Annotated in this window: 194 protein-coding genes, 10 tRNA genes, 5 rRNA genes and 4 pseudogenes (2 of these 213 running past the window's edge); 136 read left to right on the top strand and 77 right to left on the bottom strand. The window is 32.0% G+C overall.

Features of this window, described 5'->3' with window-relative positions:
- Nucleotides 1–7,782, top strand: partial view of a S8 family peptidase gene (locus tag HUE53_RS04095; protein WP_192188722.1) — the 3' portion only. Its footprint begins 1,653 nt before the window's first position; only the last 7,782 of its 9,435 coding nucleotides appear in the window; the start codon falls outside the window, past its left edge; its stop codon occupies nucleotides 7,780–7,782.
- 121 nt (nucleotides 7,783–7,903) lie between these two features.
- Here the strand turns inward: HUE53_RS04095 and HUE53_RS04090 are convergent, their stop codons facing one another.
- Both HUE53_RS04090 and HUE53_RS04085 read right to left on the bottom strand, forming a co-directional pair.
- Complete coding sequence (locus HUE53_RS04090; protein WP_225556192.1) at nucleotides 7,904–8,821, bottom strand: ISAon1 family transposase; 918 nt, start codon at nucleotides 8,819–8,821, stop codon at nucleotides 7,904–7,906.
- A 34-nt stretch (nucleotides 8,822–8,855) separates the two neighbouring features.
- Nucleotides 8,856–9,239: an ISAon1 family transposase N-terminal region protein gene (locus HUE53_RS04085; RefSeq protein ID WP_014165862.1), complete on the bottom strand. Its 384-nt coding sequence runs from the start codon at nucleotides 9,237–9,239 to the stop codon at nucleotides 8,856–8,858.
- 278 nt (nucleotides 9,240–9,517) lie between these two features.
- Here HUE53_RS04085 and HUE53_RS04080 point away from each other — a divergent pair, with 278 nt between their 5' ends.
- The 3 genes from HUE53_RS04080 to HUE53_RS04070 all read left to right on the top strand — a co-directional run bounded on the left by HUE53_RS04080 (nucleotide 9,518) and on the right by HUE53_RS04070 (nucleotide 14,226).
- Complete coding sequence (locus HUE53_RS04080) at nucleotides 9,518–11,668, top strand: S46 family peptidase (RefSeq protein WP_014166317.1); 2,151 nt, start codon at nucleotides 9,518–9,520, stop codon at nucleotides 11,666–11,668.
- A 175-nt stretch (nucleotides 11,669–11,843) separates the two neighbouring features.
- Nucleotides 11,844–12,530: a tetratricopeptide repeat protein gene (locus tag HUE53_RS04075; protein WP_014166316.1), complete on the top strand. Its 687-nt coding sequence runs from the start codon at nucleotides 11,844–11,846 to the stop codon at nucleotides 12,528–12,530.
- 340 nt (nucleotides 12,531–12,870) lie between these two features.
- Entirely contained in the window at nucleotides 12,871–14,226 is a 1,356-nt protein-coding gene (locus HUE53_RS04070; protein ID WP_065213066.1) for a UDP-N-acetylmuramate--L-alanine ligase, read from the top strand.
- 199 nt (nucleotides 14,227–14,425) lie between these two features.
- Here HUE53_RS04070 and HUE53_RS04065 read toward each other — a convergent pair whose 3' ends face one another.
- The 11 genes from HUE53_RS04065 to HUE53_RS04015 all read right to left on the bottom strand — a co-directional run bounded on the left by HUE53_RS04065 (nucleotide 14,426) and on the right by HUE53_RS04015 (nucleotide 29,324).
- Nucleotides 14,426–15,820, bottom strand: coding sequence for an MATE family efflux transporter (locus HUE53_RS04065; protein WP_014166314.1), 1,395 nt, complete (start codon nucleotides 15,818–15,820; stop codon nucleotides 14,426–14,428).
- Nucleotides 15,814–17,625, bottom strand: coding sequence for an IucA/IucC family protein (locus tag HUE53_RS04060; protein WP_014166313.1), 1,812 nt, complete (start codon nucleotides 17,623–17,625; stop codon nucleotides 15,814–15,816). The genes HUE53_RS04065 and HUE53_RS04060 overlap by 7 nt, the downstream gene beginning before the upstream one ends.
- A gap of 192 nt (nucleotides 17,626–17,817) precedes the next feature.
- Nucleotides 17,818–18,414 (bottom strand): GNAT family N-acetyltransferase, encoded by a 597-nt coding sequence (locus tag HUE53_RS04055; protein WP_014166312.1) that lies wholly within the window; start codon nucleotides 18,412–18,414, stop codon nucleotides 17,818–17,820.
- A gap of 11 nt (nucleotides 18,415–18,425) precedes the next feature.
- Nucleotides 18,426–20,843 (bottom strand): GNAT family N-acetyltransferase, encoded by a 2,418-nt coding sequence (locus HUE53_RS04050; RefSeq protein ID WP_192188721.1) that lies wholly within the window; start codon nucleotides 20,841–20,843, stop codon nucleotides 18,426–18,428.
- 18 nt (nucleotides 20,844–20,861) lie between these two features.
- The gene (locus HUE53_RS04045; RefSeq protein ID WP_077225903.1) at nucleotides 20,862–21,941 is read right to left on the bottom strand and encodes a heparan-alpha-glucosaminide N-acetyltransferase domain-containing protein; all 1,080 of its coding nucleotides are present in this window, start codon (nucleotides 21,939–21,941) and stop codon (nucleotides 20,862–20,864) included.
- The gene (locus HUE53_RS04040; RefSeq protein WP_014166309.1) at nucleotides 21,941–23,263 is read right to left on the bottom strand and encodes a lysine N(6)-hydroxylase/L-ornithine N(5)-oxygenase family protein; all 1,323 of its coding nucleotides are present in this window, start codon (nucleotides 23,261–23,263) and stop codon (nucleotides 21,941–21,943) included. Before HUE53_RS04040 ends, HUE53_RS04045 begins: the two co-directional genes overlap by 1 nt.
- Nucleotides 23,264–23,269: 6 nt before the next feature.
- Complete coding sequence (locus HUE53_RS04035) at nucleotides 23,270–24,688, bottom strand: pyridoxal phosphate-dependent decarboxylase family protein (protein ID WP_225556177.1); 1,419 nt, start codon at nucleotides 24,686–24,688, stop codon at nucleotides 23,270–23,272.
- Nucleotides 24,689–25,035: 347 nt separating this feature from the next.
- Nucleotides 25,036–25,590 (bottom strand): response regulator transcription factor, encoded by a 555-nt coding sequence (locus tag HUE53_RS04030; protein ID WP_014166307.1) that lies wholly within the window; start codon nucleotides 25,588–25,590, stop codon nucleotides 25,036–25,038.
- 95 nt (nucleotides 25,591–25,685) lie between these two features.
- Entirely contained in the window at nucleotides 25,686–26,033 is a 348-nt protein-coding gene (locus HUE53_RS04025; RefSeq protein WP_065213069.1) for a DUF6686 family protein, read from the bottom strand.
- A 3-nt stretch (nucleotides 26,034–26,036) separates the two neighbouring features.
- Complete coding sequence (locus HUE53_RS04020; RefSeq protein WP_065213070.1) at nucleotides 26,037–27,158, bottom strand: PepSY-associated TM helix domain-containing protein; 1,122 nt, start codon at nucleotides 27,156–27,158, stop codon at nucleotides 26,037–26,039.
- A 60-nt stretch (nucleotides 27,159–27,218) separates the two neighbouring features.
- The gene (locus HUE53_RS04015) at nucleotides 27,219–29,324 is read right to left on the bottom strand and encodes a TonB-dependent siderophore receptor (protein ID WP_065213071.1); all 2,106 of its coding nucleotides are present in this window, start codon (nucleotides 29,322–29,324) and stop codon (nucleotides 27,219–27,221) included.
- Between the two features lie 154 nt (nucleotides 29,325–29,478).
- Between HUE53_RS04015 and radC the strand changes: the two genes are divergently transcribed.
- The 6 genes from radC (at nucleotide 29,479) to HUE53_RS03985 (ending at nucleotide 33,990) form a co-directional block, all read left to right on the top strand.
- On the top strand, nucleotides 29,479–30,156 hold the full coding sequence (radC, locus tag HUE53_RS04010) for a RadC family protein (protein ID WP_014166303.1): 678 nt from the start codon (nucleotides 29,479–29,481) through the stop codon (nucleotides 30,154–30,156).
- Nucleotides 30,157–30,786, top strand: coding sequence for an ABC transporter ATP-binding protein (locus HUE53_RS04005; protein WP_014166302.1), 630 nt, complete (start codon nucleotides 30,157–30,159; stop codon nucleotides 30,784–30,786).
- Complete coding sequence (locus HUE53_RS04000) at nucleotides 30,783–31,979, top strand: ABC transporter permease (protein ID WP_065213072.1); 1,197 nt, start codon at nucleotides 30,783–30,785, stop codon at nucleotides 31,977–31,979. Before HUE53_RS04005 ends, HUE53_RS04000 begins: the two co-directional genes overlap by 4 nt.
- On the top strand, nucleotides 31,972–32,439 hold the full coding sequence (locus tag HUE53_RS03995; RefSeq protein WP_014166300.1) for a hypothetical protein: 468 nt from the start codon (nucleotides 31,972–31,974) through the stop codon (nucleotides 32,437–32,439). The genes HUE53_RS04000 and HUE53_RS03995 overlap by 8 nt, the downstream gene beginning before the upstream one ends.
- 148 nt (nucleotides 32,440–32,587) lie before the next feature.
- Nucleotides 32,588–33,277 carry a YjjG family noncanonical pyrimidine nucleotidase gene (locus HUE53_RS03990; RefSeq protein WP_192188719.1) on the top strand — a complete coding sequence of 230 codons (690 nt, stop codon included), beginning with the start codon at nucleotides 32,588–32,590 and terminating at the stop codon, nucleotides 33,275–33,277.
- Nucleotides 33,278–33,279: 2 nt separating this feature from the next.
- Complete coding sequence (locus HUE53_RS03985; RefSeq protein WP_102135400.1) at nucleotides 33,280–33,990, top strand: hypothetical protein; 711 nt, start codon at nucleotides 33,280–33,282, stop codon at nucleotides 33,988–33,990.
- Between the two features lie 146 nt (nucleotides 33,991–34,136).
- On the opposite strand, the gene HUE53_RS03980 is transcribed toward HUE53_RS03985, so the two are convergent.
- Complete coding sequence (locus HUE53_RS03980) at nucleotides 34,137–34,979, bottom strand: hypothetical protein (RefSeq protein WP_014166297.1); 843 nt, start codon at nucleotides 34,977–34,979, stop codon at nucleotides 34,137–34,139.
- Between the two features lie 190 nt (nucleotides 34,980–35,169).
- Between HUE53_RS03980 and HUE53_RS03975 the strand changes: the two genes are divergently transcribed.
- Entirely contained in the window at nucleotides 35,170–36,111 is a 942-nt protein-coding gene (locus HUE53_RS03975; RefSeq protein ID WP_225556176.1) for a C1 family peptidase, read from the top strand.
- An 81-nt stretch (nucleotides 36,112–36,192) separates the two neighbouring features.
- Here the strand turns inward: HUE53_RS03975 and HUE53_RS03970 are convergent, their stop codons facing one another.
- Nucleotides 36,193–37,470, bottom strand: a complete 1,278-nt coding sequence (locus HUE53_RS03970) for a replication-associated recombination protein A (RefSeq protein ID WP_077225898.1) — start codon at nucleotides 37,468–37,470, stop codon at nucleotides 36,193–36,195.
- 159 nt (nucleotides 37,471–37,629) lie between these two features.
- Here HUE53_RS03970 and HUE53_RS03965 point away from each other — a divergent pair, with 159 nt between their 5' ends.
- Nucleotides 37,630–38,400 carry a rhomboid family intramembrane serine protease gene (locus tag HUE53_RS03965; RefSeq protein WP_014166294.1) on the top strand — a complete coding sequence of 257 codons (771 nt, stop codon included), beginning with the start codon at nucleotides 37,630–37,632 and terminating at the stop codon, nucleotides 38,398–38,400.
- Between the two features lie 46 nt (nucleotides 38,401–38,446).
- Here the strand turns inward: HUE53_RS03965 and rlmB are convergent, their stop codons facing one another.
- From rlmB to HUE53_RS03945, 4 genes are all read right to left on the bottom strand, one after another.
- Nucleotides 38,447–39,187 carry a 23S rRNA (guanosine(2251)-2'-O)-methyltransferase RlmB gene (gene rlmB, locus HUE53_RS03960; protein WP_014166293.1) on the bottom strand — a complete coding sequence of 247 codons (741 nt, stop codon included), beginning with the start codon at nucleotides 39,185–39,187 and terminating at the stop codon, nucleotides 38,447–38,449.
- Nucleotides 39,188–39,252: 65 nt separating this feature from the next.
- Nucleotides 39,253–40,728 (bottom strand): SusD/RagB family nutrient-binding outer membrane lipoprotein, encoded by a 1,476-nt coding sequence (locus tag HUE53_RS03955; protein WP_014166292.1) that lies wholly within the window; start codon nucleotides 40,726–40,728, stop codon nucleotides 39,253–39,255.
- 3 nt (nucleotides 40,729–40,731) lie between these two features.
- Nucleotides 40,732–43,944, bottom strand: a complete 3,213-nt coding sequence (locus HUE53_RS03950; RefSeq protein WP_041253270.1) for a SusC/RagA family TonB-linked outer membrane protein — start codon at nucleotides 43,942–43,944, stop codon at nucleotides 40,732–40,734.
- 82 nt (nucleotides 43,945–44,026) lie between these two features.
- Nucleotides 44,027–45,673, bottom strand: coding sequence for a BamA/TamA family outer membrane protein (locus tag HUE53_RS03945; RefSeq protein WP_065213074.1), 1,647 nt, complete (start codon nucleotides 45,671–45,673; stop codon nucleotides 44,027–44,029).
- Between the two features lie 170 nt (nucleotides 45,674–45,843).
- Here HUE53_RS03945 and rpsL point away from each other — a divergent pair, with 170 nt between their 5' ends.
- From rpsL to HUE53_RS03765, 36 genes and pseudogenes are all read left to right on the top strand, one after another.
- Nucleotides 45,844–46,224, top strand: a complete 381-nt coding sequence (gene rpsL / locus HUE53_RS03940) for a 30S ribosomal protein S12 (protein WP_014166289.1) — start codon at nucleotides 45,844–45,846, stop codon at nucleotides 46,222–46,224.
- A 113-nt stretch (nucleotides 46,225–46,337) separates the two neighbouring features.
- Entirely contained in the window at nucleotides 46,338–46,814 is a 477-nt protein-coding gene (gene rpsG, locus HUE53_RS03935; protein ID WP_014166288.1) for a 30S ribosomal protein S7, read from the top strand.
- A gap of 11 nt (nucleotides 46,815–46,825) precedes the next feature.
- A complete protein-coding gene (gene fusA, locus HUE53_RS03930) occupies nucleotides 46,826–48,970 on the top strand; it encodes an elongation factor G (protein WP_014166287.1) in 2,145 nt (714 codons plus the stop codon).
- An 11-nt stretch (nucleotides 48,971–48,981) separates the two neighbouring features.
- Entirely contained in the window at nucleotides 48,982–49,287 is a 306-nt protein-coding gene (rpsJ, locus tag HUE53_RS03925) for a 30S ribosomal protein S10 (protein ID WP_014166286.1), read from the top strand.
- Nucleotides 49,288–49,403: 116 nt separating this feature from the next.
- Nucleotides 49,404–50,021: a 50S ribosomal protein L3 gene (gene rplC / locus HUE53_RS03920; RefSeq protein WP_014166285.1), complete on the top strand. Its 618-nt coding sequence runs from the start codon at nucleotides 49,404–49,406 to the stop codon at nucleotides 50,019–50,021.
- Nucleotides 50,021–50,650 (top strand): 50S ribosomal protein L4, encoded by a 630-nt coding sequence (gene rplD / locus HUE53_RS03915; protein WP_014166284.1) that lies wholly within the window; start codon nucleotides 50,021–50,023, stop codon nucleotides 50,648–50,650. The genes rplC and rplD overlap by 1 nt, the downstream gene beginning before the upstream one ends.
- Before the next feature lie 6 nt (nucleotides 50,651–50,656).
- Nucleotides 50,657–50,944: a 50S ribosomal protein L23 gene (gene rplW / locus HUE53_RS03910; protein ID WP_014166283.1), complete on the top strand. Its 288-nt coding sequence runs from the start codon at nucleotides 50,657–50,659 to the stop codon at nucleotides 50,942–50,944.
- 10 nt (nucleotides 50,945–50,954) lie between these two features.
- Entirely contained in the window at nucleotides 50,955–51,779 is an 825-nt protein-coding gene (gene rplB / locus HUE53_RS03905; RefSeq protein WP_014166282.1) for a 50S ribosomal protein L2, read from the top strand.
- Nucleotides 51,780–51,785: 6 nt separating this feature from the next.
- Complete coding sequence (rpsS, locus tag HUE53_RS03900) at nucleotides 51,786–52,064, top strand: 30S ribosomal protein S19 (protein ID WP_014166281.1); 279 nt, start codon at nucleotides 51,786–51,788, stop codon at nucleotides 52,062–52,064.
- An 8-nt stretch (nucleotides 52,065–52,072) separates the two neighbouring features.
- The gene (rplV, locus tag HUE53_RS03895) at nucleotides 52,073–52,483 is read left to right on the top strand and encodes a 50S ribosomal protein L22 (protein WP_014166280.1); all 411 of its coding nucleotides are present in this window, start codon (nucleotides 52,073–52,075) and stop codon (nucleotides 52,481–52,483) included.
- Between the two features lie 5 nt (nucleotides 52,484–52,488).
- Complete coding sequence (gene rpsC / locus HUE53_RS03890) at nucleotides 52,489–53,229, top strand: 30S ribosomal protein S3 (protein WP_014166279.1); 741 nt, start codon at nucleotides 52,489–52,491, stop codon at nucleotides 53,227–53,229.
- A gap of 18 nt (nucleotides 53,230–53,247) precedes the next feature.
- Nucleotides 53,248–53,673, top strand: coding sequence for a 50S ribosomal protein L16 (gene rplP / locus HUE53_RS03885; protein ID WP_014166278.1), 426 nt, complete (start codon nucleotides 53,248–53,250; stop codon nucleotides 53,671–53,673).
- Nucleotides 53,674–53,685: 12 nt separating this feature from the next.
- The gene (gene rpmC, locus HUE53_RS03880; protein ID WP_014166277.1) at nucleotides 53,686–53,877 is read left to right on the top strand and encodes a 50S ribosomal protein L29; all 192 of its coding nucleotides are present in this window, start codon (nucleotides 53,686–53,688) and stop codon (nucleotides 53,875–53,877) included.
- Nucleotides 53,878–53,895: 18 nt separating this feature from the next.
- Nucleotides 53,896–54,153, top strand: coding sequence for a 30S ribosomal protein S17 (rpsQ, locus tag HUE53_RS03875; protein ID WP_014166276.1), 258 nt, complete (start codon nucleotides 53,896–53,898; stop codon nucleotides 54,151–54,153).
- A gap of 2 nt (nucleotides 54,154–54,155) precedes the next feature.
- A complete protein-coding gene (gene rplN / locus HUE53_RS03870; protein WP_014166275.1) occupies nucleotides 54,156–54,524 on the top strand; it encodes a 50S ribosomal protein L14 in 369 nt (122 codons plus the stop codon).
- Nucleotides 54,525–54,535: 11 nt separating this feature from the next.
- Complete coding sequence (gene rplX, locus HUE53_RS03865; protein WP_041253269.1) at nucleotides 54,536–54,847, top strand: 50S ribosomal protein L24; 312 nt, start codon at nucleotides 54,536–54,538, stop codon at nucleotides 54,845–54,847.
- Nucleotides 54,848–54,849: 2 nt separating this feature from the next.
- Complete coding sequence (gene rplE / locus HUE53_RS03860) at nucleotides 54,850–55,401, top strand: 50S ribosomal protein L5 (RefSeq protein ID WP_014166273.1); 552 nt, start codon at nucleotides 54,850–54,852, stop codon at nucleotides 55,399–55,401.
- Nucleotides 55,402–55,404: 3 nt separating this feature from the next.
- Nucleotides 55,405–55,674 carry a 30S ribosomal protein S14 gene (rpsN, locus tag HUE53_RS03855; RefSeq protein ID WP_014166272.1) on the top strand — a complete coding sequence of 90 codons (270 nt, stop codon included), beginning with the start codon at nucleotides 55,405–55,407 and terminating at the stop codon, nucleotides 55,672–55,674.
- Between the two features lie 80 nt (nucleotides 55,675–55,754).
- Nucleotides 55,755–56,153 carry a 30S ribosomal protein S8 gene (rpsH, locus tag HUE53_RS03850; protein WP_014166271.1) on the top strand — a complete coding sequence of 133 codons (399 nt, stop codon included), beginning with the start codon at nucleotides 55,755–55,757 and terminating at the stop codon, nucleotides 56,151–56,153.
- 14 nt (nucleotides 56,154–56,167) lie between these two features.
- Nucleotides 56,168–56,713, top strand: coding sequence for a 50S ribosomal protein L6 (gene rplF, locus HUE53_RS03845; RefSeq protein WP_014166270.1), 546 nt, complete (start codon nucleotides 56,168–56,170; stop codon nucleotides 56,711–56,713).
- Nucleotides 56,714–56,724: 11 nt separating this feature from the next.
- Complete coding sequence (gene rplR, locus HUE53_RS03840) at nucleotides 56,725–57,078, top strand: 50S ribosomal protein L18 (protein ID WP_065213076.1); 354 nt, start codon at nucleotides 56,725–56,727, stop codon at nucleotides 57,076–57,078.
- Between the two features lie 6 nt (nucleotides 57,079–57,084).
- A complete protein-coding gene (rpsE, locus tag HUE53_RS03835) occupies nucleotides 57,085–57,609 on the top strand; it encodes a 30S ribosomal protein S5 (protein WP_014166268.1) in 525 nt (174 codons plus the stop codon).
- 12 nt (nucleotides 57,610–57,621) lie between these two features.
- Nucleotides 57,622–57,804 carry a 50S ribosomal protein L30 gene (gene rpmD / locus HUE53_RS03830; RefSeq protein WP_014166267.1) on the top strand — a complete coding sequence of 61 codons (183 nt, stop codon included), beginning with the start codon at nucleotides 57,622–57,624 and terminating at the stop codon, nucleotides 57,802–57,804.
- 12 nt (nucleotides 57,805–57,816) lie between these two features.
- Nucleotides 57,817–58,269 (top strand): 50S ribosomal protein L15, encoded by a 453-nt coding sequence (gene rplO / locus HUE53_RS03825; protein ID WP_014166266.1) that lies wholly within the window; start codon nucleotides 57,817–57,819, stop codon nucleotides 58,267–58,269.
- 14 nt (nucleotides 58,270–58,283) lie between these two features.
- Nucleotides 58,284–59,630 (top strand): preprotein translocase subunit SecY, encoded by a 1,347-nt coding sequence (gene secY, locus HUE53_RS03820; protein WP_014166265.1) that lies wholly within the window; start codon nucleotides 58,284–58,286, stop codon nucleotides 59,628–59,630.
- Nucleotide 59,631: 1 nt separating this feature from the next.
- Complete coding sequence (infA, locus tag HUE53_RS03815; protein ID WP_008254466.1) at nucleotides 59,632–59,847, top strand: translation initiation factor IF-1; 216 nt, start codon at nucleotides 59,632–59,634, stop codon at nucleotides 59,845–59,847.
- Between the two features lies 1 nt (nucleotide 59,848).
- Entirely contained in the window at nucleotides 59,849–59,965 is a 117-nt protein-coding gene (gene ykgO, locus HUE53_RS03810) for a type B 50S ribosomal protein L36 (RefSeq protein WP_014166264.1), read from the top strand.
- A gap of 2 nt (nucleotides 59,966–59,967) precedes the next feature.
- Nucleotides 59,968–60,342 (top strand): 30S ribosomal protein S13, encoded by a 375-nt coding sequence (gene rpsM / locus HUE53_RS03805; protein WP_014166263.1) that lies wholly within the window; start codon nucleotides 59,968–59,970, stop codon nucleotides 60,340–60,342.
- A gap of 11 nt (nucleotides 60,343–60,353) precedes the next feature.
- Nucleotides 60,354–60,737 carry a 30S ribosomal protein S11 gene (gene rpsK, locus HUE53_RS03800; RefSeq protein WP_014166262.1) on the top strand — a complete coding sequence of 128 codons (384 nt, stop codon included), beginning with the start codon at nucleotides 60,354–60,356 and terminating at the stop codon, nucleotides 60,735–60,737.
- Between the two features lie 96 nt (nucleotides 60,738–60,833).
- On the top strand, nucleotides 60,834–61,439 hold the full coding sequence (gene rpsD, locus HUE53_RS03795; protein ID WP_014166261.1) for a 30S ribosomal protein S4: 606 nt from the start codon (nucleotides 60,834–60,836) through the stop codon (nucleotides 61,437–61,439).
- Nucleotides 61,440–61,464: 25 nt separating this feature from the next.
- Nucleotides 61,465–62,457, top strand: coding sequence for a DNA-directed RNA polymerase subunit alpha (locus HUE53_RS03790; RefSeq protein ID WP_014166260.1), 993 nt, complete (start codon nucleotides 61,465–61,467; stop codon nucleotides 62,455–62,457).
- Between the two features lie 62 nt (nucleotides 62,458–62,519).
- On the top strand, nucleotides 62,520–63,002 hold the full coding sequence (gene rplQ / locus HUE53_RS03785; RefSeq protein WP_097609397.1) for a 50S ribosomal protein L17: 483 nt from the start codon (nucleotides 62,520–62,522) through the stop codon (nucleotides 63,000–63,002).
- An 89-nt stretch (nucleotides 63,003–63,091) separates the two neighbouring features.
- Nucleotides 63,092–64,204: a glutamine-hydrolyzing carbamoyl-phosphate synthase small subunit gene (gene carA, locus HUE53_RS03780; RefSeq protein WP_065213077.1), complete on the top strand. Its 1,113-nt coding sequence runs from the start codon at nucleotides 63,092–63,094 to the stop codon at nucleotides 64,202–64,204.
- Between the two features lie 54 nt (nucleotides 64,205–64,258).
- Nucleotides 64,259–65,551, top strand: a complete 1,293-nt coding sequence (gene eno, locus HUE53_RS03775) for a phosphopyruvate hydratase (RefSeq protein WP_065213078.1) — start codon at nucleotides 64,259–64,261, stop codon at nucleotides 65,549–65,551.
- 289 nt (nucleotides 65,552–65,840) lie between these two features.
- A pseudogene (locus tag HUE53_RS03770) lies at nucleotides 65,841–66,620 on the top strand (helix-turn-helix domain-containing protein); the annotation flags it as partial.
- Between the two features lie 197 nt (nucleotides 66,621–66,817).
- Nucleotides 66,818–67,156 (top strand): annotated as a pseudogene (locus HUE53_RS03765) (integrase core domain-containing protein); the annotation flags it as partial.
- Between the two features lie 204 nt (nucleotides 67,157–67,360).
- Here the strand turns inward: HUE53_RS03765 and HUE53_RS03760 are convergent.
- The 5 genes from HUE53_RS03760 to HUE53_RS03740 all read right to left on the bottom strand — a co-directional run bounded on the left by HUE53_RS03760 (nucleotide 67,361) and on the right by HUE53_RS03740 (nucleotide 73,803).
- Entirely contained in the window at nucleotides 67,361–67,819 is a 459-nt protein-coding gene (locus tag HUE53_RS03760; RefSeq protein WP_123906913.1) for a hypothetical protein, read from the bottom strand.
- 3 nt (nucleotides 67,820–67,822) lie between these two features.
- Nucleotides 67,823–68,530, bottom strand: a complete 708-nt coding sequence (locus HUE53_RS03755; protein WP_077225906.1) for a M91 family zinc metallopeptidase — start codon at nucleotides 68,528–68,530, stop codon at nucleotides 67,823–67,825.
- Between the two features lie 894 nt (nucleotides 68,531–69,424).
- Complete coding sequence (locus tag HUE53_RS03750) at nucleotides 69,425–70,321, bottom strand: tyrosine-type recombinase/integrase (RefSeq protein WP_065213370.1); 897 nt, start codon at nucleotides 70,319–70,321, stop codon at nucleotides 69,425–69,427.
- A gap of 53 nt (nucleotides 70,322–70,374) precedes the next feature.
- Nucleotides 70,375–71,295 carry a tyrosine-type recombinase/integrase gene (locus HUE53_RS03745; protein ID WP_065213365.1) on the bottom strand — a complete coding sequence of 307 codons (921 nt, stop codon included), beginning with the start codon at nucleotides 71,293–71,295 and terminating at the stop codon, nucleotides 70,375–70,377.
- Nucleotides 71,296–71,487: 192 nt separating this feature from the next.
- A complete protein-coding gene (locus HUE53_RS03740) occupies nucleotides 71,488–73,803 on the bottom strand; it encodes a toprim domain-containing protein (RefSeq protein WP_097609450.1) in 2,316 nt (771 codons plus the stop codon).
- 165 nt (nucleotides 73,804–73,968) lie between these two features.
- Here HUE53_RS03740 and HUE53_RS03735 point away from each other — a divergent pair, with 165 nt between their 5' ends.
- Complete coding sequence (locus HUE53_RS03735; RefSeq protein ID WP_088389951.1) at nucleotides 73,969–74,310, top strand: helix-turn-helix domain-containing protein; 342 nt, start codon at nucleotides 73,969–73,971, stop codon at nucleotides 74,308–74,310.
- A 39-nt stretch (nucleotides 74,311–74,349) separates the two neighbouring features.
- Here the strand turns inward: HUE53_RS03735 and HUE53_RS03730 are convergent, their stop codons facing one another.
- The 5 genes from HUE53_RS03730 to HUE53_RS03710 form a co-directional block, all read right to left on the bottom strand.
- Complete coding sequence (locus tag HUE53_RS03730) at nucleotides 74,350–74,730, bottom strand: DUF2750 domain-containing protein (RefSeq protein WP_097609451.1); 381 nt, start codon at nucleotides 74,728–74,730, stop codon at nucleotides 74,350–74,352.
- Nucleotides 74,731–74,733: 3 nt separating this feature from the next.
- Nucleotides 74,734–84,456 (bottom strand): SpvB/TcaC N-terminal domain-containing protein, encoded by a 9,723-nt coding sequence (locus HUE53_RS03725; protein ID WP_192188718.1) that lies wholly within the window; start codon nucleotides 84,454–84,456, stop codon nucleotides 74,734–74,736.
- Nucleotides 84,457–84,468: 12 nt separating this feature from the next.
- Complete coding sequence (locus HUE53_RS03720) at nucleotides 84,469–86,382, bottom strand: T9SS type A sorting domain-containing protein (RefSeq protein ID WP_097609459.1); 1,914 nt, start codon at nucleotides 86,380–86,382, stop codon at nucleotides 84,469–84,471.
- 177 nt (nucleotides 86,383–86,559) lie between these two features.
- Entirely contained in the window at nucleotides 86,560–87,285 is a 726-nt protein-coding gene (locus HUE53_RS03715; RefSeq protein WP_014164835.1) for an outer membrane beta-barrel protein, read from the bottom strand.
- 18 nt (nucleotides 87,286–87,303) lie between these two features.
- Nucleotides 87,304–87,999 (bottom strand): outer membrane beta-barrel protein, encoded by a 696-nt coding sequence (locus tag HUE53_RS03710; RefSeq protein ID WP_014166253.1) that lies wholly within the window; start codon nucleotides 87,997–87,999, stop codon nucleotides 87,304–87,306.
- Between the two features lie 474 nt (nucleotides 88,000–88,473).
- On the opposite strand from HUE53_RS03710, the gene HUE53_RS03705 reads away from it, so the two are divergent.
- The 3 genes from HUE53_RS03705 to ctlX all read left to right on the top strand — a co-directional run bounded on the left by HUE53_RS03705 (nucleotide 88,474) and on the right by ctlX (nucleotide 91,863).
- Nucleotides 88,474–89,757 carry a citrate synthase gene (locus HUE53_RS03705; protein WP_014164837.1) on the top strand — a complete coding sequence of 428 codons (1,284 nt, stop codon included), beginning with the start codon at nucleotides 88,474–88,476 and terminating at the stop codon, nucleotides 89,755–89,757.
- Nucleotides 89,758–89,881: 124 nt separating this feature from the next.
- Nucleotides 89,882–90,838 carry an arginase gene (gene rocF / locus HUE53_RS03700; RefSeq protein ID WP_014164838.1) on the top strand — a complete coding sequence of 319 codons (957 nt, stop codon included), beginning with the start codon at nucleotides 89,882–89,884 and terminating at the stop codon, nucleotides 90,836–90,838.
- Nucleotides 90,839–90,927: 89 nt separating this feature from the next.
- On the top strand, nucleotides 90,928–91,863 hold the full coding sequence (gene ctlX / locus HUE53_RS03695; protein ID WP_014164839.1) for a citrulline utilization hydrolase CtlX: 936 nt from the start codon (nucleotides 90,928–90,930) through the stop codon (nucleotides 91,861–91,863).
- Between the two features lie 248 nt (nucleotides 91,864–92,111).
- Here ctlX and HUE53_RS03690 read toward each other — a convergent pair whose 3' ends face one another.
- The gene (locus tag HUE53_RS03690; RefSeq protein WP_014164840.1) at nucleotides 92,112–92,747 is read right to left on the bottom strand and encodes a MarC family NAAT transporter; all 636 of its coding nucleotides are present in this window, start codon (nucleotides 92,745–92,747) and stop codon (nucleotides 92,112–92,114) included.
- Between the two features lie 110 nt (nucleotides 92,748–92,857).
- Here HUE53_RS03690 and HUE53_RS03685 point away from each other — a divergent pair, with 110 nt between their 5' ends.
- The gene (locus tag HUE53_RS03685; protein WP_014164841.1) at nucleotides 92,858–93,214 is read left to right on the top strand and encodes a CoA-binding protein; all 357 of its coding nucleotides are present in this window, start codon (nucleotides 92,858–92,860) and stop codon (nucleotides 93,212–93,214) included.
- 148 nt (nucleotides 93,215–93,362) lie between these two features.
- Here HUE53_RS03685 and HUE53_RS03680 read toward each other — a convergent pair whose 3' ends face one another.
- Nucleotides 93,363–96,194 (bottom strand): T9SS-dependent choice-of-anchor J family protein, encoded by a 2,832-nt coding sequence (locus HUE53_RS03680; protein ID WP_192188717.1) that lies wholly within the window; start codon nucleotides 96,192–96,194, stop codon nucleotides 93,363–93,365.
- A 548-nt stretch (nucleotides 96,195–96,742) separates the two neighbouring features.
- The gene (locus tag HUE53_RS03675) at nucleotides 96,743–98,260 is read right to left on the bottom strand and encodes a sodium:solute symporter (RefSeq protein WP_041253177.1); all 1,518 of its coding nucleotides are present in this window, start codon (nucleotides 98,258–98,260) and stop codon (nucleotides 96,743–96,745) included.
- 225 nt (nucleotides 98,261–98,485) lie between these two features.
- On the opposite strand from HUE53_RS03675, the gene HUE53_RS03670 reads away from it, so the two are divergent.
- The 21 genes from HUE53_RS03670 (at nucleotide 98,486) to HUE53_RS03570 (ending at nucleotide 123,815) form a co-directional block, all read left to right on the top strand.
- Entirely contained in the window at nucleotides 98,486–98,920 is a 435-nt protein-coding gene (locus HUE53_RS03670; protein WP_014164844.1) for a hypothetical protein, read from the top strand.
- A gap of 86 nt (nucleotides 98,921–99,006) precedes the next feature.
- Entirely contained in the window at nucleotides 99,007–99,627 is a 621-nt protein-coding gene (recR, locus tag HUE53_RS03665) for a recombination mediator RecR (RefSeq protein ID WP_014164845.1), read from the top strand.
- 200 nt (nucleotides 99,628–99,827) lie between these two features.
- Nucleotides 99,828–100,610, top strand: coding sequence for a polysaccharide biosynthesis/export family protein (locus tag HUE53_RS03660; protein WP_014164846.1), 783 nt, complete (start codon nucleotides 99,828–99,830; stop codon nucleotides 100,608–100,610).
- Entirely contained in the window at nucleotides 100,610–103,075 is a 2,466-nt protein-coding gene (locus tag HUE53_RS03655; protein ID WP_014164847.1) for a polysaccharide biosynthesis tyrosine autokinase, read from the top strand. Before HUE53_RS03660 ends, HUE53_RS03655 begins: the two co-directional genes overlap by 1 nt.
- A gap of 1 nt (nucleotide 103,076) precedes the next feature.
- Nucleotides 103,077–104,042, top strand: a complete 966-nt coding sequence (locus HUE53_RS03650; RefSeq protein ID WP_077225975.1) for an SDR family oxidoreductase — start codon at nucleotides 103,077–103,079, stop codon at nucleotides 104,040–104,042.
- Nucleotides 104,043–104,054: 12 nt separating this feature from the next.
- The gene (locus HUE53_RS03645) at nucleotides 104,055–105,326 is read left to right on the top strand and encodes a nucleotide sugar dehydrogenase (protein WP_077225976.1); all 1,272 of its coding nucleotides are present in this window, start codon (nucleotides 104,055–104,057) and stop codon (nucleotides 105,324–105,326) included.
- Between the two features lie 25 nt (nucleotides 105,327–105,351).
- A complete protein-coding gene (locus HUE53_RS03640) occupies nucleotides 105,352–106,716 on the top strand; it encodes a UDP-glucose 6-dehydrogenase (RefSeq protein WP_065213355.1) in 1,365 nt (454 codons plus the stop codon).
- 10 nt (nucleotides 106,717–106,726) lie between these two features.
- A complete protein-coding gene (gene rfbB, locus HUE53_RS03635; RefSeq protein ID WP_077225977.1) occupies nucleotides 106,727–107,776 on the top strand; it encodes a dTDP-glucose 4,6-dehydratase in 1,050 nt (349 codons plus the stop codon).
- Nucleotides 107,777–107,851: 75 nt separating this feature from the next.
- Nucleotides 107,852–108,724, top strand: a complete 873-nt coding sequence (gene rfbA / locus HUE53_RS03630) for a glucose-1-phosphate thymidylyltransferase RfbA (RefSeq protein ID WP_077225978.1) — start codon at nucleotides 107,852–107,854, stop codon at nucleotides 108,722–108,724.
- A complete protein-coding gene (locus HUE53_RS03625; RefSeq protein WP_077225979.1) occupies nucleotides 108,721–109,908 on the top strand; it encodes a hypothetical protein in 1,188 nt (395 codons plus the stop codon). The genes rfbA and HUE53_RS03625 overlap by 4 nt, the downstream gene beginning before the upstream one ends.
- Entirely contained in the window at nucleotides 109,905–111,122 is a 1,218-nt protein-coding gene (locus HUE53_RS03620) for an O-antigen polymerase (protein ID WP_077225980.1), read from the top strand. Before HUE53_RS03625 ends, HUE53_RS03620 begins: the two co-directional genes overlap by 4 nt.
- 5 nt (nucleotides 111,123–111,127) lie before the next feature.
- Complete coding sequence (locus tag HUE53_RS03615) at nucleotides 111,128–112,177, top strand: glycosyltransferase (RefSeq protein WP_192188716.1); 1,050 nt, start codon at nucleotides 111,128–111,130, stop codon at nucleotides 112,175–112,177.
- 11 nt (nucleotides 112,178–112,188) lie between these two features.
- Nucleotides 112,189–114,081 carry an asparagine synthase (glutamine-hydrolyzing) gene (gene asnB, locus HUE53_RS03610; protein WP_077225982.1) on the top strand — a complete coding sequence of 631 codons (1,893 nt, stop codon included), beginning with the start codon at nucleotides 112,189–112,191 and terminating at the stop codon, nucleotides 114,079–114,081.
- Complete coding sequence (locus tag HUE53_RS03605) at nucleotides 114,062–115,189, top strand: hypothetical protein (protein WP_123906738.1); 1,128 nt, start codon at nucleotides 114,062–114,064, stop codon at nucleotides 115,187–115,189. The genes asnB and HUE53_RS03605 overlap by 20 nt, the downstream gene beginning before the upstream one ends.
- A complete protein-coding gene (locus HUE53_RS03600; RefSeq protein ID WP_192188715.1) occupies nucleotides 115,190–116,341 on the top strand; it encodes a glycosyltransferase family 4 protein in 1,152 nt (383 codons plus the stop codon).
- Entirely contained in the window at nucleotides 116,334–116,936 is a 603-nt protein-coding gene (locus HUE53_RS03595) for a sugar transferase (protein WP_077225985.1), read from the top strand. The genes HUE53_RS03600 and HUE53_RS03595 overlap by 8 nt, the downstream gene beginning before the upstream one ends.
- Nucleotides 116,926–117,543, top strand: a complete 618-nt coding sequence (locus tag HUE53_RS03590; protein ID WP_394368216.1) for an acetyltransferase — start codon at nucleotides 116,926–116,928, stop codon at nucleotides 117,541–117,543. The genes HUE53_RS03595 and HUE53_RS03590 overlap by 11 nt, the downstream gene beginning before the upstream one ends.
- Nucleotides 117,536–118,663, top strand: coding sequence for an aminotransferase class I/II-fold pyridoxal phosphate-dependent enzyme (locus HUE53_RS03585; protein WP_107317660.1), 1,128 nt, complete (start codon nucleotides 117,536–117,538; stop codon nucleotides 118,661–118,663). Before HUE53_RS03590 ends, HUE53_RS03585 begins: the two co-directional genes overlap by 8 nt.
- 45 nt (nucleotides 118,664–118,708) lie before the next feature.
- Nucleotides 118,709–120,658: a polysaccharide biosynthesis protein gene (locus tag HUE53_RS03580; protein ID WP_065213339.1), complete on the top strand. Its 1,950-nt coding sequence runs from the start codon at nucleotides 118,709–118,711 to the stop codon at nucleotides 120,656–120,658.
- A gap of 3 nt (nucleotides 120,659–120,661) precedes the next feature.
- Nucleotides 120,662–121,438, top strand: a complete 777-nt coding sequence (locus HUE53_RS03575; protein WP_014166565.1) for a polysaccharide biosynthesis/export family protein — start codon at nucleotides 120,662–120,664, stop codon at nucleotides 121,436–121,438.
- A gap of 7 nt (nucleotides 121,439–121,445) precedes the next feature.
- Entirely contained in the window at nucleotides 121,446–123,815 is a 2,370-nt protein-coding gene (locus HUE53_RS03570; RefSeq protein WP_065213338.1) for a GumC family protein, read from the top strand.
- Nucleotides 123,816–124,102: 287 nt separating this feature from the next.
- On the opposite strand, the gene HUE53_RS03565 is transcribed toward HUE53_RS03570, so the two are convergent.
- Nucleotides 124,103–125,293 (bottom strand): acyltransferase family protein, encoded by a 1,191-nt coding sequence (locus tag HUE53_RS03565; RefSeq protein WP_107317661.1) that lies wholly within the window; start codon nucleotides 125,291–125,293, stop codon nucleotides 124,103–124,105.
- A 252-nt stretch (nucleotides 125,294–125,545) separates the two neighbouring features.
- Nucleotides 125,546–126,283, bottom strand: coding sequence for a tyrosine-protein phosphatase (locus HUE53_RS03560; RefSeq protein ID WP_014166570.1), 738 nt, complete (start codon nucleotides 126,281–126,283; stop codon nucleotides 125,546–125,548).
- Nucleotides 126,284–126,411: 128 nt separating this feature from the next.
- Between HUE53_RS03560 and HUE53_RS03555 the strand changes: the two genes are divergently transcribed.
- From HUE53_RS03555 to HUE53_RS03435, 26 genes are all read left to right on the top strand, one after another.
- On the top strand, nucleotides 126,412–127,275 hold the full coding sequence (locus tag HUE53_RS03555) for an ABC transporter permease (protein ID WP_014166571.1): 864 nt from the start codon (nucleotides 126,412–126,414) through the stop codon (nucleotides 127,273–127,275).
- 2 nt (nucleotides 127,276–127,277) lie between these two features.
- Nucleotides 127,278–128,564, top strand: a complete 1,287-nt coding sequence (locus tag HUE53_RS03550; RefSeq protein WP_014166572.1) for an ABC transporter ATP-binding protein — start codon at nucleotides 127,278–127,280, stop codon at nucleotides 128,562–128,564.
- 10 nt (nucleotides 128,565–128,574) lie between these two features.
- Entirely contained in the window at nucleotides 128,575–129,459 is an 885-nt protein-coding gene (locus HUE53_RS03545; protein WP_014166573.1) for a hypothetical protein, read from the top strand.
- 444 nt (nucleotides 129,460–129,903) lie between these two features.
- Nucleotides 129,904–131,037 (top strand): non-hydrolyzing UDP-N-acetylglucosamine 2-epimerase, encoded by a 1,134-nt coding sequence (wecB, locus tag HUE53_RS03540; protein ID WP_014166574.1) that lies wholly within the window; start codon nucleotides 129,904–129,906, stop codon nucleotides 131,035–131,037.
- Nucleotides 131,038–131,113: 76 nt separating this feature from the next.
- Nucleotides 131,114–132,043 carry an NAD-dependent epimerase/dehydratase family protein gene (locus HUE53_RS03535; RefSeq protein ID WP_014166575.1) on the top strand — a complete coding sequence of 310 codons (930 nt, stop codon included), beginning with the start codon at nucleotides 131,114–131,116 and terminating at the stop codon, nucleotides 132,041–132,043.
- Nucleotide 132,044: 1 nt separating this feature from the next.
- Complete coding sequence (locus HUE53_RS03530) at nucleotides 132,045–133,079, top strand: glycosyltransferase family A protein (protein WP_014166576.1); 1,035 nt, start codon at nucleotides 132,045–132,047, stop codon at nucleotides 133,077–133,079.
- A gap of 2 nt (nucleotides 133,080–133,081) precedes the next feature.
- Nucleotides 133,082–133,732, top strand: a complete 651-nt coding sequence (locus HUE53_RS03525; RefSeq protein ID WP_041253290.1) for a methyltransferase domain-containing protein — start codon at nucleotides 133,082–133,084, stop codon at nucleotides 133,730–133,732.
- On the top strand, nucleotides 133,725–134,891 hold the full coding sequence (locus HUE53_RS03520; RefSeq protein ID WP_077225990.1) for a glycosyltransferase family 4 protein: 1,167 nt from the start codon (nucleotides 133,725–133,727) through the stop codon (nucleotides 134,889–134,891). Before HUE53_RS03525 ends, HUE53_RS03520 begins: the two co-directional genes overlap by 8 nt.
- 4 nt (nucleotides 134,892–134,895) lie before the next feature.
- Nucleotides 134,896–136,062: a glycosyltransferase family 4 protein gene (locus tag HUE53_RS03515; protein WP_192188714.1), complete on the top strand. Its 1,167-nt coding sequence runs from the start codon at nucleotides 134,896–134,898 to the stop codon at nucleotides 136,060–136,062.
- Nucleotides 136,041–136,919 carry a glycosyltransferase family 2 protein gene (locus HUE53_RS03510; protein WP_014166580.1) on the top strand — a complete coding sequence of 293 codons (879 nt, stop codon included), beginning with the start codon at nucleotides 136,041–136,043 and terminating at the stop codon, nucleotides 136,917–136,919. Before HUE53_RS03515 ends, HUE53_RS03510 begins: the two co-directional genes overlap by 22 nt.
- Nucleotides 136,920–136,922: 3 nt before the next feature.
- Entirely contained in the window at nucleotides 136,923–138,359 is a 1,437-nt protein-coding gene (locus HUE53_RS03505) for an MBOAT family O-acyltransferase (protein ID WP_014166581.1), read from the top strand.
- 1 nt (nucleotide 138,360) lies between these two features.
- Nucleotides 138,361–139,269, top strand: a complete 909-nt coding sequence (locus HUE53_RS03500; protein ID WP_041253291.1) for a hypothetical protein — start codon at nucleotides 138,361–138,363, stop codon at nucleotides 139,267–139,269.
- 9 nt (nucleotides 139,270–139,278) lie between these two features.
- Nucleotides 139,279–140,439, top strand: a complete 1,161-nt coding sequence (locus tag HUE53_RS03495; protein ID WP_065213331.1) for an acylneuraminate cytidylyltransferase — start codon at nucleotides 139,279–139,281, stop codon at nucleotides 140,437–140,439.
- On the top strand, nucleotides 140,429–141,301 hold the full coding sequence (locus HUE53_RS03490) for an N-acetylneuraminate synthase family protein (protein ID WP_014166582.1): 873 nt from the start codon (nucleotides 140,429–140,431) through the stop codon (nucleotides 141,299–141,301). The genes HUE53_RS03495 and HUE53_RS03490 overlap by 11 nt, the downstream gene beginning before the upstream one ends.
- A gap of 11 nt (nucleotides 141,302–141,312) precedes the next feature.
- On the top strand, nucleotides 141,313–142,713 hold the full coding sequence (locus tag HUE53_RS03485; protein ID WP_138425747.1) for a glycosyltransferase family protein: 1,401 nt from the start codon (nucleotides 141,313–141,315) through the stop codon (nucleotides 142,711–142,713).
- A gap of 327 nt (nucleotides 142,714–143,040) precedes the next feature.
- Nucleotides 143,041–143,490: a hypothetical protein gene (locus HUE53_RS14255; RefSeq protein WP_225556175.1), complete on the top strand. Its 450-nt coding sequence runs from the start codon at nucleotides 143,041–143,043 to the stop codon at nucleotides 143,488–143,490.
- 29 nt (nucleotides 143,491–143,519) lie between these two features.
- Nucleotides 143,520–143,678 carry a hypothetical protein gene (locus tag HUE53_RS14250; RefSeq protein WP_225556174.1) on the top strand — a complete coding sequence of 53 codons (159 nt, stop codon included), beginning with the start codon at nucleotides 143,520–143,522 and terminating at the stop codon, nucleotides 143,676–143,678.
- 43 nt (nucleotides 143,679–143,721) lie between these two features.
- On the top strand, nucleotides 143,722–144,843 hold the full coding sequence (locus tag HUE53_RS03475) for a glycosyltransferase family 4 protein (RefSeq protein WP_225556173.1): 1,122 nt from the start codon (nucleotides 143,722–143,724) through the stop codon (nucleotides 144,841–144,843).
- Complete coding sequence (locus tag HUE53_RS03470) at nucleotides 144,824–146,368, top strand: glycosyltransferase family 2 protein (protein ID WP_192188713.1); 1,545 nt, start codon at nucleotides 144,824–144,826, stop codon at nucleotides 146,366–146,368. The genes HUE53_RS03475 and HUE53_RS03470 overlap by 20 nt, the downstream gene beginning before the upstream one ends.
- Nucleotides 146,358–147,347 carry a glycosyltransferase family 2 protein gene (locus HUE53_RS03465; protein WP_014166587.1) on the top strand — a complete coding sequence of 330 codons (990 nt, stop codon included), beginning with the start codon at nucleotides 146,358–146,360 and terminating at the stop codon, nucleotides 147,345–147,347. The genes HUE53_RS03470 and HUE53_RS03465 overlap by 11 nt, the downstream gene beginning before the upstream one ends.
- Nucleotides 147,348–147,358: 11 nt before the next feature.
- Nucleotides 147,359–148,492 carry a glycosyltransferase gene (locus HUE53_RS03460; RefSeq protein WP_192188712.1) on the top strand — a complete coding sequence of 378 codons (1,134 nt, stop codon included), beginning with the start codon at nucleotides 147,359–147,361 and terminating at the stop codon, nucleotides 148,490–148,492.
- 9 nt (nucleotides 148,493–148,501) lie between these two features.
- Nucleotides 148,502–149,503 (top strand): glucosamine inositolphosphorylceramide transferase family protein, encoded by a 1,002-nt coding sequence (locus HUE53_RS03455; RefSeq protein ID WP_192188711.1) that lies wholly within the window; start codon nucleotides 148,502–148,504, stop codon nucleotides 149,501–149,503.
- Nucleotides 149,494–150,579, top strand: coding sequence for a glycosyltransferase (locus tag HUE53_RS03450; protein ID WP_014166590.1), 1,086 nt, complete (start codon nucleotides 149,494–149,496; stop codon nucleotides 150,577–150,579). Before HUE53_RS03455 ends, HUE53_RS03450 begins: the two co-directional genes overlap by 10 nt.
- 187 nt (nucleotides 150,580–150,766) lie before the next feature.
- Entirely contained in the window at nucleotides 150,767–151,915 is a 1,149-nt protein-coding gene (locus tag HUE53_RS03445) for an O-antigen ligase family protein (RefSeq protein WP_225556172.1), read from the top strand.
- A complete protein-coding gene (locus tag HUE53_RS03440; protein ID WP_014166592.1) occupies nucleotides 151,875–152,897 on the top strand; it encodes a glycosyltransferase family 4 protein in 1,023 nt (340 codons plus the stop codon). Before HUE53_RS03445 ends, HUE53_RS03440 begins: the two co-directional genes overlap by 41 nt.
- 83 nt (nucleotides 152,898–152,980) lie before the next feature.
- Nucleotides 152,981–154,372, top strand: a complete 1,392-nt coding sequence (locus tag HUE53_RS03435; protein ID WP_014166593.1) for an exopolysaccharide biosynthesis polyprenyl glycosylphosphotransferase — start codon at nucleotides 152,981–152,983, stop codon at nucleotides 154,370–154,372.
- 34 nt (nucleotides 154,373–154,406) lie between these two features.
- Here the strand turns inward: HUE53_RS03435 and HUE53_RS03430 are convergent, their stop codons facing one another.
- A complete protein-coding gene (locus HUE53_RS03430) occupies nucleotides 154,407–155,531 on the bottom strand; it encodes a lipoprotein N-acyltransferase Lnb domain-containing protein (RefSeq protein ID WP_065213325.1) in 1,125 nt (374 codons plus the stop codon).
- Nucleotides 155,532–155,584: 53 nt separating this feature from the next.
- Entirely contained in the window at nucleotides 155,585–156,664 is a 1,080-nt protein-coding gene (locus HUE53_RS03425; protein ID WP_099046425.1) for a putative type IX sorting system protein PorV2, read from the bottom strand.
- 113 nt (nucleotides 156,665–156,777) lie between these two features.
- Between HUE53_RS03425 and HUE53_RS03420 the strand changes: the two genes are divergently transcribed.
- Nucleotides 156,778–157,518 (top strand): CDP-alcohol phosphatidyltransferase family protein, encoded by a 741-nt coding sequence (locus HUE53_RS03420; RefSeq protein ID WP_014166596.1) that lies wholly within the window; start codon nucleotides 156,778–156,780, stop codon nucleotides 157,516–157,518.
- The gene (locus HUE53_RS03415; RefSeq protein ID WP_014166597.1) at nucleotides 157,519–158,376 is read left to right on the top strand and encodes a glycoside hydrolase family 25 protein; all 858 of its coding nucleotides are present in this window, start codon (nucleotides 157,519–157,521) and stop codon (nucleotides 158,374–158,376) included.
- A 116-nt stretch (nucleotides 158,377–158,492) separates the two neighbouring features.
- Here the strand turns inward: HUE53_RS03415 and HUE53_RS03410 are convergent, their stop codons facing one another.
- Nucleotides 158,493–159,440, bottom strand: coding sequence for a M43 family zinc metalloprotease (locus HUE53_RS03410; RefSeq protein ID WP_014166598.1), 948 nt, complete (start codon nucleotides 159,438–159,440; stop codon nucleotides 158,493–158,495).
- Nucleotides 159,441–160,349: 909 nt separating this feature from the next.
- On the opposite strand from HUE53_RS03410, the gene HUE53_RS03405 reads away from it, so the two are divergent.
- The 5 genes from HUE53_RS03405 (at nucleotide 160,350) to HUE53_RS03385 (ending at nucleotide 167,875) form a co-directional block, all read left to right on the top strand.
- Nucleotides 160,350–162,641, top strand: a complete 2,292-nt coding sequence (locus tag HUE53_RS03405) for a TonB-dependent siderophore receptor (protein ID WP_192188710.1) — start codon at nucleotides 160,350–160,352, stop codon at nucleotides 162,639–162,641.
- Between the two features lie 92 nt (nucleotides 162,642–162,733).
- On the top strand, nucleotides 162,734–164,212 hold the full coding sequence (locus HUE53_RS03400) for an ankyrin repeat domain-containing protein (protein WP_192188709.1): 1,479 nt from the start codon (nucleotides 162,734–162,736) through the stop codon (nucleotides 164,210–164,212).
- Between the two features lie 3 nt (nucleotides 164,213–164,215).
- A complete protein-coding gene (locus HUE53_RS03395) occupies nucleotides 164,216–164,692 on the top strand; it encodes a DUF2271 domain-containing protein (RefSeq protein WP_014166601.1) in 477 nt (158 codons plus the stop codon).
- Between the two features lie 7 nt (nucleotides 164,693–164,699).
- Nucleotides 164,700–166,895 carry a PepSY domain-containing protein gene (locus tag HUE53_RS03390; RefSeq protein ID WP_014166602.1) on the top strand — a complete coding sequence of 732 codons (2,196 nt, stop codon included), beginning with the start codon at nucleotides 164,700–164,702 and terminating at the stop codon, nucleotides 166,893–166,895.
- On the top strand, nucleotides 166,895–167,875 hold the full coding sequence (locus HUE53_RS03385; RefSeq protein ID WP_065213321.1) for an FAD:protein FMN transferase: 981 nt from the start codon (nucleotides 166,895–166,897) through the stop codon (nucleotides 167,873–167,875). The genes HUE53_RS03390 and HUE53_RS03385 overlap by 1 nt, the downstream gene beginning before the upstream one ends.
- 207 nt (nucleotides 167,876–168,082) lie before the next feature.
- On the opposite strand, the gene lptB is transcribed toward HUE53_RS03385, so the two are convergent.
- The 4 genes from lptB to HUE53_RS03365 form a co-directional block, all read right to left on the bottom strand.
- A complete protein-coding gene (lptB, locus tag HUE53_RS03380; RefSeq protein WP_014166604.1) occupies nucleotides 168,083–168,823 on the bottom strand; it encodes an LPS export ABC transporter ATP-binding protein in 741 nt (246 codons plus the stop codon).
- A gap of 161 nt (nucleotides 168,824–168,984) precedes the next feature.
- Nucleotides 168,985–169,329, bottom strand: a complete 345-nt coding sequence (locus HUE53_RS03375; protein WP_192188708.1) for a carboxymuconolactone decarboxylase family protein — start codon at nucleotides 169,327–169,329, stop codon at nucleotides 168,985–168,987.
- Complete coding sequence (gene tatC / locus HUE53_RS03370) at nucleotides 169,322–170,140, bottom strand: twin-arginine translocase subunit TatC (protein ID WP_014166606.1); 819 nt, start codon at nucleotides 170,138–170,140, stop codon at nucleotides 169,322–169,324. Before tatC ends, HUE53_RS03375 begins: the two co-directional genes overlap by 8 nt.
- Entirely contained in the window at nucleotides 170,141–171,106 is a 966-nt protein-coding gene (locus HUE53_RS03365; protein WP_014166607.1) for a KpsF/GutQ family sugar-phosphate isomerase, read from the bottom strand.
- A 236-nt stretch (nucleotides 171,107–171,342) separates the two neighbouring features.
- On the opposite strand from HUE53_RS03365, the gene recQ reads away from it, so the two are divergent.
- From recQ to HUE53_RS03335, 6 genes are all read left to right on the top strand, one after another.
- Nucleotides 171,343–173,538 carry a DNA helicase RecQ gene (gene recQ / locus HUE53_RS03360; protein WP_014166608.1) on the top strand — a complete coding sequence of 732 codons (2,196 nt, stop codon included), beginning with the start codon at nucleotides 171,343–171,345 and terminating at the stop codon, nucleotides 173,536–173,538.
- Between the two features lie 384 nt (nucleotides 173,539–173,922).
- Entirely contained in the window at nucleotides 173,923–174,207 is a 285-nt protein-coding gene (locus HUE53_RS03355) for a hypothetical protein (RefSeq protein ID WP_014166609.1), read from the top strand.
- A gap of 8 nt (nucleotides 174,208–174,215) precedes the next feature.
- Nucleotides 174,216–174,566, top strand: coding sequence for a hypothetical protein (locus tag HUE53_RS03350; protein WP_014166610.1), 351 nt, complete (start codon nucleotides 174,216–174,218; stop codon nucleotides 174,564–174,566).
- A 19-nt stretch (nucleotides 174,567–174,585) separates the two neighbouring features.
- Complete coding sequence (locus HUE53_RS03345) at nucleotides 174,586–174,945, top strand: transposase (protein WP_192188707.1); 360 nt, start codon at nucleotides 174,586–174,588, stop codon at nucleotides 174,943–174,945.
- Nucleotides 174,946–174,963: 18 nt separating this feature from the next.
- Nucleotides 174,964–175,143 (top strand): transposase, encoded by a 180-nt coding sequence (locus HUE53_RS03340; RefSeq protein ID WP_014166567.1) that lies wholly within the window; start codon nucleotides 174,964–174,966, stop codon nucleotides 175,141–175,143.
- An 86-nt stretch (nucleotides 175,144–175,229) separates the two neighbouring features.
- Nucleotides 175,230–176,144: an IS3 family transposase gene (locus HUE53_RS03335; protein WP_192188706.1), complete on the top strand. Its 915-nt coding sequence runs from the start codon at nucleotides 175,230–175,232 to the stop codon at nucleotides 176,142–176,144.
- A gap of 7 nt (nucleotides 176,145–176,151) precedes the next feature.
- Here HUE53_RS03335 and HUE53_RS03330 read toward each other — a convergent pair whose 3' ends face one another.
- The 16 genes from HUE53_RS03330 to HUE53_RS03255 form a co-directional block, all read right to left on the bottom strand.
- Nucleotides 176,152–176,487 carry a hypothetical protein gene (locus HUE53_RS03330; protein ID WP_014166613.1) on the bottom strand — a complete coding sequence of 112 codons (336 nt, stop codon included), beginning with the start codon at nucleotides 176,485–176,487 and terminating at the stop codon, nucleotides 176,152–176,154.
- 300 nt (nucleotides 176,488–176,787) lie between these two features.
- Nucleotides 176,788–177,222, bottom strand: coding sequence for a hypothetical protein (locus HUE53_RS03325; protein WP_123906739.1), 435 nt, complete (start codon nucleotides 177,220–177,222; stop codon nucleotides 176,788–176,790).
- Nucleotides 177,219–178,502: a hypothetical protein gene (locus HUE53_RS03320; RefSeq protein ID WP_192188705.1), complete on the bottom strand. Its 1,284-nt coding sequence runs from the start codon at nucleotides 178,500–178,502 to the stop codon at nucleotides 177,219–177,221. Before HUE53_RS03320 ends, HUE53_RS03325 begins: the two co-directional genes overlap by 4 nt.
- Nucleotides 178,503–178,508: 6 nt before the next feature.
- The gene (locus HUE53_RS03315) at nucleotides 178,509–179,135 is read right to left on the bottom strand and encodes a phage baseplate assembly protein V (protein ID WP_192188704.1); all 627 of its coding nucleotides are present in this window, start codon (nucleotides 179,133–179,135) and stop codon (nucleotides 178,509–178,511) included.
- 169 nt (nucleotides 179,136–179,304) lie between these two features.
- Entirely contained in the window at nucleotides 179,305–179,475 is a 171-nt protein-coding gene (locus HUE53_RS03310; protein WP_192188703.1) for a hypothetical protein, read from the bottom strand.
- The gene (locus tag HUE53_RS03305) at nucleotides 179,465–180,544 is read right to left on the bottom strand and encodes a DUF2931 family protein (protein WP_107317676.1); all 1,080 of its coding nucleotides are present in this window, start codon (nucleotides 180,542–180,544) and stop codon (nucleotides 179,465–179,467) included. Before HUE53_RS03305 ends, HUE53_RS03310 begins: the two co-directional genes overlap by 11 nt.
- The gene (locus tag HUE53_RS03300) at nucleotides 180,537–182,156 is read right to left on the bottom strand and encodes a phospholipase effector Tle1 domain-containing protein (protein ID WP_192188702.1); all 1,620 of its coding nucleotides are present in this window, start codon (nucleotides 182,154–182,156) and stop codon (nucleotides 180,537–180,539) included. Before HUE53_RS03300 ends, HUE53_RS03305 begins: the two co-directional genes overlap by 8 nt.
- A gap of 2 nt (nucleotides 182,157–182,158) precedes the next feature.
- A complete protein-coding gene (locus HUE53_RS03295) occupies nucleotides 182,159–184,078 on the bottom strand; it encodes a type VI secretion system Vgr family protein (RefSeq protein WP_192188701.1) in 1,920 nt (639 codons plus the stop codon).
- A gap of 31 nt (nucleotides 184,079–184,109) precedes the next feature.
- On the bottom strand, nucleotides 184,110–184,499 hold the full coding sequence (tssD, locus tag HUE53_RS03290; RefSeq protein WP_014164870.1) for a type VI secretion system tube protein TssD: 390 nt from the start codon (nucleotides 184,497–184,499) through the stop codon (nucleotides 184,110–184,112).
- Between the two features lie 225 nt (nucleotides 184,500–184,724).
- Entirely contained in the window at nucleotides 184,725–185,111 is a 387-nt protein-coding gene (gene tssD / locus HUE53_RS03285) for a type VI secretion system tube protein TssD (RefSeq protein WP_014164869.1), read from the bottom strand.
- Nucleotides 185,112–185,606: 495 nt separating this feature from the next.
- Nucleotides 185,607–185,679, bottom strand: a tRNA-Lys gene (locus HUE53_RS03280).
- Between the two features lie 32 nt (nucleotides 185,680–185,711).
- A tRNA-Leu gene (locus tag HUE53_RS03275) sits at nucleotides 185,712–185,796 on the bottom strand.
- 35 nt (nucleotides 185,797–185,831) lie between these two features.
- Nucleotides 185,832–185,907 (bottom strand) — tRNA-Lys (locus HUE53_RS03270).
- Between the two features lie 37 nt (nucleotides 185,908–185,944).
- Nucleotides 185,945–186,017, bottom strand: a tRNA-Lys gene (locus HUE53_RS03265).
- A gap of 37 nt (nucleotides 186,018–186,054) precedes the next feature.
- Nucleotides 186,055–186,127: transfer RNA gene (locus tag HUE53_RS03260), tRNA-Lys, on the bottom strand.
- A 37-nt stretch (nucleotides 186,128–186,164) separates the two neighbouring features.
- Nucleotides 186,165–186,237 (bottom strand) — tRNA-Lys (locus HUE53_RS03255).
- 124 nt (nucleotides 186,238–186,361) lie between these two features.
- Here HUE53_RS03255 and HUE53_RS03250 point away from each other — a divergent pair.
- Entirely contained in the window at nucleotides 186,362–186,880 is a 519-nt protein-coding gene (locus HUE53_RS03250) for a shikimate kinase (RefSeq protein ID WP_014165669.1), read from the top strand.
- On the opposite strand, the gene HUE53_RS03245 is transcribed toward HUE53_RS03250, so the two are convergent.
- Genes HUE53_RS03245 through HUE53_RS03235 form a run of 3 tightly spaced genes read right to left on the bottom strand, consistent with a single transcriptional unit; the run spans nucleotide 186,872 to nucleotide 188,341 of the window.
- Nucleotides 186,872–187,369: a phosphoribosyltransferase domain-containing protein gene (locus HUE53_RS03245; RefSeq protein ID WP_077226010.1), complete on the bottom strand. Its 498-nt coding sequence runs from the start codon at nucleotides 187,367–187,369 to the stop codon at nucleotides 186,872–186,874. The two genes, HUE53_RS03250 and HUE53_RS03245, sit on opposite strands and share 9 nt — an antisense overlap.
- Nucleotides 187,370–187,377: 8 nt before the next feature.
- Complete coding sequence (locus tag HUE53_RS03240; RefSeq protein ID WP_097609719.1) at nucleotides 187,378–187,959, bottom strand: class I SAM-dependent methyltransferase; 582 nt, start codon at nucleotides 187,957–187,959, stop codon at nucleotides 187,378–187,380.
- Nucleotides 187,946–188,341, bottom strand: a complete 396-nt coding sequence (locus HUE53_RS03235; protein WP_014165666.1) for an RNA-binding S4 domain-containing protein — start codon at nucleotides 188,339–188,341, stop codon at nucleotides 187,946–187,948. Before HUE53_RS03235 ends, HUE53_RS03240 begins: the two co-directional genes overlap by 14 nt.
- A gap of 76 nt (nucleotides 188,342–188,417) precedes the next feature.
- Between HUE53_RS03235 and HUE53_RS03230 the strand changes: the two genes are divergently transcribed.
- Complete coding sequence (locus HUE53_RS03230) at nucleotides 188,418–189,353, top strand: FKBP-type peptidyl-prolyl cis-trans isomerase (RefSeq protein WP_192188700.1); 936 nt, start codon at nucleotides 188,418–188,420, stop codon at nucleotides 189,351–189,353.
- Between the two features lie 152 nt (nucleotides 189,354–189,505).
- Here the strand turns inward: HUE53_RS03230 and HUE53_RS03225 are convergent, their stop codons facing one another.
- The 5 genes from HUE53_RS03225 to HUE53_RS03205 form a co-directional block, all read right to left on the bottom strand.
- Nucleotides 189,506–190,156, bottom strand: coding sequence for an alpha/beta hydrolase (locus tag HUE53_RS03225; protein ID WP_014165664.1), 651 nt, complete (start codon nucleotides 190,154–190,156; stop codon nucleotides 189,506–189,508).
- The gene (locus HUE53_RS03220; RefSeq protein ID WP_014165663.1) at nucleotides 190,156–190,491 is read right to left on the bottom strand and encodes a hypothetical protein; all 336 of its coding nucleotides are present in this window, start codon (nucleotides 190,489–190,491) and stop codon (nucleotides 190,156–190,158) included. The genes HUE53_RS03225 and HUE53_RS03220 overlap by 1 nt, the downstream gene beginning before the upstream one ends.
- Nucleotides 190,491–191,747 (bottom strand): dihydroorotase, encoded by a 1,257-nt coding sequence (locus tag HUE53_RS03215; protein ID WP_065213312.1) that lies wholly within the window; start codon nucleotides 191,745–191,747, stop codon nucleotides 190,491–190,493. Before HUE53_RS03215 ends, HUE53_RS03220 begins: the two co-directional genes overlap by 1 nt.
- A complete protein-coding gene (locus HUE53_RS03210; protein WP_192188699.1) occupies nucleotides 191,744–193,666 on the bottom strand; it encodes a vWA domain-containing protein in 1,923 nt (640 codons plus the stop codon). Before HUE53_RS03210 ends, HUE53_RS03215 begins: the two co-directional genes overlap by 4 nt.
- 111 nt (nucleotides 193,667–193,777) lie before the next feature.
- Nucleotides 193,778–194,302, bottom strand: coding sequence for a DUF4442 domain-containing protein (locus tag HUE53_RS03205; RefSeq protein ID WP_014165660.1), 525 nt, complete (start codon nucleotides 194,300–194,302; stop codon nucleotides 193,778–193,780).
- A gap of 101 nt (nucleotides 194,303–194,403) precedes the next feature.
- On the opposite strand from HUE53_RS03205, the gene HUE53_RS03200 reads away from it, so the two are divergent.
- On the top strand, nucleotides 194,404–196,605 hold the full coding sequence (locus HUE53_RS03200; protein WP_077226011.1) for a tetratricopeptide repeat-containing hybrid sensor histidine kinase/response regulator: 2,202 nt from the start codon (nucleotides 194,404–194,406) through the stop codon (nucleotides 196,603–196,605).
- Between the two features lie 231 nt (nucleotides 196,606–196,836).
- On the opposite strand, the gene HUE53_RS03195 is transcribed toward HUE53_RS03200, so the two are convergent.
- The 6 genes from HUE53_RS03195 to HUE53_RS03170 all read right to left on the bottom strand — a co-directional run bounded on the left by HUE53_RS03195 (nucleotide 196,837) and on the right by HUE53_RS03170 (nucleotide 203,320).
- On the bottom strand, nucleotides 196,837–198,183 hold the full coding sequence (locus tag HUE53_RS03195; protein WP_014165658.1) for a DEAD/DEAH box helicase: 1,347 nt from the start codon (nucleotides 198,181–198,183) through the stop codon (nucleotides 196,837–196,839).
- Nucleotides 198,184–198,464: 281 nt separating this feature from the next.
- Nucleotides 198,465–199,583, bottom strand: a complete 1,119-nt coding sequence (gene dnaN, locus HUE53_RS03190; protein WP_014165657.1) for a DNA polymerase III subunit beta — start codon at nucleotides 199,581–199,583, stop codon at nucleotides 198,465–198,467.
- A 98-nt stretch (nucleotides 199,584–199,681) separates the two neighbouring features.
- Nucleotides 199,682–201,349 carry a gliding motility-associated ABC transporter substrate-binding protein GldG gene (gldG, locus tag HUE53_RS03185; protein WP_065213309.1) on the bottom strand — a complete coding sequence of 556 codons (1,668 nt, stop codon included), beginning with the start codon at nucleotides 201,347–201,349 and terminating at the stop codon, nucleotides 199,682–199,684.
- Nucleotide 201,350: 1 nt separating this feature from the next.
- Complete coding sequence (gene gldF / locus HUE53_RS03180) at nucleotides 201,351–202,082, bottom strand: gliding motility-associated ABC transporter permease subunit GldF (protein ID WP_014165655.1); 732 nt, start codon at nucleotides 202,080–202,082, stop codon at nucleotides 201,351–201,353.
- A gap of 84 nt (nucleotides 202,083–202,166) precedes the next feature.
- Nucleotides 202,167–202,463 carry a putative quinol monooxygenase gene (locus tag HUE53_RS03175; RefSeq protein ID WP_014165654.1) on the bottom strand — a complete coding sequence of 99 codons (297 nt, stop codon included), beginning with the start codon at nucleotides 202,461–202,463 and terminating at the stop codon, nucleotides 202,167–202,169.
- Nucleotides 202,464–202,498: 35 nt separating this feature from the next.
- Nucleotides 202,499–203,320 (bottom strand): SAM hydrolase/SAM-dependent halogenase family protein, encoded by an 822-nt coding sequence (locus tag HUE53_RS03170; protein WP_014165653.1) that lies wholly within the window; start codon nucleotides 203,318–203,320, stop codon nucleotides 202,499–202,501.
- Nucleotides 203,321–203,414: 94 nt separating this feature from the next.
- Between HUE53_RS03170 and HUE53_RS03165 the strand changes: the two genes are divergently transcribed.
- From HUE53_RS03165 to HUE53_RS03155, 3 genes are all read left to right on the top strand, one after another.
- Nucleotides 203,415–204,365 (top strand): PhoH family protein, encoded by a 951-nt coding sequence (locus HUE53_RS03165; protein WP_014165652.1) that lies wholly within the window; start codon nucleotides 203,415–203,417, stop codon nucleotides 204,363–204,365.
- A 110-nt stretch (nucleotides 204,366–204,475) separates the two neighbouring features.
- Entirely contained in the window at nucleotides 204,476–206,350 is a 1,875-nt protein-coding gene (locus HUE53_RS03160) for a C15 family peptidase (RefSeq protein ID WP_077226012.1), read from the top strand.
- A gap of 2 nt (nucleotides 206,351–206,352) precedes the next feature.
- Nucleotides 206,353–206,811 (top strand): hypothetical protein, encoded by a 459-nt coding sequence (locus HUE53_RS03155; RefSeq protein ID WP_014165650.1) that lies wholly within the window; start codon nucleotides 206,353–206,355, stop codon nucleotides 206,809–206,811.
- Between the two features lie 231 nt (nucleotides 206,812–207,042).
- Here HUE53_RS03155 and HUE53_RS03150 read toward each other — a convergent pair whose 3' ends face one another.
- The gene (locus HUE53_RS03150) at nucleotides 207,043–207,471 is read right to left on the bottom strand and encodes an Rrf2 family transcriptional regulator (RefSeq protein WP_014165649.1); all 429 of its coding nucleotides are present in this window, start codon (nucleotides 207,469–207,471) and stop codon (nucleotides 207,043–207,045) included.
- 8 nt (nucleotides 207,472–207,479) lie between these two features.
- On the bottom strand, nucleotides 207,480–208,676 hold the full coding sequence (gene hmpA, locus HUE53_RS03145; protein ID WP_014165648.1) for an NO-inducible flavohemoprotein: 1,197 nt from the start codon (nucleotides 208,674–208,676) through the stop codon (nucleotides 207,480–207,482).
- 159 nt (nucleotides 208,677–208,835) lie between these two features.
- On the opposite strand from hmpA, the gene HUE53_RS03140 reads away from it, so the two are divergent.
- Entirely contained in the window at nucleotides 208,836–209,795 is a 960-nt protein-coding gene (locus HUE53_RS03140; protein ID WP_065213306.1) for a phosphoribosylaminoimidazolesuccinocarboxamide synthase, read from the top strand.
- A 61-nt stretch (nucleotides 209,796–209,856) separates the two neighbouring features.
- Entirely contained in the window at nucleotides 209,857–211,257 is a 1,401-nt protein-coding gene (locus HUE53_RS03135) for a hypothetical protein (protein ID WP_014165646.1), read from the top strand.
- Nucleotides 211,258–211,441: 184 nt separating this feature from the next.
- On the opposite strand, the pseudogene HUE53_RS03130 reads toward HUE53_RS03135, so the two are convergent.
- A pseudogene (locus HUE53_RS03130) lies at nucleotides 211,442–211,687 on the bottom strand (IS982 family transposase); the annotation flags it as partial.
- A 46-nt stretch (nucleotides 211,688–211,733) separates the two neighbouring features.
- Between HUE53_RS03130 and HUE53_RS03125 the strand changes: the two are divergent.
- Together HUE53_RS03125 and HUE53_RS03120 are read left to right on the top strand one after the other, a co-directional pair.
- On the top strand, nucleotides 211,734–212,231 hold the full coding sequence (locus HUE53_RS03125) for a helix-turn-helix domain-containing protein (RefSeq protein WP_192188698.1): 498 nt from the start codon (nucleotides 211,734–211,736) through the stop codon (nucleotides 212,229–212,231).
- Nucleotides 212,191–212,802 (top strand): IS630 family transposase, encoded by a 612-nt coding sequence (locus tag HUE53_RS03120; protein ID WP_138425281.1) that lies wholly within the window; start codon nucleotides 212,191–212,193, stop codon nucleotides 212,800–212,802. The genes HUE53_RS03125 and HUE53_RS03120 overlap by 41 nt, the downstream gene beginning before the upstream one ends.
- Before the next feature lie 6 nt (nucleotides 212,803–212,808).
- On the opposite strand, the pseudogene HUE53_RS03115 reads toward HUE53_RS03120, so the two are convergent.
- Both HUE53_RS03115 and HUE53_RS03110 read right to left on the bottom strand, forming a co-directional pair.
- Nucleotides 212,809–213,396: pseudogene (locus tag HUE53_RS03115) on the bottom strand (transposase); the annotation flags it as partial.
- Nucleotides 213,397–214,063: 667 nt separating this feature from the next.
- Nucleotides 214,064–214,966: an IS1595-like element ISFlc1 family transposase gene (locus HUE53_RS03110; protein WP_077225357.1), complete on the bottom strand. Its 903-nt coding sequence runs from the start codon at nucleotides 214,964–214,966 to the stop codon at nucleotides 214,064–214,066.
- Between the two features lie 244 nt (nucleotides 214,967–215,210).
- On the opposite strand from HUE53_RS03110, the gene HUE53_RS03105 reads away from it, so the two are divergent.
- From HUE53_RS03105 to HUE53_RS03095, 3 genes are all read left to right on the top strand, one after another.
- Nucleotides 215,211–216,602, top strand: a complete 1,392-nt coding sequence (locus HUE53_RS03105) for a hypothetical protein (protein ID WP_192188697.1) — start codon at nucleotides 215,211–215,213, stop codon at nucleotides 216,600–216,602.
- A 390-nt stretch (nucleotides 216,603–216,992) separates the two neighbouring features.
- Complete coding sequence (locus tag HUE53_RS03100; RefSeq protein ID WP_014165644.1) at nucleotides 216,993–217,754, top strand: cyclase family protein; 762 nt, start codon at nucleotides 216,993–216,995, stop codon at nucleotides 217,752–217,754.
- 497 nt (nucleotides 217,755–218,251) lie between these two features.
- A complete protein-coding gene (locus tag HUE53_RS03095) occupies nucleotides 218,252–219,562 on the top strand; it encodes a M43 family zinc metalloprotease (protein WP_014165643.1) in 1,311 nt (436 codons plus the stop codon).
- A gap of 77 nt (nucleotides 219,563–219,639) precedes the next feature.
- Here the strand turns inward: HUE53_RS03095 and HUE53_RS03090 are convergent, their stop codons facing one another.
- Nucleotides 219,640–220,728, bottom strand: a complete 1,089-nt coding sequence (locus HUE53_RS03090) for a M42 family metallopeptidase (protein WP_014165642.1) — start codon at nucleotides 220,726–220,728, stop codon at nucleotides 219,640–219,642.
- An 80-nt stretch (nucleotides 220,729–220,808) separates the two neighbouring features.
- Here HUE53_RS03090 and HUE53_RS03085 point away from each other — a divergent pair, with 80 nt between their 5' ends.
- The 10 genes from HUE53_RS03085 to HUE53_RS03040 all read left to right on the top strand — a co-directional run.
- Nucleotides 220,809–221,519 (top strand): DUF4294 domain-containing protein, encoded by a 711-nt coding sequence (locus HUE53_RS03085; RefSeq protein WP_014165641.1) that lies wholly within the window; start codon nucleotides 220,809–220,811, stop codon nucleotides 221,517–221,519.
- Nucleotides 221,520–222,285: 766 nt separating this feature from the next.
- Nucleotides 222,286–223,801, top strand: a 16S ribosomal RNA gene (locus HUE53_RS03080).
- Nucleotides 223,802–223,898: 97 nt separating this feature from the next.
- Nucleotides 223,899–223,972: transfer RNA gene (locus HUE53_RS03075), tRNA-Ile, on the top strand.
- Between the two features lie 113 nt (nucleotides 223,973–224,085).
- A tRNA-Ala gene (locus tag HUE53_RS03070) sits at nucleotides 224,086–224,162 on the top strand.
- 219 nt (nucleotides 224,163–224,381) lie between these two features.
- A 23S ribosomal RNA gene (locus HUE53_RS03065) occupies nucleotides 224,382–227,257 on the top strand.
- 169 nt (nucleotides 227,258–227,426) lie between these two features.
- A 5S ribosomal RNA gene (gene rrf / locus HUE53_RS03060) occupies nucleotides 227,427–227,535 on the top strand.
- 343 nt (nucleotides 227,536–227,878) lie between these two features.
- Nucleotides 227,879–229,394 (top strand): 16S ribosomal RNA (locus HUE53_RS03055).
- A gap of 98 nt (nucleotides 229,395–229,492) precedes the next feature.
- Nucleotides 229,493–229,566, top strand: a tRNA-Ile gene (locus HUE53_RS03050).
- Nucleotides 229,567–229,679: 113 nt separating this feature from the next.
- Nucleotides 229,680–229,756: transfer RNA gene (locus tag HUE53_RS03045), tRNA-Ala, on the top strand.
- Nucleotides 229,757–229,975: 219 nt separating this feature from the next.
- Nucleotides 229,976–230,686, top strand: a 23S ribosomal RNA gene (locus HUE53_RS03040); it runs 2,165 nt beyond the window's last position.
- The 16S, 23S and 5S rRNA genes sit together here with 4 tRNA genes alongside, the layout of an rRNA operon.

Here is a 230,686-nt window from a genome sequence, read left to right as displayed (position 1 = left end):
TATTACACCCTTATTGTTAAAGGAGAATCTCTAAAAGGGAATCAATTAACCTGCCCCTTGAGTATTGTTATGTCTGGTTTTCTGCCTTATGTTACTATTGATATGGATGTAGCTAATGTACAAGGTAATGTAGGAGACCTATTTAAAATAGGTTTTGTACAAGAAGCGAACCCGCTAGACAATAAAGTACAAACGGTAGAATTTGTAAAAGCTATTCTGACAAATAAAAAATCAGGTAATAATTATGAATTAAGTAAAGATTCTGGTTTATGCCTTTTAGGAGATGTTTGTTTTTTTAAAGGGTTAAATGAAATAGGACAATATGATGCAGAGGTTTTTGTGAAAATTATCAATACAGATGGTTTGGTTGTTGAATCTTCTCAAAAATTTAGAAGAGTATATGAAGTAATTGGTAATTTTACCATGCCTACTGTAGATTTTGACGTTCCTGACTTAGAGTTAGTACCAGGGCAATTTGAACCCGCTTATATAAACATTCAAGCGGAAGATACAGACTCAAATAATTACCCACAAAAGTTTGATTTAGTTTTAAACTATAATGGAAAAGAAATTACATTAGGAGGTCAAGAACTAAAATGCAAAGGAGATTTTATAAGTAAAAAAATAGAAATAAATTTTCCAGGAACTTTTTATTTCACAATAAAAGATAAATTAAACAATAGAAAGCTAGATTCAAACAAGGAAACCTTATCCTATGCTTTTACGGTTTCGGATAAGAAAATAACATTAGATTTTACACAACCCGATTGTGAAGATAATTTTAAAGTTCTAGTTAAAAATCCTTCGCCAGATGTTGTTGATTACGAATGGACTAAATTTATTAGTTCAGGAGGGACAGTTGCCGAAAAAACGATTGCTACTGAATTACCTCTTAAAAATAGTGAATATGTAGCTGTAAAAGTTAAAGAAAATTCAAAAAATAATTATTTCGTTATATCAGATCAGACTTTTAAAAAGTTTTTGCGTTATAATGATGCTAATGGAACAAACTTTAAGCCAACGGTAGAAGAATACAAACAAGATCCAACCGTTTTGTTACCAGGAGATTTTGTTTTTTATTATGATACAACCAGCAGAAAAATTATTTCTAAGTCTAATAAAAACTATGGCTTAAAATTTGTTGGGGGGTCTGTTGTTTGTTCTACAATGGATCAAGCCGATCTTTTTGATCTGAGTAGAGACAGTAATAAAAATGTATTATATACAGTAAAAAACGTTACCACAAATAGCTATTTGAATATTACTAAAGAAGGAACAATAGAAATTTCATCTACTGAAAAAAAACTAATGTTATCCATGGGATTAAAATCTACACCTAGTAATTCAGATAAAGTAGATTTACCAAATTCAGAAATACCTGCGATTAGCTTAACAGAAAGTGCTGCTGAATTTTGTCCAGCTAAAGGAACCAGTTCTTTTACGCTAACGGCTCAAGCTACCGATCCTAGTAAACAAAACGTGTTACAAAATTTATTGTCATCAAATTCTAATGCAACTGTTCAGTTTATAAAAGATGGAGTTGTTCAACAAAATAGCAAATCTTTAACAACTACAGGAACCAGTTCAGGTATTTATCAAGCAGTTGTAACCACAGGATCTTGTTATAAACGTTCGGAAGCGGACTTTGTAAAATCATGTAATCAGGAAGAAAACGAATCTTATGATAATACGCCTAAACCAGGTCCAGGGGGAGGGGCATTAGTTGCAATAGCAGGAGCCGCAGGAGCCACTATAGCAGGTTCAGGTCAGTTTGTAGTAGGGGTGTTAGGAGGCTTATTTGCTATACCAAGTGGTTTTGTTTCTTACACACCAAGTGGAAATTCTCTAAAAACACGCTTCAGTACTGTGAAAATCGAAGATAACACCAATGTCTTATTTACTAATTCATACACTGAATATAAAGATTATGATTTAGGTACTACTTCACAAGTGAGCTTAACGTCAGGTGTAGATTATTATTTTTCAGCTGCTCAAAGTAATAACGATGGGACAACAAGTTTTAACAAACCTAAATTTTTTATAGACTTAAATAATGATGGTATTTTAGAAGCTAGTGAAGATGTTTTGTTCAAATCCGTACTAGTATCAGGACGATACAAATTTACATTACCAACTAATTTTAGAGTTAATGCTTCAACTAAAGCTCTTCTTTATGCTTCATCTAATAGTGCAAAACAAGAAATAATATTAAAAATACAATTAGAAGTTAAGACTAGATTTACAAAAGTAGAAGTAAAGGAGGCTGCGGGTACAGTTCTATTTACATATAATTTCCCAAGTCCATATAATGGATATGCAAATTATGACATCAGTTCAGCAGCCCCAGTGGCTATTTATACAGCGGGTCAAAATTATCAGTTTGTTCCTACTCAAAGCAATAGCGATGGTAGCACATCTTATGGGAAACCTAATTTCTTTGTTGACTTAAATGGTGACGGAATTTTACAAAATTCAGAAGATCTGTTGTTAAGTAGTAATTTGGTAGAAGGACGGTATGATTTTCAAATTCCTTCCTGTTGTGTAGGTACAGGTTCTGTTTTAGCTAAGTACGTAGCTATTGCTGGTAGTGCAAAACAAGAAATCCTATTCAGAGTAGGTTTATTAAAAACACGTTTTAATCAAATTACCATTACTGATTCTTCTGGTTCAAAAATTTATGACAAACGTTTTGTAGGTTTTTATGGATCATATTCAGATTATGACATGATGTCTAAATCTAGTTATACTATATTTAAATCAGGAGAAACCTATACATTCAGTTCAACTCAAACGAATAGTAATGGATCATCTGTTTTTGGGAAACCTAAATTTTATCTAGATTTTAATAAAGATGGTAATTTTACAGAAGATGAAAATGTGTTGAAAGATGCAATACTCAGAAATGGTAATTATGATTTTGTTATTAATTCAAAAAATACAACAGGAAGTTATAACGCTATGTATGTAGCCGTAAGTGGAAAAGCACAACAAAAAATTAAGTTTAATACCAATTATAAGTTTGTTCCTAATTTTTCTATTACAATATCAGGTAATCCTAAGTTATGTGCTAATGATACTCAAAGATATTTAGTAAATATCACAGGAGATACAACGATTGGGTATAAATATATATGGTATCTAAATAATATTCGTCAATCCACAAATAGTTCCGATATTACTTTTACAGGAGCTGTTTTAAATACAGGAGATACATTAAAATCAATTGTATTTACGGATTTAGATCCTGCTACTACAAAAGAAGTTTCTCTTGTAATAGAAAAACAAACGTCTCCTTCGAATATAGTTATTAACGGAGTACGCCCTTTTTGTTCAAATGATGATAATTTAACTTTAAGTTTGAATGTTACAGGAGGTAGTGGAACATTTATATACAAGTGGTATAAGAATGGGATTAAGTTAGTAGAAGGTACTGATATGTCGGCTTTCGCTCTAATTCCTATGGAATGGTCAAATAACGATCGTATAAAAGCATCAGTCTCTTATCAATGCACATCAGGTAGCTGGATTGAAACATTTTCGGAAGAACATACAGTTGTTAAAAATACTTCACCAAGTGCTGTTGCAGTAACTGGATTACGAGCATTTTGCAATTCAGATTTGATTTCTTTATCTGCTAATATAACAGGAGGCTCAGGAAGATTCTTTTATTACTGGACAAAAAATGGGACACGCGTATCAGAAGGCTATGGTAAATCCACTTATATTTTAGAAGGGAATCAATGGAGTAATGGTGATAAACTAAAATTAGTGGTTAGCTATCAATGTATTTCAGGTAGTTGGGTAGAAACAGCTTCACAAGAATATACTGTAGAGAAATACACGTCTCCAAATTCATTAGCTGTAAACGGTTTAGCTCCTTTTTTAGCAAGTGATAGCTTAAACTTAAGTTTAACACAAACTGGCGGTACAGGAAGTTACTATTACTATTGGACAAAAAATGGGACACGAGTATATGAAGGATATGGTCGATCAACCTACACTTTACAAGGGTCTCAGTGGTCAAATGGCGACAAATTACGAGTAGGAATAGCTTATCAATGCGTAGCAGGTAATTGGATAGACATCCTATCGCCAGAGTATACAATAGATGAACGAACAGCACCTACTTCCGTTTCGTTTTCAGGATTAGGAACTTTAAGCGGTTGTGAAACTTCCTACCTTGTATCCGCAAATGTAGTTGGAGGAGTAGGATGTGATAGACTATATTATATATGGTATAAAAATGGACAACGTATTACAGAAGGATTCGATAAAGCAAATTATACAGTGGATAATGCAAATTGGTCTAACGGTGATAAATTAAAATTACAAGTCGATTATTTAACTCGTATAGGAGGATCATGGTCTAATTTATACTCACAAGAATCAACAATAGTAAAAAACAGTTCGCCAAGTTCAATTGCAATTTCAGGATTAAAACCTTTCTGTGATTCTGATGGTATTTCTTTATCTGCTAATATAACAGGAGGTTCTGGAAGATTTTATTATTACTGGACTAAAAATGGAACACGTGTATGGGAAGGATATGATAAGTCGACTTATACTTTACAAGGTTCTCAATGGAGCAATGGCGATAAATTAAAAATGGTTGTAAGTTATCAATGCGCATCAGGTAGTTGGATAGAAACAGCTTCACAAGAATATAGCGTCAATAAAAACATTCGTCCATCAAATATTTCTGTAAATGGATTAAGAACGTTAGGAACTTGTGAGTCAGGACTTGATTTGAATGTAACTACAGACGGAGGAAATGGATCATTTTATTATGTTTGGTTAAGAAATGATATACGTATTGCGGAAGGATATGACAAGAGAAATTATAGGCTGAATAGAAGTGATTGGACGAATGGTGATAAACTAAAAGTATTAGTTCAAGTTCAATGTGCAACAGGTTCTTTTGATGGTACAATTACTTACGATTTACCAATAACCATATCTAATATACCTAATATACCTATTGTAAATAAAGAAATTATAGAACTTTGTTCTAATGAACAAACCTCAGTTACCGTTTCAGGTTTTGATTCAGGAGATCAAATAAGATGGTATAAAAACAACGTACTTACACAAGAAACAAGCAAAGATTTTTACTTGCAATCTAATAGTTGGAACAATGGTGATGTGATAAGTGCCGAATTTGTTCGTAATAATTGTGTTAGTCCAAGAAAAAATATAACGGTTTACAAAAATACTTCACCAAGTGCTGTTGCAGTAACTGGATTACGAGCATTTTGCAATTCAGATTTGATTTCTTTATCTGCTAATGTAACAGGAGGCTCAGGAAGATTCTTTTATTACTGGACAAAAAACGGGACACGCGTATCAGAAGGCTATGATAAATCCACTTATATTTTAGAAGGGAATCAATGGAGTAATGGTGATAAACTAAAATTAGTGGTTAGCTATCAATGTATTTCAGGTAGTTGGGTAGAAACAGCTTCCCAAGAATATGTTGTAGAAAAATATAGCTCTCCGAGTTCATTAGCTGTAAACGGTTTAGCTCCTTTTTTAGCAAGTGATAGCTTAAACTTAAGTTTAACACAAACTGGCGGTACAGGAAGTTACTATTACTATTGGACAAAAAATGGGACACGAGTATATGAAGGATATGGTCGATCAACCTACACTTTACAAGGGTCTCAGTGGTCAAATGGCGACAAATTACGAGTAGGAATAGCTTATCAATGCGTAGCAGGTAATTGGATAGACATCCTATCGCCAGAGTATACAATAGATGAGCGAACAGCACCTACTTCCGTTTCGTTTTCAGGATTAGGAACTTTAAGCGGTTGTGAAACTTCCTACCTTGTATCCGCAAATACAGTAGGAGGAGTAGGATGTGATAGACTATATTATATATGGTATAAAAATGGACAACGTGTTACAGAAGGATTCGATAAAGCAAATTATACAGTAGATAATGCAAATTGGTCTAACGGTGATAAATTGAAATTACAAGTCGATTATTTAACTCGTATAGGAGGATCATGGTCTAATTTATACTCACAAGAATCAACAATAGTAAAAAACAGTTCGCCAAGTTCAATTGCAATTTCAGGATTAAAACCTTTCTGTGATTCTGATGGTATTTCTTTATCTGCTAATATAACAGGAGGTTCTGGAAGATTTTATTATTACTGGACTAAAAATGGAACACGTGTATGGGAAGGATATGATAAGTCGACCTATACTTTACAAGGAAATCAATGGAGCAATGGCGATAAATTAAAAATGGTTGTGAGTTATCAATGCGCATCAGGTAGTTGGATTGAAACACCTTCGCAAGAATACACAATTGTTAAAAATACTTCACCAAATGCTGTTGCCGTAACTGGATTACGAGCATTTTGTGATTCGGATGGTATTTCTTTATCTGCTAATGTAACAGGAGGCTCAGGAAAATTCTTTTATTACTGGACAAAAAACGGGACACGCGTATCAGAAGGCTATGATAAATCTAATTATACATTGCAAGGAAATCAATGGAATAATGGAGATAGATTGAAATTGGTTGTGAGTTATCAATGTGTTTCAGGTAGTTGGATAGAAACAGCTTCACAAGAGTATAGCCTAGATAAATATACCTCTCCAAGTACTGTTGCAATAGCAGGACTACGCTCATTATGTAATTCAGAAGAATTGTCTTTAACAGCTAATCTTACAGGAGGAACAGCCAATTTTTATTACTACTGGACTAAAAATGATGTGAGAGTACATGAAGGATACGGAAGATCTAGTTATACATTAAAAGGATCAGAATGGTCAAATGGTGACAAAATAAGATTAGTAGCTAGTTATCAATGTATATCAGGAACTTGGATTGAAACCTCTTCGCAAAGTTATGTAGTAGAAAAAAATACTTCACCAAATTCCGTTGCAATATCAGGATTACGGGTATTGTATGGTTCAGGAGATACGTCATCATTAAATGCCAGTCTTACAGGAGGCTCAGGAAATTATTATTATTATTATTGGACTAAAAACGGGGTGAGAGTTTATGAAGGATATGGTAGATCTAGTTATACACTAAAAGGATCTGAATGGGCAAATGGTGATAAAATAAAATTAGTTGCTAGTTACCAATGTGTATCAGGTGCTTGGATCGAAACCCATTCTCAAGAATATACGGTTCAGAAAAGAGAAATACCTAATTTAGTGTATGATTATAATTATAATTGGCCAGGTTTTCATGTGTTTGTATGGAAATATAATAATGGGGAAGTAGTTAAAGGGAAAGATGTATCAGAAGTGACTTGGAGTTGGGATCAAATGGGCTTTGCAGATCAAAACTATAGTAGTACCTATTATCCAGGGGAAAATGACGATATAATAGAAAGTAGAAGCACCTTTTTGATGAATTGTCTTTTTGGTAAAAGAGGGAATGTGACTTCTAAATTAAAAATGAGAGACGGTAGAGTATATGTTATACAAATTTACATACCATGTTATGGAGGTGATAGCCCTGTTACTGTAGCTTCTGCTAGATTAGACCAAAATCGAGCAGTTACTACCGATGATAAATGTAAAGTTTATCCAAACTATATTTCGCAAAATGAAGAAGTAATTAATTTAGATTGTGAAAACTATGAGGATATCAAAGAAGTTGTTTTAGTTAATGCTATAGGACAACGTTTGGAATTAAAATTGGATAAAGTAGCTAAGAAGATTTACTTGCCAAGTAATATGAAAAACGGTATGTATTATATAAACATAGAGCGCGCGCAATCAGATAATTCAGTTTATAAGATATTAGTAAAATAGATTGTATAAACAATTTTTTAAAATCAGGCTTGGAAATTTCCAAGCCTGATTTGTTTTAACCCCAGATTATGTGTTAGCCTTTGTGATGAAAAAATAAGGGCTCAGATTAATTTTTTGGGGATTAAGCAAAAAGTTTCTCCATTCTAAAGAGGAAGAATTTAGTATCCACCACACCTCTTTGATTAGCTCTAAAGAGTTTTATTTTTGAGTTAAAGGATTCAGCATTTGCGTTTGTATGTCTTTTTACGAAGAAGTTTGCAATTGTTTCCAAATGATAATTTAAACTATTGGCAACGGTATTAAAGACAGTCATTTTTAATTCTTTGGTTTTGGATATCCAATTCAATATTTTTTGTTTAGCCTCTTCTTTTGAGGTGTATTCATAAATATTTCTAAACTCTTGGGTGTGTTTATATGCCTGATGTATTAGAGGATAATGTTGGAACAATATTTGGGCTCGCACTTTTTGGGTTTCTGTCCATTGGTTGGGTTTCTTGGCAATGATATAACGACATCGAGCCAATAGTTGTTTGGGTGTGTCTTGGTTTTCAAAAGTTATTGGAATGTATTTTATTGCTTGCTCCTTTGCTTTTTTGATAGCTTGATTCTCTTTTTCAATCTCCTCCCAGCGATATTTTATCCTTAAATGCTGGAGAGCTTCCATTACCAACTTTACCACATGGAAACGGTCTGTGACAAGGTAACTTTCAGGAAAACACATTCTTGATGCTGATTGCATATTGTTTGCCATATCAAGTGTTATCGATTTTACTTGTTTTCTATGCGAAAGTGGAATTTTAGTAACCACATCAATAATGTCCTGACTTTTGGTGCCTTTTATAACCGCCACTAAGGATTTCTTTTTGCCTCTTCCTTGTTTATTGGTTACAAAAGTATAAAGTTCACCTTTTGACAAACTTACTTCATCAATACTTAAATTCTCCCCAATATTTTCGGGGTAAATCAGATAATTTTCGGCATGTTCTAACTGTTTCCAACTTGTAAAACCACTGATTCTTTTTTTGTAATGTCTTCGCAGTAAATCAGCTTTAATGCCATAATAACTGGCAATGTTACTTATCGTATCTTCTCGGGTCTCTACCTGTACCTTTTAAAAAATCCGAAAGTTCAACAGTTAATTTGGAACCTTCTGCAATAAAAGAATAATCGCTTTTAATTTCTGACTTATCTACTGTATTTCGCCACCTACGTCTTCTGATACCTAAATAAACAGCCTTTCCTCGTATTGGAAAATCTTGTATCAAAGTACGCTCACAAAAGCCTTTTGACTCATATTCCTCTGAAATGAAACCTTCGGGAATAATGTTCTTTTCATCAAGATAGATATAAAAGCAATCCTTTTTTGTTTGAATATCTCCTAATTCTATAAAATCAACAATATCAAAATGACATAATAATTCTTCGGGTAGAAAAGCAGAAAGTATCGAAAAATCCATTTACTTTTTTTGTCGCAATTTACAATTACTCCCCATATTTTTTATGTGAGCCAAAATAAGGGCAAAGAAGATAAAAATGTACATAATTTTCCCCAGAGCTGTAGTTTTACATTGAGGACAAAAAAAGAGTGCTTTTTTAGATTCAAAGTCATTTTTATCTCTACTAAATTTCTAATGCGTAATCTGAGTTAAACGTTAAGATGTTAATTTCAAGATTGTATTGATTTATTCTTAAAATATCTTTTATATTCGCAACGCAAAATATTATAATTAATAGTATGAAAAAATTAGTTCTATCCCTAATTGCCGCTATTATGCTTGTGCCAGCAAGTGTAAAAGCAGATGAGGGAATGTGGTTTCTAATGTTTATAGAGCGTTTGAACCACCGCGATATGCAAAAAATGGGACTTCAGTTAACTTCTGAAGAAATTTACAGTATTAACAATAATAGTTTAAAAAATGCTATTGTTCAATTTAATGGAGGCTGTACCGCAGAAATGATCTCTAAAGAAGGGTTAGTCTTAACGAATCACCATTGCGGTTATGATGCTATAGCTGAATTGTCTAGTGCTGAAAAAAATCATTTAAAAAACGGATTTTGGGCTAGTTCTAAAAAAGAAGAACTAAAACCATCTAGTTTGTTTGTTCGTTTTTTCGTTCGTATGGATGATTGTAGCAAAAGAATCCTTTCTGTTGTAAATGATACAATGACTGAAGCTGAACGTGAAAAAGCAATCAACGCTGAAATTGCAAAAATTGAAAAAGAAAACAACGAAGGGGGGAAATACGTAGTTTCTGTACGTTCTTTTTTTCAAGGAAATGAGTACTACTACTTCGTGTACCAAGATTATAAAGATGTTCGTTTAGTGGGTACACCTCCTGAAAGCTTAGGTAAATTTGGAGGGGATACAGACAACTGGGAATGGCCGCGTCATACAGCAGACTTTTCTATGTTCCGTGTATACGGTGATGCTAATGGGAATCCTGCTGAATACTCAGAAAACAATGTGCCTTTAAAACCAAAACACCATTTACCAGTTAATTTAGGCGGTGTTAAAGAAGGTGATTTTGCAATGATTATGGGATACCCAGGTCGTACAAACCGTTGGATGCCAGCAGGAGGAATTGAGCAAAACGTAAAATTTGCTTATCCAGCTTGGGTTGAAGGAGCTAAAATAGGTATGGACAATATGAAAAAATATATGAATCAAAGTGATGCTTTGAATCTAATATATGCTTCTAAATTTGCCTCTACAGCTAACTATTGGAAAAATCGTCAAGGAATGATTGATGCTTTGACTAAGTTTGGTACAGCTAAAACAAAAGCAGAACAAGAAGCTAAATTCAATATTTGGGCAAATAAAGCAGAAAACAAAGAACAGTATGGAAATGTGGTTGAAACTATCAACAATTTCTATAAAATGACAAATGAAAAAGCACGTCATGATAACTATATGATGCAAATGTTCCGTACGTCTAACTTTGCTTCTATTGGTAGAACTATTGGTAAGCAATTAGAAATGTATGCTAAAGCAGATGCTGCCAAACGTGTACAATTAGCTCCAGCTATTTTAAAAATGACGGATGAGCTGTATAAAGAAGTACATATTCCTGCTGAAAAAGATATTTTAGCTGCGCAATTAAAATTATATGCTACTAAATCTACAGGTTATTCTATTGCTCCTAAAGTGGCTGAATTAGCAAAAACAAATAATAATGACTTTACAGCCTATGTAAATAAAGCCTTCGATTTGAGCTTATTTACATCTAAAGAAAAAATTACAGCATTCCTTGCTAATCCAAGTGAGCCAACTCTTCTTGCTGATCCTTTGTATGTATTATCTAATGATATGTTAACGCATTTTTCATCTAAATCAGATGCGATTGCAAAAGCACAAAACGATTTTGGCGTGGCATTCCGTAAATTAGTACAAGGATTACGTGATTCTAAAATTGGAGATATAAAATATCCAGACGCTAACTCGACTTTACGTTTAACCTATGGTAAGGTACGTGCATTGCCAGCAGATAAACGTAATGATGCAACTATCAATAACTACACTACTTTAGCAGGTCAAGTTAAAAAATACAAAAAAGGAGATGCAGAGTTTGATTTGCCAATTCGTGTATTAGAAATGAATAAAAACAAAGATTTTGGTCGTTATGCCGATAAAGATGGAACTTTACACATAAATTTCTTATCGGATAATGATATAACAGGGGGGAACTCCGGTTCTCCTGTCTTAAATGGTAAAGGAGAATTAATAGGTTTAGCTTTTGATGGAAATATCGAAGCCATGGCAGGAGATGTAATCTTTGATAAAAAATTACAAAGAACGATTAACTGTGATATTCGTTATGTATTATGGGTAATTGAGAATTTCTCAGGCGCTAAACATATTGTAGATGAAATGACATTAGTAAAATAATACGTTTATATAATGACATGTAGTGTAAAAGCTGGACTCAATTGAGTCCAGCTTTTTTATTTACAATATTATTCTATTTTTGATGTATGAAACTACTATTAAAAGTTAGACACTCATACGATCAACTAATAGAAGTAATTACAAGAGAAATTAATGACCTATAAAATTGAAACCAATGAAAATATTTCAAATACTAATACTGTTTTTTTGTTATTCATTCAATGCTCAACAGCCATTAGAGCAAGCATTGGAATTATGTAAACAAAAAAAATACCTTCAAGCCAAACCCATTTTAGAAGCTATACTTAAAACAGATCCAAGGAATATAGAAGCCGTTGTAAAATTAGGAGAGATAGCATTTTATCATCAAGATTGGGATTATATGGTATATTATGCGGAAGAATTAGTGCGATTAGAACCGCAAAAATCAGATAGTTGGTTTAAATACGGAAGTGCTTTAGCTATGAAAGCTAAAAACACTAATAAATTTAAAGCTCTAACCATGATAGGAAGTATAGAAGAAGCTTTTAAAAAAACGTTAGCTTTAGAGCCTAAGCATATAGGAGCTCGTTGGGCATTGATTATATTGTATTGTGAGTTGCCTAAATTTCTTGGAGGAGGAAAAGAAAAAGCAGGTCAATATGCTAAAGAATTAATAGCTCTCTCCCCCGTTGATGGGTATTTAGCACAAGGATATATAGCAGTTCAGTTTGATGCTTATAAAACCGCAGAGTTTTGGTTGAAAAAAGCGTATCAAATAGGGCATTCTAAAACAACTTTTGAAAAGCTATATGACTTGTATGCAAATAAAATAAAAGACAAAGAAAAAGCAGAACAATTAAAATATGATTTCAAAAAATAATTATTATTTTATCAATCATATTTTTTAAATGAATTAACACATTTTTTCAATAACTATAAAAAGCAAGATTTAAAACACTATATAAAGCGGTTGATAATGACTAATTTGGTGTCAATTCATGTAGTTTATCCATTTAATAGAGAGGCAAAACACAGCTTGTTTCTTAGATCGACTTTTTATAAAAAATAAAAGACTAGATTTTTCAAAGATAATTTAACGATGGCTATTTCCCATAAAAAACGGATAGCTTATATTTGAACAAAATAAAATCAGGTTACGATTTATTAGGTAAGGTTTTAAATACCTAGACTTCTAGACCTTTAAACTTCTAGATTTGCAAATGAGAACACACTTCATAGCCATAGGCGGTGCAGCTATGCACAATTTAGCATTAGCATTACATAATAAAGGATACCAAGTAACAGGTAGTGATGATGCTATTTTTGAACCCTCTAAATCACGATTAGAAGCTAAAGGATTATTGCCTGAAGATTTAGGATGGTTTCCTGAAAGAATTACAACAGATATACAAGCTGTTATTTTAGGTATGCATGCTAAGGCTGATAATCCAGAACTATTAAAAGCTCAAGAATTAGGATTAAAAATTTATTCGTATCCAGAGTTTTTATACGAACAATCTAAAAACAAAACCCGAGTAGTTATAGGAGGAAGTCATGGCAAAACAACCATTACTTCTATGATTTTGCACGTAATGAATTACCACAATATCAAAGTAGATTATATGGTAGGAGCTTTATTAGAAGGCTTTGATACAATGGTACATTTAACCGAAGAAAATGAATTCATTGTTCTAGAGGGTGATGAATATCTAACTTCTCCTATTGATTTACGTCCAAAATTTCATTTATACAATCCTAATATTGCACTAATTTCAGGAATAGCTTGGGATCATATCAATGTGTTTCCAACGTATGAAAATTATGTGGAACAATTTGAAATTTTTATACAAAAAATTATTAATGGAGGGGTTTTAATTTATAACGAAGATGATCCAGAGGTAAAACAAATAGCAGAAATAGCAGAAAATCCTATTCGTAAGATTGCTTATTCTACTCCTGAATATACTGTAGAAAAAGGAATCACTTTATTACATACGCCCGAAGGAGAAATGCCTATAGAAATTTTTGGCGAACATAATTTAAATAATTTAGCAGGAGCTAAATGGGTATGTCAATGTATGGGAGTAGATGAAGCTGAATTTTATGAAGCGATAGCCTCCTTTAAAGGGGCTTCTAAACGCTTAGAAAAAATAGCAGAATCAGATAATAAAATAGCCTATAAAGATTTTGCTCATTCACCAAGCAAGGTATCCGCTACAACAAAAGCTGTAAAAAAACAATATCCTGATCGTAAATTGATAGCTTGTTTAGAATTGCATACATACAGTAGTTTGAATGCCGAATTTTTAAAACAATATGAAGGAGCTTTAGATGCAGCCGATATAGCGGTTGTATTTTATTCACCCGATGCTGTAAAAATCAAAAAATTGGAAGAAGTAAGTTATGATCAAATAGCTCAATCATTTAAACGTAATGATTTGATTATTTATACCAACCCAACGGATTTTAAAAACTATTTGTTTAACCAAGAGTTAAATAACTCCGCTTTACTATTGATGAGTTCTGGGAACTATGGCGGATTAAACTTTGATGAGGTTAAAGGATTGATTCAGTGATGAATTCACAAGATCAATTGTTTTAAAGAGTTGTCTCAAAAGACAAAAAACAACATTTAGTTTGTTCATTCCGACAAAAGGAGGAATTTCATAATTCGTATTGTGTGATTTCTCCTTCTGATCGAAATGAGAGGTTCATCAATATTGAGACTACCTCTTTAGTAAGCAATAACGTAAAGTATCTTTGATGCAATCAATCCTACGTTGTTCTTCTATTTGCTAAATTTTTCCATAAAACAGCATAAAGCAAACAAAGTATTGTTTCGGTAATAGGAATCAACCCAATAGCATAAAAATAATTACTTTTTAGTATATCAATTAGATAATAGGCAAGAGGTATCTGAAAAACCCAAAAACCAAGAAAGTTGACTAATGTGGGGATTTTTGTATTACCAGCTCCGTTAAACAAATTATTTAAAACCATTGAAATACCATAAACTATATACCCTAAACTTATAATTTTCATTGTTTCTTTTGCTTGTGTAATGGTTTGTGTATCATTCGTAAAAAATAGACTAATATTTTCTGCAAAAAGAATATTTATCAACGTAATTCCTAAACAAAGTATAACTGTGTATTTGAGTACAATTTTGGTTAATACTTTTACCCTTATCCTATGTTGTGCTCCTAGATATTGACCTGTAAGGGTAGCAACGGCATTGCTTAGTCCCCAAATAGGAAGTATAAAGAACATCATTACTCTTACTGCTATTTGAAATCCTGCGGACCCGTATTCGCCACCGCTTTTAGCAATCAATTGTGCTAGATAGATCCAACTTAATGAAGCTAACACATATTGTAATATACCAGGTATTGCAATAGAGGTAATGGATTTTATAATAGGGAAGTAGAATTTCAAACTATTTTTTTGTAAACCTATAGATTCTCTAATTTTAAAGATACAATACAATTGATAGAATACCCCTATGGCTCTACCACTTACCGTTGCCCAAGCAGCTCCTTCAATTCCCATGGCAGGAATAAATCCCCAACCATTTATAAGTAATGGGCATAGTATCAGGTTAAAACCATTTGCTATCCAAAGACTTTTCATAGCGAGTAAAGGATTGCCTATTCCTCTAAACAAACCATTAATTAAAAATAATAAAAGGATAAAAAAGCTATTGCTAAAAATGATTTTAGGATAGCTTATCCCATAAGCAATAGCTTTTTGTGAAACATTCAGATAAGTAAAAATATCAATAGCATAAAAATACCCCAGTATACTAATTATTAAAGAAAGAATGCAAGCAATCATTAAAGCTTGAATAATGATTATTCCCGTTTTTTTTATTTTTTTTTCACCAATAGAAATAGAAATCAAGGCACTAACTGCTACACTAAAACCTACAGCTATTGAATATATGATAGTATTTATGGATTCCGTAAAACCTATAATTTGTATGGCCAAGTGACTGTTAGGTAAATGCCCTACAAAGTACAAATCTACCAAAGAAAAAACAGACTCAAGTACCAATTCTAAAATCATAGGAACGGCTAGTAACCATATCCCTTCTTTAAGACCAACGGAGTTAAAATCTACAACATCATGATGTTGTAGGAATTTTAATTTTTCTTTGATAGTTTTTACCATACAGGTTTATATTGATGAATAGGATTAGCCAGTGTTCCTACAAATTGTAAGCTAGAAGCAGGATCTGAAAGATTCAGCATTTGTTTGTTGTTTTTTAGCTGCAAACGATTCAAACAACAAGAGTCAAAGGTTTGGCTAAATAGATCATATCGGATGAAAAAATCTTTCAATTGAGGGTTCTGCAATTGATATTGTGCAATAGAGGTTCCTACACTTTCCCAAAAATCAGGCTCACTTAAAATGCCATATTCATCTAGAATAGCGGATAGAAAACGGAAAAAATGTTGAAAAATATCATTTTGAATACTTAATATTTTTAATTTTTCGGGTAGATCCATCCGTATTCTTTCTGCTTTTTCAGGTAAAGGAGTTGTGTGGTTAAAAAGCATGATTTCTTCTGTAATGTCTTTTATTAAAACACGTTCAACGATATGGTCTTTTATCACTAGAATAAGATTTTCTCCATGTGGCATAAATACTAGTTCATGGGTGTAAAAACAATGAATTAAAGGGATTAGATAAGCTTGTAAATAATGATCTATCCACAGTTTTGCATTGATTCCAGATGCTTCAATGAGATGTTTGATAAAAGGTTGGCCTTCATAGTCTAGATGAAGCAATGCAGCCATTGTAAAACAATCTTCACCTTTTTGAAGTTTTCTCGCAGGACTTTCTCTCCAAAGTGTAGCTAACATTTTATTATGAGGGATCGTTTTACCAAGACCTTCCCACAAAATGTTACGATATCCTAGAGTTGCTACCTCTCCTAAAACAGTGAACCTTTTTGATTGTAAGAAAGGATCTGTTTGTACAAGGTTTTCTAACCAAGTGGTAATAATAGGAGTACTTTCCATATAGTAAGGGGAAAGGCCTCGCATAAACCCCATATTGATTACGGATAGAGCCGTTTTTGTAAAATGTTTGTTTGTGTTAGAAAGATTATAAAAGGTACGTATAGATTGTTGTGCTGAGTGTTTATCAGGAGCAAATCCTAAAGGAATTAATTTTTTTTGCGCAATATCATTAGTAAAAATCAAAGTGAGCTTATTGTCCCATTGCCATGGGTGTACAGGGAACCAAAAGTATTCGTTAGGATTTACTTTTTCAGCTTCTAGTACTTTTTGAAATGCAATTTGGGTGTCGGTATCTAATTCTGTTTTGATTAGTAAATCATAACTGAGAGAGTCAATACATGAAAATTGAGCACTACTTTCATGACCTGCTAACCATAATAATTGAATAGCGTTATTGGCTTCAGGCGAAAAAGTCCTAAAATCAATACTACTAAACCCATTTTTACCACTATTAGCCAAAAAACAAGGATGCCCTTCAGTAACAGCATGTTCAATCGTTTGATAATCTGTATAAGGCAGTTCTTTAGCACTTGTTTTTTCATTTGAAATTTTATAGGCAGTGCTATAAAGAGTTGCATTAATTTCTTCTAAGTAAGTAGGAAGTAATTCCGCTGGAATTGCAAGCAGATCTTTAAACTCAAGAATAAAACTAATAAGACATAAGGGGATGTTATTTCCATTAACATCTTTTTTAACAATGCTTTCATAAGGGATATACCAATGGTTGAGTGTTTTTAGATGGGCAGGAAAGACATAAGTGTATTGCTTATCTATCGTTTCTAGTTGGTATTTACTTGTTTTTGCATTAAAAATAGGACTGATGAGCGTTTCGTGGGCAAATTCTGAAATGGCTTTTCGGATAAGAAGGCGATTGGCTTTTTCCCAGTTAACTAATGTTAAATGTTTTATGTTTTCTGTAAGAATACGAGCAGTTGATGTTTTTATATCCATAATTTTATTTTATAAAGAGGCTGTCTTAAGAGTTAAAAAGACAAGAACTTAGTTTTGCCTCTCTAAAACAAGCAAGTAAGAGCCGTTAAAAGCGATGCTTTACTTTACCTGTTAGAGTAAGTTCTTGAGTATCCTGTAGGATGATTAGAGAAAAGAACTTTTAGACAGCCCCATTTTAAGAAAGCTCAAATATTAGTTTTTTTCTGCAACAGCATTATAGTATTGTTGTCTTGTACAAAATTCTAAGCGCGCTTTTTTATGTGGTAAATCAATGAATTTTTGAAAAATAAATCCTGCTCTTTCATTCAGAATGTGTATTTTCTCATTTTTTGCATCGGGTTCGACAACCACACGATTAATTTTGGAATCACTAAAAATAAAGTCTAAGATGAATTGGAAGATATACCAAGTAAAGCCACTTATTTTTTTGTTGGGTGGAGCCACTAGAATATGCATCCCCATGTCTCCTTCTTTTACTTCATAATGTTCTTTAATGATGTCTTCTTGGGGATTATAACATTCCAGTAAAAAGGCTACTTTTCCTTGAAATAAACCAATGTATATATGAGTGTTTTCCTCTAGTTTTTGGTAAATAGATTTTACTTCGTCGTAACTTAATCCCATCATTCCCCAATAAATAGCATATTCTTTTTGAACCCACTGATAGATTATGGGTAGATCTTGAGTTAGGTTAAATTTTCTTAGTTCAAAAAAACCTATTGGATCTATTTTTTTACTAAAACAGATCAGGTTTTCTATACTCTGACTGGATTGCTGTGTACTGTTCATACTTTTTAGATTTAAGCTATTACTTTTTTGTACGGAGCAATAGGGTTAGAAATTTTACCTTGAAATTGTAATAAGGCAACAGGATCGTCTAGATCTATCATAGTCTTATTGTTATTAAGTTGTAGTCTGTTTAAACAAGACAACTCAAAGTAAGTAGTAAATAGATCGTATTTTTCAAATTTAGTTTCTAAATGAGGTTGCGTTTGTTGGTATTCTTGAATGCTTTCAGCTACTAATTCCCAAAAGTGATTTTCATCGTATCCTATTTTAGATACTAAAATTCCAGACATAAAGCGAAAGAAACCATCAAAAACGTCTATAAATATTGAAAGTAATTTTACATCTTCAGGGACTTCAGCATACATTCTTTCTAGGTTTGTAGGAAGTTGAATTTCTGGATTTAAAATGACTGCTTCTTCTGTAATGTCTTTCATAAATGAACGGACAGGAACATGGTCTTTGAATCCTAAAATTAAGTTTTCTCCGTGTGGCATAAACACTAAATCATATTGATAAAAGCAATGAAGAATCGGGGTAAGATAAATTGAAAAATACGTTTTTAACCATTGATCGGTAGTTAGTTTTGACGCTTTTATTACTTCTGTTAAAAAGGCATTACCGTGTTTATCTGTATGTAACAAGGCTGCCATTGTCATTAATTGTTCGCCTTTTTGAAGGTACTTTACAGGGCTTTCTCGCCACAAGGAAGCAATCATTTTGTTGTACGGATTATGTTTTCCATAGCTTTCAAAATACGGATTGATGTAACTAATTGAAGCTACTTCACCAAGCATACCAAATCGAACTTGTTGTAAATAACGGTCATTTTTTAGTAAATCTTCTAACCATTTTGCCATTTCAGGAGCACTCCCTAAATAATAAACAGGAAGTCCTCTCATGAATCCCATATTTAAAATAGATAAAGAAGTTTTTGTATATAATTTTTGTGGATGGCTTACATTAAAAAGTGTTCGGATAGATTGTTGCGCTTGATGATAATCAGTTCCATAACCTAAACAAATAAGATTACCTTGTGCTATTTCAGGAGAAAAAATAGTTGCAAGCTTGTTAAACCATTGCCAAGGATGGGTTGGCATAAAGTAATAATCCGATGGGTTTTTACCCCGTTCTTTGATCATGATATTGAATATATCAATTGTTTCATCACCCAATTCCTGACGAATTAGAGTTTCATAATCCAGTTCTTGTGTGCCAGCATACACTGTTCGGTCTTTTTTACCTGCTAACCATACTAGTTGAAAATGATTACCTGTTTCAGGTGTGTACGCTTGATAATCGGTACTATTAAAACCGATTCTTCCGTTATTAGCAACGAATCCTGGATGGCCTTCGTTCATAGATTGTTCTATGGTTTGAAAATCAGCGTATACTAATTGATGAGCGTTTAAACTATCTTTATTTAATTTAAACATACTACCTTGTAAGGTGCTGATTATTTCTTCTATATAGGAAGGAAATAATTCGTCTGAAATTCCTATGGTGTTTTTATATTCATTGAAAAATAAAACAGCATCTATTTTTTCTTCAGAATCATGATTTTTAATGATAGAGTTTTCATCAATTAACCAGTGATTAAGGGCTAATTTTTGAGCTTTAAAACAATATGAAATTTCACTATTATCACTAATTATTTGATAGATGTTTTCTCCGTTTTCTGAAGAAAAAAGAGTAGGTGTGAAGATGCTTTCATGAGAAAATTCACTAATAGCCTTTTTTACTAATAGTTTATTAGCGAGTAACCAAGTGTCTTCTATTATATGATTTGTAGCTGTTTCAGGACTTTCAATCTGACCAAATAATTGTGATATATTTAGTGTAATTGTATTCTCTGAATCCATTTTTTTTATGAATTGTCTCCTTGTACAAAATGATAAACGAGCTGTTTTATGAGGTAATTCGATTATTTTATCATCTTTAAAACCAATTCTATGACAAATTTTAAACATTTTTTCATTTCGAATATCGGGTTCTACTACCACTCTTTCAATAGTAAGATCAGAAAAAATGAATTTCATTATTGATGTAAAAATATTCCAAGTAAATCTGTGAATAGGGGTATTGGTGGGGGCTACAATTACGTGTATACCACAGTCGTGATCTTTTACTTTATAATAATCAGAAATGGGATCGTTTTTTGGATTGTATTTTTCTAAAAGAAAGGAAATTTCTCCATTTATTTTTCCTAAAAATACGTCTGAATGTTGAGTTATTTTTTCATACTCATTTTTAATTTCGTCTATACTTTTGCCTATCATACCCCAATACTGAGCATATTCTCTATTTACCCAATCATGAATAATAGGAATATGAGTTTGAATATTAAGAGGTACAAAATCTATTGTTCCTAATCCTTGTATTAAGGTAGAAAACACAGTTTCTGATGCTATATCGGTTATGTTTTTTTTCATTTTTAAGTACTTAATTGATTATTTTTTAAGTTGAATAATTCTTAGGGACTGTAATTTTCTGTATAGAATATTCGTTAGTAGGGTTAGTACGGTAAAAAGTACGATTAATACTAAAACATTCCATTGATCAAAACTCCAAAACCCAAAAACATACATTCCCCAATTGATTAAAGTCCATTGAATGAAATAAATACTAGTAGTATTTTTACTTAAATAAATTATAGAACGAAAGAATTTTGAATTAGGATTGAAAAGTTTAATTAACTGATTTGATATCCAAAAAGAGAGCATCATGGTTCCTAGTAAAATAATACTTCCGCCAGGACCTAGATGATAATAATCTCCAAAATGATATTTATAATTAGAAAATACAAGTAAAAGGCCTAGTATAATCAACCCCAAACTCTGTAATGCTAAGTTTTTAAAGAAGATTTGAGTGTTATTATGAATTTCTTTTAATTGTTTGCCTAAAAAGACACCTAAAAAGATAAATGCACTCCAAGGAAATACGGGAAAGTATACATTGTACTGATTACTGAAAAATAAGTCGCATATATATTGAATCCCTAGAATATTTATTTTAAATCCACTTAGTTCTTTGGATACTACTATTATCAATAATCCTAAAAGGAAGTATATCCACTTATTATTTGTTATTTGATTAATACAAGCTATTAGTAGCAAGCTTATTCCTGCTAATTGTAAGATGTCTCCGAGTCCTAAGAAAAATAATGTTGTTTCAAGCGTTTGTGTTTTTAAATGATAAGCATTTAAAAAACGATGAGGTAATCCACCGAATAGAAATTCGGGGATTATAAATTTTACAAAATTTAAAGAATAGCCTATGAATAATATATATAAGCCTCTTTTTATGACAGCATAAAAGGATTGTCTTCTGGAAAATGTGAATGATATTCCCATTGCAATAAGATACATAGCACCTCCACGTCCTAGCCAAATAATAATTTGACCTATCGTTGTTTTTGTTTGAGTTTCGAGTGTTCCGTATATGAGCATTGTATGTACAATAACTAAAAAAAAGACACTTATACCTCTTGTGAAATCTATTGCAGCAATTCTATTGTTTGTCAATACCATTATGCTTTTAGGTTAGATTTTTGTTTTTCTGCTTCAGTGATACCAAATTGTTGAAAAGCAATTTGTTTTTCAACAGGGTAAATTTCTTTGCCAATCATTTCTTTAATGATGTAAGAATTTCTATAACATGCCATTCCTAAATCAGGAGTAACAAAACCGTGTGTATGCAATTCCGCATTTTGAACAAAAATTTCTCCACCTTCTATATCTATGCTATAATTGCGATTAGCTGCATAACGGCCTTTATTATCCCAGCTAATTCTGTGGTTAATGTCATGGATAAAAGAAGGAACAGTGCTTGAATATCCAGTGGCTAATACTAAAGCTTCAGTGGTATGATCAAAGTTTTCATCTTGTTCAACATGGTGTAATTCTAACTCAAATTTTTGAGTAATTTCATTGTATGTTGAATTAATGCAAGCAGCATTTGTTCTTAAATTGACATCAATAGGATGAAGGACTTTTTTATAATATATAGTATCAAAAATGCTACCTATTAAATCTTTGTTGATTCCTTTGTATAACTCTTTTTGATTATGAATTAAATGATCTCGTTTGGCTTCGGGTAAATTATAAAAATAGTCAACATACTCAGGAGAGGTCATTTCAAGAGTTAATTTGCTGTAATCCATTGGGAAAAAACGAGGAGAACGTGTAATCCAGTTAAGTTGATAGCCGTGAATATCTATTTCTTGTAATAGATCATTAAAAACTTCTGCTGCGCTTTGACCACTTCCTAAAACAGTTATAGATTTTTTCGATTGAAGTTTTTCTTTATTAGTCAAATATTCAGAAGAATGTATAGCTTTATTTTTAAGAGGTCTGCATGATTTGGGAATATAAGGGGTTGTTCCTGTACCCAAAACAAGTTTTTTACAAGCAAAAATGTTTTCTTTTTTACTTTTTGTATCTTGTACGGTAACTAGATAAATTTTTTCTTGTTCATTATAATCTATTGTAGTAACCTCTTTGCCAAAATAAACATTTGGAAGTTTGTTTATAGCCCATTGGCAATATTGGTTGTATTCATTGCGTAGTAGCAAGAAATTTTCACGAATGTAAAAAGAGTATATTTTTCCTTTTTCTTTGATATAGTTTAAAAAACTAAATGGGCTTGTAGGATCAGCTAATGTAACCAAGTCAGCTAGAAAAGGGATTTGTAAAGTAGTGTCTTGTAATAACATCCCTGGATGCCAATCAAATGTTTCATTTTTATCAAAAAACAAACCATTTAATTCTTTAATAGGGTTTGTTAAGCAAGCTAATCCAAGGTTAAAAGGACCTACGCCAATTGCAATGAAGTCGTATGTTTGATTTTTCATAAAGTTTTAATTTTTAATTGAATATTGTTGACCGTGATAGATGATTAAATCAATTATTTCATCAATGTCATTTGTGGTTGTTAAAGGATTTAAAAGGGTGAATTTTAAGAATACTTTTTCGTTGACCTTTGTACTTGTTATGATAGCCTTTCCTTCGTTAAAAAGGGCTTTTCTTATATAGGAATTCAAATTGCAGTACGAATTGTATTGGTCTTCAAAAGGAGTGTATCTAAAAACGATTGCGCTAATTTCTGGCTGATGAATGATTTCAAAATCATTTCTATTTTTTAATAAGCTGGCCGTATAAAGAGCGTTTTCTATAGAGGTTTCTAAATAAGAACTTAAGCCTTTTACGCCTATGCAGCGAAGAGTAAACCATAATTTAAGAGCGTCAAAACGTCTGGTTGTTTGAATAGATTTTTTTACCATATTAGGAATGCCTTCATCCTCTTGCTCTTTAGAATTTAGATAGTCTGCATGGTATTTGATATAATCAACAAATGATTTGTCACGCATAAAAAAACCGCTTGAACTTACAGGTTGATAAAAAGTTTTGTGGTAATCTATTGTAGCAGAATCTGAAAGTTCTATTCCTTTTAATTTGTTTTTGTGTATGTCGCTAATCAGTAGACCTCCTCCATAAGCGGCATCAACATGAAACCAGATATTGCTTTCTTTTGCTATAGCAGCTATTTCTTCCAATGGATCTATAGAGCCAAAATCAGTAGTGCCAGCTGTTCCTACGATAGCTATAGGAATGTCACCATTTGTTTTTAATTGAGTCATTTTATTTTTAAGTTCCTTGATATTCATTTTAAAATTTTTATCAACAGGAACTTGTACAATAGCATTTTGTCCTAATCCTAATAAACTAAGGTTTTTCTTTAAACTAAAATGGCTAACTTCAGAACAAAGGACTTTAAATTTAGATGCTTCTGCTGGTAGACCTTCCATAACAGGGTTTATGTTGTATCTTGTTTTAATATAGTGATCCCTTGCTAATAAAAGTCCCATTAAGTTAGATTGTGTACCCCCACTTGTAAAAATGCCCTCACCATTTTTAGGATAATTTAATAACTGAAGAGTCCATTCAATTAATTTTAATTCTATGTAAGTTCCTCCTGTACTTTGATCCCAAGTGTCCATAGAAGAGTTTAAAGAAGAAATAAAAGCTTCCGCTACAAGAGTGGGAGTAAGAATAGGGCAGTTTAAATGGGCAACATATTTGGGATGATGAAAAAGAATACAGTCATCAAGATATATTTTTTGGATTTCATTTAGAACCTTTTTTAGAGGCAAACCATTATCGTTGTCATATAAATCTATTTTGTTAATCAAATCTTGTAAAGAAGATATACTCTTGCCAGTATAGGGCGTTGTTCTTTTTTCATTATTCTTAATGATTTGCTTTATCGCTTTTTTCATACTTTTCTTGTAGAGAGTTAAGTTCTCTCTTTCGTTAGAAAATATGTATATATTGTTGTCTAATAGCTTTTTGTAACCTTTTTTAGGTTTAGTTTTGATAGTTGAAACCAATTCGCTCATGATTTATTTAGATTAAATAAAAATTATTAAACAAAGTAATAGTGACAAATTGGATTAATCAATACCGTATATAGTAGTTTTTTTTTAATACTATTATGGTATTTAATTACCTCATATTAGGTATTTTTACTTTACATTTTAATTTTCAAAAAAGATTCTCCTATTTTTTAAAAGACGAAAGCCTTCTTGCTCACAGTAAGAAGGCTTTCGTAAAAAAAAACGATTAATTAATTATTTATAATATTGTTTTTTAAGCTATACAGGATTAAATCAGTAGAGGTATTAACACCTACTTTTTTCATAATATTTTTTCTATGTGTACGAAAAGTATGAATGCTGATACAAAGCTTATTAGAAATTTGTTCATTACTTTTACCTTCTATAAGCATTTTTAAAATACAGCGTTCTTGTTTGGTTAAATTAAAGTCAACCTGTTTATGAATACTTTTAGTAGGGAAGAAGTATTCGTTTTTATCTATGTAGTGAAATAATTCTATAATTTGAGATTCGGAACAATCTTTACTAATAATGGAATCAACAACATTTAAGATATTTGATTTTAGTGTCAAATGATTTCTAAGATAAGTTTCATTAGAAGTTATGATAATGAGTTTTATTATTTTTTTTTCTTTTTTTAGATCAAGTATTTGATTTAGTAAATCCTCATTAAAATTAGTAGGATCAAAAAAAAGGTAATCTATTACTGTTTTTTGAATTACGTTTTCTAATTGATAAAAAGTGTCTAGTTCATAGTTCTTAGATTTGATTAACAACTTGAGCATAAAGGAACTAAAAGCCTTTCTGAACAAGGTTGGAGAGTCTAGTATGGCTGTTGTTTTCAAGCATTAAGTAAGTTTGTAGTTTGTTTAATAAATGTTTAATTCCAGTTTATGGATAAAATTTGATTTTCAACTAATTTAAAAATCTCAGTTTTATTTGGTTTTGTCAAAACTTGAAGTTCAAATAATTCTATTCTATTTATCATAATGATAAAGTTATCTTGAAGAGTAGGAATAGGAATCTTCTTTTCATATACTGAATGTTCGTATTCTTTTTCCCAATAGGCAGGATTCATTCTTTTGAGATACAGATAAAAAGCATCTAATTCGTCTGTAGACATACTAAAGTTTAAATTATTAAAAGTTAGTTGATATTTCTGGCAGCCCTTTAAAAAAATAAGCATACCATTATTCGTTTGATTAATGATTGAAAAATTGCAACACATAAGTTATTTGTTTTTACGCCCCCACCAAATTAAAAAACCTGTTATAGGTAATGATGCTATTAGAAGACTTATTAAAAAAGCAAAAATTTTTCCTGTTAATCCAGCAATAGCACCCGTGTGTATATCATAATTCATACGTAGGAGTTTGTCTGAATTATCAGCATCTTTAAATGATCCCCACAAATGATCAACCTTTTTTTCTTCTAAAGTATATGGATCAAAATAGCGATAATCTGTTTTCCAAAGAGTATGATTTTCTGGATTTGAATTACAAGCTATAGAAGTGCTATCATTTGTTGGAGGATGAATTTCAATTGATTTAGCTTTCGGATATTCTGATTTCATAATAAACCAAGCTTTGTCTATAGGAAAAGAATTATCCTTAAATTTATTGTTTTTACGTGAAGATATGGGTTCTTGATAAACCATTGATTTTTCTCCACCTACCGCTTTGTAATATAAATATCCAAACCAAGGAAATCCCCAAACCAATCCTGTAATAATAAAAATTAAGGCAAATAAGGAGGTATAAAGTCCTATTATATTGTGTAAATCAAAATTTTTTCTCTTCCACTTTATTCCTTCTTTCCATTGGAACCATATCCTTTTCTTAATTTCTTTATTTCTTTTAGGGTACCAAAGTATAAGTCCTGTAATGACTAGAAATAGAAAAAATAATGTGCCCGTTGCAACTATAATTTGTCCAATAGCATGAGGTAACCATAAATACATGTGACCTTCAAATACAAAATGGAAAAAGCCTGTGTTTAGATCACTTACTTTAATGATTTTACCATTATAAGGATTTAAATATAGGATAATATGATAATTAGGAGCATTTTTATAGAAGATGACTTCAACAGCATTATCATTTCCATTATATTTTATAGCATGTAGTTCTTTATTGGGAATTGTTTTGGATGCTATATTTTTTAAAATACTAGGAATTAATAAAGGTTTGTTTTGTATTTCAATCTTTGGATGCTCCTGATTCCAACTTTGAATTTCCTCTTTAAAAGTATACAAAGCACCTGTAATTGCTACAATGAAAACAATAACACCTGAGGTTAACCCAAGCCAAAGATGTATTTTTCGTGTTTTTTGTTTAATACTTTTTATTTCCATTTTATTTAATAGAGCATTAAGAAACTTTGATTTGAGAGTTTCTTAATGCTTTTTAATTTTTTAAAATTTATAGGTTAGCATAGCTCTCCAGTTTCTACCCGGCTCACTTTGCCAATAAGCAACGGTTCCTGCTATCCCTCCAGAATAAAGGTATTTGTTTAATAAGTTATTTACATTTAATGCTATGTTTAATCCTTTATATCTCCAATTAATACCTGCGTCTAATCGTAAATAATCAGGTAATATAGTTTTGTTATCGGCTCCCCAATTAGAGGTAGAACGATCTACCAAATATTGATATCCTAGCATGGTTCCAAAACCTTTTAAGAAAGTGTCTTCTTTAAAATTGTAGTTAATCCAACCATTTGTAGTATGTTTAGAATGACCTTCAATTTTTTTACCAATATTTAATGGATTTATGTCTTCAATTGTTTTTACTTCCGTAAAGGCGTAGTTTAAAACAATATTTAATTCGGGAGACAACTGACCTTGTATATCAAATTCTACTCCTTCTGATTGTACTTTTCCTACTTGTAATCTATTAATAATGTCTTTAGGATCAGCTACTAATACATTTTTTTTTGTGATTTGATAAACAGATAATGTTGTTTTTAATTTGTCTCTTAAAAAAGATTTTTTTAATCCTGTTTCAATATTACTAGCATATTCTGGATCAAAAGATTTGCCTTCTTTATTTGTGCCATAGTTGGGCATAATTGAGTTGTCATATTGAGAGTATAAGGTAAAGTTTTTGGTAATATCGAAACTCACACCTACTCTTGGGGTTATATTTTTTATGGTGACTTTGTTTTTATAATCATCGTTGGTTTTCCCATTAAAATAACGTCCCGCAAGAGTTACTCTAAATCTATCCTTTAAAAGCCATATTTCATCTTGAGCATAAATAGAAGCATATTCAGTTCCACTACCAATATTTGTTAATCCCGATTCCCTGTTAAATATAGGATAGACTGCTTTGTCATAAGTAGGGTCGAAAAGATTGAAAGGAATTACATCATAAGTAGCTGTATGAGACCAATCATACTTACTACTAAGTTTTTTATAGTCAATACCAGTTAATAATTTATGCGTCATGCCTAAAAATTTTATTTCCCCATTAACATATATTTGAGCTAGTTCATTTAATGATTTTGTGTCAAAATTATTAAGCATTCTATGAGTATATCCAAGAGGATGTATTTCATATACCCAATTGGTGTAGCCCAGTTGTTTATATTGCATAATCATATATTGGGAGTTGATAGACCATTTATTATTAAAATTATGATTAAAGTCTATAAATAGGTTAACTTCTTCTATATCAGAGCTAGGATAATTTTTATCTATATGAGAAATATCTCTATCTAAACTTCCTAATCCTTTTTCTACAGGAGCAAATACGTATGATGCGCTCAACATCTGTTTGGCCTTTTGGTAAGTAAATTCAGTTGTTATTGACGTATTATCATTAAATTCATATTTAAAAGAAGGAACAATACTATATCTCGAATTGTTTTCAAATGGTCTGTTGGTTTCTGAAAATTGATACATGGCATTAAAGCGATATTGTAATTTACTATTTTCAGTTAATGCACCACCAGAATCTAAAGTTCCTCTGTAAAAATTAAAACTTCCCCCTGAAAAACCTATTTCATTAATTGATTTTTTAGTTGGTTTTTTAGTTACCACATTATAAATACCACTTGGAGCTCCTGCTGAAGTCATAAAACCAGATGGTCCTTTTACAAATTCAATATTTTCAACCATTGAAAGATCCGTTGCTAATGGACCATATCCAATATCTATGTTCATACCATTTCTAAAAGAAGGGAGTTTAAAACCTCTCATGTTGATATTAGCGTAATTACCAAAATGTTCATTCATTTGAGCTCCACTTATATTACGAGTTACATTTTCCATCATCGTGGTGATGTTTTGACTTTTTAGCAGCTCATTTGTTACGATTTGAATATTTTGAGGGATTTTTGCAATTTCTGTTTTCAATCTTAAACTGCTGGAAACTTTATTAGAAGCAAATTTGTTTGCAGTCCCAGATATAGAAATTTCTTTTAAACTGTTGATAGAATCTTTGTTGATTCTCTTTTTTTGACTATGTAGATGTACTGACATAGTTGCTAATAGAATAATTAAAATATACTTATTCATATTTATTTAGATTTATTAAGAATAATTGCAAAGTAATTTATAAAAAAAACAAAAAACAAATTTATTTAGAATAAATAAAAATAATATTTGAAGTGTGGTTTTTTAAAAAAAAGATATTAACTTGTAACTTGTTAAAAGCCAATTAAATATGTATATGCCAATTAAGCAGTGGGCCAAAGATGATCGACCACGTGAAAAGTTCTTGACTAAAGGAAAAATAGCTTTATCTGATTCTGAATTACTCGCTATTCTTATTGGTTCAGGGTCTCGTAATGAAAGTGCTGTGCAACTTTGTCAACGTATTTTAGCTTCTGCAAACAATAATCTCAATCAACTTGGAAAATTTTCTATTCAACAACTCATAGAGTTTAAAGGAGTGGGACAAGCAAAGGCTCTGTCTATAGCTGCTGCATTAGAATTAGGACGTAGACGCAAGGAAGAAAGTATGGGGGAATTTTTGAAAATCACATCAAGTGCCCAAGTGTATTCATTAATGCAGCCTATTGTAGGAGAATTACCTCATGAAGAATTTTGGGTATTATTTTTAAACAATTCCAATAAACTAATTTATAAAACACAAATTAGTAAAGGAGGTATTACAGGAACTCTTGTAGATACTCGATTAGTTTATAAATTAGCATTTGAATATTTTGCTACAGGTATCATCTTGTTACATAATCATCCGTCGGGAAAACTTAGTCCTAGTAGTGCAGATATAAAACTCACTGAAAAGATAATAGAAGCAGGAAAACATTTAGATATTTTGGTTTTAGATCATCTAATAATAACAGAAAAGGCGTACTTTAGCTTTGCCGATGAAAATCTGTTATAAATGATACAAATCAAAAAATTACAGTATAGCTATTCTGATTATAAAACTTTTCGATTTCCTGATTTTAACTGTTTGCCTTCTCAAGTACTATTGCTTACAGGGAATTCAGGAGTAGGGAAGACTACGTTATTGCATTTACTAGGAGGACTACTCTTACCTGAATCAGGTGAAATTTTGATAAATAATCATGCTTTACAATCCTTAAATGAAGCTCAAAGAGATCGTTTTAGAGGGAAATATATAGGAGTTGTTTTACAGCAAAATTATTTTATCGAATCGTTAAATGTATTAGAAAATGTATTAACAGCGTCCTATTTAGGAAAAGGGGAAACAGGAAGTCTTAAAGCGAAAGAAATTTTAAAAGACTTAGGGTTAGAAGAACATCTTTATAAAAAACCTTATCAATTGAGTGTAGGACAACAGCAACGTGTGTCTATTGCAAGGGCTTTAATAAATGAACCGAAAGTAATTTTAGCAGATGAACCTACTTCGAGTTTAGATGATGAAAATGCAATTATTGTAGCCAATTTATTAGAAAATATAGCAAAAGAATACAAAACAGCCATGGTAGTGGTTACACATGATGCTCGATTAAAAGAACGTTTTGTAAATCAAATTCGATTGGTATGATAGCAAAATTAGCATGGCGAAATATCTGGTTTAAACCCTTGAATACTTTTTTGAGTAGTATACTTTTAGCTAGTAGTGTAGCAATTATGACGCTTTTAGTACTACTAGAAAAACAATTTGAAGAACAATTTTCATCTAATGCAGACAATGTAGATTTGGTGTTAGGAGCCCAAGGAAGTCCTTTACAGCTAGTCTTGTCCTCCGTGTATCAAATAGATGCTCCTACAGGTAATATTGATTATGATTCAGCAAAAGTCTGGATGCGTCATCCTTTTGTACAAAAAGCAATTCCATTGGCTTTTGGAGATAATTATAATGGTTATAAGATTGTGGGAACTACAGAAGATTATCTAAAAAAATTTGATGCCCAATTCATTGAAGGAAAAGAATTTTCAGCCGATTTTGAAGTAGTTATAGGTTCTACCGTTGCTCAAAAAATGAATTTAAAAGTAGGAAATACTTTCTATAGTACACACGGCGATGCAAAAGAAGGTGAAAAACATGAAACAAAACCTTTTAAAGTTATTGGCTTATTGCAACCTACAGGGAAAATAATTGATAATTTGATATTATGTAGTATAGAAAGTGTTTGGAATGTACACAAGGAAAGAAATCATCTGGGCGAGGAACACGATCATTACGAGTCTAAAGAAATAACTTCAGTATTGTTGAAATTTAGGAATAAAATGGCTATTATGATGTGGCCACGGATGATTTCATCTAATACGAAAATGCAAGTCGTTTCTCCTGCAATTGAAATTAATAGATTATTTACCTTATTTGGTGTTGGAATAAAAGCATTATCTTATTTAGGATACGGTATTATGATAATCTCAGGACTCAGTATCTTTATAACGCTCTACAATCGCTTGAAAGAACGTAAATATGAGTTCGCTTTATTACGTTTGCAAGGGGCAACCAGAAGACAATTGATGGCGTTAGTTTTGTTAGAAAGTGTGTTTTTATGCCTAATAGGCTTTTGTTTTGGAACAATAATTGGTAGATTTGCTTTACAAATGATTTCTAAACTTTCAGAAGAGGATTTTAAAATGACATTTAATGCCTTTGAAATTATTTGGATAAAAGAAGGTCTTTTGTTGTTAATAACCTTGTTATTAGGCGTTATTTCAGCTGTACTTCCTGCTTTTAAAGCTTATAAAATGAATTTATCAAAAACATTAGCAAATGCGTAAATGGATTGTATTTATTACTTTGACGAGTTTGAGCCTAGTAAGTTTTAATAAGACAAATAAACCGTTTCAAAAAACAATGGTAACGAATGATACTTTGACTTGGAAGAAGTTAGGGTATATAAAATTTGTTAAAAAACAGCATAAGGATTACGGAATGATTGATTATCCAGTGATCAGTCCAGAAATTAAGATGAGAAACAATAAGAAGGTTGTTATATCAGGATTTATTGTACCCATTGATAATGTAAATTACGCTATCAGTAAAAATGTATTTGCTTCTTGTTTCTTTTGTGGAAAAGCAGGACCTGAAACCATTGCAGGTTTAAAATTCAAAGAAGGAAAGAAAAAACTTCGTACAGATCAATATGTAACTATATTAGGAACACTCAAAATTAACGAGACAGATGTTGATAATTGGATGTATAATTTAATAGATGTAGTTATCTTAAAAGGAGAGTAACCCTCTTTTTAACTGTTTGATAGCTAATTAAGTAAATTAGTATAATTAAAGGTCTTATCATAACCAATACATTAGAATGATCAAATTACGAACCATTGTTGTTCATTATGATTGATTTAATATCTACAAAAAGCAATAAAAAACCATTTTGAAATACAACCATATACAACATATTTTTTTTGATTTAGATCACACACTTTGGGATTTTGATGAAAATTCTAAAAAAACCTTTGAACTAATTTTAGAACCCTTATTTCCAAAATTGGATGTTTATGATTTTATTAAAATCTATAATCCAATTAATCAAGCATGTTGGAAATTGTATCAAATAGATATGATAACACATGAAGAATTACGTTATAGGAGATTAAAAGAAACATTTGATCAGTTAGGGGTGTTTGTTTCAAATGAATTAATCCACGCAATTTCTGAAGATTACATGACTCATTTATCCAATAGTAATTTTTTAATAGAAGGATGTCTTGAAGTACTTGAATATCTTTATCCAAAATATAATTTACATATTATAACAAACGGATTTGCTGGTGTACAATTAAAAAAAATGCGAAGTTCAGGTATTTATCGTTTTTTTAATACACTTACTAATTCAGAGTTAGTAGGTGTAAAAAAACCACATAAAGGAATTTATGAATACGCATTAGAAAAAGCAGGCGCTAAAAAAGAAGAAAGTATTATGATAGGAGATTGCATTCAAGCAGATGTTGAGGGAGCTTTAAAATTTGGTATTGAAGCTATTTTTTTTAATCCAAATTATCAATATGTGGGAGAAAAAGTCTACCAAATCAATACTTTAATTGAATTAAAAAATATATTTTAAAAATGAATAAAAGGTTAATTATGGGGTTAATGAGTTTATTTTCGTTAACTAGTTTAGGACAGTCGTTAAATGATTATAAAATAGCTTTAATACCCTCAAAATTTTCATTTCAAAATGAAGATAATCAATACCGAATTAATACAACGGTTAAAATGTATCTAAAACAAAAAGGAATTGAAGCATACGTGTCTAACGAAAAATTACCAGAAGATTTTTTAGATTATAATTGCAATAAACTTTTTGTAAATGCAATTGAACAAAATACTATTTTTTCAACTAGAATTAAATTTGAATTTAAAGATTGTAAAGGAAATGTTTTATTTACAACTGATTTAGGGGAAAATCGAGAAAAAGACATAGCTATAGGGTATAATTTAGCAACTATTGATGCTTTAAATTCGTTTGGTAAAGCAAACTATAAATTTTCAGGCAAGGATTTTGATGATGAAATCATTCAGGCAAAATTAAAGGAAATGAATAAGGAAGACATTACAGAAACCAAAGTAGTGACCGTAAAAACAGAGCTGTTTTATAAAGTAATTGATAAGTTGACAGGTGAAAGTTTAATACTGTTTAAAACATCTACTCCTTCCGTTTTTTTGACTTCTTTTAAAAAACGTAGTGGAGTAGTCGTTCAAAAGGATAATACTTGGATTTTTGAATGTATAGAAGAAGAAAGAGTTAATACCGAAAGAATAGATATTAGTTTTTAAAAAAGATTTCTATTAAGAAGTAAAAGCAAACGATACTTTGTTGATTCGATATAAGGAGAAACAGTCTCATATTTCTCCTTTTAGTTGACTAGATTAAAAACAAACAAACAATTGTTTATTTTTTTTAAAAATAGTCTTCCTTAAAATTATAATTTTGAACGTTCTTTTATGTTTTCAATAATCTTGTCACTATAAGGATTGAAGTTATCCCATATTTTCCAATTATCGTTTATCTTTTTTATGAAATAGACTTGTTCATTCGCAAAATTTACTATTTGTGTATTTGTTCCGTTGCGATTAGTAAGAGTTAAATTCCAGTATTCATTGGTTGAAATTATTGCTGTTTTTTCTTCTATTGTAATAGTTCTAAAGTTGAAAATTTCATAATTAGAATGATTGTTTTCTTTGTGAAAAATATATCCTTGTTCTACTAACTCGTTTAAATTTCGTGTAATTCTTTTTAAAATAGGACTTTGAATATCCAAAACATTATAAAATTCTTCCATTTCAAAATTAGGTATTCTTTTTATAGAATCTAACTCAATATAACAATAATTTTTAATAATATTGTAAAGCGTACTTTCTGAAATAGAGTTTTCAATTTCTATTTTTTTTATTATATCCTTGTTGTTTTTGTCAGAATTAATAAAGTTAGGATTTGTTTTTTTTTTGATAAAATCATCAAGACTTTGAAATCCTAGAAAAATAGCTAATTTATCCAAGGTTTTAATAAACCGAATATCATCTGTGTAGACCTTGTTTTTGTCAATTTCAAAAACTCTTTTTAAAGTTGTAGCAGATATAGTTGTACCAATTTCTATTTTTTTCTTTTCGTTAATTAAGTTGGTTTTTTTTAATTCAAATTCAATAATTTCTGAAAGATAAACGTAATGGGCTCTTTTCCAGTGTTTAGTATTGTTTAAAAAGCTATTAGTAATCTTTGGGTCTTTTAAAATCGAAAAGATTAATATTTCTACTATCTCTTTCATATTCTTAATTTTTTTGGTTGGATTATAAGGTTGTTTTGTAAAAATAATATATTTATGTATACATAGTCTTACGTTGAGTAATTTTTTGATTTGTAGGTAGTTTATGGTAAGTTTATGTTCAGTTTCTGTTTTTTTAAATCGTATAGTTCTTCTTTTATTTGCATTGTTATTAACCTATAAAATGTTAAATATGAGCAAGAAAAATTTTTTTAAAAATTTCAGGAAGTCGATTTATGTCTTGGCTTCTATCTTTTTGTTTGGCTCTTGTCAAACAGATAAATTAGATGTAAATGAGAAAAGTGAAGAATTATCGAAATTAGGGGTGCCAGAATTTGCGGAATCTTATTTGAAATCAATAGACCCGTTAACCCCCCAAGAATATGAAAGCAATTTAAGAATGTATCGTCCTGATGTAAGTCTTTCTACGATGAGATCCGTTGCAATGCCTGCTACTTTTGAATTACCAGCTATGCCAGTAGGAAATCAAGGAAAAGAAGGCTCGTGTGTTGGATGGGGAATAGGTTATGCAGCGCATAGTATGACAAGATATATTAATAATCCTGTTCATAATAGAAATTGGAGAAGTGCATCTAGAAGTGCGGCATTTGTATACAATCAGATTAAAATATCAGATTGCATTAAAGGATCTTACCCTGACGACGCTATGAATCTTTTAAAACAAAAAGGAGAGTGTGGTGCAGATCAGATGCCTTATGTTGAAGGAGGTTGTTTTACAATGCCATCGGCTAAACAATTAGAGTATGCTAGAGAACGAAAGATAAGTTCTTGGAAGAATATATCAGCAACTAGTGTAGAAGATATTAAATATTACTTAAGTAAAAATTATCCAGTACCAGCTTGTTTTGATTATAATGAATCTTTTCAAGCAATTTCCAAAAATAATTACGTTTGGAATTCTGTATATGGGAAAAGAAATGGGGGACACTGTGTATGTATAGTAGGATATAATGATGTTACTAAACAGTTTAAAGTTCAGAATTCATGGGGTAGATCATGGGGGCGTCAAGGATACTTTTATGTAACTTATGATGCAATAAAACAAGGAGCTTTTAAATGGGCTGCCATTATGTTTCCTGAAGTTAAAACAGAAAAACTGCAATCATTAGAATAATAATGTGATATATTAAAAATTATTGAGTAGTTTACTGCTTTAGATTTAACTATTAAATAGTTTATATTCTAAAGCAGTTTTTTAATAATCATATTTTTCTTTCCATCTGTTTTTTAAGAATTGTCTCAATTCTCTTTCTCGAGCATTATCGGCTGGTTCGTAAAATTTAGTCGCCGAAATAGTTTCAGGAAGATATTCTTGTTCGGCAAAATTATTTGCGTAATCGTGGGAATATTTGTATTCTTCTCCATATCCTAATTCTCTCATGAGCTTAGTGGGAGCATTCCTCAAATGTAAAGGAACGGGTAAGTCTCCTGTTTGTTTTACTATTTGTTGTGCTTTTCCTATAGCTATATAGCTAGCATTGCTTTTTGCTGAGGTTGCTAAATAAATAGCACATTGACTTAATATAATTCGGCTTTCAGGATATCCTATTGTAGTAACTGCTTGAAAAGTGTTATTGGCCATTATTAGTGCGGTAGGATTTGCATTTCCGATGTCTTCACTAGCTAAGATTAACATACGCCTTGCAATGAATTTTACATCTTCACCACCTTCAATCATTCTTGCTAACCAATACACAGCGCCATTAGGATCACTCCCTCTTATAGATTTTATAAAAGCAGAGACGATATCATAATGTTGCTCTCCTGTCTTGTCATACAAAACAGTATTTTTTTGAACCAGTTGCATCACTTTTTCGTTGGTAATTGTAATGAGAGATTCGTTAGTGGCATTAATGATAAGCTCAAAAGTATTTAACAGTTTTCTTCCATCTCCACCTGATAAACGTAACAAGGCTTCAGTTTCTAGTAACTCAATGTTTTTTTCTTTTAAAAAGATATCATTAGTTATAGCACGATAGAGTAGGGCTTCTAAATCGTTTTTGGTAAAAGGATTTAAGATATACACCTGACAGCGTGACAGCAAAGCGGGGATTACTTCAAAACTTGGATTTTCGGTTGTTGCCCCTATAAGGGTTACCCACCCTTTTTCGACTGCCCCCAGTAAAGAATCTTGTTGCGATTTACTAAAACGATGAATCTCATCAATGAATAAAATAGGGTTTTTAGCGGTGAATAATCCACCACTTTGTTTGGCCTTATCAATAACTTCTCGCACTTCTTTTACCCCCGAATTAATGGCGCTTAACTCGTAAAAGGGGCGATTACTGCTTGTGGCAATAATTTGTGCCAAAGTGGTTTTCCCTGTGCCAGGAGGCCCCCATAAAATTAGAGAAGGGATGATTCCGTTCTTAATTTGATGGGTCAAGGAGCCTTGGTCGCCTACTAAGTGGGACTGGCTGATATATTCCTCTAAAGATTTAGGACGTATTCTTTCTGCTAGTGGTGTTTTCATAGGAAGTAAAATTAACTATTTCTGACAAAAAATCATTAAAACAGTTTTGGATCTTTTTTTGATAAAGATTTTAAATAAAATGGACTGTAATAGGAGTATATTAAAAAGACAGATTAATAAAGAATTATTGTATGGTTTGTAATAATAGAATTTAGAGATATGAATGAAAATGAATTTAGATTTACGCCATCGGTGGTATTATTACCTTTGTATTTTGTTTTGTGTCTTTGGATTGTTTTTTGGGTAGAAAAGGAATTTAAAATAAATCTAACCGAATATGGAATTTATCCCCGAAGTTTGGCGGGGTTAAGAGGTGTTTTGTTTAGTCCTTTTTTACATGGCGATATAGGGCATTTGTTCAACAATTCTTTGCCTTTGCTGTTTTTGCTAGCCTGTTTGCGTTATTTTTATAGGGAACATTCTTTTCAGGTTTTGTGGATAGGGTTGCTTTTATCAGGATTAGGAACTTGGTTGATAGGTAGAGAAAATTACCACATAGGAGCAAGTGGGTTAGTGTATGTTTTGGCTTCTTTTATTTTTTTTAAAGGACTTCAAACGGGATATTATAGATTAGTAGCTTTGTCTTTTACGATAATTTTGTTATATGGAGGGATGGTTTGGTATATTTTTCCAAGTGCAGAAGAGCATATTTCTTGGGAAGCCCATTTATCGGGTTTTGTGGTAGGGGTGGTTTTTAGTTGGCTGTATAATGCGCCAGTATATCAAAAACCTTTGTTATACGATTGGCAAGAACCAAATTATGATTTTAAAAAAGATCCTTTTATGAAACATTTTGATGAGGAGGGGAAATTTATTTCGAGCTCTAAAATGCGTCAAATAGAATTAGAAAAGTGGGTTTATTTCGTTTCAAATCTTCCTGTTATTTATGAAATGAAAAAGCCCGATGAAACACCAGGCAATGATCTATAATTAATTATAAGCTTAAAAAAGGGTGGTTCTAGATAATGAATATATCTTAGATTTCCCATCTTTGTCTTACTGTTTCATATAAGAAAGCGCCGCATGCCACAGAAACGTTCAATGAAGAAATGGTGCCAAACATAGGTAATTTAGCTTTTTCGTCAACAATTTTTAAAACAGATGGGTTTACCCCCTTATCCTCGCTTCCCATAATAATAGCAAGTGGTTCTTTTAAGTCAATATCGTAAATATTATTGTCTGTTTTTTCAGTAGCAGCTACTGTTTTGATACCTGAACCTTGAAGGTAGAAGACAGCATCTTTAATATGATCAACTTTGCAAATAGGAATATTGAACACGGCACCAGCCGATGTTTTTACTGTGTCGCCATTTACAGGTGCGGAACCTTGTTTTTGTACAATGATACCATCTACACCTGTACATTCCGCAGTACGGATAATCGCACCAAAATTACGCGCATCGCTTAATTGGTCTAAGATTAGGAAAAGGGGCGTTTTTTTGTTTTCCATTATTCTTTCTACCAAATTTTCTAAGCTAACAAAAGAAATAGGCGCAATGGTAGCAACAGCTCCTTGGTGATTGTTTGACGTTAAACGATTTAACTTTTCAATAGGGACGTAACTAAAATTGATATTGTTTTTCTTTAAAGTTTTGAGTAATTCTTGCATCAAGTCTCCTTGTGCATCTTTTTGAACAAAAACTTTATCTATTTCTTTTTTTGCATGTATAGCCTCAAGGATGGCTCTGATTCCGAAAATTTGATTGTCTTTTTCCATAAGGCAAAGATATAAAAAAACCACCAAGAATTTCTTGGTGGTTTTTATTTCATTTTTGAAGGTTTTTAGTTTTTATCCCAGAAAATTTTAGTGTATAATTTGTCACCACCAATGGCCTCAGCTGCCTGTGAGTAATTAGAACCATTTATTGTTGATTCAGATATAGGGTACGTATATCTAACAGGTACTTTTTTGTCTGCCGCTGCTACTGCTCTTGTAGGAGCTTTTAATATAGGATAATCTAATCTTCTGTAGAAAGTCCAAGATTCAAAACCTCTATTATACATAGCTATCCAAGCTTGCATACCTATTTTTTCTTTCCAACTACCAGTGGCAGTTGTGTAGTTAATTGTAGGTTGAGACAAGTAAGTGTTAATGTCAGCAGGAGGAATATTCCAATAAGTCATTGATGCTGTAATAGCGTTATTATAATAATATCCAGCATTATTTCCAACTGTATAACCTCTTTCAGCTGCTTCAGCTAATAAGAAATTGATTTCAGCTGCGTCAATAAGAACTCCAAAAGCATCTGATTTTTTGATTAAGTCACCAATATGAGAATAGGAAGTTGCGTATGGATTAGCATTTTGAGCTCCATAAATACCACCTACATAATTATTTTCCAATTTAGTAAAAAATACATTCCTTCTAGGATCCGTAAGAGAATTCATGTAGTCAACAATTGTTTTTGCAGGGACAAAATCATTTCTATTGCTGGCTACTAAATTGTCATAAATGGGATTATACGTAGGAGCAGATGGTGAATACTTAAACAAGGCGTTATCGTTGTTAGATATTATTAAACCTCCAGCTACTGCTGTTTCTACTGTTTGTTTAGATAAAGCTGGATTGAAATCGCTTAAGTTTATACCCAATTTTACTTTTAAAGAATTTGCGAATTTAAACCATTTTTCAACATTTCCATTGTATACTAAATCACCACTTTTAAAGCTTTCAGATTGTAAATCCAGATTGTTAATTGCATTATTTAATCTGTTTATCAAATCTGAGTATATTGTTGCTGCATCATCGTATTTCGGTAAGATGTTAGCTTGGTTTTTTAATGATTCAGTATATGGTACGTTTCCAAAAGTATCAACTAAATTTTGATAAGTATAAACTCTTAAAATTTCAATTATTGCTTTTTTATTTGTTTGTATCTTTGCCCAGTCAGTAGCTGGTGTTTTATCAGGTTTTATTTCGTTTTGAATGACCTCTTCTGCGGATTTTAAATTTCCTAATACATCTCTGTATAAATTATTCCAGTGAAAACCAGGGATATTTCGGTTTATTAGGTTATATCTGGATTCTGCAGTATATAATGTAGCTGCCCAATATTGCGAAAAATACCTAAAAACATTTTCGTTAACGCTAGGAGATGCTAACTGATCAGATATGCCTTTTTGAGAATTGCTTAATAATGATTCAGCGGAAACATCATAAGCTTTTTTACTATCATCATTAAAATTTAAATCTTCGCTTATACAGCTTGTTATTAATAATGATGAAATTGCTGTTAATTTTATTATCGTTTTTTTCATTTCTTAGAAGTTGATTTTCATGTTAAATGAATATGTTTTAATTGCTGGCATTACACCTGATTGAAATCCTTGAATGTTTCCAGCTGAAGAACCTGCTTCAGGATCACTGTATGGCGTATTTTTATGTATTATCCATAAATTACTTCCTAATAAACTAAAGCTAATACTAGAAAGATCTAATTTTTCGATGTATTTATTAGGCAAGTTATATGTTAATCCAACTTCTCTCAATTTAATGTATGAAGCATCGTAAATATAAGCTTTATTTGGATTAGTGTCAGTGCTAAAGGCCGTCCCTCCTGATGAAGATGCATCTGCTATGATATTGTTAGGTTGTCCGTTTTCTAAGACTCCAGGTAGTATAATACCTCCATTATTTGCGCTTCTTACTGGTACTCCTAGATGATTTAATCCTGTTGTTTCAGGATATATACCTGTTTCTTGTCCATATGCTTGGTCTAAAGAATAAACACTACCTCCTTTTTTTACATCAATTAAAAAGTTTAAGGAAAAATCATTATAACGAACTTTATTATTTAAACCTCCTATCCAATCGGCTTGTATTGTTCCAAGGACTTTGTTGTTTTGTGTTAAATAAAATCCGTTTGAACCTACAACTTTGTTGCCATTAGCGTCATATACATAGTCTGTTCCTCTTAATGTGCCATAAGCTTCGCCTACAGTTGCATTTAAAGATACGCCTCCTTGAAAGTTTGCTAAAAGTAAATTGTCTCTTCCTTGATTTAAAGATTTAACAGTGTTTATGTTTTTAGACCAATTTATTCCAACTTCCCAAGAAAACTTTTGACTTTTCACAATACTTCCTGATAAGGCAATCTCAATTCCTTTGTTTTCCATTTCTCCTGCATTAATTCGTGCAGCTGAAAAGCCAGTTGCTCCACTTTGTGGGACGTTGAATATTTGATTAGTAATATTGGTTTTATAAAATGATAAGTCTAGATTGAATCTATCGTATAATCCTAGTTCTAGTCCAGTTTCTATTGATCTTTGAACTTCGGGTTTTAATTTTTCTTGTTCGTAATAAGTTGTAGAATTACCAAATAAAGGATTTCCATCTATAATTCCGTTAAAAGCACGTGAGCCTAATCTTCCAAAAGCTAAATCGTTACCTACTTCAGCATAATTTACTCTTAGTTTAGCTAGATTTAACCAGTCTTTTTTGATTATTTCAGATAATATCAAACTTGTTCCAACAGAAAAGTAATTGTATTTATTTTCTGCTCCCAATAAAGCTGTACTCTCATCATGACGTACTGTTCCTTCTAGGTAAATTATTTTTTTATAATCTAATGTGCCTTGGGTGTAGATTCCACTTTTTTCATATTTTAGTTCTGATTGAATCGGGGCAAGAAATACATTGGAATTTTGTAATGAATACAAGTAAGGTTTTGCAAGACCTCCTGTAGTTGAGCCAAATAGACTTCTTGAGTTCGCTTTTTTAAATGTGTAGCCTCCTAAAATTCTTGTGCCAAAATCTTTACTTATATTAAATTTATAAGTAGCTATTAAGTCATAAGTTTGTTGTAAGAAGTCTCTTGTGAAAATACTATAACCAGAAGAAGCATTACCTCCAGTTATGCCAAAGTTTTCAGCATGACTTCCTATTGCTTTTCTTAGTTCTTGATTGTCATAAGAGTATTCTAATGTAGCTCTACCCAGAATATTAAAATTTTTTGAAATATCATAACTAAGGCTACTGCCTGTTAATACTCGTGTCCTTGTGTCTGTTTCGTAGTTTTCATATCTATCCCAGTAGGGGTTATTCCAAAAATTAGGTCTTAAGTCACCATTTGTAGGGTCTATTTGATTCCAAGTAGTGTTTTGTTTTGTTCTGAAATACTCCTTTTCTAGTTCTTTTATATCTACGTTAACTGGCCACCATTGTCTAAATCCTGTTATGATGTTATCTCCATAACCTGTAGCATTTCTACCTTTTGTACTTTGATCAGTAAATGTAATGAAAGTATTTGATTTTAATTTATTTGTGAAATCTCTTGAGAAGCTACCATTGATCGAATTTTTATTCAAACTACTGTTTGGTAAAATTCCAGTTTCGTTGTTGTTTGTGTATGAGAAATTATAAGCAGATTTTTCATCTCCTCCATTGAAATTAATATTATTTACAGTAGAAAAAGCTGTTCTGAAGAAGCTGTTAGGGTCATTTGAAGCAGCTACCCAGGGAGTAGCTTTTCCATAGTTGGGGTTTCCTATTACAAATGAATTCCATTGGTATACCAATTGGTTAGGATTGAAGGCATTTCCGTAAGAAGCATCATCTCCTGTTGAACTTACTATAGCATTAGGATTGCCAAAAATATCAGCGGTATAGTTACTGCCTTCACCAGCGTAACCTCCTCCATATTCTTTTTGGTATGTTGGTAAAGTTTGCTTATTAGCATTTGATATAGATAATGTTGAACTTAGGCTAATTCCTAATGCGGTTCTTTTTTTTCCTTTTTTTGTTGTAATGATAATAGCTCCATTTGCTGCTTCACTCCCATATAGAGCAGTAGCAGAAGTTCCCTTAAGTACATTAATGGATTCTATGTTATTAGGGTCTATGTCAGAAGCAGAGTTTCCAAAATCAAAACCTTGTCTTCCGCTTGCTGTGTCTGAGTCGTTTAAATTAGCGTTGTTAATAGGTACTCCGTCGATTATAATTAATGCTTGATTATTACCCGTTAAACTTTTTGTACCTCTTAAAACAATATTACTAGAACCGCCAAAGTTAGAGTTGTTTCGGATTTCCAAACCAGCAACCTTTCCAGATAAATTATTTATGAAATTATTCGTTGGGACTTGATTAATAGTTGCAGCATCAAGTTTTTGTGTGGAGTAGCCTAGTGATTTTTTTTCTCTAGAGATGCCTTGGGCAGTTACAACTACCTCCCCTAATACTTTAGAATCATTTTGCATAACAGTATTCATTACATTAGAAGCTCCAACCGTTTTTGCAATTTCTTTCATTCCCATGAATGAGAAGATTAAAGTTTCACCTTCTTTTGCTTTAATGCTGTATTTACCATCAAATCCAGTAGAAGATCCGCGTTGCGTACCTTTTACTAAAACATTAACTCCAGGTAGTGGCCCAGAAGCATCTGTTACCACTCCAGTAATAGTTTTCTCTTGTGCAAAAGAAAACTGAACCGTCAACACTATTAGTAGTGTGTAAATCCATTTAAATTTTGATCTCATAAAATAATTAATTGATTAGTTCATGCAAATATGTGAAATAAAATTTAAAGTTTATTTTTTTTTTATGTTTTTTTTATAATTGCTATAATATAAACAATAAATTTATGTGAAAAATGGAATTTCTACTATTGAACCCCTTCTTGTTACTGGTTCCATTGCTATATTGTAGATGTATGGTGCTTTTTTTGTTGACTAAATAAAAGCCTACTCCTAAGCTTTTTAGGTTGCTTTTTGTGTTTGAAATTATGTTTTCAGTATATGCGTAATCTATAATGCTATGCAGGTAGAAATGGTTGTTAATTTTGTATCTGTATTCTGAGAGTATTGAAGTTAATAAATTGGTTTGAAGACTGTTGTCGTTAAATCCTCTGATTGAATTAATGCCACCAAATTGAAATAGTTCGTTGGTTAGGTAATCGGAACTTTTTAGGTAATAATTTTGACTTTTAACGAACAGACTGTTTTTGTCGTTCAAATAGAATAGATGCGATAGTTCAGCTAATGTAAAAAATTGTGATATAGATTTAGAGGTGTTTCTTCTTCCTGTTCCTATTTTAAGGATGAAATTTGTTTTTTCAAAAAAAGGAATTTCGTTTGAATTATAATTTAGGTGATGGAAGCTAAAAGTGTAAAAAAAATTTTTATAGTCTGTCAGTGTTTTTAAGTCTGAGTTTTGTATATCGCTTGATTCTGTTTCTTGGTATCCTATGTACCAACGAGTATTATAGTTTAATAAGTATCCTAATTCGATTTCGGATTTTGTTTTTTGAAAGATAGAGTCTTGTTTGAAAATACTTAATTCCCCTTTTACTATTAATGGGGTTTTGAAGAGGTAAGGTATTTCTGTGTTTAAATTGAAAACGCTCTGTTGTTCTCCGTTGTCTTTCCAGTAGATGTTAAATTTTTCTCCCCAGTTTAGAGTGTTTAATAGTTTGAAATCTAAATAGCCATTGAGTTTTAGATTGTTTTTGAGGGAGGTAAAGCCTATATATCCGTCAAAAGTGTTTCTCTTTTGTTTTTCGAGGTATGTATAAATTGTTGTAGAGTCTTTTGTAAAAAGAATTTCTGCTTCTTTTGTGATTTTGCAGAAAGGAAGCTTTTTGAAATCATTGTTGATTTTTTTTAATTCATTGTCGTTGAAAATCCTTTTTTTGTGATGCTTGAGTATAATGTTTAGATGGTTTTTAGGGAAGTTGGGATAGCCGTTTATATTAATTTGGTTGATGGTTCTTTCTGGGTCTTTAGTGATAATAATTTCAGATACTAAATTTTTACCTCTTTTATTTATATTGGAAAGTCTTATTTGGCTAAGAGGGTAGCCTTTTTTTTCTAGAGTTATGGTGAACTTTAGAAATTGATCGTTTATGTTTTTAAAATCTATTTTTAAGGTATCTTGATCGTTTTCTAATAGATTTTTGTAAGTTCCTAAAAAAATATGGATTTTTTGGATGCAATCCCCTAATTTGTATCTAATGTAGTAGGTGCTGTCATTTATCTTTTGATTAATGACTGTTGTTTGTTCTATGTATCCTTTTTCGGTTAATTTTTTTGCAATCTGACTTATTTCTTTGTTTAAAGAAGTGAGGTTGGGATGTCTTTTGTAGGAAGATAGGGAGTCTATTATTTTGCTTTCGTGGATAGAATTTCCTTCAGTTTTTAAAACTAAATATTGTCCCCAATTTTTTTGAGATAGGGTAAAATACAGGATAAGTAGGATAAGTTGTTTCAAGAGTTTATATTTTGGGTAAAAATAACGTAAAAAAAATAACTTTAATTGTGGTTAAAATAACTGTGCTGGAAATTAATTATTTAGAGTTTGTTTTTTGAAAAATAATCTATACATTTGCAACCCCGTAAATAGCGGGTTTTTATAAACTAGTAAATAATTTAGTATTAATTATGCCAACAATTCAACAATTAGTAAGAACTGGAAGAGCCAAATTAACTAAGAAGAGTAAATCGGCTGCTTTAGATTCTTGTCCTCAAAGAAGAGGGGTTTGTACGCGTGTGTATACTACTACGCCTAAAAAGCCAAACTCAGCAATGCGTAAAGTTGCGCGTGTGCGTTTGACTAATGGTAATGAAGTAAATGCTTACATCCCAGGTGAAGGACACAATCTGCAAGAGCACTCGATAGTATTAGTTAGAGGTGGAAGGGTAAAAGATTTACCAGGAGTTAGATACCACATCGTACGTGGTGCTTTGGATACAGCCGGAGTGAACGGTCGTTTACAAAGAAGATCTAAATATGGTGCTAAACGCCCTAAAGACAAAAAGTAATTTTTAATTAAGTAAAGAGTGAGTGGTGAAAAGCAAAAAGTAACTAGTGAATAGCGGGTAGCTTTAAGCTTTGAGCTTTGAACTTTAAACTTTAAAAAAGTAACAAAAAAGAAATGAGAAAAAGACAGGCCAAAAAAAGACCTCTTTTACCAGATCCAAAATTTAACGATCAATTAGTAACACGTTTCGTGAACAACTTAATGTGGGATGGTAAAAAATCGACTGCTTTTGCAGTATTCTACGATGCATTAGAAATCGTTGAAACTAAAAAGCAAGATGCTGAAAAATCAGCGTTAGAAATTTGGAAAGACGCTTTAACTAATGTTATGCCTCACGTAGAAGTACGTTCTCGTCGTGTAGGTGGTGCTACATTCCAAATTCCAATGCCTATTCGTCCAGATAGAAAAATTTCTATGTCGATGAAATGGTTAATTCTTTACGCAAGAAGAAGAAATGAGAAATCTATGGCAGCTCGTTTAGCGTCTGAAATTTTAGCTGCTGCTAAAGAAGAAGGTGCTGCTGTTAAGAAAAGAATGGATACTCATAAAATGGCGGAAGCTAACAAAGCATTCTCTCACTTTAGATTTTAATTCGTAAAGAAATGGCAAGAGATTTAAAATATACTAGAAATATTGGTATTGCTGCTCACATCGATGCAGGTAAGACAACCACTACAGAGCGTATCTTGTTCTATACAGGTAAGTCTCATAAAATAGGAGAGGTGCACGATGGTGCTGCTACTATGGACTGGATGGCACAAGAGCAAGAAAGAGGTATCACAATTACTTCGGCGGCTACAACTTGTACTTGGAACTTTCCAACAGATCAAGGTAGAAATATAGCTGAGTCTAAACCGTACCACTTTAATATTATCGATACTCCAGGTCACGTTGACTTTACAGTAGAGGTAAACCGTTCATTACGTGTATTAGATGGTTTAGTTTTCTTATTTTCTGCGGTTGATGGTGTTGAGCCTCAATCTGAAACGAACTGGAGATTAGCTGACCAGTACAGAGTTCCTCGTATGGGATTCGTAAACAAAATGGACCGTCAAGGTTCTAATTTCCTTAATGTGTGTCAACAAGTTAAGGATATGTTGCGTTCTAATGCGGTAGCTATTACTTTGCCAATTGGTGAGGAGAATGATTTTAAAGGAGTAGTTGACTTAGTGAAAAATCAAGCTATTGTATGGCATGATGAAACACAAGGAGCTACTTTTGATATCATCGATATCCCTGCAGATATGGTTGATGAAGTAAAAGAATACCGTTCTAAATTAATTGAAGAAATCGCTTCTTATGATGAAAACTTATTAGATAAGTATATGGAAGATGAAAATTCAATTACAGAAGAGGAAATTAACAACGCATTACGTGCTGCTACCATTGATATGGCAATTATTCCTATGTTGTGTGGATCTTCATTCAAAAACAAAGGAGTTCAGTTTATGTTGGATGCAGTTTGTAAATATTTACCATCTCCTTTAGATAAAGAGGGTATTGAAGGTATTCATCCTGATGATGCTGATTTGTTAGAGGAAGATCAAACTAAAATCTTGCGTCGTCCAGATGTAAAAGAGCCATTTGCTGCTTTAGCGTTCAAAATTGCTACGGATCCTTATGTAGGGCGTTTAGCTTTCTTCCGTGCATATTCGGGGCGTTTAGATGCTGGTTCTTATATATTGAATACACGTTCAGGAAATAAAGAGCGTATCTCTCGTATCTACCAAATGCACGCAAACAAGCAAAATCCAATCGAATATATTGAGGCGGGGGATATTGGTGCAGCAGTAGGTTTTAAAGATATCAAAACAGGTGATACAATGTGTGATGAGAAAAATCCTATCATTCTTGAATCAATGAAATTCCCTGATCCGGTAATCGGTATTGCTATTGAGCCTAAAACTAAGGCTGACGTAGATAAAATGGGTATGGCTTTAGCTAAATTAGCTGAAGAAGATCCAACGTTTACTGTTAGAACTGATGAGGCTTCAGGGCAAACAATTATCTCTGGTATGGGTGAGCTTCACTTAGATATCTTAGTAGATCGTATGAAACGTGAGTTCAAAGTTGAAGTGGATCAAGGTGAACCTCAAGTAGAGTACAAAGAAGCTTTTACCAAATCGGCACAACACCGTGAAGTTTATAAAAAACAATCAGGGGGTCGTGGTAAATTTGGTGATATCGTTTTCCGTTTAGAGCCTGCAGAAGCTGGAACTATGGGGTTAACGTTTGTTAATGAAGTAAAAGGGGGTAATGTTCCTAAAGAATATATTCCTGCTGTAGAGAAAGGTTTTAGAGAGGCTATGAAACAAGGGCCTTTGGCAGGATATGCTGTAGATAGCTTGAAAGTAACTTTGTTGGATGGTTCTTATCACCCAGTGGATTCAGATGCTTTATCTTTTGAATTAGCTGCTAAATTAGGTTATAAAGAAGTAGCTAAAGCTGCTGGTGCTGTAATTCTTGAGCCAATCATGAAAATTGAAGTTATCACTCCAGAAGAAAATATGGGGGATATCGTAGGTGACTTAAACCGTCGTCGTGGTCAAGTAAATGATATGGGAGATAGAAACGGGGCTAAAACTATTAAAGCAAACGTTCCATTATCAGAAATGTTTGGTTATGTAACGACTTTGAGAACTTTATCTTCTGGTCGTGCTACGTCTACAATGGAATTCTCTCATTACGAAGAAACACCATCGAACATTTCAGAAGCAGTAATTAAGAAAGCTAAAGGTAACGCTTAATTTTTAAGAAAATGAGTCAAAAAATCAGAATAAAATTAAAATCTTACGATCATATGTTGGTTGATAAATCAGCAGAAAAAATCGTAAAAACTGTAAAAAGTACAGGTGCAGTAGTTACTGGTCCAATTCCATTACCTACTAATAAAAAGATTTTCACTGTGTTGCGTTCTCCGCACGTAAACAAAAAATCAAGAGAACAATTCGAAGTGAGTTCATACAAAAGATTGTTGGATATTTATTCTTCATCTTCAAAAACCATCGATGCTTTAATGAAATTAGAGCTACCAAGTGGAGTAGAAGTTGAAATTAAAGTGTGATAATTTACTCAAATTAAAATATTTAAGCATTATGTTTTGATATTCAAAACATAATGCTTACTTTTGCGCACTCAAAATTAGAGTTATATATATTATTAATAATTAATTATTTAAGTATGTCTGGGTTAATCGGAAAGAAAATCGGAATGACTAGCATCTTCGACGAGAACGGGAAAAACATCCCTTGTACTGTTATTGAAGTTGGTCCTTGCGTTGTTACCCAAGTCAGAACCAATGAGGTTGACGGGTATGAGGCTCTTCAACTTGGTTTCGATGACAAATCTGCAAAGCAAACTAATAAGGCTGCTGAAGGGCACTTCAAAAAAGCGGGTACGGTTGCTAAAAAGAAGGTTGTTGAATTCCAAGGGTTTGAAGCTGAGCACAAATTAGGAGATGTGATCACTGTGGATTTATTCGCTGAGGGTGAATTCGTAGATGTTCAAGGTGTATCAAAAGGAAAAGGTTTCCAAGGGGTTGTTAAACGTCACGGTTTTGGTGGTGTTGGACAAGTTACTCATGGTCAGCACAACCGTTTGAGAGCGCCAGGTTCAGTAGGTGCTTCATCTTATCCTTCCAGAGTATTCAAAGGAATGCGTATGGCAGGAAGAATGGGTGGAGACAATGTAAAAGTTCAAAATCTTAGAGTTTTAAAAGTAGTGGCTGAAAAGAACTTACTTGTTGTTAAAGGATGTGTTCCTGGTCACAAAGACTCTTATGTAATCGTTCAGAAGTAATGGAAGTAAAAGTATTAGATATCAACGGAAAAGATACTGGGAGAAAAGTTCAACTTTCTGATTCAGTTTTCGCAATTGAGCCTAATAACCACGCTCTATACTTAGATGTGAAACAATATTTGGCTAACCAACGTCAAGGAACTCACAAGTCTAAAGAAAGAGCAGAAGTTGCTGGTAGTACTCGTAAAATCAAAAAGCAAAAAGGAACTGGTACTGCTCGTGCAGGATCTAAAAAGAGTCCTTTGTTTAAAGGAGGAGGAACAGTTTTTGGTCCAAGACCAAGAAACTACTCTTTCAAATTAAATAAAGCATTAAAACGTTTAGCTCGTAAATCAGCTTTAACTTTAAAAGCGAAAGAATCTAACTTAATCGTATTAGAAGACTTCGGTTTCGAAGCTCCAAGTACTAAAAATTTTATTAACGTATTGAAAGCGTTAGGGTTAGAAAACAAAAAATCATTGTTCGTGTTAGGTGGTGACAACAAAAATGTTTACTTATCATCTCGTAACTTACAAAAATCTTCTGTAATCACTAACTCAGAATTAAGTACTTATGCGATATTAAACGCAAATAATTTAGTTCTTTTAGAGGGATCTTTAGAAGGAATCGAACAAAATTTAAGCAAATAATAGGCCATGAGTATCATTATAAAACCTATCGTTACGGAAAAAGTAACTAAAGACGGAGAAATATTCAACCGTTTTGGTTTCGTTGTAGATAAAAAAGCTAACAAAGTTCAAATTAAGAAAGCTGTTGAAGCTGCTTATGGAGTAACTGTTGTAGAAGTGAATACAATGAATGTACGTCCAGATCGCACCACCAAATATACAAAAAGTGGTATGATAGCTGGTAAAACTAATGCTTACAAAAAAGCAATCGTACAAGTTAAAGAAGGAGAAACAATTGATTTTTACAACAACTAAGTAAAGTAAGATGTCAGTAAGAAAATTAAAACCTATTACCCCAGGTCAGCGTTTTAGAGTTGTTAATGGTTTTGACGCCATTACTACTGATAAGCCGGAGCGCTCATTAATCGCACCGAAAAAATCATCTGGAGGTAGAAATAGTCAAGGAAAGATGACTATGCGTTATACAGGCGGTGGTCACAAACAAAGATATCGTATCATCGATTTCAAAAGAACTAAAGATGGAATTCCAGCTACAGTGAAATCAATCGAGTACGATCCAAACAGAACAGCTTTTATCGCATTATTGGCTTATGCTGATGGTGAAAAAAGATATATTATTGCTCAAAATGGTTTAAAAGTTGGGCAAACTGTAGTTTCGGGTGCTGATGTAGCTCCTGAAATCGGGAATACTATGCCGTTAAGCAAAATTCCTCTAGGAACAGTAATTTCTTGTATTGAGTTACGTCCAGGTCAAGGTGCAACTATTGCTCGTTCGGCTGGTACATTTGCTCAATTAATGGCTCGTGATGGTAAATATGCTACTATCAAAATGCCTTCTGGAGAAACAAGATTAATCTTGTTAACTTGTTCTGCAACTATAGGTGCTGTTTCTAACTCAGATCACCAGTTAATCGTTTCTGGTAAAGCAGGTAGATCTAGATGGTTAGGTAGAAGACCTAGAACAAGACCAGTAGCTATGAACCCTGTTGATCACCCAATGGGTGGTGGTGAAGGACGTTCATCTGGAGGTCACCCACGTTCAAGAAAAGGTTTACCAGCTAAAGGTTATAGAACCCGTGCTAAACAAAACCCGAGCAACAAGTATATTGTAGAACGTAGAAAGAAATAATAAGATATGGCACGTTCATTAAAAAAAGGACCTTTTGTACACTATAAATTAGAAAAGAAAGTATTGGAGAATGCTGAGGCAGGAAACAAGAATGTTGTTAAAACTTGGTCTAGAGCTTCAATGATTACTCCAGATTTCGTAGGACAAACAATCGCAGTTCACAACGGTCGTCAATTTGTTCCAGTATATGTTACTGAAAACATGGTAGGACACAAGTTAGGTGAATTTTCACCAACTAGATCTTTTAGAGGTCACGCTGGAGCTAAAAATAAAGGTAAAAAATAAAAGAAGACATGGGAGTTCGTAAAAGAGAAGCAGCAGAAGCAAGAAAAGAGGCTAATAAGTCTTTAGCGTTTGCTAAATTAAATAACTGCCCTACTTCACCTAGAAAAATGCGCTTAGTAGCAGACTTGGTAAGAGGTCAGAAAGTTGAGAATGCACTAAATATATTAAGATTTAGTCAAAAAGAAGCTTCAAGAAAATTAGAAAAACTATTATTATCTGCTATTAACAACTGGGAACAGAAAAATAGTGAAGGTAATGTAGCTGAAGCAGGCTTATTTGTAAAAGAGATCAAAGTGGATGGTGGTATGATGTTAAAAAGATTACGCCCAGCTCCACAAGGTCGCGCACACAGAATTAGAAAACGTTCTAATCACGTTACAATCGTATTAGGATCAATTAATAACACACAAAGCAATTAATAAAGATGGGACAAAAGACTAATCCAATCGGAAATCGCCTTGGTATCATCAGAGGATGGGATTCTAACTGGTATGGTGGTAATGACTACGGTGATAAAATCGCTGAAGATTACAAAATCAGAAAGTATATCCACGCTCGTTTATCAAAAGCTAGTGTGTCGAAAGTAATTATCGAAAGAACTTTAAAGCTTGTAACCGTTACTATCACTACGGCTCGTCCTGGTATCATTATTGGTAAAGGCGGTCAAGAGGTAGACAAGTTAAAAGAAGAACTTAAGAAAATTACAGACAAAGAGGTTCAAATCAATATCTTTGAAATCAAAAGACCTGAGTTAGATGCTTATTTGGTAGCTAATAGTATTTGTCGTCAAATCGAAGGCCGTATCTCTTATAGAAGAGCAATTAAAATGGCTATAGCTGCTTCTATGAGAATGAATGCAGAAGGAATCAAAGTAATGATTTCTGGTCGTTTAAACGGTGCTGAAATGGCGCGTTCAGAAAGTTTCAAAGAAGGACGTATTCCTCTATCAACTTTCAGAGCTGATATTGATTATGCTTTAGCAGAAGCACATACTACTTACGGTAGAATGGGTGTTAAGGTATGGATCATGAAAGGTGAAGTTTACGGAAAAAGAGACCTTTCGCCACTTGTAGGTATGGATAAAAAAGCTGCAGCTGGTAAAGGTGGTGATGCTCCACGTGGTGGAAAATCAAACGGTAAACAAGGAGCTCGTAAAAGAAAGTAATTTTTAAATTAAAGAAAAATGTTACAGCCTAAAAGAACAAAATACCGTAAGGTACAGAAAGGTAGAATGAAAGGGAACTCGACTAGAGGTCATGAACTTTCAAATGGAATGTTTGGAATTAAATCGGTTCACGAAACAGGTGCTTTCTTAACTTCACGCCAAATCGAAGCGGCTCGTATTGCAGCAACTCGTTACATGAAACGTGAAGGGCAATTATGGATCAAAATTTTCCCAGACAAACCTATCACTAAGAAGCCTCTTGAAGTACGTATGGGTAAAGGTAAAGGTGCAGTTGAATACTGGGCTGCTGTTGTTAAACCAGGAAGAATTATGTTTGAGGTAGGTGGTGTGCCACTAGCGGTTGCAAAAGAGGCTTTACGTCTTGCCGCTCAAAAATTACCAGTAAAAACTAAATTCGTCGTTGCTAGAGATTTCGAAGCATAATATAAGAAGATTATGAAACAATCAGAAATTAAAAATCTATCTGCAGCTGAGTTACAAGAAAAGCTAGTTCAATTAAAAAAGACTTATGCCGACCTAACGATTGCTCATGCTATTTCTCCAATCGAGAATCCACTTCAAATTAGAAGTATCAGACGTTCAGTAGCGAGAATCGCAACTGAATTAACTAAAAGAGAGCTTCAATAATAGTATTCAGCTGAAAAGATGGAAAAAAGAAATTTAAGAAAAGAGAGAGTTGGTGTAGTTACTTCTAACAAAATGGATAAATCTATTGTTGTTTCTCAAGTAACAAGAGTAAAACACCCATTATATGGTAAGTTCGTGTTAAAAACTAAAAAATATGTTGCACACGACGAAAAGAATGACTGTAACATTGGTGATACAGTAAAAATCATGGAAACTCGTCCATTAAGTAAAACTAAATGTTGGAGATTAGTTGAAATCATTGAAAGAGCTAAATAATTATGGTACAACAGGAATCAAGACTAAAAGTAGCAGATAATACGGGAGCTAAGGAAGTTTTAACTATCCGTGTTTTAGGTGGAACAAAAAGACGTTACGCCTCAGTTGGTGACAAAATTGTAGTAGCTATCAAAGATGCAACTCCTAACGGAAACGTTAAGAAAGGTGCGGTTTCAACTGCAGTTGTTGTTAGAACAAAAAAAGAAGTAAGAAGAGCTGATGGTTCTTATATCCGTTTCGATGATAACGCTTGTGTATTATTAAATGCAGCAGGTGAAATGAGAGGAACTCGTGTATTCGGTCCTGTAGCTAGAGAACTTCGTGAAAAACAATTCATGAAAATTGTATCATTAGCACCAGAAGTGCTTTAATTATTATTACGATGATGAAGCTAAAAATAAAATCAGGTGACACTGTAAAAGTTATCGCTGGTGACCATAAAGGTGCTGAAGGTAAAGTTTTACGTGTAATTCGTGAAAAAAACAAAGCGGTAGTTGAGGGGGTAAACATGGTGTCTAAGCACACTAAGCCAAGTGCTCAAAATCCTCAAGGTGGAATCGTTAAAAAAGAAGCTCCTATACACGTTTCAAACTTAATGTTAGTAGATACTAAAGGTAATGCTACTAAAGTAGGTTTTAAAGTAGAAGGGGATAAGAAAGTAAGATTTTCAAAAAAATCTAATCAAGTATTATAGTAATGGCTTATATACCTAGACTAAAAGAAGAATATAAGAGCAGAGTAATTGCTGCTCTTACAACAGAATTCGGTTACAAAAACGTAATGGAAGTTCCAAAATTGGAAAAAATCGTTGTGAGCCGTGGTGTTGGTGCAGCTGTGTCTGATAAAAAACTTATCGATTATGCTGTAGAAGAGTTGACAAAGATTACTGGTCAAAAAGCAGTTCCTACTATCTCTAAGAAAGACGTTGCTTCTTTCAAATTGAGAAAAGGTATGCCGATTGGTGCAAAAGTAACTTTGCGTGGAGAAAGAATGTATGAGTTTTTAGATCGTCTAATTACTTCTTCTTTACCTCGTGTAAGAGATTTCAATGGTATCAAATCTACAGGATTTGATGGTAGAGGAAACTACAACCTTGGAGTACTTGAACAAATTATCTTTCCAGAAATTGATATTGATAAAGTAAATAAAATTTCAGGAATGGATATTACTTTTGTAACATCTGCGAAAACAGATAAAGAAGCAAAATCATTATTAGCTGAATTAGGTTTACCTTTTAAAAAGAATTAAGACATGGCTAAAGAATCAATGAAAGCCCGCGAGGTGAAAAGACAAAAAACGGTAGAAAAATATGCAGAGAAAAGAAAAGCTTTGTTAGAAGCTGGAGATTATGTATCTTTGCAAAAATTACCAAAGAATGCTTCGCCCGTTCGTTTGCACAATCGTTGTAAATTAACAGGTAGACCAAGAGGGTATATGCGTCAATTCGGTATTTCACGTGTAACTTTCCGTGAAATGGCAAACCAAGGATTGATACCAGGAGTTAGAAAAGCTAGCTGGTAAGATTATAAAAGAGATTATTAACAGGTTATAGGTTCAACCCGCGAGTGTGGGTTGAAAACCATAACCGCAATTTTGTTTATATGTATACAGATCCAATTGCGGATTTCTTAACAAGAATTAGAAATGCTTCGAAAGCAAGCCATAAAGTGGTGGAAATTCCTGCATCTAATTTGAAAAAAGAAATCACAAAAATCTTATTCGATCAAGGTTATATCCTTAGCTACAAATTCGAAAATGAGACTGTTCAAGGAACAATCAAAATCGCTTTAAAGTATGATAAAGATACTAAAGAAGCGGTAATCAAGAACATTCAAAGAATTAGTAAACCAGGTTTACGTAAGTATGCAGGTGCTACTAAATTACCTAGAATCTTAAATGGTTTAGGTGTTGCTATCGTTTCTACTTCAAAAGGAGTAATGACGGATAAGCAAGCTAGACAATTAAATGTAGGTGGTGAGGTAATTTGTTACGTATACTAAAAAAGAGTTAAGAGATGTCAAGAATAGGTAAAAGTCCAATCGCCATTCCTGCTGGAATAACTGTAGAATTAAAAGATTCAGTTATCACTGTAAAAGGGAAATTAGGGCAACTTTCTCAAGAGATTACTGACAATGTAACAGTAACAGTTGAAGAAAATCAGGTTCTTGTTTCAAGAGCTGCAGATAGCAAAGAAGAAAGAGCTCAACATGGTTTATTTAGAGCTTTAATCAATAACATGATTACTGGTGTATCTACTGGTTTTACAAAAGAATTAGAATTAGTGGGTGTTGGATACCGTGCTTCTAATCAAGGAAATAAACTTGATTTGGCTTTAGGGTATTCTCATAATATCGTTTTAGAAGTGGCTCCAGAGGTAACTGTGGAAACCGTTTCAGAAAAGGGTAAAAATCCTATTGTAAAGCTAACTTCTTATGACAAACAGTTGTTAGGTCAAGTGGCGGCTAAAATCCGCTCTTTCCGTAAGCCTGAACCTTACAAAGGAAAAGGTATTAAGTTTGTAGGTGAAGTATTAAGAAGAAAAGCAGGTAAATCAGCTTAAAAAATAAGATTATGTCATTAACAAAATCTGAAAGAAGACAAAGAATACAGTACAGAATCAGAAAGATTGTAAGCGGAACTGCTGCAAGACCTCGTTTATCTGTATTCAGAAGTAACAAAGAAATCTATGCTCAGCTTATAGATGATGTAAATGGTGTTACATTATTAGCTGCTTCTTCTCGTGAAAAAGAAGTAGATACTAAAGGTACTAAAGTTGAAGTAGCAGCAGTAGTAGGTAAACTACTTGCTGAAAGAGCTTTAAAAGCAGGTATCGATACAGTAACATTTGATAGAGGTGGTTATTTGTACCACGGTCGTGTTCAATCATTAGCAGAAGGCGCTAGAGCGGCTGGATTAAAATTCTAAGAAATTATGTATCATAATTATAAAAACGTAGAACTAGTAAAACCAGGAGGTCTTGAATTAAAAGACCGTTTGGTTAGTGTTAATCGTGTTACTAAAGTTACTAAAGGTGGTAGAGCATTTGGTTTCTCAGCTATCGTAGTAGTAGGTGACGAGAACGGTGTAGTTGGACACGGATTAGGAAAATCTAAAGACGTTTCTGAAGCTATTGCAAAAGCAGTAGAAGATGCTAAGAAGAACTTAGTACGTATTCCTTTGAGTGGACAATCAGTGCCTCATGAGCAAAAAGGTAAATTTGGTGGAGCTAGAGTATTATTAATGCCAGCTTCTCATGGTACTGGAGTTATTGCGGGTGGTGCTGTACGTGCGGTTCTTGAATCAGTAGGGGTTCACGATGTATTATCTAAATCTCAAGGTTCTTCTAACCCTCATAATGTGGTAAAAGCTACTTTTGATGCTTTATTACAAATGAGAAGCGCAGTAACTGTTGCTAAACAAAGAGGAGTATCTTTAGAGAAAGTATTCAAAGGTTAATTCAAGGAAATTATGGCTAAGATATTAGTAAAACAAGTAAGAAGCATTATTAATTGTCCTCAAGATCAAAAGAGAACAATGCAAGCTTTAGGACTTCGTAAAATGGGTCAAGTAGTTGAGCATGAAGCAACTCCTGCTATCCTTGGAATGGTAAATAAAGTTAAACACTTAGTTTCTTCTGAAGAAACTAAATAACAAATGACTGTTATGAATTTAAGTAATTTACAGCCAGCTGAAGGTTCAACACATAACCAAAATAAAAGAGTAGGTAGAGGAGAAGGTTCTGGTAAAGGTGGTACTGCTGCACGTGGTCACAAAGGAGCTAAATCTCGTTCAGGTTACTCTAAAAAAATTGGTTTTGAAGGAGGTCAGATGCCTCTTCAAAGACGTGTTCCTAAGTTTGGATTCAAAAATATTAACAGAGTTGAATATCAAGGTGTAAACTTAGATACTTTACAAACTCTAGTTGATAATGGTCTTGTAACGGATACGGTAGATTTTACTACTTTAGTTGCAAGCCGTTTAGCTACTAAAACTGAAGTTGTTAAAATTTTAGGTAGAGGTGAGCTTAAAGCTAAATTAAAAGTTAGTGCACACAAATTCACTGCATCTGCTAAAGCTGCTATCGAAGCGGCTGGTGGAGAAGCTATAGAATTATAAATTTTCTAGACACGATGAAAAAATTTATTGAATCGTTACAAAACGTTTGGAAAATTGAGGAACTAAGAAACAGAGTCCTATTTACTTTAGGACTCCTGTTAGTTTATCGTTTTGGAGCTCACGTAACACTACCGGGAATTGATGCAACTCAGTTGCAAGGATTAACTAATCAAACGGATAAGGGTATTGGTTGGTTAATTAACGTATTTACGGGAGGTGCTTTTTCACAAGCATCTGTTTTTGCGTTGGGTATAATGCCTTATATTTCTGCGTCAATTGTTGTTCAGTTAATGGGAATTGCTATTCCTTATTTACAAAAACTACAAAAAGAAGGAGAAAGTGGAAGAAAGAAGATGAACCAAATTACAAGATGGTTAACCATTGGTATCACACTAATTCAAGGGCCTGGTTATATCTATAATCTGTACCGTACTTTACCAGGTGAAGCATTTTTACTAGGATTTAATTCATTTGCTTTCTTGTTCTCATCTGTATTAATTTTAACTACAGGTACTTTGTTTGCTATGTGGTTAGGAGAAAAAATTACAGATAAAGGAATCGGAAACGGTATTTCGTTGTTAATCTTAGTAGGTATTGTTGCTCGTTTACCACAAGCATTTGCTCAGGAGTTTTCATCTGCTGTTTCTCAAAACAACGGAGGTTTAATGAAGATTGTTGTAGAAATCATCGTGTGGTTACTTGTAATTATTGCCTGTGTTTTAATGACTATGGCTGTTAGAAAGGTGGCGGTGCAATATGCGCGTCGTACTGTTTCTGGAGACTTAGAGCAGGATTTAATGGGGGGGAATCGTCAGTTTATTCCTTTAAAATTAAATGCTTCGGGTGTTATGCCAATCATTTTTGCACAAGCTATTATGTTTATACCTGCTGCTGTGGCTGGTTTATCATCTTCTGAAACAGCTCAATCAATCAGTACAAGATTCCAAAACATATTTGGTTGGGAGTATAATTTAGTGTTTGCTACGTTAATTGTAATTTTTACGTACTTTTACACTGCGATTACTATGCCAACTACAAGAATGGCTGATGATTTAAAAAGAAGTGGGGGTTTTATTCCAGGGGTTAAGCCTGGACTGGAAACAGCAGACTTTTTAGATCATGTGATGTCCTTGATTACATTTCCAGGAGCTATTTTCCTAGCATTGTTAGCTGTGTTCCCAGCTATCGTTATGAATGTGTTAGGAGTGCAACAGCAATGGGCATTGTTCTTTGGTGGTACATCACTCTTGATTTTGGTTGGAGTTGCAATAGATACAATTCAACAAATTAATTCATATTTGTTAAATCAACATTATGATGGTTTGATGAAAACGGGTAAAAACAGAAAAGCAGTAGCTTAATATGGCAAAACAATCAGCAATTGAACAAGACGGAACAATTATAGAGGCATTGTCAAATGCCATGTTCCGAGTAGAGTTAGAAAACGGGCATATTGTAATTGCTCACATTTCTGGAAAAATGCGTATGCACTATATCAAATTGTTACCTGGTGACAAAGTGAAACTGGAAATGAGCCCTTACGATTTGTCTAAAGCAAGAATTACTTATAGATACTAAAATGAAAGTAAGAGCATCAATTAAGAAGAGAAGTGCAGAATGCATTATCGTTCGTAGAAAAGGAAGACTATACGTTATTAACAAAAAGAATCCTAGATTTAAACAAAGACAAGGATAATTATGGCAAGAATAGCAGGGGTAGATATACCTAAAAACAAAAGAGGTGTCATCGCTTTGACATATATCTTCGGAATTGGAAAAAGCAGAGCTATCGAAATTTTAGAGAAAGCTCAAGTAAGCCAAGATAAAAAAGTTCAAGAATGGAATGACGACGAGATCGGAGCTATCCGTGAAGCGGTTTCTTATTACAAAATTGAAGGAGAATTACGTTCTGAAACTTCATTAAACATCAAACGTTTAATGGATATTGGATGTTACAGAGGTATCCGTCACAGATCTGGTCTTCCTTTAAGAGGTCAAAGAACTAAGAACAATTCTAGAACAAGAAAAGGTAAAAGAAAAACTGTTGCTAACAAGAAGAAAGCAACTAAATAATAATTAGTAATATGGCGAAAGCAAATACAAAAAAACGTAAAGTTGTTGTTGAGTCTACTGGTGAGGCACACGTAAGTTCAACTTTTAACAACATCATTATTTCTTTAACAAATAAGAAAGGTGAAGTTGTTGCTTGGTCATCTGCTGGTAAAATGGGCTTCAGAGGTTCTAAAAAGAATACTCCGTATGCAGCTCAAATGGCAGCTGAAGACTGTTCAAAAGTTGCTTTAGAAGCTGGTCTTAAAAAAGTAAAAGTGTTCGTTAAAGGACCTGGAAACGGAAGAGAATCAGCTATCCGCTCAATCCATAATTCAGGTATAGAAGTAACTGAGATCATTGACGTTACTCCAATGCCACACAACGGATGTCGTCCTCCAAAAAGACGTAGAGTTTAATTTTTTTATATTATTTAAGTATAACTAGGTTGGTACATGAGTGCGGAGGATTTATTAGACCTGAATTCGCAATTTCAACCTTAAACAATTTTTAAAATGGCAAGATATACTGGTCCTAAAACTAAAATTGCTCGTAAGTTTGGCGAAGCAATCTTCGGAGATGACAGAGCCTTCGAAAAGAGAAATTACCCTCCAGGGCAACACGGTTTAGCTAAAAAAAGAGGTAAAAAATCTGAATATGCTATCCAGTTAATGGAAAAACAAAAAGCTAAATATACCTATGGTATTTTAGAAAAGCAATTCAGAAATTTATTCGAAAAAGCTTCTGCTGCTTCTGGTGTAACAGGTGAAATCCTTTTACAATTATGTGAAGCTCGTTTAGATAATGTAGTTTACAGAATGGGTGTGGCACCTTCAAGAAGAGCTGCTAGACAAATTGTAACTCACAGACATATTACAGTAAATGGTGAAGTGGTTAACGTTCCTTCTTACCATTTAAAACCAGGTGACAAAGTTGCTGTTCGTGAAAAATCTAAATCTTTAGAATCAATCGAACGTTCTTTAGCTGCTGCTTCTCAAGTGTATGAGTGGATCGTATGGAATAACGATACGAAAGAAGGTACTTTTGTATCAGTTCCTCAAAGATTACAAATCCCTGAGAACATTAAAGAACAACTAATTGTCGAATTGTACAACAAATAATAATAATTGACATCAGTCGAAATTTATGGCAATATTTAATTTTCAGAAGCCCGATAAAGTTATCATGATCGATTCTACTGATTTCGAAGGAAAATTCGAATTCAGACCTCTTGAACCAGGTTACGGATTGACTGTTGGTAACGCTTTAAGAAGAGTTTTACTTTCTGCTCTTGAGGGTTATGCTATCACTTCTATTCGTATCGAAGGAGTGGATCATGAGTTCTCTACTATACCTGGTGTTGTAGAAGACGTAACTGAAATTATCCTTAACTTAAAACAAGTACGTTTTAAACGTCAAATTGAAGATATCGATAACGAATCAGTTTCTATTTCTTTATCAGGTAAAGATCAAATTACTGCTGGTGATTTTCAAAAATTTATTTCAGGTTTCCAAGTGTTAAATCCTGAATTAGTAATTTGTAATTTAGACAGCAATGTAAATTTGAACATGGAAATGACCATCGAAAAAGGTCGTGGTTATGTTCCAGCAGAGGAAAACAAAAAACAAAATGCTGCAATCGGTACTATATTTACTGATTCTATCTTTACACCTGTAAAGAATGTGAAGTACGCTATTGAAAACTTCCGTGTTGAGCAAAAAACGGATTATGAAAAATTAGTTTTTGAAATAAAAACAGATGGTTCTATCCATCCTAAAGATGCTCTAACTGAAGCGGCTAAGGTATTAATTCACCATTTTATGTTATTCTCTGATGAGAGAATCACTCTTGAGGCTGATGAAATTGCTCAAACAGAATCATATGATGAGGAATCATTACATATGAGACAGTTATTGAAAACTAAATTAGTTGATATGGACTTATCTGTAAGAGCATTAAACTGCTTAAAGGCTGCTGAAGTTGATACATTAGGAGACTTAGTATCGTTCAACAAACATGACTTAATGAAGTTCCGTAACTTTGGTAAAAAATCATTAACTGAGCTTGATGAATTAGTAGCCAATAAGAACTTAACGTTCGGAATGGATTTGTCAAAATATAAGTTAGATAAAGAATAATAGTCTTCATATTTTGCTCTCCAAAGTGGATTGATGCAAGATGAAGTTTAAAAAGCAACGTCATGAGACACGGAAAAAAAGTAAACCATTTAAGCAGACAGGCTGGACATAGAAAAGCTATGTTAGCTAATATGGCTTGTTCATTAATCGAACATAAACGTATTAATACAACTGTTGCTAAAGCTAAAGCGCTTAAACAATTTGTTGAGCCATTAGTAACAAAATCTAAAGAAGATACAACTCATAATCGTCGTACAGTTTTCGCTTACTTAAGAAATAAATATGCGGTTACTGAATTATTCAGAGATGTAGCTGCTAAAGTAGGTGACCGTCCAGGAGGATACACTCGTATCATCAAATTGGGGAACCGTTTAGGAGATAACGCTGATATGGCAATGATTGAGTTAGTGGATTTTAACGAAATCTACAACGGTGGTAAAAAAGAGGTTAAAAAAGCGAAAAGCCGCCGTGGTAGTAAAGCTAAAAAATCTGAATCTGCTGCTGAAACTCCTGCAACTGAAGAATCTTCTGAATCTGCAGAATAATATGATGCTCAATTCATAAATATAAAAAAGGATAAACTTTTTGGTTTATCCTTTTTTTTTTGAATAAATTTGTCAAACTTTTTTAAACAATGCAACACACAACAAAACAGTCTGCCATCTTACTTCTGGCAGACGGAACAATTTTTCATGGTAAATCTGTAGGGATTTCAGGTAAAACTTTTGGAGAAGTTTGTTTTAATACTGGAACTACAGGATACCAAGAAATTTTTACCGATCCTTCTTATTTTGGGCAAATCATGGTGACTACCAATGCACATATTGGGAATTATGGGGTTAATGGAAATGAAGTAGAATCAGATAAAATTATGATTTCAGGATTGGTTTGTAAAAATTTCTCAGCTTTCCATTCACGTTCTGATTCTGAAAGTAATCTTTTTGATTACTTTAAAAAGGAAAATTTAATCTGTATTTCTGATGTTGATACACGTGCTTTAGTGAGTTATATACGTGATCATGGTGCCCAAAATGCAGTCATTTGTACAGATGGTACACCTGTAGAAGAATTAAAGCAACTGTTAGCAGCTACTCCAGATATGAAAGGATTGGAATTAGCATCTAAAGTATCTACTACAGAACCTTATTTTTATGGTGATGAAAATGCAACGTATAAAATTTCAGCCTTAGATTTAGGAATTAAAAAAAATATTCTACGCAATTTGGCAAAACGGGATTGTTATATCAAAGTTTTTCCTTATAACGCTTCTTTTGAAGATTTAAAAGGTTTTAATCCTGATGGTTTTTTCTTGTCTAATGGTCCTGGTGATCCAGATCCTCTTTATAGTGCACAGGAAGTAGCTCGTCAAATATTAAATGAAAATAAACCCTTATTCGGTATTTGTTTAGGTCACCAAGTAATTGCATTAGCTAATGGTGTATCTACTTATAAAATGTTTAATGGTCACCGTGGAATTAACCACCCTGTAAAAAATTTAATTACTGGTAAAGGAGAAATTACTTCACAAAATCATGGTTTTGCCGTGAATAGAGAAGAATTAGAACAACATGCAGACTTAGAAATCACACACGAACACTTAAATGACGGTACGGTTGCAGGCATGAGAATAATAAATAAAAATTGTTTTTCAGTTCAATATCATCCAGAAGCCAGTCCAGGGCCACATGACTCTTCTTATTTGTTTGATCAATTTATTGAAAATATAAAAGAATATAAAATTAAATAATAACTATTTTAGAAATTCTATTTTAGATTTCTAAAATCTAAAAACTTAAACAAAATGAGTATTATAATAAAAATTCATGCAAGACAAATCTTAGACTCAAGAGGTAATCCTACAGTAGAAGTAGATGTAGTGACAGAAAACGGCGTTTTAGGGCGTGCAGCGGTGCCTTCAGGAGCTTCTACAGGAGAACATGAAGCAGTTGAATTACGTGATGGCGGTACTGCATTCATGGGGAAAGGTGTTATGAAAGCCGTTGAAAATGTAAATACAACTATTGCAGAAGCTTTAGTAGGTACTTCTGTTTTCGAACAAAATCTTATCGATAAGATCATGATCGATTTAGATGGAACAGCTAATAAATCTAAATTAGGAGCTAATGCTATTTTAGGAGTATCATTAGCAGTAGCTAAAGCTGCGGCTAACGAGTTAGGCTTGCCTTTATATCGTTACGTAGGAGGAGTGTCTGGAAATACGCTACCTGTACCTATGATGAATATCATCAATGGCGGTTCGCATTCAGATGCGCCTATTGCTTTTCAAGAGTTTATGATTATGCCAGTAAAAGCAACTTCTTTTACGCATGCTATGCAAATGGGAACTGAAATTTTTCATAATTTAAAGAAAGTTTTACACGATAGAAACCTTTCTACGGCAGTAGGAGATGAAGGTGGTTTTGCTCCTAATTTAGCGGGTGGTACTGAAGATGCTTTGGATTCAATCAAATTAGCAGTAGAAAAAGCAGGTTATACTTTTGGTGATGATATTATGATTGCTTTAGATTGTGCCGCTTCTGAGTTTTATGTAAACGGAAATTATGATTATACAAAGTTTGAAGGCGAAAAAGGGAAAATAAGAACTTCTGTAGAACAAGTAGAATATTTGGCAGATTTATGTGCTAAATATCCAATCATTTCAATTGAGGATGGAATGTATGAAGATGATTGGTCTGGTTGGAAATTATTAACAGAAAAAATTGGTAATAAAGTACAATTAGTAGGTGATGATTTATTTGTTACTAATGTTGAACGCTTATCTCGTGGTATTTCGGAAGGTATAGCAAATTCAATTTTGATTAAAGTAAACCAAATCGGAACTTTAACAGAAACTATTGCTGCTGTAAATATGGCACATAATGCAGGATATACTTCAGTAATGTCTCATCGCTCTGGAGAAACAGAAGATAATACGATTGCGGATTTGGCAGTAGCTTTAAACTGTGGTCAAATAAAAACTGGTTCGGCTTCTCGTTCAGATCGTATGGCTAAATATAATCAGTTATTGCGCATTGAAGAGGAATTAGGTGATGTGGCTTATTTTTCTGGAAAAAATGCTTTTAAAGTAAAATAATTTATTTTTGAATGTTTAGAAAATCCTGAGTGCTAAAAGTACTCAGGATTTTTTTGTTTGTACGTGCTGTAAATGGTTCCAGACTTTGTATTACGTTAATAAAAAGAAGAAATATTTGGCTTACATAAAAAATGTGGGGAAGGGTAGTGTATTAAAAAGTGTGTAAAACATTTTTATAATCAATATTTCAATGTTCAAAATAAGATAAAGTGTAATATTTAATATTTAATATTTAATATTTAATCTGACAGTTACCAATTAAAGTATTAATTTTAAACAAAGATTAAATATGACAACAAATCAAAAAATAATAGGTAATAAAATTGGACTATTAAACTTAGCAAACAAATTAAAAAATGTATCAGAAGCTTGTAGGATTATGGGCTACGGTCGTGATAGTTTTTATCGTTTTCAAGAATTATATGAAACAGGAGGCGAATTAGCACTTCAAGAAATAAGTCGAAGCAAACCCATTATTAAAAATCGTGTTGAACCCTACATTGAGCAAAAAGTAGTAAGCATTGCTACAGATAATCCATCTCTAGGTCAGCAAAGAGTGAGTAATGAATTGCGTAAAGAAGGCATTGTACTTTCTCCTGGAGGAGTTCGTTCGATTTGGCTTCGTAATGATTTAGAGACCTTTAAAAAGCGATTAAAAGCCTTAGAGACAAAAGTAGCAAAAGAAGGTTTGATTCTTACTGAATCACAAGTCGTAGCCATTGAAAAAGCTAAAGAAGAAAAAGAAGCTCACGGAGAAATAGAAACCGCTCATCCAGGTTATTTGGGAGCACAAGACACCTATTATGTTGGCACAATTAAAGGAGTAGGAAGAATTTACCAACAAACTTTCATAGACACTTATTCTAAAGTTGCTTTTGCAAAACTATACGACCAAAAAAATTCACTCGTAGCAGCAGATATGCTTAATGATAAAGTGCTCCCATTTTATCAAGAACAAGATGTTTCTTTACTTAGAATACTTACCGATAGAGGAACAGAGTATTGTGGTTCACAAGATCACGATTTTCAACTTTATCTAGCTATTGAAGACATAGATCATACTAATACCATTTAAGCTTAAAATATACTGGATTAAAAAGTAAAGTTCTCAATACGCTTTTTTTAAAGAACTCGAACAGACGGTTGAGTTATATAATTGAAATCATCGTTAGTTCGAGCGCGAAGCGCATCGAGAAGCAACGCTAATTTTTGTTGCTTTTGTAGATGTACTATTTTTAAAAAGAAAATTCAAAGTTTAAACGGTATAAAACCAAAGCTAGAAGTCCTCAGACGAATGGTATTTGCGAACGTTTTCATAGAACTATACAAAATGAATTTTATGCCATAGCTTTTAGAAAAAAAGTTTATAACTCAATTGAACAACTTCAAATAGACCTTGACCTTTGGCTGATAGAATACAATCAAAACAGATCCCATTCTGGTAAGTTTTGTTATGTACAAACTCCTTTAAAAACTTTTTTAGATACCAAATATTTGGCAGATGAAAAAAACTTGAATAAATTGCATCAGAATCATTTTTTTCTTTCATCTGAAAAAGCCCCCAAGGGAATTGAAAAAACAAACAATCTGACAAACTTAATTTAACTTACAACTGTCAGGTAAAGTAGTGGCTATTACACAATATTCTTAAAAATCCTGTAATGTTACAGCGCTTGAATGAGCTTGATGCACTTCCTGAAGATGATAAAAGATGTATTCTTTATACTCTTGATGGTTTGTTGAGAGATGCTAAAACTAGATTAGCTTATAAATAAAAGAAAAAGCCACTCAATGAGTGGCTTAAAAATTTTATTTTTCTAATAAAGAAATTATTGCTTTATCAAATTCTTTTTTCTTCTCTATAGGAACGTTTAAATAGCCTATATTAATAATTCCGTTATATTTATTTTTCCAATAAAGGTTATTTTTATCAATACCCTCTAATGTAATTGTATCGTTAGTTAAAAAGGCAAGCATGGCTTTATCATATAATTTTTCATCATTTTTTATGTTTTCATAATTACGAGAAGTATTGCCTTTTTCATTACTAATATATAGAATAGAATTGTCAGAATATACGAACTCTTTCTGCTTCCATTCATTGCCTCCTTGAATTTTCTTTACTTCAAATCCTTCTTTAATACTTACTTTATATGTATAATTTTTCTTTAAAGTATTACTAAAACCAGTATATTTAATAGCTTGATAGCCTTTCTTAGTTGAACAAGAAAAAATCATTATTATTAATAAACAATATATATATTTCATTTCTTAAGGTTTATACCAAAGGGGTTTTACATTTTGATTGGAGTTATTTAACATAGAAGGACCATAACTAGTTTTCATGCCATTTATATCAAATGTAGTTTGATAATGAGTTCTTAAGGGAAGATTTAATTGTCCTCTTAAGTTGTTCTCTCTAAATACCGCTTGGTACTCATCTCTTTTAACTCCATTTTCTCTTCTATCATCTAACATTCCTCTGTTGGAATCTAATGCGTGGAACATTTCGTGAGATAAATCTATTGTCGCATTCGTTTTCATACCTGCTGTTGTAGGTATACTTCCCCCAGAAGGATCCCAAGTTACTGCACCTCCTGAACCACCAGTCATATCAATTCCCATTTTTGTTAAAGCATCAAAAGAATTTTTTGCCGATGGGTCAGTAGCTAATTGATTTGCGTACCCTTTGTATCTATCCGTTTCATTAAACTCACTTGCTCCTTTTGAAATTGTAAATTCGTTTTTAGAAGATTGTAATTCTTGAATCATTGCTGAACCTTCTGCGCTTTTTGAAATTTGACCTAAAGCATCAACAGTCTTCTGTGTGAATTTATCTACTTTACCAGTATAAGCAGAACCGTCTTTATTGAAAAGATTACCGTTTTCGTATTTTAATTGTTGTTTATTGTTACCTATGATAATAATATCTTCAGGAGCCATTCCCGTTGGGTCTATTAATCTCAACGGATTGTTCATCACAAAACAGTACGGCGACCAGCTTGGAAACTTCTCGGCTAGTGGGTCAATACTTAAAAAATACTACTCCATAATTTCCTCGTGCGAGAACTTCAAAAACACCTACAATACAAAGAACTTCAAAGAACACAACAGGTTTTCAACCTTTTGCAAAATTAATCTTTTTTTTTCAATTGAATTTCATTTGAAAAAAAAGATTTGGTTTTTATCCATTTTCCAACTGCTGGTACAAAACCAACTTCGGAGTTTTCCTGTAGTCGGCTGGCTCTTTAGCCATCTTTAGCTCGATTTTTTTGGAAGATTGCCATTATACAAAACGTTGTTTTTAATCGGGATTTGTATGGCAATCTTCTAAAAAAATGAGCAAACAACCGAAGGGCGTTAGTAAGCGGTTCGCAAAAAAAAATAAATGCTTCTTTTTTGGATTTTATCCTCTTTCGGGTGGGTGAGCGTTGGCAAAAAAAAGGCAAAAAAAGGGCTTTCGAGCGTTGGGGCTATTTCGCATAATGTCCCGGGCAGCTTTGTGCAGTGCAGAACTTTGTAGCACTTACTTTCTTTTTGGTAAAAATGTTGATTTAAAAACGGAACTTTCAATTTATCACTACACTCTGCATTGCACAAAACTGGAATTATGCGAAGTAGCTTTAGGCTGGTTTTCTGGCATATGTTTTTGTTTTTGAGCGTTGGGGACAGCTCTTTTATTTTTTTCAATTGACCGCTTAAAAAACTATAAATTCAATTGAAAAAATAAATGTGCTGTTGGTGCGTTGGGCTACAAAAACTATGACAGAAAACCAGCCGTGCAGGGAAAAAGCCCTTTTTTTGCCTTTTTTAGCGTTGGGGGTGGGAACATTAAATCAAAATCCAAAAAAGAAGCATTTATTTTTATCCTTTTTATCTTATTGGATGATAATTATTTACTGCGTTTTGTAGTTGTTCCAGTTCGGTTTGTTTGTATTGGATTGTAGTTGATGCTCGTCTGTGTCCGCTAAAAACCTGTACTATTCTTGTATCATTCTCCTTTTTCAATAAGTTTGCTATAACACTTTGTCTTATCTTCATTGGTTGTATTTGTTCGCTTTTTGGCTTTTGTTCGTTTATCATTTTGCTAATGCCGTGAGGATTGATTTTTTCACCGTATTGACCAAGGATAAGCCCCCTAACCCCCGAAGGGGGAACTTTGGAATGACTTAATAATTTCTCTCTATCTTCTTGTATGTATTTGTAAATTAATAATATTTGTTTGGCTTGTAGTGGTAAAGTTCTTGATTGTGGACTTTTTGAAGTGATTTCGTTACTTCCTTTTATATAAATTTCGCATTTTTCTAAATTGATATGCTCAACTTCTAATGCTGCTATTTCTTTGACAGTTAAGGCTTGATAAATCAATAAACTAATGATAATTTTATTTCTATTTTCTAACTGTTTTTTCTTCTTGATTTGGTAGGTTTCAAAAAAGGTTTCTAGTGTTTCTGGGCTGTAGAGTGTATCGGCTTGTATTTGTTTATCAATCTTATCTTTTAAAAATAATTCACTGCAAGGATGGTCTTTTCTTTGTCCTGTTTCAAGCAGATAATTGAAGTATATTTTAACGCCATACAAACAATGTCTTAATGTTTTTGGGTGTAAATTGTAGTTTTTTCGTAAGTGTTCTATATAGTTTAAAACCTCTTTAAATGTGGCTTTTGGTGCTTTGTTTTGGTAATAATCTGTAAATCTTTTGATGTTGTATAAATTGCTGTATAATGTGCTTTTGCTGTATTTTTTCTGTAAATATTCTTTTAATTTCATAATTTAAAAATTGAATAATTAAAAGATTATCAAACAACTTAAATTTTAAATTCTTAAATCATTAAATCTTTTAATTGTTTATTGGTTATATGTGTGTAAATCTCTGTACTCTCGATGTGGCTATGTCCTAAAAATTTTTGAACCTGTTCGAGCTTCATTCCGTTTTCTAAAAGATGTGTTGCTATTGAGTGCCTTAATGAGTGAATACCTATTTTATTCAATTCTTCAGTAGTTAGTTTTTGTCCAAATTCTGTTTTTAAAATCAGTTGTTTTAGTCGTGCATTAAGTCCCCATTCTTGCATTTTTCTTGCTTTATTATTGATAAATATTGTGTTGTTTTTTTGCTCTAAACTTTCTAAATATTCTTTGATTTGATCGCTTATTTTTTGGCTTATAGGAACTAATCTGCGTTTGCTGTTTTTGCCTTTTTGAACGATTACTAAATTCTCACTAAACCGTATATCTTCTTTGTTTAAGTCGCTCATTTCTTGTACTCTTAACCCACAACCATAACCCATATTTAAGATTGCTTTTTCTTCTAAATTGGCCACTTGGTAAAGTGCTTGTATTTGGTCCTGGCTAAAAATAAATCGTGCTACATTTTCGCTTACTGCCGTAAATTTTAAGTGTGATGCTGGATTGGTTTTGAGTGTGCCAATTTCTAGTAAATACCCTAAATACTGTTGTAGGTTTCGCATATGGTCGTATATGCTTTTTTGCTTTAATGCTTTTCCTGTTCGCTGGCTTTTCTTGGCTTTTAAGTAGTCGTTGTATTGTGCTATTTCTTTTGGTGTAATTTGCTGTAATTCAAAGATTTTATTATTTTCTAACCAACTAAAAAACTCTTTTAAATATAAATATCTTGCTTGGGTAGTTTCGGGTTTTAATCCTAAAATGTCTAAATGTTTTTTGTAGTTTCTTGCCTGTTCTTGGTAGGTTTCAGAGTAGATTTTATGCTTGCTTGGTGCGCCCATCTTTTATTATTTTAAATGTTGAATTTTAAATTTTAAATGGTTTGGTATGACGTTTTTAAGGTTTATGATGGTTTTGCTTACTCAATATTTTATTTTTAGGAACGCTAGACTATTTTTTTACTGTTTACTTATATTTTACAATACTTTACACCGTTTTTTAGTGTTCCTTTTGCGTTCCTTTAGTGTTCCAACTTACTTTTGCTCTTGTCGTAGCTGTTCTATTTGTAACATTAAAAAGTCTTTAATCTCTGCTCTTAACTTTTGGTAATTGTCCCAATAGGAGATTTTATATTTTATGCCTTTGTTTGCAAAACCGCCAACCTGTTTGATGTATTCCAACTCTAAAAGTGTTTGTATATACCTAAATATCTGTGTTTTACTTATTCCTAAATCTTGTCTTATATCTCTTAAAATAAACTCTTGATTTTCACTTTTAACGTACTTTTTTAATCGTTCAAAAAATTGTCTTAAACTTCCATCGAGTTCATCTACTTTTAAAACTATGGATTCAAAAAGTACTTCGGTTGCTTGTTCGATGTCTTCGATTTCGGTAATTAATTGGTTGTTATTGGTTAGTTTCCTTTGATATTGATTTAGGAACGTTACTTGTTTGATTACGGCTTGATACATTTCGTTTAATCTTCTTATTTTATGTACTTTTTCGGGTAGATGTAATTGTGTTGCATAAGGATTTATAACCTCGTAAACCTTTAAATTTCTGATGATTTGTTGGATAAAATTGATTGCTTTTTGGCTTTGGTTTGGATCTATTTCTCCTGCATTGCGTTTGTTTTGGTAGTCGATTATTCTTGTGGTTTGTTCTTTGCTTTCATCGATGGCTATTAAAAAACTTCTGCTCATATTGTCTTCGTAGGTTTCGCCTTTGGTGGTGGCTGATAGACTAGAGAACTGACCTTTTACAATTTTATGAGAAGATTTGTTATTTCCTTTTTTGTCTTTTATGGTTACGGAACTTCTTAAAACTTGGTTGGATATAAATTCTCGCAGGGCATAGAGTGCATCTTCTTTTAAGCCGTCTAAATCTTCAATAATCACCACCTTTTGGAATAAATCAAACTCACCCCAATTATAAAGTGAACTTTCTGTAATTCGTGTAAATCTTAAAACATCTTCGGGTGGCATTAAATCCGCTATTCTGCTTATAATATGTGTTTTTCCGCTACCGCTTGAGCCTTGAACTAATGCGTGTAATGGGCTTTTGTTTAGATAACTGATGATGATTAAAAATAATAACATTCTGCTATTTTCTTCGCCAACTATTCCTGCTTTTCCGATTTCTATGTTTAAGTTTTTTAGTAGATGTTTTCGTTTTAAGAAGTCGATAGAGGTTGGAAGTTGGGAGCTGGAAGCTGGAAGTACTTCGGTTTGTGGGATTGCTTCGCTTTGGCTCGCAATGACTGGTTGTCTTTTGTCTAAAAGTTCAATAAATAGTTTTTCATTGTGTAGTTGTAGTGTTTCGTTGATGTCTTTGTTTATTGGTTCTAGCACACTTATTTTTATTCCTGGTAATTGCCTCCCTTTGGTCAGCGAATCTCCGATTTCTTCTAAAAGTAGGCTAGCATATTTTGTAATGGCTTCTTTTCCTGCTGTATCATTGTCAAAAGCAAAGATGATTTCTTCTAATTGTTTGAGTTCCTTAATGGCTTTGATGTGTTCTTCAGTTAGTCCGTTAGTTCCATAACACGCTAATAAACTGTAATTTTCTGCTATTTGATTGACTTGTAATAAACTCGCACCATCAATAATACTTTCGGTTAAGATTAGTTTTTTAGTATTTACATTGGGATAATTTGGATATAAACCTTGTCGATTTTTTAGATAAAAATGTTTACTTTCTTTCTCGTTTAGTGTGCTTCTAAAGTATAATGATACTACTTTATTTTCTCTATTTTTTAAAGCAAAAACAATACACCATTTACCAAAAACGTTGTAAGCGGTTTCTCCTGTTCTGCCTTTGTTTCCTTTGTCAATTAGTAATCCATATTCTAAACACTGATTTATTAAAGTTTCGTCTTTTCTTGCTCCGTGATGGAACTGACCACCATTGTAACCGACTTCTATTTTTTTATTGTCTAAACCTCGAGATTGTAGATATTCTTTGGCTGGTTTGCTGTTGCTAATGGCATTTTTAAAATACTGGTACATATTGCCCAAAAATTGCTCTCTCGATAAATCTTGCTTCGTCATCTTGGTAGTTCCCCCTTCGGGGGCTAGGGGGCTGATTATTCGCTCTGCTATTTTAATGGCTTCGTGTTTGGTGCAGTTTTCTTTGTACAATATAAAATCAATCACATCCATACTTTTGCCGTGTGTTTTACAGCTCGAAGAAAAACAATATGCCGTTTGTGTTTTGTAGTACACTTGAAAACTTGGGGTTTTGTCTTCGTGGAACGGACAATTTAAACGACTTTTTTTGTCGGTTTTTAAGCCGTAGTAATGCAGAACATTTGCCATCGTAAGCTGTTGTTTTATCTCTGATATTTCCATTGTTGAAACTTTTTAAAAATATTTTTATTAACCGTTTTCGGTGCAAAGATACCGAATGAGTTTTATATGGTAAAATTTTAACGATTTTAATTAACCGTTTTAGTTTTATATATTTGCAATATCAATTGAAATAAGGGTATTTATTAACCTTTTAAGTGTTATTTTATGGTAACTTTCGGTAAAAGATTAAGAGAAGCAAGAGACAGCAAAGGCTTGTCGCAACAAGATTTAGCAAAGCTAATCGGTAGCGTACATACTGTAATTGGTAGATATGAAAGGGATGAGATGAAACCCTCTATTGATGTAGTAAAAAAATTAGCTGATGAATTGGGAACAACCGTTGGCTACTTAATTGGAGAAGCCAAAGAAGCCCAGTTTTTAAAAGACCCTACTATGTTAAAAAGATTTCAAGAGATTGACGAACTTACAGAAAAAGACAAAGAATGCGTCTTTTCTTTACTCGATGCCTATCTTGCTAAAAGTAAATTACAAGCCTTTTTAAAATAACAAACCCCGCATTTGCGGGGTTTGTTATTTATAATGCTATTAATAATTTTTTAATTCCTCACTTAAATCTCTTGCAAATTCATCTAAATCAACAACAAAACCAGATTTGCCATTTACAGGAAATACATCTATTAAATAGTTTTTAGATGCAATTAAGTCAAATATCTCATCTTCTAAATCGTCAAGAGTCAATTTTTTAGGAGTACATTCTCTCCATCCTTCCTCAAGATTAGAATTAATAAACTCTTTAGCAGACCAAAATGATATCAAAGTTTTATCGTCAATGTCAGACAAAGCATAATCTCCATTAACATCAACAATAGTCCAAAGCTCCTCGTAATCTGCAACTTTTTTAATAAAGTACTTATATCTTTCTATTGGTTGCAATACAGACACATTCTTAATTTCTTTAGCATTCATAAATTAATCATTTAAAGGTCTTTCTTTATTTTTTCTACCTCCATTATCATATTTATGTTGCCTTCTATGTAAATCTCTGTCTTGTAAGTTTGAATTTTTATATGAATACCCTTTTGCTGCCTCTCGACCTCTCTCGTGTGCCAAATCTTTTCCAGGAGGATTACGGATTGATTTCCTATTACCTCTCTCTATTTGATTCATTTCTGATTTTATCCATCCTTTATCAGCTTTACCTAATTTAGGATCTGTAGCCAATTCTACTAATCTCTCTTGTTTTCCTGCTCTACCTGCCTTTAAAAGTGATTTAGCATTATCTGCGGATTTTACTGCATCGATAGCATTTTCAATAATATTAATATCTTTTTTAATCTTACCTACTTTTGCTAAATCCCCTGCATAAGGAATAACACCAACAGCACTGATAGCTGCACTAAAATAATCTCCATCATCAAAAGCCATTTTTGCACCGACAGCATCGGATATTCCTGTGGGGTCAAAAATTCCCACTATATCTAATCCAGCACTTAAAATATCTTTTCCGCTTAATGAATAATTCCCTCCAAAATCAACACCTAAACTACTTGCATTAACTTTTATATCAATTAAATCAGTTTTTAATGTTACACTGGAGTTATTTTTACCAAGTATGACTATATCAGTTGGAGCCATTCCATCTTCATCAACAAAACGAATAGGATTATTGAAAGAAAAACTATAAGGCGACCAGTCTGGGAACTCTTCGGCTAGTGGGTCAACATTGAGCCAAAGGGAAGTCTTCATATCCAAATATCTCGCTCCGTAATAAGTGAGATTGGTCTCTCTATCCAATTCCTTTCCATTAAATAAATACGGCATAGAAATAGAGGAGGAGTGTTCTTCAAAAAGGACTTCTCCAAAAGGGATATACTCTACATGCTGAGACAACTGGCCATTCATAGTGCTAATATACGAAGTACTTCCTAAATGATCGTTATGGTAATAAAAAATATCTTTTTCAAATAAGCCGTTGCCTACAAAACCATCGCCTGCGGTTACATCTGCGGGTTTTATAGGATCGCCAAACTGTATGGGTGGTCCTGGTACATTGCCTGGGGGATTAAACACGGGTTGTCTAGGCCAGCCCTCGGGTGTTTCTTGGTTTTGGTTAGCGTTTTGCTTGGGCGGGCTTGGGTAAGGCTTTCCTGTAGCGGCTGGACTGGCGTATAGTCCTTGCTGTGTGGGTGGTCCTGGAGGGAGTCCTAGGTTGCGTACATAGTCGTCTAACCACTGTTGTTGTTCTGTGCTTAATTGGGCATAGTTTATTCCGCCTGCTGTAATTTTGGTAGGTTGGGCAAAGGTTCCTTGTCCTATTTTGGAGGTTATACGCCCTGCGCCTTCGAAATAATGTTTGGTAAATTTGCCTTTACTTATTACAAAATAGGGGCTTACGTAACCTGTATAATTGTCAAAATGGTTTATGCTGGCGGCTTGTGCGCCGTTTATGCTTACGTTTTGGGTGTCGCCACTGCTTTTTAGTACCCGCTCGCCTGTGTGGTCGTAGGTGTATAGGTGCATACGCCCGTTGTCGTTTATGCCCATTAGGTGGTTTTCTTCGTCCCATGTCATTTTTCTAAAATTGTTAAATTCTAGGTATTGGGTAGGGTTGCCGTTGCCGTCGTATTCGTAGTTACGAGGTTCGGGTTTGCCGTCTTCGGTTATGATACTTGGGGCATTGGGGTGCTGGGTGTTGTTGTACTGATAGTTTAGTTTGTAGCCTTTTTGGGTGCCATTTATCTCGTGTTGTAGCTCTTTGCTTACTATATTGTGCATATTGTTGTAGCGCATGGCTAGGGTGTAGGTGGCATGGTTGTTCTGGCCGTTGTAGCTGCCTGTGGCGTTTTTTAGTCGGTACAAATCGTCGTACTGGTAGGTTTGTTGGCTACTACCGCCTAGGCTATTGGCTACTACAGGCACGGTGTTTTTTATGCCTAGTACATTGCCTACAAGGTCGTAGGTGTAGGTGTTGTTTATAATGGCACGGTTACCACTGTTTACGTTTAGTTGTTGCAAACGACGTAAGGTGGGGTCGTAGGTGTAATGGGTTTGGGTATCGTTGCCGTATTTTAGGTACTTGCGTTGTTCAAACTCGTCGTAGGCTAGTTGCTTAATATAGAGGTAGGTTTGGTTTTCTTTGGTGCCTTGCATTGTTTGTAAATTTCCTGCACGGTTGTAGGTGTAGGTAAGCACCTCGCCATCAGGATATATCATTTTTTGCAAACGGTTCCAGGTGTCGTACTCGTATTGGGTAATGTAGGTTTGGTTATCGGTAGGGGTTATGCGTAGGGTTTTTATTTCTTTTTCTACCTCGCCTAGTTTACCATAAAAATACTCGGTACCTCCACTGGCATCGGTTACTAGCCACATACGTCCACGGCGTGGGGCATTTTCGGTAGCACTACCATAATAATAGCTTATATTGTTTTGTGGGTATCTAGGGTATTTTATGTGTTCTAATCGGTTGTAATCATATTCATATAGGATACCGCCATCGGGCATGGTTTGCTCTATTTGGCTAGTTACCCTTTTGGTCATATTGCCTGCTAGGTCGTAGGTAATGGTGGTAGTACCAGCATCGGGGTGTATGTACTGGGTGCGTCGGCCTAGCCAGTCGTAAGTGCTTAGGGTAGTTTGTCCCATAGTGTTTATAACAGCGGCAGTTTCGCCAAGGGCGTTGTAGCTAAACTGGGTAAGTAGCTCGTTGCCACCGTCATATTGTATAGTGGCTATATTTTTGCCAGTGGCATCGGTATAGGTTTTTGCCACCTTACCGTGTGGGTCTGTTTGTGTGGTTTGTAAAGCATTTATGCCTTTAAAATTTTCTATGGCAAAAGTGGTGGTGGTGGTACTACCATCGGGCAGGGTTGTTTTTGTGGCTCTGCCTAGGGCATCGTACTGGGTTTTAGTAGGGTTTACGGTGCTTGCTAGGGTACTAAAACTGTTGTTTAGGGTAGTGGTAAAGGTTGGGTAAAAACTCTCTACCGCTCTACCAAAAGCATCGTACACCACCTTGCCCGATATAATATGACCTTCTTGGTCTGGGGCATCTATACCGCCAAAAAGCGAGGCTGTTTTTTTGACCTGTAAGGTACGCCCAAGCCCATCTATATAGGTATAGGTTTCTATGTCTTTGTTTAGTTCAGGGTCGTAATTTCGGGTTTTGGCATAGGGTACTTCTGCGGTAGGGTAATACTCGTAGGCAATGGTGTAGGGTTTGCCACTGGCTATTTCGTAAGGGCCTTGTATGGTGCTGGTACGTCCTTTGTCGTCAAGGGTGTATAAGGTACTTTGTTCGTTACGATCGGTGGTTTTTATAGGGGTGTTAAAACGGTAGTCGTATTCCGTTTTGTTTGCATACCCAAAATGGTCTTGTATTTGGGTGATGTGGCTGTAGACTTGATCGTCGTAGGTATAGGTAATTTGAGCTCGTTGGTTTTTGTAATTAGGGGCGCCTGTAATTTTTATAATATTGCCATAGGTGTCATATACAATATCGGTTATGGCTACCTTGTCGTTACTAGCATACATTTTAAATTGTGTAACCTCGGCTGTTGCGGGGTTTATTTGGGTAGCTCGTTTTCGTTTTAGTCCATCAATGGTAAATACTTCTATTTGTTTAGGGATGCCATCGTAATAAGGGGATAGGCTGTTGTGGTAGCTTATTTTGGCGGTTACTTTATCTTGTGGTGTGCCGTTGCCTAAATCTGTATATTCTACAATATTACCTTGTGGATCATATTTATTATAGGTGTTTTTGTCTAAAAAGGCGGTGCCTGCTTCGTAGTGTTTTTCTTGGGTATGTATAGGTGCGATAAACACTGATAACAAATCGGCGGCAGGGTTGCTTAACAAGCCCTCGGTAATAGGGGTTTGGTTTTGAGCATTGGTTATACTATAGGTGGTGCTGGTTTCTTGTAGTTTTTTATTGTCTTTATCTAATAAAAAAGTGCTTTTTAAGAGGTTTTTACGATAAAAATCGGTATTGTAAAACTCTTGTATTTGGGTGTTATATACGGTATTGTTGGTAGCATTTATTTGTTGTGTAGTAATTTTGGCATAGCCATAAAAATCACGTTCACGGCGGTCGTAATAAGGGTTTTCATAGGTAAAACGGCTAATAAGGTTGTCTACACCATCGCCTGTGTGGCCGTCAAAAAGGTTTACTTCTTTGAGTACCCATTTTGCTCCGTTCGCTTCGTAAGAGCTTGGTTTAAATTCGTAATCAACGGTAAAGCTATTGCCCATAGCGTTAGTTACGCTTTTTAGTTTGTTGGTACGTTTTATGTTAGAAAGACGTACGGTAAGGTTGTCTTCGTTTTCGGATTTTATGTAGTCTAAATTACCATCTCCATTAATATCGTTAAAAGTAGATTCGATTTTGCTTACTGAATTACCGGTGCTAGCCCCTGCTTGTATAGCAATCCGAATAGGAATAGGGGTTAAACTAAAATCGAAAGCATAACTAGCATTCATACCATAACTAGTTGATTTGTTTTTACTCATACTAGCGTATTTTGGGTATTGTAATGGGTTAGTATCAAAACCGTTTCCTAGGTTTAGGAAAATGAGGATGTTGTTTTGTGTGTAAATTATTTTATCGGGTAATCCATCGGCATTAATATCAAGAAAGGATTTAGATTGTTCATTAGAAGAGCCATTATAAGAAAATCCTCCAGATATAGAGCCTGATGCAAAATCAAAGCCTAATCCTGCTCCAAAATCGGATGAATTTCCTTCGTTTATTCCTTTGTCTAGGTTTTTCCAATTGTAATCGGGAAGAAATCGGTATCCTGTATTAAGTAAAACAATTCCGTTATCGTTAATTTGATCTGTTAGTCCATCACCATTGATGTCTGTATGTATTTTTTGGGAGTAATCATTTCCTGTGCCTATATTTCCGCTTATACTGGTGTATTTTCCTGCTTTTTGGGCATCGGAATTTGATTTTTTATCATTAGAACTTTTTTGCACAGTTGTTTTTGCATTAGTTTTTGTATCAGATGAATTGGCACTCCCATGACTGTATTTTCCATTGACACTTCCTCCTTTGCTTCCTATAATGGATACGCTAAAATTGCCAATATTATTTTGTAGGTTAGACAAACCTCCTCTAGGGGTTGTAAATTGTACGTTGCCATTGCGTACAAAATCGGGGTAACGATCTCCATTAAAATCGGTCATAGTTTCTATAACGATAGACTTGCCTTCTGAATAGTTGGCACCTGCCCCGGAAGAACTAGCGGATAAGCCGGCAGCATAGGCGTTACTTGTGGATTCTGATATGGTAAATAAGGCTCGACTGCCGCCTCCTTGAACAGTAGGTAAGGAAGTGTCTAAGAATTTTTGTAGATCATCTTCGCCTAGACGTGCTGAACTAATGTATTCTTCTTTGATAAAAATAGCATCTTCTGCGCCTAACCATTTGTTTGAAGCGTAATTTCCTCGGGCTTGGATAAAGTATTCTTTGGAGGCTTCAAATTGTCCATGAGTTGCTGGGGTAACAGATGTGTTTCCGCTGATGTCTGGCATATTTTTTGGGTCAACATCGTAGGGTTTTTTATCTGATACTATAAGGTTTTTGTCAATGGTATTGGCTGCTAGATTTCCGTTAATTAAAAATACGCCCCAATTTCTATTTCTGATTTTTAATTTTTTTTCGACATCATCAAAATTGCCGTAGTAGCTGTTTTCTGAGCTGAAATAATTATATTCTACTAATGTTTTTTTGTTTTTTATTATGACAGAATCTTTTATAACGAGGAATGCGCTAGAATGATTTTGTTGAAAGAGGGTTGAAGTATTTTTGTTATTGAAGTAGTATTCTATTTTAATAGGTTTGTTAGCTACAATACTGTCGTAAGGATATGATAGATCAATTGCTTTTGGTGTGTAAGCTAGGTATCCATCTGTTAATTTGTATCTAATTCTAGCTACTAGTTTTTCTTCTTGTTTGGCTGTTATTAGTATGTCGCTATCAAAACTTTGATTAGGTCTAACTTTATTAAATTGAATTACTCCGCTGTAATTATGAAAGGTTGCTTTTCCTTTGGAACTAGGTATAATGTGGTTGAGGATGTATTTGTCATCTACTCGATTATAAATTGTATGTGTAACTTCTAGGGGTTTTGTTTCTTGGTTGTCGGAGTGGTCTTTGTATATAATGGAAGGGTTACATATCAAATTTTTCCAATCTATATTTGTTTCGGATTCTATGATTACTCTGAATCCGTCGCCTTTTAGGGCATTTATAAGAGGAATGGTGTTAAAATTGAATGTAATGTTTTCTGATGCTAAAAATTGTTTTGAAAAGACAACTGTTTCGCCAACACTGAATCTATTGGAAATAATTTTTAAAAGGATGTGATCGGAAGTTGTTTTTTTAGAAAAAATACCATCAAAGCGTATTGGAGAATCTTTTGGGACCATGATAAGTGTTTGTGAACTTACTAAAAAATCTTTTTTAGGATTGTAAGTTTTTAAACTAAAGCCATTAGGGTCCGTATGACTAGGGTCTATGTCTTGATAGTTGATGGTAGGTTCCCAAAGGATGTTATCAAAATTACCATCTTTTATAGAACTAACTCTAAAATAGAGGTGTTCTCCTTTAGTAACAAAAAGATTGTCTTGTTTTTGTTTTGATAAATAATCTGTTGCTCCAATAGTTTCAGACCAAATTAAATTATTGTCTTGTTGAAAATATAACGTTACACCATCGGCTTTATCTGTGCCATCATTGTTTTTATAATTTTGTCTATCAGTGGAGGTGTCTTCTAGTAATTTATAGATATGCGAAATTTGTATAAATCCAGTAGCTGGAGCTTGCCATAGGCGTACGATGTCGTGCAATGGGTTCTTTTTTATTATTTCGGCTTCGGAGTTTTGTGTATTGCCTGTTAGTAATAACTCGCCTTCATTAACTATGGGGGAAGGGGTTCCTGTACTGTTTGGGGTAAAAGTAGGGATGCCATTTACTAAACGGTTGTAATAAACGGTTCCGCCATCGGCAAAATCAGTGAGTCCATCGCCATTAAAATCCATGAAATAACTGGTGGTGGTGTTTTTTGATATTTGTCGATCATATCCTAAATTAGCTCCCAATTGTCCAAAACCTAAAATTAGATCGACGCCGTAATTATAGGAATAGTTTCTAGAGAATCCAACATTTCCAATATTAATGACGTGGTATGTGTCTGAAAATTGGTTTATACCTGTTGCCCCAAGGTTTTTTCTAAAGTAGACTTTATCTCCTTTGGTGAAAATTTTATCGGGCAAGTTGTCTCCGTCTAAATCTTCTAAGGCAACATAGGTAGAGGTATTGCTCCAGTTGTTTCCTCCTTGTCCGCCTAAAGTATTTTGATTTAAGACTCCAATTCCTGGAATTCCAATTCCTAATCTATAATTAAAACCTCCAGAAATAGAGCGGGAACTTCCTGTAAGAGTGTGAGTTCCTTTGAATTCTTTGAAAGCGGGAAAAGCAGGTGTAATACCGTCATTAGGCACGCTCCAAGTTTGTTCTTCGCCAAAAGGGGTGTAGTTGCCACTAGCATCGCGTACATCGTCGTAATAATCGAGGGAGTTTTTGTAAAACAGATTTCCTTTTGTATCATATACTTCTATTTCTTTTAGTAATGTTTTTTTAAAAGCGCCTTGTTTATAGGTAAGTCCGTAGCTACGAATCATTTGGTCTTTAAATTTGACTTCTATTTTTCGCAATAGTTTGTTAGAGGTTTGCTGAAAACCTAATCGTGCTGCTATTTGTACATCTTCTCTAGTGGGTTCTCCTAAATCTGTATCTTTAATAAAGTGTATGCTGTATGCTCCTTTTTGGTCATTTTTTCCAGTATAATATATATTTTTGATATATAATTCGCCTTCGGATTTTTCGTATTGATAGGCTATCGTATTTCCTTTTAAGTCAATTTGTAAAGTAATTGCCCAATGGCCTATATTGCCATTGGTATCTTGTAAAATAGCGGTGTTATCTATGCCAGCGGGTGTACCGCCATAGTAGGTTGTTGTACCGCTCTTGTCTGTTACTATCCAATAATAGTTGGTAGGGTTATTTCCTTTACGGGTTATTTTTTGGAAAGCACCTTCTTTTCTAGGATAAAACTGTTTATTGGTTTGTCTGTCTGTCCAAGCTTCTCTATGAGCGTTCGGCAAGAGTGCCTCACCTGCTAGGGTATAACTTTCGGTTTCTTTGCTCGCATCGTATCTTGGTGCTCCCCAACGGGTTTCTATGTCTACACTGGGTAGGTTTATTGCCCATCCTAGTCCGGTCCAGCTATGTCCGGCTTCGCTACTGTATTGTAGGGCTAGTGAGGGTTGCATGCCTGTTCTGCCTTTTGGAATTTCTATAGGGAAATTGGTGCTAGTACTTCCGTTTGGATTTGCAGTAGGTGGGGTAATAGGGGTTATGCCTACGGCTGGAGAGGCTGCTTTTAAATCTTTGATACTTGTAGGGGTATAGCCAGAGGTTTCGGGTGATTCGGGTAGTTTTATAATTCCTGCTATAAAATCGGTAAAATGGGTGGTTTTTCCTGTTATTTTAGATTCATGGGTTAGTAATGTGTCTTTAGGAATTTCTTTCCATAGTCTTTTCTTTTCATCAAAAAAGAAGAGGTTTATGTCTTTTTCTGTATATCCTTCTGGAATTAATTTTTTGTCGTAAGGAATTGTAAGTTTTCCAGGTTTTTTGAATTGTATTCCGTGGGGTAATAATCTGTAAGCAAAAGAATTTTGTGTTACATTGACCATTGAAGGGTTTAACGGTGCAATATCTTTTGTATGAAGGGCTTCTATGGAAAATAATGTGTTTTTTTTGATTATATCTTTTTCTAGATGAAAACTAGCATTTGAATTGTTGATGCTTCCTCCATTAATGCCTATTATATGCTCTTTTTTTATGTTTTTATTGTATAAAGGGATGTAATAATCTACAGGGATAAAGTTATTTATAGATATAGGAATTATAGTGTTTGTGTTGTTTTCTTTTTTTACACAGGTTATTTCTTTTTGATTGGTATAGTCTATTTCGGTTTCAAAATGTTGATTAATGGTATTTATTTTTTTGTCATTTATATACAATGTTGTGTTTTTTTCGGGTTGAAATCCGGCAATGTAGAGTTTGTTTCCAAAACGGAATAATTCAAATTTTTGAAGGGTATTTTCGTTTTTGTAGAAGTTTAGTGTAACGTTTTTTATTTTATATTGGTTGTTTTTTATTTCTGGAGCATTAAAGAAAAGTACATTATTTCCTTTTTTTATGATGTTATTGCTTATTTGTTCTTTTTGATGCAACCATTGGTTGTTTTTTGCAATAAAGTTTCCACCGGTACTTTGGGTGTTATTGATGCTTTTAATAATAGATGTTCCGTTTTTATAACCATATAAGTCGTATTCTAAGAATACTGTTTGATCATTAGTAGGCAATTGGGGTATTTGAATATGAAATAAATTATCAAAGGCATCATCTATAATTTGGCTTGTATTAAGGCCTATAATTCCTTCTTTTATATCGGATTTATGTATTAATATCTTAGATGGGATGGTGTTTGAAAATGTTTTTTTATTTGCTATTAAGTTAACTTTTGCAGGTTTATTTATTATTGTTTTCTTGATGTAATTATAATTTGCAGCGAAAACTATGCCAGCAATTAATAGAAAAAATAAGTATATTTTCTTGCTCATTCTAGTAATAGTTTATTTTATTATTATTTTTATTGATTTTTCTTCTTCTGATGTACTTATTTTTGCTATATAAACGCCACTTGTAGGAATATGACCGTTATATATATATTGGGTTTTTCCAGACCATTTTTCTGTTGTTATTAGGGCTCCAGCTGAGTTGTATATATATAGTGTTGCGTTTGTAATAGTATTGAAATTTCCAAAAATTTTAAAATGGCCCTCTTCACTAGGATTGGGTAATGCTATTATTTGATTGTTTTTATTATTATTATTCACCTCTACTTGAAAGTTAGTAACGGTTTCACAGTCATTTTCATGTTTTGTAATTAATTGATAATTGCCTGGATTTGTTAGTATTATGGTGTTGTCATTCGCAATCAATTCTTTATTTAAAAACCATTGAAATTGATAGTTTCCTTTTGGTAAATAATCGTTTGCATTTATGACTATTGGGGTGTCATTTAGGGTAAATGTTTCTTGTAGTTTAGGACTTGTTATGTCTTGATCTGAAATAAATATTTTTTGTTCGTAAATGGTTCCGCGGGCATCAACGACTATATAATTATATTTTCCAGAGTGTATTGCGATGTTTGAAGTGTTGTTGTCATGAATCCATTTTTTAACAACATTATTAGTGTCGTAGTTAATTAACGTTATAGTATAAGGGGCTTTGCCTCCAATAATTGTGTATTTTAAAAACCCATCAGATATTCCGCATTTAGGTTGAGTAATTTTTACTCTAGCAAACATATCTGGCGCCATTTGAAATGTATAAACGATTTTTTTGTTTTTCTTGCTATCCCAATTGTAGTTATTTAGGGTTGTAGTTCCGTCTGAGTTTTCTTCTAATTTTTTATATATTATTTCGTCAGAATCCCATTTTGCTTTTCCTGTAGGATCTATTACTAACCAGGGTTTTGTATCGGGTTGTTTTAAGTTTGTTATTTTTTTTAAATTAAATTGCCATTTTATTTTATGACTATCAATAGTAGAATCAATACACATAAGCCATTTTCTTTCTAGTAATTTAGGCAATCCTTCTTCTTGTTTGAATTTTAATGGTTTGGCATTATCACTCCAAAACAAAAAGCTATTATCAGGAACACTTTCTTTAATAGAACTTAAATCAATGGTTGTTAACTCATCTTCAATATTACGACTGTTGTCTTGGAAAAGGAGTGATGCTTCATCTTTTCCTATGGCTGTTACATGGTTTAAATAGTGTTTGTTTTCAAGAGCGTTCCAAATGATTTTTCCTTTGCTATTTGTGTAATTTTGTAGTTCTTTTTGAGATAAAGAAATACCATATTTTATAGCTAAATAACTTGCGATTTTGTTAATTTCGTTGCTGTTAAGAAATCGGTCATATACAATACATTCACTAATATATCCTTTTAAAGAACGAGCGGGTATTGATAGGTTGTGTTTTGTTTTACCTATAGAGATTTGGTATTTGTTATTATCGCTTAGGTTTGATTTTGTATGTTGATAAAAATGGATAGCTGAGGAGTATTCGGACTTGTTTTTTAATGAATTGTATTTGAAATTAGTGAGGTTGGCTAATCTTTCTGTGGTTGTTAAAGTAATGTTTTTTGATTGATCAGAAATATTCCATAGTATTTGTTCGGTTAAGCTGTCTTTTACTTTATAAACTAAAAAAACAGTTTGATAATTTATTTTTGGTATGTTAAAGGTTAGCGTATCTTGGCTTGCATCAAAAAATATGCTGGGATGATTATTTATTACAACTCCTTCTGTCTTTTTTAACAAAATAGCGTTAGGGTCTAACTGATTTTTTAAAATGAATTTATTTTCATTTTTATCTGCTGTTATCCAGATGTAAGGATTTTTTACTTGTGCGGGACCTTTTTGAGCAAAGTTTTTTATAGATATTATAAGGATAAAAAAGGGTATATATAGTTTCATGCGTGTAGTTTATTTATAATACATAATAGATAGCTTTATTTTAATACGGGATGGGACTGTCTATTTTTTACATTATTTATAGTAATGTTTTTAAATAGTAAGAGTATATACTTTGCTGTAAGAATCATTGAGTTACATTATTGTCTTTTATGATTTGATAAGAAGAACACAATACGGCTAGAAATTATTTGAATCATCAAAATCAAATTTGTATCCTATGTGCAATGAAAAGGCATTGGTTTTATTTTTATTATCCATAAATCGATGCCCATTTTCTTTAGTTTCTAGAGCATCCGTTAAACCCAAATGATATCGAAAACCAAGAACTAGTTTGTTTTGAAATTCATAACCAATACCAAAAATACCTTGAAAATAGTCGGTTCCCTCAAGAGATTCTTTTAATGTTTTCTGGACAATGGGATCTGGAGTAAAGGAGACTCCGTATTTTTGTTCCATTTCAGCTCCATTAGAAGTATAGCTAATATTATTTCTATGAAGATTTAGAGCAACATTAGGGCCTATGCCTAAATAGAATCCTTCATGGATGTAATATTTGAATAAGAATCCTAAATTTAAATTGTGATAGTCAAACTTTATTTGGTAATTTAGTCCTTTGTTGTCGTTGTAATTAAAATCGGTAGCTTGGCGACTGTAAAATATTTCTGGTTGAAAACTTATATTGGCTCGTGGGTATTTCCAATTTAGGAAAAGACCAGCTAGAGCCCCAAATTTGTCTTTTTCGGTCGTGGAAAAATTGGTGTAAATGTTAGGAGGGATTATTGTGTTTTGTATATTATTCATTTTTGAATATACAGCACCTGCGTAAAAGCCGTAACTAATTTCTTTTCCAATTTGACTATGAGTAACTATTGTAAAAAACAAAAGAACTATAAATTTTTTCATGTTGCTTATTTTTTAATATTACCAATTATGTAAACTATACCCTATAGAAAGACCTATGATAGAACTTCTATTGTAATTTTCTATAAATTGAAATGATGCGGTTTTGTTTTTTATAATATCACCTAATCCTAAATAATATCTACCCTCAATATGTAAATCATACGGTAATTCATATCCTAGAGAAAAAGATAAGCTAAAGTCATCACTGCCCAGTAATGCGTCTCTATAAAATTGTCGTTTCGTAGTATCATATCTACCCTCGTACTCATTAGAAGTGTAATTTATATTACTAGGATTTATGTTTTTAGAATAAAACACCCCTGTTCCTGCATTGAAGCCTTTGTAAGGATATATTTTATAAATAGCTCCAATGGTTATAAAAGAATAATCAAAACTTAAAGTATAGTTTTTACCTAAAGCATTGTTGAATGTTAATTTGTCTCCTGTGTTTCTGTAAAGGATTTCACCTTGTAAGGCTACTCTTGTATTGGGTAGTTTAGCATTTACAAAAAAACCGCCTTCTACTCCGTAACTTCCTTTAGAATCTAGGCTAAAATGAGTTAAAGAATTGTCTCTTCCAACAATCATTTCGGGAAGATTACTAACGGATGAATGCACCGCACCTATTTTTAATCCGTATGTAAAAGGTTCTGTATGTTGTGAATAAAATTTATTGAAAAAAAGAAAAATTGTGAGAGATATAGTTTTTTTCATTGTTTTTTTTCAAAAACAAGAAAATTCTATAAAAATCCATTTGTATTTTGAGTATACTGAAATAAATTGTGATTTTAAGCATGCCAAAAAAATCAAATGACAATAAATGAAGACCTTGATTTTTTATAAAAATCATTTGCAAGATCATTAGGTACATTAAAAAGATCGAATAAAAGTTTAAATAATATAAAAAACTCTATTACATTCTACTTAAAGACAGCTGCTTTGATTAATTAGGGGCTTCTAATAAAATAAGGTTGAATGATTGAAAGGGAGTAATACGTAGAATATAATGCCTTTTTTCTTTCTAGAAAATTTTATACATAACCTACTGTTTTTCTTTTCTAAAATTAGAAGCTTATTGGAAAACATTTATTAAATTTGGAGAAAAGCATTGGGTAAGTTTTTGAATTTAATATCAAATCCCTATTTTTGTTAAAACAATTTAAAAAGATAAATACCATAAACTTAATTATGTCAAAAACTGCGATATTAGAATTTGATGGCAATAAATACGAGTTCCCTGTAATGGTGGGTTCTGAAAATGAAGTGGCTATCGATATTGAAAAATTACGCGCCCTAACAGGAGCGATTACTATAGATCCTGGGTATAAGAACTCCGGTTCTTGTACCAGTGAAATTACTTTCTTAGATGGTGAAGAAGGAATCTTAAGATATAGAGGATATGCTATTGAGGATTTAGCTGAAAAAGCCACGTTCTTAGAAGTATCTTATCTAATTATTTTCGGAGAATTACCAACAAAAGCTCAATTAGAAAAATTTGAAAATGATATTCGTAAATATACTTTAGTAAACGAAGAAATGAAAAATATCATTGACGGGTTTCCTAAAACAGCTCACCCAATGGGAGTATTATCATCGTTAACTTCTGCTTTAACCGCTTTTAATCCTAAAGTAGTAAATGTGGAAAATGAAACCGAAATGTATGAGGCAATTTGTAAAACTATGGGGAAATTCCTAGTAATTGCTACATGGACGTATCGTAAAATGATGGGATTCCCATTAAACTACTATGATAACACAAAAGGATATGTGGAAAATTTCATGCGATTAATGTTTGAATTGCCTACAGGACCTTATACCACTAACAAAACAGTTATAGATGCTTTAGATAAACTGTTTACGTTACACGCTGATCATGAACAAAACTGCTCAACTTCTACAGTTAGAATTGTAGGATCTTCACATGCAGGTTTATTTGCTTCCATTTCAGCAGGAGTTTCTGCACTATGGGGGCCTTTACACGGAGGGGCAAACCAAGCTGTACTTGAAATGTTAGAACAGATTCAAAAAGACGGAGGAGATGCTCAAAAAGCATTGGAAAGAGCTAAGGATAAGGAAGATCCTTTCCGTTTAATGGGCTTTGGACATAGGGTGTATAAAAATTTTGACCCTCGCGCAAAAATCATTAAAAAAGCAGCGGATGAAGTATTAGCAGAATTAGGAGTAAACGATCCAATTTTAAATATTGCTAAACAATTAGAAGAAGCGGCTTTAGTAGATCCTTATTTCGTAGATAGAAAATTGTATCCAAATGTAGATTTCTACTCAGGAATAATTTATAGAGCGTTAGGAGTTCCAACCGATATGTTTACCGTATTATTTGCTATTGGTCGTCTTCCAGGATGGATTGCACAATGGAAAGAAATGCGTTTAAATAAAGAACCTATCGGACGTCCGCGTCAAGTATATACGGGGTATCCATTACGACCATTCGTGTCTATAGATAAAAGATAATCCAAATCTAAATAAAATATAAAAAAGCTTCTTCTCTCAAGAGGCTTTTTTTATATTTGCCACCGAAACAGATGAATTGGTTGTTGTAAAATCATATAACAATCACCATCCAATCTAAAAAATTATGAGTAAGTCAATTACTTTTCTAATAAACAAATCAGAAATTGCAGCAGGTACACGCGGAGCTTCTTTAGGACCAGAAGCCATTATCACAACAGCTAGGAAAAAAGAGCGTTATATTTTTGGCGAAAATACTCTCGAAACAATTAAGGATGTAAATTCTTATTTGGATAAGCCAACGAAGTTTCCTTTTGCAAAGCGTATAGACGGTCTACTTTCTGTTTATGAGGAACTAAATACAAAAGTTTCTTCTCTATTACAAAAAAAACAATTCCCTATTATTTTAGCGGCAGATCATGGTTCTGCGGGTGGAACTATAGCGGGTATTAAGTCTGCTTACCCAGATAAAAGAATTGGAGTAATTTGGATTGATGCTCATGCAGATATTCATACGCCTTATACCACGCCTTCAGGGAATATGCACGGAATGCCTTTAGCCTCTGTAATGGATGTTGATAACTTAGAATGTCAAATAAATAAAGTAGATGAAAAAACAATTGATTATTGGAATAGACTAAAAAATGTTGGAGGAGTAACAAAAAAAATTAATCCAGAAGATTTAGTTTATATAGCTGTACGTGATACGGAACCCCAAGAAGAAGCTGTTATCGAAAAGTTAGGTCTAAAATGGTATACAGTACAAGATGTTCGTAATTTGGGGATATGGACCTTGGTAAATAATATTAATACACAATTGCATCAATGTGATATAATCTATATTTCGTTTGATGTTGATTCTATGGATCCTCTCTTGACTTCACATGGTACAGGAACTCCAGTGCCTCACGGAATTACCCCGCAAGAAGCAAAAGATTTATTAGTACACTTAACCTCTAATCCTAAAACAATTTGTGTAGAAGTAGTGGAAGTAAATCCTTGTTTAGATGAGAAAATAAACGCGATGGCAGAAATAGCTCTAGATATAGTAGATTCTATTGTAAATGTGGTAAAAAATAGATAATTAATTTTATAAATATAGAATTCTCTCAATCACTATAAAATGCAATAAGTTTCAGTAGTGTTTGAGGGATTTTTTTTACTAAATAAAATATGCAACAAATAACAAATTCTCTATTAATGGTGCGACCTGTTTCATTTAGAATGAATGAACAAACAGCAGTAAATAATTATTATCAAAAACAAACAGATGCAATCTTGCCAGCAACTATTACAACTAAGGCTCAACAGGAGTTTGATGCTTTAGTTGGCAAACTTCGTCAAGTAGGAGTTCATGTAGTTGTGGTGGAAGATACAACAGATACGGATACACCTGATGCGGTTTTTCCTAATAATTGGATTTCATTTCACGAAAATGGGGATGTAATATTATATCCCATGTTTGCTGAAAATCGTCGTTTAGAACGAAGAGAAGATATTTTAGATATATTGGAAGAAGAAGGTTTTGTTATTCAGGAAATAATGGATTACACACTTGCAGAAGAAGAAGGTGTTTTTTTAGAAGGAACAGGGAGTATGATTTTAGATCGTGTACATCAAAAAGCATACTGTGCTTTATCTCCTCGTGCCGATGAAGAATTATTTATTGAATTTTGTGAGGATTTTGAGTTTACTCCTGTCTTGTTTAATGCCTTTCAAACAGTTAATAAAAAAAGAGAATTGATTTATCATACAAACGTAATGATGGCTATAGGAGAAACTTTTGCAGTTCTTTGCTCAGAATGTATAGATGATAAAACGGAAAAGAAAAATCTAGTAGAAAATCTAAAAAAGGATGGTAAGGAAATTATCTATATTTCCGAAAGTCAAGTAAACGCCTTTGCTGGTAATATGTTACAAGTAAAAGGGAATGATGATAAAACGTATTTAGTCATGAGCGAATCAGCTTATAATTCACTAAATAAAGGACAAATTGAACAAATTGAAAAACATACGACTATTCTATATTCAAATTTAGAAACTATAGAAACCTACGGAGGAGGCAGCGCTCGTTGTATGATGGCTGAGATCTTTTTACCTAAACAGTAAAATGAAACAGTAAAAAATCCCAAGTAAAAAGTTTGGGATTTTTTATATGCCTTTTTTGAATCAAAAACCAGATTAAATAGTATTGTAAAGAAAAAATAAACCGATTATTAGACTGTTGTTATTTTATCTAAAGATTTGATTGCGCACACTTGAATGCAAAGAAAAGCGAATGAAAAAAAGACGGATCGACTCAACTCATCAATTCATTCAAATCTTGTGAAATTTGCTTTTAAATGTAATGCCATTCATTACTTGATAAGATGACTGTTTTCTATGATTTTTAAAATAGCATTTACTATATACTGTACACCTATTGCAATTACAAAAAAACCAACAATTCTTGAGATAGCTACAATGCCTGCTTCTCCAAGAAAACGAACTAGATAATGAGCGCTGTTTAAGACTAAGAAAATAGAAACAGCTACTGCTAAAATAGCACTCATAGCGAGACTCATAGCCATCCAGTTATTGTGTTCTTGATAAAAAGCAATTAATAAGGATATCGAGCCTGGGCCTGCTAACAAAGGCATAGCTAATGGAGTAAGAGCAATGGCGTGTTTTTGTTGTGCCTCATCTTCTACCTTTTTGTTTATCCCTTTACGCTTTTTAACCTTTCCAGATAATAAACCAAAACCAGAATTGGCTATAATCATACCTCCTGCAATTCGTAAGGCTTCTAAACTAATACCAAAAAAGCGCAAGACATATTCGCCTAAAAAATATGATACAATCATAATTATGAATACGTTAATTGCGGTCCATTTAGATGTTTTGGTTAGTTCCTGACGTGTATACCCATTCGTGAGTCCAACAAAAACAGGAATAGCACCAATAGGATTAAGTACAGAAAATAAGGCGGCAAAAATGTAGAAAAATAGATCCATAGTTTTTTTGTAAAATTAAAATTCTAAACTTTTTTAAAAGTAAAGAAAATGTTAAGTTCTGGTTTACTAAGTTTAAAAATAGTAAATTTATTCTTTTAAAAATAGTAAAAATGAAAACTTTAGTTTTAGGGGCTTCTAGTAACCCAGAAAGATATTCGTTTGTAGCCATGAGTAGATTATTACAAAATCAACATGAAGTAATAGCTATAGGTCTAAAAAACGAAAGCGTTTTTGGAATAGAAATTCAGAAAGGATTTCCTGTTTTAGACGATATTCATACGGTTACTTTATATTTGAATCCGCAACGTCAAAAAGAATATTACAAATACGTAATAGAATTAACACCTAAGCGAGTTATTTTTAATCCAGGTACAGAAAATCCAGAGTTTTATGATTTGTTAAAAAAAAATAATATCATCATAGAAGAAGCTTGTACATTGGTGCTTTTAGGAACGAAGCAATATTAAAAAAGAACCCAAAAAGAAAATATTTAAATTTTATTAATTTCGACACAAGGAGAAGTCGTACTATTAATGTTGTTAGACTTCTCCTTGTGATCGAAAATAGGGTTCTTCTTTTTTAAATTTTAGATTTAATAGATGAATTTATTTCAAATTAGTTTTTTATGATTCGTCTAACAGATTTTTTGTTGCCATCTGTAATGTTAACTAGGTAAACTCCGCTTTGAAGAGAAGCCAATTCAATAGTTTCATTAAAAACACCTTCATTGTTGAATTTAAGGGTATAGATGTCCCTTCCGTAGAGATCATTTATTTTAATATCTATTTTTGGTTCAGAAGATGTAAGTTGAATAGTAAACGCATCTTTTGTTGGGTTTGGATACATTGTGAAACTTTCAAATTCTTCTTGTTTTGTATTTAAAGTTTCGTTTGTTCCGAAGTAATACACTCCGTTAAGTCCATTAGGAACATTACCGCTTAAAGTGGTATTGTTGCCAAAACTTCCTAATGTTGTACTAATAGGGGTATTGAGTCCTTCTTTAATGATTTTTAAAGTATTTCTACTATTGCCTGTAATAGTTTCCCACGCGGAAATTTCTGCCTCTGTAAAATAGAATTTGATAGTTTCAGTTCCAGCAGGATTATTTGTAGTTGGTGAAATGGTGAAAGATTTTGCCATTACTTTTTTATTATTATCTACATTAGAACCGTAATTAACAGCAGTAGATCCAGCAGTAGTTTGATCTCTATTTATAAATACATTTGTACAACCATAATTAAAACTAGAATTATTAGACATTAAAAGCATTAGTTTGTTCGTTAAAGTATCAACTGCGTATGTATTTCCTGCTCGGTTTATTGTAGCTTGATATTTTGTGTTTGAGTTAACTACTTGTTGGACAAAATTGGCATCAACAGGAGAAGAAGAATTTATTTCAAAGTCATCCATCATTAATATGTTTTTATTAGTACAGTTATAATGACGTATACTCAAATAAACAGTTTGACCTGCATACGCACTCAAGTCAATGTTTTTATTGAAGATCGTTTTTCCTTTGGTTAAACTTTCTGTAATAATAGGTTGTTGGTTAATTATAGTATTGGGGTCTTTTGATGTCGTTATGTAGACAGAATAATTTTCTTCAAAATCCGTATTATCAATTGAAGCAACTTTGTATTTTAAAATTCCATTATTTGGTAAAACAATAGGAGTGTTAAAAGTGATTAAGTTATCAGGAGTTAAAGGAATATCCGTATAGTTTATTTGAGTCCAAGATCTAGAGCCTAACCATCTTTCCGAAAAACCGATTGATCGACTCGTTGTACTCGAATTAAAAATCTCCCATTTACGATTATCACGATCTAGATCCGTGTTTATAATTATAGGTAATGTACTACCGTCATTATTTTCTAAGAAAGCAATATTAGTCATACTATCGCTTGGCGCATTTTGTGTGTTTTTTAATGTACACGTTAAAATAGAAGGGGAGTCGCTTCCAGCGTAGCTATCTATGATAAGAGCATCTCCTCCATTGTTGTTTACAGTCATTCCTATTTTAATTATTTTGTCATTATCTATTACTCCACCATTATAAAAACGGACAACCATTTGTTGAGGAAGACTACTTCCTGTGTTAAATGTAACAGTTGGAGTTATAATGTCAAAGTCTTTTCCTAACACTGCGTTACTGCCTTGAGTTATAGGTCTAAAAGTAACGATCGTATTGGCAGTCGGAGCTTTTAAAATAGAAACTTTATAGTTTACATCGGTATAGCCACAATTAGCTACTTTATTTACTATTGAGGTAAATTTTTCTTGTGTAAAGTATATTCCTGCTTTTGTTATATTACTAACCAAAGAGTTGTTTAGTACGCCTCTTCGATCCGCTACTTGCATTACAGTTTGAATTCTGTTTTTTTGATCATTAGTAAATGTATCCATACATGAATCTGGAGTGTAATCCATGTAGTTCTGTATCATGTCTACACCTGGGATATTTGTACAAGAATCAGTGTTAGCCGTACAAGAATAGTTGGCAGCCGCAGCCGCAGGTGTGTCCGCGCAAAAATCCTCATTGGTGTAATTATTTGTCAGATCTACTGAAGAGCAGCCATCGTCACCCCATATATGTCTTAAACCTAGCCAATGGCCTATTTCGTGAGTCATGGTTCTTCCTAAATTATAAGTTGGATTGAGGGTAAAAGAGCCATCATTTAACGCGTTTGTTCCAAAAGCGTCAAAACTAGCAACTACACCGTCTGTTGAAGCTAAACCTCCATTCGTTTGCATTCCACTAAGTCCAGAATTACTGGGGAATTGTGCATATCCCAATAAACCGCTCTGACCTCCTTGATTAAGTGGTAATCCTCCAGGTCTGATAGTCCAGATGTTTAGATAACGAGTAGGATCCCAAATGGTATTGGTTTTCATCATTTCTGTGTCAGCTCTTGTTTCCCAGTCAGCTCCTTGGTCATTGTTTTCAATATTGTTCGAATAAGGGGTTATGTTATGTCTAACGATTCCTGTTGTTGGGTTGCCATTAGGATCTTGTTTGGCTAGTACAAAATTTATTTCGGTATCAACGGCTAAACCTGTAGAGTTTCTTCCTCCAGGTGTTGCTGCTAGACGTCTATAGTCTTGATTCATTACTGTAATTTGCGATATGGCCTGAGCATCTGTAATGTTTTCTCCTGTGCCAATAGCATCACCGTTGTGAATGATATGAATGACTACAGGTATAGTATATGTTAATTTTCTATAATTTCCTGCTTTTTTATCCGCTTTAAATTTTTGAATATGAGGGCTAAGGAATTTTTCAAATTCCATCGTAGTCATGCGGTTTGGATATTGTGCCTTTAGTTCCGCTTCATATTCAACAGTTGAACAACGATGGTATTGGAATTTGTCTTTTTCCTGAGAAAAAATAATAACAGAATTCAGGATGAAAAGAGTATTCCAAATGAATTTTTGGGTAATTTTTTTCATTATCTTTTTTTTAACAAAAATATGTAATTTGCGTTGTTTTTTTAGATTTCGCTATAGAAATAAATTAATTATTTTTTTTGTTTGATTTGTGTTTTATCTGGTTGGTTTTCTTGTTATGATTGAAGGGGATTGCGGTTTAGATAAGATCTGTTAATAATGGGCTTTATTTAAATTGTTTTAAGACCAAATTGCGCATTAGAAAATTATTACAGATAAAAATGAGTTTGAATCTAAAAAAAGACTCAACTTTTTGTTCTCAATGTAGTAAAATTACAGCTCCAGTGAAAAAAAACCGTATATTTTATCTTCTTTTACCTTTTTATCTTCACCATAAAATTTAACGGATAATCTGGGGTAAGTAGGTTTTTATTAAACTTAATCGTGGGAAGGATTTGAAAAAAAGGAATAGATAGAGTTTTAAATGTTAAATTAGCTTTCAGAGAATCGGATATAGGAAGATTATTTTCGATGGATATTTGGTGTTTTAGCAACCCTCAAAGGCTGTTCAAAAAAATAGGACAGCCTCTGTGAATTAAAATATATCTTTTCTAAAAACGTGTGCTATTTGTTGTAGGCTTACTGATAAATAATAAGCCAATGAAAGTAATTAATCCATTAAAAATGATTAATTCTTCAGCTATGGTGTAGCCATCAAACCATTCAGCAGAATGGGCTGATAAGAAATAACAAAGAATGGGCGAAATTAGACATATAAAAGGAACTAATTTATCTCGAACTGTTTTGGTTTTCATGAATAAACCAAATCCGTATAATCCTAATAAAGGACCGTAAGTGTATGAAGCAATTTTGAAAATCATTTTTACAACGGAAGCATCGTTTACAGTATTAAAAAAAACAATGACTAAAAATATTAATCCAGAAAAAACTAAATGAACAGTATGTCGTGTTTTTTTTAGTTTCGTATCGTTATTAAAATTTTTATCGTTGTTTTCTGATTGCTTTTTCTCCATTCCTAAAAAATCAATGCAAAATGATGTGGTTAAAGCAGTAAGTGCTGAATCAGTAGTAGCAAAGGTGGCCGCTGTAAGACCTAATAAAAATACAATTGCAGGAACTAATCCTAATGATTTCAAAGCTATTTCAGGAAACAAGAAGTCTGTTCGAACTACGTTATCAACCATAGGAACAGCAATGCCATTTTTTTCTGCATACATATATAGTAATGCTCCTACACTTAAGAAAAAAAGGTTAATGATTACAAATATTCCTGTAAATGTAAACATATTTTTTTGAGCTTCTTTTATGTTTGGACAACTCAAATTTTTTTGCATCAAGTCTTGGTCAAGACCTACCATAGCAATAGTTACAAAAATTCCTCCTAAAAGTTGTTTCCAGAAATAATTACCCTTTAAATAATCGTCAAAGAAAAATATTTGGGAATAGGAACTGTTTTTTACTTTTTCAAAAGCTTGTAATGGAGATAAATCTAAACTTTGACAAATAAAATAGATCGTAAGAAAAACAGAGGATACTAAGAAAAAGGTTTGTAAGGTATCAGTAATAATAATAGTTTTAAGGCCTCCTTTATAAGTGTACGCAAAAATTAAAAATAAAGATAGGAATACGGTAATCGTAAAGGGTATTTCATAATAATCGAAAACATATCGTTGTAAAACTATGACTACAAGATAAAGACGAAAGGCAGAACCAATGGTACGACTGATTAAAAAGATAGACGCTGCTGTTAAATAACTAATTTTACCTAAACGTTGTTCAATATAACCATAAATAGAAGTTAAATTCATTCTATAGTATAGAGGCAATAATACCGTAGCTACAATAAAAAATCCTAAAGCATTACCTATTACAAATTGAAAATATTTAAATTGTAATTCGGTGTTGCCAACTTCTCCAGGTACAGAAATGAAAGTTACACCTGATAATGCAGTTCCTATCATACCAAATGCAACCAAATACCATTTAGAATTTTTATTCGCTTTAAAAAAGGCATCATTACCACTGTCGTTTTTACTCATAAAATGGGAAATAAAAAACAAAATCCCAAAGTAGATAATGATTAAGGAAAGAATTGCAAATGGAGTCATAGGTCAAATGAATAATTTTAGTTTTGTATTGCAAGATAGAAAAAACTTGATTAATGTCCGAAAAAGTAACTTTTTTTAAAAAAAAAATACAAGAACGTATGAATGATTTTTTATTTATAACAAAAAAACAATAGATATTTTTTTTTGAATTTGTAGAACTTTTTCATTTCGTTTTTTTTGTTAAAACTTCTACATACATTTGTACTGTAAATAATAATTTTTAAAATGAAAAAAATATATAAAGGAATCATTGCAATGTTATTCCTATATACAGGAGTTGTTTATTCAAATAACGATCTGAAGTATGGACTTTTGATGAAGTTCTTTTTTAATGGAGCTACTTACACTACAACAGAGGGAAGTTCGATTACATTTATGAAAAAAGGAACCGATAAATATGAAGTTTCAGGTTTGTCAGGTTGTCAATTTAAAGTAAAAGATCTAGTTTTAGAATTAATAGAAGAAGTAGGGGGTAAAAAAAAATATAGCTTTTCAAAATGTAAAATAGATTTTTTAGGAGGGACTATAAATAACGAATTTGCAGAATTGAGCTACTTGTTTAAAAAGGGAGGAGTTATTTATATGGATCAAGTTGGAGATTTAGAAATTATTTATGATGGTGTAGAAGGAGAGAGAAAAATAAAGTTTAAAAAGAAATAACTTTTTAATTCTTTTTAAACTTTATTTTTTAAGTCCAAATATGAAAGTGTTTGGATTTTTCTTTTTTTAAAGCGTAATTTTGCCCTATGGATTTTTCTTCAAAAATATTAGAAAATGCGGTAGAAGAGATTGCGCAATTGCCAGGAATTGGTAAAAGAACAGCACTGCGTTTAGTCTTACATTTATTAAAACAACCTACAGAACAAACGATCTTTTTGACAGACGCATTACTGAAAATGAGAAATGAAATTAAGTTTTGTACGTCCTGTCATAATATTTCAGATGTAGACCTCTGTGAGATTTGTTCTAATGATAATAGAAACCAAACTTTAGTTTGTGTAGTAGAAGATGTAAGAGATGTAATGGCTATTGAAAATACAGGACAATATCGCGGAGTGTATCATGTATTAGGAGGTAAAATTTCACCCATAGAAGGAATAGGACCAAGTCAATTAAAGATTAATTCTTTAGTTGAAAAAGTAAAGTCAGGAAGTGTTAAAGAAGTTATATTTGCTTTAAGTTCTACCATGGAAGGAGATACCACCAATTTTTATATTTATAGACAAATTAAAGATTGTTCCTTAATTGTTTCGTCATTAGCAAGAGGTATTTCTGTAGGAGATGAGTTAGAGTACGCAGATGAAATTACCTTGGGACGAAGTATTTTAAATAGAATTCCTTTTGAAAATTCATTAAGAACCCCTTAAAAATTAAATTTTTAAAGGGTTTCTATTTACAAAATGAAAAACTATATTTGTTTCTTAAAAATCGGTACGATATGATACCTTAAAAATTTAAAAATAAAGTATAACGGTTTAATATTAGTTACTCTATAGATTAGCTAATGTTGAGCGTATGATTATGTTATTGTTGAATATAAATACAAACAGATGTTATAAATACTCAAATGAATAAACTAACTGCGTATCTATTAATTTTTATTTTATTTATCGTTTCCTCTTGTATATCCAATAAAGACGTAATCTACCTGCAAGGAGAAAAGAAAGTTGATGCTTTAGAACAGGTAAAACTCAATCCATATCGACTTCAAATTTCGGATGTGCTTTCTATTAAAATAAAAGCGTTGGATTCAAAATTAGTAGAAATGTTTAATATCTCTAACACGCAAGGAGGAACCTCAGTAGAGGATTTATATTTTGAGGGATATCCAATAAATGATCACGGGTATATTAGAATACCTGTATTAGGAGACTTGCAAGTAGTTGGTTTAACTATAGAAGAATTAAGAGTTAAGATAGAAAAACAACTTTTATTAGAGTATTTCCATAAAGAAGCAGATATTTTTGTAGTAGTAAAATTAGGAGGCTTTCGTTATACAATTAATGGAGAAATAAAATCACCAGGAACAAAAACATTGTTACAAGAAAAACTCACAATTTTAGAGGCAATAGCTAATAGTGGTGATATCCTTATAACAGGCGATAAAAAAGAGGTCATGCTAATTCGTCAACACCCTCAAGGAACCGAAATCCATACACTCGATTTAACGAGTATTGATTTGTTAAAATCCCCTTATTATTATATTCAACCGAATGATTATATTTATATAAAACCTATTAAGCAAAAAAATTGGGGATTGGGGACGAATGCTTTGCAATCATTTACTACAATTGTTAGTGCATTGTCATTAGTACTTACTACCTTTTTATTAGTCAAAAATATTAAGTAATGTTAGATATTAAAGATTTTAACTTTTTGGAATCTCAAAGCACTTTTGATATTAAATCTTTTTTTAATAGAGTTTTAGGGTATTGGTATTGGTTTGTAATTACTTTATTAATTACTTTTTTCATAGCCTATCAAATAAATATTAGAAAAGAGAAAATTTACAGTATGTCTACCACTGTAGCTTACAAAGAAGAAAGTAATCCTTTCTTTACTTCTAATACAAGTTTGGTTTTTAATTGGGGAGGAACCTCGGATCAGGTGCAAACATTAATAAGTACCTTAAGATCAAGATCGCACAATGAAAAAGTAGTTAAAGAATTACGCTTTTATATCCAGTATTTACAAGAAGGGAAGTATAATTTAGAAGATGTATATGGAATGACCCCTTTTGTTGTTGATATTAATGAAAATTACCCTCAATTACTAGGGAAATACTTAACCGTACAATTTGTTACTAAAGAAGAATTTGTTCTGTCAACCCAATTTGATGAAAATAATGCGTCTTTGTATAATTATTCAAAGGATGAGTTAACCACAATACCCGTAACTAAGGGAACATTTTCGAAAAAGTATAGAATAGGAGAACCTATTATTTTGCCTTTTTTAAATCTGAAATTAAAATGGACTAAAAATCCAGGTTTCTATGAGGGAGCAAAATACATAATTGCGTTTGCTGATTTTAATAGTATAGTAGCTACCTATCAAGGAGTAGAAGTTGAAAATGATTCAAAAACATCAGCCATCGTTAGATTAAGTATGCAAGGAACCAATAAACCAAGATTGGTAGATTATCTTAATGGAACGGTAAAGTATTTGATTAAGAGTCATTTGTTGGCTAAAAATCAATTTGCTCAAAACACTATTGATTTCATAGATAGCACTTTAGTAGCTATGGAAAGAGATTTGAAGAACACAGAAAATGAATTAAAGACCTTCTCTAAAGGGAAAAATATTTTCGAATTAGAAGAAGGAGGAATAAAGTATTCCGATAAATTAACAGAATATGACGTAGAAAAAGAATTATTAGATAGAAAGTATAGCTATTATAATTCATTAAAAACATATTTAATTAAAAATTCTGACTTTTCTAAACTACCAGCTCCTTCTGTTGCAGGTATTGATGATCCTAATATAGTTACTAATGTTGGCAAATTAACCCAATTATCAGCTGAGCGCGCAGAACTATCCTATACTCTAAAAAACGATAAAAAATTTAAAGATTTCGATGCTCAAATGGAAGCTTTAAAAGCCGTTTTGTTAGAAAATATAGAATCTGCTAAACGATCAATGAACTTTGATTTACTTGCTGTAAACAAAAAAATAGAAATGGCAGAATATCAAATCAGAAAATTGCCAGAACAACAGCAAGAATTAGTAAAAATCAATCGGAAATATGATTTAAATAAAAATATTTATAATTCTTTTTTAGAAAAACGAAGTGAGGCTAATATTGTAAAAGCAGCAAATCTTTCAGATATCCAATTTATTGATCCAGCTAAAGATGTAGGAGGAGGATTGATAGGACCTAAAACAAGTACAAATTATGTTTTAGCATTTTTTATAGGCGTTTTATTGCCTTTAGGTATAATTTTTGGTTTAACTGTTTTAGATAATTCAATTAATAAAGTAGATGATATTGAAAGATTAACCCAAATACCCGTTTTAGGTGTTGTTGGAATCAAATATATGCAGTCTAATCTAGCTGTTTTCGAAAAGCCAAAATCTCCATTAGCGGAAAGTTTTAGAGCAATACGATCATCCTTACAATTCTTGTATAAAAAACAAACCCAAAAAGGAACCAAGGTCTTGATGATTACTTCTTCAGTTGGAGGAGAAGGAAAAACATTTTGTTCTCTTAATATAGCCTCTGTATTTGCATTAAGTGAAAAGAAAACAGTAGTGGTTGGACTTGATTTGAGAAAACCTAAGTTATTTCAAGATTTTGATTTTACAAATACTGAAGGAGTTGTTAATTACTTAATTGGACAAAAAAGTTTAAATGAAATAATAAAACCGACACATATACCTTATTTAGATTTAATAAGTTCAGGGCCTATACCGCCTAATCCATCGGAATTAATTCTTAGTGAAGGTATGGAAAATTTAATAAATGAATTAAAAATACATTATGATTATATCATATTAGATACGCCCCCAATTGGGTTAGTAGCGGACGCCTTAGAATTAACTCCTTTTTGTGACGCATCCATTTACGTGGTGAGGCAAGGAGTAACTAAAAAAGAAATGTTACGCATTGTAAATGAAAAACACAAATCAGGAGTGCTAAAAAATATAAGCATAGTATTTAATGGATACCAGAATAAATCAAAATACGGATATAGTTATGGAGATGGGTACGGGTACGGGTACGGGGCGTACGGAAGTGGGTACTTAGAAGTAGATAAAAAGATATCGGTTGTAAAAATAATTATAAATAAAATCATTAATATTTTTAAAAAATCTTAACATGAAGATTGTAATTACTGGTTGTGCAGGTTTTATAGGCTCTAATCTAACAGAGCATTTTTTAAATAAAGGTTATCAGATAGTTGGTTTGGATAATTTGGCAACAGGGCATTTGAAGAATATTCAGCACCTGATGTTAGATGATAATTTTGAATTCGTTAAAGGCGATATCAGAGATATTGAAATGTGTAAAAAAGTATGCGATGGCGCTGATTATGTATTACACCAAGCAGCTTTAGGATCTGTTCCTCGCTCTATAAAGGATCCCTTAACATCTAACGATGTAAATGTGAATGGCTTTTTAAATATGTTATGGGCTGCTAAGGAAGCAGGTGTAAAACGTTTTGTTTACGCAGCAAGTTCATCTACTTACGGAGATTCGGAAAGTTTACCAAAAATCGAAGAAGTTATAGGGAAACCATTATCACCGTATGCCATTACAAAATATGTAAATGAACTTTATGCCGATATTTTTGGAAAAATCTACGGGATAGAAACAATAGGTTTACGTTATTTTAATGTATTTGGGAGAAAACAAGACCCAAATGGAGCTTATGCCGCTGTGATACCTAAATTTGTAATGCAATTTATGAAGTATGAAAGTCCTGTGGTAAATGGAGACGGTAATTATTCTAGAGATTTTACCTATATAGACAATGTAATTCAAATGAATGAACTGGCTATGTTAACTCAAGATTCTAGAGCCATAAATACAGTTTTTAATACAGCGTTTGGAGAAAGAACAACATTGAATGACATGATTCATATCTTAAAGGAAGAATTGACAAAAAAAGATCCTAAAATTGCAGATGTAAAGATTGTTTATGGACCTACTAGAGCAGGTGATATACCACACTCTTTAGCATCTATAGATAGGGCAAAAAAGATTTTAGAGTATTGTCCTTTATATTCTTTAAGAGAAGGGCTGGCAGAAGCGGTGAATTGGTATTATAATAATTTAAAATAAATAGCATAAAAAATGAAGATTGGAGTAATAGGATTAGGTTATGTCGGATTACCATTAGCTAGATTGTTAGCTACTAAATATAATGTAGTGGGTTTTGATATAAATGAAATGCGTGTAAACGATTTAAATAAGGGAAAAGATTCTACTTTAGAATTGAACTCTGAACTTTTAAAATCGGTGCTAAAAACTGAGAATAATGATGATTTGGGGCTTTTTTGTGCGTCAGAAATGAAAGAAATAGCTAATTGTAATTACTATATCGTGACTGTGCCAACACCTGTTGATAAACACAATAAGCCCGACTTAGCCCCTTTGTACAAGGCAAGTGAAACAGTAGGGAAAGTATTGAAAAAAGGAGATGTAGTTATCTATGAATCTACTGTTTACCCAGGAGCTACTGAAGAAGAATGTGTTCCTGTTTTAGAAAAAATAAGCAACCTCAAATTTAATGTTGATTTTTTTGTGGGCTATTCCCCAGAGCGAATCAATCCAGGTGATAAAGAACATACGGTAGAAAAGATATTAAAAGTAACCTCAGGATCTACACCTGAAATAGGGCAAAAGGTAGATGCACTTTATAGCTCCGTTATTACAGCAGGTACACATTTAGCTCCTACTATTAAAGTAGCTGAAGCGGCTAAGGTCATAGAAAATTCACAACGGGATATCAATATAGCCTTCGTAAATGAATTGGCTAAGATCTTTAATTTGTTAAATATTGATACACAAGCTGTGCTTGAAGCCGCAGCAACAAAATGGAACTTTTTGTCTTTTAAGCCCGGTTTGGTTGGAGGGCATTGTATAGGAGTAGATCCTTATTATTTAGCTCAAAAAGCACAAGAAAAAGGATACCACCCAGAAATAATTTTAGCAGGACGGCGTTTGAATGATAGTATGGGAGAATATGTAGCATCGCAAGTAGTTAAATTAATGATAAAAAAAGGAATTTCAGTCAATGGATCTAAAGTTTTGATGCTTGGAATTACATTTAAAGAAAACTGCCCTGATGTTCGTAATACAAAGATTGTAGATATGATTGCTGCTTTAAAAGATTATGGAATAGAAGTGGTTATTTATGATCCTTGGGTTAGTATTGAAGAAGTTAAGGACGAGTATAATTTAAAAGCATTAACAGAATTGCCTTCTGATAGATTTGATGGAATCGTTTTAGGAGTAGCTCATCACCAATTTTTAAATCTGGATTTTGCTAGTTTGCAAAAAGAAAAATCAATTATTTATGATGTAAAAGGAATATTACATTGTAAAGTGGATGGAAAATTGTAGTTTTGTACTCTCATAAAAAAGAAGGATGAAAGTTAATAATATTTGCTGCATAGGAGCAGGATATGTTGGAGGGCCTACTATGGCCGTAATTGCACAGAAATGCCCTAATGTAAAAGTAACAGTTGTTGATTTAAATGAAGAAAGAATTGCAGCGTGGAATAGTTCAGAACTTTCAAAGTTGCCCGTATATGAACCTGGATTAGATAAAGTGGTAGCGGAGGCTAGAGGTAAAAATCTGTTTTTTTCTACAGAAGTAGATAGAGCTATTGATGAGGCCGACCTGATTTTTATATCGGTAAACACCCCAACCAAAACCTATGGTGCTGGTAAGGGGATGGCAGCTGATTTAAAATATATTGAACTTTGCGCACGTCAGATTGCACGTGTAGCAAAGACAGACAAGATTGTGGTTGAAAAATCAACGCTTCCAGTGAGAACGGCTGAAGCTTTAAAAAGTATTTTAGATAACACTGGAAATGGAGTTAAATTTCAAATTTTGTCGAATCCTGAATTTTTAGCAGAAGGAACCGCTGTGCAAGATTTGCATAGCCCAGACAGAGTTTTGATAGGTGGTGCCGAAAAAGAAGCTGTTGATGCTCTAGTTGATATCTATGCGAATTGGGTTGATAGAAGTAAAATTCTAACAACCAATGTATGGTCATCAGAGCTGTCTAAACTTACTGCAAACGCTTTTTTAGCTCAAAGAGTCTCCTCTATTAATGCCATTTCTGAATTGTGTGAAAAAACTGGAGCCGATGTTAATGAAGTGGCTAGAGCCATTGGAATGGATACTCGTATTGGAGCTAAGTTTTTAAAAGCATCTGTGGGCTTTGGAGGATCGTGTTTTCAGAAAGATATTCTCAATTTAGTTTATATCGCAAAATCATACGGTTTAAATGAAGTGGCTGATTATTGGGAGCAAGTGATTATCCTGAATGATCATCAAAAACATCGTTTTGCAAAAAATATAGTAAAAACACTTTATAATACCGTTTCAGGAAAAAAAATAGCAATGCTAGGTTGGGCTTTCAAAAAAGACACCAATGATACGCGTGAATCTGCTGCCATTGATATAGCTAAGGACTTAGTAATGGAACAAGCAAATGTGGTGGTTTATGATCCTAAGGTTTCAGAAAAGCAAATTTTTATAGATATGGGGCAAAAGTCAGAAGAATTACAGGTTGTAACAAATCCCTATTCTGCATGTGAAAATGCACATGCTATTGCGATTCTTACAGAATGGGACGAGTTTAAAAACTACGATTGGCAAAAAATCTATGATAATATGTTAAAACCAGCTTTTGTTTTTGATGGTAGAAATATATTGGATCGAAAAAAAATGCAAGAAATTGGGTTTGTATATACTGCCGTAGGTTCTTCTAACGAATAATTAAAAAAGGATGAAAAAAAATATTTTAATTACTGGAGGTGCTGGATTTATTGGTTCACATGTAGTAAGACAATTTGTTACAAAATACCCAGAGTATTCCATCTTCAACTTAGATGCATTGACCTATGCAGGTAACTTAGAAAATATTAAGGATATCGAAAACTATCCTAATTATACTTTTTTGAAAGGTGATATAGTAGATGAAAACTATATCAACGAAATTTTTGCTAAATATCAATTTGATGGTGTTTTGCATTTGGCGGCTGAATCGCATGTGGATCGTTCGATAACTGATCCATTAGCGTTTGTAAAAACCAATGTGATTGGAACCATGAATTTGTTAAATGCAGCCAAAAATCTTTGGAAAGATAATTTCGAGGGTAAACGCTTCTATCATATTTCTACCGATGAGGTATATGGCTCATTAGGTGATACAGGTTTGTTTACTGAAACCACTTCGTACGACCCTAATTCACCGTATTCAGCTTCAAAAGCAAGTTCGGATCATTTTGTACGTGCGTATGGGGAAACTTACGGATTACCGTATGTATTGACGAATTGTTCAAATAATTACGGACCTTATCATTTTCCAGAAAAATTAATTCCTCTTTTCATTAACAATATCATACATAAAAAACCACTTCCTGTTTATGGAGATGGAAATTACACTCGCGATTGGTTGTTTGTAAAAGACCACGCAGTAGCCATTGATTTAGTATTCCACGAAGGTAAAAATCATGAAACGTATAATATAGGAGGGTTTAACGAATGGAAAAATATCGATTTGGTTAAACTATTGTGTGTAAGAATGGATGAAAAGTTAGGTAGAAACGAAGGCGAGTCCTCTCAATTGATTACCTACGTCAAAGACCGTCCTGGTCACGATTTGCGCTATGCTATCGATGCTACTAAAATTAATAAAGAGTTAGGATGGAAACCCTCTGTTACTTTTGAAGAAGGATTAGAACAAACCATTAACTGGTATTTAGAAAATACGGAGTGGTTAAATAACGTAACCTCAGGAGAATACGTAAACTATTACAAAAAACAATATCAATAAATAAACACGATTTTAGACTTATAAGAATTGAAAAATTCTAAATTCTAGATTCTAAATTCTAGATTCTAAATTTCTATGAAAGGAATTATATTAGCAGGAGGTTCAGGAACAAGATTGCACCCACTTACACAAGTGGTTTCAAAGCAATTGTTGCCCATATATGATAAACCAATGATTTATTACCCTTTGTCGGTTTTAATGCTTGCGGGGATAAAAGAGGTTTTAATTATTTCGACACCTCATGATTTGCCAAACTTTAAAAGATTATTTGGCGATGGCAGTCAATTAGGAATGCAATTATCTTATGTTGAACAACCCTCACCAGACGGATTAGCACAAGCCTTTATCCTTGGTGAAGAATTTATTGGTGACGGTGATGTGTGTTTGATTTTAGGGGATAATATTTTCTACGGAGCAGGATTGCAAAATTTATTGAATAGTGCGGTTAATACCGTAAAAGAAAAGAATGAAGCAACTGTTTTTGGCTATTATGTAGATGACCCAGAGCGTTATGGTGTTGCCGAATTTGACGAAAATGGTAAAGTGTTATCAATAGAAGAGAAACCTTTAGATCCAAAATCAAATTTTGCCGTGGTTGGTTTGTATTTTTATCCGAATTCAGTAGTAGAAATAGCTAAGAATGTTAAGCCTTCGCATCGCGGTGAATTAGAAATAACAACTGTTAATCAAACGTATTTAGAACAAGGCGCATTGAACTTGCAGTTAATGGGACGTGGTTTCGCTTGGTTAGATACGGGTACTCATGAATCATTAACCGAAGCGACTGAATTTGTTAAGGCGGTTGAGAAGCGTACAGGTTTAAAAATTGCTTGTATTGAAGAAGTAGCCTATCGTAAAGGGTTTATTTCTAAAGAAGAGTTTAATAAATGTGCAGAAGGACTTGGGAAAAGTAGTTATGCAGAGTATTTGAGAAAACTAACCCTGTGATTTATAAAGAAAAATTAAATTTTGTAAAAGATTTTTTAAGTCATTCATTGAAGTTATTGAGTTCTGGTTTACTAACGTCTATAGGATTTATAGTTTTGGCTTCTGGTGGATTGAACTTTATAAAATCGGATATAGCTTTACAAGTTATACTTTTTGCCCAATATCAAATGATTGGTTTGACCGTTTGTAAGTTCGGTGTTGATAATCAGTTGTATGCTAGTTTTTTAGTTGATGCTTCAAAGAAATATGATCCCTTATGTTATATGAAAAATAATGGGTTGTATTTAGCTTTGTTTTTTTCATTGATAATTTATTTTTTAGAAAAAGATTTGTTAGATTCCTTTTTAGTTTTTTTATTGCTAATATTAGATGTGATTTCAATACTTATAATTGTTCAATTGGGAGCCAGAAGATTATTCGAACAAGTTTTTTTATCTAATTTTTTATCATATCCATTGTTTTTTATTGTATTTCTTATACTTGAATTTTTTATGAATCTTAATAAAAGTGAATTTATATTGATTTTCTTATTATGTTCCTTTATTAGATTTTTGATCACTTTCAAATTTTATAATCAAATTGTTGCTATTGAATTAAATCCTAAACTTGAATTTAAGTTGGGGATTCAGCAATTACTGAATTATATATTATTTAAATATGATCAAATAATATTTTCATTAGGAACTGTTTCTATGATATGGTTCGGGTATAATAGTGATGAATTACAAAAATATCTTTTTTTGACAAGATTTCCAGAATTAATATCAGGTGTACTAGTTTCTTTAGTTTTTTTATATGGTTCAGAAATGGTTGTTACTAAAAGGGAAGATTTTTTGAATCATATAAATAAAAATAGATTAGCCATAATTTTTTATCTTTTTTTGCTGGCTCTATTTTTTTTTGTGTACTTATTTTTTTGGAAAGGGAATTCAATAATAACTTACTATGATGTATTACCTTATTTTTTAATTTCGGTAATGATTATTTTTGTTAATATGATTACTCTGGGAATGTTGAAAGTTAAAAAAGTTAACAATCTGAATTTTAATCTATTTTTGAGTATTTTTTTGAGTATTATATTTCAAATTTTATTAATGTTCTTAGAAATAAAATCTATTGTTTTGTGGAGTGTTCCTTTGCAAATGTTATTTTTTATTGTTTTAATTTTATTTAAAAAAAAATGATGAGAAGAGATTTGAAATTTTTAATATATGTGCCCTCTTTCTATGGATTTATAACATTTACTTTTTTTTATATTTCTTATATATTGGGTATAATAGAATATAATGAGTGTAATAATTATTCTCATTTTATATTTATTATAAGTGCTTTGTTTTTTTTTGTATCAAGTTTTCTTTATTTAAAATTGTACAAAAATAGAATTGTTAATGATTTTAATTTTTATTCTTCTTTACAATACTTAGATATAAATAAAATTAAGAGATTTATTTTTGTTTTTTATAGCTTAGGAAATATTGGATTCATTATGTATTTGGTCAAATTAATTTCTTATTTTGGAGGAGTTAGTTTTTTTCTTGGAATGATTTTTTCAGATGATTCTAAACAAATTAGAATTGAAGGGGATAATTTTTCGGATTCAATAGGAATTCAGCTTAGTTATTTTTCATGGTTAGCGGTTTCTATTTCTTTATGTGTTATAAAAGAAATGAAAAGTAAAAAAATATATTATCTTTTTATTTTGATTACATTTTTTGAAAATTTACTCTTTATTGATAGGACGAGACCTATATGGATTATTTTTACTTCATTGATTGCTATACTTCCATTTGTTTATCATAAGATTAATAATTTTAAAATTATATTTTACTCTTTATTTTTTATGATAGTGGTGTATGGTCTCTTTTCTGCAATAGCAATTTTGGCAGGTAAAGATACTGATGAAAAAATGTATAAAGGATGGAATATTTCTCCATCAGCTCAGAGTTTTGTATACTATGGGACTTCATCTTTTGCTTATTTTAATCACATCATAGAGAACGAAAATATAGATGAGCTAAATATAGATAGAACAATGTATCCTTTGTTGAAAATTACAAATTCATTAGGATTAACAGAAGAGCCAAGTTCTTTAATTAACGAGTTTTATTTTATTCCTTCACCTACTAATGTAGGAACTTTTTTAGAACCTTTTTATAGAGATGGAGGTTTTCTATATGTAATGTTTGCCATTTTTTTACACTCCTTTTTATTGAATAGCTTAGGACTCTTTTTTTTGAGAGGGGCAAATCCTTTTGGTTTATATGCTTATTCAAATGTTTGTTATGTTAATTTAATGGCTTTTTTTACCCCTAAAATAAATAATTTTCCAATCTGGTTATTTTTAATGATTGGTGTATATTTTATGATAAGTACAAAAAAAAAATATAAGTTTAAATAATATTCATGGAGTTTATTTTTTTTACAAAATATGATGAGTCGGGACCTAGTAGTCGGTATAGGATATATCAATATATAAAACATTATGAGGCTGAAGGAATAATTTGTAAAGTCTATCCTTTATTTGATAAGAAATATTTCACTGTAAGGGGAGGAGGAAAAGTTGTTTATGTTCTGAAAAGATATTTCCTTAGATTAGTTCAGTTATTCAAGATTATGCAAATTAAAAATGTATATATTGAATATGAATTATTTCCATATTTCTTTCCTTTTTTTGAGGCTTTATTACACCTTTTTGGAATTAAGTATATTGTTGATTTTGATGATGCGATTTTTCATAATTATGATTCACATTCTAATATAATAATAAGATTTTTATTTAGAGATAAAATAAAAAAAGTTATTAAAAACGCTAAAAAGGTAATTACAGGTAGTCCATATTTGACATATTATGCAAAGAAAAATAATATATGTGTAGAAGAAATTCCAACTTCTGTTAGTTGTATTAAATATCCTAAACCAAATTTAAAAATTAAAAATGATAATTTTATTGTGGGCTGGATTGGATCAAAGTCTACTAGTATTAATTTAATAGACTTAGTTCAGGTTTTTAAAAATATTGATGATATTGGTTATTGTTTATATTTAGTTGGGTTTGATGTTGATTTGGAATATAAGTTGAAAGGAATTAATTATAAAATTATACCTTGGTCTGCTGATACGGAAGTATACTGGATAAATAAATTTGATGTTGGTATAATGCCTCTTGTTGATAATTTTTTCAATAAGGGAAAATGTGGGTTTAAACTAATTCAATATATGGCTTGTGGTAAGCCAACAATTTCTACGCCTCTAGAAGCTAATGTTAAAATTAATAGAAATAAAAAAAATCTTCATGCTAGTTCTAGCTCTGATTGGGAGATTGAAATTAGAAAAGTTTTTGAAAACAGGGAAGTTTTTAATCGAGTAGGAATGGATAATTATAATTGTTTTTTTGATTTTTATTGTGTTGAAAACAATAAAAATCAATACATATCTATTTTGAAAAAACTATAAAGATATCAGTTATGTGCGGAATAAATGGTTTTGTAATACAATCGATAAATGAACAAGCAGCTATGAATAACTTAGAGCGTATGAATGCTCTTATACATCATAGAGGACCTGATCAAAATGGTTTTTTTGTTAAGTCTTTAGAAAATTGTATCCTTGGTTTTGCCATGCAACGATTGTCAATTATCGACTTGTCATCAGGTAAGCAGCCTATATATAGTACAGATGGTAATTATACTATTGTGTTTAATGGCGAAATTTATAATTATCGTGTACTAAAACAGCAACTCTTAGATTTAGGGTATCAGTTTCAGACCAAATCAGATACCGAAGTTATTTTGAACCTATATATTCACTACGGTGTGGATGCTTTCAGTATGCTTGATGGTATGTTTGCTTTTAGTATTTACGATAAAATCAAAAATAAAATATTTATAGCTAGAGATTATTTTGGGGAGAAACCATTATATTATTCACAAACAGATGAAGGTGTTTATTGGGGGAGTGAATTGAAATCAATAGTAAATCAATTATCTCGTAAACCTGAAATTTCAAAGCATGGATTAAATCTTTATTTTCAACTGACTTATATACCTGCCCCTTTTACTATTTATGAAAGGATTTCTAAATTAGAAGCTAATAACTATTTGGAAATTAATTTGAATAATATAAGTTTTTCCATTCACACGATCAAAGAGTCAGTGTATGAAAATTATAGAAAACTATCAAAGTCCGATGCGGTTAAGGTAAATCACGATTTGGTTCAAGAATCCGTTTTAAGTCGTTCTGAGTCAGAAGTTCCTTTGGGAACATTTTTGTCAGGAGGGGTTGATTCTTCAATTGTTTCTTTATGTTTAGCGCAACAGACCAATAAAAAAATTGATACATTCTCAATAGGTTTTGATAAAAAAGAATTTGATGAGTCTGAAAAAGCAACTACGGTCGCTAATTTAATAGGTAGTAACCATCATAAATTTATTATTTCAGAAAAAGACTTGATGCAAGATGTGGATCGAATTCTTTTGAATTTTGATGAGCCTTTTGCGGATTCTTCAGCTTTACCAACTTTTTTAGTAGCAAATAAAACACGCCAAAAAGTTACAGTGGCCTTAACCGGTGATGGGGGGGACGAAGTATATGGAGGGTATAATAAATATTATATGGGGAAATTAAACCAAAAGTATACCTCAATAGTGCCTGAGAGTGTAAATAACTGGATTAAAACAGGAGTGTCAAAATTTGTGGTTAATAAAGATGATCAGCGTGGATTTGCATTTAAGTTAAATAGACTTATGAATGCAATGAATTATGAAGGGGATTACTATTATAATATTATTTCTTTAGCATTTCAAAAAAATGAATTAGAAGATTTATTGTATTCTAAAGATCAATGTACAGAGGCTTTAAATTATTATAAAGCTAAAATTACTAAAGAAAATTTAGGACTTACAGAATTTAGAAATATTGATAGAATGTTGAGTTTGGAAGGGGATATGCTAGTAAAAGTGGATAGAACAACTATGCTATCGTCTTTAGAATCTCGTGCTCCATTTTTGAATAAAAAACTATGGAATTTTACCTCGCAGTTACCAGAAAATTACCTTTTGAAAGGATTTGACAAAAAACACCTTTTGAAAGAATCATTTAAACAATATTTCCCTGAAAAATTTCTCGATAAATCTAAAAAAGGCTTTGGAGTGCCAGTAGGGGATTGGTTAAGAGGATTTTTAAAGCCAGAGCTTTTGCGTTATATTGAAACTGAATTTCTTTTAAAGCAAGACCTGTTTAATATCGCATATATTCAGGAGTTAGTATCGAATCATCTAAGTGGGAAAAAAGATAATACTTTTAGAGTATGGACTTTTTATTGTTTCCAAAAATGGTATTTTGAGACTTATGATAGCTGATTTTTCTATTGATTTAGTTGTATTGATAGAAGTTCTATTGATTAGTTTATTTCTCAAAAAAAATTATTTCAATATATCTAATAAAAAACAGATTTTTTTTCTTTTTTTTCTAATGTTAGAGCATTTTGTTATAGGTTATTTAGGGTATGAAATTATAATTCAAAATCCTATATCGGATATACAAGGTTATCTGATAGAAGTAACAAATACATCTTCTAAAGATCGATTTAATTTTGTTGGACATAACTTTTTTATACATTTATATCGTTTGCTTTTTAAAATAGGATTTAACTTTGAGCTATTGTATTTGCTCTCTGTTTTTTTGAGTTTTATTCCATTTCTCTTATTGTTTAAACGATATTCTGAATTAGATTCAGGAAAAATACATTGGTTACAGTATACTCTGTTAGTGCCCTCTTTTCATTTTTGGAGCGTCTTGCCAGGTAAAGATTGTGTGGTATTTGTAACGTTAGTATTTATACTTTACAAATTAAAAAAGACGAAATTAAGTTGGAGTATTTTAGTGGCATTATTTTTCTTGTTTTTAGTGCGCCCTTACGTTGGAGTAATAGTATTGTTGTCTTTAGTGTTTGTCTTATTTGAAAAATATAAGAATATAATTGATAAAAAGTTTTGGATTCCAATTGTACTACTTTCTTTTTTTGGAGTAGTCTTTTTTATGACCCAATTTTTAAAATTGGAGTCTCTTAGTATTGAATCGATACTGTTGAAATTCGAAGGATATCAGAATTATGTAGAAAAACATACCGCATCAAACTATTTAGCAGATCTGGGTTATATAGGGAGGGTGTTGATGTTGTTGTGTTTACCGTTGTTTTATAAAGTTGAAAATTTCTTTCAAATTATTATTTCAATTGAAAATCTAATGCTCTTGTTGGTTGTTATGTATTTCTTTTTCAAAAAATTCTACAACCAGACTAGGAATTGGTTTGAATTAGATGCTAAATTTGCACTTTATACATCAATTTCGATATTTCTGTTTCTAAGCATTTATATCTATAATTTGGGTTTAGCTTCCAGAATGCGATTGATGTTCTATCCTCTGTTCTTTTATGTCATGGCGCAGAGTCTAAAAAAGATAAACTAAATGAAAAATAAAAAAATAGTTAGGATAACCACAGTTCCAATATCGCTTGAAAAACTTTTAACGGGGCAGTTGACTTATATGAGTCAATATTATCATGTAGTAGCTATTTCGTCTGAGAATGAGAATTTAGAAAAATTCGGTAAGGAAAATCAAGTGGCTACTTTTTGTTTAAATCTTACTCGTAAAATTACACCAATACAAGACACAATAGCAATTTTTAGATTGATTGTTTTTCTATTGAAAAATAAACCAGAAATTGTACATACCCATACACCTAAAGCGGGTATGGTGGGTATGATAGCATCAAAAATCGCTGGTGTTCCACATAGATTACACACCGTAGCAGGACTTCCGTTGATGGAAGCAGTAGGTGTAAAAAGAAAAATTTTAAATCTAGTAGAAAAATTAACTTACGTTTGTGCTACTAAAGTCTATCCAAACTCGAAAGGACTTGAAGAATTTATTTTGGAAAATAATTTTGCGCCAAAAGAAAAGATTAAAATTATAGGAAATGGGAGTTCAAATGGAATCAATACAGCATTTTTTGCATCTGAACAAATTTCTGAAGAAGAAACCTTAAAGTTAAAAGCACAGTTAGATATTGCAAAAGATGATTTTGTTTTTATTTTTGTGGGGAGGTTAGTAAAAGATAAAGGAATTAATGAGTTGATTACTGCCTTTACCAATTTGAATTTAAGTAAAACAAAGTTATTGTTAGTAGGTCCGTTGGAATCTGATTTAGATCCTCTATTACCTGAAACTTTAACTGAAATTGACGAAAATATAAATATTATAAATGTAGGCTACCAATCGGATGTAAGACCCTATTTTAAGGTTGCGAATGTGTTGGTTTTCCCTAGTTATCGTGAAGGTTTTCCGAATGTAGTGATGCAAGCTGGTGCTATGGGATTACCCGCTATTGTTTCTAATATTAATGGCTGTAACGAAATCATTGAAGAAGAAAAAAATGGTTTGATTATTCCAGTGAAGAATAGTAAAGCAATTGAAGAAGCAATGAGAAAAGTATACCAAGAAAAAAGTTTGTTTGATCAACTTAAATCAAATGCTCGTCAGATGATAGTTTCAAGATATGAGCAAAAAATAATTTGGGAAGCGATACGAAATGAATATGAAAATTTAGAACATGTATAATTTTTTTTTAAAGAGATTGTTAGATTTCTTAGCAACACTTATAGGAATTGTAATTCTAAGTCCTTTTTTTGTCCTTGTTTTTGTTGGCTTGTTTATTGTAAATAAAGGGAATGTGTTTTTCGTGCAACCAAGACCAGGGAAAAATGGAAAAGTCTTTAAAATATATAAATTTAAAACAATGACGGATGAACGTGATGCGAATGGTATACTTTTGCCAGATGCAGATCGATTAACTATTATAGGAAATCTAGTAAGAAAAACATCATTAGACGAAATACCTCAATTGTTTAATGTTTTAAAAGGAGATATGAGTCTAATTGGTCCAAGACCATTATTAACTCAATATCTGCATTTGTATAATGATTTTCAGAACAGAAGGCATGAGGTTAAACCAGGAATTACTGGTTGGGCTCAAGTAAATGGGCGTAATGCTATATCATGGGATCAGAAATTTCAATATGATGTTTGGTATGTTGATAATATTTCGTTTTTAGTTGATATAAAAATTTTATTTTTGACATTTTTGAAAGTAATTAAAAAAGAAGGGATAAATGCCGTTGACTCGGCGACAATAGAACCATTTAATGGACAATAAGATAATATTATACGGAGCTAGTGGGCATTGTAAAGTAATAATAGATATTTTATTTGAAAACAAAATTCAAATAAAAACTATTATTGATGATGTGGGAAAATTAAAAACTATTTTTGATTTTCCAATTATTAATTCTAAAAAATTTAAATTTCATCCTTTTGATAACTGCATAATAGCGATTGGTAATAATTTGACGAGAAAAAAAATTGTGAGTACTCTAAATGTTAACTTTGTTATTGCTATTCATCCAAAAGCTATAATATCTAAATTTTCTAGTGTAGATGAAGGGACGGTTATAATGGCTGGTGTAGTTTTAAATGCTCATGTGAAGGTTGGTAAACATTGTATTATAAATACTTCAGCATCTGTTGACCATGATTGTTGGATTGAAAATTATGTGCATATCTCGCCAAATGCTTCACTGGCAGGAAATGTTTTTGTAGGAGAAGGAAGTCATATTGGTATTGGTGCTACCATTATACAAGGGATAAAAATAGGGAAATGGTCAACTATTGGTGCTGGAGCAGTTATCATAGAGGATGTGCCAGATTATGCTGTTGTTGTAGGAAATCCTGGAAAAGTAATAAAATATAATTCAAATGAATAATACAAAAATATGGCTTTCCTCTCCTCATATGGGAGGGAACGAACAAAAGTATGTTAATGAAGCTTTTGAAACCAATTGGGTAGCACCACTAGGGCCTAATGTGAATGGTTTTGAGCAAGACTTAGAAAGATACTTAGGTGAAAATTTAAGCGTTGCTGCCTTAAGTTCAGGAACAGCCGCTTTACATTTAGCTTTAATTCTTTTAGATATTAAAGCAGGTGATGAAGTAATTTGTCAGAGTATGACATTTTCGGCTTCAGCAAACCCTATTGTATATCAAGGAGCAATTCCTATTTTTGTAGATAGTGAATCTGAAACTTGGAACATGTGTCCAATTGCTTTAGAAGAAGCTATAAAAGATAGAATTTCTAAAGGGAAAAAGCCAAAAGCAATAATAGCGGTTCACTTATATGGAATGCCGTACAAGCACGATCAAATAAAAGCAATTTCTCAAAAATATCAAATTCCTGTTGTAGAAGATAGTGCAGAAGCATTAGGGAGTTCCTATAGAAAACAAAAATGTGGAACATTAGGAGATATTAGTATACTGTCTTTTAACGGTAATAAAATTATTACAACTTCTGGAGGGGGAGCGTTGGTGACAGATGATATAAGTATTAAGCAAAAAGCAGTATTTCTTTCGACTCAGGCTCGTGATGATGCACCTCATTATCAGCATAGTCATATAGGTTATAATTATAGAATGAGTAATGTTTGTGCGGGTATAGGACGTGGGCAAATGGAAGTCTTAAACAAACATGTTGAGTTGAGAAGAGAGATGAATCAGTTCTATAAGGCATTCTTTGTAAATATTCCAAATGTAATTGTTTTAAGTGAGCCAACGGACAATTTTTATTCAAATCACTGGTTAAGTGCGGTCCTATTAGAGTCTTATGAACAAAGAGAAGCACTCCGTTTAGCTTTTGAAAAAGCAAATATTGAAACAAGACCACTCTGGAAGCCTATGCACCTTCAGCCAATATTTAAATCATATCCTCATTACGGAGCGAGAATATCAGAGGATTTATTTGAAAGAGGTTTATGTTTGCCTTCAGGTTCTAATTTGACAGAAAGTGAAAAAGAGAGAATTCTCTCGGAACTTCAATTATTTTTTCGGTAATTTGTAGCCTGAAAAAACTAAATTAAAAATAATGTTCTTTAAGAAGTGAGAGAGTACTTAAATAAAAAAATTAATAATAAAATTCTGTCTAAAATTGACTTAAATAATGTAGGTTATTTGCCTAGATGGTCTGTTCTTTTTTTAGATATTCTAGTAATTAGTTTTGCTACGGCATTAACCTATTATTTATTTAAAGGAATTAATCTTAAATTTATAACAACGCAATACGAAGGAATTAAAATTCCCTTATATTTTTTCGTTAATATTTTCTTCTTTTGGATATTCAAAACGTATTCAGGTATAATTAGGCATTCTTCTATAGTAGATGCTGTTAAAATTTTTTTTGCACAATTTTTTGCTTTTTCATCATTAGTAATAATAGATGCTTTTAGTAAAACTTTTTTTTCCGTAGATTTATATTTTACGACTGCCTTGTTAGTAAACTCTTTTATAGTTTTTTGTTTACTTTTTTTTTATAGAGTTTTTGTCAAAAAAGTATTTGAAATATATTTTTCTAATATTTTAGTAGGGAAACAAGAAATACTACTTATCTATGGCTCAGATGCGAATGCTATAGCCGTGGCAAATGCTCTATTGTCAGAAATACCGAAACGATTTCATATAAAAGGTTTTATAGACAAGTATCAATCTAATGATTCTAAAAGAGCATTGGGGCTGCCTATATTTTGTGTTAGAGAAAATCTTTCGAATTTATTTGAACAAAATAATGTGTCAGGTTTAGTTATTGCTGATAAGAGTTTAACAAGAGAAGATCAAATCCAACTCGTAGATGAATGTTTAGAATTAGGGATTAAAGTTTTTACAGTGCCTCTTGTTACAGATTGGGAGAATCAAAAAGAAATTTCAAAAAAAATTAAGAGTTTTGAGATAGAAGATTTATTAGATAGGAAGCCAATAGTTTTAAATAATAAAGCGATTTCTAGTACACATACCAATAAAACGGTTTTAATTACAGGTGCGGCAGGTTCTATAGGAAGCGAAATAGTTAGACAAGTAATAGATTTTAAACCCGATGTATTGTTATTAATAGATCAAGCAGAAAGTCCTTTGCATAACCTATTAATTGAGTTAGATAAATATGATACATCTTCTATTAATATTATTGCTAAGGTCGCTGATATAAGAGATAAACAGCGTTTGGAAATATTGTTTAAAAAATACTTGCCTAAAATTGTATACCATGCAGCAGCATATAAGCATGTGCCTTTGATGGAGGAAAATCCATCCCAAGCAATATTTGTTAATGTAATGGGAACTAGTAATTTGGCTGATCTAGCAGTTCAATATCAAGTAGATCGTTTTGTAATGGTTTCAACAGATAAAGCTGTAAATCCGAGCAATGTAATGGGGGCAAGTAAACGAATTGCAGAAAAGTATGTTCAATCATTACATTTTGAATTATTAAAAAAGAATATCAAAACAACAAAATTCATTACAACTCGTTTTGGAAATGTTTTAGGATCTAATGGTTCTGTGGTTCCTTTGTTTACAAAACAAATTTCAGAGGGAGGTCCAGTAACTATTACCCATAAAGACATAATTCGATATTTTATGACTATTCCTGAAGCTTGTCAACTTGTCTTGGAGGCAGGAACTATGGGGAATGGAGGAGAAATCTATATCTTTGATATGGGAAAACCTGTTAAAATTTATAGTTTGGCAGAAAAAATGATACGATTAGCAGGTTTAATACCTAACGTAGATATTAAAATAAAAGAAATAGGGCTAAGACCTGGTGAAAAATTGTACGAAGAATTATTGAAAGACGATTCAAAAACCTTGCCTACTCATCATGAAAAAATATTAGTCGCTCAGGATATGATAGAAGATTATAAATGTGTGAAAGAAAATATTCAATTATTGATTGATACTACATTTAACTATTCTAATAATGATATAGTAGGATATATGAAAATGATCGTGCCAGAATTTAAAAGTTTAAATTCGGATTATGAAATTTTAGATAAAAATTGATATATGAGAGGTAAAATTTATTTAATTATTTTTGGAATAATTTCTTTTTTTGTATTAGGATGTTCGCAACAAAAAAAGATAGCGTATTATTCGGATTTATCTAATAATTCGAATTTTGAAAGTGTAGTGTTTTTTGAACCTAAAATACAACCCGATGATTTGTTACTAATTACAGTTTCTGCTCCAGATCCTGAGGCAGCAGCTCCGTTCAATTTAGAAAGTACCACGGCACCCAATGTTAATAATCAAGGAGCACCCGGTCAGAGACAGCAACAATTGTATTTGGTAGATCAAAAAAACCAAATAGAATTTCCCGTTATAGGAACTTTAACTTTTGGAGGATTAAAAAAAGAAGAAGCAATTAATTTATTAAAGAATAAATTAAAAATGTATATAAAAAATCCTATTGTTAATATTCGTATAATGAATTTTAAAGTAAGTGTTATAGGAGAGGTTGTAAAACCAGGTAGTTTTAATGTAATTAGTGAACGTATTACACTGCCCGAAGCTTTAAGTTTAGCGGGTGATTTGACCATCTATGGAAAAAGAGAAAATCTTTTATTAATAAGAGAAAATGAAGGGAAGAAAACATATCATAGAATTGATTTAACGAAGTCTGATTTTATGAACTCACCGTATTATTATTTGAAGCAGAACGATCTAATTTATATAGAACCTAATAGAGCAAGAGCTAATGCCTCTACATTTAACCAAAATATACCCGTTTGGATTTCGTTGAGTTCTGTTCTTATATCACTAGTACTATTGTTTAAAAAATAATGATAAAATGCAAAATAATTTCATGCCCCAAGAAGAAAATATTAGTGAAATAAATATAAAACAGATACTAAATAAATTTTTGATAAATTGGTATTGGTTTGTTGTCTTAATCATGCTGTTACTATGTCTAACAAAAGTTTATTTACGTTATGCAACATCTATATATAAAGCATCTACTACGGTATTAATAAAAGATAAAGAATCAGGAGGTTTGGCATCTGAGCTTTCTGCTTTAGAAGATATTAGTGGTTTTGGAGGAACTAAAAATAAGATTGATGATGAAATTGAAATCTTAAAATCTAGAAACATTATAAGAAAAACCTTGTTGTCAGGCGGATTTAATATAAATTATTATGCTGTTGGGAGGATTAAGACTACGAATGTTTATGGAAAGAGTCCCATAAAATTCTTCTTTGAAAATAAAGAAAAGATAGATTTAGACACAACTCTTCTAGTAGAATTAAAAGGCGTTAAAAAATTTCTATTGTATAGCCAAAATAAAGATTTAATAGGAGAATATCGTTACAATCAGATTATAAAAACTGCAAGATTGGGTAATTTTATTGTAGAGAGAACACCTGTTTATAAGGATGATGGAAAGCTAAAATATAATCAAGAAGGAACGTATCAGGTAACTATAAAAGATCTGGATAAAGAAATTAGTAGCGTTCAAAAAATGATTTCTGTTCAACCACTCAATAAAAAAACAAATGTAGTGGAAATTACTTTTACAGATCCAGTACCTCAAAGAGCCATTGATTTCTTAGATAAGCTAGTAGTAAACTATAACCAAGATGCTATTCTTGATAAGAATTTAATATCAGAGAAGACTGCAAAATTTATTAATGATCGTCTAGCTATCGTTACAGAAGAATTACAAGGAGTTGAGCAAAATATAGAAAGATATAAAAAGAATAACGAGCTTACCGATATTTCTGCTGAGGTAGAATTGGATTTAAAAACAGCATCTATGTTTAATACAGAGAAAGTTTCTGTTGGAACTCAGTTGTCTGTTATCAATATGATGATTGCTCAATTGAAGAGTGATAAGACAGATGTTTTGCCTATAAATTTAATTCCTTCTGATAACGCATCAGCAGCTGGGTTAATCAATGAGTTTAATATGTTAGTGATTGAACGCAATAGATTATTAAAAAGTGCAACATCGGATAATCCGAATATAGAGAAATTAAATGATCGTATTTTAACTTTAAAAGGGTCTATAGCTCAAAGTTTATCGAAACAAAAATCAGCTTTAGAGCTAAAAAACAACGATTTATTAGGGGAACGTAATTTATTAAATTCAAAATTAAATAAAGTTCCTAAGCTAGAAAGAGAATATAGAGGTATATTTCGCCAGCAACAAATTAAGGAAGAATTATACCTGTATTTATTCAAAAAAAGAGAAGAAACAGCAATTACACTGGCTGCTACAGCCCCTAATTCTAAAATAATAGATAAAGCTTATGCTTCTGAAGAAGCTATTTCTCCCAAGCCTTTGATTATTTATTTCATGGCAATTTTAATAGGTTTATTAATACCTAGTTTAATTATTTATTTAAGAGATTTATTAAATACAAAGGTTGAGACAAAAGCAGATTTAGATAAGTTAGGAATACCATTCCTTGGAGATGTACCTCATTCCGATTCGCACGAAGAAATTATTCAATTAGAAAGTCGTTCAAGTGCGGCCGAAGCAATGCGTATTGTACGAACTAATCTTGAATTTATTTTAAATTCAAAAGTAGAAACTGGGGCTAAAACGATTTTTTTAACTTCTACTTTACCTGCCGAAGGAAAAACTTTTGTTACAGTAAATCTTGCGGGTACTATAGCACTAACAGGTAAAAAGGTTTTGTTAATAGGATTGGATATTAGAAATCCTCGTTTAGACGATTATTTACAATTACCTAATAGAGGGGTTACTAATTATCTTACAACTATTGATACAAAAATAGAAGATTATATAGTTAAATTGCCTAATTATGATTCTTTTGATGTTCTTCCAGCAGGTGTTATTCCTCCTAATCCTGCGGAACTATTAATGAGTCAAAAATTAGAGAAAATGTTTGATTATTTAAAAGAAAAATATGATTACATAGTAGTTGATACAGCTCCTGTAAGTTTAGTGACAGATACCTTACTTATTGCTAAAAATGCTGATGCCTTTATTTATGTAGTTAGAGCTAAATATTTAGAAAAAGAATTATTGAAAATACCAAGTTCTATTTACAGAGAAGGGAAATTACCAAATATGTCTATGGTATTGAATGATACCGATGTAATAAATGGATACGGATACGGATACGGATACGGTCAAGAAGTAAGGCAGAAAACGTTCTGGGAAAAATTTAGAGATCTATTTGTCATAAGGTAAAATAATAAGACTTGTACCTAATATTAACAATAATGAGCTCGATATTGTATCGAGCTCATTATTGTTAATATTAGGTACAATAGACTCATTCATAATTTGGGTTTAAATCTATTTTTAGTGATATTAGTTCAAAATACCACTGGTAATAAAGAATCCAATTTTAAAATTTTTCAAAATTGGATTTTTTTATGTTTTTTTAATTGTATTCGGCTTACTTCTGAATCTGCCTAAAAACACGATTTGATTTGACCATTCATTACTAATTTATCTTTATGATGTTTTTATAATTACGCTTTTCTTTTGTAAAATTCTGTTATGCTATACTTTATTTTATCATAATTAATTTTTTTTGAATAATCCATGAACGGTTTCTCAATGTTTCTATAAGATAAAAAGCTAGTTAAGATGATAATAGGGGTAATTAGAAATATTATAGAACAAAATGTTGAAGGAGACATTTTTTCTACTACCTCTAGACTAAAACCAAAATAAAGCGTTATGAATATAATTATTCCGTGAATTAAATAAGTACTATATGAGATTTCTCCTAAGAATTTTAATGTAGTGTTTTTTAAAACTCCGAACATCTCATTGCCTAAAGCAATTAAGTTAAATACTATTATTATTAAAAGCTTACAGATATAGTTGTCCGAAGTATGAAAAAGTAAAATTAATCCCAAACATAATAAAATTATTATACTGTAAAAATTTGAATTAAAATTAATTTTTTTTGTATTATACTTAATGATAAAAGGAGGAATTATACCTCCTAAAAAAGAAAGTAGATGAGGAATACTTGATCCATAAATTTTAAAAAAACAAAGAATGAAAAAAAGGCTAATTACAGTATAAAAAAAGGATGTTTTCTTTTTGAAAATTAAAATAGAGATAATAGGCAAGCTGAAATAAAAGAGCCATTCATAAGGAAGTGACCATACAACACCTGCATTTATTATATGAGTAAATGATAAATCATTTATGGTTGGACTACTTAAAATGGTAAAAGTGCCCCATTGCAGCACTTCTTTTAAAAGTTTAAAAGGAGTAACATTGAGTTGCCAATCACTAATTATAAATACAATTGATATTAGTAAAAATATTGAAACAAGATACATAGGTACTAACCTAAAAAATCTTGATATAAATATAATAGGCCAATTAATTTTTTGATTTTCAGAGTTCAATAACTTGGTTATAAACAAAAAAGAAGTAATCATAAAAAAAAGAGAAACACTTGTTTGCCCTAATTGATTATATAAGTTTGATTTAGGAGCTACCCAAGATTTGATTTGTAAATATTGGAACCATATAGAGGCATGGTGAATAAAAACACCTATGGCAAGAAAACCTCTTATTCCATCTATTGTTTCATATCTTGTGTTGTTATTTATTATTTTAAATTTTAAATTTATAATATAGGCTGTTGTAAAAGCAATAAAGAAAATTATAATTGCAAAGAAAGGATTTAAAGGATTCATTTTAGCAGTAGGTGGATTTAAGAAATATGATTTGTTTAGATTTAAGTAGGTTTATGTTTAGGAATAAATAATTAAAAATGTTTATCAAAGTATAGTATAAAGCATCATCTGATTTCTATTAGAACTGCCAGTACTCTATAGTTTTTTGACTAATACATAAAGATAAAAAAGGAATAAAAACAGAAATAATTTTTAAAATAAATATGATTATAGTCAAGATAGCATAAACAATAAGGTTATAAAAATAAAACATTATATTTTGAAATAATCATTATTTCGAATAGCATTTTTCAATGCGTCTGTATTTTTTATTTCTATTTTTGATTGAAAAGCGTTTAAATGTTTGTTGTGATGAACATCACTTCCTACGAAATCAATTAGCCCTTCTTTTAGTAGTTGATCTGCTACGTTTTTTACTTCTTTACCATAATAGCCAACAGTGGATAATAAATTTAATTGAAACTTGCATCCAGCGTTTTTCAACTTTTTATAAGAATCAAATTGCTGATGGTAGAATAAGTAACGCTCAGGATGTGCTAATATAGGAGTATATCCCGCTACTTGTAAATCAAACAAAATGTCAAACAAGTTAATAGGAGCATTTAGATAAGACATTTCCACCAAAACATATTGATCTTTTAAGGTGTGAATTTCCTTTTTTTTGAAGAGAGAGACAAAATGATCATCCATTAAATATTCTGATGCGAAATTCATAGAGACAGATACCTCTCTTTTATTCAATTCATTACTGGTATTGTGGTAATTCATTGCTATAGATTCATACGTATTGTCATAATACCCTGAAAAGGTGTGCGGTGTTGCCATGAACTGTATAAAACCATAATCAGATAAAGTAGTTATCAAATGTATAGTATCTTCTATGTTTTTAGCTCCATCATCAATTCCTGGTAAAATATGGGAATGTAGATCAATAAATTGGTTTTCTGTAAATTCTCTTAAATAAGGTTTTGATTTAGTAAAAAACAGCATAGATATTTTGTATTTCTTTTTATATTCAACAAATGTATGGAATTAGAGAATCTTTACACAATGATAATTTTTCTTTTTATTGTATTTAATAGTATATTTTACTAAGTTGCGTCTTTAACTAAGAAAAAATGAATATTTCTCAAGAAGATAAATGGGATCAAATTATTACAGCAAAATATTCGCTTTTTGATTTGAATTTAAAAGAGGTTTGGAAATATAGGGATTTGTTGATAATGTTTGTAAAACGTGATATTATTACGGTTTATAAACAAACTATTTTAGGCCCCTTATGGTATTTTATTCAACCATTATTTACAGCAATAACTTTTACTATAATTTTTAATAAAGTAGCAGGTATTGAAACAGGGGAAGTACCTTCTTTTCTTTTTAATTTGGCAGGAATAATAGTTTGGAATTATTTTACCGCATGTTTAAATGAAACCGCTGACACTTTTAAAAAAAACGCAAACATTTTTGGTAAAGTATATTTTCCTAGAATAATAATGCCTTTATCAACAGTAATAACCAATTTAGTGAAATTAGGCATTCAATTAATTATATTTATTGGTTTTTATTGGTTTTATTGGTTTTTAGGAATGAAAAATATAATAAGTTTTAATGTGATCTTTTTTCCTTTTCTTATAGTTCTTATGGGGCTTTTAGGACTAGGATTAGGGATGATAATATCTTCGTTAGTAACTAAATATAGAGATCTGTCGTTTTTGATAGTGTTTGGTGTTCAATTGTTAATGTATATATCTGCTGTAGTATATCCAATGGAACTAGTAAGCCAAAAATTGCCCAAATATGGTTGGCTTGTAGAATATAATCCATTAGCTTATATTGTTGAAACGTCAAGGTTTATTCTTCTTAATCAAGGGGAAATTTCATTTTATGGTTTAGTCTATACAATCTTTACAACAATAATGATTTTTATAGTAGGATTAGTGATTTTTAATAAAACAGAAAAAAGTTTTATCGATACAGTTTAAAAATGAAGAAAAAAGATATAATATTACGTGTCGAAAACATTTCTAAGCAATATCGTTTGGGGGTTATAGGAACAGGTACCTTAAGTCATGATATTAATCGTTGGTGGCATAAAATAAGAGGAAAAGAAGATCCTTATTTAAAAGTTGGAGAATCAAATGATAGAACAATTAAAGGGAAAAGTGATTATGTTTGGGCGTTAAAAGATATTAATTTTGAGGTAGAGAGAGGAGAAGTATTAGGGATAATTGGTAAAAATGGAGCAGGAAAATCTACTCTTTTAAAGATTTTGTCTAAAGTTACAACACCTTCAACCGGAGTTATTAAATCGAGAGGAAGAATCGCATCTTTGTTAGAAGTTGGAACAGGATTTAATCCAGAACTTACGGGACGTGAAAATATTTATTTAAATGGAGCTATTTTAGGAATGACCAAAGCAGAAATCAATTCTAAAATAGACCAGATCATTGATTTTAGTGGATGTGAACGTTATATAGATACTCCTACTAAGCGCTATAGTAGTGGGATGACCGTTCGGTTAGCCTTTGCTGTGGCAGCTTTTTTAGAACCTGAAATTCTAATTATAGATGAGGTGTTAGCTGTAGGAGATGCAGAGTTTCAAAAGAAAGCTATTGGAAAAATGCAAGATATTTCTAAAGGAGAAGGGAGAACGGTTCTTTTTGTTAGTCATGATATGTCTACGATTAAAAAACTTTGTAAAAAAGTTATTTTATTAGAACATGGAACTATTAAAATGATCGGAGATACGGATTTTATTATATCCGAATACTTAAAAGTAACACATAATTCTCATATAAATTTTCCATTGGAGACGTTTGACGAAAATTTAGTCGTAATAGATTCTTACGTTGCCAATGAATCTTTCGAAAGTGTTGATTTGGTAGGTTTTAATAGAGATGTTAAAGTTGTAATGTGTTTAGAATCAAAAGGATTTAGAGGTTCTTTGATTGTAGAATATAAAATTTATAATTATGAAGATAAAATTTTGACTACAGGCTCAACTTACCTTATGGCAGAAGAAGTGAAGATTCAAGAAGATGGTTTTTTTCAAATTGTTTGTAATTTTTCAAATATTAATTATGTGCCAAGTAAGTATTTTATTTCTATTATTGTTATGGATGCAATTGTTGAATCTAAATGCGTGATATTAGACAAACTGTTGTACTTTGAAGTAATAAAGAGTGAAGAATATCAGATAAAAAAAGAGTTTAAGTCCAGACTTCATGGAGTGCATATTCTGCCACAGTACTGGTCTATTCAAAAACTGTAATTCAAATAGAATGAAAACGAAAATATTACTTTTTTCTCCTATTAGAAAGCCAAATGAAATCGTTAGACTTCATCTCCGCTCATTGTTAGATTTAGAGATTGCTGATTTTGAATTTACTTTTTCTTTCTTTGATGACAACCTTGATCCTCAAAGTACTTTTATATTAAATGAATTTGTATCTAAACAAGATAATGCTTTGTTATTGAATGCTGTTTTTGGTCTAGAACCAGATACTAAAGATAGGAAAGAACGTTGGGAATTAGATTTATACGATCGAATTACTTTGATAAAAGATAGCGCGATTCGATATTTTTTAAATCAAGATTATGATTATTTATTTTTTGTGGATGCTGATTTAGTCCTGCATCCAAAAACAATTATTAATTTATTTCAAGCTAAAAAAGATTTTGTTGCAGAGATATTTTGGACACATTTTTCGTACGCAGCTTCTTATATGCCTAATTGTTGGGATAAAGAGGGGAATTCGTTAGAACGTATGATGACGTATATAATACCAGGAACTTATGAAGTAGGTTTTACAGGGGCTTGTACTTTATTGACTCGAAAAATATTAGAATCAGGTGTTCGATTCCAACCTATAAAAAATATGACTTGGTTAGGAGAAGACAAACATTTTTGTACACGTGCAGCAGTAATGGATTTTGATATTTTTGTAAATACAGAATCTCCTGCATTTCATATTTACAGTACTACATTGGTTTCTCAAGCAAAGGAATTTATTGATTCAGGATATTCTTTGGCTTATTTACAAGTTTGGTTGGATGATGTTTGGGTTGAAAAAATTAAAATGTGGCAAAAGTTAACAACCTATAAGAAGCCATTAAGTGAAAAGATTAAAAAATATATTAAAAGATGGATAAAATACAATAATTAATCTTTTCTATATCTCTAGCTTAGTTTGTAATACTTATTTGATTGCTTCTTAATAAAATAAATTTGTATAAAGAGATATGTTATTGACTGTTTTTGAAAGTGAGAAAGTAGAAATCTCTTCGTATTTTATCATATTTTTATATTTAAATTGATGATAAGTTAAGCTATTCCTTTTTAATCAAATTTTTAGCTTTTGAATGAGATTATTTTAATAACATATTTTTTAAATTTCAATAGAGTCACTGTTTTTCAAGATATAGAATTTTGAAGTATTTGCATTTGTTTAAAAATATGAATGAAGATTTGAAATTTTCAATAGGCTATTAATTATTTGTTTTAAAATAATTGTAAAATAAAAAAGAAGGAAATATTTAGGTAGAAAACTTAGATTTGTTCAGAAAAATTGATAAAATATAAGTATTCTTGTAACGAATAAAAAAAAGTGATGAAAATTTTAATTTGTTTTGGGACTAGGCCAGAAGCTATTAAAATGGCACCTTTATATCATGTGTTAAAAGAAGAAGCGTTTGATGTAAAAGTATGTGTAACGGCACAACATAGACAAATGTTAGATCAAGTGTTAGATTTTTTTGAAATTATACCTGACTATGATTTAAATTTGATGTCACCTAACCAAAGTTTGAATCAATTATGTGCCAAAATATTATTACATATTGATCCTGTTTTAGATGAAGTGAAACCTGATTTGGTGTTAGTACATGGAGATACAACAACTTCCTCAATAGTGGCATTAGCGGCTTTTCATAAACAAATTAAAATAGGACATGTGGAAGCTGGGTTAAGAACTTTTCATAAATATTTTCCATTTCCAGAGGAATTGAATAGACAATTAACGGCTAAGCTTGCGGATTATCATTTTGCTCCTACTTCTCAATCGGTTTCAAATTTACAACGAGAACTTATTAACCCAGAAGCTGTTTTTGAAGTAGGTAATACTGTAATTGATGCTTTGAAGTGGGCGGTAAATAAAATCAAAATAGGATATGAAAATGAGGCTATATCTAAACTAAAAGAGCAATTAGATCCTACTAAGAAAATGATATTAGTTACTGGGCATAGAAGGGAAAATTTTGGTAAAGGATTAGTTCAGATTTGCGAAGCATTACTCACCTTAGCAAAAAGGGCAGATGTTCAAATTGTATATCCAGTTCATCTAAATCCAAAAGTTCTAGTTCCTGTAACATCTTTATTAGAAAAAAAAGAAAATATTCTACTAATTGAACCTGCGGAATACCCATTGTTTATTTGGTTAATGGAACAATCTTTTATGATAATTTCAGACTCAGGAGGTATACAAGAAGAAGCTCCTACTTTGGGAAAGCCTGTTCTAGTTACTCGAACTTTTACAGAACGAACAGAAGGTGTTAAGGCGGGAATTTCATTTTTAGTAGGAACAAACAAAAAATTAATTGTTGAAAAAGCAATTGAATTATTGGATAAATTTCAAGGAGAGGTTTTACCTGTGAATCCTTATGGAGATGGAACTACATCAAGTAAAATACTAAAAGAATTACAAAAAATAGAAAATAAAAATAAATCTTCTTTTTTAAAGGAATAAAAATCTTATGAGTAATTCATTTTTATTTCTATTTTTAGAGTTTTAAAGTAAATAATAAGTCAAAATAAAACAATAAATGACACATATTTTAATTACCGGAGGAGCAGGAAATGTAGGGAGTGCTTTAGCAAGTAAACTAGCAGAAGACAACTCAAATTATATAGTTATTATAGATAACTTATCTACGGGTTCATTGCATAAAATTCCACAAAAAGAAAATGTGAAGTTTATTAAAGCCAATTGTAATATATACAACGATATCGTACCCATTTTTGGACGATATAATTTTAATTATGTTTTTCATTATGCAGCTGTAGTAGGGGTAAAACGCACATTAGCTAATCCAATTTCTGTTCTAGAAGATATTGAAGGAATTAAAAATATTTTGAGTTTGTCTAAAAATTCAGGTGTTGAGCGTGTATTTTTTTCAAGCTCTTCAGAGGTATATGGAGAACCTTTTGAAATTCCTCAAAATGAAAAAACTACACCATTAAACTCAAGATTACCTTATGCTATTGTAAAAAATGTAGGGGAAGCCTTTTTTAAGTCCTATCAACAAGAATACGGGTTAAATTATACTATTTTTAGATTTTTTAACACCTATGGACCTAATCAGAGCGAAGATTTTGTAATTACCCGATTTGTCAAAGCCGCATTAAAGAATGAACCCATTTATATCTATGGAGACGGAATGCAAACCCGTTCTTTTTGTTATGTAGATGATAATATTACAACTTGCGTAAAAATATTAAATGAAGGACTTTGTATGAACGATGTCATTAATATTGGAAGTCATAAAGAACAAACAATTTTGTCTTTAGCAGAAGAAATTATTAAGCATACACAATCTTCAAGTAAAATAGTATTCTTACCCGCTCTGCCAGAAGGAGATATGGCCAGAAGATGTCCCGATAATTCAAAAATGCTTTCCATATTAAATAAAGATTTGATAACTTTAGAGGAAGGGATAGCTAAATTGACAGCCTTTTATAAAAAACCTAATTAATATGCGTTTAGGAGATAATCCCACAAAAATAGGGAAACTGGTGGAACGAACTGCTTGTGATCATCGTGTCATAATTCCTTTACATATTCCACATGAAGAAGACTATTACAAAGATGCTTTTCGAATATTTGAAATTTGTTTACATTCCGTTCGTAAAACAGCTTATTCACCTTTAAAGATTTCAGTGATAAGCAATGGCAGTTCAGTACTGATTAATCAGCGTTTAAGTATTTTATATTCCAAAGGATCTATAGATGAATTAATAATAGAAAGAGAAGGAATTGGCAAAATAAACAGTATTTTGAAAGCTTTACGAACAACAGAAGAACGATTGATTACTATTACCGATGCTGATGTATTGTTTCAAAACAGATGGGAAGAACAAGTAGTAAAAATATTTGAATCTTTCCCAAAAGCAGGGGCCGTTAGTCCAGTTCCTGTTTTTAGAAAGCATTTTGAACTTACCCATAATATTTGGTTTGATTATTTTTTTAGTTCAAAATTACAATTTGAATCCGTGACTAACGAAGAGGAATTGGAAATGTTTGCCAAAAGTTTAGGATGGTTATGGCTAGAACCCACATGGAAAGATACCATTCTAAAATTACATGCTACCAATGGAGTAAAAGCAGTAGTAGGATGTCCTCATTTTTGCGCTACCTACAAACGCGAAGTATTTCAAAATTTACCCAAAGAAAACAGTATTTACAAAATTTTGGGAGATAGTGAGTATAAATATACAGACTTACCCGTTTTAAAAAATGATGGGTATCGTTTATCAACTGATGACAATTTTGCTTTTCACTTAGGAAATATATATGAGCCATGGATGCAAAAACGTTTTGACTCATTATATCAAGAAGTTATCAGGTATCGTTCTTATACCCACTTACCAATGCTTAAAAGAACTAGAATAGCTTTTTATTTGAAACAAATTTTGTTTAAACGAATTTTAAAAAAGACAAGAGTTACCCGATATATACTACAAAAAAAAGGATTAACCCGAGAACAAATATTTAATTTTATTGGGAAATGATTATGATTAACGAATTAAAAAAACTATACAAAAAAATCTTTGTTAAAGAATTACCCATGTACCAAAGAATTGATGGTTTTTGGGTACAATATGTAAATAAAAAGAGTATAGAAAACCGATTTGAATTTTTCAAGCAAATATGTGATGGAAAAGATATAATTCATTTCGGATGTAATGATTGGCCCATTTTTAAACCAGAATATAATTTACATATTTTTCTGTCAAAAGTAACTCGATCTATTCATGGTTTTGATGTAGATGTAGAAGGACTTGAGCATTTAAAAGCTCACGTAGATCAACCCTATTTTTCTAATTTTAACGATTTAAAAGAGAATCGTTACGATATATGTATAGTTCCAGAAACTATTGAACATGTAGATAATGTTAGAACTTTTTTAGAAGGAATAGAAAGTGTAAACGCTCAAACGTTTTACATTACCGCACCAAATTGTTTTTCTAAGCGTCATATAAAACGCAACCATTACGAAGATGATTCGTTTATAGAAATAGTTCACCCAGATCATAATTATTGGTTCAGTCCATTTACCTTGAAGAATGTAATAGAAAAATATACCTCACTTAAAGTAGAAGAAATTCTTCTTTTAGAGGGAGATACTATGGTATGCTGTAGAGCAGTAAAAACGAATGCATAAAGTTAAACAAATACTGAAATTAATTCAAGGCTATTTACACTTTATACGCTTAACACGAAAGTTAAATTCTGTATGGAATGAAGTAGAAATAGTGTTCTTTTTTCCGTATTACCATACTGGAGGAGCTGAGCGTGTTCATTCTTCTATTGTAGCTGCTCTTGCACAAAAAAAAATATTAGTCATTTTTACTAAAGCATCAGCAACAAAAGCTTTATTACCATCTTTTAGTTCCTATGCAAATTATGTAGAATTGAATTCTATTTTAAATAAAAGAAATGTTCGACTGAATTTGATTTTGAATAAATATTTGTTAAAAAAAATAAATACCAGTACCTCACTTAAAAAAGTATTTGGGGCTAATTCCGACTATTTTTATGAACTTTTACCATCAATTTCAACTCATATTAAGCGATTGGACTTGTTCCATGCCTTTAGTTATGATGATTATAGAGCGTCATTAGTTGTAGAGTCTGCTCCGTATATAGATCATAGAATTGTCATTAATCAAGAGGCATTGAATACGGTATTATGTTATTATAAAATTGCTGGAGTAGATTCATTACAAGAGCGTATTCAAATTATTTCAAATGGAGTAATTTTACCTAATCCTGATCTTAAAATAAAGAAGGAATTAATTAGAATTGGATTTATAGGAAGATGGTCAGAAGAAAAAAGACCTGAGATTTTTTTAAAAACAGCTCAAAATGTTCGTCAACAGTTTCCAGAAGTACAATTTTTTATGGCAGGAAGTGGAACTATATCAAATCAAAAAATCATAGAAAGTCATGGTGTTGTCCTATTAGGAGATATACACGATACCAAAATTTTAAATGATGTTTATGCTTCCACCTCAATTTTAGTATTGACTTCTGTTTATGAAGGTTTTCCGATGGTTTTTATGGAAGGGATGAGTTTTGGTTGTATTCCTGTCACCACAAATGTTGGGGGTGTTGATTCTCATATTAAAAATGGTATTACGGGATATTTAATAGATGAATTAGAAGAAGATAAAATTATAGCAAATTTAGTTACACATTTATGTCATTTAATTAAGCAGCCTTCATTAATACAAGAATTAAGTAATAATTGTAGAAAATATGCGCGGGCTCATTTTTCAATTCAACAATTTAATGAGGCTTATCAAAAACTTTTAAATTAGTCGGATGAAAATACTTTTAGTCGCCATACCCAATCATCATTTTTTTCAATGGACTAATCAATTGAAAGAAACAGGCTATGAAGTACATTGGTTTGATATTACAGATGGTGCAGGGTTTTCAGATAAAATTAGTTGGGTAAAACAATATCCAGGTTGGAAAATGAAATGGAACTATCCATTTCGACAAAAAATTAAAAAATATTTGCCAAGTTTTTATTTCACCATTCAAAAAAAAAATGAGCGATCGGTAACTACTGTTTTTTCGCAGCTAATCAATAAAATACAACCTGATATTATTCATGTATTTGAAATGCAATTAGCAGGGCATCCTGTCTTTTCCGTATTAAAAAAAAACAAGACCATTCCTTTAGTATATTCCTCATGGGGGAGTGATTTATTTCAATACGAACGTCTAGGACTTGACACTTCTTTTGTACAACAATTTTTAAATAGAGTAGATTATTTAATAACAGATTGTGGTAGAGACTATGGAAAAGCGTTACAACTAGGTTTTAAATCCAATTTTTTAGGTATTTATCCAGGTAATGGAGGAATTGACTATCCTAAAGAATCCATCCTGGCTGTTGAAAATAGAACAACTATAATGGTAAAAGGATATGAAGATGGAGTAGGGAAAGCCCTGGTTATATTGAAATCTATAGAAAAATACATTCCAACTCTATTCAAAAAATATAATTTGTTAGTATACAGTGCAGATGCTGTTGTTGTAAATTATTTGCAGTCAAAACCGTTATTTAATCAAGAAAAAGTGCAAATTTTCGCCAGAAAAAAATATATACCCAATGCCATTTTGTTAGATTATATGGGGAAAAGTGCACTACATTTAGCCAATAGTTTGTCTGATGGTATGCCCAATGCTCTTCTAGAAGCAATGGGAATGGGAGCTTTTCCCATACAGTCAAACCCAGGAGGTGTAACAGAAGAAGTGATTCAAAATGGACAAAATGGATTTTTAATTCAAGATCCAAAAAATGAGCAAGAAATAGCTAATTTAATTTTACAAGCATTACAAGATCTTCAGTTGCGTAAAAAAGCCCAAGAAATAAATATAGTCAATGCTAATTACCATTATGATAGAGTCTTTCTTAAGTCAAAAATAGTAGATTTGTATCTTCAAATATCAAATGAATGGAGTTCTCGTACCTCATAGTAACACATAATCGTACTGATGATCTAAGCAAAACGTTATCAATTCTAAAACAAGCCATTGATCTAAAAAATGACGAAGTTTTAGTTTATATTGATGCTTGTCCTGAAACAGAAACGTTAAAAGAAGAATTTTCATGGGTAAAGTGGTACTCTGGTAAAACACGAATATCAGCTTCACCTGCCAGAGCTTTTTTATACCCTCATGCCATGGGTAAATATTTAATTGGATTAGATGATGACGCTCATTTGATTTCAACGAATTACAAGGAACAAATACGAGCTTTGTTTACAACTTCAGTTATTGGAATATTGGCGTTTAAGGAAGTAAAAGGGATCTTTAAAACGGATCAAGCTGCCCTAGATTCCTATCAAGAACCTGTTCAATGGTACGAAACAAATGAATTTATAGGATGCGGATTTGCCATAAAAAAATCAGTTTATGAAAAAACAAAAGGATTTCCTGTATGGATCGATATTTATGGAGAAGAAACCTGTCTCTCCTTAGAAGTATTAAATTTAGGTTATGAAATATGGTATACCAATCAAATCATAGTAAATCATCGGGTAGATCTTATTAAGAGAAAAAAACAAGGAAAGAATTATTACCGTTTTCAAAAGCAATTGCAAAACACCTTTTTTATTTTTTTAAACTATTATCGGAAGCCTTTACTTCCCATATTGAAGTTTTTGTTTCATAATCTTAAAAAGTATGGTCTTAAAGATGCGACTTATTTGAAGTTGTATGTTCAAGCATTAAATCATATTTTTGTTCATTATAGAGAGAAAAAAAAATTTAGAAAGCCCGTTGCTGACACTCTTTTACAAAAAGTTAGAACACTCCAATCTTTATCTTATTAGTTTATGTTGTTTAATTCTATAGATTTTTCTTTATTTTTTTTACTCATATTTATTTTGTATTGGTTCTTTGCTTCAAAAAGTTTAAAGTGGCAAAATTTATTGTTATTAGTGGCCAGTTATTATTTTTATTCTCGTTGGGATTGGCGTTTTCTTTTTTTACTTGTATTTTCTACTCTTTTGGATTATTATTCTGCAATCCAAATTGAAAGAAGTAATTCGAAAAGGAGGAGAAAGTTTTGGTTTTGGTTGAGTATTGGTATTAATCTTGGTTTTCTAGGTGTATTCAAGTATTTTAATTTTTTTTCCAGTTCTTTTTCTGATTTGTTTCGAGCCTTTGGAATTCAGATTAACAGTTGGTCTTTAAATATAATTTTACCTGTTGGTATTTCCTTTTACACTTTTCACGGACTTTCTTATGTAATTGATGTGTATAAAAGAAGAATTTCTGCGGAGAAAAATTTTGTTGCCTATTCCGTTTTTGTATCTTATTTTCCACTTTTGGTTGCTGGACCAATTGAGCGAGCTACCCATTTATTACCTCAAATAAAAAAAGAACGTAAGTTTGGTTATGCGCAAGCTGTAGATGGTTTGCGGCAAATTCTATGGGGTTTATTTAAAAAGATTGTAATCGCAGATAATTGTGCTGAGTATGCTAATTTAATCTTTAATAATTCTGAGATCTATTCGGGGAGTACACTAGTTATGGGCGCATTATTTTTTACGTTTCAAATTTATGGTGATTTTTCAGGCTATTCGGATATTGCTCTAGGAACTTCAAGATTATTTGGTATTGAATTGTTAAAGAATTTTTCATTTCCCTATTTTTCAAGAGATATAGCCGAGTTTTGGCGTCGTTGGCATATCTCCTTGTCGTCTTGGTTTAAAGATTATTTGTACATACCATTAGGGGGAAGTAAAGGAGGAAAATGGATGCAAATTCGCAATACTTTTGCCATATTTTTAGTTAGTGGATTTTGGCATGGTGCTAATTGGACCTTTATTATTTGGGGATTGTTAAATGCCATTTACTTTTTACCCTTGTTGTTGTCTAATAAAAATAGAAATAATATTAACATAGTAGCAGAAGAGGGTACTCTCCCTTCCATTAGAGAGTTTTTAGCTATGGCAGTTACTTTTATGTTAACCGTTTTTGCTTGGATATTTTTTAGGGCTAATAATTTAACACACGCTCTTCAATACATAAGATCTATATTTACCAGACAATTGTTGAGCCTTCCAGAGGTAAGACCAAAAAATATGATAGTACTTATTTTTGTTTTTATGACTATAGAGTGGATTGGAAGGAAAAATGATTATGCTCTAGCTACTTTTGGATTCAATTGGTCTAAAGCTTTTCGTTGGTCATTTTATATGGTTTTGTTAATCGCTATTTTTATTTTAGGAACCAAAGAACAAAAATTTATTTATTTTCAATTTTAGCATGAAAAAGTTTTTACGTAAGTTGTTTCTATTTGCAGCTGTTTTTTTTATAATTGACAAGCTTTTTTATGTATTTATCCATCTGTCGCCTAACTATCAAGTAGATAACCGAATTGAATTACTCCTACAAGGGAAAATTAATAAAGATATTATTGTTTTAGGATCTTCACGTGGTGCAATGAATATCATTGCAAGTCAAATAGAAAAAGAAACAGGACAATCGGCTTATAATATTGCTTTTCCAGGTTCAGACGTAGAGTTCCATAATTTTATTTTAAAAACATTATTAAAGTATAATAAGAAGCCTAAAACTATCATTTTTTCAGTCGATGAGCCATTTGAGTTAATTCCAACAACTTCTATAACGTATCGTTTGGATAGATTGTATCCATTAGTGAAATATAACTACATAAATCAAGAATTAATTAATAGAGGAGATCGTAATTTTACATCTTGGTTCATGTGTTTGTCGCGACTGAATAAAACTAATTTTACTTTAGAACGTAAGCCCACAAAATTTGATTCCATACTTCCTTGTGGTTCTATGCCAGTTAATTTTAAAAATCCTAAGCTCATAATGAAATATAAATATGAAATTAGCCCCTATTCCATTGCTAGAGAATCATTAATTAAAAATACAGCTTATCAATCTATCCTAAAACAATGTGTGGTTAATAATATTCAAGTAGTTTTTGTCTTTTCACCCAATTTTGCAGCACATAGTAGCGCTTTTGAAAATAGAATACGTGATTTGGCTCTTAATAATTCTAAGTTTTTTGTTTACGATACAACAAATTCTGTTTATCAAAACAAATTGTATTTTTACGATGAATCGCATTTGAATAAGATGGGAGCCACTATTTTTACAAGGGAATTAAGTGGTTTTTTAAATCAGATGTGTAAAAAATAAATTTTAAATATGAAAAAAATAGGCATTATACCTTTACGTAAAGGATCAAAAGGAATCGAAGGAAAAAACAAAAAAAAAATGCTTGGACGGCCTCTCTTTTGTTGGGTGTTAACAGAAGCAATTTTTTCCGAATTAGATAAGATTTTTGTTTTTACAGATGATGAAGAAATACTAGCATTCATCGAAAAAGAATACACTTGGACAAATAAAGTATATCCCCTTTTAAGAAGTGCTGAAAATGCAAACGATACCGCATCAACAGAAAGTGCCATAAAAGAATTAGCAGAAAAAATTAATTACGATTTTGATATATTGTGCTTATTACAAGCAACATCACCATTTACAACATCCAATGATATTAATAAGGTTTTAAATAAACTCAATGAAAATTATGATGCCGCTTTAAGTGTGGTTAAAACACACCGATTCATTTGGTCTAACGAAGGTGAAGCCCAGAATTATGATATATTTAAAAGACCTAGAAGACAAGATTTTGAAGGAGTCTTAATAGAAAATGGCGCAATATATGCCACTACAAAAAAAGAATTTCTGCAATCTAATAATAGAATAAGCGGTAAGATAGCAGTAGTTGAAATGCCAGAAGAATCATTAACAGAAATCGACAGCTTAACAGATTGGGAAATAGTAGAAATGCTTTTAGCAAAAAGACAAAAACAACTAAAAGAACAAAAAAGAATAGATTATTTAGTGCTAGATGTTGATGGAGTCTTTACTGATGGATGTGTATACTACGGAAAAGAAGGCGAATTAATGAAAAAATTTGATATGCGTGATGGAATGGGTTTAGAAATTCTTAGGCAAAATGGCGTTGAGGTTGTTGTAATAACCTCTGAAAATTCCAAACTAGTAGAAGAAAGAATGAAAAAATTACAAATTAAAAATCTTTTTTTAGGAGTAAAAGATAAATTTTCATTATTAAAAGATTTTGTTTTAAATAAAAATACTAGTTTTGGAAATATAGCTTATGTAGGAGATGATGTAAATGATTTAACCTGTATTTGTTCCGTTGGGTGGTCTTTTACGCCACAAAACGCCACGGTAACGCTTAAAAATAATGCAGACATCATTTTAAATCAAAATTCTTCTGAAGGAGCTATCAGAGAAACCTGTGAATGGATAATGAAATACAATAAAAGATATGATATTTAAAAAACCCTATGTAATTGCTGAAATAGGATGTAATCATAAAGGAAAAATAGAAATTGCCAAAGAACTTATAAAAATGGCAAAAGTATATTGTAATGTAGATGCCGTAAAATTTCAAAAACGAAACAACAAAGAACTCCTAACCGAAGAACAATACAATTCACCACATCCCAATCCTATAAATTCTTATGGCGATACTTATGGAGCCCATAGGGAATTTTTAGAATTTGATGTACATCAACATGCCGAATTAAAAAAATATTGCGAAGAATTAGGAATCGTATATTCTACCTCTGTATGGGATACTACATCCGCTAAAGAAATAGCTTCTCTACAACCAGAGTTTATAAAAATACCATCCGCATGTAATAATAATTTTGAAATGCTACAATGGTTGTGTGATAACTACAAAGGAGAAATACATATTTCAACAGGAATGACCACAAAGGATGAGGTAGATTCTTTAGTGAATTATTTTGTAGAAAAAAATAGAAATAAAGATCTTGTATTATATAATTGTACATCAGGATACCCTGTCCCATTTGAAGATGTTTGTCTTTTAGATATTAATTTGTTAATCCAAAAATACGAGGATAAAGTAAAACATATTGGTTTTTCAGGACATCATTTAGGAATTGCTGTAGATATAGCCGCTTTTACTCTAGGAGCAAATGTGATTGAGCGTCATTATACATTAGATAGAACATGGAAAGGAACCGACCATGCAGCATCTTTAGAGCCAGAAGGAATGCGAAAATTAGCAAGAGATCTAAAAGCCGTTCATAAAGCATTGTCTTATAAAGAACAAGACATTTTACCAATAGAACAAATCCAAAGAGATAAATTAAAATTTAAAAAAGCTTAAAAAAGACATTTATGTCACAAAAAAAAATATTTATTCTTCTACCAGATGGGGTTGGTCTGCGAAATTTTGCACTTACAAATTTTAATCAAATAGGAAAAGATTTAGGATTTGAAATTGTATATTGGAACAATACCCCTTTTGATATCAAAAAAGAAATAGGATATGAAGAAATAAAAATTACCAATAATAAATTACATCCATTAACTACTGTTTTTACAAGAGCCAGGAAAAGATCCGAGTTGAATTTATTTGATAAAAAGTTTAAAGAAACAGTATACAATACCTATAATTTCCCACAATCCTATAAAGGATTCAAAAATGCCTTTAAAAGTTTATACGTCGATTTTTTAGTAGCCACTAAATCCAATGAAAAAGGCATAAAAACAATTCGAGAAAAAATAAAAAAATTAGAACGAACAACTGAAAAATACCAATATTCCAAAAAGCAACTACAAGAACAAAAACCCGATTTTATTTTTTGTACCAATCCTAGACCTACGCAAGCCATAGCACCTATTTTAGCAGCACAGGATTTAGGAATACCTACAGCTAGTTTTATATTTTCTTGGGATAATTTGCCTAAAGCAACAACCTTAATAGAACCAGACTATTATTTTGTTTGGAGCGATTACATGAAAAACGAATTGCTTCAATACTGTCCTTATGTAAAACCAGAACAAGTTTTGGTTACTGGAACACCACAATTTGAAAGCCATTTTGATCCGAGTTTATTGCAATCAAAAGAAGATTTTTATAAGACACATCATTTAGATTTAGAAAAAAAATACATTTGCTTCTCTGGAGATGATATCGTAACATCACCATTGGATCAATATTATTTAGAAGACTTAGCAATATCGGTTAAAGAATTGAACCAACAAGGATATAATCTGGGGATTATATATCGTAAATGCCCTGTAGATTTTACAGATAGATATCAAAAAATATTAGATAAATATAAAGACGTTATCGTTTCCATAGATCCTTTATGGCGTCCCATAGGAAAAACATGGAACGAAATTATGCCAACAAAAGAAGATTTTGCCCTACAAGCAAATATTTGTGAGCACACGGAATTTGTAGGCAACATAGCTTCTTCAATGGTTTTTGATTTTGTTGCACATAATAATTCATGCTTGTTCTTTGATTACGAGCAGCCACAGCTAAAAAAAGGAATTCGCGATATTGGTCAAAATTATAAATACATTCATTTTCGTTCCATGCCTTCCAAAGAAGCAGCTTTATTTGTACACGACAAAAAAGATTTAACAGCTATTGTAAAAGCCATTTTAGATGAGAAGCTATCAAATGTTTCAGAAGGAAAAAAATGGTTTGATATTGTAGTTGGAAAAGAACCAACTTTAGCTTCGGAAAAAATTTGGAATAAAATAAAAACCCTTTTAACAAAGTAGTAAAAAAATATTTTATTAGTAAGTACTTGGAAAAAAAGAGTTTTAAAAAGTAAATACTGTTGGTGATAACTTATTTATTTTTAAATGAATGAAGAAATTTTTAATTTTTGTATTTAAAATAGTTGTACTTATTTTTTTAAGTGCTTTTTTTTTAGATGTTTTATATACCTCTGTTTATTTAAATTCAATAAATAGAGATAAAATCTTTCATGTCGTTAATTCTAAAAAAAAGAATATGATCTTGTTGTATTAGGCTCATCTAGAGCTAATAATCATTTCATTACTAAAATATTTGTAGACAAGGGGATAAAAACATACAATTACGGTATGAGCGGTTCTACGTTACAAGAAACGCTATTACTGTTAAAGATAATGATAGAAAATCAATTTAAAATTAAAAATGTACTAATTGAAGTAGATCTTAATCTTAGCACGGAAGGATTTTCAGAGGGGACAAGAGCAAAGTTTATGCCTTTTATAAAAAAAACAAAAGTTATTTCAGAATTTTATGAAAATAAAATAGATAGTTACAATTGGTTATGTTACCTACCTTTTTATAGATATATTAAATACGAAGCGAAAATAGGATTAAGAGAATTTTTTTTAAACCTAATAGAAAAAAAATCAGCTTATTTGTTAAATGGAGGTTTTACTCCTTTGATAGGAAAAGGAACTGAATTAGCTTATGATCTAAGATTAAGAAAGGCCAAAACGAATGTATACTATGAAGAAAAAAAAAAATTTGTAAACAAAACAACATTAATTGTATTGCTATAACAACACCTATATGTGCAAATACAAAGGGAATGAATTATTTTAAAAAAATAAAAGAAATTTATCCAGAGATAAAACGTTATGATACATTCATTGATAAAGATGTTTTTTTTTCTAGTTGTGGTCACATGAATGAAGAAGGAGCAAGAGTCTTAACAGAAAGAGTAATTCAAGATTTTTTTAAAAAATAATATGCATATAGCTTTTTTAACTCCAGAATACCCGCATGTCAAAATGAAACAGACAGGAGGTTTGGGAACCAGTATTAAAAACTTAGCAAACGCTCTAGTTATTAATGGAGTGAAAGTTACGGTATTTGTTTATGGACAAAAAAAAAATGAAATATTTAATGAAGATGGAATTGATTTTCATCTTATTCAAGATAAAAAATACTTATTTGTTAAATGGTATCTTTATAGAAAACACATCCAAAAATACGTAAATAAAGTAATTGATTTAGACGGAATTAGTTTAATAGAAGCCCCCGATTGGACAGGGATTACAGCTTTTATGAATTTTAGAGTTCCTTTAATCATTCGTTTTCATGGAAGTGATACTTACTTTTGCCATTTAGAAAAAAGGAAACAAAAAATTAAAAATAAACTTTTTGAAACACTTGCCGTTAGAAAGGCACAAGCTTATATAGCCCCCACTAAATTTGCAGGAGAACTTTCCGCCAGACTTTTTGGTTTATCAAAACAAAAAATAATGACGATATATCATGGTTTAGATTTGGAGCAATTTCAAAATCCAAATTCTATAGAATTTGATAAAGGACTTATCTTGTATATAGGAACATTAATTAGAAAAAAAGGAGTTTTCGAACTTCCCTATATTTTAAAAAAAGTACTTAAAGAAAACCCTTATGCAAAATTAGTACTGATAGGAAATGATTCCTACGACATAAAAACCAATTCAGTTTCTACATGGGAGTTATTGCAAAACGAATTCAAAAAATTAGAAATCTTTGATAAAATAGAATATTTAGGAAAAATCCCCTATAATGAAGTAAAAGATTATATTCAAAAAGCAAATGTATGTGTTTTTCCAACGTATGCCGAAACATTAGGGATGGTTACTATAGAAGCAATGGCTATGCAAAAAGCCATAGTAAATAGTAATATTGGTTGGGCGCAAGAATTAATGGAAGATGGGAAAAGTGGATTTCTAGTTTATCCTGCCAATCATAAAAAATATGCTCAAAGAATAAATAGTATACTACAAGAGGAAGATTTTGCAAAGAATATGGGAGTAGAAGCCTCTAAATTTGTAACCTCTAAATTTGATGTTAAAATAATAGTACAAAAAAATATTAGGTTTTATAATAAAATTATACATGATAATAATTTGTCATAAAAGGAACGTTATAAAAAAAGTTTTTGATTTTGATAATCAAAAGACTATTGAATTAGAAGAAGTAGTTGTCTCAAAAGGAATTCTCAAATTAGCAGAGAGATTTTCAGATAGACTGTTATTATGGTGTCATGAAGATGTTATAGAGTTATTGAATGTTTTTGAAATCAAATCTCTTTTTCATCATAATAAAATGATGATGTCTTATAATCCTATATTTAATTATTTATCTGACGCAATTGGTTATGTAGACGAATCTATTTTCATAAATGTTAATAAAGAAGTAACATATCCTACATGGCAAATGTCTGGATTAGTAGGAGGGATTAATGCGGAAATTTTATTAGCGCTAAAAGATGATATAATGATTTATGAAGATTTTGAATATTTTTTAAATTCTTTAGCAAAAAATAGTATGCCTCAGGGAGTTATTTGTTATTCAGAATCCAAATTGCTAACAAATAAAAATGTAAAATATACAGAAAAAGCGTCAAGTTTTGTATTATTTAAATTTGTAAAACAACACTACAAAACAAGATGGATTTTCCTTTTACTATTAAACATATTGATTTACGAAAGACGTTTTCTTTTGCTTCCTTTTTTAAATTCATTATTTTATAATAAAATTAAGTTTAATGGTGGAGCAAAACTTAACGAGATAAACATTAGATCTTCAAAAAAAGTTATAAAGAAAAGAGAATTAGACGTTATTATTCCTACGATTGGTAGAAAAGCATATTTATATGATGTTTTAAAAGACTTTTCAAAACAAACTATTTTACCAAGAAAAATAGTTATTGTGGAGCAAAATCCAGAGTTAGGAAGTGTTTCGGAACTAGATTATATTACTAACGAAATTTGGCCTTTTACAATTGATCATGTTTTTATTCATCAAATAGGCGTATGTAATGCAAGAAATTTAGCTTTGAAAAGAACAGAAAGTGAATGGGTATTTTTAGCAGATGATGACAATCGTTTTGATTTAGATTTAATAGAAAAAATATTTAATAAAATTGAATTATATGGAGTTGAAGCCCTAATAACTTCTTATTTACAAAAGGGTGAAATTAAATTAAGTCAGTACCCAATACAATCTAGTATTTTTGGAGCAGGAAATAGTTTTGTGAAGAGAGAATTTTTAGAAACTATTGAATTTAATAAAGGGATGGAGTTTGGTTATGGAGAAGATGCTGATTTTGGAATGCAGATTCGTAATCAAGGAGTTGACGTTGTTTATTTCCCAGAAATAGAAATTGAACATCTTAAAGCTCCTATTGGAGGCTTTAGAATAAAACCCGTTTTAGGATGGAATAATGATAAAATTAAGCCAAAACCCTCTCCTACAGTATTGTTATTTAGACTTCTGTATCATACTAGAGAACAAATTTTAGGTTATAAAACTGTTCTGTTTTTAAAATTTTATAAAGTTCAAAATATAAAAAATCCCCTTGCATACTTTTTAAATTTTAAAAAACAATGGAAAATAAGTGAAAAATGGGCTGAAAAATTAAAAGAAAATGAAATTTAGTGTTATTATCTGCACCTATAAAAGGAAAAGCTCTTTAACTAATTTATTAGAGTCTATAAAAGCGCAAAAAACATATCCTCATCAAATAATTATTGTAGATGGCTCGCCCGATTCCGAAACAAAGGATACACTTTTTACACATCAGTATAAAAATCTGACATATTATCAAGTTTCTGAAGAAGAACGAGGTCTGACACGTCAAAGAAATTTTGGTATTACAAAAGTAAATAAAGAAGCAGAAATCGTTTGTTTTTTAGATGATGATGTTATTTTGGAAGCAAATTATTTTGAAGAAATACTAAAAACATACCTTACTTTTCCAAACGCATTAGGAGTAGGAGGTTATATAACCAATGAGGTAAAGTGGGAAAAGAGTCAAAAAGAAAACGTCGGATCAAACTACTTTTATTGGGATGGATTTATAAGAAAAGAACCCATTCGATTCAAATTTCGTAAAAGAATGAAGTTAGATACTAACTGTCCTCCAGGATATTTGCCTCTATTTGCTCATGGAAGAAGTATAAGTTTTTTGCCTCCAAGTGGAAAAACATATCCAGTAGAACAACTAATGGGAGGAGTTTCTTCTTTTAGAAAGAAACTATTTGAAAAGATTCAGTTTTCAACTTATTTTGAAGGGTATGGTTTATATGAAGATGCTGATTTTACTATTAGAACTTCTCAATTAGGGGAATTGTATTGTAATACTGCTGCAAGATTAGCCCATTATCATGCACCTTCGGGAAGACCTAATAAGTTTAAATATGGTAAAATGGTAGTAAGAAATGGATGGTATGTTTGGAGGGTAAAAAATCCTAATCCTAAGTTTATAGACAGATGTAAATGGCACGTAATAACAGGTATATTACTTATGATTAGAATTACCAATATGTTTAAAGGAAGCAAAAAGAAAGAAGCCTTTCAGGAATCTTTAGGAAGAATTTGGGGATGGATTAGTATATTTGTCAAAATACCTCAATAAACGAACAGTTAATGAAATTTGTAGTAATTACTCACGTACAACACATAGAAAAAAAGGGCGAAATATATGGTTATGCTCCCTATATACGTGAAATGAATTTATGGATAAAAAATACAGATGAATTAATTTTAGTAGCTCCAAAATCGAAAGGGGATATTGATCCTATTTGGTTATCTTATGAGCATAAAAAAAAAAAATGGCTAGAAGTACCTAATTTTAATCTTACTAGTTTTAAGGCTATCGCTCATTTTATAATCAGTTTACCTATTCTGATTTATCAGATCAATAAAGGTTTTCGAAAAGCAGATCATATACATTTGCGTTGTCCAGGAAACATGGGGTTATTGGGAGCTATTATACAAATCTTTTTTCCAAAAAAGAAAAAAACAGCAAAATATGCTGGAAATTGGGATCCAAATGCCAAACAGCCTTGGTCTTATAAATTGCAAAAATGGATTTTATCGAATACTTTTCTTACGAGAAATATGCAAGTGTTGGTATATGGAGAATGGCCCAATCAAACGAGTAATATAAAACCTTTTTTTACTGCAACGTACTCTGAAGAGGAAATAAGAAGACTACTTTTAGAAAATGTATTTGAAAAAGGAAAAATAAATTTAGAGGCTAATTTTTTGTTCGTTGGAACTTTATCAAGAGGGAAAAGACCTTTATACGCATTAAAATTAGTTGAAAAATTAATAAAAACAGGAATTAAAGCAAAAATGGAGTTTTATGGAGAAGGAGAATTAAGTAATGAAATTATTGAATGGATAAAAAAAAATAATTTATCTAAAAAAATTCTTGTAAAAGGAAATCAATCAAAAGAAACTATTATTGAAGCATACCAAAGAAGCCATTTCTTAATTTTACCGTCTAAAAGTGAAGGATGGCCTAAAGTGGTGGCAGAAGCTATGATTTTTAAATGTATTCCCATAGTTACACCTATATCTTGTGTTCCTTTTATGATTGCTAAGGGGGAAAGGGGAATTATATTATCTTTAAATTTAGATGAAGATGCAAAAACTATTAAGAAGATTATAAATAACGAAATTATTTTGGAGAATATGGCATTTAAAGGAACTGAGTGGTCTAAAAAAATTACAGTTGATCAATTTGAAAATGAAATTATGAAATTAATAAACTAGAAAAATAGTATGAAAAAAAAAATTTTTTGGATTTCTGGATTTTTCATGATTCTTGGATTTCTTTTAGTTTGTGTTATAAATTACAGAACCCCTTTTTTTGTGTCTAAACGTTCTGGGTGGTCTATTGGTTTTGGAATATCTAAACGTTTTCCTGAAAAAATGGATTTTAATAAAATAAATTTGATACTAAAAAACATTGTTTCTAAGGATTCAACAAATTTTATTGCAGATCCCTTTTGGATTGAATCTAATGATTCTATTTATATTTTTTTTGAAAATCAAAGTAAATATGATAATGGAACAATTGGTGTTTTAGCTTCAAAGGATGGGAAAAAATTTCGTTATGAAAAAGATGCAATTAAAGAAGCATTTCACATGTCCTATCCTCAGGTGTTTCAAAAGAATAAAAAATTTTATATGTTACCTGAAACACAAGCTTCTGGACATGTTTTATTATATGAGGCTGTGAAATTTCCATATAAATGGAAAATATGTGATACATTGATTAAAAATTGCCAGTTAAAAGATCCTACAATTTATCTTTCAGACTCTATTAACTTGATTTTTGGAGCGGGAAAGAATTTAGATTTAAATCTGTATGTATCTAATTCCTTGTTTGGGAAATGGGAATTAAAACAAAAGGAAATATTAAAAGGTACTGAGTCTAGACCAGGAGGAAGAATCATAAACTATAAAGGAAAATTATTATTGCCTATTCAAAATTGTTCCGAAGCTTATGGATATGGACTCTCTCTCTATACCGTCGATAAAGTTAGAAATACATATAAATTAAGTCGAATCAAACCTTTTTATTTGAAACAACAAGAACATATAAAAGAATTTAATGCAGGTATGCATCATTTAGATTTACACAAACTAGAAAATAATTTTTTTTATGTTTATGACGGAAACACCTTTGAGGAACCTAGAGAAAAAGTTTTTAATTACAAAGGACCTCTAAAAAAAACATATATTGATTTGAAACAATTTACTAGTAATATATGCGAATAGTTCAATTAATAGATAGTCTTGAAGTAGGAGGTGCAGAAAAAATGGCAGTAAGTTATGCTAATATTTTATCAGATAGAGTTCTATTTTCAGGTATTGTAGCTACTCGGAAGGAAGGACTTTTAAAAAATAAGATAAAAAAAAAAGTAGAATACTTTTTTTTAGAAAGAAAAAAGACTTTAGATATAAAAGCACTTTTAAAATTCTATAAGTACTTAAAAAAAAACAAGATTGAGTATATCCAAGCGCATAGTTCATCGTTTTTTTTGGCATTATGTGTAAAAATGTTTTTGCCTAATATTAAGATTATTTGGCATGATCATTATGGTTTTAGACATAAGAATACTTTTTTAAAAAATTTACCTTTAATACTATGTTCTTTTTTCTTTGATAGAATAATCGTTGTTAATAATCTACTATTAAATTGGTCTTTAGAAAATCTTTTGTGTAAGAAGGTTACATATTTACCCAATTTTGTTGATTTTTCTTCTCAAAATGATATTCAGTTAAGATTAAGAGGTGAAGAGGGAAAAAGGATTATTTGCTTGGCAAATTTAAGACCTCAAAAAAACCATTTTATGCTTATACAAATTGCTAAAATGATTAAAAAAGAATTCCCAGACTGGACTTTTCATTTGATAGGAAAAGACGCTAATAATGATTACTCTAAAATGATTAAAGAAAAGATTATAAACAATGGATTGGAAAATAATGTTTTTGTTTATGGAAGTGTTTCTAATACTTTTTCTGTTCTAGAACAATCACAAATAGGAATTCTAACATCTATTTCAGAAGGACTTCCAGTAGCCTTGTTAGAATATGGTTATCATGGATTAGGAGTAGTGGCAACAAATGTAGGTGAAATTCCATTCATTATTAATCCTAACAATGGTTTCTGTGTAAAATCTAATGACAATAAATCATTTTTTGAAGCACTTAAAACCCTAATAAATGACGAAAAATTAAGAAAAGAAAAAGGGATGATTTTAAGAGAAAAAGTACGAAATGAATTTGATGGGGAAAAAATAATTTCAGATTTTATTAGATTGATAGATAATGGAACAACATTTTACCAATAATTATTTAAAATATTATGCTCTTCATTTAGTTCTAGGAGCATTAATATTTACGGTTCCCTTTGTAGCTGAAATTTATAGCATATTTATTTTTATTTCGGGTGTTTTTATTATCTATATTAAAAAAAATAAAGGAAATGAGGCACTTTTATTTTCAGGATATGTCGTAGGGATAGAAGTTTTATTAAGAATGACTAATTCAATGCATATTAATGAATATGGGAAATATGTCATAATTGCATTTTTAGTCCTAGGAATGTATTATAGAGGAGTATCGAAAACTGCATATTGGTATTTAATCTATTTGTTACTATTAGTGCCTTCTTTAATTATTGGCTCTTTAAGATTAAATTTTGATACAGAAATTAGAAAAGCCATTTCATTTAATATATCAGGACCAATATGTTTGGCAATAGCTGCGTTATATTGTTATAATAATAAAATTAAATATGAATTATTATTAAAACTATTATTGTATGTTAGCTACCCTCTTTTGTCGATGATGGTCTATTTGATACTTTTTAATCCATCTGTAAGAGATGTAGTTACTGATACAAGTTCAAATTTTGCGACTTCAGGAGGGTTTGGACCTAATCAAGTATCAACCATTTTAGGTTTAGGGATGTTTCTTTTTTTTGTACAATTTCTTTTGAACTCTAAATCAAAAATTCAGATTTTTATAAATTTTTTTTTAGTGTTCTTGTTTTCTTATAGATGTTTGTTGACTTTTTCTAGAGGAGGAATGTACTGTGGGGTGATTATGATTTTAATATTTATACTATATGTTTTTAGTAGGGCTCAAAATAAGGCAAAACAAAAAATAATAATGTTAAGCTTGTTTCTAATATCAACAGCTGGCATGGTTTGGTTTTATAGTTCATTTGAAACAGGTGGCTTGATAGAAAAGCGTTATGCAAATAAAGATGCAATTGGTAGAGTAAAAGAATCTCGATTTAGCGGTAGAGAAGATATTGCAAAAACTGAAATAAATATGTTTTTTGAAAATCCTGTTTTTGGTGTAGGAGTAGGTAAAAACAAGGAATTTAGACAAGAATTGACAGGAATGAATGTTCCGACACATAGTGAATTTACTAGATCTTTAGCAGAACATGGTATGGTTGGAGTGATCGGTCTATTAGTGTTAATTTTTGTTCCTCTTTTTTTCTTTTTGAACAATAAGCAACATTTCTTTTTTTTACCCTTTTTTCTATTTTGGTTTATTACGGTAAATCATGCTGCCATGCGTTTAGCAGCACCAGCTTTTATTTACGCTTTATCTTTGTTAAAAGTGGAATTTTATGATTTTGAAGGAAAAGATACAAATAGTTTACATAGGTAATAAACTATCAACCAAAGGGTATAATGTTACGACAATTGACACATTAAGTTCTCAGTTAGAGTTAGAAGGATATAGGCTAGTAGTAGCATCTTCTTTTAAAAATCTGTTACTTAGATTAATGGATATGTTCTTTGTAGTTCTTAAGAATAGAAAAGCAGATTATTTGTTACTAGATACTTACAGTACTTCGGCATTTTGGTTTGCTTTCTTAATAAGTCAATTAGCTAGAATTTTAAATATAAAATACATTCCTATTTTACATGGCGGTAATTTGCCGAATCGTTTAAGGGAAAATCCTAAATCATGTCAATTGATTTTTGGAAATGCCTATAAAAACGTTGCTCCGTCTAATTATTTGCTAAAATATTTTACAGAAGCAGGTTTTAAAAATATTCTTTTTATTCCTAATGCAATTGAAATAGAAAAATATCAATTCAAATTAAGAACTGATTTACAACCCAAGTTGCTTTGGGTAAGAGCTTTTGCTTCTATTTATAACCCCAAAATGGCAGTAGATGTTTTGGTTGAACTGAAGAAAAAATACCCCTTAGCAGAATTATGTATGATAGGGCCTGATAAAGACGGTAGTTTAGAACAAACAAAAAAATATGCTCAAGAAAAAGGAGTAGATATTGTTTTTACAGGAAAATTATCAAAAGAACAATGGATTACAATTTCTCAAAACTATGCTGTTTTTATAAATACAACCCATTTTGATAATACACCCGTTAGTGTCATTGAGGCAATGGCCTTAGGGTTGCCAATCGTTAGTACTAGAGTTGGCGGAATTCCTTTTTTACTTTCAGATCAAGAAAATGCTTTATTGGTGTCAGATAATGCTACAGGTGAAATGGTATCAGCTATTCTTTTTTTACTTATGAACCCAGATATAGCTTTAGATATAGCTAATCAAGCTAGGAAAATAGTTGAAACCTTTGATTGGCAGCAAACGAAATTACTCTGGAAGGATTTATTGTCATAATAGTTAAATGTTATAATAATTGTCACTCCATTTTTTTCTCTCCTTGAAATTGTTTAATTTGCAAGCCAACCCTAAAAATAAATATGATTAATAAAAAGCATTGGCACTTTGAAATTTCAGAAAGAAAAATTTTACTTCGATTCTTTGATGTTTTTTTTGTTGTTTTTATCCTCTACTTTATAGGAAATCATTTTGACTTCAGTTATTTGAGAATTTCGGATCAGAATTTTTATTGGACCTTAGTTCTATCAGTATACCTGCTTTTTTTTGGAACTGTTTTTGAAATGTATGATTTGCCTACAGCAAGTAATCAAACCAGTATATTAAAAAGCATAGTACTTACGAGTTCTATTACCGTTTTAGTTTATTTATTAACCCCTTTTTTGACGCCTTCTTTACCCGAAAATAGATTGCAAATCCTGTTGTTTTATCTAGCTATCACTACTTCTTTAATGGGATGGCGATTAGTGTATGCCAATTATTTGGCATCGCATCGTTTTGTGAAAAAAGCACTATTAATTTGTGAAGAAACAGAAACGAGTGAGTTGATAAATGGACTTCGGAAAAATGATCCACATTACATTATATTAGGGTATGTAAATTTATCCAAAATTTACGCTAAAGGCACGAATCATATAGTGGCTAATATTTCAGTAAATGATTTAATTAATTATATAAAAAAAAATCAAATTTCAGAAATAGTAGTAGCTTCCTCAAGATCAGTAGGAATGCCTGTAGAAGTATATGAAAAGTTATTATATCTTGTAGAACATGGTTTTTCTGTACGAGAGTATTCGCAGGTATATGAAGCTATTACCCAACGAATACCCGTTCAGTTAGCAGAAAGAGATTTTTATCGTTATTTTCCATTTTCTCGTAATAATCAAAATCAGCTATATCTGATTTATGTTCGAATTATGGAAATTTTAATTTCTTCTATAGGATTACTAATAGGGATATTTATTGTTCCTTTTATACTTTTGGGGAACCTACTAGGCAATCAAGGACCGTTATTATACAAACAAGAGCGTGTAGGTAAAAATGGCAAGGTATTTAATATTTATAAGCTGAGGTCTATGTTAGTAAATGCTGAGAAGAATGGAGCTGTTTTTGCTACTCCCAACGATGTTCGAATCACTTCTTTTGGCAAATTTTTACGTAAATCACGCTTAGACGAAGTTCCTCAATTCATTAATGTATTAAAAAATGAAATGGGAATCATAGGACCTAGACCTGAGCGTCCTGTTTTTGTTGATCAGATTAATGATGTAATGCCTTTTTATCAAACAAGACATGTTATAAAGCCAGGATTAACAGGTTGGGCTCAGGTTAACTACTCCTATGGAGAATCATTAAAAGATAGTTTGGTAAAATTACAATATGATTTGTACTATATAAAACATAGAGGTATTTTCATAGATCTGAATATTATGATAAAAACAATCAGTACCGTTTTGTTTTACCGTGGGCAGTAAAATAGTTAAAAAGGAAAACCTTACGTGTGTTTTATCACTTTTTATTTTCTGTTAAGTTCTTTTTATAAAACCTTAGTGTAAGGACTAAATTTGTAATAAGTAAAGGACTTATAATAAATAAGTGCGGTTTATTTAGCATATAAATTACATATATCCCCATACTAATAAGACAAGCAAAAGCTACTTTTGAAGCTATTTGAGTTTGTTTTTTTAAGATAAAGTATACCAATATTAAGTAAAAAGGATTAAATAAAAGCATATTATAATTCCACACCACTTCTCGGTGAAAAGAATATATATTTACAATCAAAAAAAACAGTCCAATACATCCCATGAGAATAAAGAAGATCGTGTTTAGCTCTTTTTTGTTAAATAAAACAAAAATAAGTAATAGGATAATTAGTGGAATACAACTATTTAATAAGGAAAAAGGTTCATTTTTTGCAGTTGCCTTGTATAATATGTGGGGCTTTTCAGCCAAGGGTTTTCCGTTATGTTGAGTTGCTTCTAATACTTTCATAAAATCAAGTGGTAAAAACAAAACTTCTGCTTGTTCATCAGGGCGATGACCAAATATCATATTAATTCCTAAATTTAACCAATACTGTTTCGTTTGATAATTATACAATACTTCTCGGTACGTTTCTTCTTTATGTAGTGTATTTATAATAGGCTTATCTTTTAAAGAAGAATTGACGATATCAATTACTTTAGTAGTACAGTTCCGATCAATAAATTTATAGGTATAATATTTACTTTCAGAAAACACAGATTTGTTTAATTCCTTAAATAGTTTGTTTTTTTCAAAAGAGGAAAGGTTTAGTCTTTGCTCATAAATACTACGGTTTTCTTCTCTATAAGCGTATTCAAAATCAGCATAAGGATAAACCGCCGCATAATATTGTAAATCACCTTTAGTGAATTTTAATATAAAGTTAGGCGTTCTAAAATCAAACATTCCATAATTATAAACCACATCAAACCCAGTCATAGGATCTTGAATACGCAAAGCAGTATGACCATATAGCGTATGAGATTCTTGAGCAACATCTACTGTCAAGATGCTAAATACCGCTTTTTCAGATAGACTAGGGATTTGCGAATAAGAAAAAAAAGAGAGTTGTATTAAAACTAATAAAAAGATAATTTGTTTTTTCATTGTTTAATTTCTTAGTTAAACCTTATTCTTTTAATGTAATATAAATGATTTTATCATTCTCTAAAAATAGATAAATCTACTTTTAGAGAAAAAATATTAGAGTATAACGAAACACTTTGGTTACCAATATCCGTTAATGCGTAATCAACCGAAATACCTTTGTAATGAAAACCAAGCCCAAAATTAGGTTGAAAACCAATACTTTTCTTACCATCTATTCCCAATGTGTTTTGAAAATTACCAACTCCAGTTCTTAAAAAAGCAAGATTGTTGTAGCCTAATTCAAAACCTACAGATGGTGATACGCTTAATAGGTCTGATGAAAAAATATCTTTAGTGCGTTGAAATTCCATATTTAAGTTGGTAGCAACTAAAAGACTCATATCATTATGGAAATTATATTTTTTAGCTAAACCCAATTGTGCCTTTGGTAATGTAATTTCAGATGTTGTGGGTAATTCCTGATTTTGTAATGGAATTTGAGTTTGTGCATTCTGAATTTTTTTAAATTCTTTTTCGTTGATATTCCAAATATTATAAGTAGTCGTAATGTCACGCACTAGGAAACCTAATTTCCAATTGTTTTTTTCGAATTGCATACCTGCATCAAAACCAACCCCCCAAGAACTTGCAAAATCCCCGATAATCCGTCTAATGATTTTTGCATTTACACCATATTTTAAACCCTGAATAGGCAAATCACGAGCATACGAAAACGTGACTCCATAATCCGCAGCAGAAAATAAGCTAATTCTATTATAATCAATCGTACCATTTGCATCAATTAGTTGAGTAGTATTTAAAATATTATCAACCCCAAACCGTATGACAGATGCTCCCCAAGCACTTTGAGAATCTATTTTTTTTGCATAGGCTAAGTAATCATATTGAGCAATGTTAGCAAAATAACTAGCGTGCATAAAAGCAGCTTCACTATCTTCAATTTTTAATAAACCAGTTGGATTCCAATAGCCAGAATTTACATCACTCGTATGAGCCACCATGGTATTAGCCATTCCAAAAGCTCTAGCATCAACACCAATATTCATGAATTCGTTAGAATATTTACGAGCCGTTTGAGCTTGAAAGAAATTGAAGACAACTAAAAAACTAAAGGTTAATATTTTTTTCAAGGGAACAGTTTTGGCAAAGATCAAATAAAAATCTGATATATTAAACTCTAGAACTTATAAAGTTATTATATTACCTTTGTAGGTTTAAAATTAAAAATTACAAAATCATTTTTATGTCAATAAAATCGCAAATTCCAAATTTAATTACATTATTGAACTTGCTTTCAGGATGTATAGCTATTGTCTTTGTTTCACAATTACAGTTTGAGTGGGCCTTTTTCTTTGTATGTTTAGGGATATTTCTCGATTTTTTTGATGGCTTTTTTGCACGTCTTTTTAAAGTTCAAAGTCCTTTAGGATTGCAATTAGATTCGTTGGCAGATATGGTAACTAGTGGAGTTGCTCCAGGATATGTTATGTTTCAAATGATATTAAAAGCAATAGGGGGAAATCAGGAATTAAGTCTTAATACATTGGAAGGGTCCGTTATGTTGCTTCCTTTTTTAGGTTTTATTATTTCATTAGGAGCTTGCTTTAGATTAGCTAATTTTAATATAGATACTCGCCAAACAGATTCATTTATAGGCGTTCCAACTCCAGCTAATTCATTGTTTATAATGAGTTTTCCTTTAGTTATTAAGTTTACAGATATTTCTATAATTGTAGATATTTTGCATAATCCTTACATCCTTTTGTTAATTACTGCTTTAAGTGCTTATGTAATGAATGCCGAAATACCATTATTTTCTTTAAAAATAAAACAATTCACTTGGTCTAAAAATGCCCTGCAAATTCTTTTTCTGACATTGAGCGTTGTTTTATTGCTAGTTTTTAAATATCTAGGAATACCTCTGATAATTATTGCCTATATATTACTTTCTGTTATTAATAATTTATTTTTGAAGAAAGGGTAAATGGCTCAAAAAAAATATTCTAAGGGAGTTAAAAAAGGAACCCATACACATTCGAAAAAACGACCACAAAACCAAGTGTCTTTTTTTTCAAGTTCCTTGTTTTTCAAACTAGTGATGACATTGAGTATTGTGGTTATTCTTTATAGTCAAAAAAGAAGTATTGCCCGTTATTTAGGATTTACTACAGATAAAATTATTTACAATGAAGCGCGTTCTATGCCTATTGATAAGGTACTAGATACGCATATCGAAAAATCTTTCGGTATTGATCTTTCAGAATACCAAGATAATATAAATTGGGCGAAAGTAAAAGAAATAGAAGGAGGGTATCCTATAGAATTTGTTTTTATCAGAGCAACCGCAGGAAGCAATAAAGTAGATAAGAAATTTAAAAAATACTGGTTACGCGCAAAAGAAAGAGGTTTTATAGTAGGAGCGTACCATTATTATAGACCTAATGAAAATTCAATAGAACAAGCAGAAAATTTTATAAAACAAGTTACTTTAGTAGAAGGCGATTTTCCTCCCGTGTTAGATATAGAAAAACTGCCAAAAGCCCAATCAATAAAACGGTTAAAAGTAGGATTAAAACGATGGTTGGAAAAAGTGGAAGCTCATTACGGAGTAAAACCTATTATTTATAGTAGTGAAAGTTATTATGAAGATTTTTTAAAGGAAGATTTTGGAGATTACCCTTTTTGGATTGCTAATTACACCGCATTTTATAAGGAAATAGACTCTGAATGGTCTATATGGCAATTAACAGAAAACGGAAAAATACCAGGGATTAAAGGTACTGTAGATCTTAATATTTATAACGGAACTTCCGTAACAATGAAAGAATTATTAATTAAATAGTGCCACACGATTCTTGTTATAAAAAGTAAAGACCAATTTTGTGTTTTAGAAAATTGGTCTTTACAATGCCTACTTCTTTTCTTTTCAAAAAGAATTATCTACAAACGTAAAAAGAGCTATTTTTTTAAACCTAATTTTTGATGAGGTTTCCCTTCTTGAAAAGTAAAATACATCTTATTCGCTTGTCCTTTTGTAAACATTGTTCTTTGTTCATCAGCAGCATAATCCATATAGTTAACAAACATTTGAGTGTACTCTTTGCCGTGGCAAATTTCTTTTAAAGGATGCTTTTGAAAACCATAATGCTCTTTTGGAGCAAGCGGAGTGTCTGATACTAAATCATCACCACAATTGCCAGTAGGTCCAGAAAGGTGATATAATCCAAAATAATGTCCTACTTCATGAACAAGTATTTTTCCCTTAGTATATCCGAATTTTATGATACTTGGATGTTGAGGAGCAGGATCATAAAGATATAATGAATTTAATGCAATTCCCCAATAATTTCTATCGCCTGATAAAGGAGAAGCGTATCCCGCAAAATCATCACCCTCTTGATCATATAAACTGTCTAAAATCCATACCGTTAATGTTTTCTCGGTATTTTCAGCAAGAAAACCATGCTCTTTTGTTTTAAACCATTCTTGTTGACCTAATACAGCATCAAATTCAGTTTCTTTTCTACTAATCCCTTTTAGTACAAAAGAAATTTTAGTATTTCCAGAAGCAAGTTTAGAAAATTCCTGAGGCGTATTTGCAAAATTGTCGTCTTTTCCTTCAAAAGACTTATTTAAAATCTCAATTTGTTTTCTTATGTCTTGTTCTGTTATTTTACTTCCTCTTTTCCCTTTTTTATACAAAATATTAAATTGAACTGGGATTTCTCTTTTTTCTGTAAGGGTGTAAGTCCTTTTAGAATCGTAAGAATCATCATACCTGTTTTTTGGATTATTAAGGATTGCGTTTTCTGCATAATTTACAGTTTTATCCTCTGTTATATTTTCTTTTTGACAAGAAAATACTGTTAAAGATGCCAAGAGCATCGTAATAAATAATTTTTTCATAAGATATTATTTAATTTAGTTTAACTCTGGATTAAAAATTAATGTTTATTGTTTAAAAATCAATAAACATTAGAAAAAATAAGTTTTTTCGACGATTTAATAGTGTTATAATTTTGGGTATAGATTCCTTATTTATGATAAAGAATTTAAAAAATCATAGATAACTTGGGAGATTCAAAGATAAGGTACTTTTTTTCTTTGTTATATGTTAAAAATAAGCGGTCTACTTTAATTAAAAATATAAGTTGCTTGTTTTTAGTGAGTTGTTTCTTTTTTAAATGTTTTTTTTAGGTTTTGTTTAACTTATTTTTTGTAAATAATTAATAATTATTTGAAGAACAAACGGTTTATAGATAGCTGCTTTTGTTTTATCAAAAGATTCGTATTAAATCTTTAGATTAGTTTTAATAAGGAAGAAATAAAGCCTAAAAAATGTCAAAACACACTAACTATTCATAATTACATATCCGTTAATTCAAGGGATATTTTAAGGGAAAGAATAAAAAGGTATCAACCTACTTAAAATATAAGAAGCGTTCTTATGGTATTTAATAAGTAATTCTATCATTTAGTTCAAGCCGAAAACAAATGAAATAAGCGGATATAGCAAACTTTTAACAGATTTTAGCTATATTCTTATCTACTATACAATCCCTCCGTGGTAAAAATTATGAATAAACACTTTAGAATCTATTTCGATGGTACTTGATGTGTGAAAAAATAATGTTTTGAAAATTAGAAGGTTAGGTATTTACTGTGTCCAAGAACCTCATCTCTCAAATAGATATTTCTTTTTTTAGAATAAATCTTTTTATTTTTTATTTAGAATAATTAAAAATAATGTTTTATTTTTAAAATTCTAATCTTATATTTGCAGTCCAAAAACAATTTAAAATTAGTCTAAATAAAATGAAGTTATATTGGTTAGGATGCTTATTATTCTTGTCTGGACAAAGTTTCGGTCAAGATAGGTTTCAAGGAGAAACAGAAAATACCGTTGAAAATGATACGGCTAGAAAAAAAAGATATTCGTTAAAAGAAATAGAAATAAGACAACACAAACAAAAAAAGTTTGTTTCTACTATTCGTACGGGATTAAAACCTTTTGATAATCCTCAAAGTTTACAATCTATTGGAGGAGAAGTGATTTATCAACAACAATCGGTTCGTTTGAGCGATGTCGTAAAAAACGCAAATGGTGTTTATGTAGGCTCAGCACGTGGTGGAGCACAAGAATCCTTTTGGTCAAGAGGTTATGATATGGGTACGAATAATATTTTTAAAAATGGTTTTCGTCAAAATGGAGGGTCAATGCCTGAGGTGATTTCATTAGAAAAAGTAGAATTTTTAAAAGGAAATAGTGCTTTGTTATACGGAAATGTAGCACCAGGAGGAATTTTAAATTTAGTAACCAAGACCCCTTTGTTTGAAAGAGGAGGAGAGTTATCTTTTCAAACAGGAAGTTATGATTTTTACAAACCTGTAATTGATTTTTATGGGCCTCTTAGTAAATCAATTGCTTACCGGGTAGTGAGTAGTTTTGAAAAATCAAAAAGTTTTAGAGATGTAGTAAGTAGAGAACGTTATTATATTAATCCTTCTTTTCTATTTAAGGCAACCCAAAAAACAGATGTACTTCTTCAAATGGATTATTTGTACGATAATTGGACACCTGATTTTGGAACAGGTGCTTTTGGGAAGACTATTCTGGATGTACCTATTAGTCGTTATTTAGGTGCTAATTGGTCTAACGGACAAACACGTCAGGGATCATTATCCGCTCTTTTAAAACATCAGATTAATGATTCTTGGAAGTTTATTGCAAATATGTCATTCCAAAATTATTCAAGACAATTTGAAGGAACAGACAGAATTCAACCTTCTAACATAACGGGTGATTTAACTAGAAAATTAGGTAAGAACAAAAATGTTGAAACACTATTAGGACAACAATTAGGATTACAAGGAAGTTTTAAAACTTTTGGTTTCAAACATGAATTATTTACAGGAGTAGATGGAGAAACTAGTTATACGGATAGTTATTCCTATTTGTTTTATACAAAACAAAAAGATGGTAAATTTATTGCTATAACAGATTATGATAAAATCAATATCTTTGATCCTATTACATTTTCAAACGAAAAAGGATCACAAGAAAATTATAATTCAGTACTAACAAAGAATCAAGGAAAACGTTTTGGCTTTTTTGCTCAAGATTTAATATCTATTCATGAAAAATTAAAAGTACTTGCTGGTTTGCGTTGGTCATGGCAAGAAGTTCAAAGTACTGTATATAATGCCAAAATTGATGGTGGAAATACTACAAGTCCTAAAGGACAAACTCCTTTTGTGCTTAATCATGAAGCAGATAAAGATAATGCACCAATTGAAGGCGCTATACAAGTAGATAAAGCATTTTCTCCTAAATTTGGTTTGGTCTTTCAACCAATGCAATCAATAGCAATTTTTGGAAGTTATTCAAATTCATTCACTACCAACACAGGAGTTGATATTTATAATGATCCTATAAAACCCTCTATTATAAATCAATATGAAGCAGGAGTAAAAACAGAATTTTTTAAAGGTAATTTAACAACAGGAGTAACTGTTTATAGCATTGAAAATAATAATTTAGTCCAAATGGCAGCTACAACCTTAGATGGTAAAGCCAATTCTAATTCGAATATCAAAGAACTATCAGGTAAAACAAGAAGCAAAGGAATTGAATTAGATATTACCGTAACACCTATCGAAGGATTCAAGATTAATGCAGGTTATAGTTATAACGATATGCGTTTTGTGAAAACATCTGGATTAGTAGGCAGTTCATTAGAAGGGGATCGTTTGGCGCGTACCCCTGATCAAACAGCTAATTTAAGTTTCTTTTATACAGTACAAAACGGATTTTTCAAAAATGTTTCCATAGGAGCTATAACTAACTATATAGGAAATCGTATAGGCGGTTGGAATAACCGTTATGCAAAAGATAAAAATGGAACAGTATTTATAGAAGAACGTGAGATTCCAGTTAGTGGTTATGCAGTTGCGGATGCAACTCTAGGATACACTTATAAAAATATAAGTTTATTATGTAAATTGTCTAATGTGGCTAATACTTTAAATTATACAGTACATGAAAATTACAGTATTAATCCAATACCGCCAAGACAATTTATGGCAACACTAAAATATCAATTTTAAAAGGTTTTGTTTTTGTGAAAGGCAAATAGTATAGTTTTAAAACTATACTTTTGCCTTTATATTTTTTTATTACTTATACATAAAAGTTAGAAATGAAAAGAATACATGTAATAATAGCAATGCTATTTAATATAGTGTCAATTGCCCAACAAAAAAATACATTATTAGATGGAAATTTTTGGAAAAAAAATCCGAATCTAACCATAGTTCAAGCTGAAATAGCCAAAGGCAATAATGCTTCAGAGCTAAACTCTTCCGCTTTTGATCCTGTTACATTAGCTATTAATAATGGTGTGTCAAATGAAGTGATTTACTATTTGTTGGAACAAAAAGGGAATGAAATAAATAAGCTCACACATGATGAAAGAACCTATCTGCATTGGGCTGCTGCTAAAGGAAATATAGAGTTAGTACAAGATCTTATAGATAAAGGAGCTAATATCAATCACGAAGATTCCCATAATACGACACCTTTGGCTTATGCTTTGGCTAGTGGTAATGCTAAAAAAGAATTAATAGAAATCTTTTTTAAAGCAGGTTTAGACCCTAAAAAGTTATATAAAGATAAAGCAACCCTATTAATGTTAGCTGTGCCTTATGATAAAGATTTGTCCGTTACACAATTTTTAGAAACAAAAGGATTAAGCGTAAAAGATCAAGATGCCTTAGGAAAAACAGTTTTTGATTATGCTGCCAGAACCGGTAATATAACTAATTTAAAAAAACTTATTGAAAAAGGAAGTAAATGGACTCCTAATGCCTTATTAATGGCCGCTGAAGCTACTCGACGATCTGCTAATTCCTTAGAAATATTTCAATATCTTATTGACGATTTAAAATTAAAACCAACTGTTTCCACTACAAATGGAGAAACCATTCTTCACCTGATAGCTAAGAAAGAAAATCAGATCCCAATTGCTCAATATTTTTTACAGAAAGGCGTTTTAATAAACGCAATAGATAACGAAGGAAATACCGCTTTACATAAAGTAGCAGGAACGCGTGATTTAGCATTTGTGAATTTTTTATTAGAAAAAGGAGTTGACGTAAGTAGAACCAATAATAAGGGGGAATCTGCCTTAATGCAAGCCGTTAAATCAGGCTTAGTAGAAACAATGAATACACTAGTAAATAAAGGAGCTACTATTGATTTGTTGGATAAAGACGGACAAGGTTTAGCCTACCATTTAGTGCAAAATTATAGAGCACCTAAAAACGGGAACGATGATTTTCTAGATAAACTAAAATGGTTAAAAGAAAAAGGAATAGATCTAAAAAAACCTTTAAGAAAAGGAGATACGCTCTACCATCTTGCCGTAATAAAAAATGATTTAGAATATTTAAAAAAGTTAGAAGGTTTTGAAATAAATATAAATGCTAAAAATGAAGCAGGATTAACCGCTTTACATAAAGCAGCCATGGTAGCTAAAGATGAAAATATAATAAACTATTTACTTACTCTAGGAGCTGATAAAAAGGCAAAAACAGATTTAGATGAAACAGCCTATTCATTAGCCCAAGAAAATGAAGTATTAGCTAAAAAACAAATAAATTTAGATTTTTTAAAATAAGAGATGAATAAGTACACAAAATATTTAGGACTGATTGTTTTTTCATTGTTTTTTAATAGCATAACAGCTCAAACCTCTAAATACAAATGTATGTTGCAAATGACAAACTATGTAGGAGAAGGAGCTTATATTGTAGTATCATTAATCAATCCAAAAGGGCAATATGAGAAAACATTATATGTAATGGGAGATGACAAAAAATGGTATAAAGACATCAAAGAATGGTATAAATTTTATAGCAAAAAAAATAAAGTAGATGCAAAAACAGGAGCTTCCGTAGCAGGAGGCGATAGAAGTGTAACCGTTTTAGAAATAGAAGACTCTAAAATAAATACAGGGTATAAAATTCGTTTCGAATCAGCTGTAGAAAATCAAAAATATCATATTACAGATGCAGAATTTCCATTAACCACAGAAACTTTATTAAATAAAGTAGAAGGAAAAGGATATATTCGTTTTGTTAAATTAAATAAATTATAAATAGGCAATGACCTTATCTATTTGGCGATTGGCTCATTTTGCCTTGGCTCTTATAGCTTCTCTATTTTTAGTACTAGCTTCTGTAACGGGAGGAATTTTAGCAATAGATACCATAAATCAAGAAATTCCATCCTATAAAGTTGATAATTTTAAGGAAATCAAACTTGCAAAAGTTATAACCCCTCTGAAAAAAGAGTTCATCGAAGTAGCAGAACTAACCGTTTCTCCTAGCCAGTATGTAATAATAAAAGGATTAGATACAGATGCTAATGAAGTAGAAGCTATTATTAACCCTAATACGGGTAAAATAATAGGAACTCCTAAAAAACACACACAATGGATCAAATGGGTAACTTCTTTACACCGATCGCTTTTTTTGCATAAAACAGGGCGAATTATTCTAGGAATCAATGCCTTTCTTCTGGCTGTTATAACCAGTACGGGAATTGCTTTATTGCTAAAACGCCAAAATGGCTTCGTAGGTCTTATAAAAAAAATTAAAAAAGATCATTGGTCTTCCTATCTTCATGTATTACTAAGTAGATGGATGGCTATCCCTATTTTGATTATGGCCCTAACAGGAGCTTTTTTAACACTATATAATTTTAAAATTTTAGAGAAAGATTCTTTACTAAATCATAAGGAAATTGTTTCTCAAAAACCGCTTTCTCAAAAAAAAATAGAAGATTTTCCCATTTTTAAAAAGGTTTTATTATCAGATGTTCAAAAGTTAGAATTTCCGTTTGCAGACGAAGTAGAAGAACACTTTACACTAAATTTAAAAGATCGAGTAATCTTAATCAATCAATGGAATGGAGAGATATTGAGTGAAGTTCCAATATCAAAATGGGTGAGGTTAGAAAACCTCAGTTTAGATCTACATACAGGAAGAGGATCTATTCTTTGGTCGTCCGTATTATTACTTAGCGTATTCAGTATTTTGGTTTTTATTGTTTCAGGATTTTTGATTTCATATAAACGGTTACGTCATAGACAGACCAATAGTTATACTTTAGAGGAGGGTGAATTAATCCTATTAGTTGGATCAGAAAACGGGAGTACGATGAAGTTTGCTAATGCCATTCATAATCAGTTTTTACAACAAGGAATCAAATCCTTTGTTGGATCTATGAATCAGTATCAAACAGCACCCAATGCACATACCATTTTATTTTTAACCTCCACTTACGGTGATGGTAATGCACCTGCTAATGCCAGTCGTTTTGAAGGATTAATTCAAAAATACAAACAATTACATACCATACAAACAGCCGTAGTAGGATTTGGTTCCTCCCAATATCCTGATTTTTGTGGATATGCTAAACAAGTAGAAACACTATTAAAAAAACAATCTTGGAATCAAAAAATAATTGATTTACACACAATAGATGATCAATCTATGAACGATTGGCTACACTGGATATCAAATTGGAATAAGACTACTACCATTCAATTAAGTAATTTAGAAACGACGTATTTAGATAAGAACAAAAAGAAAACCCTGTTTAAAGTGATTTCTAAAAGCCAAGTGGAAGGAAATTGCTCTAATTTTATACTGGTATTAGAACCTCAAAAAACAATAAAAGTAAGTTCAGGTGATTTGCTAGCTATAGAGCTAGGACATTCTCAAAAAGAGCGTTTATATTCTATCGGTAAGCTTGGAGATACAATACAACTCATGATAAAACTACATCCCAGAGGATTAGGATCTAATTATCTCTATCAATTAGAAGAAGGACAAACGCTAAAAGGAACTATTGTAAAAAATGTTAAATTTAATCGACCTAAAAATAAGAAAGTAGTGATGATTGCTAATGGTACTGGTATTGCTCCCTTTTTAGGAATGATAGCAGAAGCTACATCAAAGCAATCCCTATATTTATATGCAGGGTTTAGAGCAAAAAGTTCTTTTGTACAAAAAATAGAAGCTCAGATAAAAGTGTTTAAAAAAGAAGGTAGATTACAAGATTTTAAATTAGCCTTGTCTAGAGAAGGAAATCAATCTTATGTTACAGATTTAGTAAATCGCGATTTAGATTTTATTTTTCAGATATTAGAGGAAGAAGGAGTGTTGATGATTTGTGGATCTTTAGCCATGCAAAAAGACATAGAAACCTTGTTAGAGAATTATGCTTTAAGAAATGATACTAAAAAAATAGATTTTTACAAATCAAAAGAACAAATTTTAATAGATTGTTATTAATGAAAATACTAGTCTTGATTCTACTTTTTCCCTTTTTGCAGTATGCACAGGTACAACGTCATAGAACTGTTACACTTATGGGAAGCCGATTTGATATTACCATAGTAGAAAAAGATAGCATTTTGGCTGAAAAAAGAATTGATGAAGCCATAACTGAAATAGATCGCATAGAAAATCTGATTTCAGAATGGAAACCTACTACACAAATTTCACAAGTTAATCAATATGCAGGTGTACAACCTGTAAAAGTAGATAATGAAATAATACAACTCACAAAGTCAGGATTGTATTTTTCTAAAATAACAGAAGGAGCTTTTGACATTAGTATAGTAGCAATGGATAAAATATGGAAATTTGATGGTTCTATGACTGCTATGCCTACAGAAATTGCTATAAAAAAATCTATAGAAAAAGTAAATTATAAAAACATCGTAATAGATACAGTAAAATCTACTATTTTTTTAAAAGAAAAAGGGATGAAGATTGGTTTTGGTTCTATAGGAAAAGGCTATGCGGCTGATCGGGTACGTACCCTCTTAGAGACAAAAGGAGTTTTGGGAGGAATTATTAACGCATCAGGTGATTTGACTACTTGGGGAAAACAAGCTAACGGAAAACGATGGAGCATAGGAATTACCAATCCTTTTGGAAAAGAAGAATTTGTAGATATCGTGAAATTAGGACGATATGCTGTAACCACTTCAGGAAGCTATGAAAAATATGTAGAAATAAATGGAAAAAAATATTCCCATATTATTAATCCTAAAACAGGTTATCCAAGCCAAGGTATTTGTAGTGCGACTGTTTTTGGTCCTAGTGCAGAAATTGCCAATGGTTTTAGTACTTCTATAATGGTTTTGGGACTAAAAGAAGGAGCCAAGTTATTAGCTAATTATCCAGCTTATTCTTATGTTTTAGTTACAGATAAAGGGAGGATCATAAAATCTAAGAATTTTAAGAAAAGCAAAAAAAATATTTAGAATGTATAAGTCTAAATGTTTGGATTATACTTATGATTAACCAAAAAATAACTTTGTAATAAATATTAACCTAGTTTTATGTTAATATTCTACCTACATTAATATTTTCATATTGGTTTTATTTTGAGACTGAAAAGAACCCAGAAGAAAAATAGATCAAGAACTTAAAAAAAATATTTTTTTAAGTTCTTGATCGTAGTATTTGTATTAAAATTCTAATTTTTTTCTTCTCAATTCAAAATTTTGTCCTAGATATACACGACGTACCATTTCATCTTCTACTAATTCTTCAGGAACTCCAGCTTTTAGAATACCTCCTTCGAACATTAGATATGTTTTGTCTGTAATAGCAAGAGTTTCTTGTACGTTATGATCTGTAATTAAAATACCGATGTTTTTATTTTTAAGTTTCGCTACAATACGTTGAATGTCTTCTACAGCCACAGGGTCAACACCCGCAAAAGGTTCATCTAATAAAATGAATTTAGGATCAGTAGCTAAACATCGTGCTATTTCTGTACGACGACGCTCACCACCCGATAGTAAGTCCCCTCGGTTTGTACGGATATGATTTAATGAGAACTCCTCAATAAGAGCTTCCATCTTTTCTTCTTGTTGATCCTTAGTAAGATTAGTCAATTGTAAGACGCTCATTATATTATCTTCAATACTCATCTTTCTAAAAACAGAAGCTTCTTGAGCAAGATAGCCAATACCGTTTTGAGCTCTTTTGTACATAGGGAAATCCGTAATGTCCATGTCATCTAGGTAAATATTTCCCGAATTAGGTTTTACTAAGCCTACAATCATATAAAAGGAAGTTGTTTTTCCAGCCCCATTAGGACCTAAAAGTCCAACTATTTCACCTTGATTAACTTCAACAGATATCCCTTTTACAACGGATCTCTTTTTGTATGTTTTGACTAAATTATCTGCTCTTAATACCATGTTTTAAATTTGAAAATTTGAAAAATTTGAAAATGAATAAGATATTCAAAATCATTTTTTAAATCCAATCTGACAAATAAACTTAAAATTAATCAAAGAAAAAGAGAAATGAGTATAAAAATATAATTTCAATTTTTCAAAATGACTAATTTTAAAATAAATTAATTATTTTCAAGGGCTTCCCAAAACTCGTAAGCTCTTCTTAAGTGAGGAATTACAATAGTACCTCCAACTAATGTAGCAACGCTCATAGCTTCCATCATTTCAGCTTTTTTGATGCCTAATTTGTAACAAGTTTCTAGATGATATTTGATACAATCATCACAACGTAATACAGCTGATGCAACTAGTCCCATTAACTCTTTTGTTTTGGTATCTAAAGCACCTTCCGTATAAGTATTTGTGTCTAGATTAAAAATTCGTTTGATAACCTTATTATCATCGCCTAATATTTTTTCGTTCATTTTAGAACGATAATCATTAAAATCTTTTACTAAATCAGCCATTTTGTTCTTTTAATTGGTTTTTGTAGACAATTCTAGAAATAATAATACTCATTTCGTAAATTAAAAGCATAGGAACTGCAACAGTTACCTGACTTACCACATCAGGAGGGGTAACAATGGCGGCTATGATTAATACAATTACGATAGCATATTTTCGAGTATTTTGTAAAAAACTTGGTTTAATAAGTCCTAGTTTAGTTAACAAATAGATAATGATGGGCATTTCAAAAAAAATACCACCCGCTAATACAGATGTTTTAACCATTCCTATATATGAATTTAAATCAATATCGTTTTTAACTACGCTACTGATAGAAAAAGAGGCTAAAAAATTTACAGACATAGGAACTATGACATAATAACCAAATAGAACACCTGTAAAAAAAAGAACTGATGCTGAAATGATAAAAACTTTGGCGTATTTTTTTTCGTTATCATACAGGGCGGGGCTGATAAAACGCCATAATTCCCATAATATATAAGGAAATCCCAAAATAAACCCAGCTGTAATACACATCCATACAAAAACATTTACTTGCCCTTCCATACTGGTGTTTTGAATGGTAAAAGGAAGTTCTTCAATACAAATTGTATCAGCAAAACCAAGATAGTGAGAAGCATCGCAAAAAAAACGATATGTAATAAACTCTACTCGTGTAGGACCAAAAATTATTTGATCAAATATAAAATCAGCAAAAAAGAATACTACGATTGCTAATATAACAATTGTTATAGTACTTCTTATAAGTAGCCATCTAAGTTCTTCTAGATGGTCTAAAAAAGACATTTCTGATAAATTTTTCTTAGCCATTTATATAATTCCTTCTTTTAAAATGTCATGTATATGTAATATTCCTACATAGTTTCCATCGGCTTCCACTACTAATTGTGTAATCGAAAAATCTTCCATTGTATGAAACGCATCGATTACCATGGCATCTAACGCAATTGTTTTTGGCGTTAGAGTCATGATATCTTTTGCTTTTAATCCTGATATGGTTTCAGTCGTGTTTAGCATTCTTCTGATATCTCCATCTGTTATAATACCAATTAGTTGTTTGCCTTCTATTACAGCGGTTACGCCAAGTCTTTTTTCTGATATTTCTACAATTACATCTTTTATAGGGGAGTCAGGAGTAACTTGTGGTTTGTGATTTTTGTCTAATAGATCACTAACACGTAGTAAGAGCTTTTTTCCCAATGCTCCGCCAGGATGGTATTTGGCAAAATCTTCACTTTTGAAATCTCTTTTTTTCATTAAACAAATGGCTAACGCGTCGCCTAATACTAACTGGGCAGTAGTACTATTAGTAGGCGCTAAATTATTAGGGCAAGATTCTTTACTTACATAAGCATGTAATACTAAATCAGATTCTTTGCCTAAAAAAGAGTGAAGATTAGCAGTCATTCCTATTAATTGGTTGCCAAAACGTTTTAATAAAGGAACTAATACTTTTATTTCGGGACTATTCCCGCTTTTTGATATGCAAATAATGACATCGCCACTTTGCACCATGCCTAAATCACCATGTATCGCTTCGGAGGCATGTAAAAACATAGACGGGGTTCCTGTAGAATTAAAAGTAGCAACCATTTTTTGAGCAATAATGGCACTTTTTCCTATTCCTGTAACGATTAGACGGCCTTTTGTATTATATATAACTTCTACTGCTTGAGCAAAATCGTCAGTTAGATAGTTTACTAAGTTTGCTATAGCTTCACTTTGTTCTAGTAAGGAGGCTTTAGCAGCGGCAAGGATGGTGTCTTTGGTTGTCAAAACAAGGGTCTCTTTTTAAAATTTGTATAATGATAAAGAAAATAGTATCTTTATTCAGTGCAAATTTATAAAAATACCTAGTTGAAAGGATTTTTTATTTGATTGAAATTTTATTAAATTTGTTTAAAATTTCTCAAAAAAACACCAAACGCATTTTTTTTTACTAGTTGGGGATAGTATAAAAGCTGTTTGATTTTCATCATTTCGTTAACTTATCAATAGAAAATAATTGAAGAATGAGTTCTGACCCAATTGATTTACACAAAGAATTAAAAAAGTATTTTGGATTTAGCCAATTTAAAGGACTACAAGAACAAGTAGTAAAGAGTATTGTATCTAGAGAGAATACTTTTGTTATAATGCCCACAGGAGGTGGGAAATCGTTATGTTATCAGTTACCTGCGCTGATTCAGGAGGGCGTGGCTATCGTCGTTTCGCCTCTGATTGCGTTAATGAAAAATCAAGTAGACGCTCTTAGAAGTTTAGGCTCTGGAGATGCAATTGCACATGTTCTTAATTCTTCATTAAATAAAACAGAAATAAACCAAGTTAAGAAAGATATAGCATCTGGCTTTACGAAATTATTGTATGTAGCCCCTGAATCTTTAACAAAAGAAGAATATATTGATTTTTTGAAAGAACATAAAATTTCTTTTGTTGCTATTGATGAAGCCCATTGTATTTCAGAATGGGGACATGATTTTAGACCTGAATATCGAAATTTAAGAAATATAATTAGAGCTCTGGGTGAAATTCCAATTATTGGATTAACGGCAACAGCTACACCAAAAGTTCAAGAAGACATACTAAAAAATCTAGAAATGTCTGACGCAAATGTATTCAAGGCATCGTTCAATCGTCCTAATTTATTTTATGAAGTACGAACAAAAACTAAAAATGTAGAAGCAGATATTATTCGTTTTATAAAACAACATAAAGGGAAGTCAGGGGTTATTTATTGTCTTTCGCGCAAAAAAGTAGAAGAGATAGCGGAAGTTCTAAAAGTCAATGGTATTTCGGCAGTGCCTTATCATGCGGGGCTTGATGCTAAAACTAGAGCCAAACATCAAGATATGTTCCTGATGGAAGAGGTAGATGTGGTAGTAGCTACCATTGCTTTTGGTATGGGAATTGATAAACCCGATGTGCGATTTGTAATTCATCATGATATACCTAAATCTTTAGAAAGTTATTATCAGGAAACAGGAAGAGCAGGACGTGATGGGGGAGAAGGGCATTGTTTGGCATACTATTCATACAAGGATGTTGAGAAATTAGAGAAGTTTATGGCAGGAAAACCCATAGCAGAACAAGAAGTAGGTTTTGCTTTGTTACAAGAGGTTGTTTCTTATGCCGAAACCTCTATGTCGCGTCGTAAATTTTTATTGCATTATTTTGGAGAAACGTTTGATAATGAAACGGGAGAAGGGGGAGATATGGATGACAATATGCGTAATCCTAAAAAGAAAACAGAAGCCAAAGATAATGTAGTTAAATTGTTAGAGGCTATACGAGATACAAAAGAAATTTATAAAGCAAAAGAAATTATTTTAGCTTTAATAGGTAAATTAAATGCCGTAATTAAAGCACATAAGACAGATGCCCAACCGTTTTTTGGAATAGGTAAAGATCAAGACGAAAAATATTGGATGGCACTGATCCGTCAAGTAATGGTTGATGGTTACATTCGTAAAGATATTGAAACCTATGGGGTTTTAAAAATAACGGATAAAGGCTATGCGTTCTTAAATACGCCAACATCTTTTATGATGACAGAAGATCATGAATTTGATGATAATGAAGACGATACTGTACTAACTGCTGCTAAATCCTCAGGAACAACAGATGAGGTTCTAATGGCTATGTTAGTTGATTTGCGTAAAAAAGTAGGTAAAAAAGAAGGAGTGCCACCTTATGTCGTTTTTCAAGAGTTTTCATTAGAAGATATGGCTTTAAAATACCCTATCACAATTGCTGAACTAAGCAATATTCAAGGTGTAGGAGAAGGAAAAGCTAAAAAATATGGAAAAGCATTTGTAGATCTTATAGCCAAATATGTTGACGAAAATGATATTATACGACCTGATGATTTAGTAGTCAAGTCTACTGGAGCTAATTCAGGATTAAAGCTTTATATCATTCAAAATATAGATAGAAAACTCCCTTTAGATGATATTGCAAAAGCCAAAGGATTAGATATGGATGCCTTATTAAAAGAAATGGAGCAAATTGTTTACTCAGGTACTAAGTTAAATATTAATTATTGGATAGATGAAATTTTAGATGAAGATCAACAGCAAGAGATCCATGATTATTTTATGGATTCAGAATCAGATAAAATTCAGGATGCTTTAAATGAATTTGATGGAGATTACGACACAGAGGAACTGCGACTTATGCGAATTAAGTTTATTAGTGAAGTAGCAAATTAATCGGCAAGACTTATTTTTTTAACCTCAGGTTTGCGTTAGATTTTGTGATCAAAATGAAAAGGGCAAAAAAGGTAAAAATGACGAAAATTTTTTGCACAGTTGAAGTTTTCGCTACATTGAATTTAAAAAATAATCAGGCAGATTCAGAAGTAAGGCGAATACAATTAAAAAAATATAAAAAAATCCAATTTTGAAATTTTTCAAAATTGGATTTTTTATTACCAGTGGTATTTTAAACGAAGCTCACTGTCTTGTCTTAAAATGTTTTTACAAAAAAGTGTAAAAATATGGAAAGATATTCAGTAAAATATTCTACAAAGTGGCAATCAAAATATTCGGAAGAATTTAAAAGATTTGTTTGCAATGATTATCTAACAGGCTCGATTGACCCTAAAAGAAGTTGAGTTAAAGCATAATCTTGGTAATGGTCGACTTACCTATTGGTTAAGAGAAAGAGGTTTTGATGTTTTAAAAACAAGAATTGTATCTTTACCTGATATGAAATCAGTTAAAATCAATAAAGACGAAAGGGACTCTCAAAAGTCGATTACTGAACTCGAAAAAGAACTTCAAGAAGTAAAACTTTTAGCTGAGGCTTATCGTAGAATGATAGAAATAGCTGAAAAAGAGTTTAAAATCAATATTGTAAAAAAGTCCAATACCAAGTAATTCAGGAGATGAAGAACCATTATCCTAAGATTGGTTTAGGCAAATTTTGCGGATTACTTGGTGTAACACGACAAGCCTATTATCAACACTTTTGGCATCAGGAACAATACGCTTTTGAAGATGATTTAATTGTTTCTGAGGTTTTAAAAATAAGAAAAAACCATCGTGATATGGGAGGTAGAAAACGATATGAGTTATTACAACCATTTCTACTAGAACATCAAATAAAAATGGGTAGAGGTAGGCTTTTTGATGTGTTATCAGCTAATTATCTATTAGTTAAACGTAGAAAAAAACAAACAAAAAGATACTGTACAAAAAAAGTGTGTAAAGAATTTTTTGTAATTTTAAAATTATGAACCATTAAAATTTACAATTATGGACTTTACACACGCTCAAATTTCGGAATTATTATTGGAAGTTGCAAATTCAGAAAATGGAACGAATTTATTAATGCAAATGACCTTAGAGACCTTTATGAAGTCAGAACGGGTATTGCATCAGCCAGAAAATCCCACGGATTATGCAAATGGATTTAGAACTAGAACTACTAATGGTTTTGGCAAAGAAATGGTTTTAAAGGTACCAAGAACACGAAGAGATACCTTTTATCCAGCATTGCTTGGAGTTCTAAGAAATGAGGATGAAGAGCATCGAAAACTCATTTTTAGTCTTTATAGAAAAGGTTTAACAACAGAGTGTAAGCTTCCCCAAAAACAGCTACGATTAAAAGTATAATTTTTTAATTTTAGCAATATGAAAAAAAGTAAATTTACTGAGACACAGATCATCAAAATTATCTCAGAACAAGACAAGGGCAAAACGGTCAATGAAATTTGCCGTGAATTTGGTATAAGTCAGCCCACTTTTTATCAATGGAAAAGTAAATATTCTGGCATTGAACCCAATCAGCTCAAACAATTAAAAGAGCTTTAAAAAGAATTGAGCCAGTATAAAAAAATTGTTGCCGAACTCACTTTGCAAAACACCGTTTTAAAAGATGTAATCGAAAAAAAGCTTTAATGCCTGCCGAAAAGCGCGAGCTTGTTATCTATGTTGGGAAGCGATTTAAAATGAGCTTTCGTCAGGCGTGTAAGCTGTTTCGTATAAGTACTTCTGTGTTTTATTATAAGTCCAAACGAAAAAATTGCGACCTTCAAATTTCCGAAGAGTTATTAAAATTGGCTGAATCTCATCGTACTTGGGTTTTTTGGATGATGTATAACCGTTTGAGAAATTTAGATTATCTATGGAATCATAAACGAGTTTATAGGATTTATACAGAAATGCGGCTAAATTTAAGATGTAAGCGTAAGAAAAGAATTCCCGCAAGAATAAAGGAGCCTTTACTCAGACCAATTCAACCTAATATCACATGGAGTATTGATTTTATGCAGGATACGCTACAAGATGGGAGGAAAATTCGTTCTCTTAATGTCATAGATGATTTTAATAGGGAAGCATTAATGGTTACTATCAACAACAGCTTGCCTGCTCAAAGGGTGATTAATGAATTAGACAATTTAATCCAAAGGAGGGGTAAACCAGAGCGAATTCGCGTAGATAATGGTCCCGAATTTATCGCACAAAAGATGAAGGATTGGTGCCAAAATAATCAAATAGAATTAACCTATATTCAACCTGGAAAACCTACCCAAAACAGTTTGATTGAGCGTTTTAATAGAACATTTCGACAGGAAGTATTGGATTGTTATATGTTTGAATCAACCCGCCAAATGCAGAATTATGTAAACGCATGGATATGGATTTATAATAATGAAAGACCTCATTCTGGGCTGAATTATATGACGCCTATAGGGTTCTTGTTGAAATATGGGAAACTCAACTTTGAAACCGCCGAAGAGTTTCCCACATTTCAACAAGAGAAATTTAAAATTATTGATTGGATTTCTTTAGTTTTGAATGTAGCTAATTGAGGGAAGCTTACATAACCGCTTTGTCAAAGAAGAAATTTTTACCATTCTTCCTTAATTTCTCAAACACTGTATTATGAATTATTTTTTTGGTATCATAAATTTTAACCTCCATTTTAATAGTGGTAACAGGTCCTAAGCCATCGGAAGGCAATCTTTCATATTTAGTTTCACTTCTATTAAATAATAACTCTATTTTTTCTAAATCCTCAAATGCATTCCATACAAATGTCTCTTGTTTTCTGTACATATTTCCAAACTCATCATCTTTAGGGTTTTGAATTAAGCTAAAATGTTTTACCCCTTTAATAGTTTGAGCATCATCTAAATTTTTACAAAACTGCATACAATAAATTTGCTGAAATTATAATTTTTATAATCTGCATCATCTATATTCAAAAAAATCATTTTTTTAAACTATCCCTTAAAAAAAAGAAACTTTTAGATGAATTACTTATACTAGAATATGTGTCTTCTTTACAGTAAAAAATGAATTTATATTTATAAAAATTATCATTTAGGGATATTTTATTATTGATTTCAGTTGCCATTTTATTAGAAATTTCTTTAAAAAAAATATCAAGTTAATAAGTTAAATTTGAATAATTAACTTTAAAATCAGAACAATCAGCTGGTGATAGGTGAACTACTTTTTAATATTAAGTTTTTTAATTTCAGTCCTTTTGAATTTGAATTTCTTATCGCCTGAACGAACATATTCATAAATTATTTCATAGTTAATAAATTTTGAATTAAGATTTAATTTATTTTCAATTTCAATAGCAATATCTTTTGCTTTTATTTTTAAACTATCTAAATCAATATTGATATTTGACTCTTTTTTTCTAATTATTAATCTATAAGTAACGCTATCCCGAGGATCTGAAATATGATATTTTGGTTCTCTCCAAATATCTAATGCCTTACTTTCACTTTTTACTTTTTCAAAAAGAATTTTTTCTGCGGGTCTTAACTCACCATCTCCTGGAGTAAATAACCAAAAAATAAAAATTCCCATATAGCGATAACATAGATAAATAAAAACAAATATTGTCGAGAGTATTATTGCTTTCTTTTTCATTGATTTTGAGTATAATATTTTTTTATTTTCTTATCGAAGAAATAGTATTTACCATTCTTTTTTAATTTTTCAAAAACCGTATTATGAATTATTTTTTTGGTATCATAAATTTTAACCTCCATTTTAATAGTGGTAACAGGTCCTAAGCCATCGGAAGGCAATCTTTCATATTTAGTTTCACTTCTATTAAATAATAACTCTATTTTTTCTAAATCCTCAAATGCATTCCATACAAATGTCTCTTGTTTTGTATACATATGTCCAAATTCATCGTGTTTAGGGTTTTGAATTAAGCCATAATACTTCATCCCTCTTATTATTTGAGAATCGTCAAGATTTTTATATGATAAAACAGGATCCCAAGTAATATCTATTTGATATGTTTTGTCTGGTAAAGTAACAGAAAATTGAGAAGTATCTGCTGGTGATAGGTGAACAACTTTACTAACTTTTACTCCTTTTTTAACTAAAAAACTTATCATACCTTCGGCAAAAGCACCACCCATACTATGAGAGACAATCATTATTTTTCTTTTGTCTTTAAAAACTTCTTTGAAAAATTTAGATTTTTGATTTTTATATCTATCAGTTGCAAATTTTTCTCCATTTTTCCATCGAGTTCCTCCTTGAGAATGCCAATTCCCTGCTCCGTTTAAAAAAAATTCAATTTCAGTTTTAAAGTATTTTTTTGAGACTTCCCTTAAGCTTTTCCCCCAATATTTTTCATTCCATTGGTCTCCAGCATAAGGCATATCTTTATTCCAATAACCACAAACAAAAATTATCAATGGTTCAAGCATAGTTACGTTTACACTTATACTATCACTTGCTTTTTTATAAAAGGCATAAACCCTTGCCTTTTCACATTCATTATTAATAGCTATATTAATAATAATTTTCCCATCTTTACTAAGTTGATTATTAGAAGCTACTCCTCCTAATTCTTTAATTTTTTCATCATCATTTTTAGTTGCCCACTTTAAGAGTTTAACCTCAGCCTCGGTTGGTTTTCTTGACGGTGTAGCCTTGTAGGTGTAAAATTTTTCAAAACCTATTTTATCCATCAACTTGTCATTCTCATCAAAAGGCCCTTCAACTTTAATAATTTTTAAATCTGTTAATGTTGCTGATTTAGGTTTGTTATGAGTTACACCTTTATCTACACCTTTTTGTATTACCTGTTGTTGAGAATGGTTCTCAATATTCTCTTTGCTGTGAACTTTAAAATTTCCTCCTGTTGTTAGAAATACATTGCCTTTTACAATTGTTGTCTTTCCCATAACATTTTAGAATATTTTAGACTTCTCTGCAGAATTATTCTGAACTTCTTTTTTAGAATGTTGTTCGTGAGTTCCTTCGCTTTGAGAAACTATTTTTCCGTTGCTCGAAAGAATTCTTTCCTTTTTTGTTTCAGAAACCATATCTCCATCAATAATCTCCGTCAACTTACCTGTTACTATCGTCATCATATCCATTGCAACTGTAGTATTTTTCATGGCTCCAATGGTTTCGTTTTTGTTGATTCCTGCACTTTCAGTTATATTCATACCAACAGTTGTGCTCATGTTTTTGCCTACATTAATAATCATATCTTCGCCTGCGGTAATGATCATGTTTTTTGGCGCATTCACATTAATATTCCCATGACCGTCCATCGTCCAAGTGTTGCCACTAGGATCCTCTATAAAAACAGAACCTTGGGCATCGTTTAGAATAATTTTAGTTCCAGATCGGGTATGAATGGCTTTTACATCATTGCCGCTAGTATGGTACCCACTGGTTTCGCTTCCGTTATAATGAGTGCCTAGTACAAAAGGTTTTTCTGCATTGCCGCTTTCAAAACCTACAAGGACTTCTTCGCCTATTTCGGGGATAAAATGAAATCCTTTGCCCGACTCTGCGTGCGGAGTCAAAATCCTAATCCTAATCCAGTTACTCCTAGTGCTTCTTTCTTCATCGTATTGCAACTTATAGTAAGCAAAAGTAATAGTACCATTGCTTGTTGTATTAATTTATCCATTTTGTATTTCTCGTTTGCGTTACCAAAAACTATTTGCGATATACCATAATTATCCGCTTCTATCAGTTTAATGAAATAATAGTAGGAGCTTTAGGATACGCTATAATATCAATAGTACGGTTTGGGTATTGATCTATCAGTGCATATTTTTCAAAAGGATAGACTATTCCTTTTTTGGTGGTAATAGTTATATAACCACCCGCTCGTAGTGTTATACGCTGTTTATTTTTCATTTTCTTTATAGGAATCTTTGTATTTGCCAGGTTCATAACTAGGCCATATACGCATACTATCTACTTCTATTTTTGTGTTGTCAACAAAAAGCTCCATATCAGAATTATCAGCCGCTATTTTTACATGAAAACGATGGGTACTTCCCTCAGGGATGTTTTTAAAATGATTAAAAATAGCCTCTTCGTTTAAAAATACCAATCCTCTATACGTATCTTTATACCCCGTTTCCCAATCTATAATAATTCTATTGGGCAAGGCTCTACTCACGGGAGTAGGGGTGAGTATTTCGGGTCTAAAGTAAGACTTATTTTCACCATTAAAAGACCACCATTCTTTATAAAATAATTTAAATTTTTTGTTTTCAGAGGTAGCATTAAGGGCAATATGGTAACGCTTACGGTAAGTGTCCCATAGGGCACAAGAGGCATTGGGCATAAAATCGCGGGCTTTTACCTGTGCTCTATTCATAGACCAGCTGGCAAACAATCGTTTTTCAAAAGCTTTATCCTCTTCTTTGTTTGTAATTTCTTTTGCCTGAAAACGTCCTACTTCTATTTTTGCTCCAAGATACCCTGCCCATACCACCACCATACCTTGTGGGGCAAAACCAAAGATAAGCGAATTAAACATTCCTGGTTTATAAGGCTCATCAGGATTTAAATCTTCTTGGTACAAAAAAGATTCATCAGGATAATGAATTTCTTTTACGAGTTTTTTCATTTTTTCTACGTCAAATTTCGCCTCTAGCCTATAAAACTTGTCTTCATAGCCTGCATAATATACAATAGTAGCGCCTATAGGAGTGCCGTATTGATCTGTATAACTTGCTCCAGAAGCCCCCCATTCACCAGAGGAACCGCCAAAGGGCATGTGGGCTATTTTTCCTTCAAGGGTGTATATTTCGTCTTCTACTAGTTCTACCCTATATATATTAGTATTTTCTCCTAATGTTTCTTTAGGCTGACACATCTCGGGTGTCCATTGCGGTGGTGCTTCTTTCTTCATCGTATTGCAACTTATAGTAAGCAAAAGTAATAGTACCATTGCTTGTTGTATTAATTTATCCATTTTGTATTTCTCGTTTGCGTTTGTCAAAAGTTTGTGGACCAGGTTCTATCCCTAAGGCATTTGTACGCTCATTAAGCCCAAATGCATCTGCGCGTACAGACCAATGAAAATACCTGTTTCGAAGTTCTTTAAGCACTGGGAGTGCTATAAAATCGAGATAACTTATTTTTTTGGGTTGGTTTAAATAGCGTATGTATCGTGCCGCATCCTGAGTACGAATACATTCATTCCTGAAATTTTGACATTTTGCGGCATAGGTTTGTAATTGCTCATAAGCTTTTTTAACCACAGGGTCGGTAATTACTATTTTAGTATCCTTTAATGTCTTTTGATACTTCACCTCAAATTGCTCTGAAATTTGTACCATCATATTAAAAGGAATTTTGTCATAGGTGTTTTCAAGCATACGCTTTCCTTTTAGTTTATACTTAAAGTCAGCTTCTCTGGAACTTATAAGTTCCCTTGTAATGTAGAGTTGTTTTTTGTTAAACCAACCTTCTTTTATGAGAATTTCTTTATATTTTTCAGCTTTACTTTTATTAGAAGCGCCTGTTCCTTGAAATAGTACTGAATTTTCAATACTATGCGGTAAATACGAACCGCCTATATCGCTATGTACGCCTGGTAAGGTTAGTTCTAAGCCGTGTAATCCAGCACTGTTTATATTAGTGAGGTCAAAGTTTTCGCGGTATTCATCATCGGCTGCAATTTGAAAAACCATTTTAGCTTTGCGTATTGCATCCAGTCCTAGCACTTCTACATCATTATCATGATAAACTCCTTCTGATGAAACGGTATCGTACAAGCCTACAAAATTAAAAACAATACGTTCTGGAATCACTTTATTTTGGACTAACTGGTACCCAAAAAAACCGTGCTTTATGTATAACGGATGTTCTTTCGTAATTTTATGTAATTTTTTAGAAGGCGAGCATAAACGCATACCCCTAAAACCATCTTCTATTGTAGATGGCGTACTGGCTATATGTATAAAATGGCGGGCTGTGGTAGCACCACGACTAAAACCATAAACATTGATAAATAAAATGCGAAGCTTTTCCTTTCCTAACTTTCTGAACTTTTCTTTTACTTTTTCAGCGGCTTTAACACATCCTTTTTCTACTTTTTCGGCTATACCGGTCCCCGTTCCTATGCCTATCATTTGTTCTTTACTTATCCCTGTTGCTAATGAAGCACTATCGTCTTCTTGATCGTCTTCTGTTGCCACGCCTTCTATATAGACTTTTCCTTGTAAGGGGCTGTCTTCTGTTATATCATAACCACGCGCCACATTGGTATAGTCGTTCATATAGCTATCGTCTTTTTTATTAGACATTTCTTTATAAATAGCATTATTTTGTTCCCTGGAAAGGGTATTGTTTTTATTGTTTTGGGTTCCGTCAAAATAAATATTAATAGTTAGGTCTGTAAAACTCACGGGATGATCACTCTCATTTATAGGTTTGTTGGTATTGTAGCTAATTCCCTTATCTTTACCTTTTTGTACTATTTTAGTATTGCTAGTATGTTTAATTTTTTCTTTAGACTTTAGAACCGTTTTTCCTTTACTGCTCATGTTTATATTTCCTTCGGCAATTATTTCTATACTCATAATTAGTGTGAATTAGATTTTTCGGCACTGTTGTTTTGTACTTCACTTTCAGAATGGTGTTCCATTTTTCCTTCACTAAAAACATTGAGTTCTTTTAAACTAACTGTTTTATGTTCTTTATCGGTATGGCTTTCTATATCGCCCTTAACATATTTTCTAAAAGACCCCATGATATTAGCTATATAATTAGTAGTGACAGATAGTGCGTATGCAATACCTACCGATACGTTTTTATTACCGTTTGTGGTTTCCATATTATCTAACGTTACGGAGGTCATTAAATTTTTACCTACTTGAATATTTAAATTTCCACCTACATTAATTAATAAATTTTCAGGGATATTAAGTGTAGCGTTGCCTTGTCCATCAAATTGTAAGTAGTTACCATCTGGGGTGCTTTGTTTCCAGCTTCCTTCGGCATCGTTTGCAAGGGTTTCTATACCGCTACGGGTTTTTATGGCTTTTACATCATTGCCGCTAGTATGGTACCCACTGGTTTCGCTTCCGTTATAATGAGTGCCTAGTACGAAAGGTTTTTCCGCATTGCCGCTTTCAAAACCTACAAGAACTTCTTCGCCTATTTCGGGGATAAAATGAAATCCTTTGCCTGCTCCTGAGTGGGGTTGTATTAGGCGAATCCATGGGGTTTTTTGGTTTTTTCTTTCTTGCCATGGAAATTGTACGCGTACACGCCCCATGCTCATAGGATCGTTGTTGTCTACTACCCGTGCGGTTTGTTCTTCGCAATTAGGATAGGTGTTGTCGTCAAAATAAGGAGGGGTCCATAAATCGGGAATGGCTACGAACTCGTTGTAATAGCTATTGCCATCATGAAAATGTTGAATTTCTATGATGCGATAGGTTTCCATAGGGCGGTCGTTTATATCAACTAGTTTGGTTAGATCGCCTTGTTTGAGTTGGGGGTCTTTGCTTTTGCCTTTTACGATCATCAGGTTTTCTCTGAGTTCTTTTTGTTTTCGTACGGCATCTTGTAGCTCTTTATCGGTTCGGTTGTTGATACCCGTGGGGTTGTGGAGCTTGTTGGGTTTTTTATGGAATACGTTTTTTGAGGCTTTTAGGGCTACTAGTTGGTAGGGGTTGACTTTGTTTTGTAATTGAGCTGAGGCGCTATCTCGTTGTAGGCTGGTGCCTGATTCTACATCGTAGGTGGTGTAGGTAAATTGTTGTGGTTTTACTGATATTTCAAAGGATACGTGTACTAGGTCTACACTTTCGTCTAGGTTTATGATTTTAGGGCCTACTTTGTTGCCTAACACTAGGCTCTGTCCGTTGTAATACAGGTATTCGCCATAGCGTATGGCAAGTTGTTGTAAAAATTGGTAATCTGTTTGGTTGTATTGTACGGTGTAAGGCAACACATTTTGGGTGTTGTTGTTTCGGACAATGGTATGAAGGGTGTCTTTGGGGTATTGGGCGGTTATGTCTTGAAAGATTTCTTCTAGGGTTTTGTTTTCAAAACTTTGGGATTCAAGTCCTTGTTCTAACATAATGGTAGGAGCGTGTCCTGTAATATATAGTCTGCCGTAACCGTCTTTTTTTAAAAGGTTTAAATGGGTTATAATGCCTGTAAAGGTTTGTTTTATTTCTCCAAATCGGTGCAGGTGGATGTGTATGGTTTTTCCTAGGTAGCTTTTAGAATGTTCCATGATGTAGGCTTCTTCGTTGTCTAGGGAATCGGCACGGGTATCTAGGGTAAAGGTGTCGTGTTCGTTGGTTTTTTGATGGAACTGTAGGTTAAAATGGGATTTTTCTAGGAAGGATTTGCCTTCTATGGTAAGGGTGCAGTAGACTAATGGACTGGATTTGTCGGCTAAAAAGTCTTTAAAGGAACGTAATGAGGCGTATTTTGCTATGTCGTCAGGATGGTTGAGTCTTCCATAATCGCTGTTGTAAGTATCCATATCGCGTATTTTTTAGTTGTTTAGTTGTTGTTTAATCTTTCCATTTCTTTTCGTGTGCAGCTTCGTTTAGAACAAAACGTTTGGCCATTAGACGTAGGGCAATTTGTAGCGGTTCAGTGCTTTTAGCGTCAAAATATTCCGAAAAGGAAACACAATAGGCTTTTTCAAACTTTAACTCTTGTAGTTTGCTCATGGCATCTCTTCTAAAGAATATAATGGTGCCGTTTTTGGTTTGACTGTGGTCGAGCATCCATTGTAATAGGTTGGATTTCCCGTTGCTTTCTATACGGATGTTAATTTCGCCTCCTTGAGGCATTCCTTCGGGTTTTCCTGTAGCGTCTATTTGTTGTGTAAAATTATAGTCGCAACTGAGTATGTTGTAAGTGTTTCCGTCTAGTTCTAATTTAGCTAAAAAGGACATGTTTGTTTTTTTATAGGGTTGTTTATTTGAAAGAAAAAAAAGAAAAAAGGCGATCCCAAAAGATCGCAACCATCATTTAACGGAGTTCTTTTTAGACTAGGGTTGACCGGTGTAAAACCTAGGAGGTAATACAATGATTGATCTAGCCAATGTCATTTCCTTAGAGAAACTAACAAAGAACTGGGGGTTAAAAAGTTGTTTTTAGGGAACGCCTTTTTGAAGGGATTATACCCATTCGTTTTCGTAAGCTCCTGAACCTAGTTCAATTTTTTTAGCTGAAATGGTAAAGGTTTCAGTTAGTGGATTTACGCCTGTAGAATCAAAGTTTTCTCTGAATTTTACTAAGTATCCTTCTGAGAATTTTAATTCTTTTAGAACCGCTTCGCTGTCTCTTTTAAAGAATTTTACACTTCCGTCTTTTCTTTCAAATGAGTTGGTCATCCACTCAAAGAATGAAGTGTCTGCAGTACCTTCAATTGTTAATTCAATTTTTCCTCCTCTAGTTACAGTAGAAGGTCTACCCGTTGCGTCTGTTTCTTGAAATAAACCGTAGTTTACATTTAATACTGTGTACTCTTTTCCTGCTACTGCTAATTTTGCTTTGAATGACATAATTATAAATATTTAAAAAATTAAGAAATACATAAGGATATATCTATAAAGGTATAGAGTAGGTTAAAAAATGATTTTGGGGTGGGTTTTGTTAGGTATGAACCAATTTGAGTAGGATTGTTTGGGTTTTGTGGTTTCATGACATATTTTGTTTTTAATAATAACAACCATTTATGGAAATATGATTAAGTCAAATATAGCGGGTTTGGTTTTAAAAAACAAATATTTTGTTATAAAAAATAAAAAACCACTGGTGTTTTTGTTTTTTATTGTTTTTAAAAGGGGGGATTAATTCTATAGGGTTTTTTGGGGTAACTTGATCTGCTTTTAACATTAAAATAAAAGCGTTTAGAAGTTGTAAGGGGAGTCTGGAATGAGAAACTTCTTCTTTTTTAGATTGTTAAATATCTTTATTTAGTCCTATCAGTCTTGATCCTGTTTTTGAATGTGTGGGAATTAAAAAAGGCTATTTTAAATTAAAATAGCCTTTTTGAGTGACCCCGCTGGGGCTCGAACCCAGGACCCCATCATTAAAAGTGATGTGCTCTACCAACTGAGCTACGGAGTCAATATTTTTATTTTTAATTTTCAAGAACCTTTTGGTGACCATGATGGGATTCGAACCCATACGTCTTTCAACACCACCCCCTCAAGATGGCGAGTCTACCAATTTCTCCACATGGCCATTGAGAACGAAAAAGCCAAACTTTTGTTTGGCTTTGGTGACCCCGCTGGGGCTCGAACCCAGGACCCCATCATTAAAAGTGATGTGCTCTACCAACTGAGCTACGGAGTCAATAATTTTATCAATATGTTGTTTTATCAGTACTTTGTGACCCCGCTGGGGCTCGAACCCAGGACCCCATCATTAAAAGTGATGTGCTCTACCAACTGAGCTACGGAGTCAATAATTTTATCAATATGTTATTTTATCAGTACTTTGTGACCCCGCTGGGGCTCGAACCCAGGACCCCATCATTAAAAGTGATGTGCTCTACCAACTGAGCTACGGAGTCAATAATTTTATCAATATGTTGTTCTATCAGTACTTTGTGACCCCGCTGGGGCTCGAACCCAGGACCCCATCATTAAAAGTGATGTGCTCTACCAACTGAGCTACGGAGTCGTAAACATTTCTTGTTTGCGGGTGCAAATATATTACCTTATTTTTGATTTTTCAAAGAAAAGGGGTTTTTATTTCTTTTTTTTTTATTGTTTTTTGTAAGTGTTTGATTTTTAAATTGTTTTGTATGAGTAAAATTGTGCTAGTTGGTTATATGGGATCAGGGAAATCAACAATAGGTAGGGCTTTGGCTCAAAGGGTGGCGTTAGAATTTATAGATTTAGATGATTTGATTGTTGAAGAAGAAGGAAAAACAATTAAAGAAATTTTTGAAACAAAAGGAGAAATTTACTTTCGTAAGCTAGAACATATTGTTTTAAAAAAGCAGTTGCTTAAAAAAGAGTCTTTTGTCTTAAGTTTAGGAGGAGGAACTCCTTGTTATGCGGGAAATCATTTATTATTGCAAGAAGATAATGTGAATTCTATTTATTTAAAAGCTTCTGTTCAACTATTGGTTGCTCGTTTGATTATGGAAGCAGATAAAAGACCCTTGGTAGCTAATTTGAATAAAGAGGAGATGGGAGAATTTGTGGCCAAGCATCTATTCGACAGAAGCTATTATTATAATAGTTGTAAAAAAGTAGTTTCTGTCGATAATAAGACGGTTGATGTAATTTGTGATGATTTGATCGCTCTTTTATTCTAAATAGGCGTATTGGTTATTGTTTTCAAATACCACATGAACATGTTCTAATATGGAGGTTGATAAAGAAATGCCTTTAAAATCGGCTTTTATAGGATATTTTTTGTGATTTCGGTCTACAAGAACAGCGGTTTTAAATTTTTGAAGGGGAACTTCTAAAAAGTGTTTTACTCCATATATAAGGGTGGTTCCTGTATTGAGTACGTCATCTACTAATACAAGTCCTTTGTTGTTATAGTCTTCTTTTGATAGGCTTGTTTCTATGGGAGAGGTAGGATTTTTTTTGTTGATTATAACTTCACAAAATTGAATGGATAGGGGAGAAATATCTTTTAGAATAACAACTAGTTTTTGAGCTAATATACTTCCGTTTCCTTGTATGCCAGCAATAATTATTTCTTTTTCATCAATAAATGTTTCGTATATCTGATATGCAATACGTTTCATTTTGAATTCTATTTCAGTGTTGTTTAGGATAATATTTGTGTTCATTTGTGTTGTTATTTTTTTGTAAATATAAAAAAGAGTTCCTTACCTTGTCTGGGTTTGATTGAATTATAGGCGCTTTCTAATATTTTTATATTAAAATAAGGAGCAAATAGATGCTGATATTCCTCATAGGAGCCTCCAAAAGGAGGGCCTTGTTCAGTCAAAGGAAATTGGAATAGAAGACCTGTTATTTTTCCTTGTGGCTTTAATAATGAATTCATTTTTGAAACATATTCTTTTCTTAAAAAAGGAGGAATAGCACAAAAAAAAGTTTGTTCAATGATGAGATCATAATTGCCATTATGTAAAAAAAAATCTTCAAATATAATTTGGTTAGGCGCAACTTGCGGGAATCGCTTTTTTATGTTTTCGATAGGTGTTTTAGCGTAATCAAGCACATAGGTGTTATTAAAACCTTTTTGGATTAAATATTCAAATTCATAGGAATTACCTCCGCCAGGGATTAGTATTTTGAGGTTTTTGTTAGTTAACTGATTAATATATGCTTTTAATGGTTGGGTAATAGTACCAACATCCCAGCCTATTTCGTTTTTTTGATACCTACTTTCCCAATAATTATTATTCAGATTCATTTTCTAATTCGTTTTCAAAATCTAATTCAAATTCATCTAAATCACGACGGTCTTTTTTTGTAGGACGCCCTTCACCGTATTTTCTATAATGTGCTTTAGAAAGTTTAAGCATTTCTAAGTGAGCAAATGCTTCTTCAGGGGTTTCATCTCTCCGATAGATGTCTACTAATTTTGCACCTACTCGATTAGCAGGAATATCTAAAACTTGAAGGCTATAGGTAATTTGATCTTTTCTAAAAGTTACTTTATCTCCAGGGAAAACTTCTTTAGAAGGTTTGGCCGTAATTCCGTTTACAGTTATTTGGTTTTTTTTACAAGCTTCGGTTACCATGTTACGAGTTTTGTAATACCGTACGCACCACAAATATTTATCAATACGCATAAAATCAAAAATCTTAGTTAAATTAGTATACAAAAATAATTCAAAATTGTATCTTGCGTGCAAATTTTAAAAAAGAATGAATAAATTGAATAAATTGATAGCAGTGTTGTTGTTGTTAACTTCGCTGGTTTCTTGTAATAAGAATGATGATACAGTAGATTCAGTACCTCCTAAGGCATATTCAGAGCAAATACCTGGGGAAATTCTAGCGATAGAAAAGTTTTTTGAAGATTACCACATGGATGTTGATGCGGATAAAAATGTTGAATTCGTAAAAAGAATTGGTTCTAAGTCTGGTTTAGTTTCTATAAAAGATCAGTATGCGCCAAAGTTTAAAACGATACGATATAATGATTATGACTTTAAGGTATATTATATTAATCATAATGGAGGAGAGGAGTTAAAACCTGAACTAGCTAAAACTCCTTGTCCTATAGATTCTGTTTTGGTTGCTTATAAAGGTATGTTGTTAAAAGAAAAAACAGGTTTTGATCAAGAAAAGACAACATTTAATAAATATCAATTGTTTGACGGAACAGAAAATCCAATTCGTTTTGATTTAGATAAAGTAATAGTAGGTTGGTCTAGAGTGGTTTCATTAATGACGATAGGAAGTATAACTATTAATCCTGTTACAAATACTCAAAGTTTTAAAGATTTTGGTGCAGCGGTATTCTTTTTGCCTTCGGGATTAGCCTATTATTCTGGGGTACAAGCAAAAATACCTGCCTATTCGCCTTTGATTTTTAATATAAAATTAATATCAATGAAAAGGAAAGATCATGATTTTGATGGTCATACAACTTTTGAAGAAGAATATAGTTTTGATGCTTCAAACTTAAATGCTCCTTGGGTTAATTTAAAACGAGATACAGATGGGGATGGATATCCTAATTACATTGATCGTGATGATGATAACGATGGAATATTTACCAAATATGAAGCAGATGGGGATGATAATCGTAATGGTATTCCTAACTATTTAGATAAAGAAGATAGAAGAAGGAAATAGACTAGAGAAGAAGGAAAGAATTTAGCTAAAAAGAGGCTGTCCTAATTTGGACAGCCTCTTTTATTACTAAAATATTCGGATACCTATCGGAGATGATTTTCATATATCCGATTCTTAGAAAGTGAGTTCAATTTTTAGGATACCTTTTTTTGTTATTCAGTTTCTAAGAGCCAATTTTTAAAATCATAAAAATTCTGAGGAGCTACTCCGTGACCTATAGGATATTCTTTATAACTATTTTTAATTCCTAAACTGTTTAATATAGGTTGTGCTTTGCGTGCCCATTCTACAGGAACGACTTGGTCTACACTACCATGTGAAGCAAATATTTGTAAATTACTAAAATCATTTCGAGAGTAATTTTCTAATGCAATATCTTGATTAAAATAACCACTCATACCAACTATCCGTTGAATTTTGTTAGGATATGATAAAGCAGTTGCATAACTCAAAATACATCCTTGGCTAAAGCCAATTAGAGTTACCTTATTAGGGTCTATAGGATAGTTGGTTACTAATTCGTCAATAAAATGAGCTATTAATTCTCTAGAACCGCGCGCTTGATCTAAATCCGAAAATTTATTTTCATTGGCATCAAAGTTAATGGCATACCAAGCATAAGCATTAGGCATCAGATTATAAGGTGCGCGAGCAGAAATAATGTAATAATGATCGGGAAGTTCGGAGGCAAATGAAAATAAATCCTCTTCATTACTTCCGTAACCGTGTAATAATAAAAGTAAGGGATTTTTGTCTTTTTTTACTTTAGGTTCTTTGACTAGATGGTGCAGAGATAAATTCATTAGATAGTTTTAAAAAAATAGTGAAATAATGTTCCTAATAATGGTAATGGGCGGGATTCGCCTTTGCTAGCGGTATATAGACCATAAAAACTTAATAAAGAGATAAAAATCCACATACTTATGGTTGCCATAGGGATGTTAAAATTAGATAGCATAAGTCCTAATGCAATAAAGGTAACAGATAATCCTAAGCCTTGTCGCACATGAAAAGAACCAAATTGGGTTTTATCTTCTCCGCTATTCATTGATAGAGCAATGAGAGGACCTACTATTAGTATGTAGCTTATTATGGCGGTGCTTTTTCCTTTTTTAATATCGTTTAAGTCCGTGTTCATTATTGGTTTTTAATAAATTGAGAGTTGTTAATAGTTCCTATAACTTTTCCCTTCATGGGTTGGTTTATAAAAGCTGAGTTTTTAGATTTTGATAAAATGTTTTCTTTTGAAAAAAACCAGTTTTCGCTAGGACTAAAAAGGGTTAAGTTAGCTATTGCACCTTCTTTTATAAGAGGTTCTTCTATAGTGAAAACTTTTCGTCCTGCGGTTAATTTTTCTACGATAACATCAACAGGTAAAATAGTTTGCAAGGCTCCATAGCTGCTTTCTAATCCAATAGTTCCGTTTTTGGCTAAATCAAACTCTAAATTTTTGTTTTCAATGTTTATAGGGTTGTGGTCACTTGTAATACAATCAATAGTGTTGTCTAAAATTCCTTCAATAAGAGCCTTACGGTCTTTTTCCGTTCGGATTGGAGGTGTTACACGGTAATTAGAATCAAAGCTGGTTAGAACTTCATCGTTTAATGTTAAGTGATGAACAGACACACTACAACTTACCTGTAGGCCTTTTGCCTTTGCTTGTCGAATTAATTCCACTGAATGCGCTGTAGAAAGAGTTGGAATATGAAGTTTTCCTCCTGTATATTCTAATATGTATAAATTACGAGCTATAATTAATTCTTCCGCTAAAGCAGGAATTCCTTTTAATCCTAGTTGAGTAGAAGTTACTCCTTCGTTTACAATTCCTTTACCTTTTATGTTGTTGTCCATTGAGTAGGCAATAACTTTCCCGTTGAAATCTTGTGTGTATTGGAGAGCTATTTTGAGAATATTAGCATTGTCTAAACTTTTATTATAATCGCCAAAGGCTATCGCCCCAGCATTTTTCATGTCTAAAAGTTCGGCTAAGTCGTTTCCGTTACTATTTTTTGTAAGTGCACCAATAGGATATAAATCAGTAGTACTTTGATTCGTTTTTTGTTTAACGAAAATGATTTGGGATTGATTGTCTAAAATAGGAGAGGAATTGGGTTGTAGAAGAACCGCTGTAAAACCGGATTTACTAGCTACTTGTAATCCGTTGCTAATACTTTCGCGATCTTCAAATCCAGGTTCTCCTAAAGATACACTAGTATCTATCCACCCCTTTGAAATATGCAAGTTAGCAAACGTAATTTCTTCATAATCGATCATAATCGGAAGGCTTTTGCCAATCTTTTCTATCTTTCCATTACTGATTTGAATATCAACGATTTCTTGATTTAAAGTGTGGTTTTTTTCAATAATTCGAGCATTGCGGATAATTAGGTTCATTTTACAAATTTTTGAATGAGCAATTCGATAATCAAAAGCAATAAAGCAAAAATAAGAAACCCCTTCCAGATTTGTTGATCAGTACGTTCCAATTGAAGGGTTTCAAAAAAATTATTTAAGCTATTTATCGTTTTGATTTTGTTATGGTTAGTATCTTTGGTTAATAGGCTTTCTTTGCGATCGTAATTAAAACTAATAGGATGAATCGCTTTTTGGTTTTGACTAATTTGATAATTACCAGCTTTTTTTGGATTGTCGCCACAGCTAAATTTTAGTTTATCTTCTAGAATTTGTTGTATGGGGATAAAGTTTTCTTCTTTATTTTCAATAGAAACTACTTGATCTTTGTTGAGTAATGCCTTAATTAGGGTGGTTTTGTTTTGACCAATTATGTGATATTGTAAACCATTTTTGCTAGTTGAAACCCCCATTTTATAAAAAGTTGGTACAATTAATGGTGCATTTTGGAAATTAGAATTTTCTTTATTTAAGGGAGCTGAAAAAATATATACAACCCCTGTGTTTTTGTATGATGTGTTTAAGAATGCTGATTGATCTTCATAGGTAAGCGCTTGAGAAAGGTCACTTTTTATTTCAAAAGATTGTTTTACACTAGGGTATTGAAAATTGTTGATTTTCTTTTCAAAAACATCATTGTACAAAGGATTTGAGAAATTAATTTTTGTAATTTTCTTTTCTCTGTTTTGTAAATTACCGAATTGAAGGGGGGCAAAGTTTTTTAGAAAAGCATTTAGATTAAGGGGGTTTGTTTTTTCAGAAGGTATAATGATCAGACTGCCTCCTTTTTCCACAAACTTTTTTATATTAGTGTGCATGGCTAAAGGAATATTTTCTAGCTCATTCAATATAATACAATCTTGGCTTTCTATATTTCTATAGTCTAAGTGATTTGGATTGCTATTAGAAAAACTAAATTCAGGGGATGTATAAATTCGGCTAAGAAAATTAGTTTTTTCAAGCTCTCCTATACTGAGGACTTTTATAGTTTTAGGTTTTGAAAAATTAAAATAAAAGGTGTTATCAAAAGTTAGACTGTTGTCGTTTAATGAAACGTATCCATTGAAGGTGTCTTTTGGAATTGTAAATAATAAGGTTTGTTTGTTTTTATTTAAAGGCATGATGGCTTTAGCTATCAAATGGTTTTGATTATATAAAGAAACAGGCACTGATTTTGCTTCTTTAAAATTAGAAGATACTAATACGCCAATTTCATAAAAATGATCAAATGTTTGGTTTATAAAAACACTATCAATAGCTGCGTTATTTGTTTTTTCGGCTTCAGGAATTAAGAAAAAGGTATTATTGTTTGCAGGCTGTTTTGTTAAGGATTCTGTTTGTAAGCCAATAGCATCTGTAATTACAAGAATATCTTTTCCTTGATTATTATTGTGTGATTTTGTTTTAATCAAAGCATTTTCAAGAGAAAAAGGAATTGGACTATAATTTAAATTTTGAAGTTCTTTCGAAATTGTTTTAATATTGGTATTCCAAAAATCGGTATCATTTGTTAGAATTGAGAAAGTTGTTTCTTCGGGGATGTTTTCTAATAAATCTTGTACTGCCCTTTTAAGTAATTCTCCTTTTTTGCCTTTTGCTTGCATACTAAAAGAGTTGTCTAATAGTATAATGAGTTCATTGTTTTTACCTGTTTGATCAAGAGCTTTAAAAAACGGTTGAGCAAAAGCAATGATGAGAGCCGTTAGTAATAAAAGCCTAGTTACTAATAATAAGTATTTTTTTATTTTGGAACTTTTACGTGTTTGAACGATTAATTCTTTTAGAAAACGAACATTCGTAAAGTATTCTTTTTTAAACTTACGTAATTGGAATAAATGCACAATTACTGGAATGATCAGTAAAAAAAGAAAATAGAGGATTTCAGGATGTTTAAATTGCATTTATATTTTGAGTTTGTCAAAGATACATTTTTTAGATTGAATCTTGTGAGTAGATTAATGGGTTAGTAATTTTTTTAAAAATATTTCTAAGAAAAAAAGCAAAATCAAAACTTAGGAGGAAAGTTCTCTTTTCTTTAATTTTTCTTTATAGAATTCTTTTTCTGCTATATAGATAGTTTTCGTTACCTCACAAAATGTAACATCGCCTGTTTTGTTAGTAATATGTGTTATTTTAGTGTGTTCTATTTCTTTACCTATTTTTACCTTTTCTATAATTTCATTTATTTCATCATCACTAAAGTAAAAAGTTGCATAAACGTTTTCTCGCGCAGGTTTTTTAAAACGAATTAAGGCTGCTTTGTCCCATACGATATAATTTTCTTTTAAAATGTACATTAATTGTGTCATAGGAATGGGATCTACAGCTGAAAAAAGGCTGCCTCCAAAGATAGATCCAACGTAATTTTTATTTTTATAAGTATGAGGGATTTTTATGTGTATGTTTTTTAAATCTTCTGATATATGGGTTATGCGAGCGGTACTACGCTTATACATAGGAGATAGATTAAATCCATATTTTAAAAAAACAGAGGGTTTGATGAATTTTCTCGCGAATTTAGAAAGTTGTTGATACATTGGTGCTTAATTCATTAAAATTGATTCAAAACAGTTTTAATTGTCAAAAATAAACTATTTTTGACTAAATTCCTTTCTTAAAAAAATCAAATAGTGAGAAGATGCATCGTTTTTTTATAATTATCTTAAGTCTTATTATTGTAACTAATGATGCTTCTTCACAAGGGGTAAATACAGTAAAAAAAACGGAAATAAAAATCGAAAAAGCAAAACGAGCTTTGAGAGAGTTAGATACTAAAAAATCAATGGTGCTGGCTCAAGAAGGATTATCCGAATCATTTTTGTTAAACGACAATACCTTAAAGTCTAAAGCTTACATGGTTTTGGGATGTAATTTTACTGAATTTGCAAATACGAAAAAAGCCAAAGATTATTTTTTTAAATCCTTATACTATGCCAATTTAGTAGAAAATGATACACTCAAAAATCTGGTATATAATAACCTTGGTGCAGTTTATTCTTACTACGAAAACAATTTTGAAAAAGGGATTGAGTATTATAAAAAAGGATTGGTTTACGCGGAAAAAATAAATAAACCGATTCAAACTGTTTATAACTCTTTGAATATTGCAGGGGCTTATGTTGATGAAAATCGTTATGAAGAAGCAATACCTTTTTTAAGGAAGGCAGGTCATTATATGCAATACAATCAAGAATCGGAAGCTCAATTAAATTATAATGCCTTGTGGGCACGATATTGTAGTTATAAAAATCAAAAAGAGAAAGCAGAACATTTCTTTGAAAAAGCTATTCAATATGGCGTAACAGAAAAAGAAAATTTATTAGATAGTTATTTAGCGGAGGTTTATTATGATTATGCTATACATTTTGAAAAGTTTTCGGAATATAAAAAGGCTCTAAAATATCAAAGATTAAGTTCTCTATATAAAGATAAAGTTTACAACCAAGCCCGCTCTGAATCAGTAAAAAACAAAGAAGATGCGATAAAAATAAAAGAATATGAAGGACACATAAGTTATATTGAAAAACAAAAGGAAGAAAAAGAACTTAGTTTAAAAAAAACGTATGTAATCATTGCATTATTTATGGTTATTGTGGTTTTTCTAATTGTTTTAGTTTACATATTGTATAAAAATAACCGTAATAGACGCAAAAGTTTTATGCGTTTGCAAAGAATTAATAGTGAACTTGAAGATGCCAAAGATAAAGCTGAGGAATCTACCCGAATAAAATCGCAATTCGTATCAACTATTACACATGAATTAAGAACCCCTTTATATGGAGTTATCGGTATTTCTGATTTGTTGGCTGACGAATATCCTGAAATAAAAAACAGCAAATATTTAGAATCTTTAAAATTCTCAGCCCAATATTTATTGTCTTTAGTAAATGATGTTTTGCAAATTTATAAGATAACCGAAAGGAAAATTATTTTAGAGAAAAGTAATTTTAACCTTAGAGATAAGCTAGAGGCTATTAAAAATAGTTTTTACATGCAATCTGTCAAGACAATGAATGCAATAAATATAGATATTGATCATAAAATCCCTGAAAGAATTATAGGAGATGGTCTTAGGCTTTCCCAGATTTTAATGAATTTGATTAGTAATGCACTTAAATTTACGGAAAATGGAGCCGTAGATATAAAGGTTAAATTACTCAAGATAGTAGATGACCAGTTGCGTTTAGAATTTGTTGTAGAAGATACAGGAATAGGAATTGCTAAGGAAAACCAGCAACGGATTTTTGAAGAATTTGTTCAAATTGAACGTCGAGAAGAAGACTATCAAGGAACTGGTTTAGGGTTGCCTATTGTGAAAAAATTAGTAGCCTTATTTGGCGGGACTATTTTTTTAGAGAGTGAAGAAGGCAAGGGGACTAAAGTTGTATTTCAGCTAAACTTTGAAATTGATAATCAGATTTTTTTACCTAATCTATTGCTAGATAAAAACGACAGAGGTGTGCTGAAAATACTTTTAGCAGAGGATAATAAAATCAATCAAATTGTAACAGAAAAAATATTTAAGGCTTTTGGTTGTCAGGTGTTGATTGTTGAAAATGGATTAGAAGCAATAGAAGTTTGTAAAAAAGAAAGTTTTGATATTGTTTTTTTAGATATCAATATGCCTATTTATGATGGCTATGAAGCGGCTATTCAGATAAGAACTTTTAATATTATTACTCCTATTATTGCTTTGACTGCTTTTGATAAATTTGAGGTATTTAGTAAATGTAAAAGTGTAGGTATGAATGATGTATTAGTAAAACCTTTTGAAAAAGAACAGTTAGTAGTCCTTTTAAACCAATATGTAGGGCTAGAAAATGTTCAGAGTAGAGATTAACTTAAATACGAATTAGAGGGTTTGCTGAAAAACAGGTCTTTATCTTATTACGAATGTACCTATAAAAGGTTAATGCCTTATATTTACAAACGGTTATAGAAAAATAATTGTATCAAAATTTGATTAAAAAGCAATCTTTTAAACGTTTCTCTCTAACAAAGAGGCAGAGATGATAGGTTTGTTTCTTTATAACAAACTATCTTTAGTTTTTCAGCAAGGGCTAATAGAATTTTATTTCTTTTTACGTTTTTCTGTGCGTTTACGTTCAACAGCGCGGTTTCTAGGAGCTGTTTTTCGAGGTTTGCGTTTACCAGGACCACCTAAATTTACCTTTTTATTCTTTTCTGATTTTTCTTGAAAGGCAGTGTTTTCAGATGCTTTAGGCTTTTTAAGTAAATGCTTTATTTTTTGCTTTTCCTTTTCAGGTCCTATTAATTGTGTTGAAATTTCTACACTTTCAGGGAAATCTAAAATAGGGATTTCAAGATCCATTAGCATTTCGGCTTCTATTTTTATATCCTCCTCTCTTGGTGTGATAAAACTGATTGCTATACCCTCTGTGTCAGCGCGTCCAGTTCTACCAATACGATGGATATATTGTTCTGGAATTTCAGGCATTTCAAAGTTTATGACATGTGTAATGTTAGAAATATCCAGTCCTCTTGCCATTACATCTGTGGTAATAATACCTTTAGTTTCCCCTTTTTGGAAAGATGACATGGTAAGTAAACGATAGTTTTGTGATTTGTTAGAATGAATTATACCAAATTGATCAGGAAAATCGGCTTCAATTTTATCATGAAGCATGTCAGCAATTTTTTTATTATTAACAAATATTAAAATTCGTTCTAAAGTTTCATTCGTTTGTAGTAAATGTTTTAATAAATTTACTTTAGTATTAAAGTTAGGAACATGGTATGATACCTGTTCTATTTTTTCTAACGGAGTGCCTGACTTGGCAAGGGTAACTTCTTCAGGAAAATCAAAATAATCATTAAGTATTTCATCTACTTCATCTGTCATAGTAGCTGAGAAAAGAATATTTTGGCGTTTGGGTTTTAACATGGTTAAGATAGAAGTAATCTGTGGACGAAAACCTAAATTCAACATTTCATCAAATTCATCAATTACTAGTTTAGTTACTTCTTGCAAAGATAAAACACCATCTAAAGCTAAATCCATTATACGTCCAGGGGTTCCAACCAAAATATCTATTCCTTGATATACTTGGTTTTTTTGAGTGTTTATGTTTACGCCCCCATAAATTCCTAGAGTTCTAACAGACATATACTGTGTCAGTTTTTCTACTTCATCTACTACTTGCACCACTAATTCTCTAGTAGGTACTAAAATCATGATTCGTGGATTGTACGTTTGAGCAAATTTATATTGTTTTAGTAGTGGAAGTAAATAGGCAAATGTTTTACCTGTTCCTGTTTGAGCAATTCCCATAACATCTCTACCTGACATGATTACATTAAATGATTTTTCCTGAATAGGAGTAGGGCTGACAAATTTTAATTCGTCTAATGCTTTTTGTAAAGATTTTGGTAAATTAAAGGGCTCAAATGATGACATATTTCTAATTGTATTTTTTGCAAAGGTATTGTTTATAGTCGATATTTCTAGCAGAAAGGACTATAACTTCAATTAGAATTTATTACTAGAAGATTTTTATTGCTAAAAAGAGATATTTATATTGTGAAACTGATTGTGTTGGAAATGATAAGGTTGTCCGAAAAGTATGATTTAATGTTTGAATGACTACTTCTATGAAATTATATTAGACACATTTATTGTTTCTCCCTTTGGGTGAATGATATAAGATTGTGTGCTCTTTTCGGACAGCCTGATGTTTTTTAGCTATTAAGCATTACTGGCATAACAAGCATTGTAACTGTTTCTCCTTCATCTAATCCATCAGCGGGAGTTAATATTCCTGCGCGATTTGGCATAGACATTTCTAATTGGATCATGTCGCTTTGTAAATTTGTTAGCATTTCCATTAAGAAACGAGAGTTAAAACCGATTTGCATATCATCTCCTTGATAATCACAAGTAAGGCGTTCTTCTGCTTTATTAGAATAATCAATATCCTCTGCTGAAATATTTAATTCAGCACCTGCAATTTTAAGACGAATTTGATGTGTGGTTTTATTTGAGAAAATGGCTACACGGCGTACTGAACTTAAAAATTGTGTACGATCTATTAATAATTTGTTTGGATTTTCTTTTGGTATAACAGCTTCGTAATTAGGGTATTTTCCATCAATTAATCGGCAGGTTAAAATATAATTGTCAAAAGAAAAAGTTGCATTAGCATCGTTATATTCAATAGTTACTTCAGCATCAGAAGCAGCTAATATACCCTTTAAAATGTTTAAAGGTTTTCTAGGCATAATAAAATCAGCAACTTGAGAAGCTTTTACATCAGTTCGTGCATATTTCACTAATTTGTGAGCGTCTGTAGCAACAAAAATCAATCCCTCGGGTGAAAACTGAAAAAATACACCACTCATAACAGGACGTAGGTCGTCATTACCTGCTGCAAAAATAGTTTTGCTTACTGCTGTTGATAATACTTCCGCGGGAACCAATGTTTTAGAAGGGTCTTCTAGAACAACTGCCTTAGGAAATTCTGCTCCTGGCGAATAGGCTAAAGCGTATTTACCCGATTGAGAACTGATTTCAATAGTGTTATTCTCCTCGACTGTAAAAGTAAGAGGCTGTTCTGGGAACGTTTTTAAAATTTCTAACAATAGTTTAGCGGGTACAGCCACACTTCCTTCACTGGTAGAATCTATGCTTAAAGAAGCCGACATGGTAGTTTCTAGATCTGAAGCAGAAACCACTAATTGGTCTTGTTTTAATTCAAATAAAAAATTGTCTAAGATAGGTAAAGTATTGCTACTGTTTATTACGCTACCTAGGACCTGTAGTTGTTTTTGTAAATAAGAACTCGATACAATAAATTTCATCGCAAATTATTTAAGTAAGTAACCTTATGGTGTATAGATTTTAGTTTTTACAAATATATCGTAAACTAATTAGTTTTTGAAATTATTTTTTTAAATAATTATTGAGCAAATTTTCGTTTTCTGAAATAACTTAAAATAACACCAAAAAGGATTAAAATAATTAGTGGTGCGCCAACCGTAATGAATTGAATGTAAGTATATTCTTTATACACTTTTTCTTTATCTAATAAGGGAAGTTCTACCTCTTTACTACGGATGTTAATTAACCCCTTGTCGTCTAATAAGAAGTTTACACAATTCATTAAGAACTCTTTATTAGCATATAATTGGTTAGTCCATTTGTCAAAACCTAGTTCCATTGGCTGTCCATTTTGATCGAGTTGGTTTTTAATAATGTCTCCATCAGATATTATTATCATCTTAGAATCCTTACCCACGTTTTTAAAATCAAGCGATTTAAAAGCCAATACACGATTTTCAAAAACAGAATGAAATTTACCTTCTAATAATAATGCTACAGGAAAATTACCAGGAATATAATCTTTTAGGATAGGTTTTTCGTTAACCATTTCAAGGTTAATTTCCACGGGGGTGCCTACCGTTCTTGAATAAGGGGATGATTTTAATAAAATAGTTTTCTTTATACCATTTTTTAAGGTGTCAATAGGGTTTGCAAATTCAAATTTAACACCATCAATATTGTTTACAATAGGGTGTTTGCTTTCTGTGTAAACAAAAGGGGAATAGAGCCAAGGATAATTTTGGTATTGTGTCTCGCTTCCTCTTTTTCCTGTAGCTAATGCTATGGGTACGGCTTGCATATCTTTGATCAATACGGGATTTATACGAAAGCCATATTTGAAAAATAAATCATTTAAGCCTAAATTATTTGCAAATGCTAATGTACTACCTGTTTGATTTAAGTCTTCCATAGAAACGTTTACAGCATCCATTAGCCAAAGGGTTTTTCCTCCGTTTATCACGAATTGATCTAATACCTGTTTTTCGGCATCTGTAAAACCTGATTTGGGTTTAGCAATAATGGCTAAGTCGAATGTTTTGAGTGCTTTTTGTATTAATTCAGGCTTAGCTTTTACAGAGTCTATAGGGAAAGGAGCAATAAAATAATTATCGCGAACGGTTTGTAAAAAATCAGCTTTTAAGACATCTGGCAGTTCATTTTTACCTTTTATGATGGCAATTTTTTTCTTTTTGGGCGTTGTTATTTTATGAAAAGCATCTGTAAAAGCATATTCTAAATGTTGTACTGAATGAATAACTTTTTGTTCTGTACTGGCTCCCATACGGTTTTTAAGTAAAGGGACTTTTGTACTTTTGCCTTTGTAGGTAGCAATAGCCCAAGGATAGACTACTTCTTGTGATTGTTTTCCTTTGTCATCAACCGTTATTTTGATAGGAGTTAATCCGCGTTCATAAAATTGCTGCATCACTGCTTCTGCTTCTTCGGGATTTTCGAGAGGATTAACAAATTGAAATATAATATTAGGGTTATAGGCTTTTAATTCTTCTAATATTTGTTTTGTTTCTAATTGTAAGCGTTTGAACTCTGTAGGAAAACTACCTTCTAGAAATACATCTACATAAAGTGGTTCTTGTGCGTTTTTTAGAATATCTAAAGATGTTTCTGATAATGTATATCTTTTGTCTTGTGTTAAGTCAAAACGTTTAAAGACATAATGACTAATACTATTTAATAGAACCAATCCAAGGATAAGACCAATCATTTTTTTTGCAGAATTTTTCATCTTATTTCTTGTAGTTTTTAAGGTTAATAACAGTTAGTATATAAAAGAAAAAAATGACACTGATAAAATAGATTAGGTCACGTGTGTCAATGACACCTCGGCTGATACTTTTGTAGTGATAATCCATTCCTAATGATGCTACAAAGTCATTGAAATTTCCAAAGAAGGTTAATGTAGAGATGCCTTGAAATCCAAAATAAAATATAAAACAGATCAATACAGCTGTTAGAAAAGCTACAATTTGATTATCTGATAAAGTAGATGTGTAAATACCTATAGAGGTATACGATCCGACGAGAAATAATAATCCAAAATACGATCCTAATGTACTACCAAAATCTAAATTTCCTTCGGGTAAACCTAAATCATAGATTACTTTTACATAAACTAATGTGGGAACTATAGCTACAAGTATCAATAAAAAAGCACCTAGGGATTTACCAATAACAATTTCACCTAAACTCATAGGTTTGGTTAATAAGAGCTCGATGGTGCCTTGTTTTTTTTCATCAGCAAAACTCCTCATAGTTACAGCGGGAATTAGAAACAATAAAATCCAAGGAGCAATTGTAAAAAAAGAGGTTAAATCGGCAAAACCAGAGTTAAGTATATTGTAATTACCTTCGAAAACCCATAAAAGTAATCCCGTTATGAGCAAAAATAAAGCAATGACTAAATAACCAATGGGAGATCCAAAAAATGATCGAAATTCTTTTAGAAGTATGGCTTTCATAAATTTTTATATAGGTTTAAAGTCTAAAGTTTAAAAATATTGTATAATGGACAAAAGTAGTTCAATAAGCTCAAAGTTAAAATTTTAAACCAAAGAAACCCGTTTGTTTACACTCCAAGCCTCTGGTTTATCATTAAATAGTTTTTTGGTAAAGGTCCAAACTTCATCAAATAATGCGGAATTTCTGTAATTTTCTAGGGCTTCAGGACTTTCCCAATAGCTATATGTGAAAAAAATGCAAGGATTATTTTGGTCTTGATAAAGTTCTAATAACTGATTGCCAGGCGAATTGCGAATTTTATCTTTTATTTGTTCAAAATTCTCTAAAAAAGCGGGAATGTTTTCTTCATGAAAACTGAGTTTTACTATTCGGGTTAACATATAGTGTTGCTTATGAGTTTAACTGTATGATGATTTTATTCAAAAATAACGCTCACGGTATCTCGATATTTTAATCCTAATAATGATTTAGCTGTACCAGTAGTATTCGGATTGCTTTTGAATATAGCAATTTCAAGGTAGCCAGCTTCGTTAAAAAGAGCTAACTTTTCACCTTCATAATCTTTAAGGGTGTAGCCTTCTCTTATATTAAAATCAGAATACGAGCGATGTATTTTTTTTATCGTTTTATTGCCAAATTTTATTTCAAACTTCTTATCAATATTTAATTTTTCAAAAGAATTTCGAGTAATATTGGTCACGCAGTTTCCGTAATGATCAATATATATAACATTTCCTTTAATTTTGTTTGATTCTACCATTTCCTGTAGTTGGTTTTGTGGTTTCAAATCTTCAATTTTTTTACCAATGACATCCAGTTGTCCTCCTTTTGCAATATGACAAGCCACAGCTAACAAAATGTCTGTATCAGTAGCTGTTTTAGGTAAATGATTAGAAACATTGATTTCTGTTATGCTTTCTGGTTTTTGGTTTTGACAAACCAAACTCATGATTCCGTTGTCAGCACATACAAAATAGTGTTCGTTCCAATATACAACCAGATGTTTTGTGCTAACAGTTTGTTCACTATCAACACCTATTAGATGAACAGTACCTTTTGGAAAGTTGTAATACGCAGCGCTAATTACATAACTTGCTTCTATTATATTGAATAGGTCTATTTGATGAGAAATATCAACAATTTGAGCATTAGGGATTTGTGTGAAAATTTTTCCCTTTAGTGCACCTACAAAGTGGTCTTTGAGTCCAAAATCGGTAGTAAGTGTAATTATTGACATTCGATTGTTTATAACTATTGCTGTATTATTGGGGCAAAATTACTAGATTTGGGATAAACAAAACGAATTTATTTTTAACTAAATTAATCTGACATTGAACGAAAGGGTTATAGAATTAGAAAATATAGCTCCTAAAGAATTTTGGGGAGCTCATGACAAACATTTAGAAACAATAAAAAAATACTATCCAAAACTTAAAATTGTGGCTAGAGGAACTACTTTAAAAGCGTTTGGAGAAGAAGATGTGTTAGATGAGTTTGAACTACGATTTCGTAGATTGATGCTTCATTTTACACGTTTTAATAGTATTGATGATAATGTTATTATGCGGATTATAGAAGGGGATGTACAACCAAATAATCAAATGTCTGATCATGATAAAATATTAGTTCATGGTGTAGGAGGGAAACTAATAAAAGCTATGACACCTAATCAGCAATTATTAGTAGATACTTTGCAAAAAAATGATATGGTTTTTGCTGTAGGACCTGCAGGGACAGGAAAAACCTATACAGGAGTTGCTTTGGCTGTTAGAGCTTTAAAAGAAAAACAAGTAAAGCGAATTATATTAACTCGACCTGCTGTAGAAGCGGGGGAAAATTTGGGCTTTTTACCAGGAGATATGAAGGAAAAGCTAGATCCGTATATGCAACCACTTTACGATGCTTTGCGCGATATGATTCCTCCTCAAACTTTAGAAGATTATATCATGAAAGGGGTTATTCAAATTGCGCCTCTGGCCTTTATGCGCGGTCGTACACTAGATAATGCCTTTGTTATACTAGACGAAGCTCAAAATACAACACATAGCCAGATGAAAATGTTCCTGACTCGTATGGGACGAAACGCTAAATTTATTATTACAGGCGATCCAGGTCAGGTAGATTTGCCTCGTAGAACAATATCAGGATTAAAAGAAGCTCTTTTAGTATTAAAAAATGTAGACGGAATAGGAATAATTTATTTAGATGATAAAGATATTGTACGTCATAAATTAGTTAAAAAAATTATTGATGCTTATAAAAGCATAGAAAATCAAGATTAATCAATAAACGTTGCTAAAATAACCTTGTTAGAATGGTTGTTGAATACGAGTAAATACACAAATAAGGATGTTGTGCGTCAGCAACGAGAACCTTTAACCAAAGAAGGAAAATGCGAGAAACGACAAAAATATTTACTGGAGGAAGCAAGACAACCATAGTTGACGGAAAAATAACCGAGACAGTTGGTGGAGATTATCATATTTGGGCAGAAAGTATTGAATATAATGCTGGTGAACAAATTATAATGAGCGGAAAAGAAAAAGGAGTTACATTTGGCGAATATGTTCTACCTGAAAAATATTACGCTACGCATCCTTATGTTGAAAAAGTAGATTTTTTTGACCAAAACAATAAGCTACTCAATCAAAACACCAAAGATTTTTATTATGGTCAAAAACTCAAAATAAAAGTTACCACCAAAAATGCCAAAGACGGCAAAATGATTTATCTTACCTTGCAAGGAAAATCAAAAAGCAAGAACCAAAATTTTGATATGATGAACGGTAGCGGTTACCGTTGGGGCTTTGTTCCTGTTTTTAACAATCAATACGAAACGCCACTTTTTGAACTCAATCCAAATTGGTACAGCGATGATTTAGAAGAATACGATTATGACCAACACATAACCAAAATAAAAGAAGAAGATTTAAACGAATTTTATGTCAAAATTAGCTTTGAAGCCAAACCCGTTTATCTCCCACTCGAAGGCGAACGCCTAAAACCAGTAACCTACAAACGAAATTATGAAGAGTTAATAGGTTTATTCAATACAGATGATTCAGGTTCAAAAGATTTATTAACCAACTACGAAAATAAATTTATAGACGCGCACAAAGAAAAAAACGATGCCATAAAAAACATTGTAGATGGATTCTCTGAATATCTATGCGAGGATAACAGAGATTTAACCACAGACCAAATCGAGGCAAAAGTAATAAAAAGTGCTAAAGAATTGTGGGATTATGCCGTTTGGCAACACAAAGACCATACTTCTACCATTGTTACCACTATCAAAAAAACAGGAGAAAAGGAAAAGGAAATAAAAGAAATAGAAGCCATTCTTGATGACCGACCATTGTATTGGGCAAGAAATGCAATGCAAGTAATCCTAAAACGCCAATATGTTTACATAGAAGATATTAAAGCATTACCCCAAAAAGACCAAGACGATTTCTTTATCAAATCAATAGTTCCGAAAAATAGTAAACTTTACAAAGCAATACAGCTTTTTGAAGAAAACAGCCGTAATTATACTGGAATAGATTTTTCAAAAGCAGTTGGAAATAAAAAAGTTTTGATTACGGGGTTTGATCCGTTTCAACTTAATCCTGATACAAATTTTAATACAAGTATGGGGGCAGATTCTGTAAACACTTTTAATCCTTCTGGTATTTTAGCTTTATTTTTACAAAATAATCAAGATTTACAAAATAAAAATATTCAAATTCAAACTTGTGTATTTCCTGTTCGCTATGAGGATTTTGACAATCAAGTTGTTGAAAATGTAATAAAAGAACATATTGGACAGGTAGATTTGATTATAACTACTAGTTTGAATGGAGGTAACAACTGGTTTGATATTGAAGCAGATGCTATTGAGTATAGGGGAGGTTTCCACGATAATATGTGTATTGGAGGACAGGATTATAAAGAATACAATTACAACTCTAGTAGATTTGTTCTAAACACCAACAAAAAACATAACTTAACTACATTACCAAAAATTAAAATTTTTGGTAATAATCTTTCTGTGAATATAAATGGTTTAGATGTTAGATTTGATAGTTCAAAGTTAAATTCATCGACTGAGGGTGGTGGCGGAAATTATTTGTCAAACGAAATAATGTACAGAACTACAGCCATAAGGGGAGTCTCCTCAAGTAAACCCGTTGGGCATTTCCATTTAGCAAATCTTGATAATGTAACTAGAATTAAAGAGGTTATAGATGTTGCCATAGAAGTAATAAAAAAAATAATTTTATAATTATGAGAACTTTATATACCCTTATTTTATTAAGTTACTTTTATCAACTTTCATATTCACAAGCTTGTGGAGGTGGCAAATTTGTATTTGAATTTTATAGAAAAGATAATTACGAATTGAAATACGAAATTACTTCAGTGGAGATAAAAGATATAAATTTAGCCTCCGAAGATATTTATATGGGAATAGTTATGGATTCAATTAAATTAAAACAGATAAATCAATTTAAAATTGATATAAATAAATTACCCAAATTCATAAATAAATCAATAACTTTTGATAATAAAATTAAAAATAATCAATTAACTTTTAATACACTAGAGTTGTATAATAAATTATTTTTGCTAACAGTTTGGGATAAGAAAACAAAAATTCAAATTCTTGTAAAATTATTTGGAGGTTGTGATAGAAAAAACATTGTTGTTATGGCTGAAAATCCTAAACTAATACCATTAAAATAAATGAACAGTAAACGAACTATAATTGAACCAATTTTGCCGATCGCACAACAAGAGTTTTGAAATAGTGTGGCTTCAGGCTCAATTTAATGTTGGTTTTGTATTTGTAAAGTTCAGTATCTCTTAAACTGAAAGTCTAGGCTTCTTTACTCACACCATCGCAAAGCTCTAAGACGACAAATACTAATTTATAAAAAAACAAAACAATTGCAATATAAGAGGTAATAATAAGGTTTATGACTGGTTAAGTATTTTATTCCAATTTTTAAAACGAAGATCTTCTAAAGTATGTTGATTTAAAGTGAGAATAAATGAATCATACCCTTTCTGTAATAAATGTTTTAATTGGCATTCACTACTCGGAAAAATACAAGGTTTAGCTTTGCAATCAATAATAGGATTTTCATCCTGTTCTAATAAATGAATTAAATTACCAAGAGGGGTTTCTAAGGTTTTTTCAGCAATACGTATTCCGCCTCCTTTGCCTCTTTTGGTTTCTATTAAATTATGATTAGAAAGAAACTGAATAACTTTGATTAGATGATTTCTAGATAAATTAAAAGTACTGGCCAACTCATCTAAAGAAGTAGCTTTTTCTTTGTTTAGATGGACTAAAAAAATTAGTACTCGCATAGAAAAATCCGTAAAGTGATTCAGTTTCATAAACTTTTTTAATTAAGATTTAAAATCTGTGGACCAAACTCTTCAAAATGAATAGCATTTTTATCCACACCTAAGTTGATAAGCGATTGATAATGCGATTTTATAAATAATTCTGGACCACAAATATAGTATTTAGCATCTTCTATTAAAATTTCTTCTTGATGATTCATTAAATTAATGCGTCCTCTTCTTATGTTATCTGTTTCAGAGTCTATTTGTTCATAATATGTATATGATTTTAAGTTTTTGTCTTTTTGAGCTATTTCTTCTATTTCATCTTTAAATGCTTGTACTTTTTCATTACGACAACTATGTATCCATATAGTCTGATTGTCATAATCTTTTTGGCTTTGAAGCATACTTAATAGTGGAGTAATTCCTATTCCTCCGCTTATTAGAACCATTGGATAATCTATTTTTTTTCCAATATTAAAAATGCCTGCAGGAGCTGATACAAATACTTCGCTTCCTTCTTTTTTATGATGTAGAGCATTAGAAACTAATCCGTCAGGATTATTGTTAGTGCCTTTTTCTGATTTTACAGATATTCTATAATATTTTTCGTTAAATGAGGATGAAAGACTGTATTGTCTTGGTTGTTCATGCCCTAATTCTTCTATATGAGTTTTGATTGTAATGTATTGTCCAGGGAGGTAATCAGCAATTGCTTCGTTGTCTTTAGGAGCTAAATAAAAGGATTTAATCTCTTCACTTTCTTCAATGATTCTGGTAATGATAAAACTTCTCCATCCTTTCCATCCTCCTTTTTTGCTAAGATTATTTTGATACATTTCTTCTTCTATTTGTATCATTAGTTGAGCTAATTGCCCGTAAGCTTTTGTCCAAGCACTTAATAAATCCGCTGTTGCCGATTCTTGTAGGACTTCTTTTATAGAAGCGATTAGATGATTTCCTACAATTTCATATTGCTCTTTAGTAATATTAAGACTAACGTGTTTGTTACCAATTGATTTGAGAGTGTTTATTAAAACACTTGGGTTTTCTATATGTTCTGCATAAGCTAATACAGCCATTGCTAAGGCAGTTTGTTGTTTACCACTTGCTTGATTTCCTAAATTAAAAATATTTTTCAATTCAGGATTATGAGCAAACATTCTATTGTAGAAATGTTTTGTTAATAATACACCGTTTTCTCTTAATACAGGAATAGTTGCTTTAATTAATTCTTTTTCGGTTGTTGTCATTATAAATTGTGTTTTATGGAACAAATATATTAAAAAAAACGAATAAGTTGTATTTTAAATACAACAAATAAAAAAAGGATTTATCTTGTGAGTAAATAGGAAACCTTTATTTTTGTAAGACTGTTTACAATAAATGTAAATTATAACAACACAACAGAAATGAATACTATTACTTCTACCCAGTTTAATTTTCCTGGGCAAAAATCAGTTTATCACGGAAAAGTACGTGAAGTTTATAATATCAATGATGATCTATTAGTAATGATTGCTACGGATAGACTATCAGCTTTCGATGTTATCATGCCTAAAGGAATTCCCTACAAAGGACAAATTTTAAATCAAATTGCCACAAAATTCATGGAAATGACAAAGGATATTGTGCCAAATTGGTTAGTGGCAACACCAGACCCTAATGTAGCAATTGGTCATTTATGCGAACCTTTTAAAGTAGAAATGGTTATTAGAGGATACTTATCTGGTCATGCAGCTCGTGAATATAACGCAGGAAAACGTACATTATGCGGTGTTACAATGCCGGAAGGGATGAAACCCAATGATAAATTTCCAGACCCTATAATTACACCCACAACTAAAGCAGCGGTAGGAGTGCATGATGAAGATATTTCAAGAGAAACAATTCTAGCTAAAGGAATTGTTTCTGAAGAAGATTATTTAGTTTTAGAAAAATATACACGTGATTTGTTTCAAAGAGGTACTGAAATTGCCGCATCACAGGGATTAATTTTGGTAGATACTAAATATGAATTTGGTAAAACGAAAGAAGGAACGATTGTTTTAATTGATGAAATTCATACACCTGATTCCTCTCGCTATTTTTATGCTGATGGTTACCAAGAAAGACAAAATAGAGGAGAAGATCAAAAACAATTATCAAAAGAATTTGTGCGTCAGTGGTTAATTTCAAATGGATTTCAAGGGTTGGAAGGGCAAGAAATACCTGAAATGACTGACGAATACATAGGAACCGTTTCTGATAGATATATAGAATTATACGAAAATATTATTGGGGAAAAATTTGAGAAATCAGATATTTCAAATATTTATCAACGAATTGAAAAGAATGTTGTAACTTTTTTGAATGAAAAAAAACATATTTAATTTTTTGTTATATTTGCACTCTTGATCTGACTTATAAAAATAAGTCTATAAATATAATAATATGAAAAAAGTAATTTTAGTTCTTTTGATTAACTTACTACTATCTTGTAGTAATGATAAAGATTGGGTTAATCTAAATACAAACCAACCTACTGATATAGCTGCTCAAGACCCAACAGAAAATGATATAAAACAATATTTTGATTTTCCAGTAACATCTATTAAAAAGGCAGATGAAATCGTTAATAGTATTACTAACACGAGAGGACTTAAAAAAGTAGGGTATAAACAGGTTGATTTATTAGTTGAGAATACCATAATAGAAAAAAAAGATGCTGTTAAAGGAGAGGTAATTGCAAAAATTTCAGGAAAATTTGCTAATAAGCCCTTTTCTAAATCATATACGTTTTCTTGCTCGTCAGATGGACCTATTGATTATTCTGAAGATTCATATATTGCCAGAAATATTCAAATGGAATGGAAACCTGAATTTAAAGACAATAATGGAGAATTAACAGATCTGGATTTTGATGCCTTTTATAGGTTAAAAAAGTTTGATTTATCTACTATAGAATACCTAAGTAAATGGTTTGATTTCTATTCTAAAAAACCAAACTCTGATGAGGCATATAAATTTACTTCTGAAGATTTAAAAAATATTAAAATTACAGAAATAAAAAATTTCAAAGCTGGATTTACATATATAGAACTAATTTCAGAATATAAAAAACATTCATGTAAATTGATGTTTAAATTTGATAAAGAAAAATACTATACAAAAAAGATTGTTTTAAACAAAGATGAAGTAAGAAAATATTATGTGACTGGTGTGTATCAAAATTTAGAACAGTTCAAACAAAGGTTGTTTAAAATCCCAAATGATTTTGTTTTAGATATTATTAGGACCAGTATAAGTGAGAGAGAAAGTCGTTTTTATTGTTCTGTTTCTTTATTAGAAAAAGGAAATGGAAATGAAAAGTTAGTTAATATCTCTCAATATACAATTTCTGGTTTCAAGACTTCATCTGACTTTTCTAAAGAATTTATAGTTCAAACAACCGATGGGCTAGATCGTTATATGCAAGATATTTTGAAAGATATACCTGATGGAGATGTAAAAGCAATAGTTTCTCCTTTACGTGATAAAATTGAAAAAGAGCTTCAATACGGTATGATTAGAGAAGATAATATTATTAATACCCTAGGAGATGATCTTGTTATTCGTTTATCAAATGGACAATTAGCGCTAAAGTTAAAAGAAAAATCCAATAATGATCCTAAAAATTCTATACTTGTACCTTTGAGTGAAAACATTGAACATAAAGATATATACATAAGCTCTAACTTTAGTTTTCAGATAACGTCAGCAGTTAAAAAACAAGGTAAATTAATGCTTCAATTACAATTTCATTTTGATATAGGTCATGGAATTGGAAAAAAAGAAATAGTAGTCAATCTATAAAAACGGTAATGTGGTAAAAAAAACACCAACTGTTTTTTTACCTTTTAATTCTTATAGTGTCCTATCAAATGAGAGAGGACTTTGGTTGTCTGAGGAGCAACCAATCCGTAATAAGTTTGATCATTATACGATAATTAAAAGGATAGTTTTTTAGCTATCCTTTTTTATTAATTAATTCAAGTTGCTAGTTAATCGACTTATTTAATTGGAGTCCAAAAACGAATAATGTTAGTTTTATAAGGAATCCATTTAATGTGACTGCATGTATTGTTCTAGGGAATAATTTTTTAATGTCACTTATTGTGGTTTCTACTTTTTTTCTCATTTTTAATTTTTCATTTTTTTGTTGTTCAGTATCAAATCTTTTTGAATTTGATTTTCGTTGTACTTTCAATAAAATACATTTTTCTTCTTTAGCAAAATCTTCTAATACCATTTTAATTTTGAATTTACTAGAATAATTTGTAATTTTAGGCATGCCAAAGAAAATTCAAATAGTAATAAATGAAGATCTTGATTTTTTAGAAAAATTACTAGTCAAGACAACAGCTTCTTTGAAGAAAGACCGAGTAAAGACTTTGATTCTAATTAAGAAAAGGAAATATGTTTATTATAGTGATATAGCTAAGAAGCTCGGGAGAACTGAAAAGACAGTAAGAGTTTGGGTTCAAGACTATTTAAAAAAAGGTATTTCTGAAATGTTATGTGTTAGAAGTGGAGGAAACAATACTAAGCAAATATCAGATAAAATGGCTAAGTCTATTGAGCAGAAATTGACTGATCCAAAAACAACAATTACATCTTATATAGAATTATTAAAATTACTTGAAGCAGAACGAAACGAAACGGTTAACTATGGAGCTTTATACGCTCATTGTAGACGAAAACATCAATCAAAGTTAAAAATAGCAAGAAAATCCCATTACAAAAAGGATGAAAACGCGGAAGCGTTTTTTAAAAAACCTTGTAAATAAGCTCGAAGAGTGTAGAATTATTCTTAATAAAAATAATTTCAAATCTGTAAACTTATATTTTCAAGATGAAAGTCGCTTGGGGTTGATCACAAAACAAAAAAGAGTTATTACGGCAAAAGGAATAAAAGCCATTGGTACCTATAAGCACAGTTATCTTTATAATTGGCTTTGGGGAAGTTTTTCCCCCATAACAGGTGAGAGTTTTTGTATGACAACACAGAGTGTTTGTAAAGAATTATTTATAAAATATTTGGAAGATTTTAGTAATCACAAACCAACAGAATTAAAGATTATAATAATTGATAATGCAGCATTTCATTCCACAAAAGATGTAATAATTCCTCAGAACATATTTCTGTTACCAATTCCTCCATATTGTCCAGAACTCAACCCTGCTGAAAAAATCTGGCAATGGATGAAAGATAAAATTGCAATGAAAATTTATAATACTCTAGCCGAATTAAATCAAAAAATGGAAGAATTGATAAAAACAGCTGAGAATGAATTAATTAAATCAATAACAGGCTATGAGTTTTATATAAAAGCTTTTTACAGTATTTTTAAAGTTTAAATGGTATAATTTATAATTTGTATAAGCACTATCAGCGTATATTGATGCTTCAGCTGGCAATTTATCAATCATTTTCCCAATAGCCTTTGCATCTCCAGTTTTTCCTGGAGTAAAATGAAAAGCAATTGGTATTCCTGCTTTTGTTGTAAGTAATTGAACTTTTATTCCATAGAAATAGCTTCGCATACTTGCTGTATAACCTCTCCATTTCTTACCACTAACAATTTTACAATTCGCAATTCGCATATTATGACAAAATGCTACTGGAAATGAATCTATTATATATTGCATCTCACAACAAATATCTTTAAAATAAGAACTTATAATCTCAAATAACTCATATAGGATTGATCCAATTTTGTGTAATCTTCTGTTAAATCTACTTTTATCTAACATATCTGGAATAAATCCATATTGTTTCATAAATCGAATAGCTGAATCATGATTTCCATAAAAACTAGTCGATGAAACTAAGGCTGTCAGAATGATTTCACTATCACTTACTTTTCTTCTTATATCATCTTGATGATTAATTCCTTTTAAAATATCATCAATTAAACAAAAAATTGATATAATTTTGTCTTTACAAAGCATGGGTTTCGTTTATTGGTTAGCAAAACAAATTTACTTAACCTTTTGCTTTGTTTTTCATTTTTAAACTAGCAACTTGAATTAATTATCAGGAACCTAATAATATGGCCAAAAAACTGTTTCATTTGGCTTTTATAATATAAACACATCCCAATTACCCAATTTTTAAACCAAATTTATTTATTAGATTTTTAAACTGATTTATTCCCAGCAGTAAATAATTGTCTGCAATTCTTACTCTTAAATTGTTGCTTATTTTGTCGAATTTCTCATTTTATAATTTCTAGACTTTTACAAGTTGGATATCGCTTTTTTTTCTTTGAGTTTTTCATAAATAAAAATAGTTTATTGAAACGAATTTCAATAAACTATTCGAAACGTCATGTTTTAGAATATCTAATACCATTTAAACTTTGAATTTTCTTTTTAAAAATAGTACCTCTACAAAAGCAACAAAAATTAGTGTTGGTTCTCGATGCGTTTCGCGCTCGAACGAACGATGATTTCAATTATATACTCAACCGTCCGTTCGAGTTGTTTTAAAATGAAAAAACAGATCGAGAATTTTACTTTTTAATCCAGTATATTTTAAGTTTAAATGGTATAACAGTTGTTTTACCAACTTTTTTGGCTATTAAATCTTTTAAAAACAGCAAATAAATTAATTGAGTTATACACTTAATATCTGTTTTATATTTTTTTGATAAATTGGTTTTGTATTTAGCATTCTTTCTATGGTTTTATGAAAAATACTTGTTTTAAATTGAGAACGGTTTATTCTAAAACAAAACTCATCAAAATAAGCTTGAATATGCCATTTACTAACATGGGTTGGTATTGTCCTAATCCAAGATTTCAATTGCATTATTATAATATGTAATTCGTTGAAATTTCTTCCTTTATTACTTAATTGCTGTTCAATATTGTAAAGTTTTTTTAGAGGTTCATACCCTCTCCATTTATCGGTTACTATCTTTGCCGTTTGACTTATATGTTCTTCAAAAATTGGAGTTAGTGATTTTGAAGAATAGTCGTCAATAGATTTCACATAGACTCTTTTTATCTGATGTTTTTGGTTTAATTCTACTGCTATTACTGCTTTTTTCTTTTTAGAATCATAACTTCTTCCTTGTTTTGCTTCTTCTTTTCCACCCACAGTAAATTCGTCTACATGAACCAATTCTGACAAAGGATATTTCTGGCTACTTTGCATTGCTTTGCGCACTTTTTGCATAAAATACCAAGCAGTACCTTGGCGAATACCAAAACGTTTGCCCATTTGAATACTTGATACACTTTTACTACTAGTTGTCATTTCGAACACAATACAAAAAGCTTTATGTAAACCAAATTTAACCTTGTGAAACAACGTATTGGCAGTGGCACTTTCAACATGTTGACAATTATAACATTGGTAATTATATCCCGATTTTTCACATCCTTTTGTATGACCACACTTCATACAAATAAAACCATCTTTCCATTTTATTTGTGCTAAATATGCCTTACAAGATTCATCATTTGGCAATTCTTTTATAAAGTTTAGTATATTTTGTCCTTCAAATACTTCCATAATACATGATTTTAAAGACTTAAAGATACAGAAATTAAATGATTAACTCAATAAATTAATATTAGCAAACCCTTTTATCGATAATAGCGATATAAAAATAGTACTGGAAAGATCTTATATTTCTATTTGTTAAATAAAATTAAACAAAAAAGTTTTATTATTTAATTTTTGGCATTATATTTGCTGACTCTTTTTGGATTTAATTTAAAATAAATCTAAATAAATTTTAAAAAAATATTACGTTATGAAAAAAATGATTTTACTTCTTTCGATTAATTTATTGCTGTCTTGTAGTAAAGATAAAGAGCTAAACGATTTAAAACCGGATGATAAAACAAACATGACTACTGATGTGGTTGTATCAGTAGATCCGACTGAAGAGGAGTTAATGAAATATTTTGATATAGAATCTACACAAGATATTGATAAGGCGGCTAATAATATAACAACAATAAGAGAATCAAAGAAGATTGAGGCTAAAGAATTATCAGTAAAGGAAGCAATAATAGAAAAAAAAGATGTTGAACAAGGGATAATTACAGTGAAAGTTTCTGGGAAATTTGCTACAAAAGTTTTTTCAAAAGCATATACATTTTCTAATTTTGTTCAAAAGCCCCATGATTCATACATGCTAAGTAGAGCTAATGTAAGTTGGAAACCCGAATTTGAAAAAAACCCCGAAGAATTGACAGGTATAGATTTTGATGCTTTTTATCGATTAAATAAAAAAGATCTCATTACTATGGAATACTTAAGTAAATGGGTAGATATATATTCAAGTAATCCACCCTCAGGAAAATTCTATAAATTTACTCCTGAGGATCTGAAAAACACAGAAATCGTAGAAGTAACCTATACAGATAGAGCGTTTAATTTTAGAATAAAATATAAAAATACAGTAGGAAACTATATTAGGTTATCTTTTGATAAGAACGTGTATTATAAAACAAAGATAAGCCTAAATAAAGATCAAATAAAAAAATACTACGTTCAAGGGACTTTTGAATATTTTGGAGATTTTTATGCTGATTTAACAAATGTATCAGACGATTTTAATTTAGAATTAGTAGATAATAGTAAAAATTTAGACAGAAGCGAGAATTCTATATCATGTCGTTTATCTTTGTTAACAAAAAATGATGTTGAATTAGCCAATTTTGAATATGATTTTGAAGGATTTAAACCATTGTCTGACTTATCTAAAGAATTAGTTGCTCAAACAACAAGTGAATTAAACCAATATATGATACGTTATTTAATAAATACTCCTGATGGTAACGTTCTAGAAAAAGTAAAAAAAACATCACATCGTTGGATAAAAATGGCTCAATTTGGAGTTATCAGAAAAGATAATATTATTAATACACTGGGAGAAAGTTCTGTTATTCGTTTACCAGATAATCAATTAGCATTAAAACTGCGAAATGGAGAGGCAACTCAATATAATATTTCAGTAGAAGCCTTATTACCTATAAGTACAAGAGTACTTCATCAAGATATATTATTAATTAATCCTTATTTTCAAATAAACTCAGCCGTCAAAAAACAAGGAAAATTAATTGTAGAATTAGAATTATATAATGTTAACGAGCAATCTTTAAAAAATCTCAAAAGAGAAATCGAAATTGAATTATAAGATTTCAATACAAATACTCTTAAATATATAAAATCAATTTTACGGGGCTGTTTGAAAATAAATAACTTAGCGGTTCGTTATCATTTCACCATTAGAAGAAAACACATGGTTAGTATCAATACGATTTTCCCTTTTGGTCGGAAGGATAAAGAGGATATTTTTTTCGACAGCCTCAGTGAAATATTCCCAATCCTTCTATCTTTTAAAAGTTAATGTTGTACCTTTTTAAGAGACTATTCTAACGAATCATAGATCGTTTTGCCAAATAAATCTAAAAAAGTACTTAGGAAATACTTTTTTACTATATCATATAGGGTATTTATATTAAAGATACCATACTAATTCCATTTTATAATTATTATCTTCTGGTTAATATTAAAAAAAATAAACATGAAAATAATTGATCTATCCAAAACAATTTATCAAAACGCTAATGATCCTTTCTTTATGAAAGTTAAGATCAAACATAAACCTCACAAAAAATCAAAATGGATTATAAGATTGTTTGGGTTACCCTTTAATTTATTTCCGAAACATTTTACCGGATGGGCTGATGATATGATTAAACAATTAGGCGTACATGCTACGACTCATTTAGATGCACCCTATCATTATGGTCCCTTTTGTGAGGGAAAACCTGCTAAAACGATTGAGCAAATACCATTAGAATGGTGCTATGGTAATGGCGTTATTATAGACATGAAACACAAAAAAGACTTTGATATAATAACAAAAAACGATATCGAAAATTTTCTAAACCAACAACAAATAAATATTCAACCAGGAAATATAGTTTTAATAAAAACAGGTCGTGATAAATATATATACGACAAAAATTATTATAAAAAAGGAACAGGGATGTCTGCGGAAGCCACATTATTCTTAATCCAAAAAGGAGTAAAAGTAATGGGAATTGATCAATGGGGTTGGGATTTACCCTTGCCTTACCAAATAGAACAAGCAAAAAAAAATAATCGAAGCGATATTTTTTGGGAAGGGCATCTAGTAGGAGTAGATCATGAATATTGTCACATGGAACAGTTAGTTAATTTAGATGAATTGCCTTATACAGGTTTCAAAATTGCTTGTTTCCCTTTAAAATTAAAAGGCGCTTCAGCAGGACCATCAAGAGTTGTTGCTATATTAGAATAAAATAATTACACCTATCTACTCTTAAATTCCCCATAAAATCTGAATCTATTACAAACATAATTAGTAGATAATTGGTTGTTGCCCCATACGTTTTATTTCTAATAAAATTTATATAAAAAGGACGTTTTTTTAAAAGCCTTTACTTAGGATTGTCCTCTGTTATAAAAGGATCAATCCTAAGTACTATGTTGTCTTTTTTTCTGTTAAATGTTACCTTCAGCTAAACCCTATTTATTGTAAGAGTTATACTTAACTCAAAAAACGAATTACGCTTTTTGACCATTAATCAATAGTCAAAACAATCAATCTATTTTTTAGATAAGTGTTCTTTTCTAAAAAAGATAAACGAATACATCTAGGACTTGTAAAAAAAATATAATAGAGGACCTTGTTTTAATAAAATAACAAATAACAAAAAACAAAAACACTCAATTATATGAACAATATTTTATACACCTAATACTAATATTTAATAATTTAATAAAATAAATAGGAAAATGATTAAAATAAAAAAAGAACTTCTAATATTAGTCTCAATAATAAGTTATTCCATTTTTGCTCAAAATATAAAATGTAAGATAACAGAAACCAATACCAATGAGAACAATAATTCAAGAGTAAAAGCAAAGATAAAATGGGATCAAGAGGTACAATTGCCCATAATAACAGATGAAGATCTAAAAAAAGAATTTATCATACCCGTTGTTTTTCATGTTTTTGATGCTGGATATGTTTACTATCCAGAAACAAAAAAAGCAACCCCAAATGCTTATTATGAAACAGATGATAAAAAGATTACAACCGAAAAAATAAAAAAAGCCTTAGAAAAAGTAAATGAAGATTTTAATGGACTCAATGATGATTATGATAGTGTCGATCCCGATTTTGAACCTATAAAATCTAAATTAAATATAAAGTTTGAACTAGCCAAAATAGGGAAGAGAGGAAAGGATAGGCCAGAAGGGTGTGTTAATTTTTATGACAAAGATGAAAAAGGTTTTGGAAAAAATACTCAAACGATTAAAGATTTGATACAAACGAAATATGCCTGGGATAACAATAAATACATCAATGTATATATTCAAAATGACCTTTTTGATGATCAGAAAAATAATTCAGGTGTAGCTACATATCCAGATCAAGAAAAAACAAAAAATAATTTTTCTAGAATAGTTTATAGCGGGACATCTATTTATGGTAATACAGATGTTGAATTTGCTTCTACACTCACTCATGAATTTGCTCACTTTTTAGGATTAATACATACTTTTGAAAATGGATGTACTGGAACAGATGAAGTAGATGATACCCCACAAGAAGATTCTGCAGTAGCAAATACTAGATGTATGTCGGCCATTAATTGCAATAGAGAAAAAATTAATAGCGAAAATTATATGGGATATAATGGATCTCATGGTTGTTACAAAATGTTTACAAAAGGACAAGTACAACGTATGTATAAAGCATTACATCACCCTAGTAGAGAAAAATTATGGCAAAAAGAAAATCTTATAGATACAGGTCTAATGGAAAGAGACCTTTTGGCAAATAATCAATTTGATAAACAAGCAACTTTAAATATATATCCTAATCCTTTTAATTCCAATATAGAAATTTCTATAGATGAAAAAATAAAAGAAGCAAAACTTTTTACTATTCTAGGAGAGGAAATACTTGTTAATCTTCATCCTTTAAACGAAAATCTAATTCATATAGAACGACTAGAATCTTTAAAAACGGGTTTATATATAATAAAGATAACCACATTGTCAGGAAAAACATTCTCTAAAAAAATGACAAAAAAATAAAAAAGATTCTTTAAAACATTAAAGAAAAATCCACTCGAATAAAACCGAGTGGATTTTTTAATCAATAAAACCATTTCCTATTTAAAATAAGAAAAAGTTTCATTGTTTTCAATTTTTAAAAGGATTTCATAAATTAATTTAATGACATTCTCCACATCCTCTCTATGTACCATTTCAACAGTTGTGTGCATATAGCGTAAAGGTAAAGAAATCAAAGCAGATGCAACCCCACCATTACTATAAGCAAAAGCATCCGTGTCTGTACCAGTTACTCTTGAACTTGCGTGTCTTTGAAATGGAATTGCTTTTTCCATAGCCGTATCAACAATTAATTCCCGTAGTCTATTCTGAACAGCAGGAGCATAAGCTATAACAGGACCACGACCTATTTTTAAATCACCTTCAATTTTTTTATCAATCATAGGAGTCGTAGTATCATGACATACGTCAGTTACAATCGCAACATTAGGCTTAATAGTTTGCGTAATCATTTCAGCACCGCGTAATCCAACTTCCTCCTGTACCGAATTTACTATATACAAACCAAAAGGCAATTTTTTATCATTCTCTTTTAGTAAGCGCGCTACTTCAGCTATCATAAAACCACCCATTCGGTTGTCTATAGCACGACATACAAATTTATTGTTATTTAAAATCATAAACTCATCTGGATATGTAATAACACAACCCACATACACACCTAATGATTCTACTTCTTCCTTACTACTACATCCACAATCTATAAAAATATTATGTAAGGAAGCACTTTCTTCCTTACCTCTTCCGCGTGTGTGAATAGCAGGCCAGCCAAAAACCCCCTTTACAATACCATTTTTAGTATGAATGTTTACCCTTTTTGAGGGAGCAATTTGATGGTCAGAACCCCCATTACGGATAACATATATTAAACCATCTTCTGTAATATAATTCACATACCACGATATTTCATCACTATGCCCTTCTATTACCACCTTATAAGGAGCATCTGGATTTATAACACCAACAGCCGTCCCGTATGTATCCGTGATAAAAGTATCTACATAAGGTTTAAGATAATCCATCCAAATTTTTTGCCCTTCACTCTCATATCCCGTAGGAGACGCATTGTTTAAATAGCGTTCTAAAAAGCTTATAGAAAAGTCATTTAATATTGATTCAGTATTCATAATTTTTTTTTGCTAAAATAAAAAAATGGTACAACACTTGTTGAATAAATGTATAATTTTGAACCAAAAATAAATATCAAATGTACAAATACAACATAAGTGTAGTTTTTCTACTTTTTTCCGTACTAACCGTTACGGCTCAAGAGGTAAAAGTCGATTCTACCGAAATCGAGAAAAAACTAGATATAAAGGACACAATAGCACAAGTATCTTACCAATTAGAAGAAGTCTTGGTAACTAATAGAGCCTATAATTTTAAAAACGAAGAAGAACGAAAACGTTTTATGATTCTAAAACGGAGAGTGATGAGAACGTATCCTTACGCAAAAATAGCAGCTGATAGATTGGTAGCCCTTAACAATGGAATGAAACTTTTAAAAACAGAGCGTGATAAAAAAAAATACTTTAAACTAGTTGAAAAATTTTTAACAGAAGAATTTGAAGAACAATTAAAAAAATTAAGCCGAAAAGAGGGGCAAGTTTTAGTCAAACTAATTCATCGTCAAACAGGTATTACCACCTATGAATTAATAGCTGATTTAAAAAATGGTTGGAAAGCCTTTTGGGCTAACAATACAGCAAGTTTATTTGATATAAATTTAAAAACAAAATACGAACCCAATCTAATTGCAGAAGATTATCTTATAGAAAGCGTTTTATATCGTTCCTTCATAGATGGTAGATTGGTAGCGCAAGAATCTAAATTAGGGCATAACTATAACGAACTTCAAAAAAGTTGGCGTCAAAAAGTAAAAGACTATAAAGAAAGACATCCTGAACTACAAAAATAAAGCATAATTAAGAAGGGTTATTTTCTCTTGCAAGAAGAAAATAACCCTTCTTAATTAGAAATGGCTTAAGTACAAAAAAAATAGTTTCTCAATAACCCTATGGGCGTGCCCCTTCGGGTCGGGCTGTCCGTTCTATCTTTTGCTAAAGAAACCCTCACAAAAAAAAGCTATAGCCATTCAGCAAAAGGATGCCACTGCCATCCCTCACGCAAACCACCCTTTAAAAACAAAACAATCCAAAACAGACCATAGAATGATAAAGGCACAAATACTCTAAGAAAAAACGGTCAAAAATCCATCAAAGCAAAAACAAAACACGTACATACCTATTATTAAAACCACCAACAACAACAATAATAAAGACCATTTAAAAGGAAAAACACAAATAAAAAACGATAACTAATTGATTTATAAAAGATAACAAAAAAAAGAAAAAAAAGAAAGCAAGAAACTTGTAAAAAACAAAAAAAAGAGTGTACCTTTGCCGTCCGCAAGGGAAATGTTCATTGAAAAAACCAGTCAAAATAATGAAGCTTACTTCAAAAAAAGTTTTCAAAAAAAGATTTGGTAAATTAAAAAGAAACACTACCTTTGCACCCGCTAAGACGTTAAGTTGAAAGCGAAAAGAGTAAATAAATAAGTTCATAGACATATTGGATTGACAGCACGTTTTAACAGCAATGTTAAAACAGATAAAAATTTAAGAGAGTAAGAAAAACCTAGCATTCTTTGTTAAAAACAAATAGCTGAAAAGCTGTAAAAACATACGATGAAGAGTTTGATCCTGGCTCAGGATGAACGCTAGCGGCAGGCTTAACACATGCAAGTCGAGGGGTAGAAGGAGCTTGCTCCTTTGAGACCGGCGCACGGGTGCGTAACGCGTATGCAATCTACCTTGTACAGGGGGATAGCCCAGAGAAATTTGGATTAATACCCCATAGTATTTTCAGATGGCCTCATTTGATTATTAAAGTTCCAACGGTACAAGATGAGCATGCGTCCCATTAGCTAGTTGGTGTGGTAACGGCATACCAAGGCAACGATGGGTAGGGGTCCTGAGAGGGAGATCCCCCACACTGGTACTGAGACACGGACCAGACTCCTACGGGAGGCAGCAGTGAGGAATATTGGTCAATGGGCGCAAGCCTGAACCAGCCATGCCGCGTGCAGGATGACGGTCCTATGGATTGTAAACTGCTTTTGTACAGGAAGAAACCCTCCCTTGTAAGGGAGCTTGACGGTACTGTAAGAATAAGGATCGGCTAACTCCGTGCCAGCAGCCGCGGTAATACGGAGGATCCAAGCGTTATCCGGAATCATTGGGTTTAAAGGGTCCGTAGGCGGTTTTATAAGTCAGTGGTGAAATCTGGTCGCTCAACGATCAAACGGCCATTGATACTGTAAGACTTGAATTACTTGGAAGTAACTAGAATATGTAGTGTAGCGGTGAAATGCTTAGAGATTACATGGAATACCGATTGCGAAGGCAGGTTACTACGAGTATATTGACGCTGATGGACGAAAGCGTGGGGAGCGAACAGGATTAGATACCCTGGTAGTCCACGCCGTAAACGATGGATACTAGCTGTTTGGAGCAATCTGAGTGGCTAAGCGAAAGTGATAAGTATCCCACCTGGGGAGTACGCTCGCAAGAGTGAAACTCAAAGGAATTGACGGGGGCCCGCACAAGCGGAGGAGCATGTGGTTTAATTCGATGATACGCGAGGAACCTTACCAAGGCTTAAATGGGAAACGACAGATTTGGAAACAGATCTTTCTTCGGACGTTTTTCAAGGTGCTGCATGGTTGTCGTCAGCTCGTGCCGTGAGGTGTCAGGTTAAGTCCTATAACGAGCGCAACCCCTGTTGCTAGTTGCCAGCGAGTCATGTCGGGAACTCTAGCAAGACTGCCGGTGCAAACCGCGAGGAAGGTGGGGATGACGTCAAATCATCACGGCCCTTACGCCTTGGGCTACACACGTGCTACAATGGACGGTACAGAGAGCAGCCACTACGCAAGTAGGAGCGAATCTACAAAACCGTTCTCAGTTCGGATCGGAGTCTGCAACTCGACTCCGTGAAGCTGGATTCGCTAGTAATCGCAGATCAGCCATGCTGCGGTGAATACGTTCCCGGGCCTTGTACACACCGCCCGTCAAGCCATGGAAGCTGGGGGTACCTGAAGTCGGTGACCGCAAGGAGCTGCCTAGGGTAAAACTGGTAACTAGGGCTAAGTCGTAACAAGGTAGCCGTACCGGAAGGTGCGGCTGGAACACCTCCTTTCTAGAGACAAAAAAGAAGCTATTTTTTAATTTAGATACTAAATTAAAAAAACTTACTCTCGCTGTTAATTCAAAAAAAGGAAAGGCTTAAAATACAGAGTCTCGTAGCTCAGCTGGTTAGAGTACTACACTGATAATGTAGGGGTCGGCAGTTCGAGTCTGCCCGGGACTACTTTTTAAAGCACAAGGAAATTCTAGAAGCGAATTTTGAATTATAAATTTTAAATGATGAATTTGAAAAATAATTCAAAAAAATAATTCAACATCCAAAATAGAAAAAAGATTGGGGGATTAGCTCAGCTGGCTAGAGCGCCTGCCTTGCACGCAGGAGGTCATCGGTTCGACTCCGATATTCTCCACCAAATTGATTTGAAAATGAATTGATTTGAAAATTTGAAAATGATCATCATTTTCAAATTAACGAATCTTAAAATCTTCAAATTGAGTAAAGTTCATTGACATATTGAGATAAACATACAAACAAGTAGAAAGAACACTTTAGTAATTAGTAAAGAGTGAATAGTAATTAGTCTTAGGACTAGTCACTAATTACTTAGAGCTAATCACTAAAAAAAAGAAAACAATAAGCAAAATAAGGGCGTATGGGGGATGCCTAGGCTCTCAGAGGCGAAGAAGGACGTGATAAGCTGCGAAAAGCTGCGGGGATTGGCACATACGAATTGATCCGCAGATATCCCAATGGGGCAACCCACTATGTTGAAGACATAGTATCCAATAGGAGGCGAACCCGCTGAACTGAAACATCTAAGTAGGCGGAGGAGAAGAAAACAAAAGTGATTGCGTAAGTAGTGGCGAGCGAAAGCGCATTAGCCCAAACCAGTGTTGTTACGGCAATACTGGGGTTGTAGGACCACAATATTTCTTGTAAACCGAATTAGAATAACCTGGAAAGGTTAACCACAGAGGGTGATAGTCCCGTATAAGTAAGGAATATAAAGGATAGTGGTATCCTGAGTAGGGCGGGGCACGTGAAACCCTGTCTGAATCTGGCGGGACCATCCGCTAAGGCTAAATACTCCTGAGAGACCGATAGTGAACCAGTACTGTGAAGGAAAGGTGAAAAGAACCGTGAATAACGGAGTGAAATAGAACCTGAAACCATACGCCTACAAGCGGTCGGAGCAGCAAAAGCTGTGACGGCGTGCCTTTTGCATAATGAGCCTACGAGTTAACGTTGCTGGCAAGGTTAAGCACTTCAGGTGCGGATCCGTAGCGAAAGCGAGTCTGAATAGGGCGCTTGAGTCAGTAATGTTAGACGCGAAACCGTGTGATCTACCCATGGGCAGGATGAAGCTGTGGTAACACATAGTGGAGGTCCGAACCGGTTGACGTTGAAAAGTCTTCGGATGACCTGTGGGTAGGGGTGAAAGGCCAATCAAACTCGGAAATAGCTCGTACTCCCCGAAATGCATTTAGGTGCAGCGCAGTGGTAGAGTTATATAGAGGTAGAGCTACTGATTGGATGCGGGGGCTTCACCGCCTACCAATTCCTGACAAACTCCGAATGCTATATAATATACACAGCAGTGAGGGCTGGGGTGCTAAGGTCCCAGTCCGAGAGGGAAAGAACCCAGACCATCAGCTAAGGTCCCCAAATGTATACTAAGTTGATCAAACGCGGTTTGATTGCATCGACAGCTAGGATGTTGGCTTGGAAGCAGCCATTCATTTAAAGAGTGCGTAACAGCTCACTAGTCGAGCGATCGAGCATGGATAATAATCGGGCATAAGTATACTACCGAAGCTATGGATTTGACAAAAGTCAAGTGGTAGGGGAGCATTCTAACATCGTAGAAGGGATTCCGTGAGGATTTCTGGAGAGGTTAGAAAAGAAAATGTAGGCATAAGTAACGATAAGGGGTGCGAGAAACACCCCCGCCGCAAAACTAAGGTTTCCGCAGCTATGCTAATCAGCTGCGGGTTAGTCGGGACCTAAGGCGAATCCGAAAGGAACAGTCGATGGCCAACGGGTTAATATTCCCGTACTACTTATAATTGTGATGGAGTGACGCAGTGGTGAAAGTACCGCGAACTGACGGAATAGTTCGTTAAAGCACCTAGCTATAGGCCCGGTAGGCAAATCCGCTGGGACTGGTGAAATGCGATAGTACTCGGATTCTTCGGATGATGGGATAGTGTACCTAAAGGCTGCCAAGAAAACCTTCTAAACATAGATTATAAGTACCCGTACCGTAAACCGACACAGGTAGTTGAGGAGAGTATCCTAAGGCGCTCGAGAGATTCATGGCTAAGGAATTAGGCAAAATAGACCTGTAACTTCGGGAGAAAGGTCGCCAGCGCAAGCTGGCCGCAGTGAAAAGGTCCAGGCGACTGTTTATCAAAAACACAGGGCTCTGCCAAATCGTAAGATGAAGTATAGGGCCTGACACCTGCCCGGTGCTGGAAGGTTAAGAGGAGATGTTATGAGCAATCAGAAGCATTGAATTGAAGCCCCAGTAAACGGCGGCCGTAACTATAACGGTCCTAAGGTAGCGAAATTCCTTGTCGGGTAAGTTCCGACCTGCACGAATGGTGTAACGATCTGGACACTGTCTCAGCCATGAGCTCGGTGAAATTGTAGTATCGGTGAAGATGCCGATTACCCGCAGTGGGACGAAAAGACCCTGTGCACCTTTACTATAGCTTAGTATTGACCTTGGATAAGTGATGTGTAGGATAGGTGGGAGACTGTGAAATGGCGTCGCTAGGCGTTGTGGAGTCATTGTTGAAATACCACCCTTTGCTTATCTGAGGCCTAACTCCATATTGTGGAGGACATTGCTTGGTGGGTAGTTTGACTGGGGTGGTCGCCTCCAAAAGAGTAACGGAGGCTTCTAAAGGTTCCCTCAGCACGCTTGGTAACCGTGCGTAGAGTGCAATGGCATAAGGGAGCTTGACTGAGAGACATACAGGTCGATCAGGTACGAAAGTAGAGCATAGTGATCCGGTGGTTCCGCATGGAAGGGCCATCGCTCAAAGGATAAAAGGTACGCCGGGGATAACAGGCTGATCTCCCCCAAGAGCTCATATCGACGGGGGGGTTTGGCACCTCGATGTCGGCTCGTCACATCCTGGGGCTGGAGAAGGTCCCAAGGGTTGGGCTGTTCGCCCATTAAAGTGGCACGCGAGCTGGGTTCAGAACGTCGTGAGACAGTTCGGTCTCTATCTACTGTGGGCGTTAGAAATTTGAGTGGATCTGACTCTAGTACGAGAGGACCGAGTTGGACCAACCACTGGTGTATCTGTTGTTCCGCCAGGAGCACCGCAGAGTAGCTACGTTGGGAAGGGATAAGCGCTGAAAGCATATAAGCGCGAAACCCACCACAAGATGAGATTTCTTTTAAGGGTCGTGGAAGATGACCACGTTGATAGGCTATAGATGTAAAGGCAGTAATGTCACAGTCAAGTAGTACTAATAACCCGTAAGCTTATTGTAAGAGCCCCCTAACCCCCAAAGGGGGAACCTCAGGGGGCTCGTAAAATTCTTTCCAAATTAAATATTTATCTCAATATGTTAAAATATTTGTTTCGTTTAAAAACGAGACAGTCTTAAATAAGAAAGTCCAAAGGAAACTTTACGACATTCGACTTTAGACTTAAAACCTTAAGGTGGTTATTGCGGCGGGGCTCACCTCTTCCCATTTCGAACAGAGAAGTTAAGCCCGCCAGCGTCGATGGTACTGCATTTTGTGGGAGAGTAGATCGCCGCCTTTCTTTATTCTGATACAAGTCAGAATTCGACATAGAACATCCCCTGACTACCAGGGGATTTTTTATCTCAACAAAGCAAAAAAAAGTTCTTTAGAATAAGAAAACCAGTTTTAAATAAATTTTCAAAAAAAAGTAAAAAAAAGCTTGGAAATACTAAAAGAAACACTACCTTTGCACCCGCTAAGACGTTAAGTTGAAAGCGAAAAAAGTAAATAAATAAGTTCATAGACATATTGGATTGACAGCACGTTTTAACAGCAATGTTAAAACAGATAAAAATTTAAGAGAGTAAGAAAAACCTAGCATTCTTTGTCAAAAACAAATAGCTGAAAAGCTGTAAAAACATACGATGAAGAGTTTGATCCTGGCTCAGGATGAACGCTAGCGGCAGGCTTAACACATGCAAGTCGAGGGGTAGAAGGAGCTTGCTCCTTTGAGACCGGCGCACGGGTGCGTAACGCGTATGCAATCTACCTTGTACAGGGGGATAGCCCAGAGAAATTTGGATTAATACCCCATAGTATTTTCAGATGGCCTCATTTGATTATTAAAGTTCCAACGGTACAAGATGAGCATGCGTCCCATTAGCTAGTTGGTGTGGTAACGGCATACCAAGGCAACGATGGGTAGGGGTCCTGAGAGGGAGATCCCCCACACTGGTACTGAGACACGGACCAGACTCCTACGGGAGGCAGCAGTGAGGAATATTGGTCAATGGGCGCAAGCCTGAACCAGCCATGCCGCGTGCAGGATGACGGTCCTATGGATTGTAAACTGCTTTTGTACAGGAAGAAACCCTCCCTTGTAAGGGAGCTTGACGGTACTGTAAGAATAAGGATCGGCTAACTCCGTGCCAGCAGCCGCGGTAATACGGAGGATCCAAGCGTTATCCGGAATCATTGGGTTTAAAGGGTCCGTAGGCGGTTTTATAAGTCAGTGGTGAAATCTGGTCGCTCAACGATCAAACGGCCATTGATACTGTAAGACTTGAATTACTTGGAAGTAACTAGAATATGTAGTGTAGCGGTGAAATGCTTAGAGATTACATGGAATACCGATTGCGAAGGCAGGTTACTACGAGTATATTGACGCTGATGGACGAAAGCGTGGGGAGCGAACAGGATTAGATACCCTGGTAGTCCACGCCGTAAACGATGGATACTAGCTGTTTGGAGCAATCTGAGTGGCTAAGCGAAAGTGATAAGTATCCCACCTGGGGAGTACGCTCGCAAGAGTGAAACTCAAAGGAATTGACGGGGGCCCGCACAAGCGGAGGAGCATGTGGTTTAATTCGATGATACGCGAGGAACCTTACCAAGGCTTAAATGGGAAACGACAGATTTGGAAACAGATCTTTCTTCGGACGTTTTTCAAGGTGCTGCATGGTTGTCGTCAGCTCGTGCCGTGAGGTGTCAGGTTAAGTCCTATAACGAGCGCAACCCCTGTTGCTAGTTGCCAGCGAGTCATGTCGGGAACTCTAGCAAGACTGCCGGTGCAAACCGCGAGGAAGGTGGGGATGACGTCAAATCATCACGGCCCTTACGCCTTGGGCTACACACGTGCTACAATGGACGGTACAGAGAGCAGCCACTACGCAAGTAGGAGCGAATCTACAAAACCGTTCTCAGTTCGGATCGGAGTCTGCAACTCGACTCCGTGAAGCTGGATTCGCTAGTAATCGCAGATCAGCCATGCTGCGGTGAATACGTTCCCGGGCCTTGTACACACCGCCCGTCAAGCCATGGAAGCTGGGGGTACCTGAAGTCGGTGACCGCAAGGAGCTGCCTAGGGTAAAACTGGTAACTAGGGCTAAGTCGTAACAAGGTAGCCGTACCGGAAGGTGCGGCTGGAACACCTCCTTTCTAGAGACAAAAAAGAAGCTATTTTTTAATTTAGATACTAAATTAAAAAAACTTACTCTCGCTGTTAATTCAAAAAAAAGAAAAGGCTTAAAATACAGAGTCTCGTAGCTCAGCTGGTTAGAGTACTACACTGATAATGTAGGGGTCGGCAGTTCGAGTCTGCCCGGGACTACTTTTTAAAGCACAAGGAAATTCTAGAAGCGAATTTTGAATTATAAATTTTAAATGATGAATTTGAAAAATAATTCAAAAAAATAATTCAACATCCAAAATAGAAAAAAGATTGGGGGATTAGCTCAGCTGGCTAGAGCGCCTGCCTTGCACGCAGGAGGTCATCGGTTCGACTCCGATATTCTCCACCAAATTGATTTGAAAATGAATTGATTTGAAAATTTGAAAATGATCATCATTTTCAAATTAACGAATCTTAAAATCTTCAAATTGAGTAAAGTTCATTGACATATTGAGATAAACATACAAACAAGTAGAAAGAACACTTTAGTAATTAGTAAAGAGTGAATAGTAATTAGTCTTAGGACTAGTCACTAATTACTTAGAGCTAATCACTAAAAAAAAGAAAACAATAAGCAAAATAAGGGCGTATGGGGGATGCCTAGGCTCTCAGAGGCGAAGAAGGACGTGATAAGCTGCGAAAAGCTGCGGGGATTGGCACATACGAATTGATCCGCAGATATCCCAATGGGGCAACCCACTATGTTGAAGACATAGTATCCAATAGGAGGCGAACCCGCTGAACTGAAACATCTAAGTAGGCGGAGGAGAAGAAAACAAAAGTGATTGCGTAAGTAGTGGCGAGCGAAAGCGCATTAGCCCAAACCAGTGTTGTTACGGCAATACTGGGGTTGTAGGACCACAATATTTCTTGTAAACCGAATTAGAATAACCTGGAAAGGTTAACCACAGAGGGTGATAGTCCCGTATAAGTAAGGAATATAAAGGATAGTGGTATCCTGAGTAGGGCGGGGCACGTGAAACCCTGTCTGAATCTGGCGGGACCATCCGCTAAGGCTAAATACTCCTGAGAGACCGATAGTGAACCAGTACTGTGAAGGAAAGGTGAAAAGAACCGTGAATAACGGAGTGAAATAGAACCTGAAACCATACGCCTACAAGCGGTCGGAGCAGCAAAAGCTGTGACGGCGTGCCTTTTGCATAATGAGCCTACGAGTTAACGTTGCTGGCAAGGTTAAGCACTTCAGGTGCGGATCCGTAGCGAAAGCGAGTCTGAATAGGGCGCTTGAGTCAGTAATGTTAGACGCGAAACCGTGTGA

This window comes from Flavobacterium columnare (assembly GCF_014844295.1).
Classification (GTDB): domain Bacteria; phylum Bacteroidota; class Bacteroidia; order Flavobacteriales; family Flavobacteriaceae; genus Flavobacterium; species Flavobacterium columnare.
Note: the sequence above shows the minus strand (reverse complement) of the source record. Positions and strands in the feature narration are given on the sequence as shown.

Coding starts and splice junctions, on each gene's coding strand:
- HUE53_RS03125 (WP_192188698.1), top strand. CDS start 211,734: ATGCCAAAGAAAATTCAAATAGTAATAAATGAAGATCTTGATTTTTTA.
- HUE53_RS04000 (WP_065213072.1), top strand. CDS start 30,783: ATGATAGCAAAATTAGCATGGCGAAATATCTGGTTTAAACCCTTGAAT.
- HUE53_RS03750 (WP_065213370.1), bottom strand. CDS start 70,321: ATGAAATTAAAAGAATATTTACAGAAAAAATACAGCAAAAGCACATTA.
- rplD (WP_014166284.1), top strand. CDS start 50,021: ATGGAAGTAAAAGTATTAGATATCAACGGAAAAGATACTGGGAGAAAA.
- HUE53_RS04075 (WP_014166316.1), top strand. CDS start 11,844: ATGAAAATATTTCAAATACTAATACTGTTTTTTTGTTATTCATTCAAT.
- HUE53_RS03330 (WP_014166613.1), bottom strand. CDS start 176,487: ATGCAGTTTTGTAAAAATTTAGATGATGCTCAAACTATTAAAGGGGTA.
- HUE53_RS03375 (WP_192188708.1), bottom strand. CDS start 169,329: ATGGCTGATTTAGTAAAAGATTTTAATGATTATCGTTCTAAAATGAAC.
- HUE53_RS04025 (WP_065213069.1), bottom strand. CDS start 26,033: ATGTGTTGCAATTTTTCAATCATTAATCAAACGAATAATGGTATGCTT.
- HUE53_RS03300 (WP_192188702.1), bottom strand. CDS start 182,156: ATGAGTATAGAAATAATTGCCGAAGGAAATATAAACATGAGCAGTAAA.
- lptB (WP_014166604.1), bottom strand. CDS start 168,823: ATGGTATTAAGAGCAGATAATTTAGTCAAAACATACAAAAAGAGATCC.
- HUE53_RS03575 (WP_014166565.1), top strand. CDS start 120,662: ATGAGAGGTAAAATTTATTTAATTATTTTTGGAATAATTTCTTTTTTT.
- HUE53_RS03475 (WP_225556173.1), top strand. CDS start 143,722: ATGAAACAGACAGGAGGTTTGGGAACCAGTATTAAAAACTTAGCAAAC.
- HUE53_RS03565 (WP_107317661.1), bottom strand. CDS start 125,293: ATGAATCCTTTAAATCCTTTCTTTGCAATTATAATTTTCTTTATTGCT.
- eno (WP_065213078.1), top strand. CDS start 64,259: ATGAGTATTATAATAAAAATTCATGCAAGACAAATCTTAGACTCAAGA.
- radC (WP_014166303.1), top strand. CDS start 29,479: ATGCCAATTAAGCAGTGGGCCAAAGATGATCGACCACGTGAAAAGTTC.
- HUE53_RS04005 (WP_014166302.1), top strand. CDS start 30,157: ATGATACAAATCAAAAAATTACAGTATAGCTATTCTGATTATAAAACT.
- HUE53_RS03240 (WP_097609719.1), bottom strand. CDS start 187,959: ATGAATCTGAATAATAATTATTGGGAAAGTAGGTATCAAAAAAACGAA.
- HUE53_RS03460 (WP_192188712.1), top strand. CDS start 147,359: ATGAAATTTGTAGTAATTACTCACGTACAACACATAGAAAAAAAGGGC.
- HUE53_RS03340 (WP_014166567.1), top strand. CDS start 174,964: ATGAAAAAAAGTAAATTTACTGAGACACAGATCATCAAAATTATCTCA.
- rplE (WP_014166273.1), top strand. CDS start 54,850: ATGGCTTATATACCTAGACTAAAAGAAGAATATAAGAGCAGAGTAATT.
- HUE53_RS03525 (WP_041253290.1), top strand. CDS start 133,082: ATGATTAACGAATTAAAAAAACTATACAAAAAAATCTTTGTTAAAGAA.
- rpsD (WP_014166261.1), top strand. CDS start 60,834: ATGGCAAGATATACTGGTCCTAAAACTAAAATTGCTCGTAAGTTTGGC.
- ykgO (WP_014166264.1), top strand. CDS start 59,849: ATGAAAGTAAGAGCATCAATTAAGAAGAGAAGTGCAGAATGCATTATC.
- HUE53_RS03245 (WP_077226010.1), bottom strand. CDS start 187,369: ATGAACACAAATATTATCCTAAACAACACTGAAATAGAATTCAAAATG.
- rplX (WP_041253269.1), top strand. CDS start 54,536: ATGATGAAGCTAAAAATAAAATCAGGTGACACTGTAAAAGTTATCGCT.
- asnB (WP_077225982.1), top strand. CDS start 112,189: ATGTGCGGAATAAATGGTTTTGTAATACAATCGATAAATGAACAAGCA.
- HUE53_RS03950 (WP_041253270.1), bottom strand. CDS start 43,944: ATGAGATCAAAATTTAAATGGATTTACACACTACTAATAGTGTTGACG.
- HUE53_RS03220 (WP_014165663.1), bottom strand. CDS start 190,491: ATGAACACGGACTTAAACGATATTAAAAAAGGAAAAAGCACCGCCATA.
- HUE53_RS04045 (WP_077225903.1), bottom strand. CDS start 21,941: ATGGTATTGACAAACAATAGAATTGCTGCAATAGATTTCACAAGAGGT.
- HUE53_RS03535 (WP_014166575.1), top strand. CDS start 131,114: ATGACACATATTTTAATTACCGGAGGAGCAGGAAATGTAGGGAGTGCT.
- HUE53_RS04035 (WP_225556177.1), bottom strand. CDS start 24,688: ATGAAAAAAGCGATAAAGCAAATCATTAAGAATAATGAAAAAAGAACA.
- HUE53_RS03435 (WP_014166593.1), top strand. CDS start 152,981: ATGATTAATAAAAAGCATTGGCACTTTGAAATTTCAGAAAGAAAAATT.
- HUE53_RS03995 (WP_014166300.1), top strand. CDS start 31,972: ATGCGTAAATGGATTGTATTTATTACTTTGACGAGTTTGAGCCTAGTA.
- HUE53_RS03420 (WP_014166596.1), top strand. CDS start 156,778: ATGTCAATAAAATCGCAAATTCCAAATTTAATTACATTATTGAACTTG.
- rplW (WP_014166283.1), top strand. CDS start 50,657: ATGAGTATCATTATAAAACCTATCGTTACGGAAAAAGTAACTAAAGAC.
- HUE53_RS03505 (WP_014166581.1), top strand. CDS start 136,923: ATGTTGTTTAATTCTATAGATTTTTCTTTATTTTTTTTACTCATATTT.
- HUE53_RS03515 (WP_192188714.1), top strand. CDS start 134,896: ATGAAAATACTTTTAGTCGCCATACCCAATCATCATTTTTTTCAATGG.
- rplB (WP_014166282.1), top strand. CDS start 50,955: ATGTCAGTAAGAAAATTAAAACCTATTACCCCAGGTCAGCGTTTTAGA.
- HUE53_RS03645 (WP_077225976.1), top strand. CDS start 104,055: ATGAAGATTGGAGTAATAGGATTAGGTTATGTCGGATTACCATTAGCT.
- HUE53_RS03170 (WP_014165653.1), bottom strand. CDS start 203,320: ATGTCAATAATTACACTTACTACCGATTTTGGACTCAAAGACCACTTT.
- HUE53_RS03740 (WP_097609450.1), bottom strand. CDS start 73,803: ATGGAAATATCAGAGATAAAACAACAGCTTACGATGGCAAATGTTCTG.
- HUE53_RS03390 (WP_014166602.1), top strand. CDS start 164,700: ATGACCTTATCTATTTGGCGATTGGCTCATTTTGCCTTGGCTCTTATA.
- HUE53_RS03590 (WP_394368216.1), top strand. CDS start 116,926: ATGGACAATAAGATAATATTATACGGAGCTAGTGGGCATTGTAAAGTA.
- HUE53_RS03560 (WP_014166570.1), bottom strand. CDS start 126,283: ATGCTGTTTTTTACTAAATCAAAACCTTATTTAAGAGAATTTACAGAA.
- rpsS (WP_014166281.1), top strand. CDS start 51,786: ATGGCACGTTCATTAAAAAAAGGACCTTTTGTACACTATAAATTAGAA.
- HUE53_RS03650 (WP_077225975.1), top strand. CDS start 103,077: ATGAAGATTGTAATTACTGGTTGTGCAGGTTTTATAGGCTCTAATCTA.
- tssD (WP_014164870.1), bottom strand. CDS start 184,499: ATGTCCTTTTTAGCTAAATTAGAACTAGACGGAAACACTTACAACATA.
- rpsK (WP_014166262.1), top strand. CDS start 60,354: ATGGCGAAAGCAAATACAAAAAAACGTAAAGTTGTTGTTGAGTCTACT.
- rplQ (WP_097609397.1), top strand. CDS start 62,520: ATGAGACACGGAAAAAAAGTAAACCATTTAAGCAGACAGGCTGGACAT.
- rpsG (WP_014166288.1), top strand. CDS start 46,338: ATGAGAAAAAGACAGGCCAAAAAAAGACCTCTTTTACCAGATCCAAAA.
- rplO (WP_014166266.1), top strand. CDS start 57,817: ATGAATTTAAGTAATTTACAGCCAGCTGAAGGTTCAACACATAACCAA.
- HUE53_RS03155 (WP_014165650.1), top strand. CDS start 206,353: ATGAGAACTTTATATACCCTTATTTTATTAAGTTACTTTTATCAACTT.
- HUE53_RS03490 (WP_014166582.1), top strand. CDS start 140,429: ATGATATTTAAAAAACCCTATGTAATTGCTGAAATAGGATGTAATCAT.
- rplP (WP_014166278.1), top strand. CDS start 53,248: ATGTTACAGCCTAAAAGAACAAAATACCGTAAGGTACAGAAAGGTAGA.
- HUE53_RS03215 (WP_065213312.1), bottom strand. CDS start 191,747: ATGAACCTAATTATCCGCAATGCTCGAATTATTGAAAAAAACCACACT.
- HUE53_RS03735 (WP_088389951.1), top strand. CDS start 73,969: ATGGTAACTTTCGGTAAAAGATTAAGAGAAGCAAGAGACAGCAAAGGC.
- tatC (WP_014166606.1), bottom strand. CDS start 170,140: ATGGCTAAGAAAAATTTATCAGAAATGTCTTTTTTAGACCATCTAGAA.
- HUE53_RS03210 (WP_192188699.1), bottom strand. CDS start 193,666: ATGCAATTTAAACATCCTGAAATCCTCTATTTTCTTTTTTTACTGATC.
- HUE53_RS03225 (WP_014165664.1), bottom strand. CDS start 190,156: ATGAATTTATCTCTGCACCATCTAGTCAAAGAACCTAAAGTAAAAAAA.
- HUE53_RS03510 (WP_014166580.1), top strand. CDS start 136,041: ATGGAGTTCTCGTACCTCATAGTAACACATAATCGTACTGATGATCTA.
- HUE53_RS04050 (WP_192188721.1), bottom strand. CDS start 20,843: ATGAAAAAAAACATAACCGATATAGCATCAGAAACTGTGTTTTCTACC.
- HUE53_RS04015 (WP_065213071.1), bottom strand. CDS start 29,324: ATGAATAAGTATATTTTAATTATTCTATTAGCAACTATGTCAGTACAT.
- HUE53_RS04080 (WP_014166317.1), top strand. CDS start 9,518: ATGAAAAAATTAGTTCTATCCCTAATTGCCGCTATTATGCTTGTGCCA.
- HUE53_RS03985 (WP_102135400.1), top strand. CDS start 33,280: ATGAATAAAAGGTTAATTATGGGGTTAATGAGTTTATTTTCGTTAACT.
- HUE53_RS03520 (WP_077225990.1), top strand. CDS start 133,725: ATGCATAAAGTTAAACAAATACTGAAATTAATTCAAGGCTATTTACAC.
- HUE53_RS03195 (WP_014165658.1), bottom strand. CDS start 198,183: ATGTCATCATTTGAGCCCTTTAATTTACCAAAATCTTTACAAAAAGCA.
- HUE53_RS03250 (WP_014165669.1), top strand. CDS start 186,362: ATGAGTAAAATTGTGCTAGTTGGTTATATGGGATCAGGGAAATCAACA.
- rplF (WP_014166270.1), top strand. CDS start 56,168: ATGTCAAGAATAGGTAAAAGTCCAATCGCCATTCCTGCTGGAATAACT.
- HUE53_RS03685 (WP_014164841.1), top strand. CDS start 92,858: ATGAAAACTTTAGTTTTAGGGGCTTCTAGTAACCCAGAAAGATATTCG.
- HUE53_RS03410 (WP_014166598.1), bottom strand. CDS start 159,440: ATGAAAAAATTATTTATTACGATGCTCTTGGCATCTTTAACAGTATTT.
- HUE53_RS03200 (WP_077226011.1), top strand. CDS start 194,404: ATGCATCGTTTTTTTATAATTATCTTAAGTCTTATTATTGTAACTAAT.
- HUE53_RS03150 (WP_014165649.1), bottom strand. CDS start 207,471: ATGAAACTGAATCACTTTACGGATTTTTCTATGCGAGTACTAATTTTT.
- HUE53_RS03450 (WP_014166590.1), top strand. CDS start 149,494: ATGCGAATAGTTCAATTAATAGATAGTCTTGAAGTAGGAGGTGCAGAA.
- rpsN (WP_014166272.1), top strand. CDS start 55,405: ATGGCTAAAGAATCAATGAAAGCCCGCGAGGTGAAAAGACAAAAAACG.
- HUE53_RS03720 (WP_097609459.1), bottom strand. CDS start 86,382: ATGAAACTATATATACCCTTTTTTATCCTTATAATATCTATAAAAAAC.
- HUE53_RS03415 (WP_014166597.1), top strand. CDS start 157,519: ATGGCTCAAAAAAAATATTCTAAGGGAGTTAAAAAAGGAACCCATACA.
- HUE53_RS04060 (WP_014166313.1), bottom strand. CDS start 17,625: ATGGATATAAAAACATCAACTGCTCGTATTCTTACAGAAAACATAAAA.
- HUE53_RS03550 (WP_014166572.1), top strand. CDS start 127,278: ATGAAGAAAAAAGATATAATATTACGTGTCGAAAACATTTCTAAGCAA.
- HUE53_RS03235 (WP_014165666.1), bottom strand. CDS start 188,341: ATGCGTATTGATAAATATTTGTGGTGCGTACGGTATTACAAAACTCGT.
- HUE53_RS03975 (WP_225556176.1), top strand. CDS start 35,170: ATGAGCAAGAAAAATTTTTTTAAAAATTTCAGGAAGTCGATTTATGTC.
- HUE53_RS03585 (WP_107317660.1), top strand. CDS start 117,536: ATGAATAATACAAAAATATGGCTTTCCTCTCCTCATATGGGAGGGAAC.
- rpmC (WP_014166277.1), top strand. CDS start 53,686: ATGAAACAATCAGAAATTAAAAATCTATCTGCAGCTGAGTTACAAGAA.
- rpsC (WP_014166279.1), top strand. CDS start 52,489: ATGGGACAAAAGACTAATCCAATCGGAAATCGCCTTGGTATCATCAGA.
- HUE53_RS03670 (WP_014164844.1), top strand. CDS start 98,486: ATGAAAAAAATATATAAAGGAATCATTGCAATGTTATTCCTATATACA.
- rfbA (WP_077225978.1), top strand. CDS start 107,852: ATGAAAGGAATTATATTAGCAGGAGGTTCAGGAACAAGATTGCACCCA.
- HUE53_RS04055 (WP_014166312.1), bottom strand. CDS start 18,414: ATGAACAGTACACAGCAATCCAGTCAGAGTATAGAAAACCTGATCTGT.
- rplC (WP_014166285.1), top strand. CDS start 49,404: ATGTCTGGGTTAATCGGAAAGAAAATCGGAATGACTAGCATCTTCGAC.
- HUE53_RS03755 (WP_077225906.1), bottom strand. CDS start 68,530: ATGAACAATCCGTTGAGATTAATAGACCCAACGGGAATGGCTCCTGAA.
- HUE53_RS03730 (WP_097609451.1), bottom strand. CDS start 74,730: ATGAATGCTAAAGAAATTAAGAATGTGTCTGTATTGCAACCAATAGAA.
- HUE53_RS03965 (WP_014166294.1), top strand. CDS start 37,630: ATGAATGAAAATGAATTTAGATTTACGCCATCGGTGGTATTATTACCT.
- rplR (WP_065213076.1), top strand. CDS start 56,725: ATGTCATTAACAAAATCTGAAAGAAGACAAAGAATACAGTACAGAATC.
- HUE53_RS03395 (WP_014166601.1), top strand. CDS start 164,216: ATGAATAAGTACACAAAATATTTAGGACTGATTGTTTTTTCATTGTTT.
- HUE53_RS03485 (WP_138425747.1), top strand. CDS start 141,313: ATGTCACAAAAAAAAATATTTATTCTTCTACCAGATGGGGTTGGTCTG.
- HUE53_RS03350 (WP_014166610.1), top strand. CDS start 174,216: ATGAAGAACCATTATCCTAAGATTGGTTTAGGCAAATTTTGCGGATTA.
- HUE53_RS03335 (WP_192188706.1), top strand. CDS start 175,230: ATGCCTGCCGAAAAGCGCGAGCTTGTTATCTATGTTGGGAAGCGATTT.
- HUE53_RS04065 (WP_014166314.1), bottom strand. CDS start 15,820: ATGGTAAAAACTATCAAAGAAAAATTAAAATTCCTACAACATCATGAT.
- HUE53_RS04030 (WP_014166307.1), bottom strand. CDS start 25,590: ATGCTCAAGTTGTTAATCAAATCTAAGAACTATGAACTAGACACTTTT.
- HUE53_RS03600 (WP_192188715.1), top strand. CDS start 115,190: ATGAAAAATAAAAAAATAGTTAGGATAACCACAGTTCCAATATCGCTT.
- HUE53_RS03345 (WP_192188707.1), top strand. CDS start 174,586: ATGGACTTTACACACGCTCAAATTTCGGAATTATTATTGGAAGTTGCA.
- HUE53_RS03790 (WP_014166260.1), top strand. CDS start 61,465: ATGGCAATATTTAATTTTCAGAAGCCCGATAAAGTTATCATGATCGAT.
- hmpA (WP_014165648.1), bottom strand. CDS start 208,676: ATGACAACAACCGAAAAAGAATTAATTAAAGCAACTATTCCTGTATTA.
- rfbB (WP_077225977.1), top strand. CDS start 106,727: ATGAAAAAAAATATTTTAATTACTGGAGGTGCTGGATTTATTGGTTCA.
- HUE53_RS03655 (WP_014164847.1), top strand. CDS start 100,610: ATGTTAGATATTAAAGATTTTAACTTTTTGGAATCTCAAAGCACTTTT.
- HUE53_RS04020 (WP_065213070.1), bottom strand. CDS start 27,158: ATGGAAATAAAAAGTATTAAACAAAAAACACGAAAAATACATCTTTGG.
- HUE53_RS03405 (WP_192188710.1), top strand. CDS start 160,350: ATGAAGTTATATTGGTTAGGATGCTTATTATTCTTGTCTGGACAAAGT.
- HUE53_RS03135 (WP_014165646.1), top strand. CDS start 209,857: ATGAAAAAAGTAATTTTAGTTCTTTTGATTAACTTACTACTATCTTGT.
- ctlX (WP_014164839.1), top strand. CDS start 90,928: ATGCAACAAATAACAAATTCTCTATTAATGGTGCGACCTGTTTCATTT.
- rpsQ (WP_014166276.1), top strand. CDS start 53,896: ATGGAAAAAAGAAATTTAAGAAAAGAGAGAGTTGGTGTAGTTACTTCT.
- rplN (WP_014166275.1), top strand. CDS start 54,156: ATGGTACAACAGGAATCAAGACTAAAAGTAGCAGATAATACGGGAGCT.
- HUE53_RS03680 (WP_192188717.1), bottom strand. CDS start 96,194: ATGAAAAAAATTACCCAAAAATTCATTTGGAATACTCTTTTCATCCTG.
- recQ (WP_014166608.1), top strand. CDS start 171,343: ATGAGTTCTGACCCAATTGATTTACACAAAGAATTAAAAAAGTATTTT.
- HUE53_RS03105 (WP_192188697.1), top strand. CDS start 215,211: ATGAAAAAAATGATTTTACTTCTTTCGATTAATTTATTGCTGTCTTGT.
- HUE53_RS03455 (WP_192188711.1), top strand. CDS start 148,502: ATGAAAAAAAAAATTTTTTGGATTTCTGGATTTTTCATGATTCTTGGA.
- tssD (WP_014164869.1), bottom strand. CDS start 185,111: ATGTCATTCAAAGCAAAATTAGCAGTAGCAGGAAAAGAGTACACAGTA.
- rpsE (WP_014166268.1), top strand. CDS start 57,085: ATGTATCATAATTATAAAAACGTAGAACTAGTAAAACCAGGAGGTCTT.
- HUE53_RS03120 (WP_138425281.1), top strand. CDS start 212,191: ATGAAAACGCGGAAGCGTTTTTTAAAAAACCTTGTAAATAAGCTCGAA.
- HUE53_RS03710 (WP_014166253.1), bottom strand. CDS start 87,999: ATGAAAAAAACTATATCTCTCACAATTTTTCTTTTTTTCAATAAATTT.
- HUE53_RS03725 (WP_192188718.1), bottom strand. CDS start 84,456: ATGAGCAAGAAAATATACTTATTTTTTCTATTAATTGCTGGCATAGTT.
- HUE53_RS03500 (WP_041253291.1), top strand. CDS start 138,361: ATGAAAAAGTTTTTACGTAAGTTGTTTCTATTTGCAGCTGTTTTTTTT.
- HUE53_RS03230 (WP_192188700.1), top strand. CDS start 188,418: ATGAATAAATTGAATAAATTGATAGCAGTGTTGTTGTTGTTAACTTCG.
- HUE53_RS03640 (WP_065213355.1), top strand. CDS start 105,352: ATGAAAGTTAATAATATTTGCTGCATAGGAGCAGGATATGTTGGAGGG.
- HUE53_RS03715 (WP_014164835.1), bottom strand. CDS start 87,285: ATGAAAAAATTTATAGTTCTTTTGTTTTTTACAATAGTTACTCATAGT.
- HUE53_RS03110 (WP_077225357.1), bottom strand. CDS start 214,966: ATGGAAGTATTTGAAGGACAAAATATACTAAACTTTATAAAAGAATTG.
- HUE53_RS03760 (WP_123906913.1), bottom strand. CDS start 67,819: ATGAAATATATATATTGTTTATTAATAATAATGATTTTTTCTTGTTCA.
- HUE53_RS03140 (WP_065213306.1), top strand. CDS start 208,836: ATGAATACTATTACTTCTACCCAGTTTAATTTTCCTGGGCAAAAATCA.
- HUE53_RS03205 (WP_014165660.1), bottom strand. CDS start 194,302: ATGTATCAACAACTTTCTAAATTCGCGAGAAAATTCATCAAACCCTCT.
- gldG (WP_065213309.1), bottom strand. CDS start 201,349: ATGAAAAATTCTGCAAAAAAAATGATTGGTCTTATCCTTGGATTGGTT.
- HUE53_RS03095 (WP_014165643.1), top strand. CDS start 218,252: ATGATTAAAATAAAAAAAGAACTTCTAATATTAGTCTCAATAATAAGT.
- HUE53_RS03325 (WP_123906739.1), bottom strand. CDS start 177,222: ATGAAAAAGAAAGCAATAATACTCTCGACAATATTTGTTTTTATTTAT.
- HUE53_RS03400 (WP_192188709.1), top strand. CDS start 162,734: ATGAAAAGAATACATGTAATAATAGCAATGCTATTTAATATAGTGTCA.
- recR (WP_014164845.1), top strand. CDS start 99,007: ATGGATTTTTCTTCAAAAATATTAGAAAATGCGGTAGAAGAGATTGCG.
- HUE53_RS03175 (WP_014165654.1), bottom strand. CDS start 202,463: ATGTTAACCCGAATAGTAAAACTCAGTTTTCATGAAGAAAACATTCCC.
- HUE53_RS03545 (WP_014166573.1), top strand. CDS start 128,575: ATGAAAACGAAAATATTACTTTTTTCTCCTATTAGAAAGCCAAATGAA.
- HUE53_RS04085 (WP_014165862.1), bottom strand. CDS start 9,239: ATGGATTTTTCGATACTTTCTGCTTTTCTACCCGAAGAATTATTATGT.
- HUE53_RS03295 (WP_192188701.1), bottom strand. CDS start 184,078: ATGGATACTTACAACAGCGATTATGGAAGACTCAACCATCCTGACGAC.
- HUE53_RS03615 (WP_192188716.1), top strand. CDS start 111,128: ATGGAGTTTATTTTTTTTACAAAATATGATGAGTCGGGACCTAGTAGT.
- HUE53_RS03955 (WP_014166292.1), bottom strand. CDS start 40,728: ATGAAAAAAACGATAATAAAATTAACAGCAATTTCATCATTATTAATA.
- rplV (WP_014166280.1), top strand. CDS start 52,073: ATGGGAGTTCGTAAAAGAGAAGCAGCAGAAGCAAGAAAAGAGGCTAAT.
- HUE53_RS03430 (WP_065213325.1), bottom strand. CDS start 155,531: ATGAAAAAACAAATTATCTTTTTATTAGTTTTAATACAACTCTCTTTT.
- HUE53_RS03530 (WP_014166576.1), top strand. CDS start 132,045: ATGCGTTTAGGAGATAATCCCACAAAAATAGGGAAACTGGTGGAACGA.
- gldF (WP_014165655.1), bottom strand. CDS start 202,082: ATGAAAGCCATACTTCTAAAAGAATTTCGATCATTTTTTGGATCTCCC.
- HUE53_RS14255 (WP_225556175.1), top strand. CDS start 143,041: ATGAGCGGTTCTACGTTACAAGAAACGCTATTACTGTTAAAGATAATG.
- HUE53_RS03620 (WP_077225980.1), top strand. CDS start 109,905: ATGATGAGAAGAGATTTGAAATTTTTAATATATGTGCCCTCTTTCTAT.
- HUE53_RS03385 (WP_065213321.1), top strand. CDS start 166,895: ATGAAAATACTAGTCTTGATTCTACTTTTTCCCTTTTTGCAGTATGCA.
- HUE53_RS03595 (WP_077225985.1), top strand. CDS start 116,334: ATGTATAATTTTTTTTTAAAGAGATTGTTAGATTTCTTAGCAACACTT.
- HUE53_RS03675 (WP_041253177.1), bottom strand. CDS start 98,260: ATGACTCCATTTGCAATTCTTTCCTTAATCATTATCTACTTTGGGATT.
- HUE53_RS03495 (WP_065213331.1), top strand. CDS start 139,279: ATGAAAAAAATAGGCATTATACCTTTACGTAAAGGATCAAAAGGAATC.
- HUE53_RS03305 (WP_107317676.1), bottom strand. CDS start 180,544: ATGGATAAATTAATACAACAAGCAATGGTACTATTACTTTTGCTTACT.
- fusA (WP_014166287.1), top strand. CDS start 46,826: ATGGCAAGAGATTTAAAATATACTAGAAATATTGGTATTGCTGCTCAC.
- HUE53_RS03440 (WP_014166592.1), top strand. CDS start 151,875: ATGATTTTGAAGGAAAAGATACAAATAGTTTACATAGGTAATAAACTA.
- HUE53_RS03970 (WP_077225898.1), bottom strand. CDS start 37,470: ATGAAAACACCACTAGCAGAAAGAATACGTCCTAAATCTTTAGAGGAA.
- HUE53_RS03690 (WP_014164840.1), bottom strand. CDS start 92,747: ATGGATCTATTTTTCTACATTTTTGCCGCCTTATTTTCTGTACTTAAT.
- secY (WP_014166265.1), top strand. CDS start 58,284: ATGAAAAAATTTATTGAATCGTTACAAAACGTTTGGAAAATTGAGGAA.
- HUE53_RS03090 (WP_014165642.1), bottom strand. CDS start 220,728: ATGAATACTGAATCAATATTAAATGACTTTTCTATAAGCTTTTTAGAA.
- HUE53_RS03445 (WP_225556172.1), top strand. CDS start 150,767: ATGACTAATTCAATGCATATTAATGAATATGGGAAATATGTCATAATT.
- rpmD (WP_014166267.1), top strand. CDS start 57,622: ATGGCTAAGATATTAGTAAAACAAGTAAGAAGCATTATTAATTGTCCT.
- HUE53_RS04070 (WP_065213066.1), top strand. CDS start 12,871: ATGAGAACACACTTCATAGCCATAGGCGGTGCAGCTATGCACAATTTA.
- HUE53_RS03470 (WP_192188713.1), top strand. CDS start 144,824: ATGATAATAATTTGTCATAAAAGGAACGTTATAAAAAAAGTTTTTGAT.
- HUE53_RS03745 (WP_065213365.1), bottom strand. CDS start 71,295: ATGGGCGCACCAAGCAAGCATAAAATCTACTCTGAAACCTACCAAGAA.
- dnaN (WP_014165657.1), bottom strand. CDS start 199,583: ATGAAATTTATTGTATCGAGTTCTTATTTACAAAAACAACTACAGGTC.
- HUE53_RS03465 (WP_014166587.1), top strand. CDS start 146,358: ATGAAATTTAGTGTTATTATCTGCACCTATAAAAGGAAAAGCTCTTTA.
- HUE53_RS03570 (WP_065213338.1), top strand. CDS start 121,446: ATGCAAAATAATTTCATGCCCCAAGAAGAAAATATTAGTGAAATAAAT.
- HUE53_RS03160 (WP_077226012.1), top strand. CDS start 204,476: ATGCGAGAAACGACAAAAATATTTACTGGAGGAAGCAAGACAACCATA.
- HUE53_RS03660 (WP_014164846.1), top strand. CDS start 99,828: ATGAATAAACTAACTGCGTATCTATTAATTTTTATTTTATTTATCGTT.
- HUE53_RS14250 (WP_225556174.1), top strand. CDS start 143,520: ATGAATTATTTTAAAAAAATAAAAGAAATTTATCCAGAGATAAAACGT.
- rpsM (WP_014166263.1), top strand. CDS start 59,968: ATGGCAAGAATAGCAGGGGTAGATATACCTAAAAACAAAAGAGGTGTC.
- HUE53_RS03310 (WP_192188703.1), bottom strand. CDS start 179,475: ATGAAAAATAAACAGCGTATAACACTACGAGCGGGTGGTTATATAACT.
- rlmB (WP_014166293.1), bottom strand. CDS start 39,187: ATGGAAAAAGACAATCAAATTTTCGGAATCAGAGCCATCCTTGAGGCT.
- rocF (WP_014164838.1), top strand. CDS start 89,882: ATGAGTAAGTCAATTACTTTTCTAATAAACAAATCAGAAATTGCAGCA.
- HUE53_RS03555 (WP_014166571.1), top strand. CDS start 126,412: ATGAATATTTCTCAAGAAGATAAATGGGATCAAATTATTACAGCAAAA.
- rpsL (WP_014166289.1), top strand. CDS start 45,844: ATGCCAACAATTCAACAATTAGTAAGAACTGGAAGAGCCAAATTAACT.
- wecB (WP_014166574.1), top strand. CDS start 129,904: ATGAAAATTTTAATTTGTTTTGGGACTAGGCCAGAAGCTATTAAAATG.
- rpsJ (WP_014166286.1), top strand. CDS start 48,982: ATGAGTCAAAAAATCAGAATAAAATTAAAATCTTACGATCATATGTTG.
- rpsH (WP_014166271.1), top strand. CDS start 55,755: ATGTATACAGATCCAATTGCGGATTTCTTAACAAGAATTAGAAATGCT.
- HUE53_RS03100 (WP_014165644.1), top strand. CDS start 216,993: ATGAAAATAATTGATCTATCCAAAACAATTTATCAAAACGCTAATGAT.
- carA (WP_065213077.1), top strand. CDS start 63,092: ATGCAACACACAACAAAACAGTCTGCCATCTTACTTCTGGCAGACGGA.
- HUE53_RS03320 (WP_192188705.1), bottom strand. CDS start 178,502: ATGGGAAAGACAACAATTGTAAAAGGCAATGTATTTCTAACAACAGGA.
- HUE53_RS03085 (WP_014165641.1), top strand. CDS start 220,809: ATGTACAAATACAACATAAGTGTAGTTTTTCTACTTTTTTCCGTACTA.
- HUE53_RS04040 (WP_014166309.1), bottom strand. CDS start 23,263: ATGAAAAATCAAACATACGACTTCATTGCAATTGGCGTAGGTCCTTTT.
- infA (WP_008254466.1), top strand. CDS start 59,632: ATGGCAAAACAATCAGCAATTGAACAAGACGGAACAATTATAGAGGCA.
- HUE53_RS03980 (WP_014166297.1), bottom strand. CDS start 34,979: ATGAAAGAGATAGTAGAAATATTAATCTTTTCGATTTTAAAAGACCCA.
- HUE53_RS03705 (WP_014164837.1), top strand. CDS start 88,474: ATGTCAAAAACTGCGATATTAGAATTTGATGGCAATAAATACGAGTTC.